This window comes from Blastomonas sp. 34TW, from assembly GCF_059803595.1.
Genome location: NZ_JAPFGW010000002.1, coordinates 56,446 through 287,131 on the forward strand (window position 1 = coordinate 56,446; position 230,686 = coordinate 287,131).

Sequence of the window (230,686 nt, forward strand, 5' to 3'; positions counted from 1 at the left end):
GCGATCTGCACCTCGGCCTCATTGCCCCATTTGACCAACGCCTTGTCGATGATCTTCGACCAGCGCAAAGCATCGCGCACCTGCGCGCCGCGCAGGGTGAGGATGTTGTGCAGCGTCTTCACCGACACCTCGGTGGTGTGCAGCACCTTGAAATCGGGCAGATAGAACAGGAATTCGGCCGGAGCCTCGGTGCCCGCGGCATCCATGAAGTCGAAGCGCACCCCGTCGATCACCTTCAGCCCGCCTTCGGGGCCGATCAGCATATTGGGGGCCATGTAACCGGTGGTGCCGATCGACAGCCCGGTGCCCAGGCCGTTGTCGACCCGGCCCTGCGCCCCTGGCGCGAGCGCGGTGCCGAACATGTAACTCGACCTCCGGGTCATCGCGTTGCCCGCGAGCACATTCTCGCTCACCGCCTCTTCGGCAAAGCCGTGCGGCGCGACGATCGGCACCTTGCGCTTCTTCGCGTCGTCGGGCGAAAGGATGCCGCCCACCCCGCCGAAATGGTCGGCATGGCTGTGGCTGAACAGCACCGCGGAAATCGGGCGCTTGCCGATCTTGCTTTCGGCCAGCTGCATCGCGGCAGCGGCGGCCTCTTCGGTCAGCAGCGGATCGACCACGATCCAGCCGGTCTTGCCCGAGATGATCGTCATCACCGCAATGTCATAGCCGCGCAGCTGCCAGACCTTGCCGGGGACGATCTCGAACAGCCCGTGGATATGATTCAGCCGCGCCTGCCGCCAGAGCGAGGGGTGGACGGTTGCAGGCGCGGTCTCGGCCTTGAGGAAATCGAAGGCGGATGCGTCCCACACGGTCTTGCCATCGGCGGTCTTGATCACGCCGCCCGGAATTTCGGCGATCTTGCCGCGGGTCGCATCGGCCATGTCGCTGCCGTCATCGGCGGGAAGCCGCGCCAGCACCGCTGCGCGCTCGGCATCGGTCAGCTGTGCCTGCGCGGCCGCGCCGCTGATCAGCGCGATCCCCATCGCGCCCGCTTTCAGAACCCGTTTCATCTGCACCCTCCTGCTTCGATCGCCTTGCGTCCGGCGAATTATTGGCAGTCATGCTGCCATATTCTCCATGCGCTGTCAGCCATTGATCGCACCCGACATCAAATCCCCCCCAATCGGGGTGTGGCGATGGGAAACAGCGGCTTAAGCCTGTCTTCAACGAAGCATCCGCTTTTCATCATCGGCCACCGAACATTCAGCAAACCGCGACCCTGCTGGCCGGTGACAGGTGATGGAAAGGCGATCCCGGCGGGTTCAGCGCCCGCCGGGATCGTCGCTTCGCTCAAGGGGGACATGATGACGCTCGATCGCCGCCACTTTTTGATCGCTTCGGCGAGCGCTGCCGCGCTCGCTGCGCTGCCATCGCCGGTTCTGGCCGCGAAAAAGGCCAAGTCGCCGGTATCGGTCAAGAACCCAGCAGCGCTCGCCGGGATGCGCCAGGCGGTGATCGGATCGTTCGCGCTGGGCTTTCTCACCGAGCGGATCGACCGCGCCAAGGCCGGCGGCGGGCTGATGGGCGGCGGTTTCGGCGGCAAATCGACCGCGCGCAGCTATCTCGCCGGGCTGACCGACGCAGATTTCAGGGATGCGACCGAAGCGGCCTATGCCGCATTCACTGACCGGCTGTCGGCGATGGGCATCACGCTCGCCGATCGGCAGGGACTGCTCGCGGCCTATGGCAGCAAGGTCAAGCCGCTGCCCAATGGCGAGGAACGCACGCTGCTCACCGGGCGCGACGACAAGGCCAGGGCGCGGCTGTTCAGCCCGGCGGCGCTGGGCGATCCCGTTGTGTTGCAGGAATGGCTGGGCATCATGACCGGCGGCGGTTTCGACTTCAGCTTCAACATGAGTGTCGTCAACGCCAGCATGAACGCGAAAACCTATGCGAAATCCTCGGGCCAGGCGGTGATCAACGCGCTGCTGCTCGTCGATTTCGCCGATGCCGACAGCTATGGCGGCTGGTTCACCAACAGCTCTTCGGTCAAGGTCAAGTCGAGCCTCGCCGCCTTTCCCGATGCCAGCCAGCTCACCGTGTTCGCGCCGGGCGGCAAGATCGGGTCGGTGGTGCTCAAGGAGCCGGTGGCGATGGGCGGCGATTACGGCACGTTCGCGGATACGACTGGCGGCACCGCCAAGACGCTGGAGACGGTGAGCAATGTCATCGGTTTTCTCGGCGGGGTGGGCACCAACAAGTCGCGCAAGTACACGATGACCGCCGATCCGGCGCGCTGGCGCGAGGGCGTGGCCGGGGTTTCTCAGGAAGCATTCGCCAAGCTGACGGCCAGCCTTTCCGCCTGATAGGCGGTTGACTTGGGGGAATGCCGCCGCTCTTAAGACGGCATGATCGAAATGTACCTTATCCCCATATTGCTGGGCATCGTCGAAGGCCTGACCGAGTTTCTGCCGGTCTCGTCCACCGGACACCTGATCCTTGCGACCGAATTGCTCGGCTTCGATGCCGAGGCCTGGGCGGTGTTCAACATCGCGATCCAGCCGGGCGCGATCCTCGCGATCGTGGTGCTCTACTGGCGCACGTTCATGGACGTGCTCGCCGGGCTGGTGCGCTGGGAACCGTCCGCCGTCGCGTTCACCCGCAACCTGCTGATCGCCTTTTTTCCCGCGGTCATCCTGGGTCTGGCGTTCGGCGACCAGATCGACAAGCTGCTCGAGAATGCGGTGGTCGTCGCCTGGGCGCTGATCATCGGCGGGGTGGCGATCCTGGTGGTCGAGAAGCTTGCGAAGACCAGCGACGCCGGCGGCGTTGCCGGCGTACCGTTCAAGACCGCGATCGGCATCGGCCTTGTGCAGTGCATCGCGATGATTCCCGGGGTCAGCCGCTCGGGCGCGACCATCCTGGGCGCAATGGCGATGGGGGTGGATCGCAAGACGGCGGCGGAGTTCAGCTTCTTCCTCGCGCTGCCGACGCTGACCGGCGCGACGGTGTTGCAGCTCTACAAGAACCGCGACCTGCTCACCCCGGACGAGTTCGGCGCGATCGCGATCGGGTTCGTCGTCTCGTTCATCGTGGCGTTGGTCGTGGTCAAGGCATTCCTCAAGATCATCACGCGCTACGGTTTCGTGCCCTTCGCCTGGTATCGCATCGTCGCAGGCGCGGCGGCCCTGATCTGGCTGGCCAATCGATAAGGGCCGATGCGGACCTATTGAGATTGGGAAATTGTCTGAAGCTGCGACGAAATGATCCTTATCGCGGATCAATAGTCAACAATGCTGACCTATTGACAGAAAAATGCGTGACTCTGCGTTCATGATCGCTTAAAGCTGCGTCAGTTGCGGCGCGCGCAATTTTTCGCGCGCCTATCGATTGCGCAAATGAAGGCAGGGGCATGGCTGACCAGCACGACAACACAGTAGCAACCGCAGCGGCGCTCGCGGCGGAAAAGCTCGCGATGCTGCAATTCGTCGATCGCGGTCAGGCCTATCCGCCCAAGCGCAGCGCCGAGGACCGCGCCGACGATTTCGAGGAGATCTCGGACAAGTTCGATGGCAGCGCCGCGCAGGCGCAATCGGCGCGCTGCTCGCAATGCGGCGTGCCCTATTGCTCGACCCATTGCCCGCTGCACAATCACATTCCGGACTGGCTGCGCCTGACCGCCGAAGGGCGGCTGCGCGAAGCCTATGAGATGTCGAACCTCACCTCGACCATGCCCGAAATCTGCGGCCGCATCTGCCCGCAGGATCGTCTGTGCGAAGGCAATTGCGTGATCGAATTTTCCGGCCATGGCGCGGTCACCATCGGCTCGGTGGAAAAGTACATCACCGATACCGCCTGGGAGCAGGGCTGGGTCGAGCCGGTGCTGGTCGGCAAGCCGCGCGGCCAGTCGGTCGGCATCATCGGTGCGGGGCCTGCGGGGCTGACCGCGGCCGAATATCTGCGCATGGGCGGCTATGACGTGCACGTGTACGACCGGCATGACCGCGCGGGCGGGCTGCTGACTTATGGCATCCCCGGCTTCAAGCTGGAAAAGGACGTGGTGATGCGCCGCGTCGCGCGGCTCGAGCAAGCAGGCATCGTCTTCCATTGCGGGTTCGAGGTCGGACGCGATTGCGCCATGGACGATCTGCGGGAGAAGCACGACGCCGTGCTGATCGCCACCGGCGTCTACAAGGCGCGCGACATCAAGGTGCCGGGCATCGGTGCCGATGGCGTCGTACCCGCGCTTGATTATCTCATCGCCTCGAACCGCAAGGGCTTTGGCGATGACGTCCCCGCGTTCGACAGCGGCGCGCTCAATGCTGAAGGCAAGAATGTCGTCGTGATCGGCGGCGGCGATACCGCGATGGATTGCGTGCGCACCGCCGTCCGCCAGGGCGCGGCCTCGGTCAAGTGCCTCTATCGCCGCGACCGGATCAACATGCCCGGATCGCAGCGCGAGGTGCTCAATGCCGAAGAAGAGGGCGTCGAGTTCGTCTGGCTCTCCGGCCCGGTCGCGGTCGAGGGCACGCCGCACGCGACCGCCGTGCGCGCCAGCCGCATGCGCCTCGGCGCGCCCGACGCTTCGGGCCGCAGCGCGCCCGAGCCCGATCCCGACAGCGATTTCTCGGTTCCGGCCGATCTCGTCATCAAGGCCCTGGGCTTCGATCCCGAGGACCTGCCGAGTGCGTTCGGCTGCGACGAGCTCTCGGTCCAGCGCTGGGGCACGCTGCGCGTCGACCACAAGACGATGATGACCAGCCTCGATGGCGTATTTGCCGCAGGCGATATCGTGCGCGGGGCTTCGCTGGTCGTCTGGGCGATCCGCGACGGCCGCGATGTCGCCGAGCACATGCACAAATATCTGAAGGCCAAGGCCCGCGCCGGGGCCGAAAGGGTCGCCGCCTGAGCAAGAATGACGGACCTGGCCGGATGAGCGCGAAGCCCCGGCCGGTCGAGACGAAAGACACGAGACATGACCCACTTCCCCACGCCCGAGCATGAACGCCTTGCCCGCGAAGGCATGTACCGGCCCGATTATGAATCCGATGCCTGCGGCGTCGGACTGGTCGCCGCGACCGACGGCAAGCCCTCGCGCCGCGTCGTCGAGAGCGCGATCGATGCGCTGAAGGCGGTGTGGCATCGCGGCGCGGTCGATGCCGATGGCATGACCGGCGATGGCGCGGGCCTGCATGTCGACCTGCCGGTGCGCTTCTTTGACGATGCGATCGCCGATTCGGGCCACAAGGTGCTGCCCAACAAGCTCGCGGTCGGCATGGTCTTCCTGCCGCGCACCGATCTGCAGGCGCAGGAGACCTGCCGCACGATCGTCGAGAGCGAGATCATCGAGGCGGGCTATACCATCTATGGCTGGCGCCAGGTGCCGGTGAACATCGCGGTGATCGGCGACAAGGCACAGCGCACCCGCCCCGAGATCGAGCAGATCATGATCGCGGGTCCGATGCCCGACGAGCAGAATATCGCCGAGTTCGAAAAGCAGCTCTATCTCGTCCGCCGCCGGATCGAGAACAAGGTCATCGCCGCGCAGATCAGCGATTTCTACATCTGCTCGCTGTCGTGCCGCTCGATCATCTACAAGGGTCTGTTCCTGGCCGAGAGCCTGTCGGTCTTCTATCCCGATCTTGTCGATCCGCGCTTCGAGAGCCGCATCGCGATCTTCCACCAGCGCTATTCGACCAACACCTTCCCGCAATGGTGGCTGGCCCAGCCGTTCCGCTGCCTGGCGCATAATGGCGAGATCAACACCATCCGGGGCAACAAGAACTGGATGAAGAGCCACGAGATCAAGATGGCGTCGCTGGCCTTTGGCGAGAACAGCGAGGACATCAAGCCGGTGATTCCGGCCGGTGCGTCCGATACCGCCGCGCTCGATGCGGTGTTCGAGGCGATCTGCCGCTCGGGCCGCGAGGCGCCGACCGCCAAGATCATGCTGGTGCCCGAAGCGTGGCAGGGCGACCAGGTCCTGCCGCCCGAGCACAAGGCGATGTACGAATATATGGCAAGCGTGATGGAGCCGTGGGACGGCCCGGCGGCGCTGGCGATGACCGATGGCCGCTGGGCGGTGGCGGGTGTCGACCGCAACGCGCTGCGTCCGCTGCGCTACAGCCTCACCAACGACAATCTGCTCGTCATCGGCTCGGAAACCGGCATGGTCGTGCTGCCCGAAAGCACCATCGTCGAGAAGGGCAGGCTGGGGCCGGGCCAGATGATCGCGGTCGACCTGCACGAGGGCCGCTTCTATCACGACCGCGCAATCAAGGACCGGATCGCCGCCGAACAGCCCTATCGCGACCTGGTCAAGGGCTTCCGTTCGATCCATGACCTGCCGCCCGCCGGACCCGACAGCATCGCCGAGATGAACCGTGCCGAACTGACCCGGCGTCAGGTTGCAGCTGGCCTGACGATCGAGGACATGGAGACGATCCTCGCGCCGATGGCCGAGGACGGCAAGGAAGCCATCGGGTCGATGGGCGATGATACCCCGCTCGCGGTGGTCAGCGCCAAGCCGCGCCCGATCGCGCAATTCTTCCGCCAGAATTTCAGCCAGGTAACCAACCCGCCGATCGACTCCTTGCGCGAACGGCATGTGATGAGCCTGAAGACGCGCTTTTCGAACCTGGCCAATATCCTCGAGCAGGACAGCCAGAACGAGCGCGTGCTGGTGCTCGACAGCCCGGTGCTGACCAATAGTGAATGGGGCAGGCTCAAGGCCGATTTCGGGCGGCTGGTGGCGGAAATCGACTGCGTCTTCCCGGCCGAGGGCGGACCCGAACAGCTGCGTGCCGCGATCACCCGCATCCGCAATGAAGCCGAACAGGCGGTGCGCGAAGGCAGCACCGAAATCTTCCTCTCGGACGAAAAGGCCGACGAGGACCATATCGGCGTGCCGATGATCCTCGCGGCGGCCGCCGTGCACACGCATCTCGTGCGCAAGGGCCTGCGCGCCTATGCCTCGATCAACGTGCGCACCGCCGAGTGCCTCGACACGCACCATTTCGCGGTGCTGATCGGCGCGGGCGCGACCACGGTCAACGCCTGGCTCGCCGAACTGTCCATCGCCGACCGCCAGGCACGCGGCCTGTGCGGCGACATTCCGCTCGACAAGTGCATCGCCAATTACCGCAAGGCGATCAACGAGGGGCTGCTCAAGATCATGTCCAAGATGGGCATCGCGGTGATCTCGAGCTATCGCGGCGGATACAATTTCGAGGCGGTGGGGCTGAGCCGCGCGCTGGTCAACGATCTGTTCCCCGGCATGCCGTCGAAGATCTCGGGTGAAGGCTATGCCTCGCTGCACCTGAACGCCAAGCTGCGGCACGATGCGGCCTGGGACAGCAATGTCGCGCGGCTGCCGATCGGCGGCTTCTACAAGCAGCGTGACGGCGGCGAGGCGCATGCCTATTCGGCGGGGCTGATGCACCTGCTCCAGACCGCAGTGGCCAAGGACAGCTATTCGCAATATCTGCAGTTTGCCGCCGGCGTGCGCGAGCTGCCGCCGGTCTATCTGCGCGACCTGATGGAGTTCAACTACGCCGCCAAGCCGGTCCCGCTCGACGAGGTCGAGGCGATCACCGAGATCCGCAAGCGCTTCGTCACGCCGGGCATGTCGCTGGGCGCGCTGTCACCCGAAGCGCACGAGACGCTGGCGATCGCGATGAACCGGATCGGCGCCAAGGCGGTGTCGGGCGAGGGCGGCGAGGCGTCTGAACGCTATTCGCCGCGCGACAATGGCGACAATGCCAATAGCGGCATCAAGCAGGTCGCATCGGGCCGGTTCGGCGTCACCGCCGAATATCTGGGCGCGTGCGAGGAGATCGAGATCAAGGTCGCACAAGGGGCCAAGCCCGGCGAGGGCGGCCAGCTGCCCGGTTTCAAGGTCACCGAATATATCGCCAAGCTCAGGCACTCCACCCCCGGGGTGACGCTGATCAGCCCGCCGCCGCATCACGACATCTATTCGATCGAGGATCTGGCGCAGCTGATCTATGATTTGAAGCAGATCAACCCGCATGCGCGCGTCTGCGTGAAGCTGGTCTCGGCGGCGGGCATCGGCACGATCGCCGCCGGTGTGGCAAAAGCCCATGCCGACGTGATCCTCGTCTCGGGCAATGTCGGCGGCACGGGCGCATCGCCCCAGACCAGCATCAAGTACGCCGGCACGCCTTGGGAAATGGGCCTGTCCGAAGCGAACCAGGTGCTCACCCTCAATGGCCTGCGCCACCGGGTGAAGCTGCGCACCGATGGCGGGCTCAAGACCGGGCGCGACATCGTCATCGCCGCGATCCTGGGCGCGGAGGAATATGGCATCGGCACGCTGTCGCTGGTCGCGATGGGCTGCATCATGGTGCGCCAGTGCCACAGCAACACCTGTCCGGTGGGCGTTTGCGTGCAGGACGAGCGGCTCCGCGCCAAGTTCACCGGCACGCCCGAAAAGGTCATCAACCTGATGACCTTCATCGCCGAGGAAGTGCGCGAGATCCTGGCGCGGCTGGGCTTCCGCAGCCTCGACGAGATCATCGGCCGCACCGACCTGCTGCGTCAGGTCAGCCGCGGGGCCGAGCATCTCGACGATCTCGACCTCAACCCGATCCTCGCCAAGGTCGATGTCGCCGACGAACAGCGCCGGTTCAGCCTCGATACCTGGCGCAACCCGGTGCCTGACAGTCTCGACGCGCTGATCCTCAAGGATGCGCGGCCCGTGTTCGACCGGCGCGAGAAGATGCAGCTGACCTATAATGTCCGCAACACGCACCGTGCGGTCGGCACGCGGCTTTCGGCCGAGATCACGCGCATCTATGGCATGAAGGCGCTGGACGAAGGCCATGTCCGCATCCGGCTGCGCGGCTCTGCGGGTCAGTCGCTGGGCGCGTTCCTGTGCCGGGGCATCACGCTTGAGGTGTTCGGCGATGCCAATGACTATGTCGGCAAGGGTCTTTCGGGCGGCACCATCATCGTGCGCCCGACGGTGAGCTCGCCGCTGGTCAGCCATGCCAACACGATCATCGGCAACACCGTGCTCTATGGCGCGACCGCAGGAAAGCTGTTCGCGGCGGGCCAGGCGGGCGAGCGCTTCGCTGTTCGCAACTCGGGCGCAGAAGTGGTGGTCGAGGGCTGCGGCGCCAATGGCTGCGAATATATGACCGGCGGCACGGCGGTGATCCTGGGCGAGACCGGAAGCAATTTCGGTGCCGGGATGACTGGCGGCATGGCCTTTGTGCTCGACCGGCACGATCGCTTCGAGGCCCAGGCGAACCCCGAATCGATCGTCTGGCAGCGTATCGACAGTGCGTACTGGGAAGATCGTCTCAAGGGGCTGATTGCAGCGCATATCGAGGGCACCGACAGCCAGTGGGCACAGGAGATCCTGCGCAACTGGGACCGCTATCTGCCGCAATTCTGGCAGGTCTGCCCCAAGGAGATGCTGACCCGTCTCGCCCATCCACTGAGCGATGCCGTGGCGATGGAAGCTGCCGAATGACAGGAAGGTCGTAACAAGAAGCCCCGCCCGCCCTGGGGAAAGGGGCGGGCGGGGCCTTGTTGCCGACCGTCAGCGGTCAGGCGATGCCGCTCAGAAGTTGAACGACAGGCCGCCGGCAACGCGGGTGGTGTCGAAGCCCAGCGTATCGACCGTCACGCGCAGCGCGGTGTTGGGGCCGATCTTGTACTGGCCGCCAACGCCGACGAGATAATCGCCATCGGTGTCGTCAAAGCCGGCGGGGACGGGCACGTTCAGCACCTTCGATCCGTCGACATTGACCCACTGATAGCCGCCGCGCGCGAACAGCTGGCCGCGATCGCCAACCTTCACGCCGATCTTGCCGGCGACGCCATATTCGCTGTCGATCGCGTTCGAGCCGAGGTTGTAATTGCCCTCCGCACCCAGGATCAGCGTCGGGCCGACGGGAACGTCGACACCGGCATAGACGCCATAGATCGCGCCGTCATCGGCACCGATCGGGTTGCTGCCAAGGTCATGATAGCCGACCTGGCCGCCGACATAGACTTCCGGCTGGCCGGCATCCTGCGCCATGGCCGGGGCCGACAGCGCAAAGGGAAGCGCGGCTGCGGCCGAAAGCGCTGCGAGCTTGAGGGGGGTCAGTGTTTTCATTTTCTTGTCCTTCATGTGCGCGCCAGGTCCTGCCCGGCGTCGGAGCCGGTCTAGGCCTGCGAACCCGTCCCGAAGCTGAACGAAAGATGCGGCAAATCGACAGATTCCATCCGTTCGTCGAAACAAAATGACTATCCGTTCAGGTTCCCGCTGGGTGAGAGGGGTCGGACGATCGCCCCGTTCTGACCGTAAAATGCGCCTCGCCGCCAAAGCATTATATGGACGCCTTCGCGCCGCTGTTGCATGGAGGATGGAATGTGGCAGCTGTTCCAATTTCCCCTGTGTCCGTTTTCGCGCAAAGTCCGGCTTCTGCTGGGAGAAAAGGGCATAGGTTATGAGCTGGTGCGCGAATCACCCTGGGAACAGCGCGACGAATTTCTCGACATGAACCCGGCCGGGCGCACCCCGGTGATGCGCCATCGCGACCGTGACCAGACGCTGTGCGACAGCTGGGCGATCTGCGAATATTTCGAGGAAACGGTCGAGAAGAACCCGATGATCAACGGATCGGCCGACAACCGCGCCGAGATTCGGCGGCTGGTCGCATGGTTCGACGAGCAGTTCTTCGGCGATGTCGTCGCCCCGCTGATGCACGAACGCATGCGCAAGCGGCTGATCTATCGCCAGCCGCCCGATGGCCGGGTGCTGCGCGAGGCGATGCGGCTGGCGAACACGCATCTCGACTATATCGACTATCTGCTCGACCATCATGCCTGGATCGCAGGCGCGACGATGAGCCTCGCCGATCTTGCCGCTGCGGCGCATATCTCGATCGCCGATTATCTGGGCGGCATCGACTGGCTGGCGCATGCGCAGACCGCAGACTGGTACAGGAAGTTCAAGTCGCGGCCCTCGTTCCGGCCGCTGCTCGCCGAGCGGATGGAAGTGATCAAGCCGCCCTCGCATTACGAGGAAGCCGATTTCTGAGCGGCTTATCCTCCTGCGTTCCCAACTCCGCACGCCTCTCCCTTGATGGGAGAGGCAGCGAGACTTGGTCGCTTGCGGCCTAGTCGCAGTGGTGAGGGTGATGGTCCGGCGGAGCTCTAGCGGCGCGCTGGCAAAATGCCGCGCAATCCGGAGAGAACACCCCCACCCCACCCGCCCCCATCGAGGGGGAGGGCTTTAGCGTTGGGAAGAGGGGAGATGGCGGTTCAAGCGCTCAGCGCGATCTCGCGGCCGATCTGGTAGCGCTTCATCTTCTCGACAAAGGTGGTGCGCTGCAGCTTGACCAGGCGGGCGGCGGCGGAAACGACGCCGCCTGTCGATTCGAGTGCTTCGATCAGCACGCGGCGTTCCTCGTTCTGCAGATATTCGCGCAGGTCGATCGGCTTGGCGAAGCTGGGCGTGGGGGCCGGAATGGTCACGGAGGGCACAGCAGCCATCGGCACGACATTGGCCGGCATCGCCACGCCAATCGGCTGCGACAGTTCGGGGCGCGCCGAGCGGATCGGGCGGAGCAGCATCGCCATCTGGTCGGTGCCGACTTCCATGCCCTGGAAGAACACGGCGGCGCGCTCGACCAGGTTCTTGAGCTCGCGGACATTGCCCGGCCAGTCATGCGCCATCAGGATCGCCATCGCCTCATCGGTGAACACCGGCGGATTGTCGGCGGCAAAGCCGCGCGAGAGAAAATGCTGGACCAGCATCGGAATGTCCTCGATGCGCTCGGCGAGGGCAGGCAGCTCGATCGGCAGGACGTTGAGGCGGTAGAACAAGTCGGCGCGGAACCGGCCTTCGCCGATCGCGCTTTCAAGGCACTGGTGGGTCGCCGCGATCAGGCGGACGTCGACGCGGACATCGTCGTTGCTGCCGATGCGGCGGACCTTCTGGTCTTCCAGCACGCGCAGCAGGCGAACCTGCATGTCGAGCGGCATCTCGCCGATTTCGTCGAGGAACAGCGTGCCGTTATTGGCGGTCTCGAAATGACCCAGGCGGCGGGCGATGGCGCCGGTAAAGCTGCCCTTTTCATGGCCGAACAGTTCGGATTCGATCAGCTCGCGCGGGATCGCGCCGCTATTGACGGCAACGAACGGAGCGGCGGCACGCTGCGATGCACGGTGCAGCGCGTGCGCGACCAGCTCCTTGCCGGTGCCCGACGGGCCGGTGATCAGCACCGAGGCATTGGTCTGGGCGGCAAAACGCACGAGGCCGCGGATCTCGCGGATCGCAACGCTGTTGCCCACGATCAGTTCGGCCATGGCCTGTCCGTCGATCTGTTCCATTTTGCTTGCCCCATATCGTTACCGGCACTGCTTGCCGTGTCTGGTTAACGATTTAGGGGTCAATCGTTAACGATGCGTAAAACCGACAGGTCCGCTGACAGTTTTCGCCATTTTTTTGACAGGCTGTGGATAAGCTGCGTCCCGATATGGGGCGGGTGGCCGGTCAGCGCTTTTCTGCGGGCTTGGCCATGTTGAAGCACACCTCGAAATCGATGTCCGTCAAATCGTCGCTGGGGTCGCGCGCCTTTTCCGTCGCAATCGCGGCCTCGCGCGTTTCGATCAGCTTCGCATCGGCTTCGTTGCCGCTCAGCCCCTCGTCGCGCATTTCGTCGCGGGCGCGCGATTCGAGCACGCTTGCGAGCGTCTTGAGGTCGCGCGCGGTGGTTGAATCGCCCTCGCGGCCCTTCACCTCTTCATACGCCAGCTGCACATAGACCGCGCATTGCAGCATCGATGGCGGCGGGGGCACGGGAACGGCCGCGTCGAGCTTTTCGAGGCACGGGGTCATGATCGCATCGACCACGCCCGCCGGGTCGTTCGATTGCGCCGCATCGCTCTGCAACTTCTGGACAATCTGCGTCAGCGCCGCGCCGATCGCCGCATCGCTCGACGCGGTTTCGGTAACGATTCGCTCGGCGGTGTTAACAAAATAGGTGCGGCCGCGCGTGACCATGGTGGGATAGGCCAATGCGGACGTCACCCCGCGCTCCTGCTCGGACGCGATGATCGCGAAGGCCGCCGCGCAGGTCAGGTCGTCGCGCTGCGTCTGGGTCAGCGCCGGCGGGGCGACCGGTGCAGGTGCGGCTTGCGCGGCGAGCAATATGGCGGCGAGGCTGGTCATGGCGCCAAGCTTATGCGGGGGGCGGTGCGGCCTGTCACCTGATTTTGGTGCAAAATCCCTGCGGTTCGTGACAGGCGCGTTGCAACGCCGATTGTCACGCCGCAACAGGCCGGGCATAGCACCGCACAGATGATCCAGCGCTTTCCCAAATGGCTCGCCCTGCTGGCGGGCGGGCTTTCCGCCACCGGCTTTGCACCGCTGAACCTGTGGCCGGTGACGCTGGCGTGCATGGCGCTGCTGATCCACCTGATTGCCACGGCACCGAGCCGCAAGGCCGCCTTTGCGCGCGGCTGGCTGTTCGGCCTGGGCCAGTTCACCATCGGGCTCAACTGGATCGCGATTGCCTTCACCTATCAGGATGCCATGCCGCACTGGCTCGGCTGGGTCGCGGTGGTTGGCCTCTCCTGTTATCTCGCGCTGTTTCCCGCGCTGGCGACGGTGGTGGTCAGGGCGCTTCCCTACTCCTCCCCCTTGATGGACGAGGCGCGAGACCTGGCGACGCAGGAGCCTGGTCGCAGCGGTGGGGGTGCGCTGGCCCCAAGCGCCGCGCCTGAAGGCACCATCACCCCTCCCCCAGCCCCTCCCCATCAAGGGGAGGGGAGCGCCGCCTTCATCCTTGCCTTCGCCGCGCTCTGGCTCGTCACTGAATGGATGCGCGCCTGGGTGTTTACCGGTTTTGCGTGGAACCCGCTGGGTGTCATCGCGCTCGAATTCGGCTGGGCAGCCCGGCTGGTCGGCACTTATGGCCTGGGCGCGCTGGTGATGTTGGCATCGGGCGCGCTGCTGCTGGCGGTACAGCGGCAATGGAAGTCCGCACTCGGTCTGCTCGCCGGGGTGGCGCTCCTCAGCCTGGGCGGATGGGCGCTTGCGCCATCATCCGCCGGGTTCACGCGCACGCCGATCACCGTGGTGCAGCCGAACAACGACCAGTCGGACAAATATGATCCGGTCATGGCGCAGCGCAATTTCGCCCGGCTGGTCGATCAGACCGTCAATCGCAAGGCGCCGCCGGGGCGCATCGTGTTCTGGCCCGAGGCTGCGACCGAGGATTTCGTCGAGGATGGCTATCCGCGCCGCTATTATTATCCCGAGACCCCGGCGGGCATCCGCGCGCGTCTGACACGTCCCGTCAACGATGGCGATCTGCTGGTTACCGGCGGGGTGAAGCTCGATTTCGACCGCAACGGGCGCGCCATTGCGGCGGCGAACAGCGTGTTCGTCTTTTCCAGCGAGGCCGAGATTCTGGGCAGTTACGACAAGAGCCATCTCGTCCCCGGCGGCGAGTATCTGCCCTATGAGGAGATTTTGGGTCGGATCGGGCTGTCGCGGCTGGTGCCCGGGACGCTCGGCTTCACTCCCGGGCCGGGGGCGCAGACGCTCGATCTCGGCCGGTTTGGCCGGATGGGGCTGCAGATCTGCTACGAGATCGTGTTTTCGGGCGAGGTCGCCGATCGGAACAATCGCCCCGACTTTATCTTCAACCCCAGCAACGATGCCTGGTTCGGCCCCTGGGGCCCGCCCCAGCATCTGGCCCAGGCGCGGCTGCGCGCGCTGGAAGAAGGGCTGCCGGTGATCCGCTCCACCCCTACCGGCATCTCGGCGGTGGTCGATGCCGATGGGCGGTTGCTCGATTCGATTGCGCACCACAAGGCGGGGCATATCGACGCCGTGTTGCCGAAGCCGCATGCCGCCACACCTTTTGCGCTGGGGGGCAACCTGCTGCCACTGGCATTGGCCGGGCTGCTGCTGCTGTTCGCGGTTGCGCTGCGTGCATTCCGCCGTTAAGGGCCGTGATATAAGGAAATCTTTATATGTGCCCTCCGGGTAGCTCGGCGGGCCTCAGCAAGAAGGCGATCCATGCGCAAGAGCTTCCTCTTTACCTCCGAATCGGTCAGCGAAGGCCATCCCGACAAGGTCGCGGACCAGATTTCCGATTCGATCGTCGACCTGTTCCTCTCCAAGGACCCTTATGCGCGCGTCGCCTGCGAAACGCTGACCACCACCCAGCGCGTCGTGCTCGCCGGTGAAATCCGCTGCAAGGGCGTCTACGAAAATGGTGAATGGGCCCCCGGCGCGCTCGAGGAAATCGAGAAGACCGTCCGTGCGACCGTCAAGCGCATCGGCTACGAGCAGGACGGCTTCCACTGGGAAACCTTCAGCTTCGAAAACCATCTGCACGGCCAGTCGGCGGAAATCGCGCAGGGCGTCGATGCCAAGGACAACAAGGACGAAGGCGCGGGCGACCAGGGCATCATGTTCGGCTATGCCTCGGACGAGACCGAAGACCTGATGCCCGCGACGCTCGACTATTCGCACAAGATCCTCGAGCGCATGGCGGCGGACCGGCACAACAAGGTCGTCGATTTCCTCGAGCCCGATGCCAAGAGCCAGGTGACGCTCGCCTATGAAGACGAAAAGCCGGTGCGCGCCACCGCGCTGGTCGTCTCGACCCAGCACGCCCCCGACTATTACTGGCATGAAGGCCAGGGCGATGCGGACAAGTATCAGAAGCTGTACGACTATGTCGTCGGCGTGATGCACGACGTCCTGCCTGAGGGCTTCATCACCGACGAGACCAAGATCTACGTGAACCCCACCGGCCGCTTCGAGATCGGCGGTCCCGATGGCGATGCGGGCGTGACCGGCCGCAAGATCATCGTCGACACCTATGGCGGCGCGAGCCCCCATGGTGGCGGCGCGTTCTCGGGCAAGGACCCGACCAAGGTCGACCGCTCGGCGGCCTATATCAGCCGCTACATGGCGAAGAACATCGTTGCTGCCGGCCTGGCGCGTCGCTGCACCATCCAGCTGTCCTATGCCATCGGCATTGCCGAGCCGCTGTCGCTCTATGTCGACACGCATGGCACCGGAACGGTGGCCGACGACAAGATCGAGGCGCTGCTGCCGCAGCTCGTCCGCCTGACGCCGCGCGGCATCCGCGAGCATCTGGGCCTCAACAAGCCGATCTACCAGAAGTCGGCGGCTTATGGTCATTTCGGTCGCAAGCCCGAAGGCGATTTCTTCCCCTGGGAAAAGACCGACCTGGCCGACAAGCTCAAGGCTGCGCTGGCCTGATCTAAGCGGGTCGCTGAAACACGAAAGGCCGGGTCATCATCGCGATGACCCGGCCTTTTCTTGTTGGGATTACGGAGTGGCTGAGAAGCCGTCTGTATTTCCGTCATCCTGAACTCGTTTCAGGATCCATCGTGTCCCTCAAGCCGAAGCGCCAAGAGGAGAAATGGACCCTGAAACAAGTTCAGGGTGACGGATGAGCTTCAAAGCTTCCCGAACTTCGCCTCGAACCCGGCAATGTCGCCGCGCGCCAGGAAGCCGGCCTGCTCGATCCAGCCGTCGCGCTCGATCCGGCCCTTGAAGGTGCCGAGATAGGGATCGATCTCGGCGACATCGGCACTGGTCCAGGCGGCAATCTGGTCGTAGCGGGCGACGCCCAACTCACCGAGCAGCGTGTTCAGCTTGGGGCCGATGCCCTTGATCTTGCGCAGGTCGTCGGGCTCGCCGACGGCGGCGGCAATGCGCGGCTTTCCGCTGGCCTGGGCTTCTTGCGCCTGGGCAGCAATCTGGGCATCGACATCGGCGGTGGAGAGCGCCGCGACGGTCGGATCGGGCGCGCCGCCGATGGTCGGGATGATCGCAGGCGGGGCTTCGACGGCGGCGTGACCGTGATGGTGGCCATGATCGTCGTGCCCATGCGCGCCATGACCATGATCGTCATGGCCATGCCCGGCGTCGTGATGGCCTGCGCCGCCGCTGCTGCGCCCGACCAGGGCCCAGATGAGGATCATCACCGCGATCACCAGCGCGGCGATCAGGAAAAAGAGCTGCTGTCCATCCATGGAATATCGAGGCCTTTCGTCAACGAGGGGCCCGGCATGCGATACGGCCCGCCCTGTTCTGGCCCTTAACCGCAGGATCGATTCGTGACCAGTCCCGCGATGATGCGCAGGGGACGATGGTTCTCGGGGCTACATCACCCGGTCGCGTTCCTCGTCGATCTGCTCCTGGATGTCGCGCGCCAGTTCGCAGGCCTCGTCATCGCCATCGTCGCATTTGCGCAGGGCCTTGTCGCGCTGGCGCTGCAGCTTGCCCAGCCGCTCCTCGGCCTTCCGCATGGCGCGGCCGCGATTCTCGTCGGCTTCGGACTGGCTGGTGGTGGCCAGATCGACGCCCTTGGAGACGATCTTGACCGGCGCGGTAACGACGGTGCCAACTGCACTCGCAATGCAGCCGGTCAGCACCAGCGGGGCAATCAGGGCAAGCCCCAGCGAAATCTTCATATGTGCGACCCTCCAGCGCGCCTGAGCCCATGCGCGCTGGATATTGCTATAGCCCGGCTGAGCCGATCCTGAACCGCTATTTCAGCAGATCCACCGCAAAGGCGCGGATTTCGTCGGCCATATCCTCGCGCTCCAGCGCAATCGCCAGGTTCGCCTGGACATAACCGGCCTTCGAGCCGCAGTCGTAACGCTTGCCGGCAAAGGTGACGGCGTGGAACGGCTGGCTGCCGATCATCCGCGCCATCGCGTCGGTGAGCTGGATCTCGTTGCCCGCACCCTTTTCTTGGCTCTCCAGCGTGCGCATCACTTCGGGTTGCAGGATATAGCGGCCCGAGATGATCAGGTTCGACGGCGCGTCCGCTACCCTGGGCTTTTCGACCAGGCCGAGCACCTCGGTGACATCGCCCTCGCTCTTGCCCGGCGCGATCACGCCATAGCTCGACACCGCCTCGCGCGGAACCTCGAGCACGCTGATCAGATTGCCGCCCAGCCGGTTATAGGCCTCGACCATCTGCTTCATGCAGCCCGGCGATCCGACCATGAATTCGTCGGGCAGGAAGATCGCGAACGGTTCGTCGCCGACGATATCGCGCGCGCACCAGATCGCATGGCCCAGGCCCAGCGGTTCCTGCTGGCGCACATAGGCGCAATTGCCGGGGCCGAGCCTGGTGGGCTCGAGCACCGCGAGCGACTTGCCGCGCTCGCTCATCGTCTTTTCCAGCTCGAACGCGATATCGAAATGGTCCTCGATCGCGCTCTTCCCGCGGCCGGTGACGAAGATCATCTGCTCGATCCCGGCCTCGCGCGCCTCGTCCACCGCATATTGGATCAGCGGCCGGTCGACGATCGGCAGCATCTCCTTGGGGATGGCCTTGGTCGCGGGAAGAAAGCGGGTGCCGAGACCGGCAACCGGAAACACAGCTTTGCGGATGGGCTTCACGTTATGTCCTCTTTATCGGCCCCGACAGCCGAGGCGAGACCTTGCAGCGTGCCGCCCGGCTGTCAAGCCGCGACCCGGTCACGCCGGGCTCAGGCCTTGACCCGCGCGGCAAAGCTCTTGCGCAGTTTCTGCAGCTTGGGCGGGATGACCGCCAGGCAATAGGGATTGCGCTGGCCTTCGCCCTGCCAATATTCCTGGTGATAGTCCTCGGCCGGGTACCAGGTCGTAGGTTCCTCGATCGTGGTGACGATGGTCGACGGCCAGTTCGCCTGGTTGCGGCTCATCGCGGCCTCGGCCTCGACCTGCTGCACCGCATCGAGCGGAAAGATGGCCGAACGATACTGGGTGCCGACATCATTGCCCTGGCGGTTGAGCTGCGTGGGATCGTGCGTCGCGAAGAAGATGTCGAGCAGGTCCGCATAGCTCAGCTGCTCGTCGTCGAAGGTCACGCGGATCGCTTCGGCATGGCCGGTATTGCCCGAACATACCTGCTTGTAGGTCGGGTTCTCGGTGGTGCCGCCGATATAGCCGCTCTCGACCTTGCTCACGCCGATCACGTCGTTGAACACGGCCTCGGTGCACCAGAAACATCCTCCGGCGATGATGGCGGTTTGTTCGGTCATGCTATTGTCCTTTTCAGTTTGTACCCACACCGCTCAGCCTGAGCCCGTCGAAGGCCGCGCACCCATGCTGGCCAGATAGCGGGGCCTTCGACAAGCTCAGGCTGAGCGGGCCTTGGTTGATTACAGACATAGAACGAGACAACCTCAAAACAACCACCTCAACCCTCGGCCGGCAGCACCGGCGGTGCCTTGGCATCGCTGTCCTTTTCTCCGCCGCGCGCGATCAGCAGATACATGACCGGGGTGACGATGCGCGAGAGCAGGGTGGAAGAAATCAGCCCGCCGATGATGACGCTGGCAAGCGGCGCGTAGAGCGATCCGCCGAACAGCGCGAGCGGCAGCAGGCCCCCGATGGCGGTGACCGAGGTCAGCAGCACCGGCAGGAAGCGCACCTCGCCCGCGCGTTCGATCGCGGCGCGCAATTCCATGCCTTCGCGGCGCAGCTGGGTGGTGAAATCGACCAGCAGGATCGAGTTCTTGATCTCTATACCAATCAGCGCGACGAAGCCGATGATCGCCATGTAGCTGAGCGACGATCCGGTCACGAACAGCGCGACAAAGCCGCCGAAGGTGCCGAGCGGGATCACGCCTGCCACCACGATCGTCTCGCGGAAGCGGCCGAATTCCGCCACCAGCACCGCGAAGATGCCGAACAGGGCGATCAGGATGATCGGCCCCAAGCCACCGAACACGGTGGCGATCGCTTCGGCCTCGCCGCCGGCAGAGACGCGATAGCCCGGCGGCAGTTTCAGCTTGCCCACCTCGTCCATCGCCTGCTGGCTGATCCGTGCGGGCAGCGCGCCGGGCTGCGCATTGGCGGTGACGGTGACCGATCGTTCGAGCTGGAAGCGCTGGATCTGCGGCGGCACGCTTTCGAGCCGCGGCGTGCTGATCTGCGAGAGCGGAATGGCCTCGCCGGTGCGGCTGGCGACATAGACCTTGTCGAGCGCCGAGATCGGCTGGGTCTCGCCGAGCGGCAGGCGCACGGTGACGCGGTAGCTGTCGCCTTCGGGATCGCGGAACGTGCCCGCATTCTCGCCCGACAGCGCCAGGCGGATCGCGCGGCGCGGTTCGCCCGGCGCGATGTTGAGCAGCGCCGCCTTGGCATCGTCGATGCCGATATCCAGGTCGATGCCGTCGGTCGCGACCGGGTTGATCACGTCGCGCGCGCCAGGCGTCGAGCGCAGAATCTTCTCCACCTTTGCAGCAATGTCACGCAGCGTGTCGAGATTCTCGCCGGTGATGCGCAGCGCCACCGGCGAGGCGATCGGCGCGCCGTTCTGGAACAGTTCGACATTGAAGCGCGCGCCGGGAATCTGCTCGAGCCGCTCGCGGATGCGCGCGATCATTTGCGGACTGCGATCGGGATGCCAGGCATCCATGACCGCGAACACCTCGCCGAAATTGGGCCGCTGGTCGAGCGCGAAGACATTGTAGAAGACCTGCGGGTTCGAGCTGCCGGTATTGGCCGCGCGCACCTTGATATCGGGCTCCTTCGCCAGCACCCCCTCGACCTTGCGCACCAGCGCATCGGTGGTGGCGACGCTGCTGCCCTGTTCGGCATCGATGGTGACGCGGAAATAGCTGGTATCGGCATAGGGGAACAGGCTGAAGCCCAGCACCGGGATCAGCGCGAAGGCCGATAGGGTGAGCGCCATCGACGCCCAGAAGGTCTGTTTCGGCTTGTCGAGCGCGCTGTGCAGGATCGGGCGATAGAGCCGCTCGATCTGGTGCGTCAGCCATTTGAGGATCGCATTGCCCTCCGGGTCCTCGTCGCGCGAGAGGATGCGGCTTGCGAGGAACGGGATGATCGTCAGCGAGATCACCAGCGAGGCGAACACGGTGAAGATGATCGTGTAAATGAACGACTGGGTGAACTTGCCAGCGCCCTCGGGCAGGAAGAGCAGCGGGGTGAAGGCGAAGATCAGCACGCCGGTCGAGCCGAGCACCGCAGGCGTAATCTCGCGTGTGGCGTCGATCGCGGCGATCGAGCGGCGCTTGCCCATGCGCAGATGCCGCGCGATATTCTCGGTCACCACGATCGAATCGTCGACCAGCAGGCCCAGCGCCACGATGAAGCCCGCGACCGCCAGCTGGCTCAGGTTGAAGCCCATCACGCTGATCGCGAGCAGGCCCGAGGCGAGCGACAGCGGGATCGAGATCATCACGATCACCGAGGCGCGCCAGCCCAGCGGCAGCAGCGTGATGATGACTAGGCCGAGCGCGATCGAGAAGTCGCGGGTCAGTTCGCTCAACCGATGCTCGATATCGCGGCTCTGGTCGAAAATCTGCTCGAGCCGGATATCAGGCGGAAAATTGGCCTGTTGCCGCTTGAGCTCCTCTTCGAGCGACGCTTTGAGCCGGATGACGTCGAACCCGTCCTTCTGCAGGATCGACAGGAAGATCGCGCGCTCGCCGTTGAAGCGGGTGATATAGAGCTGCTCGGCATTGCCCCAGCGGACATCGGCGACGTCCTTCACGCGCATCAGCGTGCCGTTGCCTGCGCGGATTGGCAGGTTGGCGATCGTATCGAGATCGCGATAGGCGCCGCCCGCCTCGACATTGAAGCGCCGCCCTGCGCTGTCCACCGCGCCGGGCGGAAGCTCCGCGCCGCCGCGGCGCAGCGCATCGGCGATCGCGGATGGGGCGAGGCCCAGCTCGGCAAGGCGGCGACTGTCGATCGCCACCTGGACCTCGGGCTGCGGAAGTCCGTCGATCACCGTGTTGCGCACGCCGGGATAGCGCACGAAGGTATCGCGAATGTCCTCGGAATATTTCTGCATCCGCCGCCAGCTCGCGGTCTTGCTGACCATCGCGAGCTGCAGCACCGCCGCCTCGGTGGTGCGTGCCTTGCGATAGCGCAGCTCGGTAATGCCTTCGGGCAGCTGGCTGCGGATCGCGCTCACCTCGCGCACGACATCGTTGAAATACTGGTCGGGGTCGCCATCCCAGTCGAACTCGGCGGTGACGGTGACGAAGCCGTCGGTGATCCCCGCGCGGATCTCGTCGATATCGTCGATGCCGCGCAGCACCTCCTCGACCGGCTTGGCGATGGTCTGCTCGATGTCCGCCGCGTCGGCTCCGGGCAGTGCGATGATGACGGTGACCACGGGGATCGGGAAATGCGGATCGACCGAGCGCGGGATCGTCAGCAGCGAGGTGAGTCCCAAGGCTGCGAGCAGCAGGAACGCCACCAGGCTGAGTTGCCAGCGGGCGATGGTGAAGGCGGCAAGGTTCATTGCGGGGCGCGCCGGGTCGGCGTCATCGCGCCGCGGCGGCGGCAGGGGCCGCAGCGGCGGTGGTGCGGCTCGGCTGGCGGCTGGCAAGCGGCTTCACCTTCGCGCCATCGGTCAGCAGCACCAAGCCCGAGGTCACGATGCGGTCGCCGGGCCTGAGGCCGCCGGTGACGATCAACTCCTTGTCGTCGATGCGGCCGATCTGCACCGCGCGGGCACGCACCCGGCTGGTTTTCGGGTCGAGCAGATAGACAAAGCCCTCGTCCGCCCGGACGTTGAATACGGCGCTCGCGGGAACCGCGAGGCCTGACGCATCGGGCGCGGCGGCGACGCGGAACTCCGCCGTGCCGATCTGCCCCGATCGCAGGGCGGGGTTGGCGGGCAGCGCGACCGTCACCTCGAACGCGCCCGAACTGGGGTTGGCGCGCGCGTCGATCTCGCTGATGACGCCCTCGATCTCGCCGCCAGGCACCGCCGACAGTCGCACCAGGACCGGCATGCCGGGGGAAAGGCGCGCGATATCGCTGTCGATCATCGGCGCGCGCAGCACCATGCCGCCGCTGGTCTCGCCCAGCACCACGATCTGCGTGCCGGCTGCCACCACCTGTCCCGGCTCTGCGCTTCGCGCGAGGATGATGCCGCCCGAAGGTGCAAGAATGCGCGAGGTGCCGCTGGCAAAGCCTGCGGTGCTGACCTGGGCGGTCGCGGCGCGCGCGGTCGCCTCGGCGCGTTCGAGCTGCGCGCGTGTCACCCAGCCCTTTTCGAACAGCTGTTGGAACCGGCCCAGTTCGGCCTGCGCGCGCTGCTGCTCGGCCCTGGCGCTTTCCAGATTGGCGCCGACCTGGGTCGCATCGAGCGCCGCGATCAGCGCACCGGGCATCACCCGGTCGCCCTCCTCGAAACGGATGCTGGCGATCTTGCCTGCGGTCGTGAAGCCCAGCGGCGTCTCGTAGCGATAGCGAACGGTGCCCGCTGCGGTGATCAGCGCGGAGGTGCTGGCGGGCTGCACTTGCGCAATGGTCACGGGATAGACCTTGTCCGCCGCGACGGGCGCGGGTTCGTCCTTGCCGCCCGAACAGGCGGACAGCGCCAGCGAAGCGCCGACGATCAGCGACAGGGTGAGGGGGCCGTAAGGGCGCGCGGTGACGAAACGCATATTGGGTTTCTATCTGCAACCAGTTTTGCTGGCAAGCGCAGAACTGAAATCGATAGCATTTATCGCGGTGCCATCGGCATTAGCCGCGCCTTAACCAAACTGGTTTAGCCCCGATCATTGCTCCGATGGCTCATCGGTGCGGGGAGGACGCACGGTCATGAACTGGCGCATCGGACAATTGCAGTCGCAGCATGAAGCCAGTCTTGCCATCGTGCAGGACATCCAGGCGCGCTCGCTCCAGATCTGGGACCGGCCTGCAGCGGTCGAGATCACGCTGATGCTCGCGCGACTGACCGGCATATTGCGCATCCATCTCGCGCTCGAGGACGAGATCCTCTACCCCGCGCTGCGCAATGCCAGCGATCCCGCCGTGGCGCGCACGGCCGAACGCTACTGGCAGGAAATGGGCGGCCTTGCCGATGCCTTTCTCGATTTTGTCGACCGCTGGAAGCGCGCCGATGCGCTGCTTGCCGATGCCGATGGCTTTCGCGCCGAATCCGCCAGGGTGTTCGCGGCGCTGGCCGACCGGATCGAGCGCGAGCATGAGGAAATCTATCCGATGGCCGAACGGCTGCGCGCCGCAAAGGCGGCGTGATCAAGCCGCTGGGTTGCGCGGACGCGTCCACAAGCCTTCGCGGCTGACCGGCACCGGGGTTCGCATCGCCTGAGCCAGGCTGCGCGCGACCCATCCGATCTTCTGCCCGCGCGTGGTGATGACCCGGTGGTCCCAGGCCTGCGCACCGCGGCGGCGCACCTCGCGCGCGATATCGCCATAAATGCCCGCCGCCGCCAGCACCGCCCAGCGCGCGCGGAATGGCAGCCGCGCCGCACCGACCCGCGCGGATGCCTCGTGCGCTTCGGACCGATCGGCCAGCCGCTTCGCCAGCGGCACCAGTTGCGGGCGCAGCCAGGGTTTCATGTGCTGGCCGGGCGGGATGTCCATCTCGGCCAGCCATTCGACCGGAAGATAGCAGCGCCCCACCGAATCGTCCTCGGACAGGTCGCGCGCGATATTGGCGAGCTGGAAGGCAAGGCCGAGATCGCAGGCGCGGTCGAGCGTTTCCTCGTCACCCGGGTCGACACCCATCACGATCGCCATCAGCAGCCCCACGGCGCCTGCGACATGATAGCAATATTGATAGAGGTCGTGCTCGCTGCGCGGACGCCAGTCATCCGCGTCGAGCGCGAAACCCTCGATCACGTCGAAGATGATCGCGCGGGGCAGGCGGCATTCGCTGGCGACCAGCGCCAGCGCGGCAAAGGCGGGATCGTCGGTCGGCGCGCCGGCGAGCGCCGCATCGGTCTGTTCGCGGATATAGGCGACGCGCTCTTGCGCATCGGCGACCGCGCTCATGCCATGGCCCATGTCCTGCCCGTCGGCGAGGTCATCGCACTTGCGGCACCAGGCATAGAGCAGCCAGGCGCGCTCGCGGGTGACAGGGTCGAACAGCTTCGAGGCGAGCGCGAAGGATTTGGACCCGCGCGCGATCGAATCGCGCGCATGGGCAACCAGGGCAGCGCGATCAAAGCCCCTCCCCTTCAGGGGAGGGGTTGGGGTGGGGGAAAAGGTCACAGCCCCACCCCCGACCCCTCCCCTGAAGGGGAGGGGAGATTCATTACAGATCATCCGTCGTCATCGAGAAGATCGACTGGTGCGGCTCGTATGCCGCCATCTTGGCGAGCAGACCGTCGAGCGTGTCGTCGACGATCAGGATGTTCGCGTGCTGCGGGCGGATGAAACCGACCTCGATCATGTGGCGGTTGAAGGCGATGAGCTGGTCGTAAAAGCCGTTCACGTTGAGCAGCCCGACCGGCTTGTCATGATAGCCGAGCTGCGACCAGCTGATCGCCTCCCACAGCTCGTCCATGGTGCCGACGCCGCCGGGCAGTACGATGAAGCCATCGGACAGATCGGTGAACGCCTGCTTGCGCGCGTGCATGCCGGGAACGACATGAAGCTCGGTGCAGCCCTGATGCGCGACTTCGGGCCGGACCAGCGCCTCGGGGATGATTCCGATCACCTCGCCGCCCAGCTCAAGCGCCGCGTCGGCGGTCGCGCCCATCAGCCCCAGCCGTCCGCCGCCATAGACCACGCCGATCCCCCGATTGGCGAGTGTCGCACCGACCATGCGCGCGGTTTCGATATAAACGGGGTCGGCAGGGGTGGCAGAGCCGCAATAGACGGCCAGGCGCTTGAAAGGGGCGGTCATGGTGATTCCTGATTAGGGTGTCCGGCGGTCCATCGCCGGAAATGCGGGGCGGGGCAACCCTCGCTGACACTAAATCCTCTCCGAGCAAGCTGGGGGAGGATTGGTTGCGCTCATTCCTGCGGCAGGCCGTCGGCGATATCGTAATAGTCGCCCTTGTGCGCGGTGAAGATATGCACGTGCAGATGCGTGTCGGTGGGCGCATCGAACGCGCCCATCGCCACCGCCATCGAATCGCGATGCGGCGGGTCCCAGAACAGGAAGCTGCCGCAGGTACCGCAAAAGCCGCGCCGCACCTTGGGGCTCGACTGGTACCAGCGGACATGCTCCTCGCCGGTGATGGCAAGGTCGCTGCGCCGGACGTCGGTCGAGGCCCAGTAATGGCCCGACTGCTTGCGGCACTGGCCGCAATGGCACGCATCGGGGCCCTTGAGCGGTGCCGAGACGGTGAAAGCGATCGCACCGCACAGGCATGATCCGGTGTGCATGAAAGGGCTCCGTATCTGCACGCAGGCGCACCCAGTCCCGCTCAGCCTGAGCTTGTCGAAGGCCTCGTGATGTCGGTTGCCGGATATAGCCTGTCAGCCTCGTTAAAGGCAAAAGCAAATGCTGCCGCAGGGCGCGGGGCCTTCGACAGGCTCAGGCTGAGCGGACGTGGTTAGCGATGGCCCGCATGAAATCCTCCCCGAGACAAGCTCGAGGAGGATTTTTTAGCTTATAGCATATCCTCGAGCATCAGCGTCGCGGTCGCCTTGGCGCTGCCGACCACGCCCGGAATGCCTGCGCCCGGATGCGTGCCCGCGCCGACGAAATAGAGGTTGGGGATCGCATCGTCGCGATTGTGCGTGCGGAAGAACGCGCTTTGCGTCAGCAGCGGCTCGAGGCTGAAGGCGCTGCCAAGATGCGCGTTGAGATCGGTGCTGAAATCCTGCGGCGTATAGTGGAAGCTGGTGACGATCCGCTCGTGAATGTCGGGGATCAGCCTGTGGCCGATCTCGTCGAGAATGCGCTTCTCGTAGATCGGGCCCATTTCCTTCCAGTCGATCGGCAGCTTGCCCTGATGCGGCACCGGCGAGAGCACGTAAAAGGTGCTGTGCCCCGGCGGTGCCATCGAGGGATCGGTGACGGTCGGGTGGTGCAGGTAGAGCGAGAAGTCCTTGGCCAGCACGCCATGATCGTAAATGTCGTCGAGCAGCCCCTTGTAGCGCGGGCCGAACAGGATCATGTGGTGCGGAATGCCGGGCCAGTCGCCCTTGATGCCGAAATGCGCGACGAAAAGCGAAGGCGAGAAGCGCTTGCGCTTGAGGCTCGCCGCCGCGCGCTTGCCCCGGCCCGACTTGCCGAGCAGGTCGCGATAGCTGTGCATGATATCGGCATTGCTGGCGACCGCGTCGAAGCTTTCGCGCCAGCCGCTCTTGGTCACCACGCCGGTGACCTTGTCGCCCATGGTCTCGATCTCGGTGACCGGGTCATTGAGGCGCAGCGTGCCGCCGATCCGTTCGAAATGCCTGACCATGCCCGCGATCAGCCGGTTGGTGCCGCCTTTGGCGAACCAGACCCCGCCGTCCTTTTCCAGCTTGTGGATGAGCGCATAGATCGAGCTGGTCTTCATCGGATTGCCGCCGACCAACAGCGTATGGAACGACAGCGCCTCACGCAGCTTCTCGTTCTTCACGAACGAGGAGACGATCGAATAAACCGAGCGCCAGGCCTGATATTTCATCAGCGCCGGTGCGGCCTTGATCATGCTGGCAAAGTCGAGAAACGCCTTGTGGCCGAGCTTGAGATAGCCCTCGTCATGCACGCCCGCGCTATAGTCGAGGAAGCGGTCATAGCCGGCGACATCCTCGGGGTTCAGCTTGGCAATCTCGGCGCGGAGACTCGCTTCGTCGTTCGAATAGTCGAAATTGGTGCCGTCGGGCCAGTTCAGCCGGTAGAAAGGCATGACGGGGACGAGGTCGACATCCTCGCTGATATGGTGGCCGGTCAGCGCCCAGAGTTCCTCCAGGCAAGGCGGATCGGTGATCACGGTCGGGCCGGCGTCGAAGGTGAACCCGTCCTTTTCCCAGAAATAGGCACGGCCGCCGGGCTTGTCGCGGCTTTCGATGACGGTGGTGGCGATTCCGGCGGATTGCAGGCGGATGGCGAGCGCCAGCCCGCCGAAGCCGGACCCGATAACTGCAGCTTTTTTCACTAGGTGTAAGGCCCCTGATTGCGACCCGAATGCGCGGGCAGATTGTGCGGCACTATAGCGTTACGTTTGCAATGTGCCAGCAGATGCGCGCATCGGGGGCAAAACCGCCTCTATTGCGCCGCAGCCGCCATCGCCGCGCCCACCGAGGCTGCGATTTCCTCGGGCCGCGGATTGCGCCTGAGCGTCAGCCCGCCATTGGCCTGGATGTTCTGCCCGGTCACGAAGGTACGATCGTCGCACAGCCACAGCACCGCGTGCGCGATATCGTCGGCGGTGCCGATCCGGCCCAGCGGATATTCCTTCGCGAACGCCGCCTCGAGCCCGGGCGTCGCCACGGCGGCGGCCGCCATCGGCGTCGCGGTCAGCCCCGGCGAGACCACATTGGCGCGGATGCCCATCGGCCCGTACTGGTTGGCAAAGCAGCGGATCAGCGCCTCGGACCCAGCCTTCGTGCCGATATAGGCGGCATGGTCGTAAATGAGGCATTGCGTGGTGGCGGAACTGATCTGGATCACCGATCCGCCGCCCGTCATGGTACGCAGACAGGCGTTCAGCATATGGTGCACGCCGGTGAACTGCAGCGCGACCATCGCCGCCAGATCCGCGTCGGTGACATCGGCCCAGGGCTTCATCAGCCCCCAGCCGGTGGCGTTGATCGCGATATCGACCTGGCCATGGCGTGCCGCGACGCCATCGAACAGCGCATCGACATCGGCGCGCGATGTCAGATCGCAGGACACCGCCTCGCCGCCGATCTCGCTCGCCAGCGCTTCGAGCGGGTCGCGCTTGCGGCCCGAGACGATTGTCTTCGCCCCGGCGGCGGCGAGCGCCCGCGCGATCACCTGGCCCATGTTATGATCGCCCGCGGCACCGATGACGATCGCGGTCTTGCCCGTGAGATCGGTCATGCTGCGGCCTCGCTCAGAAAGCGTGCGGTGGCGACGCCATCGGGGCCATAGACGGGTTCCTTCAGGTCGAACCGGTATTTGCGCGTATCGGCATTGAGGATCGTGAACTGCGACAGATGCCCCAGCATGCCGCGATAGGCCTCGCCCTCGAGATGCGCCTGCAACTCGTCGGCGCTGTCCCATTCCTCGAACACATGCACCCGGCCCGGATCGTGCGGATCGGCGCTCCAGGCATAATGGCGGCAGCCCGGTTCGGCGAGCGCCATATCGATCAGGGCTCTCGCGCCCGCCAGCGCCGCATCGCGGTTCTCGGGAGGGAAATCGACTTCGCCTGCAATCACGATGCTCATTTCGCCTGGGTCTCCTTGAGGATGCTGAAATGCCGCTCGGCAAAGCGCCAGCCTTGGGCGGTGCGGGTATAGACATCGAGATACTGGCCGATCGGACGGCTGACTGATCCGTCGGCAAGTTCGAGATATTCGTGCGTGTAAACCCGGCCCGTGGCATGATCGCCGGTGATCGCGAGCTGACCGATCTGCGCGAAAAAGGCCACGAAGGGAAAGCCCGCCATCGCCTGGGTCCACAAGCCGACGATCGCCTCGCGCCCGCGCACCTCGGTGCCCATCAGGTTCCACAGCGCATCTTCGGCCCAGGTCGCACCCCAGGCCTGCGCATCGCGGCGGAACACCGCGTCACTATAGCTGTCGATCAGCGCACGGATCGCGATCTGGTCTTCTGCTGGGCCCTGGAAGGTCATTCAAATCTCCGTTTGTCCCGAGCCTGTCGAGGGACCTTTCACAACCCTCTCCGAATACGTCCCTCGACTTCGCTCGGGACAAACGGAGGTGGGGCGTTTGGGGGCTTGGAGCAGTGCCGCCATTTTCAAGGCAATTGCCCCGCCAGATACTTGTCCATCGTCTGGTGAAACTGGCGAATTCGCCCCTCCTGATAGCGGCCCAGCTCGACGCGGTTGTTGGCAGACGCGATCAGGCCCTCCTGCACATAGGGCAGGTTCTCCATGTCCTGGTCGAACACTTCGCCCAGCGCGCCCCATTCGGTGACCGTGGCCCACGGCTCATCGGGGGTGAGGAAGCGCATTTCCGCCGCTTCGGGCATTGCGCCATCCTTGGGCTTGCGGCCCAGCAGGCGCACCTCCATCAGTGTCGCATTCTGGTCGGGCCAGGGCCGCCAGCGATAGACGATATTGGGCACGAACCCGCCCCAGGGCGAGAGGTTGGGGAAGATGTTGTAAGTGAACGCGTCGAGCATCTCGCTGTCGGATATCCCTGCGCTGTCATAGCCCAGCGCATCGAGGAAATTGGCGCGGTTGATCTCCGCCATCGCCTTGCGCGCAGTCTCGCCCTGCTCGAGCTTGCGCCCCTCCAGCGAGGCCGAGCGGCCCGAGGTGCGGCTGAACGCGGCGATGATATCGTCTTCGGACAGGTTGTCCGCCGCCAGATGCGGGCTGGGCAGGCCGAACGGGGTCAGCGCGAGGTTCGCATGGTCGCCCCACATCGAATAGCGGGTATTGGCATCGCCGGTATAGGGCAGGATCTGCGGGTGGGTGACGATCGAGTGCCAGGCCTCCATGAACGCCTCGGACACCGCCTTCCAATTGGCGTTGATCACCTTACCGACCCAAAGGGCAGTATAGCATTCGTCGAGCCGCCAGCGCGCGAACCGGTCATAGACTTCCGCGCCCATATAGTCGCGCAAGCTCACCTGCTTGCTGCTTTCGGTGACGAAGATGAAGCCCTGCCAGCGCTCGACGCGCAGCTCGGGCAGGCTCATGTCGCGCTCCTTCAGATGCTGGAAATCCCATTCGCATGGGATGTGCTTCAGGCCGCCATCGGTCTTCCAGGCAAAGCCGTGGAACGGGCAGGTGAAATCGTCCGCCGATCCGCTTTCGGTGCGCAGCTTGCGGCCGCGGTGCAGGCAGACATTGTGAAAGGCCTTCACTGACCCGTCATCCTGCCGGACGATCAGATAGGAACGCCCGACATTGTTGTAGACGACATAATCGCCGGCTTGCAGCAGCTCGTCCTCGCGCGCGGCCATCTGCCACACGTTCGGCCACATGTGCTTCTTTTCCGCCTCGAAGAACGCAGCGCTCGTATAGCGCTCCGCGGTGACCGGCTCGGTGCCCAGATCGCGCCAGCTGTCGCCGCGCACCTCGGGCGGTACCTCGCGGCTGTCGAGATCGAGAATCTCGTCGACGGTGATCGCTGGGCAGCGGTCGGCGGGGTAGGGCCGGCTCGCATCTTCCATGGGCTTGCTCTCCTGTTTCATTTTTGCCGGTCCCCCGCCTTCGCGGGGGACCGGATAAGTGGACTACAAAGGCATCCCGATCGCCTCTGCAATATGCTGGTGCACCGCTTGGGGTGCGCTTTCGTTGGCGCCCAGCACGACGTGGAAGTCCGCAGGTGCCGTCAGCAGATTGGCATAGCCGTGGCTGGCGACGCGATAATCCTCGGTCTGCACCACGGTGGCGGTGGCATCATAGGCCATCTCGCACACGCCGCGATAATCCTCGTCGATGATCGCGAACGGCGCATACATGCCAAACTGGCAGCGCGTCTTGCCGACGCCATCGGGAAACAGGCGGAACACCTGCGTGAAATAGACGCCGGGGGTCACCGCGCCGAAGAAGATGACCGTGTTGGGGAAGAGATAATGCACCCCGCCATATTCGGTATCGGGCCATTCGGCCTCATCCTTGCCGACCAGATCGCCGATGGTCTTGTCGGGAAAGCTTATGCGGTGATGGCGGCCGAAGCGTTCGAGCACCGAAATGTCGTTATAATGCGTCTGGCCGATGGTCGAGCTGTGCAGCGCAGCGAAATGATAGCCCTCGCCATAGGTGTCGAGCGCGAATTTCCAGTTCGAATCGGCGGTCAATATGCCCTTTTTCACCGGCACTGCGCGGGTGAGCTCGATCAGCGCGAGCTGGTCGGCAAACTCGCCCAGATGTGCCGCGGCATCGATTGGCTCGCCCTCGGACGCGCGCACGAAGATGAGGCCCAGATATTCGCTGCACGGCAGTTCGAGCAGGTCGCGCGCGCCGATGGCGCAATCGGCAAAGCCCGGCTTGCCCGGCTGGCCGACCAGCCTGCCCAGATTGTCGAAGGTCCAGGCGTGGAACGGGCAGGAGATGCGGCTCGCCTTGCCGGTAAACGGCTCGGCCTGCTCGACCAGCTTCGCGCCGCGATGGGTGCATAGATTGCGGAAGGCGCGCACCACCCCGTCCTTGCCGCGAATGACCAGGATCGAGGGGCCGGCGGCATCGAACACCAGAAAGTCGCCGGGTTCGGGAATGTCGCCGGAAAGGCCCGCGACCAGCGGCTGGCCCAGGAACAGATGCGTGCGCTCCGCCTGAAAGCGCGCTTCGTCGATGTATATGGATTTGTGCAGCGGTAGCGCACCATCGGCCATGTCGGTGGTTCGGTTCGCCACGTTCGCGACGATCTTGCGGCGAATCTCGCGCGCCCGCAGCTTGCGCGACGCCGCCCAGTCCGGGGTCAGGCTGTCGGAAGGATCGCGTTCGGCCATCGGGGCCTCCCAAATTGGACAATGGCAATTGCGGGCACCATGCCAGAAGAGGGAAGGCCAAGGACACTATTGGTTTAGTGAGGGGAAGGAGTGCCACCATGCGCAACGCCACGATCGCCGCGATCGGCAAGCCGATGCAGATCGCCTTCGTGCCGGACGATTTCGATGCGGCGCTCCGCCACTGGACCAGCAACATCGGCGTGGGACCGTTCTTCGTGATGGAGCGAATCCGGCTCGAGGACGCGCGCTTCATGGGCGAACCCTCCGACTGCACCTTCACCATCGCGCTGGCGCAATGGGGCGACGTCCAGATCGAGCTGATCCGCCAGGACAATGACGCGCCTTCGATCTACCGCGGCGATTACTGGCCGGGCGGGCAGGCGATGCACCATGTCTGCCTGCTCACCGACGATATTGCAGCCGCGCGCGCGGCGGTCGAATCGGGCGGCGGGCTGGTGCTGGTCGAAGGCAAGGTGGGTGCGGACGGCGCGGTGATCTATGCCGATTGCGGCCCCGCCGCCACACGGCCCAATGCCGGGGCCATCGTGGAGATATTGCAACCGGCGAGCGGCAGCGATGGCTTTTTCGGGATGATTGCTGAAGCGGCGAAGAGCTGGGACGGAAGCGACCCGGTGCGGGTGTTGGGGTGATGCAACATAAAATCCTCCCCCAGCTTGCTGGGGGAGGGGGACCGCCCGCGTAGCGGGTGGTGGAGGGGCAGCGGGTTTGCGCAAGTCATAGGCAAATGTGCCATCCCGCTTCCCCTCCACCCCGACCTTCGGTCGGCGGTCCCCCTCCCCGAGACAAGCTCGGGGAGGATTTGGAAGGCTAATCGCTCGCCCCCAGATAGCCCAGCTGCCCGGCCTTGAAGATCGTCTGGCTGCGGTTGACCGCGTCGAGCTTCTCGCCCGCGCGGTGGATGTGGTAGCGGATAGTCGCGTGGCTGCGGTCGAGGATCATGCTGATCTCCTTGTCGGTCTTGCCGATCGCCGCCCAGCGCAGGCATTCGACCTCGCGCTTCGACAGCATGCAGTCCGCCGGCATCCGCCGCTTGGTGCGCATCACCATCACGTAACCTGCGATGAAGCGGCGGGTCATCGAGGCCATGAGGTCGGCATGCTTTTCGAACAGTTCGGATAGGTCGGTGAGCGACCGGTCCATCGGCGTGAAGCTGACCGCGGAGATCTGGCCGAAGGGCAGGTGCACCGGCACGACGATCGCGGCATGCACCAGCGAGCGCTTGCGGAAATCAGAGAGGTCCATTTCCTCGAGATATTCGTTGCGCCAGCGGCCGTACATGCCGGTTTCGTTGCACCAGAAGGGCTCGCTCTCGTAGCGGCAGGCGCGCGGCAGCGGCGAGTTGAGCGCGAGCCGGGTATCCTCCCACCAGCGCTCGCCGTCGGCCATCCAGCCGAAGATCTCGCCGTTGATGATCGCGCCATCGGCATCGACCATCGGTTCCTTGGACGAGATGTCGTCGCAGGCTGCCACCCGGAACCCGCGCGCCTGCGCCATCTCGTGCAGCGCGATGGCGGCGTCGCGGATATCCTCGACCCGGCGTATGGTGACGCGCTGCGCCAGCGTGTTGAACGGGCTGTTGCGAGCTTCCAGATTCTCGCTGAATTTCGCATGTGTCTCGATCATGGTGTTCCCCTTGATTCGATCCGTCTCTCCTGCGGGCGAGACTAGGTGAGGATGCGGGCTAACGCTACGGATTGCGAGGCAGACGGGTGCTTTTTGCGGCCAGTGTGACAAAAGGTCCGCACCGGCCTTATCCTGTCGTCCGCGCTGCCTTGTCCTTGGCGTTCGCGCCGCGGATCATCGCCGCCATGTCCGCCCATTGCTGGTCGTCCATGCGCGAGAGGCTCTGGTAGAAATTGCCCGAATTGGCCTGATAGCCCGCGCCGTCGATGGCGATGGTCTGGCCGTTGATATAATCCGCGCCGCGTCCCATCAGCAGCACCGCGAGGTTCGCCAGCTCGTGCATCTCGCCCACCCGGCCCATCGGGTTGCCGCGATCGGCATTCTGGCCCTGCAGCCCCTGCGAGTTCCCGGGTGACAGCCGCTCGGTCATGCCCTTGGTGGGGAAAGTGCCCGGCGCGATCGCGTTGAAGCGTAGGCCATAGCGGCCCCATTCGGTGGCAAGGCTTTGCGTCATCACGTTGATCCCCGCCTTGGACATGGCCGAGGGCACGGTGAAGGGCCCGCCGTTCCACACCCAGGTGGTCAGGATCGCGAGGAAATTGCCGCGAATGCCTTCCGCGATCATCCGCTTGCCGACATTGTGCGTGATGTAGAACGTGCCGCGAAACACGATGTCCGAAATCGCGTTGAAGCCATTGACGCTGAGGTCCTCGGTACGGCTGATGAAATTGCCCGCGGCGTTGTTGACGAGGCCGGTGAGCGGCCCATGCTGCGACCAGATGCTAGCCACCATCGCATCGATCGACGCAGCGTCGCGAATGTCGCAGACATGCGCAGCCACGGTGCCGCCATGCTTCGTCATCAGCTCGTCCGCCGTCGCTTCCAGCACCGCGCCGCGCCGCCCGCAGATATGCACCTCGGCCCCCAGATAGAGGAACGCTTCGGCCATCACCTTGCCCAGCCCCGTGCCGCCGCCGGTGACGAGGATGCGTTCGCCCTGCATCAGGCCGGGGCGGTACATGATCTGCGTGATGTCCATTCAGGGGCTCTCCTGTTTGTTCTTGTCTGCACTCAACACCGCTCAGCCTGAGCCTGTCGAAGGTCACGCTAGATGGGCAGCGTGGTCGCGGGGCCTTCGACAAGCTCAGGCTGAGCGGAGGGGTTTGGGCGAGTGTGGCACGCCTGGGTGCCGCCTCACAACCCCAGCACGTTCACAGGCCCAGCACGTTCATAGGCCCAGCACGGTCTTGGCGATGATGTTCTTCTGCACCTCGTCCGACCCGCCGAAGATCGTCCAGGCGCGCGAATTGAGATAGCGGCCCGCCGCCATCTGCGCCTCGACGCTGCCCATCGGCTCGGGCGCTTCGTTGCCGTAGAGCGGGCGCTCTGCGGGCAGCTGCAACCCGGCGAGCCCGTGGATTTCCATCGCCAGCGTGTCGAGCTCCTGCCTGAGATTCGCCGAGAACAGCTTGATCAAAGAGGTCTGCGGACCCGGCGGGCGGCCCTTGGCGATCTCGGCCAGGATGCGCAGCTCGCTGATCTCGAAGGCGCGCGCCCGCAGCCGCAGCGAGGCGAGCTTGCGCGCAATCTCGGTATCGTGGATCAGCGCACCATTGGTGCCGCTGGGCACCTTGGCGGCGGTGAGCGCGAGCTGGTCGATATCGGCGATCAGCTTGGGCGCGAAGCATGATCCGCCGCGCTCATTCTCGAGCAGGAACTTGGCGATCGTCCAACCCTGGCCCTCCTCGCCGATGCGGTTGCCGACATGGCTTTTCGCATCGTCGAGGAAAACCTGGTTGACCTCATGATCGCCCGCCATGGTGACGATGGGGGTGACGGTGACGCCCGGTTGGTCCATCGGCACGAGCAGAAAGGTGATGCCGCGCTGCGCCGAGACCTCTGGATCGGTGCGGACCAGGCAGAACATCCAGTTGGCGTAATGCGCGTGGGTGGTCCAGATCTTGGAGCCGTTGATGCGGTAGCTATCGCCTTCCAGCACCGCGCGGGTCTTCAGGCTGGCAAGGTCCGATCCCGATCCAGGCTCCGAATAGCCCTGGCACCAGTAATCCTCGGCCGAGAGGATGCGCGGCAGGAAGCGCGCCTTCTGCTCGGGCGTACCGAAGCGGCAGATCACCGGACCGACCAGCTTCAGACCCAGCACCGCCAGCGCCGGTGCGCCCGCCAGCGCGCATTCCTTTTCGAAAATATAGCGCTGCACCGGGGTCCAGCCGGTGCCGCCATCCTCTTCCGGCCAGTGGATGGCGAGCCAGCCCTTTTCGTGCAGGATGCGCTGCCATTCGAGGCCGATATCGGGCTCGACGAACACGCCGGGCGTGCGTTTCGCCCCTTCGACCAACCGCGCGTTGAGGTGCGATGCAAGGAAGCTGCGCACCTCGGCCTGGAAGGCAAGCTCGTCGGGGGTGAAGTCCATGTCCATCAGTCAGATTCCGCCAGTTCCGGTCGCCCAGGCGATGCCGCGGCGCAACAGTTCGTAGTAAACGGGATAGTTCCACGCGCATTTTTCCGGATGCGGGTAGAAGTCCTGCATGCCCGGCAGGTCGTAATGCCCGCGGCAGTGGCCGAGCGTATTGTACAATATGCCGCCCTGGCCGATCGCGCGGGTATAAATGACGGGCACCACGGTCTCGGGCCAGTGTGCATCGACAAAGCCGGTGGCCTCGCCCGCGAACCGGGTCTGCGCGAGCGTGCGGATGTCGCTCATCTGCTTCATCAGGTACAGCTCGTCGACCACATCGAAATCGTCGATCCCGCGCGTCACGTCATGCTCTGCATCGACGATCTCGACGGTGAACGGCGCGCCGATCGGCGGGTGCGCCTTGAACTGGGTGCCCAGCATGTCCATCACGTCGGGCCGCTCTTCGGGGCTGTCGACACCGGCATCGGTAAAGCGCAGGATCGAGTTCGTCCCGTGCAGCGCCAGCCAGCGCCCGCCGCGCTCGAGAAAGGCGCGGATCGCCGCCGCTTCGGCCTCGCTGGGCATCAGGTCGCAGGTATAGGTGACCAGAAAGCGGCAGCCGGCGAGCCGCTCCTCGACGCCGTGATAATCATGCGCCACCGTGGTGCGGATATGGTCATGCTCGGCGAGCAGCTTGAGCACCTCCAGCCGGGCGAAGTCGATATCGTGATATTTGCCCGCCGCGACGAAATGCGCATCGATCCGTTCTGCCATGCTGCGCTCCCTTAGCTGCGGAAATGGCCGCCGCCATCGACGGTGAAATCGACCCCGGTGGTGAAGCTCGCCTGATCGGAGAGCAGGAAGACAATCGCATTGACCACCTCATCTGCCTCGCCGACGCGGCCCATCGGATGATTGGCGGCAAACATCGCCTCGACCTCGTCCGCCGTGCCGGGAAGAGCCTCGAGATAGCGTTCGAACATCGGCGTGCGGATCGCGCCGGGGTGCACGGTATTGGCGCGGATGGGCAGGCCCTTTTCGGCGCAGTCGAGCGCGATCGTCTTGGTGAGCGCCGTCACCGCCGCCTTGGACGCGCAATAGGCGGCAAAGCCGGAGCCGACGCGCAGCGCCAGCATCGATCCGATATTGACGATCGCGCCCGGCTCGTTCGCCGCTGCTATGGCAGGGATGGCGACACGGCAGCCGTTGAACGTGCCGTTCAGGTTGATGTCGATGGTGCGCTGCCAGCTGTCGAGGTCAACATCGACCACCGCGCCCGGCTCGGAAATCCCGGCGACATTGACCAGGTGCGTGAGCTTGCCGAAGGTCGCCTGTGCGGCCTGGACGGCGGCTTGCCATTGCGCAAGATCGCGCACGTCGAGCGAGATTGCCATCGCGCGCTCGCCGAGTTCCGATGCCAAAGCCTTGGCTTTCTCGAACTGCACATCGCCGAGCACGACGCTGCCGCCTTCCTCGACGATGCGCCGTCCGGTCGCGCCGCCAATGCCTTCCGCCCCGCCCGAAACCAGCGCGACCTTGCCCTGCATCAATCCCATATCCTAACGCTCCAGTATCGCGACCGCGGACAGGCCCGGCGCGCCATAGACATGGCTGTACGCGGTCTTCGGGTTGCCCGGCACCTGCCGCGCAGCCCCGCGTCCGCGCAACTGTACCACATTCTCATAGACCTGCCGCAGCCCGGACGCCCCAATCGGCTCTCCGCAAGCGAGGCAGCCGCCATCGGTATTGACCGGAAGCTGCCCGTTCAGCTCGGTACGGCCTTCTGCGAACCATTGTTCCTGCTCGCCATCCTTGCAGAAGCCGTTCTCGGCCATGTGCATGATCTCCGCGCCCGATTCGGTGTCCTGCAGCTGCGCGACATCGATATCCTCGGGGCCGATGCCTGCGGCTTCGTACGCCGCCTGACTCGCCAGCTCGGTCGGCTTGCCGCCGCGCTCGACGCTGATTGCAGGCGCGAACACCTCGAACGACCCGGGCGGACGCGTGCGCACCGCAATGCTGGCGATCTTCACGCCGTCCGCGCCCAGTTCGCGCGCCTTTTTCTCCGACGCGATGATCAGCGCGACCGCGCCCTCGGCGGGCGAGCAGAACATGTATTTGGTCAGCGGGTCGTTGACTATCGGCGCATTGAGGATCGTTTCGAGATCGACCGGCGAGCGCCGCCAGGCATGGTCGCACAGGGTGCCGTTGCGGAACGCCTTTTCCGCGACCTTGCCGAGCGTTGCGCGGCTGATGCCGTGCAGCTGCATGTAGCGCTGGATCTTGAGCGCGAAGAACTGCGTGGTCAGCATCATGCCGGTCTCACCATACCATTCGGGCAGGCCCCAGTCGCCCGGCTTGGCGTTGAACGCGCCGCGCGGGTGCTTGTCGAACCCGACCGCGAGCGCGATGTCGCACTGGCCCGAGGCGACCGCATTGCGCGCCGAGGCGAGCGCACTGCCCCCCGTCGCGCAGCCGTTCGACACGTTGATGAAGGGAAGGCCGGTCAGCCCCAGCTCGTTGACCATGATATCGGCATTGCCCGCCGCTTCCGAGCCGCCATAGGCGCATTCAATATCGGTCCATGCTAGCCCCGCGTCGGAAAGTGCCCGCTGCACCGCAAACACGCCCTGATCGCGGCCCGAACGGCCATCGGTGCGGCCAAAGGGGTGGATGCCTGCGCCGATTATGTGGACTTGGGTCATGGAAAGAGGGCTCTCGAGCTTTTCCGCGTTCGGGACAAACGGGAGGTGGTGGGCTGGATCATGCGGAAGGCCTGAACGCGAAGGTGGTCCGCCCCGGCGCGAACTCGGTCAGCACCAGCTCCATCGGCATTCCCAGCCTGAGATCGCTGAGAACCGCGCCCTCGATTCGCGTCTCGACGATCACCTCGCCGGGCAGCTCGACATAGCCGATGAGGAAGGGCACGAACTGCTCCGGTCCGGCGTAAGGCGGCGATTTGGGGCGGAAATCCTGGCTGGTCCACGACCACAAGGTCCCGGTGCGCGAGAGCGGCACCGGCGCAAAATGCTGCGCAGCATCGCCCCCAGGCATCGGAAAGACGATCTCCCCCGTCTGCGCATGGCGACCGCCGATCAGGCGCGGCTGCGGCTCGTCGGTCCACAGACCCTCGGCGACCGGAACCGCGGCGCTCATGCTGCAGCCCTTGTCGCGACCTGCACATAGGCATCGAGCCCGCTCGCTGGATCGCCCAGCCATTGCGACAGCAGAAGGACGCGCTTGTGCGCATGGCCGATCTCGAGCTCGTCGGTGGTGCCCATGCCGCCGTGCAGCTGCACCGCCTCGCGCCCGATGGCCAGCGCGGCCTCGGCAACCACCGCCTTCATCCCTGCGATGTCCTCCGGCGCTCCGGAGGTTACCGCCGCGATCAGCGCGCTTTTCGCCTGATCGACGCGGGCATAGGCCTCGACCATGCGGTGCTGGATCGCCTGAAACCGTCCGATCGGTTGGCCGAATTGCTCGCGTTGGCGGACATAGGCGAGTGTATCGTCGAACAGCCGCTGCGCCAGCCCCGCCATTTCGGCGGCTGCGACCAGCCGCGCGGTGGCGAGCGCGGCCTCGACCGCCTCCCATTCGAGCGCCAGCCGTGCCTTGGCTCCAACTTCGCAGCCCAGCAGTCGCACTTCCGCCGCCTCGTTGCCGTCGACCACGCGATAGCCTCGCCGGTGCACGCCGGGCGCATCGGAAGCGATCAGGAACAGCGCGGGTCCGCTCTCAGTCGCGGCGCTCACCAGCAGCCAGTCCGCCGCCATGCCCCCCAGCACGAAGCTCTTTTCGCCTTGCAGCACGAAGCCGCCGGCAGTGGTCTTGGCGGTCGTGCTGCGCGGCAGCGTGACATGCCGCCCCTCGGGCTCGAACAGCGCCAGCGCGGCAATCGCCCCGCCCGAGGCGAGCGCGTCGATCCGCGCATCGTCCCGAGCGAGGCCTGATCCTGCCAGCAGCATCGGAAGAACGGCGTTTTCCAGCCAGTTGTCCGAAGAGATGCGCAGGCCGAAGCTTTCGCCCACCGCGACCAGATCGAGCAGGCTGCTGCCGAGACCGCCCTTGTCCTCGGCGAGCGCCATGGCGGTCAGCCCCAGCTCGGCCATGGCCTGCCAGCGCGCACGGTCGATGCCGCCTGGCGCCGCGCGCTGCGCCTTGCGCGCAGCAATGTCGCTGCCCTCGAGAAACCGCTCGACCGAGGCGCGATACAGCAGCTGGTTCTCGTCATAATCGAAATTCATGCGCGCGGCTCGAAACGTACCGGCACGGATACGGGTCCGCGCAGCATCATGTTGGGGGGATAGGCGATGGCCGCCTCGTCGGTCAGCGTGATGCCCGAAATACGCGGCAACAGCTCCTCGAACGCCACGGTCATTTCCTTGCGGCTGAGCATATTGCCGACGCACATATGGATGCCGCGCCCGAAGGCGAGATGCGTGCGGGCATTGGCGCGGTCGGCGAGGAATCGGTCGGGCTCATCATAGCGTTCGGGATCGCGGTTGGCCGCAGCATAGCGCATCATCACCATCGCGCCCTTGGGCAGGGTCACGCCGCCCAGCTCGGCGTCCGCTTTCATCACCCGCCAGATGCCGGACGAGGCGCTGGCCAGCCGCAGCATTTCCTCGATCATGTTGGGTATGATCTTCGGGTCCGCCTTGGCCTTGGCGAGTTCGGAGGGATTGCGCGCGAGCAGGATGATGCCCTCTGCAAGCGTCGCGGTGGTCGTCTCGTTGCCCGCAACCAGCAATTGCTGCACGATCGAGAGCAGCTCGCCATCGTCGAGCGGGCGTTCGCCGTCGATCTCGGCATGGACGAGATCGGAGAGCAGATCGTCGGTCGGACTGGCGCGGCGCTGGTCCATCTGCGCCTTGATCGCGTGCTGGAATTCGACCACCTCGCGCGCGCATTGCAGCTCGCGCTCCTTGGGCACCATGCCGCCGAGCCGGTCGACAAAGGCATCGGTCCAGCGCTTGATCGTTTCCGGCGGCACATGGGTGAGGCCAAGCTGTTCGGAGATCATGCGGATCGGCAGCGGCATCGCGAAATCGCGCACGAACTCGATTTCGTCTTTCGCCAGCATCCTGTCGATCAGGTCTCGCGCGATCTCGCGGATATGGGCCTCGAGCTTGTTCACGCGCGGCGCGGAAAAGGCGAGGTTGACCAGCTTGCGAAAGCGCGTGTGCACCGGCGGATCGGCGGTCAGCAGCGTATCGACCTGCGGCCAGCCTTCTTCCAGGATCGCCTTGACTTCGGGATCTTCCGACCGCGCGCCCGAGAGTACCGCCTGGAAATTGTTCGAAAATTCGTCGGTGCGTGATGTCGCCTCGCTCACCAGCTTGTGGCTCAGCACCAGATACAGGCCGCTGGCCTTGTCGTGATAGACCGGCTCGGTCGCCAGATGCTCCTGATAGAAGGCGAAGGGGCTGGTCAGCACGTCGGGATGGAAAAAGCTCTTCTGCTCCGCCGCCACCGTCATGCCCTGCTCCCATGGTTCTGATGTGCCATGAAGCCGTCATAGCCCGCGCTCGCCCGCGCCCGCGATAGTCGAAAATGCTAGGGCGGTCTGTGCAAGCCGCGATAACGAAATTTGTGCATTCTATGTTATCGTGCTAATCTTGCGCGTCTCTGGTGCAAGGAGGAACTGCGATGAACGTATCGATCGGCGAACGCTGGGAAGGCTATGTCGAGGCGCTGCTCAAGACCGGGCGCTATGCCTCGGCCAGCGAGGTGATCCGCGAAGGCCTGCGCCTGGTCGAAGAGCGCGAGACGAAGCTGGCGGCGCTGCGCGAGACAGTTGATGCAGCGATTGCCGAAGACAAATGGTATTCGCTGGAGGAGGTCGAGGCCCAACTCGATGCCGATCTGGAGGGCTGGTCTGAGCAACAAGCTGCCGAATGATGCGGACGCTCCGCGTCAGTGCGCGAGCGCAGCGACAGCTTCGAGAAATTTCAGCCTATATTCTCCGCGAAAGCGGACATCGTGAAGTCGCGGCGGCCTTTCGCAGGCGATTGGTGGCCAAAGCACGTCAACTGGCCGAGTTTCCGGGCACGCTCGGAACGGCGCGCCCCGAATTGGGTCCGGGCATCCGAAGCACGCCGATGGGCAATTACATTCTTGTATTCCGGTACACGCAGGGCACGGTGGATCTGCTCGCCGTGGTTCACGCCAGCCGCGATGTCGTCAGCCATTTCGACCCCGACTGACGACCGCCGTTCCACTCAGCTGTGCGTCATCACGCCGCCATCGGCGATGATGCCCTGGCCGGTGATGAAGCGCGCGTCGTCGCTGGCGAGAAAGGCGATGACATCGGCAATGTCCTCGGGCTGGCCGAGCCGCTTGAGCGCCGATTTCTCGCGATAATATTCGGCCGCCGCGCCATTCTCCAGCATGCCGCGCGTCATCCCGGTGACGATGCAGCCGGGCTGGACGCAGTTGACAGTGACGCCATAGGGGCCAAGCTCCATCGCCAGCGATCTGGTGAAACCGAGGATCGCATGCTTCGACGAAGCATAAGCGCCAAGCCCGGCATCGCCATAGCGCGAGAGGATTGATCCGGTGTTGATCACCCGGCCCGCCGAGGACGCCTTGAGCAGCGGCAGGCAGGCCTTGGTGAGACGCGCAGGGGCGAGCAGATTGACATCGAGCCCGAACTGCCACTGATCGTCGGTCAGGTCCTCGAGCGTGCCCACCGGGCAGACGCCTGCATTGTTGACCAATATGTCGAGCCCGCCGAGCTGGCTTTCGGCAGCGGCGGCGAGTAGCGCGATCGCCTGCGGATCGGCAAGATTGGCGACATGGTTGAAGGTGCCCGCCATGCCCTCGCCGCTGATATCGCAGGCGAGCACCGTCGCGCCGTCGGCGAGAAGCCGCGCCACCGTCGCCGCGCCGATGCCCGAAGCGGCCCCCGTCACCAATGCCTTGCGTCCCTTGAGTCTGCTCATGCCTGCCTGTCTCCCATTCCTTCCGGTGTAACGTAATCGAGCGCATTGGCCAGAACTTGCCGCACATGCGGATTGGCATAGGCCGCCGGCCCGTCGCCGAATTGCAGATAGACCAGCTGCCCCGCTGCGACCGGCTTCGTCCAGCCGATCAGATGGCTTCCGGGCGAATGCGGCCATTCCGAATTGTCGAACATCCGGCCTGCCACGGCATGCGCGGCAGAGTAAAAATTGTGCGCAGCAAATTCGTGATCCGCTGCGATCAATGGTGTCACCTGCTCGGCGAAAATCTCGGCAAGATACAGCTCGTCGACCATCGCGAAACGGGCGGGCAGTCCGCGCGTGACCGGATGGTCCGCGAGCACGACCGCGTCATAGGCGACATCATGCCGATAGCCCGAATCGAGACATTCGCGGTCGCGCAGCGTCTCGCGCCGATAGAGGAACTTGCCGCCAAGCATCTCTGCCCATTCGGGCCAGTCCGCCCATCCCGCGAGCGCATGGTGCAATGCCACTGCGCCCCTGCCACGCGCAAAATGTGCCTTGATCGCCGCAATAAAGCCGGGCGACGGGGGCAGTGTCGTTACCATATCGTCGGCAAAGGTGAAGCCGGGCATGTCGTAGAACAGCAGCGCTTCTGCCTGCTCTGCCGCGCCGTTGGCGACCAGCGCCTCGGCCTCGGGGTGCACCAGATGCTCCACCCGCCACCCGCCCAGGCTGGCGAGCAGCGCGGCAAAGGGCGTGGCCTCATAGGGATGGCCGCCCGACAGGACCAGCAGGTGCCGCACGCTCAGGCGATCTTCAGGATCATCTTGCCCTGGTTCGACCCCTCGAACAGCCGCAGAAAGGCAGGCAGCGCATTGTCCAGCCCTTCGTCGATATGCTCGTCGACGATCAGCTTGCCCGCTGCTGCCCATTCGCCCAGTTTCGCGCCGCCCTCGGCAAAGCGCGCGACATAATCGGCGACCAGCAGGCCCCGGATCGAGGCGCGGTGCACGATCAGCTGCCACAGGTTGCGCGCGCCGACGGGCTCTGGCGCGTTATACTCGCTGATCAATCCGCACAATCCGATGCGCGCGCCGTGCCTCAGGTTCATTAGACCTGCGTCCAGTATGTCGCCGCCGACATTCTCGAAGATCACGTCGACGCCATCGGGCGCGACCGCGCGAATTGCCGCGTCGAGCGCGCTCACATCCTTGCCGCGATAGTCGATCGCATGGTCGAAACCATAGCGTTCGGTCAGCCGCGCGCATTTTTCCGGGCCGCCGGCGATGCCGATCGCGGTGCAGCCCAGAATTTTCGCGATCTGTCCGACCAGCGATCCCACGGCACCGGCGGCGCCCGTCACCAGCACGACATCGCCTGCTTCGGGTTCGCACACGTCGAGAAAGCCGAAATAGGCGGTCATGCCCACCGCGCCGAACAGCGAGAGGTAATTGGTCACCTGCGGCACCGCGTGCGGGTCGATCGGCTGGGTGAAGCCGCCCAAAGTGCCGACCGAATAGTCCTCGATCGCGTTCAGGCCCATCACCCACTGGCCCTTGGCAAAGCCCTCGGCGCGGCTTTCCTCGACCACGCCGATCGTGGTCGCGCGCACCGGTGCGCCCAGGGGGATCGGCGGCATGTAGCTGTCCGCATCGGACATCCATCCGCGCTGCGCGGGATCGAGCGAGGCATAATGGTTGCGGATCAGAAACTGGCCTTCCTCCAGCGCGGGCAGCGCGGAGGTTTCGAGCGCGAAATCCTCGGCCACCGGCGCGCCATCGGGGCGGCGCTTGAGGATGAACTGGCGGTTCTGGGTCATGGGATGGGTCTCCGTGGAGGGAATGGAAAAAGGATCAGTCCGCACCGCGTCCGCCATCGACCAGCATCGCGGTGCCGGTGACCATGCGCGAGGCCGAACAGGCGAGGAAAGTGGCGGCGCTGGCGATATCCTCGGGCGTGCCGACGCGCTGCAGCGCGTTGCCGTCCATCACGAAGGCTTTCACCGCATCATTGTCGCCATAAGCGCCGGTGATCATCTCGGTATAGATCACGCCGGGGTTGAGCGAATTGACACGGACCTTGGGGTCCATCTGCGCGCCTTCCAATGCGGCGACCCGGCTGAAATGCGTCACCGCCGCCTTGGCCGCGCAATAGGCGGCGCAATCCTCCAGCCCGATCAAGCCGGCGAGCGAGGAGATGTTGACGATCGACCCGGCGCTCCTGGTATCACGCATCATGCGAAAGCCGTATTTGGTGCCCAGCACGACACTCTCCACATCGGCGGTCCATAGCTCGCGGAAATCCGCGAGCGTGGTGTCGGGCAGCGCTTTGGTGAAGAACGATCCGGCGGAGTTGATCAGCGCATCGACCGAAGCATGACGCGCGGTCACCGTCTCGGCGAACGCGGCCCAATCGCTTTCCGAGGTGACGTCGAAGCTGTGGAACTCGGCACTGCCGCCCGCCGCCTCGACCTGGCGGACGGTCTCTGCGCCGCGCTCCGGATTGCGGCCAGTGGCGATGATGTGAAAGCCGGCCTTGGCGAGACGGATGGCCGTGGCGCGCCCGATTCCCGAGGTCGCGCCGGTGACGATGGCGGTCTTGGTCATGTCAAACTCCATCCGCCATCGACCACCATCTGCGTCGCGGTCATGAACGAACTCTCCTCGCTGACCAGGAACAGGATGCTCTCGGCCATGTCTTCGGGCTCCTGCGGCACGCCCAGCGGCACGTCGGTCCAGTGCGCGGGATCATCGAGCGCGCCCGGCGGCATCGCGCCTTCGAGCAAAGGCGTGCGCGTCGGGCCGGGGCAGAGCGCGTTGACCCGGATCATGTCGCCCTTGCGGCCCAGTTCCACGCCGACCGCGCGCGCCATATTGGCCATCGCCGCCTTGGCGACCGCATAGGCCGAGATCGCGGGCGCGGCGCAATTTGCCATGACCGATGCGGTCAGCACGATGCTGCCCGTCGCGGGCGCGCCGCCGGCCTGCGCGCGCATCTGCGCCACCGCCTTTTGCAGACCCAGAAAGCTGCCTTCGACATGCACCTGACTGAGCTTGCGGAAGCGCGCCATGTCGAGACCGATGATCGGCTCGTAATTGACGATCCCCGCATTGCTGACCAGCGCATCTAGCCGCCCGTAATGGTGCACGGCAGCGGTGATCGCATTGTCCCAGTCGTCGCTCGAGGTGACATCGTGCTTCAGCCCGATGCACTGGCAATCGGCGGCGACGCCCTGAATGCGCTCGCCGTCCACATCGGTCGCGATCACCTTCGCGCCGCGCGCTGCCGCCAGCCGCGCGGTGGCAGCGCCGATGCCCGAGGCCGCGCCCGTGACCAGCACCACCTTGTCCTTCACGTCGAATATCATGCGTCGCTATCCAGTTCGATCATCCCGTCCTTCTCCCGCACCGGCCAGGTCCGGATGCCGCAATGCGCGGGCGGACCTTTGGCTGCCCCCGTGCCGATTTCGAAGCGCGCGCCATGGTGCGGGCAGAGCACATGCCCGCGCCGCACGCGTGCGCCCTCCAGCGGCAGCAGCGCATGGCTGCACAGCCCGTCAAGCGCGTGGAGCGCACCATCGCCATCGCGCACGACCAGAAATGCTGCACCCTCATGCTGCACAAAACGCGTCGTGCCGGGTGCAATATCGGCAGGCGTGACGGGGGTGAAAGTCATGGGGTTAGTGATGCCCAAACATGCTGGAGACCGCAATCCCGCGCGTGTCCCGGCGCGATGGAACGCGACATCAACCACGCAGCACCCTGACCGGGATCGCGCTCTGCAGCGCCTGGCCGGTGATCGGATCATAGCCCGCCGTTTCGCTGACCAGGCGGTTGGTCGAGCCCCCGCGCAACGGCACCTCGTCCGGCCCGTAATCGGGGTCGCCATAGCCATGCGCCATCGAGATCACCCCGCGCCGCAAGGCCGCCGATGCCTTGGCGAGCGCGTGCACTTCGCCATGCGGCGAGGCGATGCGGATCATCTCGCCGTCCTCGACGCCCAGTCCGGCCAGGTCGTCGGGATGGATATGCGCCGGGTTGGTGGTGCGCTTGGCCTTGAGCGCGGAAAGATGCCCGCCGGTCGAGTTGAAGCGGTGGCGGCTGCGGCGCGAGATCAGCCGGAACGGATAGCCCTGTGCGGCGGGGTCGTCCCGACCGTATCGCATCAGCTGCTGCGGCATCGCGCCAGCTGCCAGATCAAACCGCGCCTCGTGACCCGGTTCGGCCGGTTCGACGATCGGATGCTTGTCATGATAGATGACCGGGCGGCCATCGGGGCTGTCGGCATGGACCTGGCTGGGGGGGACGACGCAGCCTGCGACGGCGAGGTCAAGAAAAGCCTCCTTGTCGGGGCAGGCATCCATCGGGCACGGCCCGCCCGCGAGCGGCAGTCCGGTGCCCAGCCGTTTCGCCAGCCCCCAGAGCATCTCGTATTCGTCGAGCAGATCGCCCGGGCGCGGCAGGATCGCCTCGGTATAGCGGGCATAGGGAATTTCGTACCACCATTCGGACAGCGACGAGATGTCGTCGCGTTCGAGGCTCATCAGCGGCGCGAGGACATAGTCGCTGCGCCGCGCGGACACGCCCTGGCTACGGATATCGACGCTGACGAACAGGTCGAGCGCTTGGATCGCGCGCGCCATCTTGTCCTGGTCGGGAAAGGCGAGCATCGGGTTGCCGCCGATCGAGATCAGCGCCTTCACCTGGCCGGGCCCGGGGGTCAGGATCTCGTCCGCCAGCACGTTGCACGGCATCTCGAACATCAGATGCGTCAGGCCCCGGAAGCGTGAGGCGGGATAGCCCTGGCCCCACAGCTTCATCGGCGGATTGACCTGCGCGCGGCGCGGCGTGACCGGCGTGAAGATGCGCGGGATCGAGCTCTTCTCGCCCTCGCGGCAAAAGCGCCCGCACAATATGTTGAGGCTGCTCACCAGATATTGTGTCAGCGTGCCGTTGCCCGCCATTTCCGGCCCGGTACCGGTGCTGGCCGAGCCCTTGGTGCCGCCCGCGAACATCCGCGCGGCGGCGACCAGATCCGCCTCGCTGACTCCCGCGCGCGCGGCGGCGACCGCGGGCGGGAAGCCAGAGACCGCCTCTTTCAGCTCGGCCAGGCCATCGACATGCGCTTGCACGAACGCCTCGTCGTAGAGCCGCTCCTCCAGAATGACATGGATCATGCCTGCGAGCAGCGCCGGGTCCTCACCGGGCTTGACCGGCAAATGGATGTGCGCGAGCGCGGCAACATCGCTCTCGCGCGGATCGGCGACGATCAGCTTGAGCCCGCCGGCGATCGCATCGCGCAACCGGCGCGAGGGCGAGAAGGGCGGAAGGCCGCCCGGCGGGCCGTAATGCGACACGATCGGGTTGTTGCCGAGGAAGAAGGCGACATCGGCCTCGCCGAACACATGCCCGCCGCCCGACCAGCTGCCATATTGCGCCGCCGTATAGACTTTGGCGGGCTGGTCGAGCGTGACGCTGGTATAGAAATGCCGCGTCCCCAGCCCCTGCGCGAACGCCATGGCCGAGGCGACCCCGGCGCTGTTCTGGAACGCATAGGTGCCCGCATAGATTGCGACGCTGTCCGGCCCGTGCTCTTCGATCAGCGGCTTCAGCCGCTCCGCGATCTCGTCGAGCGCGGCCTGGGTGGCGATCGGCTCGAAGCCGTGTGCGCCCCTTTTCTGCGAGGACATCAGGCGCTCGGGATGATGATGCGCTTCGGGCAATTGGCGACCCTTGATGCAGGTGTAGCCGCCGAACACCGGGTCCTCGGCATCGCCCGACACGCGCACCACGCGGTCGCCCTCGGTCTCGACCAGGATCGCGCAATTGGCGTGGCAGAACCGGCAGAAGCTGCGCTGGACGGGCATGATCGAACCTCCCCTGGACACAGGTTTGCGGGCCGCGCGAACGGGCGCAGCATAGGGTCGGAAGCCCGACCTCATGCTTGCTACCCTAAAGCTTGCCGTAGGGTCCGCGACTGTCACTTTTGACACTTGAGGCATTGTCGGCCCCGGATCATTTTCGCGCAGCATAGGAAAAGGTGCGGGCCGAAAAAGGCCGCAGCATTGAGGGGAGGTTTGTGATGAGGGTGTCCACCTATCTGTCGGCATCAACCTTCGCATTGGGGCTCGCGATGCTCGCGGCGCCCCAGGCGGCCATGGCGCAGGAGGCCTCCGATCAGGCGGCCAGCGCCGAGCAGGCCGAGGAGGGGGGGCTTCGCACCATCGTCGTCACCGCTCAGCGCCGCGAGGAATCGCTCCAGGCGGTGCCGGTCGCGGTGTCCGCGATTGACTCCCAGGCGCTCGCCACCGGCGCGGTCGACGATCTTCGCGACTTTGCCGGGCGCGTTCCCGGGCTGGTGGTCGATCCGGTCAATGCCGGCCCTTCGGCTGCCGCGATCGCGATCCGCGGCATCAGTTTCGAGGATATCGAGAAATCGTTCGATCCGGCGGTGGGCGTGGTGGTCGACGATGTGTTCATCGGCACTAACACCGGCCAGCTGCTCGATGCGTTCGACCTCGAATCGATCGAGATCCTGCGCGGGCCGCAGGGCACCCTGTTCGGCCGCAACACCATCGGCGGCGTCATCAATGTGCGCCGCAGCAAGCCGACCGGCGAATGGGGCGTGCGTGCCTCGATCGGCTATGCCGAATATAACACCGTGCGCGGCCGACTGGTCGTCAACACCCCGATGATCGGGGATTTTCTGGCGTTCAAGGGCTTCTTCTTCTACGACAATACCGATGGCTATCTGCGCAACGTGACGCAGGGCAACCGCCGCACCAACGAGTACGAGGTATGGACCGCAGGGGTGACCGCACTCATCACCCCGACCGACGACATCGAGGCGGTGATCACCTATGAGCATATGGAGGAAGATGGCGAGGTCGCCACGGCCAGCGTCTCGAACGATCTCGACCTGATCTGCCTTCAGGTGCCGGTGCCGGGGGTCGGTCTGGTTCGTGCCTTCCAGATTCCGGGCAACCAGTGCAACCGCACGCCCACCAACAGCAAGCTGCTGTATCAGGTGTTCGGTAACATCCAGACCCCGGTGCGCAACAAGACCGACGCGATCAGCGGCACGATCAATATCGAGCTCGGCGATTTCACGCTCACGTCGGTTACCGGCTGGCGCAAGAACAACGAAAGCGTGCGGCAGGATTTCGATTCGGCATCGATCAACTTCTTCGATACGCTGCGCATCCAGCGCTACGAGCAGTTCAGCCAGGAAATCCGCTTTGCCGGTGACGTCACCGACTGGATGGATATCGTGCTGGGCGCCTATTATTTCGACAGCCAGTACACGCTGCGCCAGACCTCGTTCTTCGGCTTTCTGGGCCCCGGCGCCAGCGCCTTCCAGCTTTCAGTCGGCGACTCCAAATCCTATGCCGGTTTTGCCGATGCGCGGTTCAAGCTCTCGGACAACCTGACCTTTGGCGTCGGCGGCCGCTACACCAGGGATGAAAAGGCACTGGTCACCAATTTTGCGCTCAGCCCGACCGGGGCTTGCCCCGTGGGCTTTGCCGGGATCGTGGCTGCGGATTGCCGTGGCTCCGACGATTTCGGCGAGTTTACCTATCGCGCCAGCCTCGATTACCAGTTCGATGGTGGCCAGCTGGTCTATGCGAGCTACTCGCGCGGCTTCCGCTCGGGCGGCTTCAACGGTCGCGCCGCGACCCCGACCGCGATCGGCCCCTATCAGCCCGAAATCGTCGATGGCTATGAAATCGGCCTGAAGGCGGACTGGCTCGACCGCCGGTTGCGCACCAATATCGCGATCTTCCAGACCGATTATTCGGACAAGCAGGAAGAGCTGGTGCGCGCGACGCAAGCGCCCTTCAACGCGATCCAGGCGCAGGAAACCATCGTCGAGAACGCCGCTTCGGCGCGGATCAAGGGTGTCGAGCTCGAGATCGTCGCGCTGCCTTCGGACGACCTGGCGTTCAACTTCTCCGCGACCTATCTGGATGCCAACTACCAGAATTTCGTGCGCGGCGGCGTGGACGTGTCCGATCTCGACCTGCGCCGGGCACCGAAATACGCCTGGTCGGCCGGGTTCGATTATACCCGGCCGGTGGGCGATGGCGAGTTCCGCTGGAGCACCATCTTCCGCTATGTCGACAAGTACACCACCTGTATCGTCGCCGATCCGGCGCTGCAGGCGCAGGGCATCATTACTAACGACCGCCGCTGCGAAGCCTCGGAGCGCGAGATCCTCGATTCGACCCTGTCGTACAAGCACGATTTCGGCGGTGCGCAGGCGACGTTCAGCGTGTTCGGTCGCAATATTCTCGACAATCGCGGGCTTTCGAGCACGTTGCCGGTGGCAGGCCTGTTCGCCTTTGCCGGTGTCCGCCCGCCGCGGCAATTCGGCGCGGAACTGATGCTGGAATTCTGATAGCCTCTTGCTGGCCCGCCGTCCTTTGCATCGGGGCGGCGGGCCTTTCCTTGCAACGCCCAACGGGATCGCAAAAGCTTAGACATGGCCAGGCCCTTTCCCCCGCATCCGTTCCTGCACGGGCACCATGCCCCGAACCGCTTCGAGGCCGATGCGCCCGATCTGGTGATCGAGGGCGAGATTCCCGATGATCTGGCCGGGGTCTTCTATCGCAACGGGCCCGAGCCGCTGCACCCCACGCGCGGCGACGAATATCACTGGTTCGACGGCGACGGCATGGTCTACGGCTTCTTCATCGAGAATGGCCGCGTCGCGATGCGCAACCGCTGGGTCCGGACCGAGAAGTTCGAGCTGGAACGGGCGGCGGGCGAGCGCCTGTTCGGGGTGTTCGGCAATCCGATGACCGCCGATCCTTCGGTGCAGGGCAAGCGTTACAATACCGCGAACACCAACATCATCGTGCATGGCGGCAAGCTGCTCGCGCTGATGGAAGGCGCGCCGCCGGTGGAGATGCACCCGCGCGACCTCAGCACCATTGGCGAGGAGCATTATGGCGGGACGATCTCCACCACCTTTTCCGCGCATCCCAAGATCGACCATGCCACCGGCGAGCTGATCAATATCGGTGCGATGATCAACGGGCCGATGGGCGCGGCGGAAATCCGCTATGACATTATCGACCGCACCGGGGCGCTGACGCACAGTGAGATCATTCCCGTGCCCCACATGAGCCTGATGCACACGTTCTTCGTGACCGAGAACTGGGTGGTGTTTCCGGTGCTGCCGATCGACACCGATCTTGGCCGCTTCATGCGCGGAGGGCCGATGACCGCCTGGGTCAACGATCGCCCGTCCAAGCTCGCGGTGATGCCGCGCCGTGGCAGTGCCAGTGACGTGCGCTGGTTCGAATACGAGCCGCGCCACATGTTCCACGAGCTCAACGTCTGGGAAGAAGGGGGCAGGATCATCGCCGATGTCGCCGCCGCCAACGGCACCGCTTTGTTCCCCGATGAGACCGGGGTGCGCGCGACGCATGCCGGCACGCGCCAGAGCCTGCGCCGCTGGACGATCGACCTCCAGGCGAACACCGACATGCTGCGCGAGGAGGTCATCAACGAGCGCGACCTGCAATTCCCGCGCCCCGACGACCGGCTGATGACGCGGCGGACGCGCCAGGCCTTTGCCAATATCAACCTCGAATCGCGCGATGCCCGGGCCGAGGGGCTCGATGCGGTGCTGCGCTTCGATACGCAGACGGGCCAGGAAGACATCTATCATTTCGGCAAGGGATCTGCTGCGGGCGAGCTGATCTTCGCGCCGCGCCTGGGTGCGAAGACGGGGCTGGAGGGCGAGGCCGACGGCTATGCGATGACTTTGGTCCACCGCGCCAATGCGCTGGGCAGCGAGCTCGCGATCTTCCACGCGCTCGATATCGCCTCGGGCCCGATCGCGCGGGTGCATGTGCCGTTCCGCGTGCCGAGCGGATTCCACTGCAATTTCTATCCCGCCGATGGCGATCTCTACGCCCAGGCCATGGCGCACTGACGCGATGAGCATGATCGCCGACATGGTCGCGCGCGGGGCCGCTGCCACGCCGCACAAGACCGCGCTGATCCAGGATGACGAAGCGCTCGATTACGCGACGCTGCATGATCTCACCTGCCGCTGCGTCGCCGCGCTGAAAGCCAGCGGCATCCGCAAGGGCGACCGGGTGGCGTTCCTCGGCCTCAACCATATCGACTATGTCATCCTGCTGATCGCGGCGTTGCGCATCGGTGCGGTGACGGTGGCGGTCAACTGGCGGCTGGTGCCGCGCGAGATCGCCTATATCATCCAGGACGCGGGCGCGCGCTTCCTGCTGACGCAATCGGCGGTGCTGGGCAACGCGCTGGCGGTGCGCGCCGAGGCGGGTCTCGAGACGATCCTGCTCAGCGATGGCGCATTCGAGGGGCGACCCGCGTTCCGGCAATGGGTGCAGGGCTTTGCGCCGGATGACAGCGTTGCAGCGCTGGAACCGGCGGACGTCGCGGTGCAACTCTACACCTCGGGCACCACCGGCCATCCCAAGGGGGCATTGCTCACGCACGGCAGCCTTACCGCCTCGCTCAGCCAGGGCAGGAAGATTGGCGAGGACTGGGCGGCCTGGTGGCCGAGCGACGTGTCGCTCGTGGCGATGCCGCTCTTCCATATCGGCGGCACGGCCTGGGTGATGCAGACGCTGAACGGCGGCGGTACCGGCGTCATCCTCGCCCAGCCCGAAGTCGCGGCGATCATCGCAACGGTGCAGCGGCATGGCATCACCAAGATGTTCGCGGTGCCCGCCGTGCTCAACATGATCCTCAACCATCCAGATGCCCAGGATGCGGATTTCAGCTCGATGCGGGTCCTGCCTTATGGCGCGTCGCCCATCCCGCTCGATGTGCTCAGCCGCTCGATGCAGATGTTCCCCAACGCGCAGTTCGTGCAGATGTACGGCGCGACCGAGACCAGCGGGACGATCGTCTATCTGCCGCCCGAGGACCATGATGTCGTGGGCACGCCCCGGATGAAGGGCTGCGGCAAGCCGTTCCCCGATGTCGAATTGCGCATCGTCGGCGAGGACGGGCGGGACCGTGCGCCGGGCGAGGTCGGCGAGGTCTGGGTCCGCGCGCCTTTGGTCATGGCGGGCTATCACAACCTGCCGGATGCCAATGCGACGGCGTTCGTGGATGGCTGGTATCGCACAGGCGACGCCGCCTATCGTGACGAAGACGGCTATCTCTACCTGTACGACCGGGTGAAGGACATGATCGTCTCGGGCGGAGAGAATATCTATCCCGCCGAGGTCGAGAACGCGCTGCACCATCACGCGTCCGTGCGCGATTGCGCAGTGATCGGCGTGCCCGATCCGCGCTGGGGCGAGGCGGTGAAGGCCATCGTCGTGCTGCATCCGGGCGAGAGCGTCAGCGCCGACGATCTGATCGCCTTTGCGCGCACGCAGATCGCCGGGTTCAAATGCCCCAAGAGCGTGGATTTCGTATCCGAACTGCCGCGCAATCCTTCGGGCAAGATACTCAAGAAGGAATTGCGCAAGCTCTACTGGCAGGAGGGCGAGCGGCAGATTGGGTGATTTCGATAGCCTAACCACGGCCGTTTGTCCCGAGCGTGTCGAGGGACCTTACGCCACCCTTTACAAATGCGTCCCTCGACTTGAGTTTACCCTGAGCGGCTGGCTTTCCAGCCAGTCGAAGGGCTCGGGACAAACGGGAGGGGCAGTTTTGAGAGAGGAAGAACCATGACCACCACCCGTCAATGGCTGATCGCAGGCCGCCCGCGCGGCCGTCCGGTCGAGGACAGCGATTTCGAACTCGTCACGCGCGAGCTGCCGCCGCCCGCTCCGGGCCAGATGCTGCTGAAGACGCATTATCTGGGCTTCGATCCGGCGCAGAAGGGCTGGATGGAGAATATTGCCGATTATGTCGCGCCGACCGAGATCGGCGAGGTCATGCGCGGCTCGGGCATTTCCGAGGTGATCGAATCGAACCAGGCCAAGTTCCCGGTCGGCACGATGGTGATCGGATCGACCGGCTGGACCGAATATCACCTGTCCGACGGCGAGGGGCTGGTGCCGTGCGATCCTGACCTTCCGCCGACCGCGATGATGTCGGTGCTCGGCACGACGGGGCTCACCGCCTATTGCGGGCTGTTCAAGATCGGCAAGCCCGTGGCGGGCGATACCGTGCTGGTTTCCGGCGCGGCGGGAGCCACCGGATCGGTGGTCGGTCAGCTGGCGAAGATCGCCGGGTGCCGCGTGGTCGGCATTGCCGGCGGGGCGGACAAGTGCGCCTGGCTGGTCGAAGAGGCAGGCTATGACGCCGCGATCGATTACAAGGCGGGCGGCGTGCGCGAGGCGATCAAGCGCGAATGCCCGCGCGGCGTCGACGTGATCTTCGACAATGTCGGCGGCGCGATCCTCGACGACATGCTGAGCCAGATCGCGACGGGTGCGCGCATCGTCATCTGTGGCGGCATCAGCCGTTACGAGACCGGGCAGATGCCCGCCGGGCCGCAGAACTATTTCAACCTGATCTTCCGCCGCGCGACGATGACCGGCTTCATCGTGCTCGACTGGGCAGCGGAGTTCCCCGCCATCCGCAAGCGGCTCGCGGGCTTCGTGCACGACGGGCGGCTGACCTATCGCGAGGATATCCAGCACGGCTTCGAGAATGCGCCGCAGACGATGCAGCGGCTGTTCTCCGGCGCCAATCGCGGCAAGCAGATGCTGAAGCTGTAGCAGCACCCCCTTCCCGCTTGTCCCGAGCGTGTCGAGGGACGTAGGTACTACCCCGTGCCAATCACGTCCCTCGACTTTAGTTCACCCTGAGCGGCTGGCTTGCCAGCCAGTCGATGGGCTCGGGACAAACGGATAAGGTGTCATGTATCCCGAAAGCTCAGCTATACATGCCAAAAGCGCAACTTTGTTGCGATGCACAACTCCTAGTGAGGTTATAAGGCCTTGAAATTCAACGATGCATAAGCCTGATTGCGAAATTTGCATCTATCCTGGCGAAAATATCATTCGCAAATGCAGCATTGCGTATTGAAACCTATCAATCGCGCGCTTAAATGGCCCTCACAAGAATACCGCCCATAAGGGGCCAACGTCCTCCCCCGCGATTGAAAGGAATGCCATCATGAACCTTCGTTCCGCACTGCTCGGCGCCGTTCTCCTGGCCGCCACCGCCGCTCCCGCCTTCGCGCAGGACGACGCCCTGATCTCGAAGAACCAGACCATCTACGACGCCGAAGGCAAGCGCGTCGGCAAGGTGACCCGCGTTCTCGAAGACGGCTCGGCCCTGGTCATCTACAAGGGCAAGGTCGTGCGCATCGGCGCCTCGACCCTGACCGCCGCCGAAGGCAAGGTCACGACCTCGCTTTCGAAGAAGGAACTTGCCCGTCTGGATTGATCCTCTCGATCCATGACACCCGAAAAGGCCGGGGAAGCACACCGCTTCTCCGGCCTTTTTCGTGCGCGCATCGCGTGCTGCCAAGCCTGCCGTAGCGTCAGGCGAAACCCCCACCCAAAGCCACTTTTCTTTTGCGCGCAAAGCCGCTTAAGGTTCGGGCATGAAACCGACCGGACCCTCTTCGCAGACCTATTTCTCGCAGCGGCTGCGGCTGCATTATGCCGATTGGGGCAATGAAGATGCCCCGCCGCTGATCCTCGTCCATGGCGGCGAGGACCATTGCCGGTCGTGGGACTGGGTGGCGAGCGAGCTGCAGGCCGACTGGCACGTCATCGCGCCCGACCTGCGCGGCCATGGCGATTCGCAATGGACCGCCGACGGCAACTATCCGATCATGAACTTCGTCTACGACCTGTCGCAGCTGGTCGAGCAGTTCGGCTATGATCAGGTGACCATCGTGTCGCACTCGCTCGGCGGCAACACTGCGCTGCGCTATGCCGGGCTTTACCCTGAAAAGGTGCGCAAGATCGTCGCGATCGAGGGGCTGGGGCCGTCTCCGAAAATGATCGAGGAGCGCAACGCCACCCCGGTGCACGAGCACTGGCGCAAATGGTATGCCGACAAGCGCGCCAAGGCGACGCGCAAGCACCGCGAATATGACAGCTTCGAGGAAGCCCTGTCGCGGATGCATGCGGAGAACAGCTATCTGACCGCCGATCAGGCGCGGCATCTGTGCGAACATGCGGTGATCCGCAACGAGAACGGCACCTATAGCTGGAAGTTCGACCCGCATATCCGCATCTGGCCGATCCTCGACATTCCGCCCGAGCACATGCACCAGCTCTGGCAGCGCATCACCTGCCCGACGCTGCTGTGCTGGGGCGAGAAGAGCTGGGCCTCCGATCCCGAGGCCGATGGGCGGATGGAGCTGTTCCAGAACGCGCGGCTCGCCAAGTTCGCCGATGCCGGGCACTGGCTGCACCATGACCAGTTCGATCGGTTCATGGCCGAGCTGAAGGGCTTTCTGTGATGCAGCAGGCCGCCGATTTCCTCACCGAATGCGACCGGATACACGCGCTGGTCGCGCCGCTCGACGAGGCGGTGCTCGCGATGCCGACCGCGTTCAAGGGCTGGACGATCAGCGATGTCATCGGCCACTTGCACGTCTGGAACCAGGCGGCGCAGCTCTCGCTCAGGGACGAGGACGCGTTCAAGGGCTTCATGCGACAGGTCGGCGGTATCATCGCCAAAGGCGGCGATCTCAACAGTTTCGAGCGCGTGTGGCTCGATGGCCTGACCGGACAGGCGTTGGTTGCGCAATGGGCCGAAACCTATCGCGCGGTCGCCGCCGATTTCGCCGAGGCGGACCCTGCGCAGCGCGTGCCCTGGGCCGGGCCGAGCATGAGCGCGCGCTCCTCGATCACCGCGCGGCTGATGGAAAGCTGGGCGCATGCCCAGGCGATCTTCGACGTGCTGGGCCAGGAGCGCGAGAATGGCGATGCGCTGAAGAATATCTGCGTGCTCGGCCTCAACACCTATGGCTGGACGTTCAAGAACCGCCGTCTGGAGCCGCCCCAGCCGGTGCCGCAACTGCGCCTCTCCGCGCCGTCGGGTGAGATCTGGGTGTTCGGCGAACCGGCGGACGGCGAGCTGATCGAGGGCGATGCGGCGCAATTCTGCCAGGTGGTGACCCAGACGCGCAATATCGCGGACACGGCGCTCAAGCTGACCGGGCCGAACGCCACCGCCTGGATGGCCATAGCGCAATGCTTCGCCGGCGCCCCGGTCGACCCACCCGAGCCGGGCGTGCGGCGGAAGGCGACGGTTTGAAGCAAGGCGACTGCAAACTGTGGCATCGCGATTAACCCATCCCGTCACCCTGAACTTGTTTCAGGGCCCATTTCTCCACACGCGGCTTCGGCTGATCGGGCACGATGGGTCCTGAAACAAGTTCAGGATGACGGACTTTTGAGCCGCTGAGAGTAGCGCGAGGCACCCACATCGCTCAGGCTGCGCGATGAGCAGCGGATGGGCTCCGCGCGACCCGCACCACCAGACTCCCCTCCCTGAAAGGGAGGGGCAGGGGGTGGGTCATCCGCGCGCGCTTCGATGTACCAATGCGCGCGACCGCGCACCCACCCCTAACCCCTCCCTTGCAGGGAGGGGAACGTGCATCGCAACGCCTCTTATTGAACACGCCCGCCTTCTTCGCGCCTTCGCGTCTTCGCGTGCAAAATCACGTTCACGCGAAGCCCGCGAAGCCGCGAAGATGCCCGATACAATCGCGAAGCCCCGCCGCACAAACAACCCGCTCCCCTGCGAAGGCAGGGGCCCATCTCCCAAGCGGTGTGCCGGGGGACGAGGGCAGGAGATGGATGCCTGCCTTCGCAGGCAAGCGGTTTGGGGGAAGGATGCAGCTTGACCGTGATAGGTCGAATGTTCGCCATCAACTTGGAACGAAAAAACAGTCTTTGGGATTGTGCCCCCTTTGCAGGCATCGTTTCCTAGCGCTTCTTCGGCCACCACCAGAACCTGACCAGGGTATCGCTTGTGCCGAAGCTGAGGCCAAAGTCAGCGTGATCGACTGATACATCCCTTACAGCTTCCGAGAGATTGGAGATGTCCACCGGTCTGAGAGGCATGACAAAAACATCGTTGGAAAGGCCAATTGATCCAGTTCCGTCAAGATCATTGCCAAGGCGAAGTTTTGCGGGAACTTCAAGCTGAAGGTCGTGATCACCAAAAATGCGGTCTGCTCCAACCTTTTGGGGATGTGTGACCGAGAGAGTCCGATACGCGGGTTCTGTCGCACCGCAAAGAATATCGAGTAGCTTTATAAGGCAAACACAGGCCTCTTCATCTGCTGAAAAGTGCCAGCCGTCATGCATCTTGCGGGCCTTGCGATACCGCCAAAGGCTAACACGCCCATCCTGCCGCCATGACCCGAGAGCTTCTTCCATAACGGCATGGTAGCACTTGAACGACCGATCTCCACCCAATACCCATCGCTCCGGCAACCTGCCTACTCTCTCAAAACACAGCCCTCACCCCCGCCGCGGCATCCGGAACGGCAGCATCAGCTTCACGATCCCCTTTTCCAGCCGGTCGAGCGACAGGCTCTCGTGCACCGCCTCGGCGCTCTCGCCGAACAGCCGCGTCTTCAGCGCGGTGCGTGAATAGAAGGGCGTGTCCTCCCATGTCCGGCGGATCTCGACCGGCGCGCCCGCATCGGCCCGCGTGATGCGCGGCATGCGCCATAAGGTCTTGGGCAGCACGCGTTCGGGGGGCAGTTCGACCTCGCTGATCGTGCCGTCCTCGGCGAAGCGCAGGCCCATGGCGAAGCGGCTGGCGTCGCGGCGCTGGCCTTCATAGAGCACCACCGAATCGCGGCCCAGATGCGCGCGCGACCAGTGCCAGTCGGAAAAGCCGCGCTCGAGCGGTTCGATCCCGGCATTGCTGTCGATATAGCCCTCGCCGCGCCAGCTAAGCCCTGGGCTCTTCATGTCGACCTCGATCGCCGCGCGCGGCGCGATCGGGCGCCAGGCATGGTGGCCTTCGAGGTCCAGCGGCCAGGCGGTCTGCGGCATCATGTGCGGATAGACGCGGATCGTGCCGCGCACCTTGCGCGGGATCGGCGCAGTGATTTCCATGAGATCAATGCGCAGGCTGGTGCCGTCCCAGTGCATCGAACTTGGGCCGATGACGAGATGGTCGTGATCGCGCGCCAGATGCTTCGATCCGCGCTCGGTCATGCACCAGCCGCCGCCGGGGCCGTAAAGCGCGACATTCATCGCGATATGGTTGTTGGGATCGCCGCGCCCCGACCAGTGATAATAAGGCGAGAACACGCTGCCGATGAAGGCGATGATGGTGAGGCCGTGTTTTCCGTCGTCGCTCAGCGCGTCGATATACCACCAGGCATAGCCGCCCGGCGGGACGACCGCATCGAAGGCAGGTCCGCAAGCAGCCGCTCTGCCGCCAAGCGGCCGGAGAGGCTCGCCATCGGGATCCCGGCGCCGGGGTGAATGCCACCCCCGGCCAGATAGAGCCCCGGCAGGCGGCTGGCTGATCCGGGCCGCTGGAAAGCCGCCTTCCACCCATGGGTCGCCCGGCCGTAAAGGGCGCCGCCCGTCGCCGGGAAAAGTCGCTCGTAATCCGCCGGGGTCACCAGATGCGAATTGTCCGGCGAACGGTCGATCGTCAGGCCACAGGCCTCCAGGAAGCCGAAAACTTGCCTCTCGCATCGGTCGATCTCCGCCTGTGAACTCTGTTTGGTGTCGCCATTGGCTGGCGCGTTGACGATGAGCTGCAGCCGCTCGGGCCCCGGCGGCGCGCGCGCGCTATGGTCGTCGCGGTCCTGCGCGCAGATATAGATGGTGGGGGATTCGGGCACCGCGCCGCGCCCGAAGATCGCGTCGAACTCGGCACGATAATCGTTCGAGAAGAACACGCTGTGGCGGACCAATGGAAAACCGGAGGTCTTCGCATTCATCAGCCAGGTCATGCTGGAGAGCGAGCGCTGTTTCGGCGGCACCGGCGGCACCGCCTTGCGCGCCGCCTCGCCCAGCCTGCCGATGTTGAGCGCAGCGGGATCGCCGTTGAACACCACCGCACGGCCGCGGATCACCTCGCCCGATTCCAGGCGCACCCCGGCGGCGCGGCCATGTTCGGTGACGATCTCGGCAATCGGGGCATCATAGCGGAACTGCGCGCCGTTGCTGCGCGCGAGGTCCGCGATGGCCGTCGCGATCGAATGCATGCCGTTATCGGCGAGCCACACCCCATCCTGCTCGACATGCGCGATCAGCATCAGGGTGGCGGGCGCGACGAACGGCGATGAGCCGCAATAGGTGGCATAGCGACCGAACAGCTGCTGCAGCCGGGGATCGTGGAAATGGCGGCCCAGCGCCTTCCACATCGCCTGATAGGGGCGGATCGCCATGGTCTCGGGCAAGCGCTTCAGGCCGATCCGCGTCACCAGCGAGAAGGGCGTGGGGGCGGACGCCTCCAGATAAGGTTCGCGCAGCACGTTGAAGATGCGCGCAGCCTCGGCGCAGAAGCTGCGGAAACCGGCGGCATCGCGCGCGCCGAAATAGTCGCCGATGGCAGATTCGCTTTCGCCCACATCGGCGAACAGATCGAACGGCGCTTCCGGCCCCCAGGCATGCCGCGCGATCAGGCTGGCAGGGGTAAGCGGGATCGCCGCATTGAGATCGCCGCCGCAATCGGCGAACAACCGCTCGAACACCCAGCGCATGGTGAACACCGTCGGCCCGCCATCGACCGGACGGCCCGCTGCCATCACCTCGCGCAGCTTGCCGCCGGGGGTCTTCTGCCGCTCGACCACCAGCACCGGCTCGCCCGCTGCCGCGAGCAAGGCGGCGGCGCTCAATCCGCCCATGCCGGCGCCCGCGACGATGATCGGTTCATGCCGCATGGATTGGCCAATCGGGAAAGCGCCGGGTCATTGTGCAATGCTAGCAGGTGTCCATAATGTTTGACAGATGTTTGTCACATTATATGGACATGACGCGATCGCGGATTGGCACAGTTTAAAGCCCTCCCCCTTGATGGGGGAGGGTTGGGTGGGGGCGATCTCTCCGAATGGCGCGAAGGGCGAACCGTTGCACCCAGCCGAACCATCACCCTCACCGCTGCGGCTAGGCTCCTGCGTCGCCAAGTCTCGCTGCCTCTCCCATCAAGGGAGAGGCGTGACCAGGCGCCAAATCTCATATCGGTCCCCCGCGAAGGCGGGGGCCCATCATCGGACGGTTGCGAGAGGAAGCGGCGGAAGCGTGAGCGGCGCGCGCAGGAGATGGGCCCCTGCATGCGCAGGGGACCGGTTAGGGCGCGCGTTTGCTCAGCATCCCGCGCCGCCCGAGATCGGCCAGATGCAGCGGGAAGGACAGGACCAGTGGCAGCACGATCCAGGGCCAGGCGGCGCCGGTGAGCGCAGCGCGCAGCGCCAGCATCATCAGCACCGCCGCGCTCAGCCCCAGGCCGACGTCCATCGCGCGGTTGCCGCGCATCACCAGCCAGACGAATTCGGCGGCGAGCACCGCCAGCACCAGATCGACGACATGGCCGCTGGCGAACAGGGCGCGCACGACCTCCATCAACCGAACGGCCCGTTGAGCTGGACGATCGCATAGTTGAGCGCAGCGGCGACACTGACCCAGGCGATATAGGGCAGCAGCAGCCAGGCCGAGAGCTTCGAAAAGCGCCCGCAATAGACGATCAGCCCGGCGATCGAGAGCCATAGCAGCGCCACCTCGGCGAGCGCCCAGTCGGGCCGTTGCACGCGGAAGAACAGCAGGCTCCACAGCACATTGAGAAAGCCGTTGAACGCGAACAATCCGATGACATTGGTCCGCGCCTTCACCGTCGGCGCGGCACGCCAGGCGGCGAGCGAGGCCATGGCGGCGAGCGCGAAGATCAGCGTCCAGGCGACGCCATAGAGCCAGCCGGGCGGCGCCCAGTCAGGCTGGGCGAGCCCTTGGTACCAGGGGCCGAGATCGGTGATCGTCGCGCCACCAGCGGCGACGACCAGAGCCGCCATCGCTGCCAGGATGACCGGCAGCAAGCCTTCACGATGCATTCCAGCCTCCCAGCTGCGGCCTCTCGGCCCTTGCGTCCCGAGCGTCGGTTCAGGCCCGCGACAGGCCGAGCAGATGCCCCATGTCCTTCACGAAGATCTTGGCATGCGCCACCGGTTTGCGGCGCACCAGCTCCTTGTGCATATAGCTCTGCCAGGTGAGGTACTGCACGTCGGGGTCGGCGCACATCTTGACGAAGCGCTCGCGGCGCTTGTCCGACGAATACCAGAAATATTGCATGATCCCCAGGATCCAGAAGACCTTGCCGTGCTTGCTCATGAACGCCTTGCGCGCCTGTTTGAGCGCGGCAGGCTTGCCGGTGGCGAGGAACTGCCAGACCGCATCCGCCGCCAGTCGCCCGCAAGCCATCGCGTAATAGATGCCTTCGCCCGACGCCGGTGCCACGACCCCCGCCGCATCGCCCGCGACCACGATGTCGCGGCCATTGTCCCAGCGTTTCAGGGGTTTGAGCGGGATGGGCGCACCTTCCTTGCGGATCGTCTCGCACCCGTCCAGCCCGACCTGCTTGCGCATCAGCGCCGTGGTCTCACGCAGGGCAAAACCTTTGTGCGCGCTGCCCAGGCCGATGCTCGCGGTCTCGCCATGCGGGAAGATCCAGGCATAGAAATCGGGCGAGAGATGGCCCTGATAATAGACGTCGCAGCGGTCGGGGTCGAAATCTGCCGCTGCGGCCACCGCCGGTTCGGGCGCCTTGACGATCTCGTGATAGGCAAAGACGCATTTCACGTCCTTGGCACCCGGAATATTCTGTTTCGCCACGGCAGAGCGCGCGCCATCCGCGCCGATGACCGATCGCACGCGCAACCGGCGGTCGGGTCCGCCGCGCCCCTCGCGCCAGACCAGCACCGCCATGCCGTCGCTGTCCCGGTCGATCCGCTCATAGCTGCCGGTGATCCGGGTCGCGCCATTGGACCGTGCGCGCTCGCGCAGCCATTCGTCGAACACGTCGCGATCGACCATGCCGACAAAGCCCTTGCCCTCGGGCCCATCGCCCACCGGCATGTCGACCTCGCGGCCCGATGGCGCGATCATCCGCGCCGCGCGTGCCTTGGCGACCAGCAGTGATTCGGGAATCTCGAAATCCTTGAGCAGCCGAGGCGGGATCGCGCCGCCGCATGGCTTGATCCGCCCGTCACGGTCGAGCAGCAGTACCTTGAGCCCGCGCCGCGCCAGATCGTTGGCCGCTGTCGCCCCCGAGGGTCCGCCGCCGATGACCGCTACGTCGAAATCCGCCTGTGCCATCGTCTCATGCTCCTTCAAGTCCGGCGCTCAGGCCGGTGCCGCCACCATAGACGGGCTGGCGCTGCGCATGGTGACGCGCACCCCCAACAGGGCGGCGAGGACGAACAACCCCGCTTCGCCCGCAAAAATCAGCTGGAACGCTGCGCCATCGCTGGCGAGAGCCCCACGCGCTGCATCGACGCCGAGCGCCCCGGTCAGCCCGCCGAGGCCGAAGGCGATCGCCTGCGCCGCGCCCCACACGCCCATGCGCACGCCTTCTTTCGATTGCTGACCCGCGCCTGCGAGCCCCATCATCGCGCCGATCGCGGAGACCGCGAACAGGCCGTTGGCAAAGCCGAGCAGGCCGACATTGACGCGCAATGGCCAGTCGCCGCCGGTCGTGGCGGCAAAGGCGAGGCCCGCAAGGGCCAGCGCGCTGCCACCACATCCGGCGAGAATCCACCAGCGCAGGTCCGATGGTCGCCGTCCGGCAAAGGCGCTGCCGCCGATCCCGGCGACGATCATCCCGGCCATCACCCCGCCATGCTGAAGACCTGCCAATTTGGTCGACTCGCCCGGGCTCATGCCGAAGACAAGGCCGGCATAAGGTTCGAGGATCAGGTCCTGCATCGCATAGGCGAGCATCGAGACGAAGACGAAGATGGTGAAGCGCCGGGCAGTGCCATCGCTCATGATCTCGCGCAAAGCCTCGCCGAACGAGGCCGAGGGGGCATCTTCATGCGGGTGTGCGGGCGCGACCAAGCGGTTTTCTATGCCTGAAATCGCGACCCAGGCGAGCAGGAAGGCGCTCAATGCGACGCCGCCCGAGACGGTCGCGAGCCGCTGTTCGCTGAACGGATCGATCAGGCTGCCCGCGGTGGCGGCGGCCATGACGATCCCTGCGACCATCATGATCCAGGTGATCGCTGCGGCTGCCGCACGCCGCTCGGGCACCACGCCAGAGGCGAGCATCGCCAGCAGCGAGGTCCCGGCCGCGCCCACGCCCGCGCCGATCATGCTGAAGGCGAGAATGGCGAGTAACGTGCCCGGAATCGCAGCATGCGGCAGCAATATCGTCGCATTGACCGCGACGATGCCGCCCAGCGCCAGTATCCCCATGCCGCCGATGATCCAGGGCGTGCGCTTGCGGCCCTTGTCCGATCCATGGCCCCAGAGCGGCCGCGACAATTGCACCGCATAATGCCAGGCGACCAGGCCTGCAGGCAGCGCGGCGGGCAGCGCATATTCCACCACCATCACCCGGTTGAGCAGCGAGGTCGCCAGCATCACGATCGCGCCGATGCTCGCCTGCACCAGGCCCATGCGCATGATATCGGTCCAGCCGAGGCCAATCTTGACGGGGGCGATGCGCGCGGCGGTCATATCCAGCCCCCCAGGCCGAGCGCGGCGGCGAGCATGCCGAGCACATAGGAGGAGACGCCGGTGGCATTGTACCAGGGCGCGAATCTGTTGGGATCGGTGAGCAGGCGGCGCATGAACACGATCTGCATCGCCAGCAGCAGCGTCACCGCGATGGCGGAGATCGCCAGCCCCCATTGGAACAGCAAGGCGATGACGATCAGCTGCGGCACCGCCATCACCGCGCAGGCGAGCTTGGCGGCTCTCGCGACGCCCAGGGTCACCGGCAGCGAGCGCACGCCCATCGCGCTGTCGCCCTCGACCGCCTTGAAATCGTTGAGTGTCATGATGCCATGCGCGCCCAGGCTGTAGAGCAGGATCACGACCAGCACGCGCGCATCGGGCAATCCACCCGTCATCACGCTCGCACCGGTGAACCAGCTCAGCCCCTCATAGCTGAGGCCCACAACCGCAGGACCGATCCATCCGCTCATCTTGAAGCGGAAGGGCGGCGCGCTGTAGCCCCAGGCGCAGAGCAGGCCGACGATGGTCGCGACGAACACCCAGAAGCCGAGCGCCAGCCCGAGCAGCAGCGATAGTGCAGAGCCGATCAGCGCGACATACAGGCCCCAGCGTCCGGCAATCCGGCCCGAGGGGATAGGCCGTTCGGGCTGGTTGATCGCATCGACATGCCGGTCGAACCAGTCATTCACCGCCTGGCTGGTGCCGCAGACCATGGGCCCCGCCAGCAGCACGCCGCCGAACAGGAACCACCAGCGTCCGTCGAGACCCGCGCCCGACGACATCACCCCGCAGAAGAACGCCCACATCGGCGGGAACCAGGTCACCGGCTTCAATAATTCCAGCACGTCGCGCGGATGCGGAATCGGCGCGGACGGCGACATGTTGGCGGAGCGATCCATGACATGAAGGCTATGCCTGACGCTGCAGAGTGTCAATCAGAATGGACAGCCTCGAGTGTCGAGCCGGGACGTCGCAAAGCCCATAGGCGCGCCTGGCTGGCTGATCGATGTCACAAAAGCGTTTTGTTTAATTCACAAAATCGACATAAAACCTTCATATTGGCGCAGCCGAACCGTCGCGGCAGGGCGCGGCATTGCCACAGGCGCCTGAACATGACTCTTGCTCGCACGGCATTTTTCCGAAGGCCTCTGGTCGCGATCGCGCTGGCCAGCGTCGCAACACCCGCGCTGGCCCAGGGTGCGCCAGCGCCTTCTGCCGGGCAGCCAGACTATCTCGGCATCATCGCCGATCTTCAGCGCCAGATCGATGAGCTGAAAGCCACGGTCAATGAGCTCAAGGCGGAAAAGCTGGCCGCGGCCGCCGCTGCGCCGGTCGCCGCCTCCGCCCCGCCCGTCCTGGCTCAGGGCACCTCGCCCGCGCCTGCGGCACCCGCTGCGGCTGCTCCACCCGCGCCCGCCCCGCAGGTCGCCGATGCCAGCCCCAAAAAGGGCAAGGCCTGGTATGAAAAGCTGCAGCTGCGCGGCTATACCCAGCTTCGCCTCAACACCATCGTCTCTGGCGATGCCGAGGCGCCGGCGGGCGTCTCCCGGCTGCGCACCATCGGCGATGGCGATGTGCGTTCGGACAATAATTTCAGCTTCCGCCGCGTCCGCCTCGTGCTGCAGGGCGATCTCAGCGATTATCTTTCGCTCTACCTCCAGGCGGACATGGCATCGGCCGTCTCGAACCAGTCGGCGGGCGAGCGCCGCGAGGGCTTTGCCCAGCTGCGCGATGCCTATGCCGATGTGTTTCCGACCAGGGACAAGAGCTTCCGCATCCGCTTCGGCCAGTCGAAAATTCCCTATGGCTGGGAAAACATGCAGTCCTCGTCGAACCGGCTCGCGCTCGACCGCAGCGACGGCATCAACACCGGCGCGCCGAGCGAGCGCGATATCGGGATCGTCGCCTATTATACCCCCGATCACGTCCAGGACATCTGGGACCGGCTGGGCAAGGACGGACAGAAGTTGTTCGGCAATTACGGGGCGTTCGGCCTCGGCGCGTTCAACGGCCAGGGGACCAACCGCACCGAGACCAATGACAATGTGATGATCGTCGGCCTTGCCACCTGGCCGTTCGAGCTCGACGCGCTGGGGCTCGAGGGGCAGGTGCTCGAACTGGGCGGCTCCTTCTATCGCAACCGCGTCAATCCGGAGATCCGCACCGGCGGGGTCAGCCCGATCGATTACAAGGACAACCGCATCGGGGTGCACGCCATCCTCTATCCGCAGCCATTCGGGCTGCAGGCGGAATGGAACTGGGGCAGGGGGCCGGAATTCGACCCCGCCACCGGCCGTATCGCGGAACGCCCGCTCAACGGCGGCTATATCCAGGCCATGGCCCGTGTCCGTCGGTCGCCGCTCGGCCCCTTCTATCCCTTTGCGCGCTGGCAATATTATCGCGGCGGCTTCAAGGGCGCGACCAATGCCCCCCGGCTGGAGACCGAAGAGCTCGAATTCGGCCTCGAATTCCTGCCCACCCCCGCGCTCGAGCTGACCGTGACTTATGGCTTCGCCTCGCGCAAGGAGGCGGACGAACGCCGCTTCGGCCAGGCCGAGGGCGAACTGCTGCGCATCCAGGCACAATGGAACTATTGACCATTTCTGCACGCCTTCCAGTATAGACAGGGCGTTTCGGGAGAGGTTTCATGGCGCTGCACCGACTGGCGATGCTGATGGCATTTGCGCCGCTGCTGCTCTTTTCGTCGGCCGAGCGCGCCTCGACTGCGCCGCCGGTGCGGCTTGAGGCGGAGGCGCTGACGGGGGATGCGGATGTGACCGTCGCGGGGCAGGTCGCCGCCGCGTCGCAGGCCACGGTCCAGCGCGACGACCGCGTCTATCCCTTCTACATGCCGATGCAGGGCCTGCGTCCCCCTGCCGTCATCATGCGCGTGCGCTGCGATGCCTCCCGCGCGGCGGGCCGCGAAGTGTTCGACCGTCCTTCGGCCGCAGCGATCGAAGGCCGGATCGAGGGCGGATACGAGTTCGTCTACGAGGCCTATGACGGCGCGGGCCGTCCGTGCGTCTATCCCTTCGCCCCGTCGATGCCGCAGATCGTCGGCCAGACCAACGGCACGCAATATATCTTCCGCTCCTCGGTTCCCGGCGTGCAGGTGACCTTCCGCACCAATGATGCCTGGGCGACGATCAACCCGCGCCTGTTCGAGCTGGGGCCGCAGCGCATCCATTTCGAAATGCGCGACATCGCGCTTGATTTTCCGGGCGCAGGCGAGGCCAAGGGCGCGGTGCATCTGGAGGTGCTCGATGTCACGCGACCGGGCCTGATCACCGCCGTGATCCGCCGCTCCACCATCTTCGGCGGCAAGAACGCGATCTTCGTTCCTGGCGGCGAGACCATGGTGCTGATCGAGGACAGCATCATCCGCGGCAATGTCGGCGACAGTGTCGATCAGGAACACGGCACCTATATCAACGGCACGCTGGTCACGCATGTCCGCAACTCGACCTGGTACGGCCAGAAGGGCTGGATCGATGTCGCCAGCGGGCACCAGCTCAAGGACAAGGCCTATTTGCGCGTCTACGAGAATGTCACGGTCGCCAACCTGCCGGGCGCCACGGTGCCCTCGGCCATGCCGCTGGTCGATATCTCGGCCTTCGGTTTCACATGGTCAAACAACCTGCAGTTGAAGCGCGTTCCCCCGGCGCAGGACGTTCGCGATTCGCTCGTCGATCTGCGCACCGAGATCGTCTACGGCGCGCCCGACCATTATCCGTGGAACATCATGGTCGATCCCGGCTGGCGGATGCCCGCCAATCCGCTCGGCGCGCTCGATCAGGTCTATCTTTCGGTGTTCCAGAACACCCTGGTCGACAGCTTCCGCAGCGAACCCCATGTCTTCCGGCTCAACATGCAGGGCCTGGGGGTGGAGCCGGGCACGCCTACGGTGATCGGCAACGAGCAGACGACCAGAGCGCAGCAGCGCATGGTCTCGCTCGCCTTCAACACCCGCGGTACGCTGCGCCGGGCCTATACCAACGAGGGTTGGACCTATTCCGATCCGGTTCTGCCGCCCGAGATGCAATGGGTGAAGGACCGCGACGCGTTCATCCGCCATGCCCTGGGGCTGATCGGGCGCTAGCGGCCCGAAACGTCAACTCAGCTCGTCCTTGCGGCCGATGAGGTTGCCCAGGCCGTGGCGATGGAGCTTCGAATAGAGGCTCTGGCGGCTCAGGCCCAGGATTTCGGCGGCAGAGGCGCGGTTGTCCGAGGTATAGGCAAGTGCTGCCTCGATGCACATCCGCTCGATCAGATCGGTCGATTCGCGCACGATCTCGCGCAGCGGCATGCGCCCGACCAGCTCGGTCAGCTGATCGACCGAGCGCGGAACGTCGCGGTCGGCCGAGGGCAGGTCGCGCACGCGTCGGCTGACGGTGCGGATGGCAAAGCCGTAATGCCCGCCCTGCGCATCGGTCTTGACGCCCGAAACCTCGATCGCTTCCTCGATCGCGTCATCGGCATGGACGATGGTGGTCGCGTTGCGCACCTGGCCGTGATCGTCGAGTTGCTTGCGCATCAGGTCGACATCGATGCCGGGGCGTCCGATAAAGCGGCCCAAGGGCTGCCCGGCAATCGCTTCCTTCGAGCTGCCATGCACCAGATCGACAAAGGCCGAATTGGCGGTGACGATCTGCATCTTCGCGTCGGTGAGCACGAACGCATCGGGCATCCGCTCGATCAGCTCGACCATCGGTCTGCGGCCGCTCGCATCGTCTGCCGATGCACTGTCGCGCGACAGGCGGATCATGAACTGGCGGCCGCTGTCCTGTCGGAAAGGCATCGCGGTGAGCGTCATCGGCGGTTCGCCCTCGCCCATGCTCACTTCCATCTGGCAATGTTCGCCGGTGGCGGTCGCTCCGCCCAAGGCAGCAATAAGATCGTCGCGCGAGATTCCGCCGATGACATTGGCGAGATCGCGATTGTCGAGGCTGCCCGGCTTGGCGCCGAACAGCTGATAGCTCGCCGGATTGGCCGCGGTGATCCGCCGCGTGGTCGCGTCGATCACCAGCACAGGGTCGGAGATCATGTCGAACAGCAGGCGGAACCGCGCCTCGGTCTGGCGCAGCTTCAGATAATCGCGTTCGAGCGACTGCTGCGTCTGCAACAGGCGCTGCTGCAGGCTGGCCCAGGCGCGGACATCGCGGCCGATCGCCATGCGCGGCTTGCCCTCGCCCAGATCGACGAGCCGGTATTGGATCGGCAGATTGCCGTCGGGCCCGGGATGGTTGACCTGGCGCCAGCGGCCGGGCGTTTCCGACGGCGCGCTGGTGAGCATCTCGTTGATCTTGGGACGGCTGTCGAGCGCAACCGTGTCCTCCCAGCGTCGGCCTATCCAGCCGCTGAGGTCGGGCATGTCGTCTGCACTCACGGAAACATCGCTGATGACGCCATTTTCATCCAGCGCCAGGGCAATATCGCCTGCGGCGAGCACCAAAGCGAGTGCTGCGCCGATTTCCAGAGTGCCGACAACGCCTTTGAGGTCGCGGAAAGGCATAGCAGCTGCTGAAGGCTCGTCCTTGTTCATGCCGCGCCGGGTGCGGTCTTCAAAGCGAAAGCGCGGTGCGCTCTACCCCGGCAGAAACCAGTTCGTCGGCCAATGCGAGCGCGGCGGCGGCATCGGCAGCGGTCCCATCCGCCCCCAGCTTGCGCGCAAGTTCGGGATCGTAGCCAATGGCCGGACCGCCGATCATGATTGCCAGTTTGGGATTGCAGGACACGCTTCTCATCGCCGTGAGCAGTTTGGGAACCTGCGCGATATAAAAGTCAGTGGTTACTGTCAATCCGACGACATCGAAGGATGATGAGCCGAGCGCGAGCAGGATTTCCGACTGTTCGGGCTCGATCAGCGTCTCAACATCCCAACCTGCGCGCTGGAAGCACTCGCCGATCATCAGCGTGCCCAGGCTGTGCTGGTCGCGCGGCATGGTGGTGAACAGCGCGCGGTGCGTCCTGAGCGCCCAGCCATCGGGCGGGGGAGCCCAGACCGCGATCGTCCGCAAGAGCAGCTGCAGCCGCCACAGGCCCATGGTCACGTCGACGAAATCGCATTCGTCGCGGTTCCATTTCTCGCCCAGCTCGCGCGCGGTAGGCGCGATCAGCTGGATGAACAGGGTTTCGGGCGCGACCTCGCGGTCGAGATGACCGATGATGATGTCCGCGAGCGTGTTGACCTCGTGCGCCAGCACCTCGTCGGCAAATGCGCGGATCGCCGCCTCATCGAACAGAGGCGCCATGGATGCAAAGCCTCTGCTGCCTGCGCCCGGACGCTGGTTGTCGTTCGATTGTGTGCCTGAAGTGTCGCGAAAACCATCGCCGCCATCCTGCGCGTGCATGGCGGGCGTCACCATGTCGGCAACAGAATCGGCGGGGAAATGCGCCATGCGAGGGTCATCCTGATGCACCATCAGCAGCCGGGGGATGATCTCGTGCTCCACCAGGCGGCCAACGTCGTCGTTCGGCATATGACGAACGACGCGGCTCTGCCCGGTCTGCTCGCCGTCCCAGGGCGACGTCTTCTTGCGCAACCGTGCGTTGCGGAAAAGCTCCGTCGTAGACCTGATCAAATCGATCCCAAAAACCGAGGCCATTCAGACTCTCCAAGGTCTTGTCGGTGCATCGGGCACCGGCCTCATGGCTGGAAACGTTCTATGCGCTCACCCTCGCCAGGCCATGATCCTACGCCTGTCCAGAAGGCCTGACAACATAAGTTTTGTCAAGAAAACTATACGTCAATTTATCTTGACACTTTTGCCGACCGGGGCGTAGGTTTCCTGACTTGAAACGGGAGGCGTTCAAACGCTCATGCCACTGGAAAATCAGCCTGGAACTGCGGAGAACCGCAAGCTTGAGGGCGATCTGGTCGGTCGTTCGCCCCGGGCCATGCCGGTTACCCTCTACACCCCCGAAGAGCGGCAACGTCGCGATTCGAGCGTCTGGACGCTGGTTCAGGGCGTGCTCGCTCCGGTGCAGTTCCTGGTCTTTCTGGTCAGCCTGGCGCTGGTATTGCGCTATTTCGGGACAGGTGAGGGCGCATTCGCCGCCGATGCCTCGATCGTCGTCAAGACGCTCACGCTTTACACGATCATGATCACCGGCTCGATCTGGGAGAAGGTGGTGTTCGGAAAATGGCTGTTCGCCCCCGCCTTCTTCTGGGAAGACGTCTTCTCGATGCTCGTGCTGGCGCTGCACACCGCCTATCTGGTGATGCTGTTCGCGGGCCTGGGTACCACCGGCGAGCGCATGGGCGTCGCGCTGGCGGGCTATGCCGCCTATATCGTCAATGCCGGCCAGTTCCTCTGGAAGCTGCGCATGGCGCGGCTGCAGGGCACGGGCACATCCGAGTCGCAGCCGCGACTGGCGGTGGCGCGATGATCGCCGCTGCACCCCCCGTGCTCGACCAGGGTTGCGCTTCGGCGCCGGTGCTGCGCGAGCGCGGCCAGCGCGAGGTGTTCTGCGGGCTGACCGGCATCGTCTGGCTGCACCGCAAGATGCCCGATGCGTTCTTCCTCGTGGTCGGATCGCGCACCTGCGCGCATCTGCTGCAGTCCGCGGCGGGCGTGATGATCTTTGCCGAGCCGCGCTTTGCGACCGCCATCATCGAGGAACGCGATCTGGCGGGCCTTGCCGACGCGAACGAGGAACTCGACCGGGTCGTTCGCCGCCTGCTGGCGCGCCGCCCGGAGATCCGTACGCTGTTCCTGGTCGGCAGCTGTCCGTCGGAAGTGATCAAGCTCGATCTGGCGCGCGCTGCACAGCGGCTCGCGGGGGCGTTCCTGCCCGATGTCCGCATCGTCAACTATTCGGGCAGCGGCATCGAGACCACCTTCACCCAGGGCGAGGATGCCTGTCTCGCCGCGCTGGTGCCGTTCATGCCCGAACCGGCCATCGACGCCGAACCCGAGCTGCTGATCGTCGGCGCATTGCCCGATATCGTCGAGGACCAGCTGCTGCGGCTGGTGCGCGATCTTGGCATCGCCCGCGTCTCCTGCCTGCCCGCGCGCGAATCGCGGGAGCTGCCTGCGGTGGGGCCGAACACCCGCTTCCTGCTCGCCCAGCCGTTTCTGGGCGATACCGCGCAGGCGCTCGAGGACCGCGGCGCGGTGCATCTTTCCGCCCCCTTCCCGTTCGGTGCGGAGGGCACGACCGACTGGCTGCACGCTGCGGCGCGCGCGTTCGGCATCGACGAAATGCACTTTCGCAGCGTCGTCGCGCCGGGCCGCGAACGCGCCAAGCGCGCGCTCGAACACAGCCGCGCGCAGCTCGAAGGCAAGAGCATCTTCTTCCTGCCCGATTCGCAGCTCGAACTGCCGCTCGCGCGTTTCCTGCACCGCGAGCTTGGCATGGTGCCGGTCGAGGTCGGCACGCCCTATCTGCACCGCGCGCATATGGCGCCGGAGCTCGCGCAGCTGCCCGAGGCGACCGTGATCAGCGAAGGCCAGGATGTCGATCGCCAGCTCGACCGGGTGCGTGCGGCGAAGCCCGATATCACCGTGTGCGGCTTGGGCCTGGCCAATCCGCTCGAGGCGGAAGGCTTCACCACCAAATGGGCGATCGAGCTGGTCTTCTCGCCCATCCACGGGTTCGACCAGGCGGGCGATCTTGCCGAATTGTTCGCGCGGCCGATCCGTCGCCGCGACGTGTTGAGGGTTTAGGGCCATGCAGCTGTCGGTCTGGACCTATGAAGGGCCCCCTCATATCGGGGCGATGCGGGTAGCGACCGGCATGGCAGACGTGCACTATCTGCTGCACGCGCCGCAGGGCGATACCTATGCGGACCTTCTGTTCACGATGATCGAACGGCGCGGCAAGCGTCCGCCGGTCACCTATACCACCTTTCAGGCGCGCGATCTGGGCAAGGACACGGCCGAGCTGTTCCAGTCCGCCGCGCGCGATGCGGTGGCGCGCTTCCAGCCCGCCGCCATGCTGGTCGGGGCCTCGTGCACCGCCGAACTGATCCAGGACGATCCTGCCGGAATGGCGCAGGCGATGCGCCTTGATATTCCCGTCATTCCACTCGAGCTGCCCAGCTATTCCCGCAAGGAGAACTGGGGAGCTTCGGAGACTTTCTATCAGATAGTCAGAGCTCTCGCGGTCGGGGATTCCTCCCGCCCCGCACCGTGCCAGGCAGGTTCTCCGCGTCCCAAAGCGAACCTGCTTGGGCCGAGCGCACTGGGTTTTCGCCACCGCGACGATATCGTCGAAGTGTCGAAGATACTCGCTGCGCTCGGCGTAGAGATCAACGTCACCGCGCCGCTGGGGGCGAGCGCGGCGGACATCGCCCGGATAGGGGAGGCCGATTTCAACATCGTGCTCTATCCGGAAATCGCCGATACGGCGGCGCGCTGGCTGGAGCGCCAGTTTCGCCAGCCGTTCACCAGGACCATCCCCATCGGCCATGGTGCGACGATCGACTTCATCCACGAGGTTGCAAGGCTTGCCAAGGTCGATCCCGCGCCGGCGCTCGACATGGCCGAGGCGCGGATGCCCTGGTGGAGCCGTTCGGTCGATTCGACGTACCTCACCGGCAAGCGTGTCTTCATTTTCGGCGATGCCACGCACGCCATCGCTGCGGCCCGCGTCGCCCGCGACGAGCTCGGCTTCGTCGTCTGTGGCCTCGGCTGCTACAATCGCGAATTCGCGCGAGACCTGCGCGCCGCCGCCGCCGATCATGGCATTGAGCCGCTGATCACCGACGATCATCTCGAGGTCGAGGAAGCGATCGCCGCCGCGCATCCCGAACTGGTGCTGGGCACGCAGATGGAACGGCATATCGCCAAGCGGTTGTCGATCCCCTGCGCAGTCATCTCCGCGCCGGTGCATGTGCAGGATTTCCCGGCGCGGCACAGCCCGCAAATGGGCTTCGAAGGCGCGAACGTGCTGTTCGATAGCTGGGTCCACCCGCTGGTCATGGGGCTGGAAGAGCATCTGCTGACCATGTTCCGCGACGATTTCGAGTTTCACGACGGGGCAGGGGCCAGCCATCTGCACGGCAGCGCGCCGAAGGCTGTTTCCCTCCCTGACCAGGGAGGGGCTAGGGGTGGGTGCGAGCCGCAAGGCGAGCCTGCAACCGCTGCTGCTGCCAACCCACCCCAAACCGCTCTCCTGGAAGGAAGGGGAGTCCAGGAGGGCGAGCTCCTCGAACGCACGCTCTGGACTGCCGAGGCCGAAGCCGAGCTCAAGAAAATCCCGTTCTTCGTGCGCGGCAAGGCCCGCCGCAACACCGAGCGCTTCGCCGAGGAGCGGGGCCTTGCCACCATCTCCCTCGAAACCCTGTATGATGCAAAGGCGCATTATGCCCGGTAAAGCCAGCAAAGCACCGGCCCAGGGCCGCAATGCCGCGATCCGCGTGGTGTTCATCACGCTCGACAATCACCTGTCGGGCGCGGTCGACCGGGCGGAGGCACTGCTGGTCCAGGACATGCCCGGCCTGTCGATCGGTTTCCACGCCGCTGCCGACTGGGGCCGCGATCCGGGCGCGCTCGATGCCGCGCGGGCCGACATTGCCCGCGCCGATATCGTCATCGCGACGATGCTGTTCCTCGAGGATCATGTCCGCGCGATCCTGCCCGCCCTCGAGGCGCGCCGCGAACAGTGCGATGCGATGCTGGGCCTCATGTCCGCAGGCGACATCGTCAAGCTGACCCGCATGGGCGGCTATCGCATGGATGCGCCCGCACGCGGGCCGCTGGCGCTGCTCAAGAAGCTGCGCGGCCAGAATAAAAAGGGTGCAAAGCCGGGCGGCAATTCGGGCGCGGGGCAGATGAAGATGCTGCGCCGCCTGCCCAAGATCCTGAAGTTCATTCCGGGCACCGCGCAGGACGTACGCCATTATTTCCTGACGCTGCAATACTGGCTGGCGGGCAGCGACGACAATGTCGTCTCGATGATCCGCGGGCTGATCGACCGTTATGCCGCGGGCGAGCGCGCCGCGCTCAAGGGCACCACGCCCGCTCAGGCCCCGCGCGACTATCCCGAGATCGGCCTGTATCACCCGGCCCTGCCCGAGCGGATGACCGAGGATGCGGCGCGCCTGCCGCGCAGCGCCAAGGCTGGCGGAACCGTGGGCGTGCTGCTGCTGCGCTCGTATCTGCTGGGCAAGGATGCCGGTCATTATGATGGCATGATCGCGGCGCTGGAAGCGCGGGGGCTTAATGTCGTCCCGGCCTTTGCCAGCGGTCTCGACGGACGCCCCGCAGTGGCGAAATATTTCGTCCGCGATGGCCGCCCGGTGGTTGATGCGGTGATCAACCTGACCGGTTTCTCGATGGTCGGCGGTCCCGCCTATAACGATGCGGCGGCGGCCGAAGAGGTGCTCGCCGGGCTCGACCTGCCCTATATCGCCGCGCACCCGATCGAGTTCCAGAGCCTCGAGCAATGGGGTTCGCGCCACCAGGGGTTGCTGCCGCTCGAAGCAACGATGATGGTCGCGATTCCCGAGCTCGACGGTGCGGTCATCCCGCATGTCTTCGGCGGACGGTCCGACGGATCGGGCGAGCCATGCCAGGGCTGTGCGCGCAAGTGCCTGTTCACCGCGCCCGATGCGATGCGCGCGATGCAGAGCTGCCCCGAGCGCGCCGAGTCGCTGGCGGCCAAGGTCGAGGCTCTGGTCGCGCTGCGCCGGTCGGAGCGCGCGAAGCGCAAGCTCGCGATCGTCCTGTTCAATTTCCCGCCCAATGCCGGGGCGACGGGCAGCGCGGCGCATCTCGCCGTATTCGAATCGCTCCACGCCACGCTGCACCGGCTGGCGGCAGAGGGCTATGACTGCAATCCGCCCGCCACCGTCGATGGCCTGCGCGATGCGATCCTCAAGGGCAATGCCGACCGGTTCGGGTCGGACGCCAATGTCGCGGTGCGCATCTCGACCGACGATCATGTCTGCAACGAACCGCATCTGCGCGCGATCGAGAAGCAATGGGGCCCCGCGCCGGGCAAGATCCAGAGCGATGGCTGGTCGATCCATGTGCTCGGCAAGCAGTTCGGCAATGTGTTTGTCGGCGTCCAGCCCAGCTTCGGCTATGAGGGCGATCCGATGCGGCTGCTGTTCGATGGCGATTTCGCCCCGACGCACGCCTTTGCCGCCTTCTATCGCTGGATCCGCGAGGAATTCCGCGCCGATGCACTGCTGCATTACGGCACGCATGGCGCGCTCGAGTTCATGCCGGGCAAGCAGGCGGGGCTGTCGGGCGATTGCTGGCCCGACCGGCTGCTGGGCAACATCCCCAATTTCTACCTCTATGCCGCCAACAACCCGTCCGAGGCGATCATCGCCAAGCGGCGCTCGGGCGCGACGATCGTGTCGTACCTCACCCCGCCGCTCGCCCAGGCCGGGCTGTACAAGGGATTTTCCGACCTGAAAGCGCTGGTCGAACGCTGGCGTGCGCTCGCGGGCGAGGGCGTCGAACGTGCCGCGCTCGAGACCATGATCCGCGATGCGGCAACCGCGCTCGATATCGATGGCAGCGATATCGCCGCGCTGGCCGGCAATCTCTACGAGCTGGAACGCGCGTTGATCCCGTTCGGCCTGCACGTGCTCGGCAGCCAGCCCGAGGGCGAGGAGCGCGAGGCATTTCTCGATGCGCTCACCGCGGCCGATGGGGGCGCTGGCCGCGCCGAACTGGACGCGAAGCTCGCCGCCAATGACGAGCTCGGCGCGCTGATCCATGCGCTCGACGGCGGCTATGTCCGCCCCGCGCCGGGCGGCGACATATTGCACAATCCGCAAGTGCTTCCCACCGGACGCAACACGCACGGCTTCGATCCCTTCCGCATCCCGAGCGCCTTTGCCTGCGTGACCGGAGCGGCGCAGGCCGATGCGCTGCTCGCCCGCCATGTCGAGGCGGGCGAACCGCTGCCCGAAAGCATCGCGATGGTGCTGTGGGGCACCGACAATCTCAAGAGCGAAGGCACGCAGGTCGCCCAAGCGCTGCACCTGATGGGCGCGCGCCCCCGGTTCGACACTTATGGCCGGCTCGCGGGCGCCGAGCTGATCCCGCTCGCAGAGCTCGGTCGTCCGCGCATCGATGTCGTCGCGACATTGTCGGGCGTGTTCCGCGACTTGCTGCCGCTGCAGACGCGGATGATCGCCGAAGCCGCCTGGCTCGCCTCGACCGCCGAAGAGCCCGAAGCCTTGAATTTCATCCGCAAGCATTCGCTTGCCCATGCCGCCAAGATGGGCTGCGACATGGAGACCGCAGCGCTCCGCGTCTTCTCCAATGCCGAGGGCGCATACGGCGCGCAGGTCAACATGATGATCGACGGCGGTGCCTGGGCCGATCCCGACGAGCTTGCCGAAGCGTTCGAGACGCACAAGGGCTATGCCTATGGCCGCTCGGGTGCGCCGATGAAGCAGCGCGAGCTGCTCGAAACCGCTCTGGCCTCGGTCGAGTTCACCTATCAGAATCTCGACTCGGTCGAACTCGGCGTCACCGATATCGATCAATATGTCGATGCGCTTGGCGGGGTCAGCCGTTCGGTGACGCGCGCGCGCGGCGGCAAGGCGGCACCGGTCTATATCGTCGATGCGACCGAAGGCGCGGCCAAGGTCCGCACGCTTGCCGAACAGATCGACCGCGAGACGCGCACCCGCATGCTCAACCCGAAATGGTACGAGGGCATGCTGCGCCACGGTTTCGAGGGCGTGCGCCAGATCGAGGGACATGTGACGACGACCATGGGCTGGTCGGCGACGACCGGCGAGGTCGCGCCCTGGGTCTTTCAGCAGATCAGCGAGACCTATGTGCTCGATGCAGAGATGCGCGCGCGGCTTGCCACGCTCAACCCCAAGGCTTCGGCCCGGGTGGCGGAGCGGCTGCTCGAGGCATGCGACCGCCGGCTTTGGGAACCGGATGCCGCAACCCTGGCGGCGCTCCGCGCCGCTGCGGACGATATCGAGGACAGGCTCGAAGGCCTGATTGCAGCAGAATGACGGGAGAGAGTTGATATGAGCCTTTTGGACCATGGCAGTGCGCCGCCAGCCTTTGGCGAAGGCAGCACCCAGGTCGCGCTCGACCCGCGCGACGAGATTACCGGGGCCAAGGTGTTCGCCATCTATGGCAAGGGGGGCATCGGCAAATCGACCACCTCGTCGAACCTCTCGGCCGCGCTTTCGCTGCTCGGCAAGCGCGTTCTCCAGATCGGCTGCGATCCCAAGCATGACAGCACCTTCACGCTGACCAAGAAGCTGATGCCGACGGTGATCGACGTGCTCGAAACCGTCGATTTCCACCACGAGGAACTGCGGCCCGAGGACTATATGTTCGAAGGCTTTAACGGCGTGATGTGCGTCGAGGCGGGCGGTCCGCCGGCGGGCACTGGCTGCGGCGGCTATGTCGTCGGCCAGACGGTCAAGCTGCTGAAACAGCACCATCTGCTCGAGGATACCGATGTCGTGATCTTCGACGTGCTGGGCGATGTGGTGTGCGGCGGTTTTGCAGCACCGTTGCAGCATGCCGAGCGCGCCGTCGTCGTCGCCGCGAACGATTTCGACAGCATCTTCGCGATGAACCGCATCGTCGCTGCCATCAAGGCCAAGTCCAAGAATTACGAGGTCCGCATGGCGGGCGTGATCGCCAACCGTTCGGCGGCGACCGACGAGATCGACCGGTTCAACGATGCGACGGGCCTCAAGCGCCTCGCGCATTTCCCCGATCTCGACGCGATCCGCCGCAGCCGCCTCAAGAAATGCACGATCTTCGAGATGGATTCGACCCCCGAGATCGAGGCGGTGAAGAACGAATATCTGCGTCTCGCCGCGACGCTCTGGGCGGGCACCGATGCGCTCGACGCGATGCCGATGAAGGATCGCGACATCTTCGAATTTCTGGGCTTCGAGTGATGGCGAGCCAGCCATCCCCTTCGACCTATGACGCCTATCGCGGGCGGCTGGAGGATTATTTCGACCGCACCGCGCGGCAGAACTGGGTCGATCTGACCAGCGACACCAAGGTCAGCGGCATCCGCGCCACGGTGCGCGCAGGGCGCGACCGGATGCGCGCGATGCTGCTCGACTGGCTGCCCTATGACCTCAAGGGCAAGCGCATTCTCGATGCGGGCTGCGGCACCGGCGCGCTCGCCGTCGCTGCCGCGCAGCTGGGTGCAGAGGTGGTCGCGATCGACATTTCGCGCGGGCTGGTCGATGTCGCGCGCGAGCGGGCACCTTCGGGCCTGAGCATCGACTGGCGCGTGGGTGACATGCTCGATCCGGCGCTGGGCCATTTCGACCATGTCGTCGCGATGGACTCGCTCATCCACTATGAAACCGGCGATATCGTTGATGTGCTGGCGGCGCTGGCCGACCGCGCGCCATCGATCGCCTTCACTTTCGCACCGCGGACACCCTTGCTCGCGGCGATGCATGCTACCGGGAAGCTCTTTCCCAAATCCGATCGCGCACCCGCGATCGTCCCGGTGGCCGAAGCGAAGCTGCAGAGACTGCTTGCCCAGCGTCTCCCCAGTCATGGCATCGCCGCGAGCGAACGCATTGTCAGCGGCTTCTATACCAGCCACGCGATGCTGGTGGCGCGCGGATGAGCCTACAGGGCGCCTCGACCCGGTTCTTTGCCGGACTTGGAACGCAGTTCCTGCCGTTCGCCGACGCGGCGAGCGCGGAACTGCCGATGGGCCGTTTGCTGCGCCTGTCGCTGTTCCAGGTGACGGTGGGCGTGGCGACGGTGCTGCTCAACGGCACATTGAACCGCGTGATGATCGTGGAATTGGGAACGCCGGCCTGGCTGGTCGCGCTGATGATCGCGATCCCGCTGCTCGTTGCGCCCTTCCGCGCGCTGATCGGCCACAGGTCGGACTATCACAAGTCGATGCTCGGCTGGCGGCGGGTGCCCTATATCTGGTTCGGCTCGCTGCTGCAGTTCGGGGGCCTCGCGATCATGCCCTTCGCGCTGCTGCTGCTGTCGCGCGGCGACACCTTCACCATCGGGATGATCGCGGGCGCGCTCGCCTTCCTGTTGACGGGGCTCGGCATGCACACGACGCAGACCGCAGGCCTGGCGCTGGCGACCGATCTTGCGCCCGAGGATACCCGCCCGCGCGTCGTCGCGCTGATGTTCGTGATGCTGCTGGTCGGCATGATGGGCGCTGCCTTCGTGATGGGCTCGCTGCTCGCCGATTTCAGCGCCACGCGGCTGGTCGCGATCGTGCAGGGCGCAGCGATGTTCACAATGGCGCTCAACGTCATCGCGCTTTGGAAGCAGGAGGCGCGCGCGCCTTCGACCACCCGGCCCGAGCGCGAGACGCCGAAATTCTCGGTCGTCTGGCGCGAGTTTACCTCGGAGGCGCGCAACGCGCGGCTGCTGCTCGCCATCGGCTGCGGCACGGCGGCGTTCAGCATGCAGGACGTGCTGCTCGAACCGTTCGGCGGCGAGGTGCTCGGTATGTCGGTAGGGGCGACCACCTCGCTGACCGGGCTCTGGGCATTCGGCATGCTTGCCGCCTTCGCCCTTGCCGCGCGGCGGCTGAGTGCAGGCGCCGACCCGCTGCGGCTCGCCGGTTTCGGCGCGGCGATTGGCATGCTCGCCTTTGCGATGATCCTCTTTGCGGCACCGCTCGAAGCAAGCTTTCTCGTCTTTTCGGGCGCGCTGACCATCGGCCTTGGTGCAGGCCTGTTCTCGGTTGGCACGTTGAGCGCGATCATGGCCATTGCCGGCAGCGGCAGGCACAAGGGATCGGGTCTCGCGCTCGGTGCCTGGGGCGCGGTGCAGGCCAGCGCTTCGGGGCTTGCGGTGGCCGCCGGCGGGCTCATCCGCGATGCCGTCTCCTCGCTCGCGCTCGCCGACCGGATCGGCGAGACGCTGGCCTATCGCGCCACCGGATACGGCACCGTCTATCTGATCGAAATCGTCCTGCTGCTCGTCACGATGGTCGTGCTTGGCCCGCTTGTCGGGGGCCAGCCGATCGATGAATCCGCCCCGCAACCGCGGTTCGGCCTCACCGAATTTCCGACATGAGGGTCTTGAAGAAGAGAGGTAAGCGCCATGTTTAACGGCAATATCGTGGGGAATATCGATGTCGCATCGATCGCCTTCTGGGCGTTCGTGCTGTTTTTCATCGGCCTGATCTACTATCTCAGGCGTGAGGATCGGCGCGAGGGCTTCCCGCTCGAGGACGACCTGACCGGGCGGTCGCTGGGCATGGGCGGGCCGCTGCTGCACGCTGCTCCCAAGACCTTCAAGCTGCCCTTCGGCCGCGGCACGGTCTCGACGCCGACCATCGGCAAGGAAAAGTTCGACATTGCCGGACGCCGCATGAGCCCGTTCCCGGGCGCGCCCTATGTGCCCACCGGCAACCCGCTGACCGACTGCATCGGCCCTGCCGCCTATGCCGAGCGCAGCCGCCTTCCCGATATCGACGCGTTCGGCAACAACCGCATCGTTCCGATGGCGCTCGAACCCAGCTTCTCGATCGCGCGCGGCGATCCCGATCCGCGCGGCATGACCGTGATCGGCGCCGATGGCGCGGTCGCGGGCACCGTGGCGGAAATCTGGGTCGACCGCTCGGAGCACCAGGTGCGCTATCTTGAGGTGGTCACTGCCGAGGGCGTGCATGCTCTTGCGCCGATGATGATGGCCAAGGTTCGCAAGTCCGCCCGTCAGATCGTCGTCGATGCGATCAACGCCGCGCAGTTTTCGGGCTGCCCGCAGGTCGAAACGCCCGGCCAGATCAGTCGCTACGAGGAAGACAAGATCTCGGGCTATTTCGGCGGCGGCTATCTCTACGCTAACAGCGCCCGGCAGGAGCCGCTGATATGATCACGGAATATGACGACGAGCCCGTCCGGGGCCTGCCCGGCGAGCTCCCACAGGGGGAAGTCCTGTTGTGGCAGGGCTCTCCCGACTGGCGGCTGCTGGCGCGCAGTGCGTTCTTCACCCGCATCGTCGGCCTGTACTTCGCCGCGCTGGTCGCGCTTGCCATCTACAATGGTAGCACCGGCGGGGTGATCGCAACCGCGATCGCCGGGGCGCTCGGGGTGGGGCTGCTGATGCTCTATGCCTGGGCGGTGGCGCGCACGACCGTGTATACGCTGACCAGCCGGCGCGTGGTGCTGCGCATCGGCGTCGCGCTCAACATGTGCATCAACCTGCCGCTCGCCAAGATCGGCGGCGCGAACCTGCGCCCGCTCGGCCCCACCGAGGGCGATCTGGCGCTGCAGCTGATCGGCCCGCACAATCTGGGCTATCTGGTGCTCTGGCCGCATGCGCGTCCTTGGAAGCTCGGTCATCCCGAACCCATGCTGCGCGCGCTGCCCGATGCGGCGGTGGTCGGCGAGCGCCTGGCGCGCGCCGTCGCGGCGATCGCGCCGGTCGACCGGGCGCAACAGGCCAATGTCGTAGCGGGCGATGGAGTCCCTGCGCATCTTCAGGGAGCCATCGCATGACCAGCGCATCGCACAGCCATAGCAACCATCATTCGCATGGCGGGCATGGCCACAGCCACGAGAATACCGTGCCCAAAGGCGCGCTGGTAATGGCGTGCGGGGTGGTGCTGTTCACGCTGGCGCTGACCGGAGCAACCCAGCTCGGCTGGATCGCGCCCTCGCCCTCGGCCAGCGACGTGCGCGCGGCCGAAGCGGCCACCGCCGTCAAGTCGCGGGTGCTGCGGTTTGCCGATGCGCAGAACGGCAAGGTCGTGGTGACCGATGCGGTCACCGGCCAGACCGTGCATGTCTATGGCGAAGAGGGCAGCGGCTTCATCCGTGGCGTGCTGCGCGGCATGGGCCGGGGCCGGCATGTACGCGGCATTCCGATGGATGCGCCTTACGAGCTCAACCACTGGAGCGACGGATCGCTTTCGCTCACCGACACCGCGACCAACCGCGTGGTCGAACTGGGCGCTTTCGGTCCGACCAACCGTGCGACCTTCGAGGCGCTGCTGAAATGATGAACCTGCTGCGCCAGCCGTCGTTCGATACGCCCTGCCGCATCCAGGTGGAGCAGAGCGAGGCGCATTTCCACGCGCATGTCGAGCTGGACGGCGATGTGGCGATCCAGCCGGGCGACAAGGTGCGCGTGCATGGCGACCCGATCATCGTAAGATTTGGCGAGTCAATTTTGATCCAGCGCATGGCGACGGTCCATCCCGCGGGTCCATTGCTGCGCGCATGGACGAAGCTGACGGCGATGGGCGAGCTCAAGGAACTGTACGAGGTCAGCTTCACCACCAGCCGGTGGTGAGCGCGGATGTTCAGACAAACAACGGGAGTGGTGCGATGAACATGCAGACGAGGGTGAAGGCAGCAGGCCGGGCAAATCTTCCCGATGCGCCCGACACCATGGCGCTGGCAACACAGGAAACCGTGTTGAGCCCCCGCTTCTACACCACCGATTTCGATGCATTGGACGCGATCGACGTCAGCCTGGTGCGCGCCGAATGGGACCAGCTGATGGCGGACATGGAGGGCGACCCCAACAAGGCGCATTTCCGCCGTTCCGAAAGCTTCGACGGTGTCATCGAATCGCTCGAACCGGCGCTGCGCCGCGAATTCATCGATTTCCTGGTGAGCTCGCTGACTTCGGAATTTTCGGGCTGCATCCTCTATGCCGAGATTGCCAAGCGGACGAAAAACCCCGACGTCAAGAAGCTGTTCAAGCTGCTCGCGCGCGACGAAAGCCGCCATGCCGGGTTCATCAACGAGGTGCTGAAGGATGCCGGCATCGGCATCGACCTGTCGTTCCTCACCAAGACCAAGAAATACACCTTCTTCAAGCCGAAGTTCATTTTCTACGCGGTCTATCTGTCCGAGAAGATCGGCTATGCGCGCTATATCGCGATCTACCGGCATCTGGCGCGCAACCCGGAAAACCGTTTCCACCCGATCTTCAACTGGTTCGAGCAATGGTGCAATGACGAGTTCCGCCATGGCGAGGCGTTCGCGATGCTCCTCCATGCGGACCCCAAGCTGCTCACCGGCCTGAACCGCTACTGGATCAAGTTCTTCATCCTCTCGGTCTATGCGACCATGTATGTGCGCGACCATAGCCGCCCGGTGTTCCACGCGGCATTGGGTGTCGATCCGACCGATTACGATTACCGCGTGTTCGACATCTGCACCGCGATCAGCCGCCAGGTCTTCCCGGTCGAGATCGATACCGACAACCCGGCACTGCGCGCGCAGATGGAAAAGCTGCGCCTGGCCTCGGACCGCATCGCGGCGGGCAAGGCGCGCGGCGGCCTGGGCGGGCTGATGCAGCGTGCGGGCGGCATGATCGGTGCAGGCACGGCGTTTGCGCGCATGTATTTCATGCCCGGCAAGAACAATGCGCTGCCCTCCACCATCCGCCTGCAGCCGGCCTGGTAGTCCATGAGTCTGCACGGCCATATCCTGCCTGCGTTCATCGTGCTGCTGGCCTGGTTCGGCAGCACGGGCGTGGTCGCTTGGCTCGCCAATCGCGGCAAGGCGACCTTTGCGCGGAGTCTATCCTGGGCGGGCTTTGCCGCTGGCATCTGCCTGTGCGTCATCGTTTGGGCAGCGCATGGCCATGGCGCGAGCGGTCCTTCGGCGCTCGACGCCTATATCAGCTTCGGCGCGGCGCTGGTCATCTGGGGCTGGCTCGAACTGACCTTTCTCACCGGCATCGTCGCCGGGCCCCGCCGCACCCCCAGCGATCCACAGGCCCGCGGCTGGCGGCGCTTTGCCGATGCGGCGGCGACATTGATCCATCACGAACTGGCGATCGCGGTGGTGATGGTGATGCTGGTCTCGCTCACCTGGAACAGCGCCAACCCGACCGGCGCGGTGATCTTCAGCCTGCTGTTCGCGCTGCGCCTTTCGGCTAAGCTCAATCTGTTCGTCGGCGTGCCGAACATGAGCGACGAGATCATGCCGGGGCATCTGGAATATCTGAAGACCTATTTCGGCCCGCGCCGCCTGCACGGTGCGCTGGCCTTCAGCCTGGTCGCACTCGCGGCGCTGTCGCTCTGGCTGGGCGCGCGTGCGCTCGCCGCGCCCGATGACAGCTTTGCCGCGGTCAGTGCGACCCTGGTGTTCACGCTCGCGGCGCTCGGTGCGCTCGAGCATCTGTTTCTGGCGCTGCCGTTTCGCGACGGCGCGCTCTGGCGCTGGGCGCTGCCCGACGCGCGCAAGGGATAAGAAGGAGAGTGGTTATGGACTATGAGGGGTTTTTCCAGAGCGAAATCGATACGATCCGCGACGAGGGGCGGTATCGCATCTTCGCCGAGCTGGAACGCCATCGCGGCCGCTTTCCACACGCCACGCGCTATACCGATGAGGGGACCGACGAGGTCACCGTTTGGTGCTCGAACGACTATCTCGGCATGGGCCAGCATCCCGATGTGCTCAAAGCGATGCACGACACGCTCGACCAGTGCGGCGCGGGCGCAGGCGGCACGCGCAACATTTCGGGCACCAACCATCACCATGTGCTGCTCGAGGCCGAACTCGCCGATCTGCACGCCAAGGAATCGGCTTTGCTGTTCACCTCGGGCTATGTCTCGAACTGGGCAGCGCTCGGCACGCTCGCGGCCAAGCTCCCCAATTGCGTGGTGCTGTCCGACGCGGGCAACCATGCCTCGATGATCGAAGGCATCCGCCACAGCCGCGCCGAATGCCTCAAGTTCAAGCATAACGATCCGGAAGATCTCGACCGGCTGCTCGCGGGCGTCGCGCCGGGCCGGCCCAAGCTGGTCGCGTTCGAAAGCGTCTATTCGATGGATGGCGACATCGCCCCGATCGCCGAGATTCTCGACGTCTGCGAAAAGCACGGCGCGATGAGCTATATCGACGAGGTCCACGCGGTCGGCCTGTACGGCCCGCGCGGCGGCGGCATTGCCGAGCGCGAAGGCCTGATGGACCGGATCACCGTGATCGAAGGCACGCTCGGCAAGGCGTTCGGCGTGATGGGCGGCTATATCGCGGCCTCGGCGGCGCTGTGCGATTTCGTGCGCAGCTTTGCCAGCGGCTTTATCTTTACGACCGCCTTGCCGCCCGCGCTCGCCGCAGGGGCCACCGCCAGCATCCGCCACCTCAAGGCCAGCCAGATGGAGCGCGCGCGCCACCAGGAACGCGTCGCCAAGGTGCGCAAGCGGCTGGACCTGATGGGCATTCCCCATCTCGACAATCCCAGCCACATCATCCCGGTGATGGTCGGCGATCCGCACAAGTGCAAGCGGATCAGCGACTGGCTGCTCGAAAATCACGGCATTTATGTGCAGCCGATCAACTATCCCACCGTGCCCAAGGGGACGGAACGCCTGCGTATCACGCCCTCGCCGGTGCACTCGGACGGCGATTGCGACAAGCTGCTCCACGCGCTGAGCGACATCTGGTCGCAATGCGAGCTGGCGCGGCGGGCCGTGGCGGCCTGAACTCTACCGACGCATTCTCGTCATTCCCGCGAAAGCGGGAATCCCGCTTTTTCGTCTGACCTCGGAAGAGGAAGCGGGGCCCCCGCCTTCGCGGGGGTGACGATGAAGTAGCATGGTGCCCCCAACAAAAAAGGCCGCTCCTTGCGGAGCGGCCTTTCGTGTTTCGGCGCAAACCGTGATCGGGTCGATCAGGGCTGCTGCAGATAGGCGATGAGGTCGGCGCGCTTCTGCGCGTCGGGCAGACCTGCGAACACCATCTTGGTGCCCGGCACCACGCGGGCGGGCTTTTCCAGATACTGGAAGAGCTTTTCCGGGGTCCAGGTGATGCCGCTGTTCTTGTTGGCGGGCGAATAGTTGAAGCCTTCGACCGAACCGGCGGCACGGCCGACGATACCGGCGAGCGAGGGGCCGACGCGGTTCTGGCCGGCTTCCTTGACGTGGCAGGTCTTGCACTGAACGAAGACCTTCTCGCCTTCAGCGGCGTTGCCGGTGAAATCGGCGAGCTTCTTGCCGTCGAGCGTATCGGTATTGTCCGCAGCCGGAGCCTCGGCCGCAGCCGGAGTCGCGGCGGGGGTTTCGGCGCCAGCGTCAGCGGCCGGAGCGGCGGCTTCTTCTTCGGCCTTGGGGGTTTCGCTGCCGCCCGAGCAGGCGGCCAGCATAGCAACGCCGGCCAGGACGCCGGCATAGCGCAGTGCATTCATTCTGGACATGAACTCTCCTCTTGCTCGGCGACATTCGCCCTGAAGCAGCGGTCAATATAGACGAGCCGGACCCGTTGAAAAGTGGGGAAGGCTGCGGATGAACGCCAGATGAAGAAAAATGTTCATCGGAAATGGCATCCGGCGTGAAAATTTACGCGTTTTGGGCGCGACTGCGCCCGAGCGCCCCTGTCCAGCGCCCAGCCGCGCCATGGCGCTTACCTGAATCGGTGCACGATGCGTTGGAGGGCAATGGGGGCGCTCGAAGGAGACGAACGATGAGCAAGCTGATCCGCAATGCCCTGGCAGGAACGCTGCCGCTGGTGATTCTGGCTCTGCCCGCCCAGGCCGGAACCCCTCGCACCCTCCCGGCGCGCGATGGTGCCCATGCGCCGCCGATCCGGACCGAACCGGTGCAGGGCGTCTATAACCAGTCGTGGTACAATTATGTCGCCGATATCAACGAGGCGGACAAGGAACTCACCAGTGATCTCAAGCGCGCGACCGACCGCGAGGACCGTGCCGACGCCTGGGAGGAATATGAGGTCGAGCTGGCCGGTGCCGACAAGGATTATGTCAAGGAAATGCGCCAGCGCGGCTACAAGGTCGGCCGCGTGACGGTGCTCGCCTATAACGATTGAGCAGACCCATGAGCTGTGGGTGGCGGCCCGTCTCCAGGCTCAGCGGAGACGGGCCGCCTTATGTTCGGCTATACCCAGAAACCGCGCCGAAACCATTTGGTGACGATGTATTTCGTGCCTTGGGTCACCGGATTGCCGCTGTGCAGCAGATAGGGATTGGGCCGACCGTCCAGGCCCATATTGTTCCAGATCAGCAGCATGCCCGTGCGCGGCAGCATCTTGAACGACAGTTGCGGGAACTCGGTTTCGCCCCCGCCCGCCGGCTCGTTGAGGAACACCATCGCCGTCCAGCTGCGCTGCCCGCCCTTGTTGCGTTCCTTCTGCCAATAGGGCTGGTCGGTGTGGAAATAGTCGTGATGGGCCTTGAACTGCTGGCCGACGGCATAACGCTGGCCCTGCAGCGTTTCGCCCCGCCGCGAATCAATTCCTGTCAGTCCGCAGATGCGGTCGTCAATGCGCAGCACATCGGGGTGCCAGCGATCGAGATTGCAGCTGTAGCTGGTCCGAAAATCGTTCTGATCGGCGCCGGCCCCTGCGCGATACAGCTCGGAAGGGATCGCATCGGCATCGATCATGCGGATGAGCTCGGCGCATTCGCCGGGGGTCATGAAATCCTGATAGCAATAGATCTGCATCGGGACCTTCACATCGTCGAACGCGATGCGCTGCACGCGCGGATGGGCATCGAGCTTGTCGCCCACGTCGCGGCCGATCCTGGCCAGTTCGCGCCGATGCAGAAAGTCGCTGATCATGGCCGGGGGATGGCGCGCGCGCCCTGTGCCTGTCAACCCGGGCAGTCGTGAAAAGGAAAGACCCGCCGGATGGCTCCGGCGGGTCTTGCACAGGTCGCAGCATGCGCGTTGCTAGGCTTACCAGAAAAAATCGTTGATCACATCAACAACCTGCCCGGTATAGATGTCCACCAACAGGACATCGCCATAATAGCGGACCCAGCGATACTGGCCATAAGCCGGGGGAAGGCGATAGGCCCAGGGGTCGTTGATCCAGAAACTGCTGGCGAAAAACGGCGCGCCCAGCGTGAAGCCTATGCCCAGGCGGCGATAGTTCCAGCCGCGCACCGGCGGGTAGTAGCGCCCGACGTTAAAGAAGGCGCGGTTCTGGTTGCGCCAGCCATACCAGTCATAGCGCCGATCGTTGCGCCATCCGCGATCCCAGCCGCGTCCGCGACCGTCCCAGCCGCGCCGGTCCCAATCGCGACCGTTCCAGCCCCGATCGGCCCAGCCGCGCCGATCCCCGTCGCGACGGTCCCAGTCGCGGCGGTTGTCGCGATAATCGCGGCGGTCGTCGCGCCTGTCTGCACGGAAGTCGCGGCGATCATCCCGGCGGTCGCGGCGGAAATCTCGCAAGTCTCCGCGCTGGTCGCGGCGGAAATCCTGGCGATCGTCGCGCCGGTCGGCGCGGAATTCGGGCCTCGTCACGACGCCGTTGCGGAAATCCTGCCGGTCGGCGCGACGCTCCTGGCGGAAGTCGCGCAGATCACCGCGCTGTTCGCGGCGCAGATCCTGCCGGTCACCGCGGCGTTCCTGACGGAAATCCTGCCGGTCGGCACGGCGTTCCTGACGGAATTCGCGCGGCGTATCGATGCGCGCGGTGCCGATGCTGTTGCGAATCTGCCCGCGGAACTCGCGGCCGCCACCGCCGCGCTGGCCGCGAAACTCGCCCCCGCCCCGGCGTCCTTCGCGTTGCTGGGCCGCAGGCTCGAGCCCCGTTGCCATGGCGATACCGGGTGCGGACGCCTGGACCGCCAGGTCGGCGGCTTCGGCCCTGTTTGACGTCCACAGCAGACTGGCCAAAGCCAGCGCTGCAAGGCCTGTCGGCAACCGCAGAAGGCGCGCTTGCGGGCTGGATTGGGCGAGGGGGGACGGGGATGCTTCAAGGATTGGTGACATGACCAAAATCGACCTTTCGATAATGGCCTGAGCAATCGTGTCGGCAACCACGCGGCACAGGACTGTTGGTATTGCACAACCATTACAAAGCGCCGCCTGACCCTCAGCTTAACCAATATCGTATACTTTAGAGGCGTTTGTATAGCTATGCAGTCGAAATGAAGGAATTGCGTTGCACGCTCAACCATTCAAGCGTAGCTTGCAACTGCATGAGTTCGCAAGCGGTCCGCGTCCTGGCGCTGCTCACCGGCAAGCCCCGCCCTTTTCGTGAGGATGGCACGATGAGCGCCATTGCGCGTCAGCCGATGACCGGGCCGGTCATGCTGACCGAGCTGGGTTTCGAAGGCGATCAGGTGGCTGATCCGGTGCACCATGGTGGCCCGGACATGGCGATTCACCATGATCCGTTCGACCATTATGCCTATTGGCAGCAGAAGCTCGATTCGCACAAATTGCTGCAGAAGCCGGGTGCGTTCGGCGAGAACATCTCGACGCGCGGGCTGGTCGAAAGCGAGATGCGCATCGGCGATCGCTTTCGCCTGGGCCAGGCGCTGGTCGAACTGACCAAGGGACGCCAGCCCTGCTGGAAGCTCGATCATCGTTTCGGCGTATCGGGCAAGCAATCGGTCATGGCGGAAATCGTGCGCACGGCGCGTTGCGGTTTCTATTATCGTGTGCTTGAACCCGGGCTTGTCCAGGCAGGCGATGTCATGCGGCTGGTGGAGCCGGGGCCGTCGGCCTGGACCGTGGACCGCGTGTTCCGGCTGCTGGTCGGCGGGCAGTACAAGGCAGAGCCCGAGGCGGTGCGCAAGCTCGCCGATCTGCCTCAGCTCGCCGCCGATTGGCGCAAGCGTGCGGCCGCGCTCGCCGATTGAAGGGAAAGCACATGAAATCGATGCACCGGCATATGCTGGGGCTGATGCTGGCTGCGGCCTGTATCGCAGGCCCTGCCGCTGCGCAGGACGCCGGGGACCCCGCCGCGATCCACCAGTCGATCCTGACGCTCGACACGCATCTCGACAGCCCGGCCAATCTCGACCAGCCCGGCTGGCGCATCACCGACCGGCACGATGTGCTGCACGATACGACGCAGGTCGATCTGCCGCGGATGATCGAAGGCGGCCTCGATGGGGGCTTCTGGGTGATCTATACCGATCAGGGCCCCAATGACGCGCGGGGCTATGCGGTGGCGCTGGCGCATGCGCTCAAGCGGCTGCACCAAATCCACGATTTCGTCGCCGCCAATCCGCAAAGCTTCGCGATCGCGACCAAATCGTCGGATGCCGCGCGTATCGCCGCAGCGGGGCAGCGCGTGGTCTATCTGTCGATGGAGAACAGCTATCCGCTCGGCAACGATATTGCCAATCTCGACGCCTTCTACCAGCTTGGCCTGCGCATGGCGGGGCCGGTGCACAATGGCACCAACCAGCTTGCCGATTCGACCAATGGCGAGGCGCTGCACGGGGGCCTCAGCGATCTCGGCAAGGCCTGGGTGCGCGAGGCGAACCGGCTGGGCATCATCATCGATGGCAGTCATGCCGCCGATAGCACCTTCGACCAGCTGCTCGAGCTTTCGAAAGCGCCCATCATCCTGTCGCATTCGGGCCCCAAGGCGCTGCACGACCATCCGCGCAACCTCGATGACGCGCGGCTCAAGGCGCTCGCGGCCAAGGGCGGGGTGATCCAGGTCAACAGCCTGTTCCTGTCGCCCGACAAGCCGCGTCCGACAGTCGATGCGCTGCGTCCGCAAATCGAGACCGCCGATAGCCTGCCGCCCGAAGAACGCGCCGCGCTGATGAAGCAATGGGCCGAGGCGAACGCTGCCGAGCCGCGCTCCGACACCGATTTCGACCGCTACATGCAGGCGATCTTCTATTGCATCGATCTGCTCGGGGTCGATCATGTCGGCATCGGCGCGGATTGGGATGGTGGCGGCGGGGTGATCGGCCTCAACCAGATCAACCAGATCCCGAAGATCACCGAGGCGCTGCTGGCACGCGGCCTGTCTCGCGAAGATGTCGAAAAAATTTGGAGCGGCAATGTGCTGCGCGTGATGGCCGAGGTGGAGCGCGTCGCGGGCAAATAAGGGGCCAGGGCTATTTGCGTGCCTTGCGCGCGGAATTGCGATAAGCTCTCGGAGCAGACCGGATGGGAGAAGGCCATGACGCGTCGGATTTCGAGCTCCTTTGCGATGCTGCTCGCGGCCCTGGTGTCGCTGTCCACGGCCTCGCTGGCCGCGCCCGAACGCAAGCCCGATCTCGCTGATCTGGTCGCGGGGACCTATGTCGGCGACATCATTTCCGATGCGCGCGGGTCCTCGAAATCGGGGGTGACGATCACCGTGACTCGTGTCGCCAAGGACCGGGTGGCGATCGCTTGCGACTGCGTGCGCATCCCCAAGGTCGAAATCCCCATCGAACGCGCGATGGACGCGATCCTCGCGAGCAGCGGGCCGCATGTCTTCCTGATCGAGAACCAGCGCGATCCGCGCCGCCTCAGCCTGACGATCGACGACGCCTCGCTGAGCCTCGAAAAGCAGTAACCCGTCATGCCCGCGAACGCGGGAATCCCGCTTTTTCGCCCATGTTGCCGAAGGAAGCGCGGGCCCCGCGTGCGCGGGGGAGACGAAACTGGGCAGCTGTAAGGTTACGCCATTTCCACCGCGAACAGCGTCTTGCCCTGATAGCGCTCCTCGTCGGGATTGAACACCGGCTGCAGGTCGAACTCATGCGCGGTCAGCGCCATATCGCCCAATCCGTCGAGCTTGAACGCGCTGACCTTGAGCTCGCGCGGAGGCTTGCCGTCGCGTTCGAGCGTCACGCCATCGAGATAGAGCTGGTCGTGCTTGGTATACAGGATGTGCGGCGCCAGCCGGATACGCTGGCGGTTATAGGTCGCCTCGAGGCATTTGCGCAGCGCGATGGCTTCCAGCACGGTCTTGTTTGTATCCATCGCGCCAATATGACCAATGCTGCACCGCGTTTCAACGGAAAATTGTGCGGTGCAGCATAAGTCTCGATGGTGTCAGGCCTTTTCCTCGGCCTCCAGCTCGGCCAGCCATTGCTCGAGCCACTTGATCGTGTACTCGCCCGACAGGAAATCGGGCTCGTCGAGCAAAGCCTGGTGCAGCGGGATGGTCGTCTTGACGCCCTGCACCACGAATTCCTCGAGCGCGCGCTTCAGCCGCATGATGCAGCCCTGGCGGGTGCGGCCATAGACGATCAGCTTGGCGATCATGCTGTCGTAATAGGGCGGGATCTTGTAGCCGGCGTACAGCCCGCTATCGACGCGCACATGCATGCCGCCGGGCGGGTGATAATAGCTGACCAGGCCGGGTGACGGCGCAAAGGTGCGCGGGTCCTCGGCATTGATGCGGCATTCGATGGCATGGCCGCGAAACTCGACGTCTTCCTGCTTGACCGAGAGCGGATGCCCCTCGGCAATGCGGATCTGTTCGCGCACCAGATCGACCCCGGTGATCGCCTCGGTCACCGGATGCTCGACCTGAAGCCGGGTGTTCATCTCGATGAAGTAGAACTCGCCATTTTCCCAAAGGAACTCGATCGTCCCCGCGCCGCGATAGCCCATATCGGCCATTGCCTTGGTGACGACCGCGCCCATGCGCGCGCGCTCTTCGGGCGCGATGACCGGCGAGGGCGCTTCCTCGAGCACCTTCTGATGGCGGCGCTGCAGCGAGCAATCGCGCTCGCCGAGGTGAATGGCATTGCCCTTGCCGTCGCCGAAGATCTGGAACTCGATATGGCGCGGGTTGCCGAGATATTTTTCCATATAGACGGTGTCGTCACCGAAGGCCGACTTGGCCTCGCTGCCCGCCTGCTGCATCAGCGTTTCGAGCTGGTCTTCGCTCGGCACGACCTTCATGCCGCGCCCGCCGCCGCCCGATGCCGCCTTGATCAGCACCGGATAGCCAATCGATGCCGCGATGATCTTGGCCTCGTGGATGTCCTTGATCGCACCGTCCGATCCGGGGACCAGCGGCATGCCCAGCGCGCCGGCGGTCTTCTTGGCCTCGACCTTGTCGCCCATGGTCCGGATATGCTCGGGCTTGGGGCCGATCCAGATGATCTTGTGCGCCTCGACGATCTCGGCGAACTTGGCGTTTTCCGAGAGGAAGCCATAGCCCGGATGGATCGCGTCGGCCTGGCTGATTTCCGCTGCAGAAATGATGTTGGCGATGTTGAGATAGCTCTGACCTGCGGGCGGCGGGCCGATGCACACGGCTTCGTCCGCCAGGCGAACGTGCATCGCATCGGCATCGGCGGTGGAGTGCACCGCGACCGTCTTGATGCCCATCTCGTGCGCCGCACGATGGATGCGCAGCGCGATTTCGCCGCGATTGGCGATCAGGATCTTCTTGATGGCCATGGGCTTACTCGATGACGACCAGAGGCTGGTCGAACTCGACCGGCTGGCCATCCTCGACCAGGATCGCGGTCACCTTGCCCGCGCGCTCGGCGGTGATCGGGTTCATCACCTTCATCGCCTCGATGATCAGCAGCGGATCGCCGATCTTGACCGTCGCACCGATGCTGACGAACGGCGCAGCACCCGGCTCGGGCGCGAGATAGCTGGTGCCGACCATCGGCGACTTGACAGCATTGGCCATCGAGGGCGCGGCGGGCTCTGCAGGCGCAGCCGGGGCTGCAGGTGCGGCGGACGGAGCAGCAACGGGTGCGGGTGCCGCGGGGACCGCGACGCTGGCGACCGGTGCGGCGCTGATCGTGCGCGCGACGCGGATCTTGCGATCGCCGTCTTCCACCTCGATCTCGCTCAGGCCCGTTTCGCCCAGCAGTTCTGCCAGTTCGCGCACCAGTTTGCTGTCGATGTTCATGCCGCCTCCCTGTTTGTTGTTGCTGCTTTTGCCGCTTGGTGATGCCATGGTCCTGCGCCCTTTATTCTGCTTTTGATCAGGGGCGGCTCTTTGGCTGCTCCCGTGCGTAATTTCAATCGCTCACCCGCATCATGCCAGCAGACGCGGGGGCGTCAAAGCTCATAACTGCGCTGCGGCCTCCAGCGCCAATAGATAAGACGTTGCGCCGAAGCCGCAGATCGTGCCTTTCGCTGCGCGCCCGACGAACGAGACGTGACGAAATTCCTCGCGCGTGTGCGGGTTGGACAGATGCACTTCGATCACCGGTGTGGTGATCGATCGGATCGCATCGAGCAGTGCCACCGACGTGTGCGTATAGGCGCCCGCGTTGAGCAGCACCGCTTTCGCCCCGGTCGCCTGCGCCTCGTGCAGCCAGTCGACCAGATGGCCCTCATGGTTGGACTGGCGCATGTCGATGGAAAGCCCGAGCGTCTGGGCGCGATCTTCGAGCCGGTCGGCAATATCATCGAGCGTGTCCGAGCCGTAGATTTCCGGCTCGCGCAGGCCCAGCAGGTTGAGATTGGGACCGTTGAGAACGAAGATGGTGGGGTGTTCGGCCATGGGGACTTTCCGTTCGCTGGCCGGATGCCGCGAGATGCCCCTATGCGGGAAACCGCCCGCTTAGGCAAGAATCCCGCTGCGGACGCTCATGGGACCGCCGCCATAGAGCCAGTCCCAGCGCGCCATCATCGCATCGGGGCGTGCGCTGGCGGCGCGGCCGAGCGGCAGCCGCATCGCCAGCGTTGCGAGCGGATTGCCCTCGTGAAAATCCACCCCGTTCGATCGCGCCATCGCCTGGATGCGCGCGGTGCGCGGCTGGCGCAGCGCGAAGAAGCGGGCGAGCGCGGGTTCGATGTGCTGCGGTTCGAGCGGCAGCAATTCTGCGAGCGCAAAGCCGTCCTCGATCCCCATCGCTGCGCCTTGCGCCAGGAACGGCAGCATCGGATGGCAGGCATCGCCGATCAGCACCGCGCGGTCCCGGTGCCAGGCGCGCATCGGCTTGCGATCGAACAGCGCCCAGCGCAACGGGCGCTCGACCCGCGCGAGCAGAGGGGCAAGCGCGCTCCACCCGGCGAAATCGGCGCGCAACCGGTCGGCATCGCCGGGCAGGTTCCAGCCCTCCTCGCGCCAGTCGGCCTGTTCGGTCACCGCGACCAGATTCACCATGTCGGGGCGGATGCGATAGGTCACCGCATGGCGGCGCGGCCCGAGCCAGGCCCCCACGCCGGGCGGCGGCGCAGCCGGATCGGCGGAATCGATCCGCACCAGCGCGCGCCAGGCGACATGGCCGGTAAAGCGCGGGGTGTCCGCTCCGAACAGATGTTCGCGGACCATCGAACGGATGCCGTCGGCGCCGATCAGCAGGTCGGCGGTCAGCGTTTCACCCGTTGCGGTGGTGATCGCGGCGCCCTCTGCGCGAATGTCGATTTCGGTCAGTCCCATGCCAAGGTGCAGCGCACCGGGTTGCACCTGTTCGAGCGCTTCGGCCAGGATCGCCACCAGATCGGCGCGGTGCAACGTCACATAGGCTGCACCCCAGCGCCGCCTGGCTGCATCGCCGAGCGGAACCTTCAGGATATCGCGCGCGCTGCGGCCATCTCGCAAGGTGATCGCCGCCGGGGTCTGGCCTGCGCTCGCCACCGTCTCGCCGACGCCCAGCGCACTCAGCACGCGCATCGCATTGGGGCCGAGTTGCAGCCCTGCGCCCACCTCTTCGAGCGCGGCCGCCTGTTCGATGATGCGCACCGCATGGCCCTTGCGCGCCAGCGCCAGCGCGGCGGCGAGCCCGGCAATACCTGCGCCGGCGATCAGGATGCGCATGTCAGGGTCCGGGGCGAGGGCATGAGGCCTGTCTAGCGCAGCGTGCAATTCATGCAACGCCCTGGCTTTCGCAGTTCGCCATCCGCCGCTATGCCAGCGGCCATGCTGCCCTCGCTGCTCATCATAGACGATTTCCTGGCCGATCCGCACGGCGCGCGTGCCGCCGCGCTCGGCCTCGGCTATGACCCCGCGACCCGCAAGGGCAATTATCCCGGCACGCTCTCGTCCGCGCCGCTCTCGATTGCCGGGCTCGAGGCGGCGGTGGCGCGGATCATCGGCGTGCCCGTCGTGCCGCAGCCTGGAACCACGCATGGCCATTGCCGCCTGACGCTCAAGGGCGATCGCGGGGTCAGCGGCGTGCATATCGACCCGTGCTTCTATTCGGGCATCCTGTATCTCAGCCGCGACGAGGACGCGCGCGGCGGCACCGATTTCTTCCGCCACAAGCGCACCGGGCTGGAAAAAGTGCCGACCGACCCGCTGGCCCTGGCGCAAAGCGGCTATGCCGATGCCAACGCCCTGGTCGAGGATGTCGTCAACCGCGACACCTTCCACGCCGCGAAATGGGAGCGCGTGATGCGCGTGCCGATGCGGTTCAACCGGCTGATCCTGTTCAGCCCTTGGCTGTTCCACAATTCGGCGGACGGATTCGGCACCACCGGCGAGAACGGCCGCCTCGTCCATCTGCAATTCTACGCGCGCGGCTGACCCGCCTGCTTACGATTCGCCGGTTGCGCCCATCGCGCGCGCCTGCGCCTTTCTGCGGCGCAGATTTTCGCGCAGATTGGCGGCAAGCCTGGCCTTGCGCTCTTCTGCGGGGCTCGGTTTCGGCGGGGTGGGCGGCTTTTCCATCGGCTTTGCTGCATATCGTCGCACCGGCGCATTTGGCAAGACCAGCGAGGGTTGACAAACCATCGGCACCTGCGCATAGGCGCAGGCCTTGCGAGCGGGCAGCTATCTTCCCGCACCGCAACGGCTTGCGAAATGGTGTGCTGCTGTAGCTCAGTGGTAGAGCGCATCCTTGGTAAGGCTGAGGTCGGGAGTTCAATCCTCCCCAGCAGCACCATTTCGCCAATCCCCATCAATAAGGCGGTTTGACGCGTTCCTTCTGGGCCGCTGCCGCGTCTGCCCACCAGGTCAGTTCGTCGGCGAACTTGCCGAAGCTCCGCTCCAGCGATGCGCCGCCCGAGCCGATCGGCTGGCCCTGCTCGTCGAGCGTTTGCGTGATCTGCCCCACTGAGAGCATGCTGGGGATCACCACCATACCCATTTCGGACAAGGTCGGGTGCCAGGCCTGGCCGGCGCGCACGCCGGCGAAGCGCCCGGCGGAATAGGTGGCGAGCGCGGCGGGCCGCCAGAACCACTGTTCCAGATAATGGTCGGTCAGGTTCTTGAGACCCGGCTGCACACCCCAATTATATTCGCCCGCGACGAACAGGAACGCGTCCGCCGCCTCGATCTTTCTCGCCAGATCCTCCATCGCCACCGGCGCGGTGCCGGGCTCGTATTCCTTGTACATCCGGTCGAGCATCGGCAGCCCGACCGCCTTGGCGTCGATCAATTCGGCATCGACCCCGCGCTCGGCAAAGCGGCGTACGCAATAGTCGGCGAGCCGGATCCCCGCCCGGTCCGAGCGGTACGACCCATAGAGCACCAGCAGTTTCTTCATCGGCAATCTCCTGTCGCGAACGATACGGTCGGACTGCCGGACGGTTCAATCGGTAAACACCACCGTCTTGGTTCCATTGAGCAGCACCCGATCGGCCAGATGGTGCCGCACCGCGCGCGCGAGCACGCGGCGCTCGATGTCGCGGCCCTTGCGCACCAGCGTCTCGGGCGAATCGGCATGCGTGATCTGCTCGACATCCTGCGCGATGATCGGACCTTCATCGAGATCGGCGGTGACATAATGCGCGGTCGCACCGATCATCTTCACCCCGCGCGCATGCGCCTGATGATAGGGCTTGGCCCCCTTGAAACCGGGCAGAAAGCTGTGATGGATGTTGATGCAGCGGCCCGAAAGGAACGCGGCAAGATCGTCGGAGAGGATCTGCATGTAGCGCGCGAGCACGACCAGCTCGGCCCCGGTCTCTTCGACCACGCGCTTGATTTCGGCCTCCTGCTCGGCCTTGGTCTCACGCGTGACGGGCAGGTGGTGGAAGGGAATGCCGCCAAGGTCCAGCCCGGCCAGCGACTCGACCGGATGGTTGGAGACGATGCCGACGACATCCATCTGCAATTCGCCGATTCGCCAGCGATAGAGCAGGTCGGCCAGGCAATGGTCGAACTTGGAGACGAGGATCAGCACCTTCCGCGGCGTGTCGGCAAGGCGGAGCGACCAGTCCATCGCATATTCCTGCCCGAGGTCCTGAAAGCGTGCATCGAGCGCCGCGGTCAATGTGTCGGGCAGGGTGAAGACCACCCGCATGAAGAAGCGCCCGGTCTCCTGATCCTCGAACTGCGCGGCCTCGCGGATGTTTCCGCCGGTGGCGAACAGCAGGCCGGTGACGCGGCTGACAATGCCGGGGCGGTCGGGGCAGGACAGGGTCAGGATATGCAGTGCGTCGCTCATGATCGGCCTTGGGTTCGCATTGGATCCCATGCTGTTGCCAAGAGCGTGGCCCTGCGTCGAGCCTTAATCTGCCAGCACGTCCTTCCATTCCGGATGACGCTGGAACGCGGCGACGACATAGCTGCAGCGGGGAATCACCTTCCAGCCCTGCGCGCGCGCCGTATCGATCAGCGTATCTACCAGCTTGCCGGCAATGCCCTGGCCGCGCATCGAATCGGGTACATAAGTGTGGTCGGCGCTCACGCGTCGCACGCCGCCGACCGCCGGTGCTTCGGCATAGGTCAGTTCCGCCTCGGCGCCCTCGGCGCGGTAGACGAAGCGCCCGTCCTGGCCTGCGGTTTCGTGATCGATCGTGATCTGTTGGGGACTGTCCATGCGGCTGCTCCTTGCGAAATCATCGCCCGGCCCGATATGGAGCGGGCATGAGGGATCGGCAAGAAGACGCCCGGGGGCGTCCAATCGTTGCGCGATTGCAACGCTTGCCATGATTCTGGCGGCGGGCCAGCCGCGCCATCCGCACGAAACTCTTTATCTATCAGCCAACTTGGCTTATATCGCGCGCTCGAAGAAACATCAGGAGAATTCGCTATACGTCCGCCAGCACCCCGTCGCGGCCTTGTTCTGCCACCCAAATCCGGCCCGCGCTTCAATCAGTTCATCCAGTCGCCCCAGGTTCGGGTGATCGATGAGAATGGCGAAAATCTTGGCGTATTGCGTACAGCAGATGCGATAGAGCGTGCCGCAGCGGTGGGTCTCGACCTGGTCGAGGTCTCGCCCAATGCCGAGCCGCCCGTCGCCAAGTTCCTCGATGTCGGCAAGTACAAGTACGAGGCCCAGAAAAAGGCCAATGCCGCGCGCAAGAACCAGAAGACGCAGGAGATCAAGGAGATCAAGATGCGTCCGAACATTGATGACCACGATTATATGGTCAAGATGAAGAAGGTGCATGCGTTCATCGAAGAGGGCGACAAGGTCAAGATGACGCTGCGCTTCCGCGGCCGCGAACTCTCGCACCAGCAGCTTGGCATGGCCCTGCTCCAGCGCGTGCAGGAAGACGTCAAGGAAACCGCCAAGGTGGAAGCCTATCCGCGTATGGAAGGCCGCCAGATGCTGATGGTGCTGGCACCCAAATAAGGGCGTGCTGGCGCCGCAATCGGCGCTCAGCGATATTTCGAGCGGCTCTGGTAGCTGATCGTGGCACGGTCATTGGCGGGCACGGTCACCTGCCAGACATGCTTGCCGTCCTTGCGAATCAGCTTGCCCGTGGCATTGCGGATATCGGTATCGGCGATTTGAGCGAGATCGATTTCGGCGGTGACGGGTTCGGCACTGGCATTGGTGAGTTCGAGCGCATAGCCGTCCCAGCCACCCTTGGCCGCCACTATCTTGCGCGTCGATGCCAGCCGCACCGCCGGACTGGCGCCGATGGTGAACTTCACCTCCTGCCCCACCGCATAATCGCGCATCCGGCCCTGGCCGATCAGCAGGCCGTTGCCGCCATCCCGGTCGAACACCGCGATGCGGCCCGAAGGTAGCGGCAGGCCGAGGCCGCTCGCGGTCTTGTTGTCCATGCGCAGCTCGATCTGGAGGGCGCGCGGCTCGCCCTCGCCATAGGCTATCGCGTTGCCGCGAAAGACCAGCCGTGCGGGCACGTTCTGCTTGGCGAGCAGCCGCACCTGCTTCTGCCCCCTGGCCGCAACGGTCGAGCGGAAGGGCACGCGATAGAGCTTCAGATCGCCCAGCGCCTCCAGCTCCGCCTCCACATTGCGCGAGGCGGTGACCATGATGTCCATCGCCTCGCCGCGCACCGCGCCCGTCCGCGCCATCATCGCCGGGGCAGGCGGTGGAGGCGGAGGCGGAGGCGGGGGAGGCGGCACGGGATAGGCCATGCCTTCCGCCGTACTGCCCTGCGGCCAGCACTGAATAGCGAGTGGTGCCGCGCGGGGCCGATCCGCCAGATTGCGCATCGGCTGGCGGGTGTTGAGCGTGCCCGCGATCACCAGCAGCTCGGCATCGGCAAAGCTCTCGCCATTGCCATTGGCCAGCGTCAGCCAGGAAAACAGGTCGAGCGACTTTCCGTCCGCGCCCAGCTTCACGACATAATCGGCGTTCCAGTCGAAGCCCGAGGCGAGATAGGTCAACGTCACCTCGACCGTTGCGGCCTCGGGCGAGACGGTGTCGACCGACAGCACGGGCGTTGCGAACAGCCCGGCGGGCAGGTCGGTATAGACGACGCGCTCGGGCAGGCCCGAACATTGCAGTGCCTCGATGCCGCTATCGGTCTGGACCACCAGCGCGCCGCGCGATCCGCTGCGGATCACCGCCTGCTGCTCGGTCCGCTCGCCGGTCGCCGGATCGGTGCGTTGCAGCGTCACCCGGTTGCCGAGCGACCCATCGACCAGCGCGCCAGGCGAGAGCAGCTTTTTGTCGCGATTCTGCTCGATGATCCCGCCGGGCAGCCCGCGGATCACGGCGGAGACCGCGACCATGCCCTCTGCGACGCCTGCAAAGCGGATCGTCGAGGGGCCTGCGGGAACGCTGATTGTGCGCTTTTCGGTGACGACCGCGAAACCGTTGAGGAAATTGAGGTTCATCCCCCCGCCATTGCCGCGCTGCGGATCGCGATAGATGGTGACCGCGACCGAATCGGGCCTAGGAGACACGACTTCGGGGCGGGTTTGGGCCTGGGCGGGGGTAAGGACCACTCCAACTCCAGCCAAGATCAATGCCATCAAAGACCCCAGCACCCACCCCCGTTTGTCCCGAGCGTGTCGAGGGACGGCACGCAACCCTCGCCGATTACGTCCCTCGACTTCGCTCAGGACAAACGGAAAGGAGGCGGGTGGCTTGTGGCGCATTTCGAGATCTCAGATCAATACCGCGTCTCGAAGGTCGCGGTAACCTCTGCCGCCCCATTGGCAGGCACATTCACCGCCCAGACCACCGCATTGCTGTTGCGCCGTTCGCTCTTCAGGCTCTCGGTCACCACCCGCGTGTCGGTCCAGCCGAAGTCGAGCCCCGCCTGCATCAGGTCCACCACCACCGCAGCATCGCGCGCATTGGTCAGTTCGTAGCGCATGCTCGTCTGCCATTTCGTGCTCGAAAGCCGCTTGCGCTCGACCACCGTGCTCTTGACCTTCACGTCGAACGCCTCGCCGGTCTTGAGCGCGAGTGCGCTGCCCATCGGCGTGTGGTCGATCGCGTTCTCGCCGATGAACTGCGGCGCGCCGCGCTGGTCGCGCTGGTAGAAGCGCACCGATCCGGCGGGTAGCGCATCGCCCAGGCCGCCCGACTTGCTCGAGCTGAACTTGACGACCGTGTCTGCACTGCGCGGTTCGTTGACGCTCGCCAGCCAGCCGACCCGATATTCATAGGCACGCGACGCGGGCACGCCCTGCACGTCGAGAAAATTGACCTGCTTGGTTTGGCGGTCGGCGATGGTCGTGCGCCCGACCGGATACAGGTAATAATCGCCGAGCCGTTCGCGGTTCGCGGTCTCGGTCCCGGCGCTGCGGATGTTGCGCCCGCGACTGCCGAAACCGGACGCGCCCTGCGGATCGCCCGCGACCAGCAGCGTATCGGCATTGCGATAGGTCGTCCCCGAACTGTTCGATAGCGTCACCCAGCCCTGCACGTCGATGCTGCCCTTGGCCTCATCGAACAGCGCGACATAATCCGCCGACCAGCCAAGGCCGCCGGTCAGGTAACGGATCGCTGCATCGCGCTGGCCTGCGCGCTGGCTGTCCACGGTGATCGACAGCGTCGGGCGCGCGCGCAAATTCTCGGGCACCTTGTCGAACACCGCGCGCACCGGCAGGCCATCGTCGCGCAGCACCTCGATACGGTTCCCGATCTGGACGACGACGCCCTCATTGACCGACAGCACCTTGGCGCGCTCGCGCGTTTCCGCGCCGGTCGCCGGATTGGTGCGGACGAGCGTGATCGTCTCGCCCACCGCCTTTTCCATCAGCTTGCCGGGGGTCAGCAGGTCGTAATCGAAATTCTGCTCGACGATGGTCGCGCCATCGGCGGCGAGGCTGACCGTTTCGGGCCGGATCTGCGCGGAGACATCAGGAAATTCGAGCCGGCTGGTGCCGCCCGCGATATTAAGCTTGCGGATGTCCTGCACCAAAGAGATGCCGCCGTTGTACACCGTGACCGAGACATTGCCCTGCGTGCTCGGCGCATTGGGATCGGTCGCGTCCTGGGCGAGCGCGGGGCTGAGAATAGTCAGGCCGAGCGCGGCCGCTCCGATCGAGAACCGAGACGAACGCCGCATGATGACCTCCCCAGATATGTCGCCGGATCGTGGCTTATGCGGGCGCAAATGAACAGGGGCTAAATGGCTGGGCAAGCGCCGACGCTGCAGCTAAGACAGCGCCATGTTGCGCATCGCCTCGTACAATATCAACGGCATCAAGGCCCGTCTGCCGCGCCTGCTCGAATGGCTGGAAGAGACCCGCCCGCATGTCGCCTGCCTGCAGGAGATCAAGACGCAGGATGAGGGCTTTCCCGCGTCCGAGTTCGAGAAGCTCGGTTATGGTGCGATCTGGCACGGGCAGAAGGGCTTCAATGGCGTCGCCATCCTGGCGCGCGATTGCGTGCCGGTCGAGGTGCAGCGCGGGCTGGAGGGCGAACCCGAGGACGATCATTCGCGCTATCTGGAGGCCGATGTGCACGGGCTTCGCGTCGCGTGCATCTACTTGCCCAACGGCAATCCGCAGCCGGGGCCGAAATTCGATTACAAACTGCGCTGGATGGAGCGCCTGCGCAAGCGGGCCGCGCAGATACTGGCCGAAGAGGTGCCTGCGGTGCTGGCAGGCGATTACAACGTCATCCCGCGCGACAATGACGTCTATTCGGTTCGCGCCATGGCATCCGACGCGCTGATGCAGCCCGAAAGTCGCGCCGGATACCGAAGGATCCTTGCAGACGGCTGGACTGACCCTATCGGAACACTACGCCCCGGCGGCGGAGTGTGGACATATTGGGACTATCAGGCGGGCGCCTGGCAGCGCGACCACGGTTTCCGCATCGATCACCTTCTGCTCAGCCCCGCCGCCGCCGACCGCCTGAGCGCGATCGGCGTCGACAAGGACCACCGCGGTCGCGAAAAGGCCAGCGACCACGCGCCCACCTGGGTGGAGCTGCGAGCCACACCAAAGGCACATTTTTAGGCGCTTGCAGGCAAAGCCCAGGTTCCGGAAATGCTGTCTGGCAGGGTTAATTGTTGAAATGCCGTGGAAAATTTAGCGAGATCAGCATTAATGCTAATGGCAAAATAGGCGTCTGTTCAATCGATTATGCCCCTTCTAAAGATCTGTGGATCTTGCTAAATTTTCAATCCAGCATGCTTCCTTCGAGAGTAAGGATGACAATTTTCGTACTTTTTCCTTCATTAGGTGAACATAAGAGCTTGCGATAGAGCAAGAACAAAGCCAACATAGCGATGGCCTGAAGCAAATCGACCTGACTGAGGCGGTGGAGGTGAGTCCATTGTGCTTGTCATCCATGAGTATTGTTTTGCGTTCTGCTAGTTTCGGGCTTGCTTGTCTCCTCACTTTACAGGGGGTAGATGCCCAGGATATGCCGCGGCTTTATGGGCTCCAGCGTCCGGTGTTGGCGGCAGAAAGGCTGCAGTTCGCTAAGAACACTAAATTGATTGCCCGGCTTGAGCAGGGTATAACAGCAAAAAATGCTTCGATTGCCCGACTCATTGGTGAAGTTTTATCGCTCAAAGAGTCATTAAAGAATGATGGTTCTTATTTTCCAGCTGAGGATTTTGATCCCCCCCTTTCTCCTCCTGCAGCGGCGACGGATTCAACAATAGAGCTTCAGCGTCAGCGGATAGAGGTTCTTACGATCGAATTGCAAAACCGCATTGAAATCGAGAAACGCCTTAAAAAACGGTGCGGTGAACTTCATGAAGCGATACGTCGAATGAGGAAAAATGGGGGGAGGCGCAATTGACCACGCATCAACCTGACGCGGACGCGCAGCTTATAAAAGAAGCTAAGGAGGCTATCCAGGAATTCCCGAAGTCGTCGGCAACGACGGAGCAAGGCGATGCGACGCCCAGTTGGTGGTCGACTTCAAATGCAATGACAATGTCATCCGTGGTTCTATTGTTCGGAATTATTGTTTTGGGGCTGGCAGCTTGGCTTGTGCGGGCTGGGCACTCAGCTACATCCGTTCTGCGGGTTTTTGGTACCGTCCTGGTGATCGTTATGGTAACGTTTTTAGTTGTCGCGGGCTATGATGACAAGCAGATAGCTGCTCCATTAGGGCTTCTTGGAACAATAGTCGGTTATTTACTTGGTCGAGACGTCCAGCGGCCGTCCTTGCCCAAGGAGTAACGACCTTGGCTGTCTCAAGCAGCAGTTTTTGCTGCGTGGTTTTGAAGGAGGGTCGACGGCGATGAGCTTCTAAGCGATCGTCGTGCCTTCGATCCGCTCGATCTCGCGCTTGGGCTCGTCCTGCTTGGCGGCGGGCGGCGGGGTGAGCGATTGGAGTGCTGCTCCCGGCGTCACGCCCAGCAGCTGCTTCAGCCTCGCGCGGAAATTGGCCAGCTCGCTGCCCGAAAGCTGCGCACGGGTGGTGAATTTCACCGAATTGGGATCGACCGCGCGGCCACCGCGATAGAGTTCGTAATGCAGGTGCGGACCGGTCGACAGGCCGGTCGAACCGACATAGCCGATCACCTGGCCGCGCCGCACGCGCATGCCGCTGCTCACTGCGATGCGGCTCATATGGCCATAGCCCGTGGCGATATTGCCGCCATGCGCGATGCGCACGAAATTGCCATAGCCGCCCTTGCGTCCGGCATAGTTCACTACGCCATCCGCGGTCGCATAGATCGGCGCGCCCGATCCGGCCTTGAAGTCGATGCCGCTGTGCATGCGGCGGAAGCCCAGGATCGGGTGGCGGCGATAGCCGAAACCCGATGTCACCGCACCGTTGACGGGGCGGGCGAACTCGCCGCGCGTCTCGCCGACGCCCGAGGCCTCGAACCATTGCACGTTGTTGCCAGTCTTCCAGCGCAGCATCTGCGCGCGCGGCTTGCCGCTGCGCTCGAGGCCCGCATAGAGCAGATCGCCCAGCTCCACCTCGCCGGTGGCGGCGCGCTTGTAGTCGACGATGATGTCGAACTGGTCGGTCGAGCGGATGTCGTTGCCGATCGAAAGCTGCGTCGCCAGCGTGCGCAGATAGGCCTGGATCGCAGAGGGCGGTGCCCCTGCGGCGCGCGCCGAACGGTACAGGCTGGAGCCGACCGTGCCGCGAATGCGCAAGGGTGTTGCATCGACCAGGATCGGCTTTTGCACCAGATCAAGCGCCGAGCCTGCGCGGACGATCTCGACATTGAGGTCGAAGCGCGCGCGGAAGGCGATGTTTTCGACCGGGCGCGGCTGGTTGCGCGCGAAGCGGCGGCCCAAGGTGATGTCGATGCGGGTGCCGTCGCGAATGTCGTCGAGCGGCACCACCGAGGAGACGAGATTGGCCACCGCCTGCGCATCGCCGCTGCCCACGCCCGCGCGCTGCATCACGCGCATGAAGCTGTCGCCGCGACCAATGGTGGCGGCGAGTTCGATCGTCGGGCGTTCAGGAGCCTGGCGCAGCGCGACGACCGCATCGGTCGCGGCCATGGCGCGGCCGGTGTCGCTGCCGAATGCCATCGGCATGATCATCTGGCTGCGCAATTCCTCGCGCGCGGCAGGGGCCGGCGCAGTGGCGGCAGCGCCGATCGGGCTGACGCCGGGCCACAGGGCATAGGCTCCGGTGCACAGCAGGCACAGGGTGCCGAGCCCGCGAAACCATTCGAGGCTGCCGATATTCTGACCGAGATCGGGCGTCCAGTTGGTGTCGTGGATGAACTGGCGGGTGCGGGAAAGCCGCTCCTTGAGCGCCTTGATACCGGTCGCCGGGGCGGGCAGGGCTGGGGCAGGCTGAGCGGGCCGGGTCGGCGTCGGGAGCACATCGGCCAGCGACAATCTGGCACTGGCGGCACCGGCCCCCAAAAGCTGTTCGCGTTGCTGAAACAAGACCGACCCCTTGCCGCCATTCCTCCCGTGCTGATCTCGAAAGACCGGCGCGATGGCGTTTTCCTCGCCGCAATCTGTGTGGACATCACCGGTTAAAGTCAAATTAACCCGGGGTGTAAAACCCTGTCTGCGGGATCAGCGGTGCAAGAAGCCCGATCAGCAGCGCAACCTATCCACAGGGCTTTGCACAGGGGTCTTGCAATGGCGGGAAGCTGCCATGATGTAGGAAGCTGGAGGCTGCTCCCATGACCCGATTTTCGCCGAGCCCAGTCACAGCCGTGCTGGGCCCGACCAACACCGGCAAGACGCACCTCGCGATCGAGCGGATGTGCGCGCATTCCAGCGGCCTGATCGGCTTTCCGCTTCGCCTGCTCGCACGCGAGGTCTATGACCGGGTGGTGAAGATCAAGGGACCGCACGAGGTCGCTTTGGTCACCGGCGAGGAACGGATCGTGCCCCCTGGCGCGCGCTGGTTCCTCTCGACCGCCGAAAGCATGCCGCTCGACCAAGGGCGCGATTTCGCCTTTGTTGCGATCGACGAGGCGCAGCTGGGCGCGCATCCCGAACGCGGGCATGTGTTCACCGACCGCGTGCTCAACGCGCGCGGACGCGACGAGACGATGATTCTGGGTTCCGAAGCCATGGCGCCGATGATCCGCGCGCTGGTGCCCGATGCCGAGATCATCGGCCGCCCGCGCTTTTCGACGCTCAGCTATGCCGGAATCAAGAAGCTCTCGCGCCTGCCGCCGCGCAGCGCGATCGTCGCGTTCTCGGCGGAGGAAGTGTACGCGGTCGCCGAGATGCTGCGGCGCTTTCGCGGCGGCGCGGCGGTGGTCATGGGCGCCTTGAGTCCCGCGACGCGCAACGCTCAGGTCGCGATGTACCAGGCGGGCGAGGTCGATTATCTCGTCGCCACCGATGCGATCGGCATGGGGCTCAACATGGATGTCGAGCATGTCGCCTTTGCCTCGCTGCACAAATATGACGGCGCGCGCCGCCGGCGGCTGACGCTGGCGGAAATGGCGCAGATCGCCGGACGTGCCGGGCGCCACCAGCGCGACGGCACCTTCGGATCGGTCGCCGGCCATCACGATGCGCAGTTCACCGATGAGGAGATCGAGCGGATCGAGCAGCACAGCTTTCCGCCGCTCAAGTCGCTGTTCTGGCGCGAATCGCGGCTGCGTTTCGACAGCTTGGGCACCTTGATCGCCGATCTCGAGCGGTTGCCCTCGAGCCCGGTGCTGAAACCCGCGCCGGAAGCGATCGATCTTGCCGTGCTGCGCCGCCTGGCCGACGATTCCCAGGTCGCGGCGAGCGTGCGCGGAACGGCTGCAGTGCGGCGTTTCTGGTCGGTATGCTCGCTGCCCGATTTCCAGCATCGCGGCGCGGAGCATCACGCCAATTTCGTCGCGCAGCTCTGGCAACATCTGGGCCAGGGGCTGGGCCACATTCCGGTCGATTTCATCGCGCGCAAGATCGCCGATCTCGATTCGGTGCAGGGCGATGTCGAGAAGCTGGGCGCGCGCATCGCGGCGATCCGCACCTGGGCCTATGTCGCGCAGCGCCGCGACTGGCTCGCCGATCCCGCCGAGATGGCGGGACGCGCGCGCGAGGTCGAGGAGCGATTGTCCGATGCGCTGCATCGCGCGCTGGCGCAGCGCTTCGTCGACCGGCGCACCGCGGTGCTGCTGCGGGGCCTGGGCGGCGATGCGTCGCTCCTGCCCGTCACGCTGGAAGAAGGCGATGCGATCTGCGTCGATGGCGAGCCGATCGGGCATCTGAACGGCTTTTCCTTCGTGGTCGATGCGCAGGCGCGGCTGGCCGACCGCAAGCTGCTCGTCGCCGCAGCAGACCGCCACCTGCCCGGCCTGCTGGCGCGGCGCGCGCGCGACCTCATCGCGGATGGGCCCAAGGCGCTCGCTATCGGCGCGGATGACAAGGGGCGGCCGGCAATGTTTTGGCGCGGGCAGCGCATAGGCCTGCTCGTGCGCGGGGCTTCGCTCGGCCATCCGCGCTTCCAGCCCGACCGCGCGCTCGATGCCATTCTGCGGCCCGATCGCGAGGCGCTGCTCGCGCATATCGGTACCTGGCTCGAAGCGCATCTGCGCAAGGCACTTGGCCCGGTCCGTGCGCTGACCAGGGCCGCGGAGGACAGGCGCTGCTCGGGCCCGTTGCGGGCGCTGCTGGTGCAACTGGTCGAGGCAGGCGGGGCAATCGCGCGGACCGAGGCCGAGCCGCTGATCGCCGCGCTCGATGCGCCTTCGCGGCAGGTGCTGCAGCGGCTGGGCGTGCGTCTGGGCAGTCTCGACATTTTCTGCGCTGCGATGATCCGGCCGGATTGCCAGGCGATGCTGCGGCTGATGCGCGCGGTGCGATCGGGCACAGTACTGCCGCAAGCACTTGATCCTGCCGTCGAGAGCCTGCGCACGGTCGTTCCGACATCGGCGCTGCCGGGCGAGGGACACCCGGCCTACCGCATGCTCGGCGATCAGGCGCTGCGCGTCGATATGGCGGAAAAGCTGATCCGCGCCGCGCATGACGGCAAGGGCGAGGCGCAGAGCTTCGCCATCGATCCTGCGCTCGCGATCTCGATGGGGCTGAGTTCCGCCAATGCCGAACGGCTGATGCGCGCGGCAGGCTTCCGGCGCGATGCGGCCAAGGGCGAAGGCGCGGCGGACAAGCAAAAGTTATGGCGCTGGCGGGGGCTGGCGCGCAAGAAGAAGCAGGCTCCAGCGGCGGAGCAGGAGCATCGGGGACATTTTGCCGCGCTGAAGGAATGGAAGGTGGCGATTGGCTGAAAAGGGCGGCGGAGCATCCTCATCGATCGGCAGCACGGGCGCGCATATGCGCATGGACCTGCTGCTCTGGTATCTGCGGCTGGTGCGCAGCCGGTCGCAAGGCAAGATGCTCGCCGAACAGGGGGTGATCCGCAGCAACGGCAATCGCGTGGTCAAGGCGCATCACGCGGTGCGCTGCGGCGATATCCTCACCGTGCCGCAAGGCTCGCGCGTGTTGGTGCTGCAGATCGATCAGCTGCCCTGGCGACGCGGCCCGGCAGACGAGGCGCTGGCCTGCTACAGCGAACCCGGCGAGGTTCGCGCCACCGGCTAAAGCACGGCTTTGGCACCCCAAGGCAGCGCCATATTGACGCGTCGGCCTTGTCACAATAGCAAGGCGCCCAGAATCACTGCGGCATGACCATGCCATCACCACGCCCGACCGGCCTTGCGCGCCGGCACGCATTCAGGGGAGCGATCACAGCCGATGACCTATGTTGTCACCGACGCCTGCATCAAGTGCAAATATATGGACTGCGTCGAAGTCTGTCCGGTGGACTGCTTCTACGAGGGCGAGAACATGCTGGTGATCAACCCCAGCGAGTGCATCGACTGCGGTGTGTGCGAACCCGAATGCCCGGCCGAAGCGATCCTGCCCGATACCGAAGACGGCCTGGAAAAATGGCTCGAGCTCAACACCAAGTACAGCGCCGAATGGCCGAACATCACGGTCAAGCGCGACAGCCCGCCCGATGCGGACGAGTACAAGGGCAAGGACGGCAAGTACGAAGCCTATTTCTCGCCTGAACCCGGCGAAGGCGACTGATCGACAGGGTGGGTTCGATCGGTCTTGCTGATCGACCCGTGCGTTGTACGCCTACCCATCCCCAGCCCCTCCCTTGCAGGGAGGGGAGCTATCCGGCATCGACAATCTAGCTATTCCCCTCCCTGGACAGGGAGGGGCAAGGGGTGGGTCGTCTGCGCCGACCTCTTTTTGAGAGTTTTCGCACTGCCCCGCTGCAAACGTTGGCGGTTTCCGTAGCGTAATTCCCCCAACACGATTGTATTTTTGTTCGCAGCCCCCATCTAGGACCGGAATGGCCATTACGGGGTGGCTATTTTGTGACGAATCTGTTAAGTCCGGCCTATTGGCGCAGCGGGTTTGCGCTGATGGGTGTCCCACATTCGGCACATTTTGAGGAGAATAGCTCGAACGGCTGACATGCGAGTTCGAAAAGGCTCCCGCTTCCCCTGAATACAGAAAGGTTTTTGAATGGCCGCCAAAGCGCTGTCTTTTGATGTAGGCGATTATGTGGTTTATCCCAAGCACGGTGTCGGCCGTGTTGTGGAACTTCAGAAGGAAGAAATTGCCGGCATGCAGCTCGAGCTGTACGTGCTGCGCTTCGAAAAGGAACGGATGACCCTGCGCGTTCCTGTGAACAAGGTCGAAAGCATCGGCATGCGCAAGCTGTCGTCGGACAAGACGCTGCGCGAAGCGATGGAAACGCTGAAGAGCAAGCCCAAGGTCAAGCGCACCATGTGGTCGCGCCGCGCCCAGGAATATGAAGCGAAGATCAATTCGGGCGACCTCGTCTCGATCGCCGAAGTGACGCGCGATCTGTTCCGTCCCGACGACCAGCCCGAGCAGAGCTATTCGGAGCGGCAGATTTTCGAAGCCGCCTCGAGCCGTCTGGCCCGCGAACTGGCTGCAATGGAAAAGACCGACGAGCCCGCCGCGCTCAAGAAGATCCTCGAGATCCTGAACGCCGCCGCGCCGCAGTACTACGAAGCCGCCGAATAAGCGCTTTGGCGTTCGACGCATCAGCAAGACCCCGGATTGGCAGAGGCCGATCCGGGGTCTTGCTTTGTGTGGAGATCGATCGCTATCCGTCATTCCCGCGAACGCGGGAATCCCGCTTGTTCAGCATCGGTAGCACAGAAGCGGGACCCCCGCTTTCGCGGGGGTGACGAGGAAGGCGGTGTGCCGAGACCGGTTGCGATGCCTTTCGGCTTGAGGCACGCTGGCGCAAAGCCATCAGGGGGAGCCGTCGTGACAAGCCAGGCCTGGCCGCCGATCGATCATCGTCCGGGTCTGACCGTGCCCGCGCTGCTGTTCTGGGCGGCCGTGCTCTCGACGCTGCCGGTGCTCTGGCTCAACGTTCTGCCCGCGCTCGGTGGCGGCGCGCAGCGGGGCCATGCTGATCACAGCCTGTGGATCGTGCTGCATGCGCTGACCGGATTTCTGACGCTCGTCTCGGGATTCCTGGCGCTGTACATGGGTTGGACCCGCGCGGCGTTCGACTATCACCGCCATACCGGCTGCACCTATGTCGGCGCGGGCATGACCATGGCGTTCGTCGCGCTATTTCTCGCGATCAGCGACCCACACCGCAATCTCGCCAGCGGCTGGGCGACAGGCACGCTTGCAGTGGTCTGGCTCATCGCCACCTCGATGGGCTGGTGGCGAGGCAGCCAGAAGCGCTGGCGTGTCCACCAGATGTGGATGATCCGGTCGATGGTGCTGACCTGGACCTTCGTCTTCTGCCGCCTGGCGCAGCGGCTGGGCGACATGGACGGGATCGCTCCGGCGTTCGGCATCTGGGCCTATTGGGTCGGGCCGCTGCTCATCGCGGAGATCAGCCTGCAGCTCTGGAACCGCCGCAGCCCCGCCCGCTGACGCGACCTCAGCTCTTGTACAGGCTGTCCAGCCGCTCCTGATAGCGCCCGCGGATGACATGCCGCCGGATCTTCATCGACGGCGTCATCTCGCCATTCTCGATCGTGAAAGGCTCGTCGGCGAAATTGAACTGTCGCACCTTCTCGATCACCGACAGCTCGGCATTCACCCGGTCGATCGCCGAGCGCACCGCTGCCTTGAACTGCGGATTGGCCTGGAGCGCGGCGAAATCGACCTTGAGACCCTGCGCGCTCGCCCATTCCATCGTCCATTCGGGATCAGGCACGACCAGCCCGACCAGATAGGGCCGCCGGTCGCCGACGACCATCGCCTGATGGATTTCGGGCTGCAACGTCAGCATGCCCTCGACCTTTTGCGGCGAGACATTGTCGCCCTTGTCGTTGACGATCAGGTCCTTCTTGCGATCGGTGATCGCGATCCGCCCAGCCTCATCGATATAACCGATGTCGCCGGTGTGCAGCCAGCCGTCCTTGAGCACGCGCGCGGTCTCTTCGGGGTTCTGCCAGTAGCCGTGCATCACGAGTTCGCCGCGCACCAGGATCTCGCCATCCTCGGCAATGCGCACCTCGGTATCGGCCAGCGGCGGGCCGACCGTGTCCATCTTGATCCCGACCCTCGGGCGATTGCACGCGATGATCGGTGCTGCCTCGGTCTGGCCATAGCCCTGCAGCAGCGTGATGCCGAGTGCGTGAAAGAACACGCCGATCTCGGGATTGAGCGGCGCGCCACCCGAGACCATCGCCTTGACCCGTCCCCCGAACCGCGCCTGGATCTTGGGGCGCAGGCTTTTCGAGAGGATGAAGTCCATCGGCTTGTCGAGCACGCCATCCCTTCCGGCGAGCTGCTTCTCGCCCAGCGCCATTGCGCGCTCGAAGAGGAAATTGGCGACCTTGCCCTGTTTCTGGATCTGCTTGAGGATACGCGCACGCAGCACCTCGAACAGGCGCGGCACTACCACCATCAGCGTCGGGCGCACCTCCTCGATATTGCTGGCGAGCTTTTCGAGCCCTTCGGAATAATAGATCTGCGCGCCCAGCCCGATCGGGAAGAACTGTCCTGCGCTGTGCTCATAGGCGTGGGAGAGCGGCAGGAACGACAGGAAGACCTCGTCGTCCCAGCCGAAATCCTCGGAGATGACGCGGGTGGGGCCCGCGATATTGTGCAGGATCGCGCCATGGTGCTGCATCACCCCGCGCGGCGCCCCGCCGGTGCCGCTGGTATAGATGATGCACGCGGTGTCCTGCCGCGTGAGCGTCGCCGCATCGGCACGGACGGCAGGCATCAGTTCGGCCTGGCGCGCGGCATCGCCGGTCACCAGATCGGACCAGTTGTGCGCGCGGAAGCGGCTGGCCTGGCCGACCTTGACCGGCTCCATGCCGATCACGTGCCAGGCATTGCCTGCGCGCAGCACCGCCGGCAGCAATGTGCGAGCCAATTTCGCATCGGAGACGATGACGGCGCGCGCGCCCGAATTGTCGAGAATGTGCTGGTGGTCGCGCTCGGTATTGGTGGTGTAGGTCGGCACGGTGACGCAGCCAGCGGCCATGATCGCCAGGTCCGCGATGCACCATTCGGGACGGTTCTCGCTCACCAGCATCACCCGGTCGCCGCGCTGCAGCCCCATGTCCTTGAGCGCGTGCGCCAGTTCCGCGACCTGACCCGCCGCTTGCCGCCAGCTGATCGGCGTCCACGCACCGCCGCGCTTGGCCCAGAGGAACGGCGCATCGCCCAGCTCGTCGGCGCGCGCAAAGAACAGGTCGAGCAGGTTGTTGAAACGGGCAAACTGGTCGAGCGATTTGTTGGCGATCACCGGGTCAGGGCTCCTCTGGCTGCCGCGTTCATGTCTGCGGTCTTTGGACTACGGGTCTAGCGGGCTTTGGGTGCAGGGGCAATCAGGGCCGCGCGCTTCACAGCGCAAGTTTGCGCCCCGCCTTGCCCAGTGCCGCCTTGTCCTCGGCATCGAGCCCGAACTTGAGCCCCAGCCAGACCAGCGGAAAGAAACAGGCGAACTGGATCGCGGCGCGCGGCACCATGCCCAGCCCCTGGAACAGCCAGCCGACCAGCCAGAGCGCAGCAAATCCGCCCAGGCCGCAGGCGAGGGCGCGCAGGAAATGCCGGTCGAACGGACCCAGCCGATCGCTGATCCAAAGCTCGGCCACCGCCGCCCAGCTCGACACGATCACGCCCGCGCTCACCGCCAGCGCCATGCCGGTCGCGCCCATGTCATCGACCGTCAGCCAGCCGACCAGCCCGGCGACTGCGAGCCCGGCAATTGAATTGGCGAGCGGCAGCAGGCGGTGGCCGGTCATCTCGACGATCGGGGTCGCCGCGCCCAGGATCGTCTCGCCCGCGCGCCCGATCAGCAGCACGATCAGCACCGGCAGCGCATCGGCCGCCTCGGGCGAGAAGAGCAGCAGCGTCGCATCGCCGCCTGCGATCATCACCGCGGTGAGCGGCAGCACGATGATCGCGGCGATGCGGTTGGCAAAGCGATAGAGCGGTGCGATCTGGGCCTTGTCGGCAGCGCGCTGCGCAGCGCTCAAGGGCGCGAGGACATAGAGAAAGGTCTGGCGCACGATCAGCGGAACCGAGGCTATCTTGCGCGCGATGCCGAACAGACCTGCCGCGACCGCGCCGCCACCACCGCTCAGCGCAAGGCCCAGCAGTACCGGCGGCAGATCGTTGAATGCGCGGCGCGCCAGATTGGGCGGCATCGTCGCCAGGCCCGATTTCAGCGTGTCGTGGCGCAGCGCGGGCGGCATCGACGCGCGCCAGAGCAGGCCGAGATCGTAATAGCGCCCGAGCAGCCGCACCGACAACCAGGCGGTGACGCCCAGAGAGACGATATGCGCGACGAACAGCCCGAACAGCCGCACCCCCAGCGCATAGAGTGCGACCGCGACGATCAGCCGTGCGATCTGCTCCCAGAAGATGCGCAGGCGGATTTCCGGCCCGAAGGCGCGACGCGCACGCGCAGCGGCGGTGGCAATCTCGAGCGCGACGGTGAGCGGTAGTGTCCAGACGAACAGCGCGATCAGCGTAGGCAGTTGCGGGCGCATCGCCGGTTCGACCGAGAATTGCGGCGCGAGCACGGGCGCGGCGAGCGTGATGCACAAGGCGACGAATGCCGAAGGGATCACCGTCACCAGCAGCGCATAGCGCACCACGCCATGTTCGGCCTCGCGGCTGGCGGCAGACGGGATCGACCGCTGCAGCCCCTGCGCCAGCGACAATGTGGTCAGCGTCGAGAGCACGTTCACCGCCGCCCAGAGCACGACATAGCTGCCATAGGTGGCGAGGCCGAACATCCAGACGAAGGCAGGCTGGGTCACGATCTCGATGATCGCGCCCATGCGCGCCAGGCCCGAGAGCGCCGCGCCGCTCGCGACATCGGCACGGCTGACAGCGGGTGCGGGAGTGGCAGGATCGGGCGTGTCGGAGGCCACGGGCTGCGGCCTATTCCTCGGTGCGGATGAGGACGGTCTCGCCGACCATCAGGAACAGGAAGAAGGGCGACCAGGCGGCGAGGATCGGCGGATAGGCGCCCAGATTGCCCATTGCGAGCGCGAAATTGTCCGCGACGAAATAGGCAAATCCAAGCGCCATGCCGATCACCGCGCGGATGAACAGCTGGCCCGATCGCGCCAGGCCGAAGGCGGCGACTGCGCCGAGCAGCGGCATCAGCAGCGCCGAAAGCGGGCCCGACAGCTTGTGCCACAGATTCGCCTCGAGCGCGGCGGTCGGGCGACCGGCGGCCTTGAGCTCGGCGATCGCGGTCCATAGCTGCGGGAAGGACAAGCCATCGGCATTGACCTTGGAGAGCGTGAACTGATCGGGCCGCACATTGCCTGCGGTGACGATATCGCCCAGCGTCTGTTTCTGCCCGGTGGCGACATCGAACTGCGTCGCATCGGTCAGCTTCCAGCCCTTGCCGGTATAGGTCCCTTCGCTGGCCTTGATGGTCCGCGCCATGCCGCCCTGGCTGTCGCGCTGGTACACCGCGACCCCGGTCAGCCGCGTCGCATTGCCCCGGCCTTCGACGGTATCGGCCTGGATGATATTGTCGCCTTCGCGTACCCAGATGTTCGACTTCACGTTGGAATCGCGCGGGATCGGGCCGAAATCCGCCGCTTCCCAGGCATCGAGCGTCGCGGTGGCGCGGGTGAGGATGCGTTCGGAAAAGACGAAGGTGATGGCGGAGACGCCGAAGGCCGCGATCAGCAGCGGCGCGAGCACCTGATGCGCCGACAGCCCCGCCGCCTTCATCGCCACGACCTCGCTGTTCTGGTTCAGCGTCGCCAGCGTGATGATCGTCGCCAGCAGCACCGAGAAGGGCAGCACCAGATCGATGATCTGCGGCGCGCGCAGCGAGATATAGGTCAAGAGCTGCGCCTGGCCGTTGCCCGGATAGGCGAGGATCTTGCCGCTTTCGCCCAGCAGGTCGAGCGACTGCAGCACGATGAACAGCAGCGCCACCACCGCCAGGATGCTGGTGAGGAACTTGCGCGCCATATAGATGGCCACGGTGCGCGACGGGAAGAATTCGAAATGCATGTCCGCGCGCCTATTCCTGGAAGGACCGCTTGCGGCCGAAGCTGAACAGCCCGCGCACCGCCGCGCCCGATTTGGCGAAGACCTTTTCCAGCGCGCCGATCGGCTGACCGCCGGGCACGAAGGCCACCTGATAGTACATCCAGGCGATCAGCGCCGAGAACAGCGCGAACGGGACCCACAGCGCGATGATCGGGTCGACCAGCCCCAGCGCGCCGACATCTTCGCCATATTCGTTGATCTTGTGATAGGTCACGATCATCACGATCGACAGGAACACACCCAGCGCCGAGGTCGAGCGCTTGGGCGGGATCGCCAGCGCCACCGCGAGCAGCGGCATCAGCAGCATCATCACCACCTCGACCATGCGGAAATGGAAATTGGCGCGGGTTTGGTTGCGCTGTGCTTCGGGAATGCTGGCATCGGTACCGATGCGGACGAGTTCGGGGATCGTGTATTCGCGGTCCTTGCCGCCCCCGCGCCTGCGGAAGGATTCGATCTTGGGCAGGTCGATCGGCAGGTCATGGTTGCTGAAGGTCAGCACGCGCGGGGTCTTGTAGTCAGGCGAATCGTGCACCAGCGTGCCGTTGGTCAGGCGGAAGATGATCGTGTTCGGGTCATCGGTCGCCAGGAACTTGCCGCGCTCCGCCGTGACCGACAGCGACGTGCCCGACTTGGCCTCGGCACGCACGAAAATGCCGTACAGCTCGCGCCCGCCATCGCGGCTCTGCTCGATGCGCAGCGTCATCCGGTCGCCCAATTGCGTGAATTCGCCGACCTTGATCGAGGCACCCAGCGCGCCCGAGCGCAGCTCGAAGCCCAGTTCCTCATAGGCATAGCGGGCCTTGGGCTGGATATAGCCGACCAAGGCCAGGTTCACGAGCATCAGCCCGACCGCGAACATGTACGGCACGCGCAGCAGCCGGGTGTAGCTGAGGCCCACCGCGCGGAACACGTCGAGCTCCGACGACATGGCGAGCTTGCGGAACGCAAGCAGGATGCCGAGAAGCAGGCCGATCGGGATGCCGAGCGAGAGATATTCGGGCAAGAGGTTGGCGAGCATGCGCCACACGACGCTGACCGGGCCGCCTTCGGCCGCGACAAAATCGAACAGGCGCAGCATCTTGTCGAGCACCAGCAGCATGGCAGCCAGGATCAACGTGCCGACCAGCGGAAAGAAGACGAGACGGGCGATATAAGCGTCTGTGGCGGTTAGCAATTTCAACTTATTGTCGCCCTGTCACCATGATTTGGCCGCAAACGCTTCCCATAAGCAGATGGTAAAGGGGGCTCATCAGCCTTGTCCGCGCCATCCGGAGCGGCACGGCTATAGCTTCTGGGATTGATTACGTCATGTTCAAAATTGCGGCAAAATCACTGGCTTGTCTGGCTGCGGGCGGCATCGCCTTCGCGGCCCTGACGCCTGTGGCGCATGCGCAGCGTCAGGAAATCGCCAACGACATGCGCAAATGCGCTGCCGGAGCCGACGGCCCGGCGGTGCATGTCGAGGTCAGCGGCTTCAAGGCCAATACCGGCCGCATCCGCGTGCAGGCCTATCCCGCCACCAAGGCCAGCTGGCTGGAAAAGGGCGCGTGGATCAACCGCATCGACACCGCCGTCGCCCCGCGCGGTGGCAAGATGAGCTTCTGCGTGCCGCTTCCGGCAACCGGCGCTTATGGCATCGCCGTGCGTCATGATGTCGATGGCAGCGGCAAATCCGGCTGGAACGATGGCGGCGGTTTCTCGAACAACCCCTCGCTCTCGCTGCTCAGCCTCAAGCCCTCTGCGGGCAAGACCGCCATCCGGGTGGGTCCCGGCGTTACGCGCATCCAGGTGGTCCTGAACTACCGCCAGGGGATGACGATCAAGCCGATAGGATGACCTGAATGACTCTCGTTGCGCTCATTTCCAATCCGCGCTCGACCGGCAACAAGGCGATGTTGCCGGCGGTGCGCGATTATTGCGCGCGCAACCCGGACATCTTCCATTACGAGGTGGAAGAGGTGCACCAGATTGCCGACGCGCTGCGCGCGATCGCGCTGGTCAAGCCGCGCGTGCTCGTGATCAATGGCGGCGACGGCACGGTGCAGGCGACGCTGACCGAACTCTACCATGGCGGCCATTTCGGCAAGTCGCCGCCGGCGGTCGCGGTGCTGCCCAACGGCAAGACCAACCTCATCGCGCTCGATCTGGGCGCGCGCGGCAAGCCGCTGCCGACGCTCGACCGCATCGTCGAGATCGCGCGCAATGACCTGGAAAGCCATATCGTGGTGCGCCAGCTCATCGCGCTGTCCGATGGCGAGGACGGGCGCCCGGTACTGGGCATGTTCATGGGCGGGGCCGGCCTTGCCGAGATCATCCTTTACTGCCGCCAGAAAATCTATCCGCTGGGCCTGCCCAATTCGATCAGCCATTTCATCGCGGCGATTGCGGGGCTGTTCACCATGCTGTTCGGGCTCACCGCCAAGTTCCTGCCGATCACGCGCTCGGCGTTGCGCATCTCCTATTTCCAGAAGGGCGAGCTCAACGGCAGCTTCCTGGTGGTGATGGTGACCACGCTGGAAAAACTACTGCTCGGCAGCCGCGCGGATAGCGGACCATCGCCGACCGGGCATCTCAAGTTCATCGCGGTCGAGCATAACCGCGCCGGGCTGACGACGATGCTGATCGACACGCTGATGGGCCGGTTCGGCACGCGGCGCGGGCGCGGCGTGCATCTGGCGCGCGAGGACATGATCCGCATCGACAGCGACCGCACGCGCAGCCGCGTGATCCTGGACGGCGAAATCTTCGAGGCGAGCGCGGGCAAGCCGATCATCCTACGTTCGACCGACCCGGTGCCGTTCCTGCGCCTGGCGGCTTGAGCTTTGCCCTACTGAACTATTTCGTCATTCCCGCGAACGCGGGAATCCCGCTAAAGACGCGATGCTTGCAAGAAAGCGGGACCCCCGCGTGCGCGGGGGTGACGAACACATTTGGACGATAGAGTGGACACCCTCAAATCCCTGATCGCCGCCGAGGCCCTGCAGCCGGTCGATCCGCGCGTCACCGACTTTGCGCGCGCGATCATCGCCCCGTTCGGCGAGACGGCGCGGGCGGTGATCTTCTACGGATCGTGCCTGCGCGAGGCGCAGCTCGACGGGTTGATGCTCGACTTCTACGTCATCGTCTCGGATTATGCGGCGGCCTATCGCGCGGCGAACAAGGCCGGGTGGGTGGCGCGCGCCAATGCGCTGATCCCGCCCAATGTCTTTCCGGCGGCGCATGACAATCTTGCCGCCAAATATGCGGTGCTGTCCGAGGCGGACCTGGCCAAGGCGTGCTCGATGCAGGCGGGCGATGTCTCGGTCTGGGCGCGCTTTGCCCAGCCGGTGCGAATTGTGTGGAGCGCCGATGCCGCAGCTGAGGCGCATGCGCTGGATGCGTTGTGCGCGGCGCCGGTGACGCTGCTGCGCCATGCCGCGCCGGTTGCCGACAGCGCCAGCGCCGATCCGCTGCACATCTGGCGCACCGGCTTCACCCGCACCTATGGCGCGGAACTGCGCGCCGAACGCGGCGACCGGCCTGACAAGGTGGTCGATTTCGCGCCTGATCATTATGCGGCGGTCGGCGCAGCGATTGCGCGCGAGGTGCCTGATCTGGCTGCTATGCCGCGCAAGGAGGCAGAAAACCGCTGGGCAAGTCTGCGGGCACGCGGCAAGCGGTTGACGGTCGCTCGGCTCGCCAAGGCGAGCTTCACCTTCGCCGGCGGCATCGATTATCTGGCCTGGAAGATCAACCGGCACGCGGGCACGCAGATCACGATCCGACCCTGGCAGCGCAAATGGCCGCTGGTCGCGGCGCTGTTCCTGGTGCCGAAGCTGCTGAAGAGCGGCGCGGTCAGATAGCGTCCGTGCGAAACGAAAAACCCCCCTTCCGGTCCATCCGGAAAGGGGGTTGATCGAATATCGGCTCAGGCCATTGAGTTGTCGGTAACGGCCGTTGCGTCTCCCCTACGGTCGAACCGCAGGTCGGTTCCGATCCGATGCAATTAACGGATCAGGCTGAGCACGCCCTGCTGGCTCTGGTTGGCCTGAGCCAGCATAGCGGTCGACGCCTGACTGAGGATCTGAGCCTTGGCGAGGTTGGTCGATTCTTCCGAGAAGTTGGCGTCCTGGATACGCGAGCGTGCTTCTGAGAGGTTAGTTGAGCGGTTGACGAGGCTCGACACGGTCGCCTGCAGACGATTCTGTCCGGCACCGAGCTTTGCCTGTGCGGTCGTCAGCGAGTTAAGGGCAGTGCCAAGCGCGGTAATTGCGGTCCGCGCGCCAGTATCTGTCGAAATGTCAACGGTACCAATGGCAAGATCGCCCACATCCACAGCGGTCAGATCGATGTCGATCTGGTCGGTTGCGTTGATGCCTGTCTGGATCTTCACAGTTCCAGTGGTGTCAAGCAGCTTGACACCGTTGAAATCGGTCTTAGTGGCAACTTCGGTGATCTGCGCCTTCAATGCGGTGACTTCCTGTTGCAGGTTGGCACGGTCCTCCGTGCCCAGGGTGCCGGTCGAAGACTGCACCGCCAGTTCGCGGATACGCTGCACCATGTTGGTGATCTCGTTCATACCGCCTTCAGCGGTCTGGACCAGCGAGATGCCGTCGTTCGCATTGCGAACGGCCTGGTTGAGGCCGCGGATCTGTGAGGTCATGCGGGTGGCAATCGAGTTGCCAGCGGCATCGTCGGCGGCGGAGTTGATGCGCTTGCCGGTAGACAAGCGGTCAATCGACTTCGACAGGCTGCTTTGCGCGGCGGTCGAAGCATTGGCAGCCCGAAGGGCTGAAACGTTCGTTCCAATTACGGTCATCGTAGTTTCCTTTCACTTCTTCCCTGCGACCGCCCCTTCTTCTACGGGGTGGCCTCAAGCACGTTGACGGCGGGGCTGACGGGCGATTAAGCGAAAAGCGTCAGTAAATTGGCGGCGCGTCATTTTTTTGACGGTCGCGCTCTTCAACCCGCCTACATTTCTTAACGGATCAGGCTAAGCACGCCCTGCTGGCTCTGGTTGGCCTGAGCCAGCATAGCGGTCGACGCCTGACTGAGGATCTGAGCCTTGGCGAGGTTGGTCGATTCTTCCGAGAAGTTGGCGTCCTGGATACGCGAGCGTGCTTCTGAGAGGTTAGTTGAGCGGTTGACGAGGCTCGACACGGTCGCCTGCAGACGATTCTGTCCGGCACCGAGCTTTGCCTGTGCGGTCGTCAGCGAGTTAAGGGCAGTGCCAAGCGCGGTAATTGCGGTCCGCGCGCCAGTATCTGTCGAAATGTCAACGGTACCAATGGCAAGATCGCCCACATCCACAGCGGTCAGATCGATGTCGATCTGGTCGGTTGCGTTGATGCCTGTCTGGATCTTCACAGTTCCAGTGGTGTCAAGCAGCTTGACACCGTTGAAATCGGTCTTAGTGGCAACTTCGGTAATCTGTGCCAAGAGCGCGGTAACTTCCTGTTGCAAGTTGGCACGGTCTTCCGTGCCCAGGGTGCCGGTCGAAGACTGCACCGCCAGTTCGCGCATGCGCTGCACCATATTGGTGATTTCGTTCATGCCGCCTTCAGCGGTCTGGACCAGCGAGATGCCGTCGTTCGCATTGCGAACGGCCTGGTTGAGGCCGCGGATCTGTGAGGTCATGCGGGTGGCAATCGAGTTGCCAGCGGCATCGTCGGCGGCGGAGTTGATGCGCTTGCCGGTGGACAGGCGGTCGATCGACTTCGACAGGCTCATCTGGGCCGAGGTCGAAGCATTGGCAGCGCGAAGCGCCGATATATTGGTTCCGATCACAGTCATCTCATATTCCTTTCGATGGTCGCTCGGTCCCTCCTAAGCGGCCTCGAATGGAATTAACGGCGGGCAATGACGGGCATTAAGTCAAAATCTGACCAAAGTTTTGACGCCCGTCATTTTTCCGACGATGCTGTTACTCGGTTGGTTCACTTTGTTATCCGCGAATCAGGGTCAATACGCCCTGCTGACTCTGGTTGGCCTGGGCCAGCATCGCAGTCGACGCCTGGCTTAGGATCTGCGCCTTGGCAAGGTTGGTCGATTCATCCGAGAAATTGGCGTCCTGTACTCGCGAGCGGGCTTCCGACAGATTGGTAGAGCGGTTGATCAAGCTCGATACGGTTGCCTGCAGTCGGTTCTGGCTGGCACCAAGACTCGCCTGGGCGGTCGATATATTGTTCAGCGCGGTATCGAGCAGGCCCAGCGCGGTGCTAGCGCCGGCGACGGTGTCGATGTCGATGGCAGCGATCAAAAGACCGGCTGTGGTTACGTTGGCTAGATCAATCGCAACCGTATCATTTGCCTCGATACCGGTCTGGATCAGAACCGGACCTGCCGTATTCAGAAGGGGAACGCCGTTGAAATCGGTTTTGTTTGCTACTGCATCGACCTGCTGTAGAAGTGCAGCCACTTCTTCCTGCAGGTTTGCACGATCAGGATCGCTCAGCGTGCCTGATGCCGACTGAACGGCGAGTTCGCGCATGCGCTGCAGCATATTGGTGATCTCGTTCATGCCGCCCTCGGCCGTCTGAGCCAGCGAGATGCCATCGTTCGCATTGCGGACGGCCTGGTTCAAGCCACGGATCTGTGAGGTCATGCGGGTGGCGATCGCGTTCCCAGCAGCATCGTCAGCGGCCGAGTTGATGCGTTTGCCGGTGGACAGGCGGTCCATGGCCTTGCCCAGCATGGCTTGGGCCGCGTTCGAGGCATTGGCAGCGCGGATGGCGCCGATATTCGTTCCGATAACAGTCATCAGTCTTTCCTTTCGCTTGGTCAATCTTGCGGCGCACTGCTTCTGTCAGCGGCCTCGACATGGTTAACGGCACGGTTGGAAAGCCATTAAGAAGTTTTCACACACCTTTCGAACAGGTTGTCATTTGGCCGACAGCCGTCAATTTCTTGACGCCTAGGCCGGGCAAAACCCGTCAATTTTTTGGCAGGGATGCCTTGCCTTATATATATAGGGGGGTGTGGGCGGCCATTTTCTGCCGTTTTCCCGATTTGGCACGGCGATTGCTTTGCTTTGGACCTGCGGGGGCCAGTGTAACGGCTGGCCAACGCGATCCATTAAGTCGGGGGACTGAAAAAATGATCGAATGCACTATCAGCGAGGCGGTTCGCGAAAATCTGCCCATGCTGGAAAGCTGGCTCGCATCGGCCTGGATCAAGCCGGTTGCCGCAGGTGCTGCGACCGTGCAGACCGCCAAGGTGCTGATGGCCGCGGAAATCGCGTCGGCCAGCCATCGTGACATTCTCATCGATTTTCGCGACGGCGCACCGTCGCTCGTCCGCGCTGCCAACGGCCTGCCCGCGCGCATCGCTTTCGGCTTCGACGACATGGCGCTGGGACTGGCGCTGGTGGCAGAACTGCTGCGCGCCGGACGCGGCCCCGCCGTCGGCGAACCGGCCATGGCCAAGCTGATGGGCTATGCCGCCCGCATCGCACGCAGCGAGGCTGCGGTGCTGATCCAGGGCGAAACCGGCACCGGCAAGGAAGGCATGGCCCGGCTGGTGCATGACGAAAGCCCGCGCGCCAAGGGTCCGTTCATCGCGGTCAACTGCGCCGCTCTCCCCGAAACCATGGTCGAGGCCATCCTGTTCGGCCACAAAAAGGGTGCCTTCACCGGCGCGTCGGCTGATGGCGAGGGCCTGTTCCGCGCGGCCGATGGTGGCACATTGTTCCTCGACGAAATCACCGAGCTGCCGCTGGCGCTCCAGGCCAAGCTGCTGCGCGCGCTGCAGGAAGGCGAAGTCCTTCCCGTCGGCGAGACCCGCGCGGTCAAGGTCGATGTCCGCATCGTCACCGCCGCCAACCGCGACGCGGCCGAGCTGGTCGCCGCCGGCGAATTCCGCGAAGACCTTTACTGGCGCCTCAACGTGATGCCGATCGCACTCCCCCGCCTTGCCGATCGTCGTCAGGATGTCCGCGCCATTGCCGGCGCCATGCTGCTGCGCATGCAGAATGCCGGTGACGACTTTGCCTGGCTGAGCGCCGAAGCGCTCGAAACGCTGCAGGCGCACCAGTGGCCCGGCAATGCCCGCGAGCTGGGCAACGTGCTGCAGCGCGCGCTGGTATTGCGCGAAGGCGATTGCATCGAGGCTGAAGATCTGGGCCTTGCCCCCGTCCGCCTGTTCACGCCCGCTCCGGTCCAGCCCGTCGCCGCACCGCAGATCAGCACGCCGCGTGCCGATCCGGTGCCTGCCGCCGGTTCTGCCCGCCTGATGCGCGGCAGCGATCTGCACAGCCTGTCGCGCGCGGTCGAGCATGACGCGATCCAGCGCGCGCTCGACGAGAATGGCGGCAACCGCCGCGAAACCGCCAAGATGCTCGGCATCTCCGAACGCACCCTGCGCTACCGCCTCGCCAATATGCGCGAGCTGGCAGCCGCAGCCTGATCGATAACGGGAAACAGAACCCATGAGCACCAATATCAGCAGCTCGATCATGGCCGCGCGCAACGCCATTCTGCAACAGAACAGCGCGCTGCAGCAGATCAGCAAGAAATCCCCGATGCTGGGCACCGAGCCGACCGAGACCCGGACGGACGGCTTTTCGGGCACGCTCAAGACCGCGCTCGACCAGGTCAACCAGGTGCAGCACGCCTCGTCCGAGGCCGCGACCGCCTATGAAATGGGCCAGACCACCGACATCGCGGCGGTGATGATGGCCAAGCAGAAGGCGTCGATCGGTTTCGAAGCGACGCTGCAGGTCCGTAACAAATTGCTGTCCGCCTATCAGGACATCATGAACATGCCGGTGTAATCCATGTCCGACATCACCATCACCCCCAATAATGTCGACGGATCCGCTCCGGCCGTGATCCCCGGAAGCCCCGGCGCAGGTGCCGGCGCGCGTGTGCTCAACGGCACCGCGATCCCGGCCCAGGTCCGCAATTTCATGAGCCAGCCGGCGGTGTCCAAGGCGATGCCGCTGGTCGGCTTTCTGGGCGTCGTGCTGCTTTCGGTGCTCGCCTGGGCAGCCTTGCGCGAACCGCCGCAGCGCGATCTGTTCCGTGGCCTGCCCGATAGCGACAAGGCAGCGGTGATCGCCGCGCTCGACAGCTCGACCATCCCGTACAGCTTCGAGGAAAGCTCGGGCACGATCATGGTCTCCGAAGATGATTACCACAAAGCCAAGATCGCGCTCGCCGCGCAGGGCCTGCCCAAGAGCGCGCCGAGCGGTGACGAGCTGATCTCGTCGATGCCGATGGGGGCCAGTCGCGCGGTGGAGAATGAAAAGCTCCGCGCCGCGCGCGAGCTCGATCTGGCGCGCAGCATCGAGGCGATGGAATCGGTGGTCTCGGCACGCGTCCATCTCGCGGTCGAACCGCCCAGCGTGTTCATCCGCGACCGCAACGAGCCGGCCGCCTCGGTCGTGCTCCAGCTCGCCAATGCCGGACGCCTGCCCGAATCGCAGGTCCAGGCGATCATCCATCTCGTCGCCAGCTCGGTCCCCGGGCTGTCGGCCGACAATGTCTCGGTCGTCGACCAGAATGGCCGCCTGCTCTCGGGCGATGGCAAGAGCGGCATGAACGGCGTGGAACAGCAGATCGAGATGAAGGAAGCGATCGAGGAGCGCTATCGTCGGCAGCTCAACGCGCTGCTGACCCCGGTTCTGGGCGCCGGCAATTTCGTTGCCGAGGTCTCGACCGAGATCAACATGACCGAGCGCCAGGCGACCACCGAAAGCTTCCCTGCCGATGAAGCGCGGGTGAAGAGCGAGCAGACGTCGATCTCGACCGAGACCAGCCCTGCTCCTGCCGGAGGCGTCCCCGGCGCGCTGGCCAACCAGCCGCCCGCCGATCCCACGGTTACGCCGCAGGCCGGTGGCCAGCTGGCCGGCGCAGAAGCCGCCCCTCCCGGTGCACCGACCACGCGCAACGAGCAGACCAACCGCAATTTCGAACTGGGTCGCCAGATCGCGGTGACCAAGGAGCCTTCGGGCAAGGTCACCCGCATTTCGGTCGCCGTCGCGGTCAAGAACCTGCCCGGTGGCAAGGAACGCAGCCCGCAGGAAATCGCGGCCATCGAGGCGCTGGTCAAGGGCGCGATCGGCTTCGACACTGCGCGCGGCGACCAGGTCGCGATCTCGTCGCGCAATTTCGAGCCGGTCACCAAGGTCGAGGAGCCGTTCTACGAAGCCAGCTGGTTCAACATGGTGGTGCGCAACGTTTCCGCGCTGCTGGTGGCGCTCGCCCTGATCTTCGGCATCGGCCGCCCGCTGCTCAAGCGCTACACCCGCCAGAAGGCCGACGAGAAGGCCGCGGCAGATGCAGTCAAGGCGGCGGAAACCGGCGAACTGCTGTCGCAGGCGCTGGGAACCGACGGCAAGGACGCGAACGGTGCCTCTGGTGGTGCGGCTGCCCGCACGCCGAAGGAAAACGAACCGGTCACGCTCGACATGATCAATGCCGCTTCGACCTATCAGGAGCGCGCGCTGCTGATCCAGAATTTCGTCCGGCAGAATCCCGACCACGCCACTCTGGTGGTCCGTGAGCTGCTGAAGGGCAATGCCGACGCTGGCAAGGAGCCTGCCAATGCCTGATGTTCTCGACACCATGACCGAAGAGGGCGGTGCCGCCGCTCCCGCACGGCGCCCGATCCCCGGCCAGCAGGCTGCCGCGATCCTGATGCTGCTGTTCTCCGAAGAGCAGGCCGCCGAGATTCTCGCCCGGCTGGAGCCCGAGGAAGTCCGCCAGCTCAGCGAGATGATGTACACCGTCGCCGATATCGGTGCCGAGGACATCAACGAAGTGCTCGATATGTTCATCGACAAGGCGCGCAACCGCACGATGCTGGGCTACAAGGCCGAAGAGCAGATCGAGGGCATGCTGAAGCGCGCGCTGGGCGACCGCCGTGCCGAGACGATGCTGACCAAGATCGCGCCGAAAAAGGCCGGTGGCGGGCTCGAGGCGCTCAAGTGGATGGACCCGGTCGAGATCGCGCTGCTGGTCGAGCATGAGCATCCGCAGATTGCTGCCGTGGTGCTGTCGTTCCTCAAGCCCGAAATCGCCGCCAATGTGCTGCAGCTGCTGCCCCCCGAGGCGCAGGAGGACGTCGTCTTCCGTCTGGCGACGCTGGGGCCGGTCAGCCCCGAAGCCGTCGAGACGATCGAGGCTCTGCTGGTCAACCAGGCCGGAGCACCGCGCAGCGGCGGCGGCGCGTCGTCCTCGGGCGGCACGTCCGATGCGGCGGCGATCATGAACATCATCAACAAGCGCGAAAGCCAGCGCATCATCAAGGCGGTGACCAAGCGCGACAAGGATATTGCCCGGCGGATCGAGGACGAGATGTTCGTCTTTGCCGATCTTATCCGGCTCGATGCCAAGGATCTCGGCACGCTGGTGCGCGGGCTCGAATCCAAGCTGCTGGTGCCTGCGCTCAAGGGTGCCGAAGACAAGCTGCGCGACAAGATGTTCGGCTGCATGTCGAGCCGCGCGGCGCAATCGATCGCCGACGAAATCGCCGATCGCGGCCCGATGCCGATGTCCGAGGTGCTCGAGGCGCAGCGTGCGGTCATCCAGGTGGCCAAGCGCATGGCCGATGCCGGCGATATCGTGATCGGCGGAGGCGGCGACGAATATGTCTGATCGCCCGATCTCCATCACGCCCACCGGCGAGGCGCAGTTCATGCCGGTCTGGCAGATGCAGCCCGCCGCCAGCGCCTTCCGTCCGTCGCCGATCTTCTCGTCGATGGCCGACCTTGCCGAAGCCGAGCTTCATGCCGAGCCGATGGATTTCGGCGAGGAAGACGGGTTCGATGGCGATCTGATGGTCGAGACCGGCCCGTCGCAGGACGAGCTGCTGGTCCAGGCCTATGAACAGGGCGTTGCCGATGGCATCGCCCAGGCCCAGGCCGAGATGCAGGCGAGCGACGCTGCGACCCAGGCCCTGGCCCAGGCGATCACCGCGCTGCGCCCGCAGCTGTCGCAAGGGCTGTGCGCGATGCTGCTGCATGCAATGAAGCAGATGCTCGAACGCTCGAGCGGATTTGCCGAACCCGACGCTGCTGTGCTCGAAAGGCACTGCCGCTCGCTTGCCACGCTCGTCACCCGCGACATGCGCGGCAGTGCGCTGCACCTTCACCCCGATGACCTCAAGCTGCTCGGCGATGCCGAATGCGGACTGGCGCTCACCGCCGATCCGTCGATCCGCCGGGGGACGGTATCCCTGAATCACGCCGATGGCTGGATCGAGCAGGGCACCCAGCCGATGCTCGACGCTCTGCAGGGCCTGATCGACGATCTGGAGGGCGACCAGTGATCGCGGCGCAGGAAGAGGCGGTGCGCCAGTTCACCGACAAGATCGCCGCGCTCGAGGCAGGCCCGCGCCGCGTCGGCCGACTGGTCGCGCATGAAGGCGGCATGCTCGAAGTCACCGGCTTCGACTATCCGATCGGCTATGGCGGATCGGTGCGCGCCGCCGATGGCCGCCGCATCCGCGCCGAGATCGCGGGTTTCCGCGGTTCGCGCGCGATGATGGTGCCGCTGGAAAGCGATGCCGCGCTGCGCAGCGGCGCGCGCGTCGAGCCCGATGCCCAGGCGAACATGGCCGTGGTCGGCGATGCGCTGCTCGGCCGGATCATCGGCCCGATGGGCGAGCCGCTCGATGGGCTGGGGCCGATCATCGCGCATGACCGCTGGCCGCTTGCGGGCAAGCGCGAGAATGTGCTCAACCGCGGGCGCGTCACCAAGACCATCGACCTTGGCGTGCGCGCGATCAACGCGCTGCTGACCGCAGGCCATGGCCAGCGCATTGCGGTGGCGGCCGGTTCGGGCGTCGGCAAATCGGTTCTCATCGGCCAGATCATCGGCTTTGCCGAGGCGGACGTGATCGTCGTCGGGCTGATCGGCGAGCGCGGCCGCGAAGTCAGCGATTTCGTCGAGACCAAGATGTCCGGACCGATGAAGTCGCGCACGGTCACCGTCGCGGTCCCAGCGGACCACAGCCCGATCCTGCGCCTGCGCGCCGCCTTCCGCGCGACCGCGATCGCCGAATATTTCCGCAAACAGGGCAAGAAGGTCCTGCTCATCATCGACAGCCTCACCCGCGTCGCACATGCGCAGCGCGAGATCGGCCTGGCGCTGGGCGAGCCGCCGACGATGAAGGGCTATCCGCCTTCCGCACTCGCGCTGATCCCCAAGCTGGTCGAGCGCGCGGGCAATGACAAGGAAAGCGGCGGATCGATCACCGCGCTCTATACCGTGCTCGCCGATGGCGACGATCTCGACGACCCGGTGGTTGATGGCGCACGCGCGATCGTTGACGGGCACATCATCCTGTCGCGCTCGATGGCCGAGCAGGGCATCTTCCCCGCGATCGATATCGGCAAGTCGCTGAGCCGCGTCGCAACCGACATCATCACCGACGAGCATCGCCGCGCGATGGCGAATTTCCGCCGCATCTGGTCTGCCTATGAGGAAAATCGCGATCTGCTGCTGATGGGCGCGTATCGCGAGGGATCGGACGCCAATGTCGACGAGGCGGTGGCGCGCCGCCCCGATCTGCTGGCGTTCATCCGCCAGGGACCGCACGACCGGATCGATCTCGACGAAAGCGTCGCTGAACTGCTGCAGAGCTTCGGCACATGAGCCTGAAGCCCAAATCCTGGAAGCGCGTGCATGCGGTGCGCGAGGCGCAGGTCAAGCTCGCCATCGGTGCGGCGGCCACGGCGCAGCGCAACGAGGCGGTGCTGCTGAACAATGCCGAGCGCCTGAAGCGCTTGCGCGACAATGCGTTCGATGCCGGGCATTGCCAGAACGGTGCGGCGCTGCACGCGCAGCTCGAGCTCGCGCAGCGGCTGATCCGCGCCGATGGCGAGATCAACGTGGCATTGGGGCGGGCGCGGCAAGCGCTTGCCCAGGCAGAGCGGCAACGCACTGCCGCCTATATCGACCGTGAAACCACATCCAAGCTGCTGGGCAGGGCCATCGCGGCGGCGGACGAGACCGCCGAGCGCAAGGCCGCGCGCCTGCCGCTCAAGAGAAAATATCCCAAGGAGGCAGAGGAATGAGCCAGGACATGATGCAGGCCCTTTCAGGGTCGTCGCTGCTTTCGCTTTCAATTGGCACGCTTCCTGCTGTCAAACCGGGCATGAACCTCGACGCCAACCCCTTTGCCAGCCAGCTGGCGCTGATGACCGGAACGGATGCTGCCGTTCCGGGCATGATCGCGCCTGTCGCGGTCGCGCAGGGGGCGGGCGAGGGTGCCTTTGCCGCAACGCTCGCCGATCTGGGCGAACCCGCACCGGCAGCAGCGCCGTCCGCCGAGCCTGCTCAGCCGGTGCTGCCCCAGCCAGCCAAGTTGGCCGTCGCGCTCCAGGCGCCGGTCGTCGTCGCGCTTCCCGAAGAGGCGAGCACCTCGCAGCTGATCGAGGCGGCGCTGAGCGGTGCTGCCACCATCACCCAGGCCCCGCGCGCGTACGATATGCCGCGCACGGCGCCGACCGTAACACTGCCGCCGGAAGATGCCGACGCTGCAGCCCTGCCCGAACAGGCCAAGGCGCAACCGGCGCTGACGGTTCAGCCGCTGCCGCACGCATCGGATGTGCCGCATCTCAGGAATCTGATCCGCGCTGATGCCCCGATGCCGATCCGGGCACAGATCGAGGCCGACGCCGAAACCGAGGCGGCTGTTGCTGCACCCGCCAGCCCTGTCGCAGCACATCTCCGCGAGCCGGTTGAGCGCGCCGACACGTCCGTCGCCGGCGAAACCTTGCCGTTGCAGGCTCCGGTCATCGCTGTCGCACCGGTGGCGCCGCGCCGCGAAGCGCCGGTGACCGATCTGGAGACGACCGGCATCGCCGCGGATGCTTCACTCGAAGCGCCGCGCCACGCAGCCGCACCGCAGGTCGCGGCAACGCCGCGGCAGACCGCCGATAATGACCGGCCCACGATCATCACGCCCCAGGCTGTTGCTGCTCAGCCGCAATCGGCTGCAGGCCTGGTCGCGCCCACGCTCGTCGTCCCGGCCGCCGACAAGGCTCAGCCGAGCCTGGCAGCGCCTGCGGCTGCACAGCCTGAAGTGACGTCCGAAGCGCCGCATGTGCGCAAGACGAGGATCATGCGCGAAACGGTCGAGCCGGTTCAGTCCAATGGATCCGATGCGCCGATCGTCACCGCAGGTCCGGCGACCGTTGCCCAGACCGCCCCCGTGGCAAGCGAGCCTGCGCCCCTGGCCGCAACTGCTCCGGCCGCGACCAAGCGCGCCGTCGCCGATCGTGCACCCGTTCGCCCATCGGTGGCCCGGACAGAGGCCGCCCCCGCTCCGATCGCACCGCAGTCGCTCGAGACACAGTCCGCAGCGCAGCCGGTCATGGCGCAGGCACCGGTTGAGGCCGCTGCAGCGCAGCCCGTTGTCGAAGCCAGCCAGATGGTCGGCGAGACACTTGCTGCTGGTGACAGCGCCCCCGCCGCTGCAACCCAGCCTCTGGCGGCCAGCACGCCAGCAACCGCGCGTCCGCTGCCGAATGCCGCTGCGCCTATCGAATCGCGCCAGCAGGCGACCGCACCGCAAGTGACCGTACCGACGGCGACCGCGCCCGATGCCTCGCGTGTCGCGCAGGCCGCGCCGATGGCCATGGCCGCCCCGGCTCAGCCGCAGGCGCCGCGTCCGCAGGCCAGCGCGCCTGTGCGCCGCACGCTCGACACGGCCGTACAGGCGCCGCGCTCCGCCGATCTGCGCTCCGCTATCATGGAGCGTACCGAAGCGTCCATCGAATCCGCCGTCTCCAGCCTGGCGGCCGAGCCCGCCGCACCGATCGTGAGCGAAGCCGTGCCCCCTGCCTGGGCCGCGGCGCTCAACGCGGTCAACGCACAGACCCAGCCAGTGACCGGCGCTGCCGCGCCGCAGGCCGCCGCGCAGACGCAGCTTCCGGTGCACAATCTCGCCTTTGATGCGGGCTTTGTCGTCGGGATCGAAAGCCAGATCGCGAAGCTGGTCGATGGCGGGCAGATGGTGAAGATTCAGGTCATGCCCGAGCATCTCGGCCGTATCGATATCGAGATGCTCGCCGGACCCGAGCGCGACCAGGTGCGCATCGTCACCGAGCATGACGCGGTCCGCGACACGCTGGTCAGCTCGCAGCACCGGCTCGAACAGGACCTGCGCAGCAACGGCCAGCGCAACACCGAAGTGACCGTCGAACTGCGCGAGCAATCGCCGGGTACGCAGAACGGATCGGCGCAGCAGCAACAGCAGCGCGGCCAGTCGGGCGCTGAAAGCGCCTCTGCCCGCGACGCCGCACAGCGCCAGCCATCCGCCGAACAGACGTCCGACGCCAATCCGGCACCGCGCCGCCCGCGCGGAAACGTCCGCTACGCCTGATTTTTTGAATGCATGAAATTCTCTTGAGGGAACCGAGAAATGGCTGAAACCGAAAAGGAACCGAAAAAGAAGGGCGGCATGGCCAAGAAGCTGCTCATTCCGCTTGTCGCCGTGCTGGTGCTCGGCGGTGGCGGCGCGGCTGCAGGCTTTTTCGCTGCCGGAATGATCGGCGGCGGCGAGCATGAAGACCCCAATGCGCCCAAGGTGGTGCTGAAGGACGGCACGACCGTGTCTGCCAAGGCGGCCGGGCTGAAGCAGGTCGCCTCGGGCAGCCATCTCGATGCCAAGTTCAAGGTCACCTATCTGCCCATCGAGGAGCCGTTCACCGCCAATCTGCGCGGCGGCGGCGGCTTTGCCCAGATGTCGCTCGCGGTCTCGACCTATTTCGACGAGAAGGTTCCCGCCGCGTTGACCGAGCACAATATCGCGATCCGATCGGCGATCCTGATGGCGATCAGCGATTTCGACCCGATCCAGCTCGAGACGATCGAGGGCAAGGAGCAGCTCAAGGGCCAGCTCAAGAAGGTGATCAATGACGTGCTGGTCGACAAGACCGGATTTGCCGGCGTCGAGGACGTCTATTTCACCAGCTTCGTGGTCCAGTAAGCCAAGGCCTTTGATCCGATGAGCAGCAGCGAACTTCTTGATGGTGCAGAGGGCATGGCCACAGGTCCGGCCGAGCGCCGCCTGGCCGAGCACAGCTTTGCCAAGGCCGATGCCGACCAGAAGACGGTCGTGCCGGTGCTGCGCCGCGTTGCGCGATCGCTCTGCGCGGGCCTGCGCCATGCGCTCGAGCCGATTGCCGGGGTCAAGCTGCGCGTCGATGCGCCCGATGCCGAATTCACCCAGTTCGATGTCTGGTGCGACCGCCAGGCCGAGCTGGTCAGCATCAGCCAGTTCCAGCTCGCGCCGATGCAGGGCCGCGTGCTGCTCAAGATGGAGCCGGTGTTCGTTTCGGCGATGCTCGACGCGTTCTTCGGCGGCGCACCGCGCGAGATGGCGTCGCCCAAGAAGGAATTCACCCAGACCGACATCCGCCTGATCGGCCGCATCGCGCGCGTGATCGGCGAGCGGCTGGGCGCATCATGGAACGAGGTCGGCAATTTCGCCTGCCATGCCGCAGGCCATTCGACCACGGTCGACGGCGCGCGCATCGCCGCGCCGCTGGCGCGCATGGTGGTGCAGCGCTTCCGCATCACGCTGCCCGATAATATCCGCTACGAGCTTGAGCTGGTCTATCCGCTCGACGGGCTGCAGGCGGCCGAACAGTGCCTGACGCCCGCCGGGATTGCCGACGACCAGATGCCCGATCCGGCCTGGCGCGACCAGATGAGCCAGGCGCTGGCGCATGTCACGCTGCCCGTGCGCTCGGTGCTGGCACGCCCCGTGCTCACCCTGCCGCAGCTTGCCGAACTCAAGCCCGGCGACATCATTCCCATTCCACCGGCGCGCAACCTGCCGCTGATCATCGGCGACCGCATTTTCGCACGCGGCAGCCTGGGTGAACAGAACGGCCTGGCCGCGTTCCGCATCGAAACCATAGAAAGAGGATAAGCCCCATGAGCGACATGACCGAAGCACCGATGCTGGGCGCACCGGCAGAGCCTTTCGACATGGGCGGCAACGGATTGCACGAGGCGGCAAATCATTACCGCTTTCTCGCTGACATCCCCGTGCGCCTGTCGGTAGAGGTCGGCAGCGCGTCGCTGCGCCTCGCCGAAATCATGGAGCTTTGCGAAGGATCGGTGGTCGAGCTCGACCGCCAGGCCAATGACCTGCTCGACATCAACGTAAATGGCACGCTGGTTGCAAGAGGGGAAGTCGTGACCATCGATGGCCGGTTCGGAATCCGGGTGGCCGAGGTGGTGTCGAAGAGCGTCGGCCACGCACGGGTCGAACGGCGCATCTGACCGGACTGCTCCAGTCCCCGTCGCCCGCGCCGGATCATCCGGCGGCACGGCACAGGGAATTGGAAGCGGACCGGAATGACCTATTACATCATCAAACTGCTGATCATGCTGCCGGTGATGGGCGGCATGATCTATGGCAGCCTCTGGCTCTACCGCAAATACCAGCCCGGCATGATGGCCCGGCTCGACATGGCCGGCCCGCAGCGCGAGCTCAAGGTCACCGAGACGGTCAGCATGGGCGTTTCGGGCAAGCTCGCCGTGGTCGAGTTTGCCGGACAGAAAATCCTGCTTTCGGTAACGCGCGCGCGGATCGACACGATCGCCAGCGCGGATGCCGGAACCGGTCCGGCCAGCGCTAACCTCCCCCCGGCGGCGCTGGCCGGACATAATCGCGATCTGCTGGCCGCCCTGCGGGAGCGCGGCGCATGATCGTGGCAAGATCTCCTGGCCGTTTCCTCGCCATCGTCATTGCGGCGCTGGCGATGCTCCTGGCCACCCCTGCCATGGCCCAACAGGCCCCCGCGCCAGCAACCCCCACCGCTGCCGTGACTGGCCAGGCCGCGCCCGCCGCACCGGCTGCGAACGCCACCACCACGGCAACCCCGCCGCCCGCCGAACGCGCCACCGGCTCGGCCACCGGCACCCCCGGTGCGTCCGAGGCGCTCAGCCAGGCGCTCGATGATGTCGCGGGCAATGGCAAGCCGCTCACGCTCAGCCTGCAGATCCTGGTCGTCATGGGTCTGCTCACCATCCTGCCGTCGATGGTGCTGATGATGACCAGCTTCACGCGCATCATCATCGTGCTGTCGATCCTGCGCCAGGCGCTGGGCCTGCAGCAGACGCCGCCCAACCAGGTGCTGATCGGCCTGGCGCTGTTCCTGTCGATGTTCGTGATGGCCCCCACCTTTACCCAGATCAACGATCGGGCGGTCGCACCCTATGCCGCCGACACGATCGAGCTGGAAACCGCGATCCAGATCTCGGGCGAGGAATTCCACAAGTTCATGATCAAGCAGACGCGTCAGACCGACCTCAAGCTGTTCATGGACATGGCCAAGGCCAAGCCGGTCGCCGCGCCGAAAGACATTCCCTTCTCGATCCTGCTGCCGGCGTTCGTCACCAGCGAGCTCAAGACCGCGTTCCAGATCGGCTTCATGATCTTCCTGCCGTTCCTGGTGATCGACCTGGTCGTCGCCTCGACGCTGATGGCGCTGGGCATGATGATGCTGTCGCCCACGATCATCTCGATGCCGTTCAAGCTGCTGCTGTTCGTGCTCGTCGATGGCTGGGCGCTCACCATGGGCTCGCTCGCCGGATCGTTCGTGAACTGACGCCAGGACGGAAACGGACATGGAACAGACCGACTATTTCATTGGCCTGGCGCAGCAGACGCTGTGGATCACGGCCCTGGCCTCGGCCCCGCTGCTGATCCCCGCGCTGCTCGTGGGCGTGCTGCTCGGCATGGTCCAGGCGGCAACCTCGATCAACGAGGCGACCTTGAGCTTCGTGCCCAAGCTCGTGGTGCTCGGCGTCATCCTCGCGCTGTTCGGCGGGTCGATCCTGTACCTGATCGCCGATTTCACCGTCGAGATGTACAGCCGCATTCCGGATCTGCTGCTGTGATCGCACCGGGCTTTGCCGGCGTCGAAGCGCAATTGTGGATCTGGATCATGGCGATGATCCGGCCCGGCGCGGCGTTGATGGCAGCCCCCGTTTTCGGTGCGACCTCGGTTCCGCTCCAGGTGCGCATCATCCTGTCGGCGATGATCGGCATCGCCGCGACCAACAGCGCCACCATCAACCTGCCCGACACGACGCTGGTGAGCTATACGGGCTTCCTGTTCATCATCGGCGAGATCGTCTGCGGCGTCGCCATCGGCTTTGCGCTGCAGATCGGTTATTCCGCCGCCTTCGTCGCGGGCGAGCTGATCAGCAACGCGATGGGCCTGGGCTTTGCCTCGATGGCCGATCCGCAGAGCGGCCAGTCGAGCCCCGTGATCGGCAGCTTCCTGTCGATCATCGCGGTGCTGCTGCTGCTCGCGATCGACGGGCATCTGATGCTGATCGCGATCATCGTGCGCAGCTATGAGGCGCTGCCGCCGGGCGATGCGATGCTCTCGCCCCGGCTGATCATGGACCTGGTCGAGTTCGGCGCGATGCTGTTCTCGATGGGGCTGGTGATCGCGCTGCCGGTGGGTGCGGCGCTGATCATCGTCCAGCTGGTCATGGCGATGCTCGCGCGCTCGGCGCCGCAGCTCAACCTCTTTTCGGTCGGCATCCCCGTGGCGGTGCTGGCCGGCATCGTGCTGCTCGCGATCGCGGCGCCGGTGCTCGCCGATGGCGTGATGCGCGCAATGGAAACCGGGCTGGAACAGTCCGAAGTCATGGCAGGGGAGGGCTGACGCAATGGCAGACGGCCCATCCGGTGGCGGCGAAAAAACCGAACTCCCGACAGAGAAGCGGCTCAGGGAGTCGCGGGAAAAGGGTGATGTCCTCCAGTCCAAGGAGCTTGGCACCGCGATGGTCATCATCGGCGGCACGATGGCCTTCGTGCTGTTCGGAGAGATGATGGTCGGATCGATCGCCGGAATGCTGCGCGCCGCCCTGGTGTTCGATATCTATCAGGCGACCGATTTCAATGTCGGCCAGCGCACGCTGAGCCTGCTCGTCCCGCTCGCCCTGCCGTTTGGCGGGCTGTTCGCGTTCCTGCTGGTCGCCTGTATCGCGACGCCTGCTGCGCTGGGCTCGCTCGGCTTTCGCTGGAGCGCCATTCAGCCCAAGGCATCGAAGATGAACCCGATGTCGGGCCTCAAGCGCATGTTCGGCACGCACGGACTGATCGAGCTGGTCAAGTCGATCGCCAAGGTGGCGCTGATGGGCACGATCGGCGTGGTGATGGTCATGTCGATGCTGCCGCAAATGGCGCAGCTGGGCCATGGCGACGTGCGCCAGGGGATAGCCGCGTTCGGCGACCTGTTCTCGATGACCCTGATGGCGATGGCGGGCGCACTCGGCCTGATCGCGCTGATCGACGTTCCCGCGCAATGGTTCCAGCGCAACCAGAAGCTGATGATGACCAAGCAGGAGGTCAAGGACGAGCACAAGGAGGTCGAAGGCTCGCCCGAGCTCAAGCAGGCGGTGCGCCAGAGGCAGTACGAGGTGCTCAACGGATCGACCCGCAAGGCGGTCGAGGATGCGACCGTTCTGCTGGTCAACCCGACGCATTTCGCGATCGCGCTGCGCTATGACCGCGAGCGCGACCCCGCCCCGGTGGTGTTGGCGCGCGGGCGCGGGGCGATCGCCCAGGCCATGCGCGAACTGGCGATGGAGCGCGGCCTCACGATCCTGCGCTATCCGGAGCTTACCCGTGCGATCTACTTCACGTCCAAGCCCGGCCAGATCATCGACGAGCGGCTGTATCTGGCCGCCGCGACGCTGCTCGCTTTCGTTTTCCGCATCAACGAGAAGATGGATGTGGGCTTCGGCCAGCCCGAACTCGACGTGCCCAGCGACCTGCGTTTCGACATGGACGGCAAGCCGCAGAAATGAGTCGGAAAAGGCCTTAAGCCCGCCCGCACCTCGCCGTTAATCCTTTCAGAAGGAACTGGTGATGGTCACGAATAGCGGAATTTCCAACGTCATTACCGGCTTTACCGGTGTCAACAGCGCCCAGCTGGTCAACGATCTCGTCACGGCCCAGCTGGAGCCGAAACAGTCGGATGTCCGCAACCGGCAGAACCTGAACCAGGCGCGCATTTCCGCGCTCGCTTCGGCCTCATCGGCGCTCGAGACCTTTTCCAAGGCGCTGGGTGAAGTGCTCAACGGCCGCCAGCTGACCGGCAATCTCGTTTCGACGCGCGGCGATCTGGTCGCCGCCAGCTTCATCCCCGGGCAGAAGCCGCAGGGCCTGCCCGCCACGGTGCAGGTCAGCCAGCTCGCCGCCGCGCAGAGCATGGTTTCGGCCAGCAGCTTTGCCAGCACCAGCTCGACGGTCGGCGAAGGATCGCTGACCATCACGACCTCGGCAGGCAGCTTCAACGTCACCATCGATTCGACCAACAATTCGCTCGGTGGCCTGCGCGACGCGATCAACGCGACCAACAGCGGTGTCACCGCCAGCATCGTCACCGACAACAGCGGTTCGCGGCTGGTGATGCGCGGCAGGGAAGGCGCTGCCAACAGCTTCACCGTCACCGGATCGGGCGGCGCGGCAACGCTCGATGCCTTTGCCTTTCCCCCGGCCGGCGGCGCGGGCATGAACTCGGTCACCACGGCGCGCGACAGCATCATCAACGTCAACGGCATCGAGCTGACCAACGCCAGCAACCAGATCGACACCGCCGTTCCCGGCGTGCGCATCAACCTGCTCGCGGCGGCGCCCGGCACCAATGTCGTGATCAGCGGCGACCAGCCGACCTCGTCGGTCAAGGATATCGTCAACGAATTCGTGAAGGCCTATAACGATTTGCGCGGCGCGCTGAATTCGGCGACGGCGCCGGGTCTCGATGGCGCGAGCGGCGGTCCGTTGGCCGGCGAACGCGCCGCGCGCGACATGATGCGCTCGATGGCCTCGCTGACCACCACGCAGCTTACCGACACCGGCACCTATCGCTCGCTCGCCGATATCGGCGTCAGGACCAACCGCGACGGCACGCTGACGCTGGATTCGGTCAAGTTCGACCGCGCCCTCGCTGCCGACCCCGAAGGCATTGCCCGGATGCTCGAACCTGCGACGCCGACCGCAGGCAATCCTGGCCTCGCCAAGGCGTTCGAGGACGTGAAGACCGCGCTCAAGGCACCCAACGGCTCGCTGACCGGCGCGCAGAACCGCCTGAACAAGATCGCCTCCGACCTCACCAAGATGATGGAGAAGGTCGAGGAGGACAGCGACAAGTATCGCGAGCAGCTCGAAAAGACCTTCGCCGCCATGGACCGCCAGCTCACCGTGCTGCGCTCTACCCAGAGCTATATCGAGCAGCAGGTGTCCGTCTGGACCAATAGCGGCGACAACTGAGACAACCAAAACACATAGAATGACAAGGAAAACCGCATGAGCTTCATCTCTCCGCGTCGCCACATGGGCAGCTATCAGGCCGTCGATACGGTCAGCCGTGTCGAGGGCGCCAGCCCGCACCAGCTGGTCGTCATCCTGTTTGACGAGCTGCTGCTGCGGCTCGATGCGGCGATCCGTCATGCCCAGCGCGGCGAGGCGGTGCCGATGATCCAGGCCCGCGCCCGCGCATCGGCCATCGTCATCGCGCTGGAAGAGAGCCTCGACTTCGAAAAGGGCGGCGAACTCGCGCTCGCGCTCGCCCGCATCTATCGCGAAGCCAGCCGCCGCATCAACGCTGCCATGAGCCCCGACAAGGTCGACGTACTGATGTCCGCGCGCCAGATGCTCGCCGAGATCGCCGAAGCCTGGAAGCGCATCGCGCCGAAATGAGGGGCTTGCCGCAGGATTATCCTGTCGGCCATTCCGACAGGATGGTCGCGACATCGAAATAGTCGCGCCAGTAGCGGATTTGTCCGTCCTCGATCTCGAACACGCCCGTCACCGGCAGCTCGACCCATTTGTCGGCGAGCCGGTGCCGGTCCAGCCGCTCGAGCATCACCACATTGCCATCGACCGCCGAGCGCAAAACGCGAAACTCGTTCTCCAGCGTCGGCGAGAAAAATGGTTGCAGCACCGCCCGGATGCCATCGGGTCCATGCACTGTCCCGAGCGGCGGCGGATTGATATATTCGCAATCCGGCGCGACCCTTTGCAGCGCGGTGTCATAGTCGAGCGGTTCCATCGCCTTCAGAAAGGCGAGGGCGACGGCGAGCGGATCGGTATTGGACATGCGACGGATCTCCTGCAGCTGAGCCGTCAGGGTGCCGCGGTCAGCGACGCAAGGCCATTACGTCGCACGTCATGCGCGAGATTATCGCGCCGGGTAACGCAACCGGCCCAGAAAGCGCGACAGGCTCAGGCTCTCGCCCTTGTTCGTCCATTTCGCCTTGGCCTTTTCGAACTGCATAACATTGTCGATGCGGCGTTCGAGGAACGCGTGGGTGTCGGCGAAATCGGGGCTTTCGTCGTCGAGAAACGCCATGAGCGTCGAGCCATAGACGCCCGACAGGATCATGCGCTTGGTATAGTGGTTGTAATCGGTGGCGGTATCGCCCGCGAGTCGCCACATCAGGTCCGCCGTGCGCCAAGAGATGCGCGCGGTACGGGCGAGATTGGCGGGCAGCGCCATGATCGCAGTCGCGCGGCGCAGCGCCTCGCGCTGGTGCGCCACCGCCTCGAAGCGGAAGGCGACGAGCGCGCGGATGCGCTCGCGAATCTTCATCGCGGCGATGCGCTCGGGCGGGAAAGCCTCGATCATCTGCGCGTCGATATGGCCAATCCAGGCATCGATCATGTCCATCGGGCCCTTGTCGAAGGCGAGCGTCGCCAGCCCTGCTTCCACGCCCTGTGCAGCGGCGGCGGCATCGCGCGCGGTCGGCGTCCAGCCATCGAATACGGCTTCGTCAGCGATGAAGGGCGGCAGGAACTGGCGCACCTCGTCCATCGTCGGGTCGGCGGGCAGGGTATCGAGCTTGGTCGGGCGGTACATCGCGGGTGCCTCCATGGATGCCATCACAATTAGGGAGCCGGGGGCGAAGCTGCAAGCCGCGCCGCGCGCCGCGCCTCGGGCAGGCGCACCAGCACCAGCGCGACGCCGATCAGGACCATCCCGATCGTGTCGGTGAGCGACAATGTCTCGCCGAACACCCGCCAGCCGATCAGCGCCGCGATCGCTGGCTGGCTGAGCAGCGCGATGCCCAGCACCACCGGAGAGAAATGGCTGACCGCATAGACCATCGCCCCCTGGCCGAAGAGCTGGCACACCAGGGCGAGCAGCAGGACGGGCGTCCAGTCGGTCGGCCAGACCGGTTCGCCCAGCAGCAGGGCGATGCCAAGCATCGGGCCGATGCCGAAGATCGTCGACCAGACCAGCACCGACCAGCTGCCCATTTCGCCCCGGACGTGGCGGATGCTGAGCAGATAGATCACGTAGAGCACGCCCGCGAGCAGGCAGAAAAGATCGCCGACGAGGTTGCGGACATCGAGCTCGTAACTGCTGCCCATCAGCAACCCTGCGCCCAGGATCGCGAATGCCACTGCGCCCAGTTCCGCCCGGTGCGGCCAGACGCGGCTGATGATGAAGCCGTAGACGACCAGCATCACGCTGCCCATGTTGCCGAACAGCGTCGAGTTGGCGAGCTTGGTGCGTTCGATGCCGAAATTCCAGCTGGCGAGATCCAGCGCGAAGGCGATGCCGCTCAACACCAGCAGCCACCAGATCGACGATCGGTAACCGGCCAGTGGCTCGCGCTGCTGCAATGCGATGACGATCAGCACCGGCAGCGCCAGCGTCAGCCGCCAGAAACCGGCGGAGACCGGCCCGGTATCGGCCATGCGCACAAACAGCGGCCCGGTGGCGAGCGCGACATTGGCGAGGATCAGCGCGAGGATCGCGAGAATCCCGCCCCGCTCGGTTGCTTTTGTCATCATCGGCCTTTAGCCATTCGGTTAAACGCTGTCGCGGGGCTTTTCCCGATGGCGCGCGAAGGAGAGATGCTGCCCATGCCCACCCTGTTCGATCCTGTCCAGCTTGGCGCGATCAGCTGCCCCAACCGCATCCTGATGGCGCCGCTCACCCGCTGCCGCGCGACACGTGCGCACGTGCCGGTGCCGCTGATGGGCGAATATTATGCGCAGCGCGCCAGTGCAGGGCTGATCATCTCCGAAGCCACGGGGATCAGCCCGGAAGGGCTGGGCACGCCCTATGCGCCTGGCATCTGGAACGACGAGCAGGTTGAAGGCTGGAAGCCGGTGGTCGAGCGCGTGCACCAGGCTGGCGGGCGGATCATCTGCCAGCTTTGGCATATGGGGCGGCTGGTGCATCCCGATTTCAATGGCGGTAAGCCCCCGGTCTCGGCATCTGCGACGCGGTTCGACTATCACGCGCATACTTATGAAGGCACCAAGCCCTATGAGACCGCGCGCGCGCTCGGGGTCGGCGAAATCCCGCGCATTCTCGACGATTATGCCCGCGCGACCGAGAATGCGCGGCGCGCCGGTTTCGACGGCGTACAGATTCACGCGGCCAATGGCTATCTGATCGACCAGTTCCTGCGCTCCTCGTCCAACCTGCGCGACGACGATTATGGCGGTGAAATCGAGAACCGCATCCGCCTGCTGGGCGAGGTCGCCGAGCGGCTGGTCGGCGTGTGGAGCCACGACCATGTCTCGGTGCGCCTGTCGCCCAATGGCGAGACGCAGGGGGTGAACGACGCGACGCCGGAGGCGACCTTCACCGCAGCCGCCGCGCTGCTCGACAAGATCGGCATCGCGTTCCTCGAGCTGCGTGAGCCGCCGATGGACGGCACTTTCGGCGCGAGCGACGTGCCGCCGGTGAGCCCACATATCCGCAAGGTGTTCTCCGGCCCGCTGGTGCTCAACAGCGACTATGACCACGACAAGGCGGTCGCCGCGATGGCGGGCGGAATTCCCGATGCTATCAGCTTCGGTCGCACCTTCCTCGCCAATCCGGACCTTCCCGCTCGCCTGGCGGTGAATGCGCCGCTGACCCCCGACAATCCCGCGCGCTGGTATGGCAGCTCACCCGAGGGCTATACCGATTATCCGACGATGGAAGAGCAGGGGATCGTGCCCGAGACTGCTGCCGCATCATGATCGCCAGTGGCCAGCCCTGGCTGATCAGCGCGGTGCTGCTCGGCACGGCGCTGATCCTGCTGCTGGCCGAAGCGCTGTTTCCGCGCCGCCGCCGCAGCCTGCCGGTGGCGCGGCGCTGGCCCGCGCATCTGGGCTTCGTGGTGGTCAACATGCCGGTCGAGCGCGGCGTGCAGGCGCTCCTCTTCATCGCGCTGTTCGGTGCGGTGACGGGCTATCAGCCGCAGCCCGATTTCGGCCTGCTGCCGATGACCGGGCTGCCCGGCTGGGCGCAGGGGGTGCTCGCCATCCTGCTGCTCGATCTGGCGGTCTGGGCGCAGCACTGGGCGACGCACCGCGTTCCGCTGCTCTGGCGGCTGCACCGGGTCCACCATGCCGATCGCGATCTCGACATGTCGACCGCCTTGCGCTTCCATCCGCTCGAAATCGGGTTGTCGATGCTGTTCAAGATGGGGGTCGCGCTCGCGCTCGGTGCGCCGCTCTGGGCTTTGATCGTGTTCGAGCTGCTTCTCGCGCTGCTGCCGATGTTCAACCATGCCAATCTGGCGCTGCCGCTGTGGCTCGACGCCGTGCTTCGGCTCGTCATTGTCACGCCCGACATGCACCGCGTGCACCACAGCACCCGGCGGATCGAGCATGACAGCAATTATGGCTTCTGCCTCTCGATCTGGGACCGGCTCCTTGGCACCTATCGCGCGCGGCCGAGCGGCGGGCATGACGCGATGAGCATCGGTCTTGTTGACTATCCCGGGCAGGAGACTGCGCGCTTTGGCTGGGCGATGCGGCTGCCGTTCCGCTGAGCACAGCAACAAAACATTGAAATGAAAGCCGAAACGCCCAATTGGGGCGGACAAGCCTGCCGATCACCGGGGGCGGGGAGAGCGCGACGACCATGCCCTTGCTGAGCAACATCCTGGCCGAACGGCAAAGCTTCGTCACGCATCTCGAATGCTCGATGACTGGCGAGCGCTACGCGGCCGATCAGGTGCATGGGCTGTCGCGCGTCGGGCGGCCGCTGCTGGTGCGCTATGACCTGCCCGCCATCGCCGCGCATCTCGACCGTGACGAACTGGAGCGGCGCGAGACAGATTTGTGGCGCTGGCGGGAGCTGCTGCCGGTGCGCGCGGCGCGTAACATCGTCAGCCTGGGCGAGATCGAGACGCCGCTGGTGCCGCTTCCCCGGGCAGGCGGGGCGAACGTGCTGGTCAAGGACGAGGGGCGGTTGCCCACCGGATCGTTCAAGGCGCGCGGGCTGGTCATGGCGGTATCGATGGCCAAGGCACTGGGCGTGATGCGCATCGCCATGCCGACCAACGGCAATGCGGGCGCGGCGCTCGCCGCCTATGCCACGCGCTGCGGCATCGAGACGGTGGTCTTCTGCCCCGACGACACGCCAGAGATCAACGTGCGCGAGATCGCGCTGCAGGGCGCGCGGGTATGGCGCGTCAACGGGCTGATCGATGATTGCGGCGCGATCGTTGCCGAAGGCGCGAAACAGGGCCGCTGGTACGATGTTTCGACGCTCAAGGAGCCGTACCGGATCGAGGGCAAGAAGACGATGGGGCTGGAGCTCGCCGCGCAGTTCGGCTGGCAGTTGCCCGATGCGATCTTCTATCCCACCGGCGGCGGCACCGGGCTGATCGGCATGTGGAAGGCGTTCGACGAGCTCGAGGCCCTGGGCTGGATCGGCCCCGAGCGGCCCAAGATGTTTGCGGTCCAGGCCTCGGGCTGCGCGCCGATCGTCAAGGCGTTCGACGACGGGGTGGAACATGCCGAACGCTGGGAAAATGCCGAGACCATCGCGGCCGGCATCCGCGTGCCCCGCGCGGTCGGCGATTTCCTGATCCTGCGCGCGGTGCGCGAAAGCGGCGGCAAGGCGCTGGCGGTGGGCGATGACGCGATCGAGTGCGCGGTGGTGCAGGCGGCTAAGCAGGAGGGGTTGCTGCTCTGCCCCGAAGGCGGCGCGACGCTCGCGGCCTATCACGATGCGCTCGCCGCCGGGCTTGTCGGCAAGGGCGACCGGGTGGTGCTGTTCAATTGCGCGACGGGTCTCAAATACCCGATGCCCGACGATTCGCGCACGCTTGATCGCCACGCGCAAATCGATTTCGACGTGCTCTAGAGCATTTTCAAGTTGACCGTTTACGGTCAACGGCTCGGAAAATGCGGCATCCAAAAACAAGAGCGTTTTCGCTCAATGTGAAAACGCTCTAGGTTTCTCCCAATCCCGTCATTCCCGCGAACGCGGGAATCCCGCTTGTCCTGCAACCGTTGCGCGGGAGCGGGACCCCCGCGTTCGCGGGGGTGACGGTCATGGATTGCTTTAAAATCGTTATAGCGGGAACGCCTGGCGGATCGCCAGCAGTCGCCGCAGCGCACGGCCGAGCGGCAGTTCCTCGGACATACCCATGCCGCCGTGCAACTGGATCGCCTGCTTGCCGACCTCGACCCCGTCCTCGCTGACCGCGCGATAGGCGGCGCGCGCGGCGCGGGTGGCGGCTTCGGCATCGCCGGCGGCATCGTGCGTCACCGCCTCGTAGACCAGCGAGCGCGCCTGATCGAAGGCGACCTGCATGTCGACCATGCGGTGCTGAAGCACCTGGAACGAGGCGAGCGGCACGCCGAACTGCTTGCGGTCCATGGTATAGGCCTGGGTGGCGAGGCACACGCGGCGCATGATGCCGGTGCCTTCCGCCGCAAGCAGCAGGCGTGCCTTGTCGATCACCTTTTCCAGCGCCTCAGCCGCCGCGCCCGGGCCGAGCAGCAGAGCATCTGCGCCCAGTGCTGCGCCGTCGAGCTTCACATCGGCGACCCAATGGTCGTCGCGCAGACGATAGGGGGTGACGGTAACGCCCGCACCATCGGCGGGGACGAGGAACAGGCCAAGGCCCGCCGAACCGCTGCCCGGCTCGCCCTCGATCCGCGCGAGCACGATGATCGTTTCGGCCGCCGCCGCGCCATGGGCGAACGACTTGTGGCCGGTGAGCGTCCAGCCGTCGCCGCTCTTGCTGGCGGTCGCTTCGCAATACCAGATGTCGTGCCGGGCGCGCGGCTCGTGCAGCGCCACGCCGACCGGCGCGCCGCCCGAGACGATGCCCTCGATCAGGTCGCTGCGGGCCTGCGATTCCGGGCTGGCGGCGATCAGGCCCCCGGCGAGAATGGTGCTGGCGAGCACGGGCTCGACCACCAGGCCTTCGCCCAGCACCTCGAACAGGCTGACGCAATCGCCAAGCCCCGACTGGCCCTCGGCCTGCAGACCGCCATCGGCTTCGGAAAAAGGCAGCATCAGCCATCCGGCCTCGGCCATCTCGGCCCAGAGCGCGGTGTTGAGCGGGCTCTCGCCCATCTGGCCGAGCCTGTCATCGGCATAATGTTTCTGGGTGAAGCGGCGGGCGCTGTCGATCAGCAGCTGCTGGTCATCATTGGGTGCGAACATGGGTGTGAAATCCTGAATATCCGCCTGGCGCGGATCGGGTGATCCGCGCCAGGTCTGATGCGTACGTCCCTCGACTGCGCTCGGGACAAACGGATGGTGGGACTGGTCCTCAGATCCCTGCGGCCATCATCTTGGCGAGAATGTTCTTCTGCACCTCGTTGGTGCCGCCATAGATCGATTGGGCGCGGCCGAAGAGGAAGACCGACATCGCGTGCTCGCCTTCCTGGCCATAGGGGTGGACCGGATCGTTCGCCGGGCGCGGCAGTGCCGCCGGTCCCGCTATATCCAGCGCCAGTTCGGACACGTCCTGCGACAGCTCGGTGCCGAGCAGCTTCAAGGGCGCGACCAGCCGCATCGCCTCGGCCGACTGGCTCGGTGCCTCGAGTGCGCGCGCCTCGAGTGCGGCCAGCTTGGCGAGCCGCTGCTCGAGCGAATCGAGCCGCTGCGCGATCACCGGATCGTTGATCGGCGGGTTGATGAAATGCTCGACCGAGCTCGCCCATTCGCGCAGGCGGATCAGGTCACCGGTGGTGCGAGCGACCCCGGCAATGCCGGCACGCTCGTTGCCGAGCAGGAACTTGGCATAGGTCCAGCCGTCATTCTCGTTGCCGACCAGGTTCTTCACCGGCACGCGCACATCGGTGAAGAACACCTCGTTCAAATGGTGCATTCCGTCGATCGTGCGGATCGGGCGCACCTCGATGCCGGGCGTGTTCATATCGATGAGCAGGAAGGAAATACCGTTCTGCTGCTTCACCTCGGTATTGGTGCGCACCAGGCAGAAGATCCAGTCGGCCCAATGGCCCTGCGTGGTCCAGGTCTTCTGGCCGTTGACGACATAATGGTCGCCGTCGCGCACCGCGCGCGTCTTCAGGCTGGCAAGGTCCGATCCCGCGCCCGGCTCCGAATAGCCCTGGCACCAGAAACGGGTGCCGTTGATGATATGCGGCAGATGCTCGGCCTTCTGCTCTTCGGTGCCGAAGGTGTAGATGACCGGGCCGACCATGGTCAGGCCGAACGGGCTGTACGACGGCGCGCCTGCCTTGGTCGATTCATCGGCAAAGATGCGCTTCTTGGCGAGCGACCATTCGCAGCCGCCATATTGCTTGGGCCAGCCGGGGGCGCCCCAGCCGCGCTTGGCCTTGACGCCCTGCCACCAGGCGGTCAGTTCCTTGCTGCTATTGGCAAAGCCGTCTGCGGCGAAGCGCTTTTCGGGCGGCAGCTCGGCATCGAGAAACGCGCGAACCTCGGCGCGGAAGCTCTCCAGGTCTTCGTCTTCGGTCATGATCCTCACCTTGTCCTGAACGGGATTGTTGGGCGCTAATCTGCACCCCCATCACCCAAATGCAAGCCGCGATGCCAAGAAACTGACGCATTGGCGCGATAGCATGATAGGCTTGGCAATGCGGTACCGGAGCTGACGCTACGGCGCACTAAGGTCAGGCGAAAGGACGCAGGAAATGGGCAATTCGGCACCCGGCGCGCAGCCGGTCGACAGCAGCGATCCCTATGCCCGGCTGGAACAGACATTCCCGGTGCTGAGCGAGGACATGGCTGGCCGAATCGCGCGTTTCGGGCATCGCGAGACGCTGGCCGACGGCGATCATGTCTTCCATCGCGGCGAGCGCGGGGTCGATTTCTTCCTCGTGCACACCGGAGAGATCGAGATCATCGACCATGGCGATCATGGCGAGGAGGGCATCGTCCACCGCCATTGCGCGCGCCAGTTCACCGGCGAGCTCGACCTGTTCAACGACCGCAAGATCCTGGTCAGCGGACGCGCGGTGGGGCCGACCGAGGTGATCCGGGTTCCGCGCCCCGATTTCCGCCGGCTGATCGTCGCCGAACCCGATATCGGCGAGATCATCATGCGCGCCTTCATCCTGCGCCGCGTCGCGCTGATGCAGCATCAGCAGGGTGCGGTGACGCTGGTCGGCCCGGCGCGCAGCGCCGATACGGTGCGGATCAACGCGTTCCTGACGCGCAACGGCTATCCGCACCGCACGATCGATTCGACGGCCGATCCCGATGCGGCGGCGTTTCTCGAAGGCTTCGGCCTCAGCGATGCCGACCTGCCGGTGGTGATTTCCGAAGAGCAGATCCTGCGCAACCCCAGCACGCACGATCTGGCCGATGCGCTCGGCGTCGCGGTGGCGATCGACCAGCAGCGGCTGCACGACCTGATCGTGGTGGGCGCAGGGCCGGCGGGGCTGGCGGCGGCGGTCTATGCCGCATCCGAAGGGCTCGACACGCTGATCGTCGAATCGACCGCACCCGGCGGTCAGGCGGGGACGAGCAGCAAGATCGAGAATTATCTGGGCTTTCCCACCGGCATCTCTGGCCAGGCGCTGGCGGGACGCGCGCAGGTGCAGGCGCAGAAATTCGGCGCGCGGCTCGCGGTCTCGCGCGCGGCGACCGGGCTCGATTGCAGCGGCGGTCATTTTCGGCTGCAGCTCGAGGACGGCACGGTGGCCGAGGCGCGCGCGGTGGTCGCGGCGACCGGCGCGCGCTATCGCAAGCTCGACCTGCCCGACTATGCCCGATTCGAAGGCGCGGGCGTCTATTATGCCGCGACCGCGATGGAGGCCCAGCTCTGCGCCGACCGGGCGGTCGTGGTGGTCGGCGGCGGCAACTCTGCGGGGCAGGCGGCGGTCTATATGTCGCGCTTTGCCGCGCATGTGCACATCCTCGTGCGCAGCGAAGGGCTGGCCGCGACCATGTCGAGCTATCTGATCGACCGGATCATGGCATCGGATGCGATCACGCTGCACCCGTTCAGCGAGGTCTGTGCGCTGTCGGGCGACACCCATCTGGAAGGGCTCGCCTGGCGCGACCGGCGCAGCGGCGAGGAGACGCGGATCGAGGCGGGCGCGCTGTTCGTGATGATCGGCGCGCAGCCGTGTTCGGACTGGCTGCAGGGCTGCGCCAATCTCGACGAGGCGGGGTTCATCCTGACCGGCGACGGCTGCTCACCGTTCGAGACCAGCCGCCCCGGCCTGTTCGCAGTCGGCGATGTCCGCTCGGGCTCGGTCAAGCGCGTGGCCTCGGGCGTCGGCGAGGGATCGGTGGTGATCCAGGCGGTCCACCGCTTCATCGAGCGGCAGAAGACCGACGCAATGGGGTGCGGAAAGGCGTAAATCCTCCCCCAGCAAGCTGTGGGAGGATTTTGGAGGCGTCACCGATCCTTATATTCCGGTGCGCGCTTCTCCATGAACGCCCGCCTCGCCTCGGCATAATCCTCGGTCATGCTGAGCAGGATCTGCTGCCGGTCCTCGAGCGCGAGCGCGGCTTCGAAGCCCGGCGCGTCGATATTGCGGTTCAGCGCATCCTTGCTGAGCCTGAGGCCCATCGGGCTCGCCAGCAGCATGTCGGCGGCGAGCGCCTCGGCCCTGGCGAGCATGTCCTCGGGCGCGGCAATCTCGCTGACGAACCCGGCCGCCAGCGCGCGCTCGGCCCCGACGAAGCGGCCCGACAGGATCATCTCGGCGGCGAGCGAGCTGCCCACCAGCCGCGGCAGGAAATAGCTCGACCCCATGTCGCAACCGCCAAGTCCGATGCGGATATAGGCGGCGTTCATGCGGAAATCGGGGGTGCAATAGCGCACGTCGCTTGCAAGCAGCAGCGACATGCCGCCGCCGCACGCCGCCCCTTGCGCACAGGCGATGAGCGGCTGCGGGCAGGCGCGCATCAGCTGCATCACCGTGGCGATCGCGCGCTGGGTGCGCCAACCGCCATGCACCGCGCCTTCGTCCTCGCGCTGCGTCCAGCCCTTGAGGTCGAGCCCGGCGCAGAACGCCCGGCCCTCGGCGCGCAGGATGACGACACGGACTGCGTGCCGCTCTACCAGGCCCCGAAAATAGTCCTGCAGCGCCATGATCATCGGCTCGTCCATCGCATTGAGCGCTTGCGGACGGTTGAGCGTCACGGTCTCGACCGCGCCCTGGGTGGTGATCACAATCGGGTTGCTCATCGGCCCTTGTCCTCTCATGGCGTCCTCTCCTGCCGCCAGATGCCCCGTAATGGGCCGCAGCGGTCTTGCGATGGTTAATCCGGTTTCAAGCTTCTGCTCGCCGGGCTAGACGCCATGGCCTGCCGAAAATGGCAATCCGACGTCAACCAGAAAGGTGTCCTGCCGCAATGCTGTCCTCGATCACCCAGCGCCTGAGGGGCCGGTCCGCCGGTGAGATCGTGCGGCTGATCGGGCACAATATCGTCTATCATGCCCGCGCCATGACCCCCCAGGCGCGGCAGCGGGACCGCAGCTTCCAGGCGTTCGACGAGCAATGGGGCACCGATACCTTCGCGATGCGCGAGCTGCACACGCTCAGCGTCGATCCGGCGCTTGCGGCGCATGCCCGGCGCTATCAGGCGAGCAACGGCGCCAACATGCCGACCTGGTTCGCTGACCTGAAGGTGGATTTCGCGCGCACCGCGTTCATCGATTATGGCTGCGGCAAGGGTCGCGCGGTGCTCGAGGCGGCGCGCTTCCCCTTCGCCCGCGCGATCGGCGTCGAATTCGCGCCCGAGCTGGTCGATATCGCGCTCAGCAACCGCGACATCATGGCGGGCAAGGGCGCGCTCTCCGCGCCGACGCAGTTCCTGTGCATGGATGCGGCGCGCTACCAGCCGCCTGCCGATCTCGATCTGGTCTGCTTCTTCTACGATCCTTTCGACGATAGCGTGATGGCGCCGGTGGTCGACAGGCTCACCGCGCTGACCCAGCCGGTATCGGTCATCTATCTGGAGCCCCATTGCATCGGGCAGTTCCGCCGGTCGGGCCATTGGGCCGAGGGGCAAAGCGTGGACAATCTGGTGCTGCGCAATCCGGCTGCCCAGGCGCTCTGACGCTGCGGCAGATGGCGCCCGGATACCGTGGTTAATCGGCATCTCATCTTCGAAATCATGATCTTAAGTCGTCATCCACTTGCCTTTTGTCTGTGCCAATGCTTAACATCGAACCAGGGGCGAGGTTTGCTGATTTCATAATGAAGCGGTTTATCCTTGCGGGATTTCGCGCTGGACGATCGTCCGGTTTTAGCCGTCTGTGATCCGGTGCACATTGCCGGATCGGGGTGCTGCTAACCGGTCGTTCCCGCACGGATTCCCGACGTTCCGAGGCGGGGTCGCACCCTCTCAATCCCTTCGGGGTAGTGGAACATTTGAACCGCATGGCGATGTGGCGGACTTGGGGCAGAATGCGCGGTCGGCAGGCCGTGATGGCCCGTGCGTGCCTTTCAGCTTTCGGGGCAGCCTTGCTGCTTCCCGCGCCGCTGGCAGCGCAGGCGCTGCCTGGCGCCGTGCGCCCTCCCGCCGGAACGTTCGAGCGCGAGAACCGCGCCGCCGAGGTGCCGCTTTCGACCCCACGCACCCCCTTCACCATCGATCGCCCGCGCACCGACCCGAACAGCGTCGACGATACCCAAAAGGTGCGCGTCACGAAATTCCGCATCACCGGCTTCAACTATCTTGACGAGGATCGGCTGCAGGCGCCGCTCAAGCCGTTCCTGGGCCAGGATCTGACGCTCGCCGACATCTATCGCGCCGCCGACCTGCTCACCCGCGTCTATGCCGACGCCGGTTTTGCATTGTCCTTCGCCATCGTGCCCGAACAGGAGGTGAAGGACGGGGTCGTCGTGCTGCAGGTGGTCGAGGGCAGCGTCGATGCGCTCGAAATCCAGCTCAAGTCGAGCGCCGGACTGGCCGGCAAGACCCGGCTGACCGAGATGGTGCGTCGCCGCTTCACCCCGCTGATCAAGCGCGGGCCGGTGATGGTCGACGATCTGGAACGCGCGATCCTGACCACGGGCGACCTGGGGGGGCTCGACGTGTCGGTCGTCGTGCGCCCTTCGGAGGCGACGCCGGGTGCGGCCAATCTGCTGGTCGTGGTCAATCTCGATCCGCTCGAGGTCGAAGCACAGTTCGACAATCGCATTCGCGACAATCTGGGCGAGCGCCGCTATCGCGCCGGGGCGACCGCCAATTCGGTGCTGGTGCCGGGCGATCAGCTCGTGGCCGATGTCCGCGCGACGCTGCCGACCGACGGCTTCGTTTCGGGCTTCGTCCAGTATAGCGCGCCGATTACCGATGACGGGCTGACGGGCACGGTCAGCTATTCGCGCGCCCGGTCGCGCGCAGTCCGCGGTTTCCTGTCGATCCTGCAGTTCCGCGGCGAGGAAGAGGTGATCCGCGCAGGGCTCAGCTATCCGCTTCGCCGAACGCGCAATTCCAGCCTGATCGTCGGGCTGGAAGGCACCGCGATCAATTCGGACAGCGGCATTTTCGGCGTCACGCTGATCGACGATCGCAGCCGCTTCTACGAGCTTTACGGCAGCTATGACTGGGCCGCCACCGATGGCAGCGTCGGGCTGTTCCGGCTGGGATTGTCGCAAGGGATCAACGGTCTGGGCGCCACCGGGCGGTTCAATCCGCTGCGCAGCCGGACGCAGGGCGATCCCGAATTCACCGCGCTCAACGGCTCGCTGGTGTGGACCGCGCCGCTCTATGGAACGGCGCGCGTGCGGGTGAGTGCCGAAGCGCAGATCGGTCTGAATGGCGGCGCTTCGGCCTCGCGCGAGTGCAATTTCGGCGGCGACCAGTTCGGCCGCGCCTATGATTACGGTGCGGCGGGCGGCGACCATTGCATCAATGTCGCGATGGAAGTGAACGATCGGCTGAGCGTCGGCGGCGTGACCGTCCAGCCCTTCCTGTTCGTCGATGCGGGCATATTGCGTCAGAGCGGGCGGCTCGATTTCGCCGAGCTGCGCGTGACGGAACTGTGGTCGGCCGGTGGCGGATCGCGCATCGCGCTGCCCTACGGCCTGTTCGGTGAAATCTATGCTGCCTGGCCCGGCAAGTCGCGCTTCACTCCCGATGGCAGCAGCGATCCGCGCATCTTCTTCTCGATCGGAGCGACGCGATGAGCCTGTATCGCAAACGGGGCCAGGGGGCACGGACGATGCCGGGTTGGCGCGTCGCATTGCGGACCGGCGCGGCGGGGCTTGCGATTGCCTCGGCGCAGGCCGCCTATGCCAATCCCAGCGGCGGCCAGGTGGTGGCCGGCCAGGCGACAATCAATGGCCAGGGCACCGACCGGGTGCGGATCGACCAGTCGAGCGACCGGGTGGTCATCAACTGGGACAATTTCTCGATCGGCCTCGGCCAGGGCGTCGATTTCCGCCAGCCCAACGCGCGCTCGGTCGCGCTGAACCGCGTCACCGGGCCCGAGATCAGCCAGATCCTGGGCGAGCTCACCGCCAATGGGCAGGTGTATCTCATCAACGGCAACGGCATCGTCTTCGGCAAGGATGCCAGGGTCGATGTCGCAGGGCTTGTCGCGACCAGCGCCGATATCGGCAACGAGGCGTTCATGGCGGGCGGTCCGCTGCGCTTCGGCACGCCGGGGCGCGCGGGCGCGAAGATCCTCAACCATGGCAGCATCACCGTGCGCGATGCGGGCATCGCCGCGTTTGTCGCGCCGCAGGTGGCCAATGACGGCATCATCACCGCGCATATGGGCCGCATCGCCTTTGGCGGCGCGCAGGCTTTCACGCTCGACCTGCATGGCGACAATCTGATCCGCTTCCAGGTCGGCGATGCGGTGACCAGGCTCGATGACAAGGGCGCGCTGGTCGGCATCGACGGCGTGGTCGATGCGCGCGGCGGATCGGTGCTGATCACGGCATCGGCGGCGCGCGATCTGGTCAACCAGTCGGTGCGCGTCGGCACGCCCCAGGCGGCGAACATGCAGGTCGGCGCGGACGGTAAGGTCTCGCTGGTCGCGGCCAGGGTCGCGATTACCGCGCCGGGCGAGGTGCAGGTCGGCAAGAATGTCGCGATGGACCTGTCGTCGGCGACCAATGCTGTCGCGACGGGCAGCAGCAAGGGCAAGGGCAGCAAGAGCCAGGACAACCAGAGCAATATCGGCTGGGTGGGATCGCTGAACGGCGATACCAGCGCACCGGGTCACGCGATGGCGGCCAGCGGCACTGGCGGCACGCTGACGATCAGCGCGGCGCGCACGCTGCTCGACGGCACGATCAACCTCGACGGCAGCAAGACGGGCGGCACCGCGCATATTACCGGTAGCGATTTCCTGTCCTTCGGCTCGATCCTTTCGGCGAGCGGAGCCGATGCGGGCGGCAAGATCCAGCTCGATGCCGGCGGATTCTCGCTGGCCGGACGGATCACGGTCAACGCCGCGCTCGGCAAGGGCGGCAATGTCGACATCAGGGCCACGCGCCGCGGGATCGATACCGGCGATGCGTTCATCGACGCGAGCGGGCTGCACGGCGGTACGATCCGCTATGTCTCGGACAGTCAGATCATCTCTTCGGGCAAGTTCCGCGCCTCGGGCAGCCATGGCTTTGGCGGCGCTATCGATGTCAGCGCGCCCAGGCTCGACCTGTTCTCGGCGCAATTCTATGCCCAGGGCGGTATCCGCGGCGGCCGGGTGCGGCTGGGCGGAGAGTTCCAGGGCGGCAAGGATCTGGCCGCCGACGAACTGCCCAATGCGCTCAGGCTGGTGGCGACCGATGCGGTGACGATCGACGTTTCCGCCATCGGCATGCGCGGCAATGCGGGCGAGATCGTCATCTGGTCCGACGAGAAGACGACGTTCCTTGGCAATGCCATCGCGCGCGGCGGCCTGGTCGGCGGCATTGGCGGGCAGATCGAGATATCGGGCAAGGAAACGCTGGTCTATCGCGGCACGGTGGAAACCGCGCGCGACGGCCAGCGCGGCGGCACGCTGCTGCTTGACCCCAAGAACATCATCATCGCCGACGTCAGCAATGCGCCCAGCCAGTACGGGCTGGTGCTGCAGGCCTTTGCCAGCAGTTTTCCGGGGCCGGTCGTGCCGCCGCCGGGGCTGGAGGCGGGGGATGGTGCGGACCTGTCGGTTTCGCTCGATGGCAACCGCCTGGCGCTTGGCGTACGCGGCGACGATGGGGCCGGCAATGCCGTTGCCAATGCTGGCGCGGTCTATCTGTTCAGCTTCGCCGATGCCAAATTCGCCGCGCCGGTGCTCAGTGCGGTCATCGGATCGGGCTATAGCGGCGGCAAGAATCTCTCGGTCGCCACGCTGGAGGCGGATGACATTTTCGGTCATTCGGTATCGCTCGATGGGAACCGGCTGGCGGTTTCGGCACGCGGGGACGATGGCGTTGCCAATGGCAGCGGCGATGCGGGCGCGGTCTATCTGTTCACCTTTGCCGATGCGGCCTTTACCGGCGGGCAGCTGCGCAGCGTGCTGGGCGCTGGCTATAGCGGCGGTTCCAATTTCTCGGTCGCCAATCTGGAGGCCGGAGACCTTTTCGGGCAGAAGATATCGCTCGACGGCAGCCGGCTGGCGGTCGGGGCGATGTTCGACGACGGCGTGGGCAATGCCGTGCTGGATGGCGGCGCGGTGTATCTGTTCACCTTCGCCGACGAGGTCTTTTCCACCCCCAGTCTCGCCGGGATTATCGGCCAGGGCTATGCCAGCCTGCCCAATGACGTATCGATCACGCTGGATGCCGAAGACCTTTTCGGCGGCGGCGTATCGCTCGATGGCAACCGGCTTGCCGTCGGGGCCTATGGCGATGACGGCCAGGGGAACAGCCTTGTCGGCGGCGCGGTCTATCTGTTCAGCTTCGCCGATGCGAGTTTCGGCGGTGCCGTGCTGGAAGGCAGGATCGGTGGGGGCTATACCGGCCCCAAGGATTTCAACCTTCCCAATCTCGATGGTATCGGGCGCGATCATTTCGGCGAGGCGGTGTCGCTCGACGGCAATCGGCTGGCCATTCTCGCAAGGCTGGACGACGGTGTCGGCGACGCCGTAGCCGATTCCGGTGCGGTCTATCTGTTCAGCTTTGCAGACCAGCTTTTCTCTACACCGGTCCTCGAAGCCAGGATCGGCATCAATTATGACAGCCTGGGGGGACAGAACCGGTCGATCCTGGGGATGGAGCCCGGTGATACCATCAGCGATATCGCGCTGAACGGACGCCGTCTCGCCATCGCCATGTCGAATGACGACGGGCGCGCCAACCTGCTGACCGATTCTGGCGCGGTCTATCTGTTCACCTTTGGCGACGATCTGTTCTCCGACGCAGAGCAGGTCGGCATTCTGGGGGCAGGCTACACATCGCTTTTCGGTCTGTCGTTGCTGGACACCGGCCTGGAAGAGCAGGACAATTTCGCCACGGCGGTCTCGCTGGACGGCAACCGGCTGGCGGTCGGTGCGCGGTTCGACGATGGCGCGACCAACACCAGGCTCGATTCCGGTGCCGTCTATCTCTTCACCTTCGGCGATGCGCAATTCGGTGCGCCGGTGCTGCAGTCTATCATCGGATCGGGCTATAGCGGCGGCAGGAACATCGCGGTCGGGCAGCTGGATGCGGACGATCTTTTCGGCTCGTCTGTCGCGCTCGACGGATTGCGGCTGGCGGTCGGGGCGATCGGCGACGACGGCACCGCGAACAGCACGGGCAATGCTGGCGCGGTCTATCTCTTCACCTTTGCCGATGCCTCGTTCTCGGATGGCGTCCTGCGGCGCGTTCTCAACTTCGAAAGCTTTACCGGCGGGCCGATCAATGGTGAAGGGGCCCTGTTCGGCAATGCAGTCGCACTGTCGGGCAATATCCTTGCGGTGGGGGCGCCGGGCGACAACGGCTTTGGCGCATCGGACATCGAGGCCGGTGCGGTCCATATCTTCGATCTGGGCGATGCAAGCTTCCTCGCCACCCCGCAGCGGCTGGCCACGCTGGGCAAGTCCTACGGATCGGCCGGCCCCAACGATATCAGCGTGCTCGATCTCGAAGCCGGAGACCGGTTCGGCACATCGCTCTCGCTCGATGGCCTGCGCCTGGCCATCGGCGCGCCGAACGACGACGGGGGAGGCACCCCCATCTTCGATTCGGGCGCGGTCTATGTCTACAGCTTTGCGGCCGGCGATTTCAGCGGCGGCGCGCTGGAAGCGCGGCTGGGGACATTCTATTCCGGCCTGAACGATTTCGACATCAATGGCGCTCCGGGGGATTTCTTCGGTCAGTCGGTCGCGCTCCGCGGTCTGCAGCTCGTGGTCGGCGCGGTGGGCAATGACGGTCGCAACGGCACGCAGAACGATGCCGGGGCGGTCTATCTGTTCACGGCCTCGTCCGGCTTTACCGATATCAATCAGGCCGGGATCATCGGTGCCGACTATCTTGCCGCACCGCGCGATTTCGACCTCAAGCTGGCCAAGGGCGAGCAGTTCGGCGCGGCGGTCGCGTTCGACGGCGACCGGCTGGTGGTCGGCGCATCGAACAATGCGGGCAGGAACAACAGCGCACCGGGATCGGGTGCCGCCTATCTGTTCACCTTTGCCGACACCGGTTTCGGCAATATCCGGCTGATCGACAAGCTGGGGGCGGGCTATGCCGGGCTCAGCACCCTGTCTGTTCCCGGGCTCAGGCCGGGGGACGAATTCGGTTTCGCCGTGTCGCTCGACGGCAACCGGCTTGCGGTCGGGGCGCCTGGCGATGGTGGTGCGTTTGACAGCCTGATCTTCTCCGGTGCGGTCTATCTGTTCAGCTTTGCCGATCAGGCGTTCGGCGCGCCTGTGCTCGAAGCGATTATCGGGCAGGGCTATAGCGGCGGCAAGAACCTGTCGGTGCCGATCAACGGCCTGGAACAGTTCGGCGCATCGGTTTCGCTCGATGGGCTGCAACTGGCGGTCGGCGCGCCCGGCAATGCGGGCGCGCTGGGCTCGACAAGTTCCGCAGGCGCCGTCTATCTCTTCAATTTCACCGACCCGCTTTTCTCCGGAGGCTCGCTGCAGGCGACCATCGGTCTGGGCTATACCGGCACCCGGGACATCGATCTGTCGCAACTCGCAACGGACGACGGCTTTGGCCGGTCGGTAGCGCTCAGCGGAACGCGGCTTGCGGTGGGGGCGCCGGGCGATGACGCGCTGAATGATACCGCTGCGGGCTCGGGCGCGGTCTATCTGTTCACCTTCGCCGACGCCCAGTTCAACAGTGGCGTCTTGGAAGGCACGATCGGATTCGGCTATTCGGCTGGCGCCAAGGACCTGGACATCAACCGGCCCGACACGCAGCTCCAGGCGGGCGACGCCTTTGGCACCAGCGTGGCGTTCGATGGCCTGAACCTGTTCGTGGGTGCGCCGGGGGATCGGGGGGCCGCCGACAATCTGGTGAATGCCGGTGCGGTCTACGGCATCACCTTCACCAATTCGGCCTTCGATTTGCCCCAGCTGGTCCGCATCATCGGATCGGGGTTCGCCGAACCCGGTGATACCGATGTTTCGTTTCTTGGCAGCTCCGACCAGTTCGGAACGGCGGTATCCGCCTCGGCAGGATTGCTGGTCGTCGGCGCGCCGGGCGATGGCGGAGCCAACGATTCGGTCCCGAGTTCGGGCAAGGCCTATCTGTTTTCGCTGTCGAACGGCACCTATACCCAGACGGGCGCCATCGGCAGGGGCTATGGCGGCGATCTGGATCTGCCGCTGGGCCAGCTGGCAGTTGGCGACGGTTTCGGCAATTCGCTCTCGCTCAACCAGAACCGGCTTGTCGTCGGCGCGTCGGGCGACATGGGCGCGTACAACAGCGATTTCGGGTTCGGCGCGGTCTATCTGTTCGCGTTCACCGGCAGCAATTTTGCCGGTCTTTCGTTCGAAGGGACCTTTGGTCGCGGTTATGGCAGCCTCAAGAACATTGCAGTGCCACAGCTGTCCACCAACGACCGCTTCGGCAGCGCGGTCTCGCTGACGGGCGATCTGCTTGCGATCGGCGCGCCCGGCGACCGCTCGGCCGGGGGCACGGGGAGCGATATCGGCGCGGTCTATCTGTTCACCTTCGCCGGTGCCGATTTTGCCACGCCCACGCTCAAGGGCATATTGGGCAAAGGCTATACCGGCGGCGGCAATTTCGACGTCGCAGCCTTGCAGGACGGCGATCGGTTCGGCAGCAGCGTCTCGCTCGGCGGGTTCAATCCCGATCTGCTGGCGGTCGGAGCACCGGGAGACGATGGCGCCGACGACCTGTCGACCGATGCGGGGGCGGTCTATCTCTTCCGGTTCGATTCCGGCCTGAACAATCCGGTGCTGGAGGCGACGATCGGCCGCGATTATGGCGGCGGAAAGAATGTCGGACTGCTCAACCTGGGGGCGGGCGACGCGTTCGGCAGCGCGGTGTCGCTGCGCTTCGATCAGCTCGTTGTCGGGGCTCCCGGCGATGATGGCGGGTCGAACAATTTTGTCGATTCGGGCGCGGTCTATGCGCTCAAATTCTCGAACACCATCGATTTCAGCGGCTCGGTTCCGGTGTTCAACTATTTCGAATCGGGCAGCCTGATCGGCGTCTATGGCGCGGACTATTCGGGCACCGACCTGCTGGCGATCGGCAATCTGGAGGCGGGCGACCGCTTTGGCAGCTCGGTGTCGCTCGACGGTCTCAACCTGGCCGTCGGGGCTGTGGGCGATGACGGGTTCAGCAACGCGCTCGGCGATGCAGGCGCGGTCTATCTGCTGAACTTTGCCGACACCAATTTCGGATCACCGACGCTGCTCGGCACGCTCGGCAGCGGCTATACCGGCGTGCCGAGCGACTTTTCGGTGGGCGAGCTTGACGGCGCCAACGGCTTTGGCGCCTCGGTTTCCCTGCTGAACAACCGGCTGGCCGTGGGCGCGCCGGGCGACAGCGGTTTTTCCGGCGGCGGCCTCGATCGCGGTGCGGCCTTCCTGTTTGCCTTTGTCGGTGCCACGCTGGAAAGCCCCACGCTGGAGGCCGTGATCGGCTCGGGCTATATCGGCTCCACCGCGCTGCCGGTCGTCGGCCTGTATGACGGCACCCGCTTTGGTTCGGCGATCGCGCTCGATACCACCCGGCTGATCGTCGGAGCGGCGGGCGACAGCGGCAACGGCATCGGTCCGTCGACCGGGGCTGCCTATCTGTTCAGCTTTGCCGGCCCGGCTTTCGACAATCTTGAACTGTCGGGTGTCATGGGCGGGGCCTATGCCTCCGGCCAGACCCTTTCGCTTACCGCACAGGGCATCAACCGCAGCCAGTCCGAGAATATCGGCCACGCCGTCTCGCTGGACGGCCAGCTGCTCGCCATCGGTTCGCCCTTCGACAATGGCGCGTCCGGCCTCACCGCCGGCGCGGGTGCGGTCTATCTGATCAGCTTCTCGAACGCGCCGGGCCTGAACCTGACGGCACCGGTGCTCGAAGGGGTGATCGGGTCGGGCTATACCGGCGGCAAGAACCTGTCGGTGGCAGGTCTGCAGGCAGGCGACAATTTCGGCGCGTCGGTCTCGCTGTTCGGCTCGTTCCTTGCCGTGGGGGCGCCGGGCGACGATGGCGGGCAGAACGACGTCGCCGATGGCGGCGCCGTCTATACCTTCGCCTTCCAGTCCGGGGCCTTCGAAAACCTCTCGTCTTTCAGCACGGTCGGCAACGGATATGCCGGCGTCAACGATCTCGATATCGCGCTCGAGGCCGGGGACAGGTTCGGCTCTGCCGTCGCCATATCGCTCGCCAACCTGCTGGTCGGGGCACCGTTCGACGATGGCCTGGGCAACGCCGTGGGCGATTCGGGCGCGGTCTATCTGCTGCTGCACAGCCCGTTCGTCGGTGCAGGCGGCGTCATCGGCACCATCGGCTCGGGCTATGCCGGGCTCAACAGCCTGAACCTCGGTGCGCTCGACCCCGGCGACAATTTCGGGGCTGCGCTGTCGGTGGATACCGTGGCGCGGCAGCTCGCCGTCGGCGCACCGCGCGATGCGGGCGCGGGCAATATCGGCGGCAGCCTGAGCGCCATCGGTGCGGTCTACACCTTCACCTTTACCGACAGCCAGGCCAGCGGCGTCGCGCAGGCCGGAGTCATCGGTCGCGGCTATACCGGGGCGAATGACGGCGATCCCGGATCGCTCGACAATGGCGACCTGTTCGGCAGTGCTGTGTCGCTGAATGCCGGGCGGCTGGCAATCGGTGCACCGGGCGATCAGGGCGCGGGCAATATCTTCCAGTTCGGCGCCGGGGCTGTCTATCTTTACGGCTTTGGCAACGCGCAGCTGGTCAGCCCTGTCCAGCGGTCGATCATCGGCAATGGTTATGTCGGCACGAACAACGGGGCGCAGCTGATCTCGGTGCCCGTGGAACAGGACGACAGTTTCGGCGCCGCCGTCTCGCTTTTCGGCAACAGCCTCGCGGTCGGTTCGCCGGGGGACGATGGCCCCGGCAACAGCCAGCCGAACAGCGGCGCAGTCCAGTTCTTCCAGTTCAGCGATTCCCTGTTCACCACCGGCCGCCTGACCGGCACGATCGGCGCCGATTATCGCGCTGCGGTGGGGCTGGATCTGACGGGTCCCGCCGCGCCGTCGTTCGCCCAGCTGGGGGCAGGTGACGGCTTTGGCGCAAGCGTGGCGCTGGACGGGGTTCGGCTGGCGATCGGAGCGGCAGGCGATGACGGATCGATCGATGATCTGAGCAATTCGGGTGCGGTCTATCTTTTCACGTTCACCGATTTCCTGTTCGGGGGGGCGACCCTGCAATCGGTGATCGGCCACGGATATGTCGGCGGGAAGAATCTGTTCGTCACGCAGATCGAGAGCGCAGACGGTTTCGGAACCTCGGTTTCTCTCGACGGCAACCGTCTCGCCGTCGGCGCAATCAATGATGCAGGCGCCGGGAACACCGTCGGTTCTGCCGGCGCCGTCTATCTGTTCAGCTTTTCCAATTCCCAGTTTGCCGGTGGAGCGCTCGAAGCCATTGTCGGCCTGGGCTATTCCGGCGGCAAGAACGTCGCCGTGGCCGATCTGCAGGTCAATGACCGCTTCGGCACGTCGGTTTCGCTCGACGGCAACCGATTGGCGGTGGGAGCCGATGGCGACGACGCCGCAGGCAATCCCCCCTCCCTCGAACGCGAGACCGGCGCGGTCTATCTGTTCACCTTTGCCGATTCGCTGTTCCAGGGCGGCACGCTGCAAGCCATTGTCGGGCTCGGCTTCGACGCTGGGGGCAACGATCTGGACGTCGCGCTCGAAGATTTCGACCGGTTCGGCTGGTCGGTCGCGCTCGACGGGACCCGCTTGGCGGTCGGTGCGCGCGGGGATGATGGCGGCGACAACAGCCTGACCAGCTCGGGTGCGGTCTATCTGTTCACGTTCGCCGATCTCGCCTTTTCCGGTGGGATTCAGCGCGGCATCGTCGGCGCCGGCTATGATGGACCCGGGGATGTCAACACGGCCCTGACACCGTTCGGTATGGGTTCCGAAAGCCTTCTGGGCTTCTCGGTCTCGCTGGACGGCGACCGACTGGCCATCGGCGCGCCACGACTCAGCAGTTCTGCCGCCAGCCCCCTCAATTCGGGTGCGGTCTATCTGCTGAGCTTTTCCGACAGCAGTTTCGGCGGCGGTACGGTTTCCGAAATCCTGGGCACGGGGCTGGCGAATTTCGGCACCAATCTCGATTTCGACGTTGCGCTCGATGAGTTCGATTTCTTCGGCTCGGCAGTATCGCTCGACAGCGGCCGACTGGTGGTGGGCGCGCCCGGCGACGACGGCTTCGGCAATCCCGGCAGCGCCGCTGATTCCGGCGCGGTCTATCTCTTCACTTTCACCGATCTCGATTTCGGCGGCGCGGAACTGGTCGGCACGATCGGCTCCGGCTATACGCGCGGCCTGGGCACGGCGGTCGCGGGGCTGGAGCTCGGGGACGGTTTCGGCGCCGCGGTATCGCTCGACGGCAACCGGCTGGCGGTCGGTGCGCCTGGCGATGATGGCGACAGCATCAACGTTCCCGATGCCGGTGCGGTCTATCTCTTCTCCTTTGCCAATGCCGATTTTGCGGCACCGGTTTTGCAGGGCATCGTCGGGCGCGGCTATAGCGGGGGCAAGAATATCGCGGTCAGCGAAATGACCGCAGGCTCGGGCTTTGGCAGCGCGGTATCGCTCGATGGAACCCGGCTTGCGGTCGGCGCGCCAGGCGATCGCGGCGTGGCGCGCGGTGTCGCGAATGCCGGCGCCGTCTACCTGTTCATCTTTACCGACACCGACTTCAACAGCGGCAGCCTGCTCGGCCAGATCGGCCTGGGCTATGCCGGCGGCAACAATCTGGGCGTCAGCCTCGATGCTGACGACAGGTTCGGCAGTGCAGTGTCGCTGTCGGGCACCCAGCTGGCCGTGGGGGCGCCGGGCGACGATGGCGCTGGCAATTCGGTGGCCGATAGCGGTGCGGTTTATTTGATCACCTTTACCGATCCGGCGCTGTTCGGCGCGTCGCTGGCAGGAACCATCGGCCGCGGCTATACGGGCAGCAACGACCTCGACCTCACGATACTGGACAGCGCGGACCGCTTCGGCGCATCGCTCTCGCTCGACGGGTTGCGACTGGCCGTGGGCGCGACCGGCGATGATGGTGCCCTTAACGGCAGCGCCAGCACGGGTGCGGTGCATCTGTTCACCTTCGCCGACAATGCCTTTGCGACACCGACGCTCGCCCGCACGCTGGGCGTGGACTATGCCGGGGCCAATGGGGTGCCCGTGCTGGACAATGGCGATCTTTTCGGGTCGGCGGTGGCGCTGCGCGGCGAGATCCTGGCGGTCGGCGCGCCGGGCGATCGCGGCGCCGGCAACGAGCAGGCGGGTGTCGGTGCGGCCTATCTCTTCGCCGTGCCCGGCGCGACCTTTGGCAACGACCCCTCGCTCACCTCGCGCATCGGCCGCGGCTATAACGGCCCTTCCGATATCAACTTCGGCCCCACCGGGGTTGCCGACCAATTCGGCAGCGCATTGGCTCTCGATGGCGGCCGGCTGGTGGTGGGCACGCCCGGAGACGACGGTCCCGAAAACCGTGTGGGCAATGCCGGAGCGGTCTATTTCTTCGCGCTGGGCTCGGGCGGGATCCCCGGTCTCGGCTTCGGCGACAATCCGGGAGCGGATGTCACGATCAGCGCCAGCGCGCTTGCCGCGATCCTTTCGGGTGGCACCGGCGTCACGCTTCAGGCGAACAACGACATCACCGTGACGTCGGCGATCCTGGTCGACAATCCCTCGGGTGATGGCGGCGCGCTGACCTTCCAGGCAGGCCGCTCGATCCTGATCAACGCCGGCATTGTCACCGATAATGGAGCGCTTTCTCTGCTCGCCAATGTCGGAACGGGCGCCGGCGTCATCGACAGCTTCCGCGATCCCGGGCCAGCCGAGATCAGCTTCGGCTCCGACGGGTTTGTCGATGCGGGCACCGGCCAGGTCGATATCCGGCTGTTCGACGGGGCCGGGCAGACGAATTTCGATCGCGGGCCGATCACGCTTGGCAACATCACCGCCGGCATCATCAACGTGATCACCCCGGAAGGCCTAGGCGGTTTTGCCGACGAGGTCGTGATATCGCCAGGCGCGGTGCTCACCGCGAGCGGTGCGGGCGACGCCATAACCGTTGTCAGCAAGCTGTTCACGAACAATGCCGGCCCGGGTGCCTTCAGCCTGACCGGTGGCGGTCGCTTCCGCGTCTATTCCGACGACTATGAAGCGATCACGCGCGGCGGCCTCATCGGGAACAATCTGTACAATCGCAGCTCTGCCGATTCGGTCACGCAGGCCGGCAACTTGTTCATCTTTGCGCGCCAGCCGATCCTGACCTTCACGGCGGACAATCAGACCCGAACCTATGGCCAGGCGGCGCCCACTTATACCTTCCAGGTCAGCGGCCTGGTCAATGGCGATGCCGAAGCCTATGCCTATTCCGGCGCGCCCCGTCTGTTCGATGAAGGTTCCGGCGGGGCAGGGTTCGACGCAATCCGGTTCGACCCGAATACGCTCGCTTCCGAGGTCGGCTACGGCTTTGACTTCGTCAATGGCACGCTGAACACGCTCAAGGCGCTGCTCACGGTGACCGCCAACAATGCCAGCCGCGAATATGGCCTCGACAATCCGATCTTCACCGCGACTTTCTCCGGCTTCGTCAATGGCGACGACGAGTCGGTGGTCAGCGGCCTGCAATTCTCCACGATTGCCGATATTTTCTCGGATGTCGGCAACTATACGATCACGCCATTCGAGGCTTTTGCCGACAATTACGACTTTGATTACGTTCCCGGAACGCTGACGATCACCAAGGCGCTGCTCACGGTCACGGCGGATAGCGCCACGCGCGAATACGGGCTCGCCAATCCGACATTCACTGGCAGCATCACCGGCTTCCGCAATAGCGATACCGAGAGTGTGATCTCCGGCCTGACCTATGGTTCGGTCGCGACGATCGCGAGCAACGCCGGAACCTATGCGATCACCGGATCGGGGGCGACGGCGATCAACTATGATTTCAGCTATGTTCCCGGCACGCTGACGATCACCAAGGCGCTGCTGACGGTGACCGCGGATAATGCCACGCGCGAATACGGGCTGGCCGATCCGGCATTTACCGGCACGATCACCGGCTATCGCAACGGCGATGATGCGTCGGTCATTTCGGGGCTGACCTATGGCAGCAGCGCGGTGCTGAACTCGGGCATCGGCAGCTATGCGATCACGGGTTCGGGCGCCACTGCCACGAACTACGATTTCAGCTATGTCCCCGGCACGCTGACGATCACACGCGCGCTGCTCACGGTGACCGCCGACAATGCGACGCGTGAGTACGGCCTCGCCAACCCGGTCTTTACCGGCACGATCAGCGGCCTTCGCGCGGGCGATACCGCGAGCGTCGTCAGCGGACTGACCTATGGTACGATTGCCAATGCTGCGAGTAACGCTGGCACCTATGCGATCACTGCGTCGGGTGGCAGTGCCGCGAACTATGATTTCAGCTATGTTCCCGGTACGCTGACGATCACGCGCGCGCTGCTCACGGTGACCGCCGACAACGCGACACGCGAATATGGACTCGCCAATCCGACATTCACTGGCAGCATCACGGGCTTCCGCAATGGCGATACCGAGAGTGTGATCTCCGGCCTGACCTATGGCACGGTCGCCACCGCAGCAAGCAACGTCGGCACCTATGCCATCACCGGATCGGGGGCGACGGCGACCAACTATGATTTCAGCTATGTTCCCGGCACGCTGACAATCACCAAGGCGCTGCTGACGGTGACCGCGGATAATGCCACGCGCGAATACGGGCTGGCCGATCCGGCATTCACCGGCACGATCACCGGCTATCGCAACGGCGATGATGCGTCGGTCATTTCGGGGCTGGTCTATGCCAGCAGCGCGGTGCTGAACTCGGGCATCGGCAGCTATGCGATCACGGGTTCGGGTGCGTCAGCCACCAATTATGACTTTGCCTATGTGCCCGGTACGCTGACTATCACGCGAGCCTTGCTCACCGTTACCGCCAATAATGCAACGCGTGAATATGGTCTGGCCAACCCGGTGTTCACCGGCACGATCAGCGGCCTTCGCGCGGGCGATACCGCGAGCGTCGTCAGCGGCCTGACCTATGGTTCGGTTGCCAATGCAGCGAGCAACGCTGGCACCTATGCGATCACCGCGTCGGGTGGCAGTGCCGCGAACTATGACTTCAGCTATGTGCCGGGCACGCTGACGATCACCAAGGCGCTGCTGACGGTGACCGCGGACAACGCGACGCGTGAATACGGGCTCGCCAATCCGACATTCACTGGCAGCATCACCGGCTTCCGCAATGGCGATACCGAGAGTGTGATCTCCGGCCTCACTTATGGTTCGGTCGCGACGATCGCGAGCAACGTCGGCACCTATGCCATCACCGGATCGGGGGCGACGGCGACCAACTATGATTTCAGCTATGTTCCCGGCACGCTGACGATCACCAAGGCGCTGCTGACGGTGACCGCGGATAATGCCACGCGCGAATACGGGCTGGCCGATCCGGCATTTACCGGCACGATCACCGGCTATCGCAACGGCGATGATGCGTCGGTCATTTCGGGGCTGACCTATGGCAGCAGCGCGGTGCTGAACTCGGGCATCGGCAGCTATGCGATCACGGGTTCGGGTGCGTCAGCCACCAATTATGACTTTGCCTATGTGCCCGGTACGCTGACTATCACGCGAGCCTTGCTCACCGTGACCGCCAATAATGCAACGCGTGAATATGGTCTGGCCAACCCGGTGTTCACCGGCACGATCAGCGGCCTTCGCGCGGGCGATACCGCAAGCGTCGTCAGCGGCCTTACTTATGGTACGATTGCCAATGCTGCGAGTAACGCTGGCACCTATGCGATCACTGCGTCGGGTGGCAGTGCCGCGAACTATGATTTCAGCTATGTGCCGGGCACGCTGACGATCACCAAGGCGCTGCTGACGGTGACCGCGGACAACGCGACGCGCGAATACGGGCTCGCCAATCCGACATTCACTGGCAGCATCACCGGCTTCCGCAATGGCGATACCGAGAGTGTGATCTCCGGCCTGACCTATGGCACGGTCGCCACCGCAGCAAGCAACGTCGGCACCTATGCCATCACCGGATCGGGGGCGACGGCGACCAACTATGATTTCAGCTATGTCCCCGGCACGCTAACGATCACCAAGGCGCTGCTCACGGTGTCGGCGGATAACGCCACGCGCGAATACGGGCTGGCGAACCCCGCCTTTACCGGCAGCGTAACGGGCTTCCGCAACGGCGATACCGCCAGCGTGATCAGCGGTCTGGTCTTTGGGTCGGTCGCCACGATCGCGAGCAATGCTGGCAGCTATGCCATTACCGGTTCCGGCGCATCTGCCACCAATTACGACTTTACCTATGCGCCAGGCACGCTGACGATCACCAAGGCGCTCCTGACGGTGACCGCCGACAATGCCTCGCGCGAATATGGCCTGGCCAACCCGGTGTTCACCGGCACCATTAGCGGCTTGCGCAATGGCGATACCGCCAGTGTGATCAGCGGGCTCGTCTATGGCAGCAGCGCGACCAGCGGCTCGTCGGTCGGCAGCTATGCAATTACCGGTTCCGGCGCATCCGCCACCAATTACGACTTTGCCTATGTGCCCGGCACGCTGACGATCACGCGCGCCCTGCTGACGGTGACCGCCGATAATGCCTCGCGCGAATATGGTCTCGCCAACCCGGTGTTCACCGGCACCATCAGCGGCCTGCGCAATGGCGACACCGCCAGCGTCGTGAGCGGCCTCGTCTATGGCACCAATGCGGGTATCGGCTCGAATGTCGGCACCTATGCGATCACCGGATCGGGGGGCAGCGCGGCGAACTATGACTTTGCCTATGTGCCGGGAACGCTCACGATCACCCGGGCGCTGCTTACCGTAACCGCCGATGGCAAGACGCGCGAATATGGTCTTGCCAACCCGGCGCTGACCAGCACGATCAGCGGCTTGCGCAACGGCGATACGGCCAGCGTCGTCAGCGGGCTGGCGCTCGCCACGCCCGCGACCCAGGCCTCGGGCGTGGGCAGCTATGCGATCACGGCTTCGGGTGGCAGCGCGCTCAACTATGACTTTGCCTATGTTCCCGGCACGCTCGTCATCAATCCGGCCACGCTCACCGTTGCCATCGATAACAAGACCAGGACCTATGGCGCGCCCAATCCGGCGCTGACGGCGAGCATCACCGGCTTCCGCAATGGCGATACCGACCAGGGCGTCACCGGGCTCAGATTGACGACCGGAGCGAATGCGCGCAGCAATGTCGGCAGCTATGTGATTACCGGATCGGGCGCGACGGCAGCCAATTACCGGTTCGATTATGTGCCCGGCGCGCTCACCATCACCAAGGCGCTGCTGCAGGTGCGGGTCAACGATGCGCGCCGCGAATACGGCCTTGCGAACCCGACCTTCACCGCCAGCATCAGCGGCTTCCGCAACGGCGAGAATGCCAGCGTGGTCACCGGGCTGACCTTCGGCACAACTGCGACCATCGGGTCGGATGTCGGCCTCTATGCGATCACCGCATCGGGCGGATCGGCCCTCAACTATGATTTCAGCTATATCCCCGGCCGCCTGACCATCGCCCAGGCCCAGTTGCTGATCACAGCCGACAACAAGACCATGACGCAGGGCGGCAGAGAGCCGATACTGACGGTCAGCTATTCGGGGCTGCGCAACGGCGATAGCGCATCGGTGGTGACCGGGCTGGTGCTGCGCGCATCGGGCGGCGCCAATGCGGCACCGGGCCAGTATATCATCAACGCCTCGCGCGGCACCGCGCGCAATTACCAGATCACCTATCGCCCCGGCGTGATGACGGTGCTTCCCGCCGTCGCACCGCCTGCGCAGGATCCGCCGGGCACTGGTGGCGCGCCTACCCCACCCGTGGGCACCGCCCCGCCGGTGATCGTCACCGTTCCACCGGTGACGCTGCCGATTGCCGGTGGAAACGGCACCCCGCCGAGCAGCAGCACCCCGCCGGGCAGTGCAGCAGCCCCGCCTGCTCCGGCCGATCCGACGGCCAGCGTCGCCGTGCCGCCGATCATCGCCATGCCGCCGCAGGGCAGCGTGACTCTGCCGGTCTCGCCCGACAGCACCACGCCATTGCAGCTGCTGCAGGGCCTTTCCGCGCCGCTGCCCATGCTGCTTTCGCCCGAGCTGCGTCCCGCTGGCGAGGACGATCGCAACGGCATGCCGCTGGGCGATGGACAGCCTGGCGGCTGCGAGTATATCAGCCTGTGCAACGGCACGGCGCCCCCCTTGTGGACATGGCAGCCTGCCCAGTGAAGAAAGTGTGATTGCGATGGATTTCGTGTTCCGTTCGGCCGCGCTCGCGTTGGCCGCAGCCCTGGTCTCGGCCCCGCTTGCCGCGCAGACCGCCAAGCCTGCGACCCCGGCTGCACCCGCCGCCACCGCTCCGGCGGCACCCCAGGCGATCACGCCGAAGATGGGGACCAATGGCGCCAAACCCTGGACCGCAGGCTGCAAGGGCACCGGCGAACAGGAAATCTGCGACGCGGTGCAATCGCTGATCGACGAGGCCAACCAGAAGGAAGTGATCCGCGTCGCGATCGCCCGGCAGAAGACCACCGGCAAGACCGGCCTGCTGGTCAAGGTGCCGCTGGGCGTCCGGCTCGATACCGGCGCGCTGATCCAGGTCGATGGCGACCAGACCAAGGCGATCGACAAGATCGTGTTCAGCCGCTGCCTGCCCGAAGGCTGTATCGGCGAGAAGCCGCTGGGCCCGACCGATATCGCCAATTTCAAAAAGGCCAAGAAGCTCGAACTGGTCTTTCTCGACCTCGAGGGCAAGCCGATCGTCATCAACGTGGTGCCGACCGGTCTCGACGCCGCGCTCACCGGCTTCTGACAGCCGGTTCGCGCATGACCATCCGACCGTTCCATCTGGCATTTCCCGTCGATGACCTGGCAGCGGCGCGGAACTTCTACCGCGAGGTGCTGGGCTGCGGCGAGGGACGCTCGTCCGATCACTGGATCGATTTCGACCTGTTCGGTCACCAGATCGTCGCGCATCTCGACCCTGAGGCCGGGGCGCGGCGCGCGCACCACAATCCGGTCGACGGGCATGACGTGCCGGTGCCGCATTTCGGCGTGGTGCTGACGATGGACGATTTTCACGCGCTGGCCGACCGGCTCAAGGCGGCGGGGACGCGCTTCGTGATCGAGCCGCATATCCGCTTTGCAGGCCAGGTGGGCGAACAGGCGACGATGTTCTTCCACGATCCGGCGGGCAATGCGCTCGAGTTCAAGGCGTTCGCCGACGACGCGATGCTGTTTGCCAGCTGAGTGTTTTCCGGCGAAAGCCGGAATCCAGAGGCGGGATAGAGCAATCTCGCTCCTGGGCTCCGGCTTTCGCCGGAGAACGGGTTACTTGAACGTCAGATCCACCGGCAGGGTCGGTTCGCTGATCACGCGCTCCATCGCCGCCCAGCGCGCCTTGGCATCGGGTCCGGCTGTCTCGACATAGGCCTGCACCATGTCCTGGCCGAGACCATAGTTGATCACATAGCTGCGATAGGTATCGGTAAAGCCGATCGACTGCTTCGCCCGCGCCTCACTCATCAACTGGTATTTCTGGGTCATCGCGATCGCTTGGGCGCGGTCGATCTGGCCGTCGATATACATCTGCGCGATGGTGAAGCGCGCGCCGCGCAGCCCCGAAAGCGCCTTTTGCAGCTGTGCTAGACGCGCCGCATCGGCGGTGGAGAGGCCTGCGAGCGGGTAGAGTTCGCGCGTCTCGAACGCCAGCTTCTCGTCGCCCGGAAAGGCAAGGTCGATGCCGAAATTGGCCGAGCCTTCGGCGATCAGGCTTTGCGGGCTGTAGAGCGGATAGACGCTGTACTCCACCCAGCCCCGCCCGCGCATCAGCTTCTGCTCGAGCAGATAGTTGAGCGCGTGGTGGCCGGGATAGCCCTCGTGACAGCCCAGATCGACCGCGCGGCTGATGCGGATCGGCAGGTCGGTATTGATCTGGATCAGGCTGGCGAGATTGCCCTGGTAATAGTTATACCCGCTCCACGGCTTGCCGGTGACGAACTCCATGCGGAAGCTTTCGCCCTTGGGCAACGGGATGTGCGCGGCGGTGCGCGCACGGCACTCGGCGATGGCGCGATCGAACACCGGTTTTAGCCGGTCAGCGGGAATGACGAAGCGTTCCTGAAAGGCATCGACCCGCTCTGCCAGCGTGCCGGGACCGGGGAGCAGCGTCTCGATCTGCTGCAGCACCGGGTCATAGCTTGCCAGCGGCTGGATGTCCGGCGTCGCACCGAACAGGCCGAGCGATTCCTGGCGGAACGAGAGCTTTTCGCCGCGTAGCATCTTCAGCCGCGTGCGTGCGGCATGGAGCTGGGCGTGCAGGAATTTCGCTCTGCGCTGTACCAGGATCTCGCGGTCCGAAACATCGATCGCCATCAGGCTGGCGTCGAGCGCATCGACTGCCTGGGCCAGCGTGGGCAAGTCGCGGGGATTGGCCTCGGCCTGCTGCTTCCACTCGGCGGGGCCATAATAAGCGTCGATATAGCCGTCCTCGTGCGTGCCGATTTCCAGCGACAGCAGGACATACTGGCGCGCGATGTCGTTGAGTGGGTCGGCAGGCTTGCTGGCCTGGGGCGCCGGCTTGGTCACACAAGCGGCGCAGGCCAGCACCAGGGCCAGCAGGCCGAAACGGGCGAACATCTTCATGCGCGTGCTACTTCCTCGTCCTCGTCGTCTTCCAGGCTTTCGACGTCACCGTCGGCGCCCACTTCTTCTTCCTGTTCGCGCTCTTCCTGTTCGTGCTGCGGGTGCAGGGGGCAGACGCGCAGGATGGTATAGCCCAGCAGCGCGGAAACGACAGAGCCCATGATCACCCCGATCTTCGCCTCGTCGATCAGCAGCGCGTTGCCGGGGAAGGCGAGCGCGCCGATGAACAGGCTCATGGTGAAGCCGATGCCGCACAAGGCCGCGACGGCGTAGATTTGCAGCCAGGTCGCGCCGCGCAGCTTGCTGGCAATGCCCAGCTTCACCGACAGCCAGACGCTGCCGAAAATGCCGATCTGCTTGCCCAGGAACAGGCCCGACGCGATGCCGAGCGGCACTGGCGCGAACGCCTCGCCCAGCCCCACGCCCTCCAGCGAAACGCCGGCATTGGCAAAGCCGAACAGCGGGATGATGAGGAAGCTGCTCCATGGTGAAATGCCGTGTTCCAGCCGGTGGAGCGGGCTGTCATGGGCATCGGGCGCGCCGGGGGTCTTGATGATCGGGATCATGAAGGCCGCGAGCACGCCGGCGATGGTCGCGTGCACTCCCGATTGCAGGATCGCGTACCACAGCACCACGGTGAGCAGCAGATAGGGGATGAGGTTCATCACCCTGAAGCGGTTTAGCGCGTACATTGCTGCCATCACGACTGCGGCTGCGCCCAGCCAGATGGGGGCGAGGCCTTCGGTATAGAACAGCGCGATGATCGCCACTGCGCCCATGTCGTCGACGATCGCGACGGTGACCAGGAACAGCTTGAGCGAGGTCGGCGCACGCTTGCCGAGCAGCGCCAGCACGCCCATGGCAAAGGCGATGTCGGTGGCGGCGGGGATGGCCCAGCCGTTGACGACCGCAGGGTCTCCGCCGGTTTCGACAAGGTAGATGAGCGCGGGCAGGGCCATGCCGGCAATTGCCGCGATCACCGGAAGGCGGCGCTTGTCCCAGGTCGATAGCCGTCCGTCGACGAGCTCGCGTTTGATCTCCAGCCCGACATAGAGGAAGAAGATGACCATGAGACCGTCGTTGATCCACAGATGCGGGGTCATCGGGCCCAGCTTCTTGGTCAATACCGGACCCTGAATGTCGTGCAGCACATGATGGTACAGGTCATAGAGCGGGCTGTTGGCGATGATCATCGCAATCGCTGCGGACAGGATCAGGATGATGCCTCCAGCTGCCTCGCTGTTGAGGAACTTGCGCAGCGCCGATGTCTCGCTGCCGCCCGGTATCCCCTGTGCGCCCATGTCTGCTCCCTTTTTTCGATGCCCAAGCGTACTGGACCGGATATGCTCTGGAAGAACAAACCCCCTTTGCGGGGCCGATCGGTCAGTTGCCGTTGTCCTAACGCGCCAGCGGCGCGATGGCTGCTGACGGCTGGTACGATGATGTGCAAACGTCTATCGGCAAAGGCCGGGCGGGTCCACCCCCGGACAGGTAACGCAAGGGTGAACCTCGATGTCTCAATTCACTAGCAGCGCTGGCGGAGCGCAACCGGTCCCTGGCAAGAGCTCCGGCCTGGGCCGCTTTGCCGCGCGTGTGGCCGGGCCGCTGGGCAGCTGGTGGCGGGGCAGCGTGATCCCCGGCATCGAGCATCGTGCGGTGATTGCCAAGGTTGATGACGAGGCCAGCCTGACCCCGCGCTATGCCTTCATGATCCTGATGTCGGCGGGCATTGCGGTGCTGGGGCTGCTGTTGTCCTCGCCTGCGGTGGTGATCGGCGCGATGCTGATCTCGCCGTTGATGGGTCCGATCATCGGATTGGGCTTCGGCATCGCGACCATCGATGGCAACGAGATCCGCCGCACCGCGATGACGCTGGCGGCAGGGATCGTCATGGCCGTGCTGTTCACCGCGCTGGTGGTCTTCTTCTCGCCGATCAAGGACGTCACGTCTGAGATCGCCGCACGCACCCGGCCCAATCTGTTCGACCTGCTGGTCGCGCTGTTCTCGGCGCTCGCCGGGGCCTATGCGATGATCCGGGGGCGAGAGGGCACGATCGTCGGCGTGGCGATCGCGACCGCGCTGATGCCGCCGCTGGCGACAGTCGGTTTCGGCCTCGCTACGCTCAACGCTACGGTGTTCTTCGGCGCGCTGCTCCTCTTCGTCACCAACCTGATGACCATTGCCATCGCGGCTGCGGTGATGGCGCGGCTCTATGGCTTCGGTCCCAAGCTGACCAGCCGCCAGAGCGGGGTGCAGGCGGGCGTGATCATCGCCGTGTTTCTTGGCCTCGCCATTCCGCTGGGCTATTCGCTCAGCCAGATCGCCTGGGAAGCGCGCGCGCAGCGCCAGGCGCGAGACGTGCTTGCCGAACAGTTTCCGCGCCAGGCGAAGATCGACCAGCTCGATATCGATTTCGCAGGCGATCCGCTTACCATTCGCGCGACAGTGCTGACGCCGCAGTTTCGCAGCCGGGCGGCTGCGCTTGGAGAGGCCGGCCTCGCCAAGGCGCTGGGCCGCCCGGTCAAGCTCAGTCTCGACCAGTTCCGCGTCGGCACGGCAGCAGGCGATGCGGAGGCTGCACAGCTGGCATCGGCATCGGCCAGCGCCGCCTCGCTCAAGGAACGCGAGAACGCGGCGCTGGTCGGGCGCGAGCTGGCGTTGCTGGCAGGCGCGTCGCCCGAGGCGGTGCTGGTCGATCGCGACAAGCGCCTTGCGCAGGTGCGCGCGAACCCGCTGCCCGGCGCGACGCTCGCTACCTATCGTGCGCTGGAACAGCGGCTTTCGGCTGCCGAACCGCAGTGGAAGCTGCAGCTTATCCCTCCGCCGCTGCCGCTTCCCGACATCCCGCTCGACGGCGAAGAGCTGGGCGACGAGGGTGAGGCCAATCTTGCACTGGCCATCTGGGCCGCGCGCAGGACGGGCCTGGCGCTCACCGTATCGGGCCGTGCAAATCAATCGCAAATTGTTTTGACGAAACTTTCCGAAGCGGGCATTTCTGTAACAAGCAACGACTCATCGATCTCCAGCGCAGATGTCCGCCTTGCCTGGGCGTTCCAGACGGGAGCTCCATGATGACTGCCAGGGGGCAAGCAATTGGGCGCACAGGATGCAGCCAGTGTTGAAGGCATTGCCACCGCGCTGCTGACAGCATTGTTTTCTGCCGCCGATCTGTTCGCCAACGAGCTGCTGTTATTCGCCGGTATCTGGTTCCTGATTGGAGCGTTCGACGACCTCGCGCTCGATTTCGTCTGGTTGATCAATCTGTTGCGCGACAGCGGCCAGGCGCGCGAGCGCGATCATGCCGATGCCGGGCAGCCCTGGCGCTATGCCGTTTTCGTTCCCGCCTGGGATGAGGCCGAGGTGATCGGCGACATGGTAGCGTACTGCCTGGCGCGCTGGCCGGATGACGATTACAGGCTCTATGTCGGCGTCTATGCCAACGACCCTGCGACCGCCGATGCGGCGCGGCATGGAGCGGCGGGCGATACGCGTCTGCGGCTCGTGACGATGTCCACGACGGGCCCAAGCTCGAAGGCCGATTGCCTCAACCGCATCTGGCAGGCAATGACCGGTGACGAGGCGAGGCAGCGCTGGCGCTTCGATGCAATCGTGCTGCATGATGCCGAGGATGTCGTGCATGCGGCCGAGTTTCAGGTCTATCGCCGCTGGCTGAGCGACCATGATTTCGTCCAGATCCCGGTGCGCCCGCTGATCGATCGCGCGTCCCGCCTGGTCGGCGGGCATTATGCCGATGAATTTGCCGAGGCGCATCTGCGCAAGATGCCGGTGCGCGCGCGCATGGGGGTCGCCATGCCCTGTGCCGGGGTCGGTTGCGCCTTTCGGCGAGCGACATTGCAGCGCCTGGCCGGGGCTTCTGGCGGCAACGCACCCTTTGCCACGGACAGCCTGACCGAGGATTACGAGCTCGGCATCCGGATCCACGAACAGGGCGGTCGCGGCGCCTTCGTTCGGCAGCGGGATGGGGCGGGCGAACTGGTGGCGACGCGCGCCTATTTTCCGGGCGATCTGCGCGCAGCCGTGCGCCAGAAGACGCGCTGGATGATCGGCATCGCGCTTTCCGGCTGGGACCGGACCGGATGGGGCGGATCGATCGCCGAAATCTGGATGCGTGCCCGCGACCGTCGGTCGGCACTGGCGGCATTGGTGATTGTCGCGGGATATCTTGGCCTTTTGCTGTGGCTGGTCGTTGCGATTGCGCAAACGCTGGGCCTTTACCAGCCAGCCCCTCCCGATCCCGCGTCGCGCGTCCTGCTGGTGGCGACCGGTTTCACATTGGTCTGGCGGCTGATCGTGCGCGCGGCCTGTACCGGATGGAATCATGGCGCACGCGAAGCCCTGTGGTCGCTGCCCCGCGCGCTGGTCAGCAATGTCATCGCGGTCATGGCGGCGCGGCGAGCGCTGCTGGCCTATATTGCCAGCCTCAACGGAGCGCCGCTGGCCTGGGACAAGACCCGGCACCGGATCCCGGCGGCGATGGGAGCGCAGCGGGGCGAACCCGCAGCGGTGCGCCCTGCCATGATCGGCGAGGGTCGTGGCTGATCAGGGCCAGGATGCCGGGTCGGGGATCGCGCACCGCCGACGCGGCCAGCCGCTGGTTTTCCTGCTGACCGTGTTATGCGCCTGGTCCGCAGCCCGGGTGATCCATCACTGGCCCGTGATCGATCCGACACCAACCGCATCGGTGCCCGTGCGCATGACGTCGCAGGGCCAAGCAGACGCCGCGCCGCAGTTGCGTGCCAGCGCTCACCAGCGCGCCCTGTCTGCCGACGATCCGCTGCGCGCACTGCACCTCGTTCTTGGGGCCGGTGGCGCCAATCCGCGAGCCGGCAGTACCGGATCGGTGGTCGGACCGCCGGGTTGGCAAGCGCAGGCCCAGGATGCGGAACTTGCGTTGCTACCGCTGCTGCCAGTGCCGCCGCGTCCGGCTGACAAGGTACCGCTGTCGCCAGCGCCGGAGGCATGGTTGCCGCCCGCGCCGAGCGGGGCAGACGGTTCCCGCGCTCATGCCGGGCGCTGGTCGGTCTATGGCTGGTCGCTGGTCCGGCAGGGCAGCTCGGACAGCATATTGGCGCCAGGCGGGCAATATGGCGGAAGCCAGGCCGGGCTGGTGGTGCGCTGGGCGATGGGCGACGCTCGGTATCGCCCGGCGCTCTATGCCCGGGCGACGGGGGCGCTGGCTAGCAGCGACGACCGCACGCTGGCGCTCGGCCTGTCTGTTCGGCCCATGGCGCGGCTGCCTTTCGATCTCGCTGTCGAGCGCCGTCTTTCCCTAGTCGAAGGCCAGCGCGACCGCTGGGCGCTTCTGGCGGTCGCCGGGGGAGACAGGGCGGTCGGTCGCAGCGGAGCGCAACTGTCGGTCTATGGCCAGGCCGGACTTGTGGGGCTGGCGCAATCCCAGGCATTTTTCGACCTTCAGGCAAGCCTCACCCAGCCCGTCCTCAAACGCGGCGGCACGACACTCGCATTGGGTGGAGGGCTCTGGGCGGGCGGACAGCAGGAGCCTGACGGGCAGGGGGACAAGCCCTGGCTGCATCGGATGGATCTGGGACCGCGCGCCATGCTGACGGTGCCGGTCGAGCGCGGCGCGCTGACCTTCGCGCTCGACTGGCGGCAGCGCATAGACGGCCAGGCGCGCCCGTCATCGGGTGTGGCGCTGACCTTATCCGCGGGTTTTTGAGCCCGACCCTGCCCATTCGGTCGCTTGCCCCTTCTGCTGATGCGCCAAAGCGGCTAGCACTTTCCAACCCATGGATGTCTATCTTCCCATCGCGAATCTTTCGGTCAACGCGCTCGTCATCATCGGGCTCGGCGGGCTTGTAGGCATTTTGTCGGGGATGTTCGGCGTGGGCGGAGGCTTTCTCACCACGCCGCTGCTGATCTTCTACGGCATTCCCCCGACGGTAGCAGCGGCTTCCGCTTCCACCCAGGTCACCGGCTCCAGCGTGTCGGGTGTCATCGCACATAGCCGGCGCAACGGGGTCGATTACCAGATGGGCGGCGTGCTGGTGGTTGGCGGCATTTTCGGGACGCTGGCGGGCGCGGCCCTTTTCCGCGTGCTGCAGCAGCTCGGCCAGATCGATACCGTGATCAACATCGTTTATGTGCTGCTGCTCGGCTCGATCGGCGGGCTGATGGCGCGCGAAAGCCTGGCCAGTGTGCGGGCGATGCGGCGCGGCGAGACGCTGCCGCCCAAGAAGCGGCGCCACCATCCGCTGGTCGCCAACCTGCCGCTGCGCTGGCGCTTCTATCGCTCGGGCCTGTATATCTCGCCGCTTGCGCCACTGATCCTCGGCTTTGTCACCGGCATGCTGACCATCCTGCTGGGCGTCGGCGGGGGCTTCGTGATGGTGCCCGCGATGCTCTATCTGCTCGGCATGGGGGCGCAGGTCGTAGTCGGCACCTCGCTGTTCCAGATCCTGTTCGTGACGCTCGCCTCGACCATGGTGCACAGCCTGACCACCAAGGCGGTCGATATCGTGCTGGCGGTGCTGCTGCTGATCGGCAGCGTTACCGGCGCGCAGATCGGCGCGCGCTTCGCGCAGAAACTGCCGCCCGAATATCTGCGGCTGCTGCTGGCCACCTTGGTCCTGCTGGTCGCGGCGCGGCTCGCGATCGGCCTCGGTTTTCGCCCTGCGGAAATCTATACGGTCGAGCTGCTGAAATGAGGCTGGCGCGGCTGATCGCCGCGTTTTTCGCGGCCTTGCTGCTCGGCGGGGCGAGCGAACCGGTGCTGGTGCCCGAAGTCTCGCAGCGCGATATCCAGATCCAGTACGGCTTTACCGGCGCGGAATTGCTGCTGTTCGGCGCGATCGTCTATCCCGGCGGCAGCCCGCCTGCGCGCGACAGCGATATCGTCGTGATCCTCAAAGGTCCGCCGCAGTCGATCATCCTGCGCGAAAAGCAGCAGATTGCCGGCATCTGGCTCAACGCTGCGAGCACCGAATTCCGCTCGGCGCCCGCTTATTATGCCGTCGCCTCCTCGCGCCCGATCGACAAGATCGTCGACAAGCGGACGGCCGCGATCTACGAATTCGGCCTCGACAATCTGCAGCTTTCGCCCGCCGGAACCATCGATCCTGCCGAACAGCGTCGGTTCCTCTCGGGGCTGGTCGATCTCAACCGGCGCGAGGGGCTCTACAAGCAGCAGGAAGGCAGCGTCGAGATTCTGGAAGGCGTGCTGTATCAGGCGCGGCTTTCGATCCCCGCCAGCGTGCCGACCGGCATCTATACCGCAGAGACCTTTCTGGTGCGCGACGGCCAGGTGCTTGCAGCGGCGGTGCGCGAGATCGAGGTGCGCAAGTTCGGCTTCGAACTGTTCGTCGCGACGGTCGCCGAATATCAGCCCTTTGCCTATGGCGTCTGCGCGGTGCTGATTTCGTTGCTATTGGGCTGGATTGGCGGCGTGATCTTCCGCAAGATTTGACGGCGCCGACAATGACTTCGGCATAGAGGGAAAATTTACCCTGTGCGCCTATGCCTTGCTGCGAATACGCAAAGCAAAAGGCACAAGGCAGCCCGATGGTCGATCTCAACCCGCGCAGTTTCCAGGGGCGCATGCCCGCCAGCTCTGCCGAGCGTCCGGACATTCCCCTGGTGATCCAGCGCCCGGTCGAACATCTGCGCATCGGCGAGGTCGTGGAAATTGCCGGGTCGAGCTCGCAGGTGCTGCTCGACGCAGCACGCCTGCAGGCGCTGGTCGATCACAACGATCCCAGTATATCGATGGCCGGACAGGTGGGGAGCCAGGTCAAGATCCGCATGGGCAATCGCTGGCTGGTCGCCAATGTCCGCACCCAGCGCATGCACCAGCGCGAAGCCGGGCTGATCGTCTGCCAGATCGATTTCCTGGGCGAGGGCGAGGAGGAAAAGCTCACCGGGCGCATCTTCAACTTCCGCCGCGGGGTGACGCGCTATCCGGTTCCCGGCACGCCGCTCTATGCGATGACCAGCGCGGACCTCAAGCAGGTCTATGCCGCCGATGCCCGACCGCATATCGAGATCGGGACCGTCTATCCGACCAGCGACACGCGCGGCGCGCTCTATGTCGACGCGCTGCTGGGCAAGCATTTCGCGCTGCTGGGATCGACCGGTACCGGCAAATCGACCGCCGCCGCGCTGATCCTGCACCGCATCTGCGACATGATGCCCGACGGCCATATCGTGATGATCGACCCGCATGGCGAATATTCGAGCGCCTTCGCGCAGAATGGCGAGCTGTTCGATGTCGGTAATCTCGCGATGCCCTATTGGCTGATGAATTTCGAGGAGCATTGCGAGGTGTTCCTGACCTCGCACGGCGCCGACCGTCAGACTGATGCCGAAATTCTCGCCAAGTGCCTGCTGGCCGCGCGAATGAAGAGCAAGCAGGCGATGGGCAATGCCCGCGTTACCGTGGATACGCCGATCCCTTACATGCTGTCCGACTTGGTGGCGAACATCCAGAACGAGATGGGCAAGCTCGACAAGGCGACATCGAGCGCGCCGTTCCTGCGCATCAAGGGCAAGATCGAGGAGGTCAAGTCCGACCCGCGCTACAGTTTCATGTTTTCCGGCATGCTGGTCGGCGACACGATGTCCGATTTCATCACCAAGATTTTCCGTCTGCCCGCCAATGGCAAGCCGATCTCGGTTATCGACGTGTCGAGCGTGCCGTCGGACATCACCGCAACCGTGGTGGCTGTGCTCAGCCGCATGATCTTCGACTTTGCCATCTGGAGCCGCAAGGAGCGGACCAAACCGGTGCTTCTGGTGTGCGAAGAGGCGCATCGCTACATCCCTTCCGACCGGGTCAACGAGCACAGCGCGGTGCGCGACGTGCTGAGCCGGATCGCCAAGGAAGGCCGCAAATACGGCGTCTCGCTGGGGCTGGTCACGCAGCGCCCGTCCGACCTTTCGGAAGGCGTGCTCTCGCAATGCGGCACGATCATCGCGATGCGGCTCAACAATGATCGCGACCAGGCGCATGTGCGGTCGGCCATGCCCGAAGGCGCGCGCGGGTTCCTCGATTCGATTCCGGCGCTGCGCAACCGCGAATGCATCATCTGCGGCGAGGGCGTCGCGATCCCGATCCGCGTGGCGTTCGACGATCTTGTCGAGGCGCGCCGTCCGGCCTCGGACGATCCTGCGTTCAGCGCGCTGTGGAAGGAACAGGGCGGCGAGAGCGAGATGGTCGCACGCGTCATTGCCCGCTGGCGCAACAAGGACAATCTGAACGGCGGTCGCTGAGCGATTTACGCGCCACCGCGCCGATCAGGTGCCGCGCGTGTCGCCATAGAGGTGGATGTGCAGCCGGTCGGTGAAGCGCCAGCCGCGATCGAGGCATAACGGCGCCAGCCAGGCGGTCCGTGAACGCAAGGTGGCGCTGTCGGTGCCCTCCGGCATCAGGATGATGCGTTCGGCAGGAATCGCAAACCGCTCCGCCAGTGCCGCGACTTCATCGGCATCGGCGGACTCGGAAACCACGAACTTGAACCAGGCGCGGGGGTCGCTGGCATAAGCGGCCAGCGCATCCTCCTTGCGCCGGGTGCTTTCGGCATTGCCCGAATGACCAAGCTTGGGCGACAGGTTGATCTGGTGGACATGCGGCGCAAAGCCGGCGGTCAGCGCCACGGTGCCGTTGCTCTCGATCTCGATATGATAGGCCGGCCCGAGCGTCGCGCAGAGCGCCGCCAATGCCGGCTGCTGGAGCAGCGGCTCGCCGCCGGTGAACACGATATGCGGGCAGTCATAATGCCGGACAGCAGCGGCAACCGCGGCAATGTTCAGCGTTACGCTGTTGGCGCGCCGGTCATAACGCTGCTCGCCGCGATGCGGCCCGGCATGGCCTTCAAAGAACCAGGTATAGGGGGTGTCGCACCAGTGACAGGCGAGGTTGCAGCCCGACAGGCGGACGAAGACCGAAGGCCTGCCCATGGAAATCCCTTCGCCCTGCAGCGAATGAAAGATCTCGGGCTCTCCCGGACGGACTGTGGCGAGACGCAATCGGGTCATGCGCGGGCGCCCTTAGCCCAATTCGCGGCCGAAAGCCAAAAAGATGTGGCCGCACCCGTGAGCAACGGATGCGGCCACAGCCCCCCGGAAAATCAGCCAGTCGTCAGAAGGCGGCGGTTGCCGCGAACACGATCGTGCCGTCTGCGATCTGGCCTCCGCCGTTGCGGAACTTCTGGAAGTTCGGCAGCAGATAGGCCGATTCCGCGCGGGTGATGTCCGTATCGACATAGGAGACGCTGAGCGTCAGCGGCCCATAGACGTTCACTGCCGCGCCGATCGAATAATCCCAGTATTCGCCGGTGGGCGTCACGCTGGTACCGTTGGGGCCGAGACCGGGATTGCCCTCCGAATAGCCGATATGCGCGTTGATCGTCACGGGCGTGTCGGGGATGGCAACGCTGGCATCGCCAGCCAGGTACAGATTGTCCTGCTTCTGGCCACGGCTGAACGGCGTGTTCGAGAAGTTGCCGAGCGCTTCCTGCTTGGGAGCGTAATAGACCGCTGCGGTCAGCGAAACCGGCCCTGCGGTGCCCTTCAGCTTGGCATAGCCTTCGAAAAAGTCGGTGTTGTCGAAGCCGTCGGGGTACATGTACCAGGTCACGCCGACATCGATGCCGGCCGAGCCCACGGTGGTGGCATAACCGGCGAACAGATCGACCTCGAGATTGGGGCCGCCAAAGGTGCCCCAGCCGGCCAGGTTGGACCCCCATGTACCGACGTAGAAACCCGATTCGTGGTTGACGGTGAAGCCGCCCTGGACTGCCACGCCCTCGTCGGACTGCGAAACGCCGCGGAAGCGATAGTCGGACACCAGACCGACAGAGCCCGTGATCGTGATCGGCTTGGACTCCTCTTCCTGCGCAAAAGCAGGGGTGGCGACAGCCGACGACGCGAGGAGGGCGAGGCCCGCAAGGCCCCGGTGGAATTTGGACGTACGCATGTTTTTCCTTTCAACTGGATGCGTTTCGTCCCGCCTGCGCTGCAGTGGCTACTCTCTGTTTTTGCTGGCGTCCCTTGGCGCCACATATGGAGTGCTCACAATCAGCGACAGCAATGCTGCCCCGCTGTGCTGCGGTGCACAAGAGAAAAATGCTAATATATGCGGCTATTGTGAAAGATTGTGTCTTTCGCGCCACGGAAATGATCCGTTGCGGACCTTTATCGCGATGTTAACCGGATGGCACCACGGTATTACGCGATGTTTGCTCCGCTCTTGCCGATCCAGTCCGATTCGCGCGCCAGCGCGACTATCGATTCGCTGCTCGCGCGAATCGATGCGATCGGTACCGTGCTCGCGATACTGGCGCGATGGTCGGGTCGCTCGGCGGCCGAACCCGTTTCCGGACTGAGCGAACGCGCGGCGCTCGCGGCCTGGCTGACCCAGGCCGAGCCCATGGTCACCGCCCGAATGGCGACCGAGCTCGACGCGGCCTGCGCGGCACTGCAGGCTGGTCTTGCGGCGCTCGAACAGGCGCGTGGGCGCGGACATCGCGCCGAAGCGGCAGCGGCCCTGCTGTATCGCGAATCGCGCCAAGCCTTTGCGGATGTGCTCAAGCCGACGAGCGTCCATCCCGAATATTGCTGAAGCTGAGCGCAGGCTTTCCTTTGTTCCCGTTTTGTATTAGCAGGTGGCATGGACACGCGCCTGCCACAGACCCTGCGCTCGGCTGACCCGAGCGATCTGCCGATCATGCCCATCGCCTCGCCCGGCGGCCCGCCAGCCGGCGCGGCAGCGGTCGCGCGCGGAATCGGGCGGCTGTTCCGGCGCAATCAGATCTGGGTGGCCTCAGAAGTGGCCCTGCCCAATGGCAGGCGCGCCGATCTGATGGGCATCGATGCTCGTGGACAGATCATCATCGTGGAGATCAAGGTGGCGCGCACCGATCTGCTGGGCGATGCCAAATGGGGCGAGTATCTCGACCATTGCGACCGGTTCTACTGGGGGCTTTGTCCGGCGCTCGATTCAGGGCTGGTCGGTGGCGAGGCGTTTCTGCCCGATGTCACCGGGCTGATCGTCGCCGATGCCTATGATGCCGAGATCATTCGTCCCGCCGCCACGCGTCCGCTGGCGGCTGCCCGGCGCAAGAGCGAGACCCAGCGCCTGGCCGCTCTGGCGCTGCGGCGGTTGAACCTGATGCTTGACCCGCCGCCGCCCGACGAGCTCTATTAACCGCATTGGTTATTTTTTCTTGACATCGTCACGCTGATTTGGTACAAATCAGGAACATCGAGATGGAGCGAGTCGGGAGTGACCCGGCGACAGGCTCTCTCACTTATCCTGTGCCCTGCGGAGACGAACTTGTCCGACAGCCTGTCGGAGGAAAGCCTGTGCGTGTTCCTCGACCATCTTGCCGAAACATCGAACGTTTCGCTGTCGGCCAAGCGCGCCGGAGTGTCACGCTCGGCAGTCTATCGGCTGCGGGCGAACTGCCCGGCATTCAGCCATGGTTGGCAGATGGCGATCGCCACCGGCTATGACGAGCTTGAGTTCCGCATGCTCAAGACCGCACGCTTCGGTACGATCAAGCCGGTCAAGCGCCCCGACGGCAGCATCGGCAAGGCGACCGAATTCGACGATGCGCAGGGCCTGAAGCTGCTGATGGCGTACAAGCAGAGCGCCGAGAAGGCCCGCGCCGAGCAGCCACCCGATCCGCTGGTCGCCAGGAGCGCGCGCGATCAGCTCGCGGCGACGCTGGAGCAGATCCGGCAACGGCTGGATGCGGGCGCAGCAGACAAGGCAGTGCCGGATGCGACCGCGCCTGGCAGCCGATGACAGAATTTTCGCTGGCCGAACGGCTGGCGGCCATGCCAGGCGAGGCCGCGCGGTTGTATCTGGACGGCCTTTCCGATGGCGCGGTGGCAGCGCTGGCGCATCACTGGCCGTTCTGGGCGCGCCCCCAGCAATTGCCGCCACCCGGGGATTGGCGCACCTGGCTGATCCTCGCCGGGCGCGGTTTCGGCAAGACGCGCGCCGGGGCCGAATGGGTGCGGGCGATCGGCGAGTCGGTCGCCGACGCGCGCATCGCGCTGGTCGCAGCGAACCTGGCCGAGGCGCGCAGCGTGATGGTCGAGGGGCAGAGCGGACTGCTGGCGATCGCGCCCGAGCAGGTGCGGCCGCACTGGGAGCCCTCGCTGCGCCGGTTGCGCTGGCCGGGTGGGGCGCAGGCGGTGCTGTTCTCCGCCGCCGAGCCCGAAGGGTTGCGCGGTCCCGAGCACAGCCATGCATCCGGCACAGGCACAGAAGGAAATCACCCATAACGAGGCCCTGGTGCTGGTGGACGCGCTATTGCGCGGCGCCGTGAAGGCCATGCTGAACGACCCTGCGCCGCTCGCGCCTGCACCCGGTCAGGCGTGGATCGTGGGCCCCGCCCCCATCGGTGCCTGGGTCGGCCAAGCAGGGAAGATCGCCATCTGCACGGATGGGGGGTGGCGATTTGCCACCGCGCCGGCCGGGATGCAGCTGCGCGATGACATGGCGGCGGTCTGCCGAAGGTTCGATGGCAGCGCATGGTCTGCCTATCCCCCGATCGCCGCGCCGGTGGGCGGATCGATTGTCGACGCAGAGGCTCGCGCGACCCTTGCCGCGGTGCTCGCAGCTCTACAGCAGGCGGGGCTGGCCAGCGTTACGTGATTGATCTCAAGCCTAATATGCGTTTATGATTCGGTGTGTTACTCTCGGTTGCGCTGCCTTGTCCGACAGGCTGCAGCAGACGTGCATTTTTTGCGTGGCACCCCCTGAAATGGCGACATTTTGGCAACAGTCCGGCCAAAACCGCGCTTGCGTGGCAACTGTCTTGGCGTTAGTAACGTTGCCGAGTTGTCGTTCCAAATCCTACTTATAAGGGGAAAATCTATGCGCAAGTTAGTCGTTGGACTGGCGTTGGCATCTACCGCCCTGACGACGCCGGCTTTCGCCCGCGACGGTCAGTGGTATGTCGGTGTCGAAGGCGGCGCCATGATCGTCGAAGACATCGAGTTCGATGTCGGCGCTCTGAACAACGCCACCATCGTTGATTCGGACACCGGATACGATGTCGGTGCGGTCGTCGGTTACGACTTCGGTCCGTTCCGTCTGGAAGCAGAAGTCAGCTACCGCGAAGCGGACCTGACCGACGTTCAGACGCAGGTTGGCATCTCGCGCGGTGCCGCTCCGACCGCTATTGGTCGTTTTGCCTCGGTTGGCAGCGCCAATGCGCTGGCATTCATGGTCAACGGCCTGATCGACTTCGGTCCCGATGACGGCCTTCAGGGCTTTGTCGGTGGCGGCGTCGGCGTCGCTCGTACCGACTTCAACGGTTCGACCCAGCCGGGCACTGGCCCCTATATCGACGATTCGGACACCGGCTTTGCCTGGCAGGTTCTGGCGGGCATTCGTGCTCCGATCAGCGACAGCTGGGACGTGGGTCTGAAGTATCGCTTCTTCAACAGCGATTCGGTCGATCTGCTGAGCGTCAACGGACGCGAGTTCGACGGCCGCTTCCGCAGCCACTCGATCCTGGGCAGCATCATCTACAACTTCGGTGGTGAAGAAGCGGCTCCGCCGCCGCCCCCGCCGCCTCCGCCGCCGCCCCCGCCGCCTCCGCCCCCGCCGCCTCCGCCGCCGCCTCCGCCGCCGGTTTGCGAGAAGGGTCCGTACATCGTGTTCTTCGACTTCGACAAGTCGAACATCACGCCGGAAGCTGCGACCATTCTCGACAACGCCGTTGCCGCTTACGGCAGCTGCGGTTCGGTGCCGGTCATGCTGGCAGGTCACGCTGACCGTTCGGGTGCTGCCACCTACAACGTGGGTCTGTCCCAGCGTCGTGCCGACTCCGTCAAGGCCTATCTGGTCTCGCGGAACATCCCGGCCAGCGCCATCAGCACCCAGGCGTTCGGTGAAACCCGCAACCGCGTTCAGACCGCCGATGGCGTTCGTGAACTGCAGAACCGTCGCGTGGAAATCACCTACGGTCCGGGTTCGGGTATGTAAGCCAAACGCTGGACCTACGGGTCTGGTAACAAAGAGGGTCGGTCTTCGGACCGGCCCTTTTTTGTTGGGGCGCCATGGCTGGCATGTCGCCTGCTTGCCCAAGGACCACGTCGCGCTTATGTAGGGCGTATGGACACTCCATCAGCCGACATCATCCTGACACCCGCTGCGGCCAAGCGCGTGGCCGCAATTGCTGCCAAGCAGCAAAAGCCCGCCATCCTGCGTCTCGCGGTGGAGGGAGGCGGCTGCTCCGGATTCCAGTACCGCTTCGGCCTTGCCGATGCGCCCGAGCCCGACGATATCGTCACCGAAACCGATGGCGTCTCGCTGGTCGTTGACGATATCAGCCTCGATCTTGTTCGCGGCAGCGCGGTGGATTTCGTGGAATCGCTTGGCGGGTCGGCATTCCAGGTCACCAACCCCAACGCTGCATCCGGATGCGGTTGTGGTTCCAGTTTCTCGATCTGAATGCCTGCTGGCCTGATGGGGAACCCGAACCGCCGGTTTTCGTATTGAGCGGCAAGGCATAGGACCGGGGGTGCAGATGAAATCCAGCCAGCATCATGCGATCGTCGCTCGATCGCAGCGAAAAATCGCCTGCAATCACAGGGGCCGTGCGTGATCGATCCCGCTATGGCGCCCGATGCGCAGCATCGCGATCCCGAAGCCCCGGGCCATATCAGCCCGCATGCCATGACGCGGCTGGAGGCTGGCCGGGTTGCCGGCATAACCCTCACCGTCCTTGCTGTGGTAGGTGTCGCCTGGTTGCTGATGGAACTGACGCAGTTCCTGCTGCTCGTCTTTGCAGCGCTGGTGCTGGCGGCGATTTTCTCGTCCATCGCGCGCCGGGTTTGCGATTTTACCGGAATGAAGCGCGGGCCGGCCCTCGCCATTTCCGTATTTCTGCTGCTGGCGGTCTTCGCCGGAGCTTTCACGCTGTTCGGTTCGCAGATTGCCGATGAGTTCGACACCATTCAGCAGAGCATTCCGCCCGCAATCGATCGGGTAGAGGCGCAGCTGGACGAGGTGGGCTTGGGCGAGCAGGCGCGGAAGATCGTGCAACAGGGGAGCGGCGATCTTTCAAGCCTGGCGTCGCGGCTCGGCGGGTTCGCGATGACCGCGACCAACGCGATCGCCAATTTCGTTCTCGTGTTCGTCGGCGCGATCTTTATCGCAAGCGATCCGAGTGTCTATCGGCGCGGCCTGCTGCTGCTCCTGCCGGCCCGTGCCGAGCAGCCGGTTTCGGACGCCCTGGATGACGCTTCGCGGGGCCTGCGCGGCTGGATGATGGGCCAAGGCGTCTCGTCGGTCGTGGTGGCGGTATTGACCGGCGGCGGGCTGTGGGCGCTGGGCGTGCCGGCCTCGGGGGGGCTGGCGATCATCGCCGGACTGCTCGACATCATCCCCATGGTCGGGCCGGTCATCGCGGGCGTTCCGGCTGTCCTGCTCGCTTTCACCGTGTCGCCGACCACAGCCTTGTGGACGGTCGTGCTCTTCCTGATCGTCCAGCAGATTCAGGGCAATTTCCTGCAGCCCATGATCCAGAAACAGGCGGTCGATGTGCCTCCTGCGGTGCTGCTGTTCGCGGTCGTCGCCTTCGGGCTGGTCTTTGGCTTCCTGGGCGTGCTGCTCTCGGCTCCGCTTACTGTCGTGACCTATGTCATGGTCCAGCGGCTTTACGTGAAGACCCTGCTCGCCAAGCCGATCCGGATCGCCGGGCAGGACTGATCCCGCCCGGCCGACCGGTCCCGATCAGAGCGGATTGCCATCCTTGTCGCAGAACACCTCGCGCCGGCCGACATGGTTGGGCGCGCTAATATAGCCGTCCTCTTCCATCCGCTCGACCAGCCGCGCGGCGCTGTTGTAGCCGATACGCAACTGCCGCTGCAGCCAGCTGGTCGAAGCCTTCTGGCTTTCGAACACGATCTGACAGGCGGCGCGGTACATCTGCTCTTCGGGGCTGTCGTCGAGACTCGCGCCATCGAGCGCGAAGCCGCCATCCTCGGGCTCTTCGGTCACTGCCTGGATGTAATCGGGCTGGCCCTGGCCGCGCCAGTGGTCGGCGACACGGCGCACCTCCTCATCCGAGACGAATGGCCCATGCACGCGCTCGACCTGCTTGCCGCCGGACATGTAGAGCATGTCGCCCTTGCCGAGCAGCTGCTCCGCGCCCTGTTCGCCCAGGATGGTGCGCGAATCGATCTTGCTGGTAACGTGGAAGCTGATGCGAGTCGGCAGGTTGGCCTTGATCACGCCGGTGATGACGTCGACCGAGGGGCGCTGCGTCGCCATGATCAGATGGATCCCTGCTGCACGCGCCTTTTGTGCGAGCCGCTGGATCAGGAATTCCACCTCCTTGCCGGCGGTCATCATCAGGTCGGCGAGTTCGTCGACGATCACCACGATCTGCGGCATCGGCTCGTAATCGAGCTGCTTCTTCTCGTATTGCGGCTGGCCACTGACCGGATCCCAGCCGGTCTGTACCTCTTCGCCCAGCGGCAGGCCCTTGGCCTTGGCGACGCGCACCTTGTCGTTGAAATTGACGAGGCTGCGCACCTTGAGCTCGCTCATCATCCGATAGCGCTCTTCCATCTGCTCGACCGCCCATTTGAGCGCGCGCACCGCCTTGGCGGGCTCGGTCACCACGGGGGAGAGCAGGTGCGGAATGTCGTCATAGATCGACAGTTCGAGCATCTTCGGGTCGATCATGATCATGCGCAGCGTTTCCGGCGTCATCCGGTAGAGCAGCGACAGGATCATCGCGTTGAGGCCGACCGACTTGCCCGATCCGGTGGTGCCTGCGATCAGCAGGTGCGGCATGGGCGCGAGGTCGGCGATCACCGGATCGCCCGAAATATTCTTGCCCAGGATGACCGGGAGCTGACCGCTATTCTCGGCAAAATGGCTCGATCCGATCATCTCGTGCAGCACGACCGCGTCGCGATGCTGGTTGGGCAGCTCGATGCCCAGTTCCTTGCGGCACGGAATCGCCGCGACGCGCGCGGAGCGTGCCGACATGTTGCGCGCGATATCGTCGGCGAGCTGGATGACGCGATTGGCCTTGATGCCCGGCGCAGGCAGCAGCTCGTAGCGGGTGACGACCGGGCCGGGGCGCACCGCCGTGATCTCGCCCTTGACGTTGAAGTCACTGAGCACGGTCTCGAGCAGGCGCGCGTTGCGCTCGAGCGCGATCTTGTCGAGCGCAGGGCCGGTGCTCGACGGCGGCGGGTCGAGCAGGTCGACCGAGGGCAGCTCATAGGGGCCGAAAAAATCGCCCTGTTTGCTCTTCGGGCCAAGCTGCGCCTTGGCGGGACGTAGCGAGGGCTCGGTGATTTCCGGGGGCGGACGGTTGTCTGGAACCGCTTCCTTGCGCGGCGCGGCGAGTGCCGGACGACGCGGCTCAGCAGCATCGTCGAGCTCGTCCATGTCGTCTTCGTCAATGACCGGGCCGATTGGGCGACGGAACAGCGCCTCGGGCATGCTCACCTTGATCGGCGGCATGCGCAGCAACCCGCGCTCCAGCCCCAGCGCCTTCCAGCCAAGCGCCGCGCCGACCAGCCCCAGCAGCGAAGCGCTGCCATAGAGTGCCCAGGAAGCGCCAGCAGGCGGCAGGAATGCGGCAAGGAACTGGATGCCGCGCGCACCCATCATGCCGAACAGGCCGCCGGGCCCTGCCGGGAAATGCGGCGCGGATTCACCGAACAGGACAGCGGCAGCAATTGCCAGGAACAGCATGCTGAGCAGTGTCGCGATGACCGAGCGGCGCCAGTGGCCGAGCGGCTGGTTGATCCAGAGCCGGTGCGCCTGCACCGCGGTGATCGGCAGCAGTAGCGCGCTGGCCGGGCCGCCGAGGAACAGCATGAAATCGGCAATCCATGCGCCGCTTGCGCCCATCCAGTTGTCGACGCCGCCGCCTGCGGCCGTGTTGAACGACGGATCGGTCTGGTGATAGGTCAGCAGCGCGATGGTGGTGAAGGCGACCAGCGCAAACAGCAGCAGCGCCAGAATCAGGCTGCCGCTGCGCATCAGGCTCTGACGCATCAGGTCGCGCCAGTCGGGCGCGTTTCTGGTGGCGGCGCGGCTGGCCATAACCTTGAATTCTCCGGCAATATGGTAAATGCCGCCCATTTTGCGCAGACCATGGACTCCGCGTCAAGCAAGGACTTGGGACGGACTCCGCGCAGCTAGCCCCTGTTCAGTCGTCTGCAGACCGCCTACATTGGCGCGCATGACAGGCAGCATCACCTTGGGTAACCATAGCGACATCCTCATCATGGGCGCAGGACCGGCGGGGCTTTCGCTCGCGCTAGCAGTAGCGCGGCATGGCCTCAGCGTCCGGTTGATCGACCGGATCACGCCTGAGACGCTCGCCGATACTGCGTTCGATGGCCGCGCCTCTGCGCTCGCTTCGACCAGTTGGCAGATGCTGCAAAATCTGGGACTGGCCGACAGCCTATGGCGCGATGCCTGTCCGATCGACCGGATCGCGGTCAGCGATGGCCTGCGGCGAGGTTCGCTCGATTTCGATGCCGGGGTCGATGGCATGGGCGTGATGCTGCCCAATAGCCTGCTCCGCGCCGCGCTCTATCAGGCCGCGAGCGCCGATGCGGATATCGATCTGGTCATGGGGGCCGAGGTTGCGTATCGTGCTGTCGATGCGCACCGTGCGACGGTGAGCCTGGCCGATGGCCGCATCTTCACGGCTTCGTTGCTGGTCGGCGCGGAAGGCCGCGTATCGCCGACGCGCGATTTGGCCGGGATCGGCCTCAACCAATGGTCGTATCGCCAACGCGGCATCGTTACCGCCGTGACGCTGGAAAAAGGTCATCAGAACACCGCGTTCGAGATTTTCTATCCCGATGGTCCGCTCGCCATCCTGCCGCTCAACGATGATGACGAGGGTCGGGCGATGGCCTCGATCGTCTGGACGGTGCCCGAGGGCAAGGCGGATGCCTGGACTTCGCTGTCCGACCGCGCGTTCGGCGCTGCGCTGACCGAGGCGAGCGGCGGGTTTCTCGGGGCAATCACACCGATCGCCCCGCGCAGCAGCTGGCCGCTGACGCTGTGTCAGGCAAGCGACATGGTCGCGCCGCGCATCGCGCTGGTAGGCGACAGCGCGCATATCATCCACCCGATCGCGGGACAGGGGCTGAACCTGGGGCTGCGCGATGTCGCGGCGCTCGCCGATGTGCTGGGCGAGGGCGCGCGGCTGGGGCTCGATCCGGGCGATCTCGCGCAATTGAAGCGCTATCAGCAATGGCGGATGCTCGACAATGCGATGATGGCCTCGGCCACCGACGTGCTCAACCGGCTCTACGGCCTGCCCGGCAAGGCGCCCTCGCTGGTGCGGCGCATCGGCATGCAGCTGGTCGGGCGCACGGGCCTGATCCGGCGCTTCATCATCGACGAGGCGCGGGGAACAAGCGGCGACCTGCCCGAACTGCTGATGGCGAGCGATTGATAGCTTTGCCCTTGGGCGCTCAAGTCAGCTGCTCGACGTCATTCCCGCAAACGCCGGAAACCCGCTTTGTGCCCACCTCTCAGAAGAGCGGGGCCCCGCCTGCGCGGGAGTGACGGAGGTTAAGAGCGGGACTAGGGTTTAAGCCCCCGCGTGATGAAGTCGTTTGCCGCGATGGCGATCGCGTCCGGTGTCATGTCCTCGTTCCAGATGCCGTAGCGTAGCCCCAGAAACACGTTCATCCCCATCACTGCCCAGGCGTGGAGTTCGCTGACATCGCCTCTGATTTCGCCTGCGGCTGCGCCCGCCTGCAGGCGGCTGAGGATGCGCGTGGCGGTCACCTGATAATGCGCGCGATAGCTTTCGGAATCGACGAATTCAGCCTCGTCGATGATCCGGTAGATTTCCTTGTGCTCGCGCGCGAATTCGAGAAACCCCTTGAGCGCCGCGCGTTCACGGTCGAGCGCGCCGCTCGCCTCCTGCATCGCGGCGGCGGCATGCTTGCCGACCTGGGCGGACATGTCCTGCACCAGCGCGCGGAAGATTTCGTCCTTGGAATCGAAATAGGTGTAGAAGCTGCCCAGTGCTGTCCCTGCGCGCCGGGTAATGCCGCTGATCGATGCCTCGTGAAAGCCCCGCTCGCCGAATTCGATCGCGGCCGCATCGAGCAGCTTGCGCAGCGTGGCGCGGCCGCGCGCCGTGCGCGGCGTCTTGTCCGGCCGTGCGCCTTCTGCGCCCGGGTTCGCGGGCGGTTCTTCCGCTGCCGAAGGTTTTGCCGCCATGATCCACTCCCGCTGCCGGACATGATGCGTGCGCGCAACACATCTGGCCGATTTTGTCCTCGCTGTCTCCCCTCATGCGATAAGAGTTGAAAGCTGGTTCAACTTTCACTAATGGACAAACACGTTCTGCGCAAGGCCGGTCAGTGAGACGAACCGGTGCACCGCGAACAGGTCAGGATGCAGGGAGGAAGTTCATGTCCGTTTTCGGGTTCACCCGTTTCGCCGCCACGCGCACTGCGCTCACGCTGGGCGTCGCCGCCGCAGCCCTTACGGCACTTGCTCCTGTCGCGATCGCGCAGGAAGCGCAGGAACAGGAAGCGACCACCGCCGATGACGGTAGCGTGATCGTCGTGACCGCCCGTCGCCGGGCAGAAAACCTGCAGGACGTTCCGATCGCGATCAGCGCCTTTTCCGCCGAGCGGCTGGAAAACCAGGGCGCGCTCGACATCACTGACATCTCGCAGATCACGCCCAACACCACGCTCGAAAATTCGCGCGGCACCAACTCGACGCTGACTGCCTTCATCCGCGGCGTGGGCCAGCAGGACCCGGTTCCCGGCTTCGAGGCCGGCGTCGGCATCTATCTGGACGATGTGTACCTCAACCGCCCGCAGGCGGCGGTGCTCGACATCTACGAAGTCGAGCGGATCGAGGTGCTGCGCGGACCGCAGGGCACGCTCTATGGCCGCAACACCATCGGCGGTGCGGTCAAATATGTCACCAAGATGCTGCCGCAGGATTTCAGCCTGAAGGTGCGCGGCACCTATGGCACCTATGATCAGGCCGAAGGCGTGGTCACCGTGTCAGCCCCGCTCGGCGATATCGTCCGCGTCGGCGGCACGCTGGCGCGCCTGTCGCGCGGCGGCTTTGGCGACAATATCAACATTCGCGGACTCGAAAACTATAACCGCGATGTCTGGGCGGGCCGCGGCACGTTCGAAATCGGCGGCTATGGCGCGCCGGTGCTGATCCGCATCTCGGGCGACTATACCCGCGACAAGTCCGATCCGCGCAACGGTCATCGGCTTATCCCCGGCATCCGCAGCGGCACGCCGGTGCTGAACGATGTCTATGACACCCGCGCCGGCCTCAACAATCCGCGCCAGGATATCGAAGCATTCGGTCTGGCGATGAACATCTCCGCCGAGCTCACCGACAATCTGACGCTGCGTTCGATCAGCGCCTGGCGCAAGGATGACAGCTTCACCCCGATCGATTTCGACGCGTTGCCCGCGATCGATGTCGATGTGCCCGCAGTCTATCGCAACGAGCAGGTCAGCCAGGAATTCCAGCTGCTGTACGAAGGCGAGCGCCTCAAGGGTCTGGTCGGATTCTATTATCTCGATGCCAAGGCCTCGACCGCGTTCGACGTGCTGCTGTTCACCACGCTCGCCAATCTCAACGCCTTCACCGCTGGTGATGTGCGCACCGATACCTGGTCGGTGTTCGGCGATTTCACCTATGACTTCACCGATCAGCTCTCGCTGTCGCTGGGCGGCCGTTACACGGTCGACAAGCGCAATTCGACCATCCTGCGCCAGACCAAGCTGGGCCGTTCGGCCGAGTTCGGCGGTACGCCGGTGGTGCTGGCGACCACGTCGAACTTCAACGGCGAGGCACGCTTCACCGATTTCAACCCGCGCGCCTCGCTGAGCTTCAAGCCGAACGAAGACCATCTGTTCTTCGCCGGCTATTCGCAGGGCTTCAAGGGCGGCGGCTTCGACCCGCGCGGGCTTTCGACCGCCGCGCCCGACACCAACCGCGACGGCGTGCGCAGCCAGCAGGAAATCTTCGACTTCCTGAGCTTCGAGCCCGAAACGGTCGACAGCTATGAGCTGGGCTGGAAGGGCAGCTTTGCCGACAACGCGATCAACCTGGCGCTGACCGGCTTCTACGCCGATTACACCAACGTCCAGGTGCCGGGTTCCGCAGGGTTCGACTCCAATGGCGACGGCGTCAACGACACCTTTATCGGCGTCACCACCAATGCCGGCAAGGCCGAGTTCAAGGGTATCGAGTTCGAAGGCAATGCCGTGTTCGCGCGCGAATTCGCAGGGTCCGGCTCGTTCCTCAGCTTCAACGCGACGCTCGGCTATATCGATGGCGAGTACAAGCGCTTCATCGATGCGCGCAACATCGACGTCGCCAATCTGCGCCGCATCCAGAACACGCCGAAATGGACGATGTCGGGCACCTTCTCGGGCGTCTTCCCGGCCTTCTCGGGCAACATCACCGCTTCGACCACGGTCAGCTATCGCAGCAAGACCTTCCAGTTCGAAACGCCGAGCCCCTTCCTCGACCAGCCCGGCTTCGCGCTCTGGGATGCCTCGCTGATCTGGCGCGATGACGAGGACCGGTTCAGCTTCGGCATCAACGCCAAGAACATCCTCGACAAACAGTATATCACGTCGGGCTATCAGTTCCTCGCAACCGCGCCCGATGGCACGCCGACGCGCAACGCGGCGGGCAATCTCATCCCCACGCTGGGCACCGAGGGCGTTGCGACCGCGTTCTACGGCAATCCGCGTCAGGTGTTCGTGACCGGAACGGTCAAGTTCTGACCTGATTTGCTGCTGGCAAAGGGGGAGGTGGCCGCGAGCGTCAGCTTGCGGCCACCAGCTTTTGCGTCATCGCCGCCTCAGGGCTGGCGATCAGCTGCGCCATCGGCCCTGTCTCGACGATACGTCCGGCATCGAGCACGGCAGCGCGGTGGCAGAACTGCGCCGCCAGCGCCAGATCGTGCGTGATGACCAGCATCGCGATGCGCTGGTCGCGCTGCAGCCGTTTCAAGAGCGCGACGATCTGCACAGCCACCAGCGGGTCGAGCGCCGAGGTCGCCTCGTCGAGCACCAGCATCCCGGGCTCGGCGACCAGCGCGCGGGCGATCGCGACGCGCTGCGCCTGACCGCCCGACAGCCCCGCCGGTTTGCGATCCGCCAGCGCGGCATCCAGCTCGACCATTTGCAGCGCCTTCTTGACCAGCCCGGCGCGGCCCCAACTCGTCAGGTCGGGGCGCAGATGCACCAAGGGTTCGGCGATGATGTCGGACACGCGCCAGCGCGGATCGAGGCTCGCGACCGGGTCCTGGAACACCGGTTGTATCATTCGCCGCTGCTCTAGGCTGCGGCGCGCGGGCAATCGCGCCCCTTTCCACAGAACGGCACCCGCGCTGACGGGCCCCAGCCTGGCAATCGCGCGGCCGATGGTGGACTTGCCCGAGCCCGAGCCGCCGATCAGCGCCACCGCCTCGCCCTGATGCACGGTCAGGTCCACCGCGTCGACAGCGGTGACGGGCTTGGCGAACAGGCCGCTTCCGGCAAAACGCACGGTCAGGCCTTGCGCTTCGATCAGCGGCGCGCCCGGCACAGGCAGGTCATCGGGCAGCGCGGCCTTGAGGCTGGGCGTCGCCGCCCAAAGCGCCTGACTGTAAGCGTGCTGTGGCGCGCGCGCGATGGCCTGTGCCGCGCCTGCTTCCACAACCTGTCCGCCCTGCATCACCAGCACCCGGTCGGCATGATGTTCGAGCGAGGCGAGATCATGGCTGACCAGCAGCAGCCCCATGCCGGTCTCGCGCCGCAGCCGGGTGAGCAGCGCCATGATCTCTCCGCGCAGATGCGCATCGAGCGCGGAGACCGGCTCGTCGGCAATCAGCAGCTGGGGGCGGTGCGCAATGGCGCAGGCGATCATCAGCCGCTGGCGTTCGCCGCCGGACAGCTGGTGCGGATAGCGACGCAGCTTGATCGCCGGCTCGGCAAGACCCACCGCGTCCAGCATCGCTGTCAGCGCATTCTGGTCGGGGCGCAGTCCGCCCGCCTGCATCGCACTTTCGACGAGGTGCTGCGCAGCGGTCCGGTGCGGAGTGAGTGCAGTCAGCGGCTGCTGGAAAACGAAGCCGACGGTCTCGCGCCGTACCTGGCGTAGGTCCGCCTCTGCCAGCCCCGCCAGCTCCTGTCCCTCGACCACCGCCGATCCGGTGATCGTCCCGGCGGAGAGCCCGAACGGGGTGAGGCTGGTCAGGCTCTTGCCCGATCCCGACGCGCCCGCCAGCGCGACGCATTCGCCCGGTGCGATCTCCAGGCTCACGCCGCGCACCAGATCGCGCCCGTCAATGGTCACGCCCATGTTTTCGAGCCGGTACAGGCTCATGCAAACCGGTCCCGCAAGCGCTCGCCGATCAGCGTCAGGCAGACGAGCAGCGTTACCATCACTCCGCCGGGCACCAGCAGCCCCATGGGCGCGACATCCATGTCGTCCGCGCCGTCCTTCACCAGGATACCGAGCGAGGTCAGCGGCTCCTGCACGCCGAGGCCGAGGAACGACAGGAAGCTCTCGATCATGATGATGCCCGGTAGGGTGAGCGTCAGGTACGCAAGCGCCACGCCCGCGATATTGGGCAGGATATGCCGTGCGAGGATGACGCGCACCGGCGCGCCGCTGGCCTCGGCCGCCAGCACGAACGGGCGGTGGCGCAGCGTCATCACCTGGCCGCGCACGATCCGCGCCATGGTCAGCCATTCGACCAGCCCGATGCCGACAAACACGAGCAGGATCGATCGGCCGAACACCACCATCAGCACGATCACGATGAACATGAAGGGCAGGGCATAGAGCGCATCGACGATCCGCATCATCAGCTCGTCGGTTCGGCCCCCCGCCCAGCCCGCGATCATGCCCCAGCCGATGCCGACCAGCATCGAGACGAGCGCAGCGGCAAAGGCGACGAGCAGCGTGATGCGGGTCGCCACCGCCAGCCGCGCCAGCCGGTCGCGGCCCAGCTCGTCGGTGCCGAGCACATGGCCTGCGGTGCCGGGGGCGGCTCGCACATGATCCCAGTCGATTGCATCATGGCTCCAAGGCAGCAGCATCGGCAGCAGCAGCGCGGCAAGCACGATCAGCGCGACGATCGCGCCGGGCAGGGCGATGCGGTTCAAGCCCGGCTCCGGGGATCTAGCCAGCCGTAGAGCAGATCGGCGAGCAGGTTGAACGCGATGATCAGCGCGGCATAGAGCAGGATCACCGCCATGATCAGCGGATAATCGCGGTTGAGTGCGCCCTGCACGAAATAGCGGCCCAGCCCGGGCAGCGCGAACACCGTCTCGATCACCACCGCGCCGGTCAGCAATCCTGCCGCCGCCGGGCCGAGATAGCTCACCACCGGCACGAGCGCAGGCCGCAGCGCGTGGCGCGCGATGATCGCGCCGGTGCCAAGCCCGCGTGCCCGCGCCGTGCGGACATGCTCCTGCGCGAGCGCCGCCGCCAGTCCCGCGCGCGCCAGCTTGGTGATCGCACCCGCGACCGGCAGCGCAAGCGCGATCACCGGCATGATCCAGTATTGCGGCGCGCTCAGCAGCCCGTCACCCAGCCCGCCCACCGGCAGCAGCCCCAGCCACAGCCCGAAGATCAGCGCCAGCAACGGCCCGGTCACGAAGCTGGGCAGCGCGGTGACGATGGTGGCGGCGAGCATCAGCGTCTCGTCCGCCCATCCGCCGGGGCGCAGCGCCGCAATGGTTCCCGCCGCGAGGCCCAGCACCAGCGCCAGCACGATGGCAAGGCCACCCAGCGTCAGGGAGACCGGCAGACTGTCCGCGATCAGCTGGGTGACGGTAAAGTCGCGATAAACCAGGCTCGGTCCGAAATCGCCGGTCAGCGTGCGGCGCAGGAACAGGGCGAATTGCTCGCCCATCGGCAGGTCGAGCCCGTATGCCGCTTCCAGCGCCGCGCGCGTCTCGGGCGCCAGCGGCCGCTCGCCATCGAACGGCCCGCCCGGCGCAAAGCGCATCAGCGCAAACGAGGCGAGCAGCACGAGCAACAGCGTCGGGACCGCGGTCAACAACCGTCTGAGGATCAGGGCGCGCATCGGCTGCGACCATGGCGGATCAGGTGGGGCGCGTCATGCGGAAAATTGGCTAATGCGCGTCAGATGCTTACGCCCTGTCGCTAACCCTGACACCTCAGCCTAACGATAGGGTTCGCAAGCAACTCCGTCTGAATCGCCATCCATGCCTTCCCGATAGCCAGGTTCCCCCCGATAGATTGGGGCAGTTCCAGCTGCGCGTGCATCATGGCAACCTGCCCAGTGATCTCCAGGCTGTGGTTCGCGCGCACGTATCAGTCCGACACCGACTGCTATAATACGCATTTTGGTGGTGAAAGCAGCGCTGTCCTGCTCGTTTAAAAATAGACTGCCGATACCGATGACAGCGCCAGACAATGCTGCCGTCGTCAACAGGTCGACGACACGGCGTTGCTCTGCCCGTCTCTCCTGGCGCTTGGAATGGCGACCAAGTTTGACAGGCACAGGCTTGAAGGACTTCTTGAAGCTCACCGACAAAGCTTATGGAGGAAGTGTAAATGAAACATTGTGGTGTCCAAAGACCACAATATTTCAGACCTTGGGAAATTGGCTCATCACAGACGAGCGGGTTAGTCGGAACCATAAAAAATCCGCTTGAAGCTGACCTTACGTCAAGTGGCATAAGCCGCTTATGCCCGATTCGCTCGACATTGCCGCCGTTACCCGGCTCACCGGTCTTACAGCCCGTGCGCTGCGCTTCTACGAGGCGAGGGGGCTGGTCGAACCGTTGCGCACCGCCTCGGGGCGGCGGCACTATGATGCGGCGGCGCTCGAGCGGCTCAACCTCATCCTCTCGCTCAAGAAGGCGGGGCTGACGCTGGCGCAGATCCAGCGGCTGACCGCGCATCGGCGGATCGACTTGCACGGCCTCATCACCGCGCAGCTCGACCATCTCGAACAACAGGCGCGGCGCATATCCGAGGCGCAGGCGCTGCTCATTTCCGTCAAGTCACGCATCGATCGCGGCGAGCCCATCGATGCCGAGACCTTCTGCTCGCTGATCCGAAATGAACAAGAGGACAGTGCAAGCATGTCACAAGACCAATGGAAGGCGGTGACCGACCGCTATTTCACCCCGGAAGAGCAGGCCGAATGGGGCGAGAAGATGGGCGCCCTGGGCGCGGATTTCGATCACGATGCCTATGCCGCGCAATGGAAGGCGCTGGGCGACGAGATCAAGGCGGCGATGCCGATGGACCCAACCGGCGACACGGCAGCAGGCTTCGTCCAGCGCTGGTTCGCGCTGCTCAAGCCATTCACCGATGTCGCTACCCCAGCGATGTGGACCGGCACGATGAAGATGTACGACGACATGGGCAACTGGCCGGTCCGGGCCGATCCCGGCTTCGATGCCGAGGTCTGGGCGTTCATGAAAGAGGCGACGGCGGCGCGGATGCTGGCCGGGGACTCGATTGCCATACCCAGAGCGGAATGAGGAAATCCGGGCTATGAATGCATGGGTGCTGCTGGCTTTGGCCATCCTTTGCGAGATTGCGGGCACCAGCCTGCTCAAGGCCTCGCAGGGGTTTGCCAAGCCGCTGTTCGGCATGGCCTCGATGAGCTGCTATGGCCTGTGCTTCTGGCTGCTCGCCTTTGCGTTTACCCGCATCCCGATGGGCATCGCCTATGCGATCTGGTCGGGCGTCGGCGTGGTCGCGGTGGCGGTGATCGGCTGGCTGGTGTTCCGCCAGTCGATCAGCCTCGCTCAGGCGGGGTTCATCGTGCTGACGCTGGTCGGGACGACGGGCCTGTATCTCACCACGCCCTATGCCGAGGCGGAGAAACAGCAGGCAACCGCGGAGGGTTAGCCGCCGCCCGCCGACAGCCGCACCGCGCGTTCGCGCAGGCGCTCGACAGCAGCGGCGTGGATGCCCGGCGCGCAGCACAGCACGCCGAAGGCATTGGCGCGCGGCTTGTTGAAGCGGAGCTCGCCGCCCAGCGCATCGGTCACGCGCGCGCCCGCCTCTTCGGCGATGATCGCGGCCGCGCCGATATCCCATTCATAGCCCCAGCGCAGCGTCGCAAGCAGGTCGGCGCGGTCGTCGGCGACCATCGCCATGCGCAGCGCTATGCTGTTGGGCTTTTCGACGACGGTGAGGTCCACATCCGCCTTGGGCAGGCTGTCGGTGGGCACGCGCGACCCGGAAAAATCGGTGCGGCGGCTCGCCTTCAGCCTTTTGCCGTTGAGGAAAGCGCCGCGTCCGCGCGCGCCGATCCAGTATTCCTTGCGCGCCGGGGCTGCCAGCACGCCCATCACGACATGGCCATCCTCGACCAGAGCGACCGAGATCGCCCAGCCAGTGCGCCCGCGTACGAAATCGCGCGTGCCGTCGATCGGATCGACCAGCCAGATGCGCCCGCAATCGAGCCGCGCGGTGTCGTCCGCCGTCTCCTCGGACAGCCAGCCCGCATCGGGGACCAGCGCCCCCAGGCGTTCGCGCAGGAAATTGTCGACGGCAAGGTCGGTCTCGCTCACCGGCTCGCCCGGCACCTTGTCCCAGACCTGAAGGTCGCCGCCCGCGCGCGCGAACGCAGCCATGGCGATGGTGCTCGCCTCTTCGACGATGTGCCGGATCGTGTCGGGAGAAACCTTGGTGCGCGACGCCATGTCCCCGCTGTAGCGCGGGTCATGGCGGTTGCAACACTCGTCTAGCGCTCGCGCGTCGCGCTGAAGGTCAGCTCGGGATTCTTTTCCTGCTGATAGCCGACATCCCAGGCGGAGCGCGCCATGAACACCGGATTGCCGTCGCGGTCCTTGGCGAGGTTGTTCATCGAGATGCGCTTGAACGCTTCCAGCGCGTCTGCCGGACCGCTCAGCCAGCGCGCGGTATCGAACGGGGCCATTTCGAGCACCGCCTCGACCTTGTATTCGGCCTCGAGCCGGCTGATCAGCACTTCGAGCTGCAGCTGGCCGACCACGCCGACCACCCACTGGCTGCCGATTTCGGGATAGAAGACCTGGATCACGCCCTCTTCGGACAGGTCGTCGAGCGCCTTGCGCAGCTGCTTGGTCTTGGTCGGGTCCTTGAGCTGCACGCGGCGCAGGATTTCCGGCGCAAAATTGGGCAGGCCGGTAAAGCGTACGTCGTTCTTTTCGGAGAGCGTATCGCCGACGCGCAGCGTGCCGTGATTGGGGATTCCGATAATGTCGCCGGGCAGCGCCTCGTCGGCCAGTTCGCGGTCCTGCGCGAAGAACAGGATCGGCGAATGCACCGCGATCGGCTTGCCATGGCCCGAGGGCACCAGCTTCATCCCGCGTTTGAACGTGCCCGAGACCAGCCGCATGAAGGCGATGCGGTCGCGGTGCTGCGGGTCCATGTTGGCCTGCACCTTGAAGATGAACCCGGTCACGTCCTTGCGCGTCGGATCGACCGCGTCCGGCTCGGCGGGCTGGCTGCGCGGCGGCGGGGCGTGCGTCGCGATGGCGTCGATCAGCTCCTCGATGCCGAAGCGCTTCAAGGCGGAGCCGAAATAGACCGGGGTCAGGTCGCCATGGCGATAGGCCTCAAGGTCGAAGCTCGCATAGCCGCCTTGGGCAAGCTCGGCCTCCTCATGCAGCCGCTCCAGCGCCTGGGCGGACAGCGCTTCTGCCAGCTTGGGATCATCGAGCCCGCTGACGGCAAGCGCGGTGTCGTCATATTCGCGGCTGGGTCCGCTCGGCTGCATCAGCGTGTTGCGGGCAAAGTCGTAAATCCCCTCGAACTGGCCACCCATGCCGACCGGCCAGCTCATCGGGCACACGTCGAGCGCCAGCGCATCGGCGACCTCGTCGAGCAGTTCGAACGGATCGCGGCCCTCGCGGTCGACCTTGTTGACAAAGGTGATGATCGGCACCGAGCGCAACCGGCAGACCTCGAACAGCTTGCGCGTCTGCGGCTCGATGCCCTTGGCGGCGTCGATCACCATGATCGCGGAATCGACCGCGGTCAGCGTGCGATAGGTGTCTTCGGAGAAATCCTCGTGCCCCGGCGTGTCGAGCAGGTTGAAGGTGATGCCCTGCCGCTCGAAGGTCATCACCGAGGATGTGACCGAGATGCCGCGCTGCTGCTCGATCTTCATCCAGTCCGACCGCGCTCGCCGCGCCGCGCCGCGCGCCTTGACCTCACCCGCCAGATGGATCGCGCCGCCGGTGAGCAGCAGCTTTTCGGTGAGCGTGGTTTTCCCTGCGTCAGGGTGCGAGATGATGGCGAAGGTGCGGCGGTTGAGGGCGGTCATATCGGGGCTTTGCTATTCTGTCGCTTGCCTGCGAAGGCAGGCATCCATTTCCAGCCTTGGTGCCTGGCGGATCGGTCGGGTGATGGACCCCTGCCTCAAGCAGGGGACCGGAAAACGGCTAGCTCTCTAGCAGCGTCACATCCATCCGCAAACGCTGCTGTGCGCCTGGTGCCAGCGTCATCACGCCGGGCTTGTCGGCAAAATCGCCGGTGAAGCCCAGCGGGTCGGCGATCCCGGCCCAGGGTTCGATGCAGAGGAAGCGCGCGCCGGGCTTCTGCCAGATGCCGAGCATCGGCGTATCGGGAAAGTCGATGCAGAGGCGCGGCTGGCCGGGCACGCCATAAGTGAGCGAGCGGCTGGAAAGTTTATCCCAGATCAGCGCGTCGGCCTCGAAATCGGCGGGCTTGGGCGCGTAGGTCTTGCCCTGGACCGGGCTGGGCCTCGGATCGGGCGCGACGAGGCCGGTGGCAGGGTCGAGCCGCCGGATCTGGGCAGGTTCGCCGCATTCGAAAACGATCCGGTGATCCTCCGCCGCGCCGCCATAGGGCAGCGGCCAGGCGAACGCCGGGTGATAGCCGAAGCTGAACGGCATTGGGGTGTCGCCCATGTTGCTGACGGTGGCAGTCATGGCGAGCGTCGCGCCTGTCAGCGCGAAACTCATGTCGAGCCGGAATTCGAACGGATACACCGCGCGACTTTCCTTGCTCGCCTCGAGCCGGAACAGCGCGCGGTCAGCCTCTGCCTCTACCAGCGCAAATTCCGACCGCCGGGCAAATCCGTGCCGTGGCATCGCATAAGTCCGCCCGTTCAGCCGATACTGGTCGCCTGCCAGCGCGCCGACGATCGGGAACAGCAACGGCGCGTGGCCCGACCAGAAGGCCGGGTCGGCATCGGTCATCAGCTCGCGGCCTTCTGGGTCCCTGAGCGACCACAGCTCCGCCCCCAGCGGGTGGATGCTGGCGGTCAGCGCATCGGATCGCAGCGTGACCAGGTCAGCCACGCAGCTCCGCCCCAAGCTTGGCCGCCGCCTTGACCACCGCATCGGCAATGGCTTTCAGCTCATCATCGCCGAAGCTCTTGTCCACCGGCTGCAGCGTTACCTCGATGGCGAGCGAGAGCTTGCCCTCGGGCACGCCCTGGCCTGCAAAGCTGTCGAACACGCGCGCATCGGTGATATTCTTCTTGTCGGCGCCCTTGACCGCGCGGACGAGGTCACCGGCGGGCAGCTTCGCATCGACCAGGAAAGCGAAGTCGCGCGTCACCGCCTGCAAGGCCGGCGGCGCATAGGCTTCGCGCATCGCCGATCCGCGAGCCTTGAGCGGGATGGCATCGAGGAACAGCTCGGCCACCATCACCGCCCCGTGCACCGGCTTGAAGCCGAATGCGCGCGCGGTCGAGGGGTGCAAGGTGCCGTACGCGGCGAGCACGTTCTTCGGACCCAGTCGCAGCGTCGCCGCCTGGCCCGGGTGATAGTGATCGCCAGGGCCTGCCGCATCGGGCGCGAAGTCCATCAGCTTGGCCGCCGGGGCTCCTGCGGCATCGAGCAATGCCAGCACCTCGGCCTTCACGTCATGCGCGGTGAAGGCCTGCGCCTTGCCGCTGCGCCAGTCGCGCGGGGTCTTGTCGCCCGCCAGCACGATGCCCAGCGTGGTGCGCTCCAGGCTGGTGCCGTCCTCCGCCTTGAAATAGCGCCGACCGACTTCGAACAGCCGCACCGAGCCCGCGCCGCGATCGAGGTTGCGCTTGGCCGCCGAGAGCAGGCCGGGCAGCAGCGAGGGCCGCATCACTTTCAGATCTTCGCTGATCGGATTGGCCAGCACCCAGTCGCCGCCGCCAAAGGGTGCGGCTTCCTTGTCCGAAATGAACGACCAGTTGACCGCCTCATTGAGGCCGCGCGCGGCGGCGAGACGGCGCACGCGCCGCTCCTGCAGCTGCGCCGGGCTGGCGGTCGGCTTGGCGACGCCGGGCAGGCGCGGCAGCGGGGTCGAGGGGATCGCATCGATGCCGGTGATGCGCACCACTTCCTCGACGATATCCGCTTTCCCTGCGACATCGCGCCGCCAGGTCGGGACGGTGATCGCCCAGGGGGTGGCGCTGCTGTCGACGCCGAAGCCGAGGCGTTCGAGGATCGCCTGCTGCTCGCTTGCCGCGACATCGATGCCGCCCAAAGCCGCGCAATAGGCGGGGTCGTAAGCGACCGTGCGCGGCTCGACCGGCGCGCTGCCCGATCGGGTCACCGGGCTTGCGGTGCCGCCGCATTGCTCGAGCACCAGCCGCGTCGCGATGGCGAGGCCGGTTTCGAGGAACGCCGGATCGACGCCGCGCTCGAAGCGCTGGCGCGCATCGCTCGTCAGCATCAGCTTCTGGCCGGTGCGCGCAATATGCTCGGGGTCGAAATAGGCGCACTCGATCAGCACGTCGGTGGTGTCGTCGGAAACCCCCGAATCCTCGCCGCCCATGATGCCGCCGATATCATGCACCTGCTTGGCGTCGGCGATCACGGTCATGCTGGCGTCGAGCTTGTAGGTCTTGCCGTTGAGCGCGAGCACCTCTTCGCCGTCTGCCGCCTTGCGCGCCACCAGCCCGCCCGAGAGCCTGGCCCGGTCATAGACGTGCAAGGGACGGCCGAGGTCGATCGAGACGAAATTGGTGATGTCGACCAGCACCGAAATCGGCTTCTGCCCGATCGCCTTCAGCCGGTCTGCCATCCATTTGGGCGCGGGACCGTTCTTGAGGCCCGAAACGTTCTGCGCGAAAAAGGCCGGGCAACCGGCACTATCGTCGGTGCGGACATCGGGTGCCTCGCCCGAGCCCTCGACCGGATCGACGCCCGAGCGATAGACTTCGGCCAAGGGCTTCAGCGTGCCGATGCCCGATGCGGCGAGATCGCGCGCGATGCCGCGCACGCCCATGCAGTCCTGCTTGTTGGGCGTCACCGAGACCTCGATGACGGGATCGTCGAGCCCGGCATAATCGGCAAAGCTCGTGCCGACCGGTGCGTCCTCGGGCAATTCGATGATGCCGTCATGGTCCTCGCCGAGCTCGAGCTCGCGATACGAGCACATCATGCCGAAGCTCTCGACATCGCGGATCTTCGCAGGCTTGAGCGTGAAGGCGGGGCCGGGGACATAGGTTCCCGGCGGGCCGAACACTCCGACCAGCCCGGTCCTTGCATTGGGCGCGCCGCACACGACCTGCCAGGGGGTGCCCGAGCCGTCGTCGACCTTGAGCAGCCGCAGCTTGTCGGCATTAGGATGCGGGCCGGCCTCGAGCACCTTGGCGACGCGGAACGGGCGCAGCGCATCGGCGGGGTTTTCCACCCCTTCGAGCTCCAGCCCGATCGCAGTCAGCCGATCGGTGATTTCGGTCAGCGAAGCATCGGTATCGAGATGCGCTTTCAGCCAGGAGAGGGTGAATTTCATGCGCCAACTCCTCCGCTCAAGGTGGGTACATCGAGCGACGAGAAGCCGTAATGCTTCAGCCACCTGAGATCACCGTCGAAGAATGCGCGCAGGTCGTCCATGCCGTATTTCAGCATCGCCAGCCGGTCGATGCCGCAGCCAAAGGCAAAGCCCTGCCATTCGTCGGGGTCCAGCCCGCAATGCTCGATCACCTTCGGGTTGACCATGCCGCTGCCCAGAATTTCCATCCAGCCGCCATTCGGCCCCGTCGGATCGCCGCCGATCACGCGCTTGCCTTTTTCCACCGTGAAGCCGACATCGACCTCGGCCGAGGGCTCGGTGAACGGGAAATAGCTCGGCCGCAGGCGCAGTACGATGTCATCGCGCTCGAAAAACGCGCGAACAAAGGTCTCAAGCGTCCATTTGAGGTGCGCCATGGTGATGCCCTTGTCGATGACAAGGCCTTCGACCTGGTGGAACATCGGCGTGTGCGTCGCGTCCGAATCGCTGCGATAGGTGCGGCCCGGCGCAATGATGCGGATCGGCGGCTTCTGCCCCATCATCGTGCGGATCTGCACCGGCGAGGTGTGGGTGCGCAGCAGCATGGGCTCGCCATCGGGGCCGGTATCGGGGAAATAAAAGGTGTCGTGCATCGCACGCGCCGGATGCGTCTCGGGCATGTTCAATGCGGTGAAATTGTACCAGCCCGATTCGATCTCGGGCCCGGTCGCCACGGCAAATCCCAGATCGGCGAAAATCTCGGCCAGTTCGTCCATCACCTGTGCGACCGGGTGGACCGAGCCTTGCGGGCTGGGCGCGACCGGCAGCGTCAGGTCGATCGCCTCGGCGGCGAGCCGCTCGTTGAGCGCTGCGCCTTCCAGCGCGTCCTTGCGCGCGGCGATGGCGGCCGTGACCGCCTCGCGCGCGCCGTTGATGCGCGGGCCCTGTTCCTGGCGCTCCTCGGGGCTCATCGCGCCCAGCGTCTTGAGCAGCCCGGTGATCGCGCCCTGCTTGCCCAGCGCAGCGATGCGTATGTCTTCCAGCGCGGCAAGATCGGCATCGGCGATGCGCGCCAGATAATCCTGCTGCAATTGTTCAATGTCGGCCACGGCCTGGTCTTCCACATATGCGAGAAAAATGTCCGCGAGCCGCTGTCATGCCCCGCTGCACAAATCAAGCCCCGCCGCATTTCCATAGCCTTTTCATGCGTGCGCCTGCAGTGCTATCCTGCACCAAGACCGGACACAGAACCGGCGCCATAGGGGACGATGGCCGATGAACCTGATGCTGCTTTTCGCTTCGCTCGCCGCCATCCTGGCGGTCGCAGGCCTGGTCTGGCTGCTGCAACTGGGCGAGAACCGGATCGGCGATGCCGCCGATGCCGCGCGCATCGCCGAGGAGCAGATCGCGGGTTTCGAATCGGGGCCGGTCCTGATGTCGAACGATGGCGAGGCCGCGCTCGTCGAGGGGACCGATGGCCGCGTTGTCATCCTCAAGCGCCATGGCGCGCATTGCGCCGGACGCGTGCTGCCCAGGCCGCTGCGCGCGCACCGTTGCAGCGAGGGCTGGAAGGTCGAGACCGGCGATCCGCGCTTCGGACATGTTTCACTCGCACTGTCAAAACAGGATGCTGACAGGCTGCTGACAATGATGTAAGCAAGCTTTTGCCATGCCGAACCTGCCCAACCCGACCGAGCTCGCCATCCCGGCTTTCGTGCTGTTGATGCTGGTCGAGATCTGGTGGGTGCGCCGCCGCGACCGCAGGGCCTATGAGCCGCGCGATACGCTGACCTCGCTGGCGCTTGGCCTTGGCTCCACCGTTGCCGGCGCGCTGACCGGGGGGCTCGCGCTCGCCATCGCCTTCTGGGTGTACCAGTACCGCCTGTTCGACATTGGTTTCGTCTGGTGGGCCTGGCCGATCGCGTTCGTGGCCGACGATTTCGCCTATTATTGGGTGCACCGGCTCGGTCACCGTGTCCGCTGGATGTGGGCGGCGCATGTCATCCACCATTCCAGCCAGCATTATAACCTCTCGACCGCGCTCCGGCAGACCTGGACCGGCTTCTTCACCCCCGGCCTGCTGGTCAGCCTGCCGCTGTTCTGGCTGGGCTTTCACCCGCTGATGATCGCCTTTTGCGGCGGCATCAACCTCATCTACCAGTTCTGGATCCACACCGAGGCGGTGAAGCGCATGCCGCGCTGGTTCGAGGCGGTGATGAACACGCCTTCGCACCACCGCGTCCATCACGCGATAAATCCGCGCTATCTCGATTCGAATTATGCCGGCGTGTTCATCGTCTGGGACAAGATGTTCGGCACCTTCGTGCCCGAGCGCGACGACGAACCGATCCGCTATGGCATCGTCAAGCAGCTGGGCAGCTTCAATCTGCTCTGGGCAGCGTTCCACGAATGGGTCGGCATCGCGCGCGACATGTGGTCCGCGCCGGGGCTGGGCAACAAATTGGCCTATCTGCTCCGCCCGCCCGGTTGGAGCCATGACAACAGCCGCGAGACCAGCGACAGCATCAAGGCCGCCTGGGCTGCGCGGCAAGGCCGGCCGGTACCGTCGCGAATGGTCGGCGATGCCACTCTAGAGCCGGCGGAATAAGCGGATGGCACGCGGGGCCGACGGGTCGGATATCACCCTTTTCGAAGGGGCGAGCGTCAGAGGCCAGCAGGCCATGCTCGCCGAGCTTTGTGCCCGGATTTTCGACAGTTTCGATCCCGACTATCTCGCGCGCCGTCTGCCGCTGCTGGCCGATCCCGTGCTGCACGTCGCGCATGGGGACGGGCACGCGCGGCTGGGCTTCAAGCTCGGCTATCGGCGCGGGCCCAGCCTGCTCTATTCCTGGCTTGGCGGCGTCGTTCCCGAAGCGCGTGGCCTGGGCATTGCCGCGCGGCTGATGCAGGCGCAGCACGATTGGGCGGCTGCGCAGGGCTATGACTTCGTTGAAACGCGCACCCGCGCCAGCAACAACCGCATGATCATCGTCAACCTTAAGGCAGGGTTCCACATTGCCGGGGTCGAGAGCGACGAGGCAGGTCATCTGGTGGTCATCCAGCGGAGGCGATTGAATAGCCTGCCGTGATCGGCACCAGGAACGAAAATGGGAGAGAGCATGAGCGAATATGATATCATCGTGATCGGCGGCGGGTCCGCAGGCTGTGCGGTCGCCGGGCGACTCAGCGAAGACCCCTCGCTGTCGGTCTGCCTGATCGAGGCGGGCGGGCGCAACAACGGCGTGCGCGTCAAGACCCCGGGCTTCATGCCTTTCCTGCCGAAGAACACCAACTGGCAGTTCGAGACGGTGCCGCAGCCGGGGCTCAACGGTCGCACCGGCTATCAGCCGCGCGGCAAGGGGCTGGGCGGCTCTTCGGCGATCAACGCGATGGTCTATATTCGCGGCAACCACTGGGATTACGACAACTGGGAGGCGCTGGGCGCGACCGGGTGGAGCCACAAGGATGTGCTGCCCTGGTTCCGCAAGTCCGAGGGCAATGCGCGCTACGGCTCGTCGCACGAATTCGATGCGCATCATGGCGGCGATGGTCCGCTTTCGGTGGTCGACCAGAAATGGGCCAATCCCGGCAGCCACGCCTTTGTCGAGGCGGCGCGGCGGCTGCAGCTGCCGCTGAACGACGATTTCAACGGCGCGAAGCAGGACGGATTCGGCATCTACCAGACCACGCAGAAGAACGGCGAACGCTGGAGCGCGGCGCGCGCTTATGTCGAGCCGGCGGCGGACCGCGCCAATCTGGACGTGCGCACGCACGCGCTGGTGCGGCGGATCATCGTCGAGAACGGCCGGGCGAAGGGCGTCGAGTTCGAGCGCGCAGGAAAAGTGGTGAAGGTGTTTGCCCGCGCTGCGGTGGTGCTTTCAGCGGGCGCGTTCGGATCGCCGCAGATATTGCAGCTTTCGGGGATAGGCCCGGGCGGCATGCTCAAGGAACACGGCATTCCGGTGCTCGTCGATTCCGCCGAGGTCGGCGCGAACCTGCAGGATCATATCGACTATGTCTCGGGCTTCGCGACCAAATCGACCGACAGTTTCGGCAGTTCGCTCACCGGCGTCACCCGCATGGCGCGCGCGGTGCTCGAGCATCGCCGCAAGCGCACCGGCATCCTCACCACCTGCTGGGCCGAAGCGGGCGGTTTCTGGAAGATGATGCCCGATGCCCCCGCGCCCGACGTGCAGTTCCATTTCGTACCCGCCGTGCTCGAGGATCATGGCCGCGAGAATGTGAAGGGCCATGGCTTCTCGTGCCATGCCTGCGTGCTGCGCCCCGAAAGCAAGGGCACGGTGATGCTGAACAGCGCCGATCCCGCCGCGCCGCCGCGGATCGACCCCAATTTCCTCAGCGACGAACGCGACATGGCGGTGCTGCGCGCAGGCGTGCGCTTCATGCACCGCATCTTCGAGACGCAGCCGATGTCGGATTACGATCCGGTCGATCGCCATCCGGTCGATCTGTACAACGACGCCGCGCTCGACGAGCTGATCCGCAACCGCGCCGACACCGTCTATCACCCGGTCGGCACCTGCCGCATGGGGTCGGACGAGGGCAGCGTGGTCGATCCGCGCCTGCGGCTGCGCGGGGTCGAGGGGCTCTATGTCGCCGATGCCAGCATCATGCCCAAGATCGTCAGCGGCAACACCAATGCGCCGAGCATCATGATCGGCGAACGCTGCGCGGCGTTCGTCGCCGAGGATGTGAAGGCCAAGCTGCTGGTGGCGGCGTAAGCTACCTCAAAATCCTCCCCCAGCTCGCTGGGGGAGGATTTCCGGCGAAGCCTGGGGAAAACTCGCGCTTCCGTGCCGCTCGCGGCTCGGGTAACGGAAAGCGGATGAGCGCCCCGTCCGACAACGCCCCCACGCCGATGATGGCGCAATATCATGCGCTCAAGGCCGAGGCGCCCGATTGCCTGCTCTTCTACCGAATGGGCGATTTTTTCGAGCTGTTCTTTGACGATGCCAAGGCGGCAGCGGCCGTGCTCGATATCGCGCTCACCTCGCGCGGGGCGCATGGCGGTGATCCGGTGCCGATGTGCGGCGTGCCGGTGCACAGCGCCGAAGGTTATCTCGCGCGGCTGATCAAGGCAGGGCACCGCGTCGCGATTGCCGAACAGACCGAGACGCCTGCCGAAGCCAAGGCGCGCGCGGGCTCCAAGGCTTTGGTCCAGCGCGCGATCGTCCGCTTCGTCACCGCAGGCACGCTGACCGAAGAGGCATTGCTCGATTCGCGCAGCGAAAACCGGCTCGTCGCGCTCGCCAGCGCGGAAGGCGGCTTTGGCCTGGCGATGTGCGACATCTCGACCGGGCGGTTCGAGCTGATGCAGGCAAGCGCGAATGACCTGTCCGCAGAGATAGCGCGACTTGCTCCGAGCGAGCTGGTCCAGTCCGACCGCGCCGACCCGTTCGCCGAAACCGCGATCCTGCGGCCGGGCCATGATTTCAGCAGCCTCGAGGGCGAACGGCGGCTCAAGGCGCATTTCGGCGTCGCGACGCTCGACGGGTTCGGCAGTTTCAGCCGTGCCGAACTGGCAGCGGCGGGCGGCCTGCTCGCCTATCTCGAACATGTTTCGCGTGGGACTATGCCGTTCCTCGCGCCGCCGCGTCGGCACGAGGTGGCGCAGCATATGGCGGTCGATGCCGCCACCCGCGAAAGCCTCGAGATTCTCGCAAGCCAGCAGGGCGGGCGGGTCGGCTCGCTCGTTCATGCGATCGACCGCACGGTGACCGGCGCGGGCGCGCGGCTGCTCGCCAGCGACCTCGGCGCGCCGTTGACCGACCTGTCCGCGATCCGCGACCGGCTGGCGCTGGTGCAATGGTTCCATGCCGATCCGCTGCTGCGCGACAGCGTGCGCGAGGCGTTGAAGGCGATCCCCGATCTGGCCCGCGCGCTCGGGCGCGTCGTCGCCGGGCGCGGTTCTCCGCGCGATCTCGGCCAGTTGCGCGATGGCCTCAGCGCCGCGCGGAGCTTGCGCGAACGCCTCGGCAAGGCCGCCGGCCTGCCCGACCTGATGCAGCGCCTGCTGCCCGACATGCAGGGCCATGGCGCGCTGGTCGAGCATCTGACGCGCGCGCTGGTCGAAAGCCCGCCGACCGAGCGCCAACAGGGCGGCTATATCGCGCGTGGCTATGATGCCGCGCTCGATGCGCTGCGCGATACCTCGGGCAATGCGCGGCGCGCGATCGCCGCGCTGGAGGCGGAGTACAAGGCGCAGACAGGGGTGCAGGCGCTCAAGATCCGGCACAATGCGGTGCTCGGCTATTTCATCGAGGTGCCCGCCGCGCGCGCCGATGCGCTGATGAAGGCGGACAGCGGCTTTGCCCATCGTCAGACCATGGCAGGTGCGGTGCGCTTCAACTCGCCCGCGCTGCATGACGAGGCGATGCGCATCGCGCAGGCGGGAACGCACGCCCAAGCGGCGGAAGAGGCGCATTTCGAGGGGTTGTGCGAGGAGGTGATCGCCGCGCGCGACGGCATCGCGCGCACCGCCGCCGCGATCGCGCGGATCGATGTCGCCTGCGGTCATGCCCAGATGGCAGCCGAGGGCGATTATTGCTGCCCGGAACTTACGCAAGCGCCAGAAATTGCCATCGAAGGCGGTCGGCATCCGGTGGTCGAAGCCGCGCTGCGCAAGGCGGGCCAGGCGTTCGTCGCCAATGATGCGACCCTGTCCGAACGCGACCGGCTGTGGCTGGTTTCGGGTCCGAACATGGGCGGCAAGTCGACCTTCCTGCGCCAGACTGCGCTCATCGTGCTGCTCGCTCAGGCTGGCGCGTTCGTGCCCGCCCGGTCGGCGCGGATCGGTATTGTCGACCGGCTGTTCAGCCGTGTCGGCGCATCGGACAATCTCGCACGCGGCCGCTCGACCTTCATGGTCGAAATGGTCGAGACCGCTGCGATCCTCTCCCAGGCCACCGAGCGCTCGTTCGTCATCCTCGACGAGGTCGGACGCGGCACCTCGACCTATGATGGGCTGGCGCTCGCCTGGGCGATTGCCGAGGCGGTGCACGATACCAATAGATGCCGCTGCCTGTTCGCCACGCACTATCACGAGCTCACCCCGCTCGCCGGGCGGCTCGATGCGCTGTCGCTGCACCATGTCCGCGCGCGCGAGTGGAAGGGCGATCTGGTGCTGCTGCACGAACTCGCCGACGGACCGGCGGATCGCAGCTACGGCCTCGCGGTCGCCAAGCTGGCGGGCGTGCCCCCGGTGGTGGTCGCGCGCGCGAAATCGGTGCTCGCCAAGCTCGAAGCGGGGAGAGAGGCGACCGGAGGCCTCGCTGCGGGGCTCGACGATCTGCCGCTGTTCGCCGCCGCTGCGGCCAGGGAACCCGAGGCAAAGGACGAACTGCGCGAGACGCTCCAGGCGCTCGATGTCGATAACCTGAGCCCGCGCGATGCGCTCGACGCGCTCTATCGCTTGAAGGCGATGCTCGGCGACGGATCGCATTAGGCGTTCATTCGCAGCGAAAATCCGGTTATCCTGCAAGCCGTTACCAGGCAGGGGTAAGATGGCGGGCATCGGGATATTGGCAGTCGCATATGCCCTGGCCGCGTCGGGAGCGGCGGAGGCGCGCCTGCCCGATGCGATCACCTTGTGCGATCGGCCGGTGGCAGACCTTCCCGCAGCTGCACTGGCGCTGGCAAGCGCGCGTGCGCGCCAAGCACGCAGTCTGATGCGCGGGGGCGACAACGGGGCGGATGCGGCGCTCGAATTGCTGCTATCCCCCGCCGATCACGCGCCATCCACCCCCTTGGCGCGGGGCGAGCAGGCCAGCGTCGCGCAACTGGCCGAATATTGCCTGGTGGCGGGCGAGGCGATGCGGCGCGCCCGATCGGGCAGCCAGGCGCGCGCGCAGGATTTTCTGCGCACCGCCCAGGTGCTGGCCGAGCAGGCGGGCGACAAGGCGCTCGCCGCGCGCGCCGCCTGGGAGGCCGCGCTGGCACTGGCGGGCGGCGCACCACCGGCCGCACCGGGCGCGCGGCGTCGCTCGGCCGCATCGGCACCACCGGCGTCTGCACCGCAGGGCTGCGCGCCTGCCGATATCGAGGGACAGGGGCGCAGGCTGGAAGCCGCCTTTGCCTGCGCGCTCGACCGTGCCGTGCAGGCCGACGACCCGGCGCTCACCGCCTTGGCGGCGCTGCGCCTGGCGCGGCTGGAAAAGGCGCGCAAGGCCGATATCGCGCCACGTATCGCGCAGGGGCTGGCGGCGTCGGCACGGGTGGAAAAGCCCGGCGATCGCGCCTCGCTCCTCCGCGCGCTGGTCATGCTGGCCGACGATGCGGGATTGGGTAAAACCGATATGGTTCGCGATGCGGTAGAACTTTACGCCGATCTGGCACGTCAGGGCGCGGGCGATGCGGCGACGCTCGCCGCGCTCGAGGGACGTATCGCATTGGCTGAGGGGGAGCGCCAGGGAGCGCAGGCCGCCATCCGCCGCGCCATCTTCCTCGAAAGCCAGAAGCCGGTTCCGCAGAACCTTCCGCACTATGCGCTGCTGCTCGCCGATGCCGAACCCGAGCGCGCAGGCGAACATGTGATCGCCGCCTATCGTGCGCTCGAGCGGGTGCGCCCGGTGCTGATGCCGGTCGATCCACTGACCGAGGAAAGTCGGTTCGACCTGCTCGTCCGCCCGGTGTTCGAACGCGCGATCGGCACCACGCTGGCCGTTGCGGGCAGCGATGCCGGGACGCTCGATCAGGCGCAGCGGATCGCCGAGGCCTATCGCAGCGCCGAGCTGCAGAACAGCCTGGGCGCGGAATGCGTGCCGCTGCGCAACCCGGTGACCCCTTCCGATCTGAAGCCCGGCGAGGTCCTGCTCTATCCGCTGCTGCTCGAGGACCGGATCGAACTGCTTTATGCGACCGGCGACGACAAGGCGAAGGGCTATCGCCGCATGCCGCCCGACCGCAGTCGCAATCGCGCAATGATTGCGGCGCTTGCTCAGCGGATGACCGCCTCGCTCAGCGGTGCCAGCAATGACTGGGAAGCCGCATCGCGCGAACTGCATGCCGCGCTTATCGCGCCCGTCATCCCGCTGCTGGGACCCGAGGCGACATTGATCGTCGTGCCCGATGGTCCTTTGCGCCAGATCAGCTTCGCCGCGCTGATGGATGCGCAAGGCACGTTCCTGATGGAACAGGCGCGGCTCGCGGTGGTGCCGGCGCTCAGCTTTGCCGCTCCGGGCACGCGCGATACCGATCCCGAGATCATCGCCGCGTCGCTGGAAAAGGAGATCGATCTGCCGGTGGGCCGCTTCACCCGGCTGGAAGGCACCGCCTCCGAAGCGGCGATGGCGGCGGGGCAGGACGGCGTGCTGCTCACCGATTTCGACCGTGCGGAGCTTGCGGCCGCCCTGGCAAAGCGTCCGGCGAGCGTGCTGCACCTCGCCACGCATGCCGCGTTCAACGGGCGCACCGAACGCTCGTTCGTCGTCGCCAATGGCGAGGCGATCAGCCTGCCCGAGCTGCGCGCGATGCTGAGCGCCAACAGTTTGCGCGGCCAGGGGCTGCAACTGCTGGTGCTGAGCGCGTGCGAGACCGCAGTGGGCGATGACGACCAGGCGATGGGGCTGGCTGGCGCGGCGGTCGAGGCGGGCGCGGCGAGCGCGCTCGCTTCGCTCTGGGAGGTCAGCGATGCGGGCACGGCGGCGCTGATGGAGGCCTTCTACCGGCATTATCGCGCAGGCGCAGGGCGGGCGCGGTCGCTGCAACTCGCGCAGATCGAACTGGCACGCGGCGCGGACGGACAATGGGCCGATCCGGGCATCTGGAGCGCGTTCACGCTGGTGGGGAGCTGGCGATGATGGGCTGGCGCACGGGGTGTTCGGTGCTGGCGTTGCTGGCCGCGCCGGTGCATGCGCAAGGTACCGGCGCGCCGCCGACCACGATCACCCCTGACACGCTGCCTCAGCTTTCGACCGGCACCACCGCCACCGCTGAAGGCGCGGTGACGACCATCGGCGGCGGGGTGCGTGCGGGCGACAACCTGTTCCACAGCTTTGCGCGCTTCAATCTGGGTCCCGGCGATATTGCGCGCTGGACCGCGAGCGATGCGACGACCATCCGCAATGTCATCAACCGCGTGACCGGCGGCGAGCGATCGTTCATTGCTGGGACCATCGATGCGAGTGCGTTTCCGGGCGCGGATTTCTTTTTTCTCAACCCGGCAGGCATCATCTTCGGCGATGGCGCGGCGATCGATGTCGGCGGCACCGCGCATTTCTCGACCGCGCAGCAACTGGGTTTTACCGATGGCACGGTGATGGTCTCGGGCACGGCATCGGGTTCGAGCTTCAGCATGGCAGATCCCGTGCGCTTCGGCTTTCTGGGCGGCAATGCGCCGATAGCCCTGCAAGCCAGCGCGGGCCCGGGCGATGAGGTGGCACGCGGGGTTGGCGCCGGGCGCATCGCGCTGTCGGCGAGCGACATCGTGATGGAAAGCACCAGCCTGTTTGCGGCGCAAGCGAGCCTGCGCGCCGTCGGCCAGGCCCGGGGTGTGTTGGGCATCGCTGCAAGGCCCGATCAGGGCCTGCGCGGCGGGCGGATCGCACTCAACGACAGCCGCATCCTGCTGCAGGACGATGGCCGTATCGACCTGATGGCAGGCACGATCACGCTCGACACCTTCAGCGAGATCGGCGTGACTGCGAGCGCGGGCCTGCTGCCTGCGATCAACCTGCGCGCCGACCTGGTCGATCTCGTCAGCGGCGAACTGCGCGTCAGCGGCATTGAGGGGCTTGCCGAGCGCAGCGGCGATATCCGCGTGACCGCCGGACAGATTTTCGTGCGGCAAGCGGGTGCCATCCGCACCGAAAGCCGGCTGGCAGGCGGCGGTGGCACGATCTTTCTGGAAGGCGACCGGATCGAGATCGACGAAGGCATCGTCACCGCGACCGGTCTGTCTGCGCCGGGGCGATCGGTCGGCGACATCCAGGTACGCGGCGGGTTGTTGCGGCTGACCAATACGGGGCTGCTTTCCACCACGCTGTTCCAGGCGCGCGGGGCATTCATGCCGACCGGCACCACCGGCAACATCCTGATCGATGTCGACCGGCTCGAAATGGCAAGCCAGGGCCTGATCCTCGCCTCGAGCTCGTCGAGCACGGCGTCCGGTCCGGGCAGCATCACCATCCGCGCGAACAGCATGGCGGTCGGCATCGGCCTCATCTCGACCAGCACCGACAGCGCGACCGCAGCGGGCCCCATCGACATCACGGTCAAGGGCCTGCTGGAGCTGAGCGGCATCGGTGGCATCCAGTCGATCAGCCAGGGCCTGGGCGATGCAGGCGCGATCGCGATCCGGGCAGGCACGCTGAGGTTGATCAACAATGGTTTCGGCGGACCCAGCATATCGTCCGAGACCGAACTGCCGCGTGCGCAGGAGTTCACCCGGCTGAGCGACTATACTGGCAATGCGGGGCGGATCGTGATCCAGACCGACAGCCTGGAGATGGACGGGATCACATCGATCACGACCTCCAGCTCGAGCCTCGGCAATGGCGGCGATATCCTGATCTCGGCCGGGCGGATCGCGCTGTCGGGCGAGGCTGAAATCAGCTCTGCGGCGCGCAAGCTGCTGGTTCCGCCCAGCAACGAGGATTTTGAGGCCGATCCCGATCTGGTGCCGAGCTTGAGAATAGTGCCCGGCCCCGGCCGCGCGGGGAGAGTTCTGATCGCGGCGACGGGCACCCTGACCATGAACGGCGGGACGATCTCCACCGCGACCGAGGGCTTTGGTGCAGCCGGCGAGGTGACCGTGGTCGCCGACCGCATCATGATGGGTCAAGGCAGCCGGATCAGCTCGGATGCAGGCGATCTGGCACCGGGCCAGGCGGGCACGGTGGCGCTGATCGCGCGGCAGATCGTGCTCAGCGATGGCGCGGAGGTAACGACAAGCTCGGCCAACGTCACGACCGCAGGAGGCATCGCGCTGGCGGCAGAGGAAGAGCTGCTCATCACCGGTGCGGGCAGCCGTATCGCCAGCACCAACACGGCGACAGGCGGCGGGGCGGCGGGCAATATCAGCATCGGCGCGCCGCGCATCACCTTGGGGCAGGGGGGCACGATCACCACCAGCGCGCTGACAGGAGCGGCGGGACAGATCGAGCTGCTGCTGCCCGAAACCGGGCTGCTCAGGCTTGCAGGCGGCGCGATGCCCGCTGCGATCGCCACCTCGTCGGGCCCCGGCACCGGCGGGCGGATCGTCATCAGCCGCCCTTATGCGCTGATCGCCGATGGCGCGCGGATCGAGGCTTTGGGGCAGCAGCGCGGTGCGAACGTGCAACTCGCCACCGATTTCTTCATCCGCTCGGCAGACAATAGCAACCTGTTGCTGGTCGATGGCGATCTCGTCGTCGACAGTCAGGTCGGCAATGTCAGCAGCGGCATCGACACGCCCGATATCAGCTTTGGCGATGCGGCGGGCGTGCTCGCCGGCCAGTGCCGCGCGGCGCGCAGCAGCGGATCGGTGAGCCGGCTCAGCATCGATCAGGTCGGCCCGCTCGCCCTCGATGCGCTGGATGTGGCTCCCTCGGGAGGCTGCCGTTGACCTTCATGCTTGCGCTGATGCTGCAGGCGGTCGCAGCGCCCTGCACGCCTGTGCCCGATGCGGGGGCGAGCGGTATCGTCACCTATTGCGAGGTCGAGGTCCATGCCGAACCCGACATCGCCGCCATCGCCACGGCGGACAGCGCGGGGCTCGACTTTGGCGGGTTTGCAGTTCGCTATCGCAAGGACGAGCCGCTCGACGGGGAGTGGGTGCGGCAACAGGCGATCGCCAACGGCCTGGTCGGCGCGCCGGTGCCGCTCGACCGGATCGCGGCGGCGGTGCAGCAGATCAGCCTCGCCTATGTCCGCAACGGCTATGTCAATTCGGGCGTGCTGATCGATCCGGCGAGCGATCCGGCAGGCGGATCGCCGCTGGTTCTGCGGCTGGTGGCGGGAAGGCTGACCGGCGGCGCAGCGACGGTCGAATGGCAGGACGGCCGCCGACGCGGGCTCAGCGACGCCTATGTGCTGCGCCGCATGCCTTCGGGCCAGGCGATCCCGCTCAATGGCCTCGCGATCGAGCGCGATTTTCGCGCGCTTGCCGCCGACGACGCCATCGCCACGGTCAAGGCCGATCTTCAACCGGGCACGCAGCCCGGTGAGGCAAAGCTGAGCCTGCTGGTCGATCCCGCCCCGCGCTTTGCAGTGCAGGCCAGCATCGCCAACAGCCGCTCGCCTGCGGTGGGCGGATGGCGCGTCGGCAGCGGTTTGGCGGTGCGCAATGCGCTTTTCGCAGGTGACCGGATCGCGCTCGACGCCGGGCTCACGGCGGGACGGCCCGATGCGCAGGTCGATTATGCCGCCCCGTTCCTCCATCCCGCGCTCCGCATTGAGGCACGCGGCGGCTATAATCGCGCGGCGGTGGTTGATGCGCCCTTGCGCAACCTCTCGATCCGCGCGCGCGACTGGTTCGTCGAGGGCGGCTTCGCGCTGACTCTGTGGCAGCGCCCGCTGAGCCCTGCTGCGCTCGACGGCACGCCGGAGATCAGCGCGCAGTCGGTGACGTTGAGCAGCGGGGTGATCCACCGCGAGACGCGCACCTTCCTTCTGGGGGAGCCCTTTTCGTTCAGCCCGGGATCGGTGCGCGGCCTGGCCGAATATTCGGCACTCCGGCTGGGTGCGGAGTGGACGCGGCGCAGCTCGGGCACGGTGTGGATCGCGCAAGGGCGCTTCACGCAAGGGTTTGAGGGGAGCCGATCGGACATTGTCGGCATTGCCGCGCCGTCGCCGCGCTTTCGCAGTTTTTCGGGCCAGATCAGCCATGCCCGGCGGTTGGGCGACAAGGGCTGGGAGCTGCGCGCGCGGCTCGCTGCGCAATATGGCGCCGGCATACTCTATGCCGGCGAGCGTTTCGTCGCGGGCGGCAGCGCTACCGTGCGCGGCTATCGCGAAAGCCTGGTGCTGGCCGATCGCGGCGTGATCGGATCGGTCGAGCTGGCACGGCCGGTGACCATTGGCTCGGGCGCGGTCGGCGCCCTGGGGCTGCGCTGGGGCAGCTTCACGCCGTCGGTTTTCGCCGATGGTGCGCTGATGCGCAACGCCACCCGTGCCTTCCAGCCGCAGCCGGGCGAAATCGCAAGCATCGGCGCGTCGCTTAGCTGGACGCCATCGCCTTCCTTGACGGCGCGCTTCACCTATGGGGCGGCGCTGATCGACGCGCCGATCACCGGCAGCCGCGACGTGCAGGATGACGGGCTTTCGTTTGCGCTGAGCTGGAACCAGCGGTTCTGATATTTCAGCCGCTTGACCTTGGCCCACGCGGCATTACCACACGGCCCCATGAAGTTCTTTTCCGACAATGCCGCCGCGGTTCACCCGCGCGTGATGGACGCCATCGCCGCTGCCAACCGGCTCGATTCGCCTTATGACGGCGATGCGCTCAGCCAGGCGCTCGACGACCGGTTCAGCCAGCTGTTCGGCACGCGGGTCAGGGCTTTGTGGGTGGCGACCGGCACGGCGGCCAATGCGCTCGCGCTCTCCGCCCTGTGCCCGCCGCACAAGGGGGTGATCTGCCACAAGATGGCGCATATCGAGCAGGACGAATGCGGCGCGCCCGGGTTCTTCATGCATGGCGCGAAGCTGATTCTTGCTGATGGCGAAGGGGCCAAGCTGAGCGCGGACGAGGTGGTTCACGTCGCCAGCCAGATCCGCGACGATGTGCACCAGGTCCAGCCCGCTGCCGTCTCGATCACCAATGCCAGCGAATATGGCCTCACCTACACGGCCAAAGAGGTTGCCGCGATCGGCGAGGTCTGCAAGGCGCGGGGCTTGAAGCTGCACATGGACGGTGCGCGCTTTGCCAATGCCATCGCGTCGACCGGCGCGGACCCGGCGGACGTCACCTGGCGCGCGGGAGTCGACATGCTGAGCTTCGGCTGCGTCAAGAATGGCGGCATGAATGCCGAGGCGATCATCGTGTTCGACAACTGTCTCGCGCGCGAACTGCCTTATTTGCGCAAGCGCGCCGGGCAGCTCCAGTCCAAGGGGCGGTTTCTTGCCGCGCAGCTGCTGGCGATGCTTGAGGATGACCTGTGGCTCGCCAATGCGCGTGCCGCCAATGCAGGCGCGCAGGCGATCGCTGAGGCGGCGGGCGACCGCCTGCTCTATGCGGTCGAGGCCAATGAGGTGTTCGTGAAACTGAGCGCGGCCGAGGCCGCATCGCTGCGCGCGCAGGGCTTCGAATTCTACGACTGGGGAGAGATGAGCGAAGCGGGCGGCGAGGCCCGGTTCGTGACCGCCTGGGATCAGGATGCCGAAACCGTCGCGCCGCTCGCCGCTGCCATCGCCGCGCTGTGATGGCAAGCAGCGCGCCCGCCTCTGCGTCAAACACGCACGAAGAACCGTCGATGCTCTCGGCACGGGTGCTGGTGCCATTCCTGCTCGTCTCGCTGATCTGGGGTTCGACCTGGCTGGTGATCAAGGACCAGATTTCCAGCGTCCCGCCGACCTGGTCGGTCAGCTATCGCTTCGCGGTGGCGGCGATCGGCATGTTCGCGCTCGCCTGGTGGCGCAAGGCGCCGCTGAGGCTCGACCGTCAGGGTCAGCTGATCGCGCTCGCGCTCGGGCTGTTCCAGTTTTCGGCCAATTTCAACTTCGTCTACCGGTCCGAAGCGTACATCACCTCGGGCCTGCTCGCGGTGCTGTTCGCGATGCTGATGGTGCCCAACGCGCTGCTGTCGCGCATCTTCCTGGGTGCGCGGATCGCGGGCGGGTTCATCCTGGGCACGGCGGTGGCGCTGGCAGGTATCGCCTTGCTGTTCGTGCAGGAATATCGCGCGATGCCTGCCGATCTGTCGGACGTGATGAAGGGGCTGGGCCTCGCGATGTGCGCGATCCTGTGCGCCTCGATCGCCAATGTCATGCAATCGGCCGAGCGGGTGAAGGCGATGCCGATATTGTCGCTGCTCGCATGGGCGATGCTGTGGGGCGCGCTGGGTAACGCCGCGCTCGGCTGGGCGCTCTACGGCGCGCCGGTATTCGAAAGCCGCCCGGCCTATCTCGGGGGGATCGTGTATCTCGGGCTGATGGGATCGGTGGTCACCTTCCCGATGTATTTCGCGCTGATCCGCGATATCGGCGCGGCGCGCGCGGCCTATAGCAGCGTGCTCGTACCGGTGGTGGCGATGGTGCTGTCGACCATGTTCGAGGGCTATCGCTGGAGCCTGCTCGCCGCTGCCGGAGCGGCGCTGGGCATGATCGGGCTGGTTATTGCGATGCGCGCGCGAACCCCCAGGACACCGCGCCTTTCGGGCTGATCGCTCCGGAGCGGATGCAGTTCTTCAGCACGCCGGTTGATTTGCTTCCGCGATGTCGCGATTCTCGCACGCGAAAACAGACATCCATAGGGAGCGGTGATGCGTCTGAAATTCCTCGCTTTTGTACTGGCGCTGCTAGTGCCCGCAGTCATGGCTGTGGCGGCAGTGAAACCGCCGACGCTCTTCGTCGATGAGCGCAGCACGACGGTTCAAGCTGCCGAGAAGCTCGAGGGTGCGGCGCGTGAAGATGCGCTGCTGTTGGCCCAAATTCCTTCGGCGACCTGGCTCGCTTACGGAACGCCCGAAATCGTCGAGGCCCAGGCCCGCGACGTCACCGAGCGCGCGGCGGCGAAGGGGCAAATCCCGGTGCTGGTCGCGTACAATATCCCTTATCGCGATTGTGCGCTCTATTCGGCGGGCGGAGCAGCAGACGGCGCGGCCTATCTCGCATGGATTTCCGGGCTGGCCAGAGGGGTCGGCAACCGTCAGGCGATCATCGTGCTGGAGCCCGATGGCCTCGGCGTCATTCCCTGGCACCGCGATCTGGCGGGCGATCTGGAAGGATGCCGTCCCGACGGGCAGGACGAGGCGGCGGCGTCGCGGCGCTACGACCAGCTGCGCGGCGCGGTCGCAATCCTGGGCGCGCTTCCACGGGCGCGCGTCTATCTCGACGGCACCGGCAGCAGCTGGCTTGCGCCTGGCGAGATCGCGAACCGCCTGATCCGCGCCGATGTGGACAAGGTCGCGGGCTTCTTCCTCAACGTCTCGAATTTCGAGAGCGATGCGCGCGTCGTGCCTTATGCGCGCTGGGTCAGCGATTGCATCGCGCTGGTGACGCAGGGCGGGATGGACCCGCGGGCCTGCCCCAGCCAGTTCTCGGCCGAACCCTTTGAAAAGCCCAGCAACCGCAGGCGGATCGATTCCGACTATGACCGGCTGTTTGCCGAGCGGGGCCTTAAGCGCAAACCCGCGACGCAGAAGCACGCGCTGATCGATTCCAGCCGCAATGGCCTGGGCTCGTGGAAGCCGCCGGCCGGGCGCTATCGCGATGCCGAGGTCTGGTGCAACCCGCCGGGCCGGGGGCTGGGACGCCGCCCGACGCTGACCACCGACGAGCCTTATGTCGATGGTTTCCTGTGGATCAAGGTGCCGGGCGAATCGGACGGCGAGTGCCTGCGTGGGACTGCGGGGCCGAACGATCCCGAGCGGGGGGTGAAGGCACCGGCGGCGGGTCAGTGGTTCGCAGGCCAGGCGCGTGAGCTGATCGAGCGCGCCGAGCCGCCCCTGAAGCAGGAATAGCGGATCGGTCAGGCGGCAGGGGCAGCGGTGGAGGCGCGCACGAGCAACTCGTGCGCATGGTCGCGCCGCTGCGGCAGCTCGGGCACCGTCTTGCCGTCGAGCATCGCGATCAGCCGGTCGGCGGCATCCCAGGCCATTTGCGCGACCGGCTGGTTGACCGTCGTCAGCGGCGGCCAGGCGGTGCGCGACACTTCGGAATTGTCGAACCCGGCGACCGAAAGGTCCTGCGGCACCGAGAGGCCCAGTTCTCGTGCCGCCGCGATCGCCGCCACGGCCATGTCGTCATTCTGCGCCAGGACAGCAGTCGGGCGTTTCGCGCTGGCCAGCAGCGTGCGCGCCACCTCATAGCCCACGGCATAGGTGAAATCGCCGGTGACGATCAGATCGTCGTCGATTGCAACGCCCGCCTCGGCAAAGGCGCGGCGATAGCCTTCGAGACGGCCGATACTCGCGGCGTGCGAGGGATCGCCCAGGATGATCCCGACCCGGCGATGCCCGAGCGCGAGCAGATGCTGCGCCACCGCATGGCCCGCCGCGCTCTCGTCCATCGCCACCACCAGACCGCGATCGAGATCGCTGTGCGGGGTGATCCGCGCATAGGGCAGCCGCTGGCGTTCGAGCATGTCGAGCAGCAGCGGCTGGTCGCTGGCGGGCGGCGCGAGCAGCACGCCGTCGAGCCCGGCGCGCAGCAGCAGCTTGCCCAGCTCCTCGGGGCGGCTGGCGACATGCGCGAAGGGCAGCACCACCAGCCGGTAGCGGCCATCGTCGAGCCGGCTGAGCGCGCCGTTCTGCAGCTCGACGACATAGCTGGGGCTGGGCCGTTCATAGGTCAGCCCGATCAGGAACGAGCGGCGCGCGATTAGGCTCTGCGCCGCCAGATTGGGGTGATAGTCGAGCGCCTCGGCGGCCTCCTTCACCTTCTGCCGCACGGCGGCGCTGACATGGGGAGCATCGTTGAGCGCGCGCGAGACGGTCTTGGGCGTGACGCCTGCAACCCTTGCGATGTCGACGATCGTGGTTCGCTTCGAAATCGTCCCCTCCAGGCGGTTGGATGGCCCCCCGGAACTGGGGGAACCGCTGCGACCCAGCTTCTCTTAGCGCCTCTCTTGACTTGTGTCGATGGATAGCGGTAAACGTTGACCGAGAATCGGTAAACGTTGTCAGGCGCATCAACCGCCGACAGGATGGGAGGGATGATGATCGTGCCGCGTGGGGCTGTCCTTGCATTGCGTGCTGTGTCGCTTGCGGCGCTCGCCTGGCCCCTGGCGCTGGGGATCGCGCCGCTTGCCGCCGCTACCGATGCCACCACCGCTGCGGCAGGCGCCAGCGCCGAAGCGCATGCCGAGCTCTGGCCGCAGCGCGAATCGAAGCTGAACCCCGATGCCGAGATTGAACGCCGGATCGACGCGCTGATCGCGGCGATGTCGATCGAGCAGAAGGTCGGGCAGATCGTCCAGGCCGATATTGCCAGCGTCACGCCCGACGACGTCCATCGCTATCATCTGGGCTCCGTGCTCAACGGCGGCAATTCGGACCCCGGCAACCGCTACAACGCGCCCGCCAAGGACTGGCTTGCCGCTGCCGATGCCTTCTACGCCGCGTCGATGAAGCCCAATGGCAAACTGCCGCGCATCCCGATCATCTGGGGCAGCGATGCGGTGCACGGGCACAATAATGTCGTCGGCGCGACACTGTTTCCGCACAATATCGGCCTGGGTGCCGCGCGGAACCCCGAGCTCGTCCGCAAGATCGGCGAGGCGACCGCGATCGAGATGCGCGTCACCGGGCTCGACTGGACCTTCGCGCCGACGCTGGCGGTAGTGCGCGACGATCGCTGGGGCCGCACCTATGAGGGCTTTGGCGAAAGCCCCGAGATCGCGACCAGCTATGCCGCGCCGCTGATCGAGGGGCTGCAGGGCAGGGTGGGCGATTCTGACTGGCTGCGCGGGCCGCATATCATCGCCACCGCCAAGCATTTCCTGGGCGATGGCGGCACGCATGCCGGCAAGGACCAGGGCGATGCCCAGATGGCCGAGGCACCCTTACGCGACCTGTTCAGCCCGCCCTATCTCCCCGCGCTCGACGCCGGGGTGCAATCGGTGATGGTCAGCTTCTCGAGCTGGAACGGCGTGAAGATGCACGGCAACCGCTCGCTGCTGACCGATGTGGTCAAGCAGCGCTGGAATTTCGACGGCTTCCTGGTCGGCGACTGGAACGGCCATGGCCAGGTCGCAGGCTGCACCGCGACTGACTGTGCTGCCTCTGCCGTGGCCGGGCTCGACATGTACATGGCGCCGGACAGCTGGAAGACGCTCTGGCGCACCACGCTGGAGCACGCGAAAAAGGGCACGCTGCCGATGGTGCGGCTCGACGATGCGGTGCGCCGCATCCTGCGCGTCAAGCTGCGCGCCGGGCTGTTCGAGGCGGGCAAGCCCTCTGCCCGGCCCTATGGCGGGCGGTTCGAGCTGCTGGGCAGCGCGGAGCACCGCGCGCTGGCGCGGCAGGCGGTGCGCGAATCGCTGGTGCTGCTCAAGAATGCGGGCAGCGTCCTGCCGCTCAAACCCGGCGCGAAGATCCTGGTCGCGGGCGACGGCGCGGACAACCTCACCAAGCAGACCGGCGGCTGGACGCTGAGCTGGCAGGGCACGGGGACGAAGCGCAGCGATTTCCCCAACGCCCAATCGATCTGGGAAGGCATTGACGAGCAGGTCAGGGCCGCAGGCGGCACCGCGACGCTCTCGCCCGATGGCAGCTTTGCGGCCAAGCCCGATGTCGCGATCGTGGTGTTCGGCGAGGAGCCCTATGCCGAGTTCCAGGGCGACCGGCCCGATGTCGGTTACGACGATGCGACGTCGCTCGCGCTGCTGCGCAAGCTCAAGGCAGCGGGCATTCCCACCGTCTCGGTCTTCCTTTCGGGCCGGGCGATGTGGGTCAACCCGTTCCTCAATGCCTCGGATGCGTTCGTCGCGGCCTGGCTGCCGGGATCGGAAGGCGGCGGCGTGGCCGACATGCTTTTCGGCAAGGCCAATTTTCGCGGCAAGCTGCCCTATAGCTGGCCGAAATCGAGCGACCAGACCGCGGTCAATATCGGCGACGCCAATTACGATCCGCTATTTGCCTACGGCTTCGGCCTGACGCTCGCCGACAAGGGCGACCTCGCCCCGCT

At 65.4% G+C, this 230,686-nt stretch carries 196 protein-coding genes, 1 tRNA gene and 1 pseudogene (2 of these 198 running past the window's edge); 109 read left to right on the plus strand and 89 right to left on the minus strand.

Annotated features, from left to right (window positions below; translation table 11 throughout):
- Positions 1–1,013: the 5' portion of an alkyl/aryl-sulfatase gene (locus OPU69_RS03485; protein WP_498509355.1), read on the minus strand. Its footprint begins 931 nt before the window's first position; the window shows 1,013 of its 1,944 coding nt (coding positions 1–1,013); it begins with the start codon at positions 1,011–1,013; its stop codon lies off the left edge, out of view.
- Positions 1,014–1,232: 219 nt separating this feature from the next.
- Between OPU69_RS03485 and OPU69_RS03490 the strand changes: the two genes are divergently transcribed.
- The 4 genes from OPU69_RS03490 to gltB all read left to right on the plus strand — a co-directional run bounded on the left by OPU69_RS03490 (position 1,233) and on the right by gltB (position 9,442).
- Positions 1,233–2,309 carry a hypothetical protein gene (locus OPU69_RS03490; protein ID WP_498509356.1) on the plus strand — a complete coding sequence of 359 codons (1,077 nt, stop codon included), beginning with the start codon at positions 1,233–1,235 and terminating at the stop codon, positions 2,307–2,309.
- A 42-nt stretch (positions 2,310–2,351) separates the two neighbouring features.
- On the plus strand, positions 2,352–3,155 hold the full coding sequence (locus tag OPU69_RS03495; protein WP_498509357.1) for an undecaprenyl-diphosphate phosphatase: 804 nt from the start codon (positions 2,352–2,354) through the stop codon (positions 3,153–3,155).
- 263 nt (positions 3,156–3,418) lie between these two features.
- Complete coding sequence (locus tag OPU69_RS03500; protein ID WP_498509582.1) at positions 3,419–4,852, plus strand: NAD(P)-dependent oxidoreductase; 1,434 nt, start codon at positions 3,419–3,421, stop codon at positions 4,850–4,852.
- 66 nt (positions 4,853–4,918) lie between these two features.
- Positions 4,919–9,442: a glutamate synthase large subunit gene (gltB, locus tag OPU69_RS03505; RefSeq protein ID WP_498509358.1), complete on the plus strand. Its 4,524-nt coding sequence runs from the start codon at positions 4,919–4,921 to the stop codon at positions 9,440–9,442.
- A 90-nt stretch (positions 9,443–9,532) separates the two neighbouring features.
- Here gltB and OPU69_RS03510 read toward each other — a convergent pair whose 3' ends face one another.
- Complete coding sequence (locus OPU69_RS03510) at positions 9,533–10,072, minus strand: outer membrane protein (protein ID WP_157759178.1); 540 nt, start codon at positions 10,070–10,072, stop codon at positions 9,533–9,535.
- Between the two features lie 255 nt (positions 10,073–10,327).
- Here OPU69_RS03510 and OPU69_RS03515 point away from each other — a divergent pair, with 255 nt between their 5' ends.
- Positions 10,328–10,999, plus strand: a complete 672-nt coding sequence (locus OPU69_RS03515; RefSeq protein WP_031317962.1) for a glutathione S-transferase family protein — start codon at positions 10,328–10,330, stop codon at positions 10,997–10,999.
- A 224-nt stretch (positions 11,000–11,223) separates the two neighbouring features.
- On the opposite strand, the gene OPU69_RS03520 is transcribed toward OPU69_RS03515, so the two are convergent.
- Both OPU69_RS03520 and OPU69_RS03525 read right to left on the minus strand, forming a co-directional pair.
- Complete coding sequence (locus OPU69_RS03520; RefSeq protein WP_060979228.1) at positions 11,224–12,294, minus strand: sigma-54 interaction domain-containing protein; 1,071 nt, start codon at positions 12,292–12,294, stop codon at positions 11,224–11,226.
- 163 nt (positions 12,295–12,457) lie between these two features.
- The gene (locus tag OPU69_RS03525) at positions 12,458–13,135 is read right to left on the minus strand and encodes a hypothetical protein (protein ID WP_498509359.1); all 678 of its coding nucleotides are present in this window, start codon (positions 13,133–13,135) and stop codon (positions 12,458–12,460) included.
- Between the two features lie 129 nt (positions 13,136–13,264).
- On the opposite strand from OPU69_RS03525, the gene lnt reads away from it, so the two are divergent.
- A complete protein-coding gene (gene lnt / locus OPU69_RS03530) occupies positions 13,265–14,920 on the plus strand; it encodes an apolipoprotein N-acyltransferase (RefSeq protein ID WP_498509360.1) in 1,656 nt (551 codons plus the stop codon).
- A gap of 72 nt (positions 14,921–14,992) precedes the next feature.
- Positions 14,993–16,210, plus strand: coding sequence for a methionine adenosyltransferase (metK, locus tag OPU69_RS03535; RefSeq protein ID WP_498509361.1), 1,218 nt, complete (start codon positions 14,993–14,995; stop codon positions 16,208–16,210).
- 200 nt (positions 16,211–16,410) lie between these two features.
- On the opposite strand, the gene OPU69_RS03540 is transcribed toward metK, so the two are convergent.
- The 6 genes from OPU69_RS03540 to OPU69_RS03565 form a co-directional block, all read right to left on the minus strand.
- Positions 16,411–16,989: a helix-hairpin-helix domain-containing protein gene (locus OPU69_RS03540; protein ID WP_498509362.1), complete on the minus strand. Its 579-nt coding sequence runs from the start codon at positions 16,987–16,989 to the stop codon at positions 16,411–16,413.
- 129 nt (positions 16,990–17,118) lie between these two features.
- Positions 17,119–17,430: a hypothetical protein gene (locus tag OPU69_RS03545; RefSeq protein WP_498509363.1), complete on the minus strand. Its 312-nt coding sequence runs from the start codon at positions 17,428–17,430 to the stop codon at positions 17,119–17,121.
- A 76-nt stretch (positions 17,431–17,506) separates the two neighbouring features.
- Complete coding sequence (galU, locus tag OPU69_RS03550; RefSeq protein WP_498509364.1) at positions 17,507–18,370, minus strand: UTP--glucose-1-phosphate uridylyltransferase GalU; 864 nt, start codon at positions 18,368–18,370, stop codon at positions 17,507–17,509.
- 89 nt (positions 18,371–18,459) lie between these two features.
- Positions 18,460–18,993: a peptide-methionine (S)-S-oxide reductase MsrA gene (gene msrA / locus OPU69_RS03555; RefSeq protein WP_498509365.1), complete on the minus strand. Its 534-nt coding sequence runs from the start codon at positions 18,991–18,993 to the stop codon at positions 18,460–18,462.
- A gap of 158 nt (positions 18,994–19,151) precedes the next feature.
- Positions 19,152–22,232 (minus strand): efflux RND transporter permease subunit, encoded by a 3,081-nt coding sequence (locus OPU69_RS03560; protein ID WP_498509366.1) that lies wholly within the window; start codon positions 22,230–22,232, stop codon positions 19,152–19,154.
- Between the two features lie 22 nt (positions 22,233–22,254).
- The gene (locus OPU69_RS03565; protein WP_498509367.1) at positions 22,255–23,385 is read right to left on the minus strand and encodes an efflux RND transporter periplasmic adaptor subunit; all 1,131 of its coding nucleotides are present in this window, start codon (positions 23,383–23,385) and stop codon (positions 22,255–22,257) included.
- Between the two features lie 157 nt (positions 23,386–23,542).
- Here OPU69_RS03565 and OPU69_RS03570 point away from each other — a divergent pair, with 157 nt between their 5' ends.
- The gene (locus OPU69_RS03570) at positions 23,543–23,980 is read left to right on the plus strand and encodes a hemerythrin domain-containing protein (protein WP_498509368.1); all 438 of its coding nucleotides are present in this window, start codon (positions 23,543–23,545) and stop codon (positions 23,978–23,980) included.
- On the opposite strand, the gene OPU69_RS03575 is transcribed toward OPU69_RS03570, so the two are convergent.
- The 9 genes from OPU69_RS03575 to OPU69_RS03615 form a co-directional block, all read right to left on the minus strand.
- Positions 23,981–24,958, minus strand: coding sequence for a phytoene/squalene synthase family protein (locus OPU69_RS03575; protein ID WP_498509369.1), 978 nt, complete (start codon positions 24,956–24,958; stop codon positions 23,981–23,983).
- Between the two features lie 43 nt (positions 24,959–25,001).
- On the minus strand, positions 25,002–25,595 hold the full coding sequence (locus OPU69_RS03580; RefSeq protein ID WP_066044307.1) for an LOG family protein: 594 nt from the start codon (positions 25,593–25,595) through the stop codon (positions 25,002–25,004).
- 110 nt (positions 25,596–25,705) lie between these two features.
- Entirely contained in the window at positions 25,706–26,080 is a 375-nt protein-coding gene (locus OPU69_RS03585) for a GFA family protein (RefSeq protein WP_498509370.1), read from the minus strand.
- A 227-nt stretch (positions 26,081–26,307) separates the two neighbouring features.
- The gene (locus OPU69_RS03590) at positions 26,308–27,786 is read right to left on the minus strand and encodes a phytoene desaturase (protein WP_060980189.1); all 1,479 of its coding nucleotides are present in this window, start codon (positions 27,784–27,786) and stop codon (positions 26,308–26,310) included.
- 110 nt (positions 27,787–27,896) lie between these two features.
- Complete coding sequence (locus OPU69_RS03595) at positions 27,897–28,694, minus strand: SDR family NAD(P)-dependent oxidoreductase (RefSeq protein ID WP_498509371.1); 798 nt, start codon at positions 28,692–28,694, stop codon at positions 27,897–27,899.
- Entirely contained in the window at positions 28,691–29,044 is a 354-nt protein-coding gene (locus OPU69_RS03600) for a putative quinol monooxygenase (protein ID WP_498509372.1), read from the minus strand. The genes OPU69_RS03595 and OPU69_RS03600 overlap by 4 nt, the downstream gene beginning before the upstream one ends.
- Positions 29,041–29,451, minus strand: coding sequence for a YybH family protein (locus OPU69_RS03605; RefSeq protein ID WP_066114771.1), 411 nt, complete (start codon positions 29,449–29,451; stop codon positions 29,041–29,043). The genes OPU69_RS03600 and OPU69_RS03605 overlap by 4 nt, the downstream gene beginning before the upstream one ends.
- A 125-nt stretch (positions 29,452–29,576) precedes the next feature.
- Positions 29,577–30,962: an aromatic ring-hydroxylating oxygenase subunit alpha gene (locus OPU69_RS03610; protein ID WP_066114769.1), complete on the minus strand. Its 1,386-nt coding sequence runs from the start codon at positions 30,960–30,962 to the stop codon at positions 29,577–29,579.
- 63 nt (positions 30,963–31,025) lie between these two features.
- Positions 31,026–32,243, minus strand: coding sequence for an aromatic ring-hydroxylating oxygenase subunit alpha (locus OPU69_RS03615; RefSeq protein ID WP_498509373.1), 1,218 nt, complete (start codon positions 32,241–32,243; stop codon positions 31,026–31,028).
- Between the two features lie 98 nt (positions 32,244–32,341).
- Here OPU69_RS03615 and OPU69_RS03620 point away from each other — a divergent pair, with 98 nt between their 5' ends.
- Positions 32,342–32,893, plus strand: coding sequence for a VOC family protein (locus OPU69_RS03620; RefSeq protein WP_498509374.1), 552 nt, complete (start codon positions 32,342–32,344; stop codon positions 32,891–32,893).
- 178 nt (positions 32,894–33,071) lie between these two features.
- On the opposite strand, the gene OPU69_RS03625 is transcribed toward OPU69_RS03620, so the two are convergent.
- From OPU69_RS03625 to OPU69_RS03665, 9 genes are all read right to left on the minus strand, one after another.
- Complete coding sequence (locus OPU69_RS03625; protein WP_208597773.1) at positions 33,072–33,887, minus strand: helix-turn-helix transcriptional regulator; 816 nt, start codon at positions 33,885–33,887, stop codon at positions 33,072–33,074.
- Between the two features lie 127 nt (positions 33,888–34,014).
- A complete protein-coding gene (locus OPU69_RS03630) occupies positions 34,015–34,926 on the minus strand; it encodes an SDR family oxidoreductase (protein WP_498509375.1) in 912 nt (303 codons plus the stop codon).
- A 189-nt stretch (positions 34,927–35,115) separates the two neighbouring features.
- The gene (locus OPU69_RS03635; protein ID WP_498509376.1) at positions 35,116–36,324 is read right to left on the minus strand and encodes an acyl-CoA dehydrogenase family protein; all 1,209 of its coding nucleotides are present in this window, start codon (positions 36,322–36,324) and stop codon (positions 35,116–35,118) included.
- Positions 36,325–36,327: 3 nt separating this feature from the next.
- On the minus strand, positions 36,328–37,077 hold the full coding sequence (locus OPU69_RS03640; protein ID WP_060976893.1) for a ThuA domain-containing protein: 750 nt from the start codon (positions 37,075–37,077) through the stop codon (positions 36,328–36,330).
- Positions 37,078–37,088: 11 nt separating this feature from the next.
- Positions 37,089–37,859 (minus strand): SDR family NAD(P)-dependent oxidoreductase, encoded by a 771-nt coding sequence (locus OPU69_RS03645; RefSeq protein ID WP_498509377.1) that lies wholly within the window; start codon positions 37,857–37,859, stop codon positions 37,089–37,091.
- 3 nt (positions 37,860–37,862) lie between these two features.
- Entirely contained in the window at positions 37,863–39,008 is a 1,146-nt protein-coding gene (locus tag OPU69_RS03650) for a thiolase family protein (RefSeq protein WP_498509378.1), read from the minus strand.
- Positions 39,009–39,066: 58 nt separating this feature from the next.
- Positions 39,067–39,459, minus strand: coding sequence for a Zn-ribbon domain-containing OB-fold protein (locus tag OPU69_RS03655; protein ID WP_498509379.1), 393 nt, complete (start codon positions 39,457–39,459; stop codon positions 39,067–39,069).
- Positions 39,456–40,547, minus strand: coding sequence for an acyl-CoA dehydrogenase family protein (locus OPU69_RS03660; RefSeq protein ID WP_498509380.1), 1,092 nt, complete (start codon positions 40,545–40,547; stop codon positions 39,456–39,458). The genes OPU69_RS03655 and OPU69_RS03660 overlap by 4 nt, the downstream gene beginning before the upstream one ends.
- Positions 40,544–41,782, minus strand: a complete 1,239-nt coding sequence (locus OPU69_RS03665; protein ID WP_498509381.1) for a cytochrome P450 — start codon at positions 41,780–41,782, stop codon at positions 40,544–40,546. The genes OPU69_RS03660 and OPU69_RS03665 overlap by 4 nt, the downstream gene beginning before the upstream one ends.
- A gap of 170 nt (positions 41,783–41,952) precedes the next feature.
- Between OPU69_RS03665 and OPU69_RS03670 the strand changes: the two genes are divergently transcribed.
- Positions 41,953–42,204: a type II toxin-antitoxin system ParD family antitoxin gene (locus tag OPU69_RS03670; protein ID WP_498509382.1), complete on the plus strand. Its 252-nt coding sequence runs from the start codon at positions 41,953–41,955 to the stop codon at positions 42,202–42,204.
- Positions 42,204–42,509: a type II toxin-antitoxin system RelE/ParE family toxin gene (locus OPU69_RS03675; RefSeq protein WP_498509583.1), complete on the plus strand. Its 306-nt coding sequence runs from the start codon at positions 42,204–42,206 to the stop codon at positions 42,507–42,509. The genes OPU69_RS03670 and OPU69_RS03675 overlap by 1 nt, the downstream gene beginning before the upstream one ends.
- A 15-nt stretch (positions 42,510–42,524) precedes the next feature.
- Here OPU69_RS03675 and OPU69_RS03680 read toward each other — a convergent pair whose 3' ends face one another.
- From OPU69_RS03680 to OPU69_RS03710, 7 genes are all read right to left on the minus strand, one after another.
- Complete coding sequence (locus tag OPU69_RS03680; RefSeq protein ID WP_498509383.1) at positions 42,525–43,247, minus strand: SDR family NAD(P)-dependent oxidoreductase; 723 nt, start codon at positions 43,245–43,247, stop codon at positions 42,525–42,527.
- Complete coding sequence (locus OPU69_RS03685) at positions 43,244–44,032, minus strand: ThuA domain-containing protein (RefSeq protein WP_498509384.1); 789 nt, start codon at positions 44,030–44,032, stop codon at positions 43,244–43,246. The genes OPU69_RS03680 and OPU69_RS03685 overlap by 4 nt, the downstream gene beginning before the upstream one ends.
- A gap of 2 nt (positions 44,033–44,034) precedes the next feature.
- Positions 44,035–45,048 carry an NADP-dependent oxidoreductase gene (locus OPU69_RS03690; RefSeq protein ID WP_060976883.1) on the minus strand — a complete coding sequence of 338 codons (1,014 nt, stop codon included), beginning with the start codon at positions 45,046–45,048 and terminating at the stop codon, positions 44,035–44,037.
- Positions 45,049–45,082: 34 nt separating this feature from the next.
- Entirely contained in the window at positions 45,083–45,835 is a 753-nt protein-coding gene (locus tag OPU69_RS03695) for an SDR family NAD(P)-dependent oxidoreductase (RefSeq protein ID WP_060976882.1), read from the minus strand.
- A complete protein-coding gene (locus OPU69_RS03700) occupies positions 45,832–46,596 on the minus strand; it encodes an SDR family NAD(P)-dependent oxidoreductase (RefSeq protein WP_498509385.1) in 765 nt (254 codons plus the stop codon). Before OPU69_RS03700 ends, OPU69_RS03695 begins: the two co-directional genes overlap by 4 nt.
- Entirely contained in the window at positions 46,593–46,904 is a 312-nt protein-coding gene (locus OPU69_RS03705) for a Rieske (2Fe-2S) protein (RefSeq protein ID WP_498509386.1), read from the minus strand. The genes OPU69_RS03700 and OPU69_RS03705 overlap by 4 nt, the downstream gene beginning before the upstream one ends.
- Positions 46,905–46,974: 70 nt before the next feature.
- On the minus strand, positions 46,975–49,095 hold the full coding sequence (locus OPU69_RS03710; RefSeq protein WP_498509387.1) for a molybdopterin-containing oxidoreductase family protein: 2,121 nt from the start codon (positions 49,093–49,095) through the stop codon (positions 46,975–46,977).
- Between the two features lie 215 nt (positions 49,096–49,310).
- On the opposite strand from OPU69_RS03710, the gene OPU69_RS03715 reads away from it, so the two are divergent.
- From OPU69_RS03715 to OPU69_RS03745, 7 genes are all read left to right on the plus strand, one after another.
- Positions 49,311–51,626: a TonB-dependent receptor gene (locus OPU69_RS03715; RefSeq protein ID WP_498509388.1), complete on the plus strand. Its 2,316-nt coding sequence runs from the start codon at positions 49,311–49,313 to the stop codon at positions 51,624–51,626.
- A gap of 84 nt (positions 51,627–51,710) precedes the next feature.
- Positions 51,711–53,171, plus strand: coding sequence for a carotenoid oxygenase family protein (locus OPU69_RS03720; protein WP_498509389.1), 1,461 nt, complete (start codon positions 51,711–51,713; stop codon positions 53,169–53,171).
- Between the two features lie 4 nt (positions 53,172–53,175).
- Entirely contained in the window at positions 53,176–54,735 is a 1,560-nt protein-coding gene (locus OPU69_RS03725) for a long-chain-fatty-acid--CoA ligase (protein ID WP_498509390.1), read from the plus strand.
- 165 nt (positions 54,736–54,900) lie between these two features.
- On the plus strand, positions 54,901–55,899 hold the full coding sequence (locus OPU69_RS03730; protein WP_060976875.1) for an NADP-dependent oxidoreductase: 999 nt from the start codon (positions 54,901–54,903) through the stop codon (positions 55,897–55,899).
- Positions 55,900–56,299: 400 nt separating this feature from the next.
- The gene (locus OPU69_RS03735; RefSeq protein ID WP_023838530.1) at positions 56,300–56,572 is read left to right on the plus strand and encodes a hypothetical protein; all 273 of its coding nucleotides are present in this window, start codon (positions 56,300–56,302) and stop codon (positions 56,570–56,572) included.
- A gap of 160 nt (positions 56,573–56,732) precedes the next feature.
- A complete protein-coding gene (locus OPU69_RS03740; protein WP_060976874.1) occupies positions 56,733–57,602 on the plus strand; it encodes an alpha/beta fold hydrolase in 870 nt (289 codons plus the stop codon).
- The gene (locus OPU69_RS03745) at positions 57,602–58,402 is read left to right on the plus strand and encodes a TIGR03084 family metal-binding protein (RefSeq protein ID WP_498509391.1); all 801 of its coding nucleotides are present in this window, start codon (positions 57,602–57,604) and stop codon (positions 58,400–58,402) included. The genes OPU69_RS03740 and OPU69_RS03745 overlap by 1 nt, the downstream gene beginning before the upstream one ends.
- A gap of 674 nt (positions 58,403–59,076) precedes the next feature.
- Here OPU69_RS03745 and OPU69_RS03750 read toward each other — a convergent pair.
- The 8 genes from OPU69_RS03750 to chlG all read right to left on the minus strand — a co-directional run bounded on the left by OPU69_RS03750 (position 59,077) and on the right by chlG (position 66,692).
- The gene (locus OPU69_RS03750; RefSeq protein ID WP_156439106.1) at positions 59,077–59,532 is read right to left on the minus strand and encodes a hypothetical protein; all 456 of its coding nucleotides are present in this window, start codon (positions 59,530–59,532) and stop codon (positions 59,077–59,079) included.
- An 84-nt stretch (positions 59,533–59,616) separates the two neighbouring features.
- A complete protein-coding gene (locus tag OPU69_RS03755) occupies positions 59,617–60,480 on the minus strand; it encodes a carotenoid 1,2-hydratase family protein (protein ID WP_498509584.1) in 864 nt (287 codons plus the stop codon).
- The gene (gene crtD, locus OPU69_RS03760) at positions 60,468–62,009 is read right to left on the minus strand and encodes a 1-hydroxycarotenoid 3,4-desaturase CrtD (protein WP_498509392.1); all 1,542 of its coding nucleotides are present in this window, start codon (positions 62,007–62,009) and stop codon (positions 60,468–60,470) included. Before crtD ends, OPU69_RS03755 begins: the two co-directional genes overlap by 13 nt.
- 406 nt (positions 62,010–62,415) lie before the next feature.
- Entirely contained in the window at positions 62,416–62,688 is a 273-nt protein-coding gene (locus OPU69_RS03765) for a hypothetical protein (protein WP_498509393.1), read from the minus strand.
- Positions 62,688–63,170, minus strand: coding sequence for a TspO/MBR family protein (locus OPU69_RS03770; RefSeq protein ID WP_060979788.1), 483 nt, complete (start codon positions 63,168–63,170; stop codon positions 62,688–62,690). The genes OPU69_RS03765 and OPU69_RS03770 overlap by 1 nt, the downstream gene beginning before the upstream one ends.
- A gap of 49 nt (positions 63,171–63,219) precedes the next feature.
- Positions 63,220–64,431 (minus strand): geranylgeranyl diphosphate reductase, encoded by a 1,212-nt coding sequence (locus OPU69_RS03775; RefSeq protein ID WP_498509394.1) that lies wholly within the window; start codon positions 64,429–64,431, stop codon positions 63,220–63,222.
- A 27-nt stretch (positions 64,432–64,458) separates the two neighbouring features.
- Positions 64,459–65,793 carry a BCD family MFS transporter gene (locus OPU69_RS03780; RefSeq protein WP_498509395.1) on the minus strand — a complete coding sequence of 445 codons (1,335 nt, stop codon included), beginning with the start codon at positions 65,791–65,793 and terminating at the stop codon, positions 64,459–64,461.
- On the minus strand, positions 65,790–66,692 hold the full coding sequence (gene chlG / locus OPU69_RS03785; RefSeq protein WP_060979785.1) for a chlorophyll synthase ChlG: 903 nt from the start codon (positions 66,690–66,692) through the stop codon (positions 65,790–65,792). The genes OPU69_RS03780 and chlG overlap by 4 nt, the downstream gene beginning before the upstream one ends.
- Before the next feature lie 213 nt (positions 66,693–66,905).
- Here chlG and OPU69_RS03790 point away from each other — a divergent pair, with 213 nt between their 5' ends.
- Entirely contained in the window at positions 66,906–68,390 is a 1,485-nt protein-coding gene (locus OPU69_RS03790) for a porin (RefSeq protein WP_498509396.1), read from the plus strand.
- Between the two features lie 50 nt (positions 68,391–68,440).
- Positions 68,441–69,892: a hypothetical protein gene (locus OPU69_RS03795; RefSeq protein WP_498509397.1), complete on the plus strand. Its 1,452-nt coding sequence runs from the start codon at positions 68,441–68,443 to the stop codon at positions 69,890–69,892.
- A 12-nt stretch (positions 69,893–69,904) separates the two neighbouring features.
- On the opposite strand, the gene ppsR is transcribed toward OPU69_RS03795, so the two are convergent.
- Positions 69,905–71,335, minus strand: coding sequence for a transcriptional regulator PpsR (ppsR, locus tag OPU69_RS03800; protein WP_498509398.1), 1,431 nt, complete (start codon positions 71,333–71,335; stop codon positions 69,905–69,907).
- Positions 71,336–71,354: 19 nt separating this feature from the next.
- Positions 71,355–72,374 carry a cobalamin B12-binding domain-containing protein gene (locus OPU69_RS03805; RefSeq protein ID WP_196490503.1) on the minus strand — a complete coding sequence of 340 codons (1,020 nt, stop codon included), beginning with the start codon at positions 72,372–72,374 and terminating at the stop codon, positions 71,355–71,357.
- A gap of 316 nt (positions 72,375–72,690) precedes the next feature.
- On the opposite strand from OPU69_RS03805, the gene bchF reads away from it, so the two are divergent.
- From bchF to hemA, 14 genes are read left to right on the plus strand one after another with little or no spacing between them, the layout of a single operon-like run.
- Positions 72,691–73,182 (plus strand): 2-vinyl bacteriochlorophyllide hydratase, encoded by a 492-nt coding sequence (bchF, locus tag OPU69_RS03810; protein WP_498509585.1) that lies wholly within the window; start codon positions 72,691–72,693, stop codon positions 73,180–73,182.
- Positions 73,179–74,462, plus strand: coding sequence for a ferredoxin:protochlorophyllide reductase (ATP-dependent) subunit N (locus tag OPU69_RS03815; RefSeq protein WP_498509399.1), 1,284 nt, complete (start codon positions 73,179–73,181; stop codon positions 74,460–74,462). Before bchF ends, OPU69_RS03815 begins: the two co-directional genes overlap by 4 nt.
- A 4-nt stretch (positions 74,463–74,466) precedes the next feature.
- Positions 74,467–76,113: a ferredoxin:protochlorophyllide reductase (ATP-dependent) subunit B gene (gene bchB / locus OPU69_RS03820; protein ID WP_498509400.1), complete on the plus strand. Its 1,647-nt coding sequence runs from the start codon at positions 74,467–74,469 to the stop codon at positions 76,111–76,113.
- Positions 76,103–79,735: a magnesium chelatase subunit H gene (locus OPU69_RS03825; protein ID WP_498509401.1), complete on the plus strand. Its 3,633-nt coding sequence runs from the start codon at positions 76,103–76,105 to the stop codon at positions 79,733–79,735. The genes bchB and OPU69_RS03825 overlap by 11 nt, the downstream gene beginning before the upstream one ends.
- Positions 79,736–79,750: 15 nt before the next feature.
- On the plus strand, positions 79,751–80,644 hold the full coding sequence (gene bchL / locus OPU69_RS03830) for a ferredoxin:protochlorophyllide reductase (ATP-dependent) iron-sulfur ATP-binding protein (protein ID WP_498509402.1): 894 nt from the start codon (positions 79,751–79,753) through the stop codon (positions 80,642–80,644).
- Positions 80,644–81,339, plus strand: coding sequence for a magnesium protoporphyrin IX methyltransferase (bchM, locus tag OPU69_RS03835; protein ID WP_060979776.1), 696 nt, complete (start codon positions 80,644–80,646; stop codon positions 81,337–81,339). Before bchL ends, bchM begins: the two co-directional genes overlap by 1 nt.
- Entirely contained in the window at positions 81,336–82,769 is a 1,434-nt protein-coding gene (locus OPU69_RS03840; RefSeq protein ID WP_060979775.1) for a BCD family MFS transporter, read from the plus strand. The genes bchM and OPU69_RS03840 overlap by 4 nt, the downstream gene beginning before the upstream one ends.
- Before the next feature lie 27 nt (positions 82,770–82,796).
- A complete protein-coding gene (puhA, locus tag OPU69_RS03845; protein WP_498509403.1) occupies positions 82,797–83,570 on the plus strand; it encodes a photosynthetic reaction center subunit H in 774 nt (257 codons plus the stop codon).
- The gene (gene puhB / locus OPU69_RS03850; protein WP_498509404.1) at positions 83,567–84,196 is read left to right on the plus strand and encodes a photosynthetic complex putative assembly protein PuhB; all 630 of its coding nucleotides are present in this window, start codon (positions 83,567–83,569) and stop codon (positions 84,194–84,196) included. The genes puhA and puhB overlap by 4 nt, the downstream gene beginning before the upstream one ends.
- Positions 84,193–84,699, plus strand: coding sequence for a photosynthetic complex assembly protein PuhC (puhC, locus tag OPU69_RS03855; RefSeq protein WP_498509405.1), 507 nt, complete (start codon positions 84,193–84,195; stop codon positions 84,697–84,699). Before puhB ends, puhC begins: the two co-directional genes overlap by 4 nt.
- Positions 84,696–84,992: an O2-dependent cyclase accessory protein gene (locus OPU69_RS03860; RefSeq protein WP_498509406.1), complete on the plus strand. Its 297-nt coding sequence runs from the start codon at positions 84,696–84,698 to the stop codon at positions 84,990–84,992. The genes puhC and OPU69_RS03860 overlap by 4 nt, the downstream gene beginning before the upstream one ends.
- 35 nt (positions 84,993–85,027) lie before the next feature.
- Entirely contained in the window at positions 85,028–86,116 is a 1,089-nt protein-coding gene (acsF, locus tag OPU69_RS03865) for a magnesium-protoporphyrin IX monomethyl ester (oxidative) cyclase (protein ID WP_060979770.1), read from the plus strand.
- 3 nt (positions 86,117–86,119) lie between these two features.
- Entirely contained in the window at positions 86,120–86,908 is a 789-nt protein-coding gene (gene puhE, locus OPU69_RS03870; RefSeq protein WP_498509407.1) for a putative photosynthetic complex assembly protein PuhE, read from the plus strand.
- A gap of 14 nt (positions 86,909–86,922) precedes the next feature.
- On the plus strand, positions 86,923–88,143 hold the full coding sequence (hemA, locus tag OPU69_RS03875) for a 5-aminolevulinate synthase (protein WP_498509408.1): 1,221 nt from the start codon (positions 86,923–86,925) through the stop codon (positions 88,141–88,143).
- A 188-nt stretch (positions 88,144–88,331) separates the two neighbouring features.
- On the opposite strand, the gene OPU69_RS03880 is transcribed toward hemA, so the two are convergent.
- Complete coding sequence (locus tag OPU69_RS03880) at positions 88,332–88,844, minus strand: c-type cytochrome (protein WP_060979767.1); 513 nt, start codon at positions 88,842–88,844, stop codon at positions 88,332–88,334.
- A 275-nt stretch (positions 88,845–89,119) separates the two neighbouring features.
- Between OPU69_RS03880 and OPU69_RS03885 the strand changes: the two genes are divergently transcribed.
- Positions 89,120–89,482, plus strand: coding sequence for a hypothetical protein (locus OPU69_RS03885; protein WP_498509409.1), 363 nt, complete (start codon positions 89,120–89,122; stop codon positions 89,480–89,482).
- Between the two features lie 68 nt (positions 89,483–89,550).
- Here the strand turns inward: OPU69_RS03885 and OPU69_RS03890 are convergent, their stop codons facing one another.
- Both OPU69_RS03890 and OPU69_RS03895 read right to left on the minus strand, forming a co-directional pair.
- A complete protein-coding gene (locus tag OPU69_RS03890) occupies positions 89,551–90,234 on the minus strand; it encodes a 2OG-Fe(II) oxygenase (RefSeq protein ID WP_060979765.1) in 684 nt (227 codons plus the stop codon).
- A 117-nt stretch (positions 90,235–90,351) separates the two neighbouring features.
- Positions 90,352–91,296 carry an RcnB family protein gene (locus tag OPU69_RS03895; protein ID WP_498509410.1) on the minus strand — a complete coding sequence of 315 codons (945 nt, stop codon included), beginning with the start codon at positions 91,294–91,296 and terminating at the stop codon, positions 90,352–90,354.
- A 305-nt stretch (positions 91,297–91,601) separates the two neighbouring features.
- Here OPU69_RS03895 and OPU69_RS03900 point away from each other — a divergent pair, with 305 nt between their 5' ends.
- The 3 genes from OPU69_RS03900 to OPU69_RS03910 all read left to right on the plus strand — a co-directional run bounded on the left by OPU69_RS03900 (position 91,602) and on the right by OPU69_RS03910 (position 93,934).
- Positions 91,602–92,267: an MOSC domain-containing protein gene (locus tag OPU69_RS03900; RefSeq protein WP_498509411.1), complete on the plus strand. Its 666-nt coding sequence runs from the start codon at positions 91,602–91,604 to the stop codon at positions 92,265–92,267.
- An 11-nt stretch (positions 92,268–92,278) separates the two neighbouring features.
- Entirely contained in the window at positions 92,279–93,478 is a 1,200-nt protein-coding gene (locus tag OPU69_RS03905) for a dipeptidase (protein ID WP_498509412.1), read from the plus strand.
- A gap of 75 nt (positions 93,479–93,553) precedes the next feature.
- Positions 93,554–93,934, plus strand: coding sequence for a hypothetical protein (locus tag OPU69_RS03910; RefSeq protein WP_498509413.1), 381 nt, complete (start codon positions 93,554–93,556; stop codon positions 93,932–93,934).
- Between the two features lie 104 nt (positions 93,935–94,038).
- Here the strand turns inward: OPU69_RS03910 and OPU69_RS03915 are convergent, their stop codons facing one another.
- The 5 genes from OPU69_RS03915 to OPU69_RS03935 form a co-directional block, all read right to left on the minus strand.
- A complete protein-coding gene (locus OPU69_RS03915; protein WP_060979762.1) occupies positions 94,039–94,344 on the minus strand; it encodes a hypothetical protein in 306 nt (101 codons plus the stop codon).
- Between the two features lie 72 nt (positions 94,345–94,416).
- Positions 94,417–95,778, minus strand: coding sequence for an acetyl-CoA carboxylase biotin carboxylase subunit (gene accC / locus OPU69_RS03920; RefSeq protein ID WP_498509414.1), 1,362 nt, complete (start codon positions 95,776–95,778; stop codon positions 94,417–94,419).
- Between the two features lie 4 nt (positions 95,779–95,782).
- Positions 95,783–96,244 carry an acetyl-CoA carboxylase biotin carboxyl carrier protein gene (accB, locus tag OPU69_RS03925; protein ID WP_498509415.1) on the minus strand — a complete coding sequence of 154 codons (462 nt, stop codon included), beginning with the start codon at positions 96,242–96,244 and terminating at the stop codon, positions 95,783–95,785.
- Positions 96,245–96,403: 159 nt separating this feature from the next.
- Complete coding sequence (aroQ, locus tag OPU69_RS03930) at positions 96,404–96,844, minus strand: type II 3-dehydroquinate dehydratase (RefSeq protein ID WP_498509416.1); 441 nt, start codon at positions 96,842–96,844, stop codon at positions 96,404–96,406.
- A gap of 60 nt (positions 96,845–96,904) precedes the next feature.
- Positions 96,905–98,104 carry an FAD-dependent monooxygenase gene (locus tag OPU69_RS03935; protein WP_498509417.1) on the minus strand — a complete coding sequence of 400 codons (1,200 nt, stop codon included), beginning with the start codon at positions 98,102–98,104 and terminating at the stop codon, positions 96,905–96,907.
- 102 nt (positions 98,105–98,206) lie between these two features.
- Between OPU69_RS03935 and OPU69_RS03940 the strand changes: the two genes are divergently transcribed.
- Positions 98,207–98,812, plus strand: a complete 606-nt coding sequence (locus OPU69_RS03940) for a DUF6445 family protein (RefSeq protein WP_498509418.1) — start codon at positions 98,207–98,209, stop codon at positions 98,810–98,812.
- A 9-nt stretch (positions 98,813–98,821) separates the two neighbouring features.
- Here OPU69_RS03940 and OPU69_RS03945 read toward each other — a convergent pair whose 3' ends face one another.
- Positions 98,822–98,956, minus strand: coding sequence for a hypothetical protein (locus OPU69_RS03945; protein ID WP_498509419.1), 135 nt, complete (start codon positions 98,954–98,956; stop codon positions 98,822–98,824).
- Between the two features lie 139 nt (positions 98,957–99,095).
- Here OPU69_RS03945 and OPU69_RS03950 point away from each other — a divergent pair.
- Positions 99,096–99,170: transfer RNA gene (locus OPU69_RS03950), tRNA-Thr, on the plus strand.
- Between the two features lie 15 nt (positions 99,171–99,185).
- On the opposite strand, the gene OPU69_RS03955 is transcribed toward OPU69_RS03950, so the two are convergent.
- From OPU69_RS03955 to OPU69_RS03965, 3 genes are all read right to left on the minus strand, one after another.
- A complete protein-coding gene (locus OPU69_RS03955) occupies positions 99,186–99,773 on the minus strand; it encodes an NADPH-dependent FMN reductase (RefSeq protein WP_498509420.1) in 588 nt (195 codons plus the stop codon).
- A gap of 45 nt (positions 99,774–99,818) precedes the next feature.
- Positions 99,819–100,676, minus strand: coding sequence for a formyltetrahydrofolate deformylase (gene purU / locus OPU69_RS03960; protein WP_060979755.1), 858 nt, complete (start codon positions 100,674–100,676; stop codon positions 99,819–99,821).
- 63 nt (positions 100,677–100,739) lie between these two features.
- Complete coding sequence (locus OPU69_RS03965) at positions 100,740–101,051, minus strand: GNAT family N-acetyltransferase (RefSeq protein WP_060979754.1); 312 nt, start codon at positions 101,049–101,051, stop codon at positions 100,740–100,742.
- 213 nt (positions 101,052–101,264) lie between these two features.
- On the opposite strand from OPU69_RS03965, the gene infC reads away from it, so the two are divergent.
- A complete protein-coding gene (gene infC, locus OPU69_RS03970) occupies positions 101,265–101,810 on the plus strand; it encodes a translation initiation factor IF-3 (protein WP_081096846.1) in 546 nt (181 codons plus the stop codon).
- A 26-nt stretch (positions 101,811–101,836) separates the two neighbouring features.
- Here infC and OPU69_RS03975 read toward each other — a convergent pair whose 3' ends face one another.
- Together OPU69_RS03975 and OPU69_RS03980 are read right to left on the minus strand one after the other, a co-directional pair.
- Complete coding sequence (locus OPU69_RS03975; protein WP_498509421.1) at positions 101,837–103,381, minus strand: DUF4139 domain-containing protein; 1,545 nt, start codon at positions 103,379–103,381, stop codon at positions 101,837–101,839.
- Positions 103,382–103,548: 167 nt separating this feature from the next.
- The gene (locus OPU69_RS03980; protein ID WP_498509422.1) at positions 103,549–104,955 is read right to left on the minus strand and encodes a DUF4139 domain-containing protein; all 1,407 of its coding nucleotides are present in this window, start codon (positions 104,953–104,955) and stop codon (positions 103,549–103,551) included.
- Between the two features lie 106 nt (positions 104,956–105,061).
- Here OPU69_RS03980 and xth point away from each other — a divergent pair, with 106 nt between their 5' ends.
- The 3 genes from xth to OPU69_RS03995 all read left to right on the plus strand — a co-directional run bounded on the left by xth (position 105,062) and on the right by OPU69_RS03995 (position 107,032).
- Positions 105,062–105,853 carry an exodeoxyribonuclease III gene (gene xth, locus OPU69_RS03985; protein ID WP_498509586.1) on the plus strand — a complete coding sequence of 264 codons (792 nt, stop codon included), beginning with the start codon at positions 105,062–105,064 and terminating at the stop codon, positions 105,851–105,853.
- Positions 105,854–106,187: 334 nt separating this feature from the next.
- Positions 106,188–106,646 (plus strand): hypothetical protein, encoded by a 459-nt coding sequence (locus OPU69_RS03990; RefSeq protein ID WP_498509423.1) that lies wholly within the window; start codon positions 106,188–106,190, stop codon positions 106,644–106,646.
- Positions 106,643–107,032: a hypothetical protein gene (locus OPU69_RS03995; RefSeq protein WP_498509424.1), complete on the plus strand. Its 390-nt coding sequence runs from the start codon at positions 106,643–106,645 to the stop codon at positions 107,030–107,032. The genes OPU69_RS03990 and OPU69_RS03995 overlap by 4 nt, the downstream gene beginning before the upstream one ends.
- A gap of 69 nt (positions 107,033–107,101) precedes the next feature.
- Here the strand turns inward: OPU69_RS03995 and OPU69_RS04000 are convergent, their stop codons facing one another.
- Positions 107,102–108,715 carry a peptidoglycan DD-metalloendopeptidase family protein gene (locus OPU69_RS04000; protein WP_498509425.1) on the minus strand — a complete coding sequence of 538 codons (1,614 nt, stop codon included), beginning with the start codon at positions 108,713–108,715 and terminating at the stop codon, positions 107,102–107,104.
- 245 nt (positions 108,716–108,960) lie between these two features.
- On the opposite strand from OPU69_RS04000, the gene OPU69_RS04005 reads away from it, so the two are divergent.
- From OPU69_RS04005 to OPU69_RS04025, 5 genes are all read left to right on the plus strand, one after another.
- The gene (locus OPU69_RS04005) at positions 108,961–111,513 is read left to right on the plus strand and encodes a helicase-related protein (protein WP_498509426.1); all 2,553 of its coding nucleotides are present in this window, start codon (positions 108,961–108,963) and stop codon (positions 111,511–111,513) included.
- On the plus strand, positions 111,506–111,826 hold the full coding sequence (locus tag OPU69_RS04010) for an RNA-binding S4 domain-containing protein (protein ID WP_230962313.1): 321 nt from the start codon (positions 111,506–111,508) through the stop codon (positions 111,824–111,826). Before OPU69_RS04005 ends, OPU69_RS04010 begins: the two co-directional genes overlap by 8 nt.
- A gap of 153 nt (positions 111,827–111,979) precedes the next feature.
- Entirely contained in the window at positions 111,980–112,318 is a 339-nt protein-coding gene (gene fdxA, locus OPU69_RS04015) for a ferredoxin FdxA (protein ID WP_060979427.1), read from the plus strand.
- Positions 112,319–112,765: 447 nt separating this feature from the next.
- Positions 112,766–113,293, plus strand: a complete 528-nt coding sequence (locus OPU69_RS04020) for a CarD family transcriptional regulator (protein ID WP_023837598.1) — start codon at positions 112,766–112,768, stop codon at positions 113,291–113,293.
- A 249-nt stretch (positions 113,294–113,542) separates the two neighbouring features.
- Entirely contained in the window at positions 113,543–114,169 is a 627-nt protein-coding gene (locus OPU69_RS04025; protein ID WP_498509427.1) for a DUF2306 domain-containing protein, read from the plus strand.
- A 7-nt stretch (positions 114,170–114,176) separates the two neighbouring features.
- Here OPU69_RS04025 and OPU69_RS04030 read toward each other — a convergent pair whose 3' ends face one another.
- The 4 genes from OPU69_RS04030 to lptF all read right to left on the minus strand — a co-directional run bounded on the left by OPU69_RS04030 (position 114,177) and on the right by lptF (position 119,960).
- Positions 114,177–116,000: an AMP-dependent synthetase/ligase gene (locus tag OPU69_RS04030; RefSeq protein ID WP_498509428.1), complete on the minus strand. Its 1,824-nt coding sequence runs from the start codon at positions 115,998–116,000 to the stop codon at positions 114,177–114,179.
- Positions 116,001–116,097: 97 nt separating this feature from the next.
- On the minus strand, positions 116,098–117,636 hold the full coding sequence (locus tag OPU69_RS04035) for a lipopolysaccharide biosynthesis protein (RefSeq protein WP_498509429.1): 1,539 nt from the start codon (positions 117,634–117,636) through the stop codon (positions 116,098–116,100).
- 10 nt (positions 117,637–117,646) lie between these two features.
- On the minus strand, positions 117,647–118,744 hold the full coding sequence (lptG, locus tag OPU69_RS04040; RefSeq protein WP_498509430.1) for an LPS export ABC transporter permease LptG: 1,098 nt from the start codon (positions 118,742–118,744) through the stop codon (positions 117,647–117,649).
- Positions 118,745–118,754: 10 nt separating this feature from the next.
- Positions 118,755–119,960 (minus strand): LPS export ABC transporter permease LptF, encoded by a 1,206-nt coding sequence (lptF, locus tag OPU69_RS04045; protein WP_060979463.1) that lies wholly within the window; start codon positions 119,958–119,960, stop codon positions 118,755–118,757.
- 134 nt (positions 119,961–120,094) lie between these two features.
- On the opposite strand from lptF, the gene OPU69_RS04050 reads away from it, so the two are divergent.
- From OPU69_RS04050 to OPU69_RS04060, 3 genes are all read left to right on the plus strand, one after another.
- Entirely contained in the window at positions 120,095–120,622 is a 528-nt protein-coding gene (locus tag OPU69_RS04050) for a DUF2141 domain-containing protein (RefSeq protein WP_060979432.1), read from the plus strand.
- A 5-nt stretch (positions 120,623–120,627) separates the two neighbouring features.
- Positions 120,628–121,605, plus strand: a complete 978-nt coding sequence (locus tag OPU69_RS04055; protein ID WP_498509431.1) for a diacylglycerol kinase family protein — start codon at positions 120,628–120,630, stop codon at positions 121,603–121,605.
- 123 nt (positions 121,606–121,728) lie between these two features.
- Positions 121,729–122,628, plus strand: coding sequence for a hypothetical protein (locus OPU69_RS04060; RefSeq protein ID WP_498509432.1), 900 nt, complete (start codon positions 121,729–121,731; stop codon positions 122,626–122,628).
- Positions 122,629–122,771: 143 nt separating this feature from the next.
- Here OPU69_RS04060 and OPU69_RS04065 read toward each other — a convergent pair whose 3' ends face one another.
- The 3 genes from OPU69_RS04065 to OPU69_RS04075 all read right to left on the minus strand — a co-directional run bounded on the left by OPU69_RS04065 (position 122,772) and on the right by OPU69_RS04075 (position 125,525).
- Positions 122,772–123,584 carry a flagellin N-terminal helical domain-containing protein gene (locus OPU69_RS04065; protein ID WP_498509433.1) on the minus strand — a complete coding sequence of 271 codons (813 nt, stop codon included), beginning with the start codon at positions 123,582–123,584 and terminating at the stop codon, positions 122,772–122,774.
- Between the two features lie 161 nt (positions 123,585–123,745).
- Complete coding sequence (locus OPU69_RS04070; RefSeq protein ID WP_498509434.1) at positions 123,746–124,558, minus strand: flagellin N-terminal helical domain-containing protein; 813 nt, start codon at positions 124,556–124,558, stop codon at positions 123,746–123,748.
- A 151-nt stretch (positions 124,559–124,709) separates the two neighbouring features.
- Positions 124,710–125,525 (minus strand): flagellin N-terminal helical domain-containing protein, encoded by an 816-nt coding sequence (locus OPU69_RS04075; RefSeq protein ID WP_498509435.1) that lies wholly within the window; start codon positions 125,523–125,525, stop codon positions 124,710–124,712.
- A gap of 335 nt (positions 125,526–125,860) precedes the next feature.
- On the opposite strand from OPU69_RS04075, the gene OPU69_RS04080 reads away from it, so the two are divergent.
- The 18 genes from OPU69_RS04080 to OPU69_RS04165 all read left to right on the plus strand — a co-directional run bounded on the left by OPU69_RS04080 (position 125,861) and on the right by OPU69_RS04165 (position 142,450).
- Positions 125,861–127,168 (plus strand): sigma-54 interaction domain-containing protein, encoded by a 1,308-nt coding sequence (locus OPU69_RS04080; RefSeq protein ID WP_498509436.1) that lies wholly within the window; start codon positions 125,861–125,863, stop codon positions 127,166–127,168.
- Positions 127,169–127,190: 22 nt separating this feature from the next.
- On the plus strand, positions 127,191–127,535 hold the full coding sequence (gene fliE / locus OPU69_RS04085; protein WP_060979441.1) for a flagellar hook-basal body complex protein FliE: 345 nt from the start codon (positions 127,191–127,193) through the stop codon (positions 127,533–127,535).
- Positions 127,536–127,538: 3 nt separating this feature from the next.
- Complete coding sequence (fliF, locus tag OPU69_RS04090) at positions 127,539–129,317, plus strand: flagellar basal-body MS-ring/collar protein FliF (RefSeq protein WP_498509437.1); 1,779 nt, start codon at positions 127,539–127,541, stop codon at positions 129,315–129,317.
- 13 nt (positions 129,318–129,330) lie between these two features.
- A complete protein-coding gene (gene fliG, locus OPU69_RS04095) occupies positions 129,331–130,362 on the plus strand; it encodes a flagellar motor switch protein FliG (RefSeq protein WP_060979464.1) in 1,032 nt (343 codons plus the stop codon).
- Positions 130,355–131,035: a FliH/SctL family protein gene (locus OPU69_RS04100; RefSeq protein ID WP_498509438.1), complete on the plus strand. Its 681-nt coding sequence runs from the start codon at positions 130,355–130,357 to the stop codon at positions 131,033–131,035. Before fliG ends, OPU69_RS04100 begins: the two co-directional genes overlap by 8 nt.
- A 20-nt stretch (positions 131,036–131,055) precedes the next feature.
- Entirely contained in the window at positions 131,056–132,363 is a 1,308-nt protein-coding gene (locus OPU69_RS04105; RefSeq protein ID WP_498509587.1) for a FliI/YscN family ATPase, read from the plus strand.
- Positions 132,360–132,785 (plus strand): hypothetical protein, encoded by a 426-nt coding sequence (locus OPU69_RS04110; RefSeq protein ID WP_060979444.1) that lies wholly within the window; start codon positions 132,360–132,362, stop codon positions 132,783–132,785. The genes OPU69_RS04105 and OPU69_RS04110 overlap by 4 nt, the downstream gene beginning before the upstream one ends.
- Positions 132,782–135,097 (plus strand): flagellar hook-length control protein FliK, encoded by a 2,316-nt coding sequence (locus OPU69_RS04115; RefSeq protein WP_498509439.1) that lies wholly within the window; start codon positions 132,782–132,784, stop codon positions 135,095–135,097. The genes OPU69_RS04110 and OPU69_RS04115 overlap by 4 nt, the downstream gene beginning before the upstream one ends.
- A gap of 39 nt (positions 135,098–135,136) precedes the next feature.
- Positions 135,137–135,703 carry a flagellar basal body-associated FliL family protein gene (locus OPU69_RS04120; RefSeq protein ID WP_498509440.1) on the plus strand — a complete coding sequence of 189 codons (567 nt, stop codon included), beginning with the start codon at positions 135,137–135,139 and terminating at the stop codon, positions 135,701–135,703.
- An 18-nt stretch (positions 135,704–135,721) separates the two neighbouring features.
- On the plus strand, positions 135,722–136,651 hold the full coding sequence (locus OPU69_RS04125) for a FliM/FliN family flagellar motor switch protein (RefSeq protein WP_060979446.1): 930 nt from the start codon (positions 135,722–135,724) through the stop codon (positions 136,649–136,651).
- Between the two features lie 5 nt (positions 136,652–136,656).
- Entirely contained in the window at positions 136,657–137,007 is a 351-nt protein-coding gene (gene fliN, locus OPU69_RS04130; protein WP_498509441.1) for a flagellar motor switch protein FliN, read from the plus strand.
- A 75-nt stretch (positions 137,008–137,082) separates the two neighbouring features.
- Positions 137,083–137,436 carry a flagellar biosynthetic protein FliO gene (locus OPU69_RS04135; RefSeq protein ID WP_067512944.1) on the plus strand — a complete coding sequence of 118 codons (354 nt, stop codon included), beginning with the start codon at positions 137,083–137,085 and terminating at the stop codon, positions 137,434–137,436.
- Positions 137,433–138,338 carry a flagellar type III secretion system pore protein FliP gene (gene fliP, locus OPU69_RS04140; protein WP_498509442.1) on the plus strand — a complete coding sequence of 302 codons (906 nt, stop codon included), beginning with the start codon at positions 137,433–137,435 and terminating at the stop codon, positions 138,336–138,338. The genes OPU69_RS04135 and fliP overlap by 4 nt, the downstream gene beginning before the upstream one ends.
- Positions 138,339–138,357: 19 nt before the next feature.
- Positions 138,358–138,630 carry a flagellar biosynthetic protein FliQ gene (locus OPU69_RS04145; protein WP_060979449.1) on the plus strand — a complete coding sequence of 91 codons (273 nt, stop codon included), beginning with the start codon at positions 138,358–138,360 and terminating at the stop codon, positions 138,628–138,630.
- Positions 138,627–139,409 carry a flagellar biosynthetic protein FliR gene (gene fliR, locus OPU69_RS04150; RefSeq protein WP_498509443.1) on the plus strand — a complete coding sequence of 261 codons (783 nt, stop codon included), beginning with the start codon at positions 138,627–138,629 and terminating at the stop codon, positions 139,407–139,409. The genes OPU69_RS04145 and fliR overlap by 4 nt, the downstream gene beginning before the upstream one ends.
- 4 nt (positions 139,410–139,413) lie before the next feature.
- Positions 139,414–140,556, plus strand: a complete 1,143-nt coding sequence (locus OPU69_RS04155) for an EscU/YscU/HrcU family type III secretion system export apparatus switch protein (protein WP_498509444.1) — start codon at positions 139,414–139,416, stop codon at positions 140,554–140,556.
- A gap of 61 nt (positions 140,557–140,617) precedes the next feature.
- The gene (fliD, locus tag OPU69_RS04160) at positions 140,618–142,021 is read left to right on the plus strand and encodes a flagellar filament capping protein FliD (RefSeq protein ID WP_498509445.1); all 1,404 of its coding nucleotides are present in this window, start codon (positions 140,618–140,620) and stop codon (positions 142,019–142,021) included.
- A gap of 36 nt (positions 142,022–142,057) precedes the next feature.
- Positions 142,058–142,450, plus strand: a complete 393-nt coding sequence (locus tag OPU69_RS04165) for a flagellar export chaperone FliS (RefSeq protein ID WP_060979453.1) — start codon at positions 142,058–142,060, stop codon at positions 142,448–142,450.
- A gap of 16 nt (positions 142,451–142,466) precedes the next feature.
- Here the strand turns inward: OPU69_RS04165 and OPU69_RS04170 are convergent, their stop codons facing one another.
- The 3 genes from OPU69_RS04170 to OPU69_RS04180 all read right to left on the minus strand — a co-directional run bounded on the left by OPU69_RS04170 (position 142,467) and on the right by OPU69_RS04180 (position 144,550).
- Positions 142,467–142,850, minus strand: coding sequence for a limonene-1,2-epoxide hydrolase family protein (locus OPU69_RS04170; protein WP_498509446.1), 384 nt, complete (start codon positions 142,848–142,850; stop codon positions 142,467–142,469).
- A gap of 81 nt (positions 142,851–142,931) precedes the next feature.
- The gene (locus OPU69_RS04175) at positions 142,932–143,624 is read right to left on the minus strand and encodes a COQ9 family protein (protein WP_208598024.1); all 693 of its coding nucleotides are present in this window, start codon (positions 143,622–143,624) and stop codon (positions 142,932–142,934) included.
- Positions 143,625–143,638: 14 nt separating this feature from the next.
- The gene (locus tag OPU69_RS04180) at positions 143,639–144,550 is read right to left on the minus strand and encodes a DMT family transporter (protein WP_498509447.1); all 912 of its coding nucleotides are present in this window, start codon (positions 144,548–144,550) and stop codon (positions 143,639–143,641) included.
- A 72-nt stretch (positions 144,551–144,622) separates the two neighbouring features.
- On the opposite strand from OPU69_RS04180, the gene OPU69_RS04185 reads away from it, so the two are divergent.
- From OPU69_RS04185 to OPU69_RS04195, 3 genes are all read left to right on the plus strand, one after another.
- On the plus strand, positions 144,623–145,735 hold the full coding sequence (locus OPU69_RS04185; RefSeq protein WP_060979468.1) for an alkene reductase: 1,113 nt from the start codon (positions 144,623–144,625) through the stop codon (positions 145,733–145,735).
- A complete protein-coding gene (locus tag OPU69_RS04190) occupies positions 145,732–146,532 on the plus strand; it encodes a sterol desaturase family protein (RefSeq protein ID WP_498509448.1) in 801 nt (266 codons plus the stop codon). Before OPU69_RS04185 ends, OPU69_RS04190 begins: the two co-directional genes overlap by 4 nt.
- A 92-nt stretch (positions 146,533–146,624) precedes the next feature.
- Positions 146,625–147,854: a threonine synthase gene (locus OPU69_RS04195; protein ID WP_498509449.1), complete on the plus strand. Its 1,230-nt coding sequence runs from the start codon at positions 146,625–146,627 to the stop codon at positions 147,852–147,854.
- Positions 147,855–148,064: 210 nt separating this feature from the next.
- Here OPU69_RS04195 and OPU69_RS04200 read toward each other — a convergent pair whose 3' ends face one another.
- A complete protein-coding gene (locus OPU69_RS04200) occupies positions 148,065–149,168 on the minus strand; it encodes an acyl-CoA dehydrogenase family protein (protein ID WP_498509450.1) in 1,104 nt (367 codons plus the stop codon).
- Positions 149,169–149,277: 109 nt separating this feature from the next.
- Positions 149,278–150,453, minus strand: coding sequence for an acyl-CoA dehydrogenase family protein (locus OPU69_RS04205; RefSeq protein ID WP_060979458.1), 1,176 nt, complete (start codon positions 150,451–150,453; stop codon positions 149,278–149,280).
- Positions 150,454–150,628: 175 nt separating this feature from the next.
- On the opposite strand from OPU69_RS04205, the gene OPU69_RS04210 reads away from it, so the two are divergent.
- Entirely contained in the window at positions 150,629–152,305 is a 1,677-nt protein-coding gene (locus OPU69_RS04210) for an FAD-dependent oxidoreductase (RefSeq protein ID WP_498509451.1), read from the plus strand.
- Between the two features lie 38 nt (positions 152,306–152,343).
- On the opposite strand, the gene OPU69_RS04215 is transcribed toward OPU69_RS04210, so the two are convergent.
- Positions 152,344–153,138 (minus strand): enoyl-CoA hydratase/isomerase family protein, encoded by a 795-nt coding sequence (locus OPU69_RS04215; protein ID WP_498509452.1) that lies wholly within the window; start codon positions 153,136–153,138, stop codon positions 152,344–152,346.
- A 167-nt stretch (positions 153,139–153,305) separates the two neighbouring features.
- On the opposite strand from OPU69_RS04215, the gene OPU69_RS04220 reads away from it, so the two are divergent.
- The 5 genes from OPU69_RS04220 to OPU69_RS04240 all read left to right on the plus strand — a co-directional run bounded on the left by OPU69_RS04220 (position 153,306) and on the right by OPU69_RS04240 (position 173,820).
- Entirely contained in the window at positions 153,306–154,013 is a 708-nt protein-coding gene (locus tag OPU69_RS04220) for a class I SAM-dependent methyltransferase (protein ID WP_060979461.1), read from the plus strand.
- 350 nt (positions 154,014–154,363) lie between these two features.
- Entirely contained in the window at positions 154,364–156,088 is a 1,725-nt protein-coding gene (locus OPU69_RS04225) for a ShlB/FhaC/HecB family hemolysin secretion/activation protein (RefSeq protein ID WP_498509453.1), read from the plus strand.
- 35 nt (positions 156,089–156,123) lie between these two features.
- On the plus strand, positions 156,124–172,800 hold the full coding sequence (locus OPU69_RS04230; RefSeq protein WP_498509454.1) for an MBG domain-containing protein: 16,677 nt from the start codon (positions 156,124–156,126) through the stop codon (positions 172,798–172,800).
- A gap of 16 nt (positions 172,801–172,816) precedes the next feature.
- Positions 172,817–173,383 (plus strand): invasion associated locus B family protein, encoded by a 567-nt coding sequence (locus OPU69_RS04235; protein WP_060979739.1) that lies wholly within the window; start codon positions 172,817–172,819, stop codon positions 173,381–173,383.
- Positions 173,384–173,397: 14 nt separating this feature from the next.
- The gene (locus OPU69_RS04240; RefSeq protein ID WP_498509455.1) at positions 173,398–173,820 is read left to right on the plus strand and encodes a VOC family protein; all 423 of its coding nucleotides are present in this window, start codon (positions 173,398–173,400) and stop codon (positions 173,818–173,820) included.
- An 81-nt stretch (positions 173,821–173,901) separates the two neighbouring features.
- Here the strand turns inward: OPU69_RS04240 and OPU69_RS04245 are convergent, their stop codons facing one another.
- Together OPU69_RS04245 and nhaA are read right to left on the minus strand one after the other, a co-directional pair.
- On the minus strand, positions 173,902–175,215 hold the full coding sequence (locus OPU69_RS04245) for a hypothetical protein (protein WP_498509456.1): 1,314 nt from the start codon (positions 175,213–175,215) through the stop codon (positions 173,902–173,904).
- Complete coding sequence (gene nhaA, locus OPU69_RS04250; protein ID WP_060979742.1) at positions 175,212–176,516, minus strand: Na+/H+ antiporter NhaA; 1,305 nt, start codon at positions 176,514–176,516, stop codon at positions 175,212–175,214. Before nhaA ends, OPU69_RS04245 begins: the two co-directional genes overlap by 4 nt.
- Before the next feature lie 211 nt (positions 176,517–176,727).
- Between nhaA and OPU69_RS04255 the strand changes: the two genes are divergently transcribed.
- The 6 genes from OPU69_RS04255 (at position 176,728) to OPU69_RS04280 (ending at position 184,461) form a co-directional block, all read left to right on the plus strand.
- Positions 176,728–178,287 (plus strand): DUF389 domain-containing protein, encoded by a 1,560-nt coding sequence (locus OPU69_RS04255; RefSeq protein ID WP_066044270.1) that lies wholly within the window; start codon positions 176,728–176,730, stop codon positions 178,285–178,287.
- A 21-nt stretch (positions 178,288–178,308) separates the two neighbouring features.
- Positions 178,309–179,775 (plus strand): glycosyl transferase family protein, encoded by a 1,467-nt coding sequence (locus tag OPU69_RS04260; protein ID WP_498509457.1) that lies wholly within the window; start codon positions 178,309–178,311, stop codon positions 179,773–179,775.
- Positions 179,768–180,913, plus strand: a complete 1,146-nt coding sequence (locus OPU69_RS04265; protein WP_498509458.1) for a hypothetical protein — start codon at positions 179,768–179,770, stop codon at positions 180,911–180,913. The genes OPU69_RS04260 and OPU69_RS04265 overlap by 8 nt, the downstream gene beginning before the upstream one ends.
- A gap of 70 nt (positions 180,914–180,983) precedes the next feature.
- Positions 180,984–181,901, plus strand: coding sequence for a sulfite exporter TauE/SafE family protein (locus tag OPU69_RS04270; protein WP_060979505.1), 918 nt, complete (start codon positions 180,984–180,986; stop codon positions 181,899–181,901).
- Positions 181,898–182,659, plus strand: coding sequence for a TIGR02186 family protein (locus OPU69_RS04275; RefSeq protein WP_498509459.1), 762 nt, complete (start codon positions 181,898–181,900; stop codon positions 182,657–182,659). Before OPU69_RS04270 ends, OPU69_RS04275 begins: the two co-directional genes overlap by 4 nt.
- A 131-nt stretch (positions 182,660–182,790) precedes the next feature.
- Positions 182,791–184,461: an ATP-binding protein gene (locus OPU69_RS04280; protein WP_498509588.1), complete on the plus strand. Its 1,671-nt coding sequence runs from the start codon at positions 182,791–182,793 to the stop codon at positions 184,459–184,461.
- A 24-nt stretch (positions 184,462–184,485) separates the two neighbouring features.
- Here the strand turns inward: OPU69_RS04280 and OPU69_RS04285 are convergent, their stop codons facing one another.
- Positions 184,486–185,226: a 7-carboxy-7-deazaguanine synthase QueE gene (locus OPU69_RS04285; RefSeq protein WP_498509460.1), complete on the minus strand. Its 741-nt coding sequence runs from the start codon at positions 185,224–185,226 to the stop codon at positions 184,486–184,488.
- Positions 185,227–185,329: 103 nt separating this feature from the next.
- The gene (locus OPU69_RS04290) at positions 185,330–186,166 is read right to left on the minus strand and encodes a TorF family putative porin (RefSeq protein ID WP_060979502.1); all 837 of its coding nucleotides are present in this window, start codon (positions 186,164–186,166) and stop codon (positions 185,330–185,332) included.
- Positions 186,167–186,424: 258 nt separating this feature from the next.
- On the opposite strand from OPU69_RS04290, the gene OPU69_RS04295 reads away from it, so the two are divergent.
- The 8 genes and pseudogenes from OPU69_RS04295 (at position 186,425) to OPU69_RS04330 (ending at position 191,923) form a co-directional block, all read left to right on the plus strand.
- Positions 186,425–186,811: a hypothetical protein gene (locus OPU69_RS04295; protein WP_066044271.1), complete on the plus strand. Its 387-nt coding sequence runs from the start codon at positions 186,425–186,427 to the stop codon at positions 186,809–186,811.
- Between the two features lie 105 nt (positions 186,812–186,916).
- On the plus strand, positions 186,917–187,396 hold the full coding sequence (locus OPU69_RS04300) for an MmcB family DNA repair protein (RefSeq protein ID WP_060979512.1): 480 nt from the start codon (positions 186,917–186,919) through the stop codon (positions 187,394–187,396).
- Positions 187,397–187,525: 129 nt separating this feature from the next.
- The gene (locus OPU69_RS04305) at positions 187,526–187,999 is read left to right on the plus strand and encodes a hypothetical protein (protein ID WP_498509461.1); all 474 of its coding nucleotides are present in this window, start codon (positions 187,526–187,528) and stop codon (positions 187,997–187,999) included.
- Positions 187,996–188,448, plus strand: a pseudogene (locus OPU69_RS04310) (terminase large subunit domain-containing protein); the annotation flags it as partial. The gene OPU69_RS04305 and the pseudogene OPU69_RS04310, both read left to right, overlap by 4 nt.
- Positions 188,447–188,857 carry a DUF2793 domain-containing protein gene (locus OPU69_RS04315; protein WP_498509462.1) on the plus strand — a complete coding sequence of 137 codons (411 nt, stop codon included), beginning with the start codon at positions 188,447–188,449 and terminating at the stop codon, positions 188,855–188,857. The pseudogene OPU69_RS04310 and the gene OPU69_RS04315, both read left to right, overlap by 2 nt.
- Before the next feature lie 222 nt (positions 188,858–189,079).
- Entirely contained in the window at positions 189,080–190,195 is a 1,116-nt protein-coding gene (locus tag OPU69_RS04320) for an OmpA family protein (RefSeq protein WP_482758346.1), read from the plus strand.
- Between the two features lie 129 nt (positions 190,196–190,324).
- A complete protein-coding gene (erpA, locus tag OPU69_RS04325; protein WP_060980317.1) occupies positions 190,325–190,663 on the plus strand; it encodes an iron-sulfur cluster insertion protein ErpA in 339 nt (112 codons plus the stop codon).
- A gap of 150 nt (positions 190,664–190,813) precedes the next feature.
- Positions 190,814–191,923 (plus strand): AI-2E family transporter, encoded by a 1,110-nt coding sequence (locus tag OPU69_RS04330; RefSeq protein ID WP_498509463.1) that lies wholly within the window; start codon positions 190,814–190,816, stop codon positions 191,921–191,923.
- 24 nt (positions 191,924–191,947) lie between these two features.
- Here the strand turns inward: OPU69_RS04330 and OPU69_RS04335 are convergent, their stop codons facing one another.
- On the minus strand, positions 191,948–194,284 hold the full coding sequence (locus tag OPU69_RS04335; RefSeq protein WP_498509589.1) for a DNA translocase FtsK: 2,337 nt from the start codon (positions 194,282–194,284) through the stop codon (positions 191,948–191,950).
- A 139-nt stretch (positions 194,285–194,423) separates the two neighbouring features.
- Here OPU69_RS04335 and OPU69_RS04340 point away from each other — a divergent pair, with 139 nt between their 5' ends.
- Positions 194,424–195,656 (plus strand): UbiH/UbiF/VisC/COQ6 family ubiquinone biosynthesis hydroxylase, encoded by a 1,233-nt coding sequence (locus tag OPU69_RS04340; RefSeq protein ID WP_498509464.1) that lies wholly within the window; start codon positions 194,424–194,426, stop codon positions 195,654–195,656.
- Positions 195,657–195,787: 131 nt separating this feature from the next.
- On the opposite strand, the gene OPU69_RS04345 is transcribed toward OPU69_RS04340, so the two are convergent.
- Positions 195,788–196,435, minus strand: coding sequence for a TetR/AcrR family transcriptional regulator (locus OPU69_RS04345; RefSeq protein WP_498509465.1), 648 nt, complete (start codon positions 196,433–196,435; stop codon positions 195,788–195,790).
- 194 nt (positions 196,436–196,629) lie between these two features.
- Here OPU69_RS04345 and OPU69_RS04350 point away from each other — a divergent pair, with 194 nt between their 5' ends.
- Positions 196,630–198,996, plus strand: coding sequence for a TonB-dependent receptor (locus tag OPU69_RS04350; RefSeq protein ID WP_498509466.1), 2,367 nt, complete (start codon positions 196,630–196,632; stop codon positions 198,994–198,996).
- A gap of 40 nt (positions 198,997–199,036) precedes the next feature.
- On the opposite strand, the gene nikE is transcribed toward OPU69_RS04350, so the two are convergent.
- The 4 genes from nikE to OPU69_RS04370 form a co-directional block, all read right to left on the minus strand.
- The gene (gene nikE, locus OPU69_RS04355) at positions 199,037–200,581 is read right to left on the minus strand and encodes a nickel ABC transporter ATP-binding protein NikE (protein ID WP_498509467.1); all 1,545 of its coding nucleotides are present in this window, start codon (positions 200,579–200,581) and stop codon (positions 199,037–199,039) included.
- The gene (locus tag OPU69_RS04360; RefSeq protein WP_498509468.1) at positions 200,578–201,366 is read right to left on the minus strand and encodes an ABC transporter permease; all 789 of its coding nucleotides are present in this window, start codon (positions 201,364–201,366) and stop codon (positions 200,578–200,580) included. Before OPU69_RS04360 ends, nikE begins: the two co-directional genes overlap by 4 nt.
- Positions 201,363–202,292 carry an ABC transporter permease gene (locus tag OPU69_RS04365; protein WP_498509469.1) on the minus strand — a complete coding sequence of 310 codons (930 nt, stop codon included), beginning with the start codon at positions 202,290–202,292 and terminating at the stop codon, positions 201,363–201,365. Before OPU69_RS04365 ends, OPU69_RS04360 begins: the two co-directional genes overlap by 4 nt.
- Before the next feature lie 99 nt (positions 202,293–202,391).
- Positions 202,392–202,574: an excalibur calcium-binding domain-containing protein gene (locus tag OPU69_RS04370; protein ID WP_081096940.1), complete on the minus strand. Its 183-nt coding sequence runs from the start codon at positions 202,572–202,574 to the stop codon at positions 202,392–202,394.
- Between the two features lie 346 nt (positions 202,575–202,920).
- On the opposite strand from OPU69_RS04370, the gene OPU69_RS04375 reads away from it, so the two are divergent.
- The gene (locus tag OPU69_RS04375) at positions 202,921–203,724 is read left to right on the plus strand and encodes a MerR family transcriptional regulator (protein WP_060980325.1); all 804 of its coding nucleotides are present in this window, start codon (positions 202,921–202,923) and stop codon (positions 203,722–203,724) included.
- 13 nt (positions 203,725–203,737) lie between these two features.
- A complete protein-coding gene (locus tag OPU69_RS04380; protein ID WP_498509470.1) occupies positions 203,738–204,097 on the plus strand; it encodes a DMT family transporter in 360 nt (119 codons plus the stop codon).
- Here OPU69_RS04380 and OPU69_RS04385 read toward each other — a convergent pair.
- From OPU69_RS04385 to pheS, 5 genes are all read right to left on the minus strand, one after another.
- Positions 204,094–204,897 (minus strand): 3'(2'),5'-bisphosphate nucleotidase CysQ, encoded by an 804-nt coding sequence (locus OPU69_RS04385; RefSeq protein WP_060980327.1) that lies wholly within the window; start codon positions 204,895–204,897, stop codon positions 204,094–204,096. The genes OPU69_RS04380 and OPU69_RS04385 overlap by 4 nt on opposite strands.
- A 41-nt stretch (positions 204,898–204,938) precedes the next feature.
- A complete protein-coding gene (locus tag OPU69_RS04390; protein ID WP_060980328.1) occupies positions 204,939–206,504 on the minus strand; it encodes a peptide chain release factor 3 in 1,566 nt (521 codons plus the stop codon).
- A 118-nt stretch (positions 206,505–206,622) separates the two neighbouring features.
- Positions 206,623–207,504: an aldose 1-epimerase family protein gene (locus tag OPU69_RS04395; protein ID WP_498509471.1), complete on the minus strand. Its 882-nt coding sequence runs from the start codon at positions 207,502–207,504 to the stop codon at positions 206,623–206,625.
- Positions 207,497–209,926 (minus strand): phenylalanine--tRNA ligase subunit beta, encoded by a 2,430-nt coding sequence (gene pheT, locus OPU69_RS04400; protein ID WP_498509472.1) that lies wholly within the window; start codon positions 209,924–209,926, stop codon positions 207,497–207,499. Before pheT ends, OPU69_RS04395 begins: the two co-directional genes overlap by 8 nt.
- On the minus strand, positions 209,923–211,014 hold the full coding sequence (pheS, locus tag OPU69_RS04405; RefSeq protein WP_060980335.1) for a phenylalanine--tRNA ligase subunit alpha: 1,092 nt from the start codon (positions 211,012–211,014) through the stop codon (positions 209,923–209,925). The genes pheT and pheS overlap by 4 nt, the downstream gene beginning before the upstream one ends.
- A 166-nt stretch (positions 211,015–211,180) precedes the next feature.
- Between pheS and OPU69_RS04410 the strand changes: the two genes are divergently transcribed.
- The 11 genes from OPU69_RS04410 (at position 211,181) to OPU69_RS04460 (ending at position 227,520) form a co-directional block, all read left to right on the plus strand.
- Entirely contained in the window at positions 211,181–211,561 is a 381-nt protein-coding gene (locus tag OPU69_RS04410; RefSeq protein WP_060980331.1) for a hypothetical protein, read from the plus strand.
- A 13-nt stretch (positions 211,562–211,574) separates the two neighbouring features.
- Entirely contained in the window at positions 211,575–212,513 is a 939-nt protein-coding gene (locus OPU69_RS04415; RefSeq protein ID WP_498509473.1) for a sterol desaturase family protein, read from the plus strand.
- A 4-nt stretch (positions 212,514–212,517) separates the two neighbouring features.
- Positions 212,518–212,994, plus strand: a complete 477-nt coding sequence (locus OPU69_RS04420; protein ID WP_498509474.1) for a GNAT family N-acetyltransferase — start codon at positions 212,518–212,520, stop codon at positions 212,992–212,994.
- A gap of 30 nt (positions 212,995–213,024) precedes the next feature.
- Entirely contained in the window at positions 213,025–214,647 is a 1,623-nt protein-coding gene (locus OPU69_RS04425) for a GMC family oxidoreductase (RefSeq protein WP_498509475.1), read from the plus strand.
- 104 nt (positions 214,648–214,751) lie between these two features.
- Positions 214,752–217,370 carry a DNA mismatch repair protein MutS gene (gene mutS, locus OPU69_RS04430; protein WP_498509476.1) on the plus strand — a complete coding sequence of 873 codons (2,619 nt, stop codon included), beginning with the start codon at positions 214,752–214,754 and terminating at the stop codon, positions 217,368–217,370.
- Between the two features lie 76 nt (positions 217,371–217,446).
- On the plus strand, positions 217,447–219,723 hold the full coding sequence (locus tag OPU69_RS04435) for a CHAT domain-containing protein (protein WP_498509477.1): 2,277 nt from the start codon (positions 217,447–217,449) through the stop codon (positions 219,721–219,723).
- Complete coding sequence (locus OPU69_RS04440) at positions 219,720–222,467, plus strand: two-partner secretion domain-containing protein (protein WP_498509478.1); 2,748 nt, start codon at positions 219,720–219,722, stop codon at positions 222,465–222,467. Before OPU69_RS04435 ends, OPU69_RS04440 begins: the two co-directional genes overlap by 4 nt.
- A gap of 5 nt (positions 222,468–222,472) precedes the next feature.
- Positions 222,473–224,197, plus strand: a complete 1,725-nt coding sequence (locus tag OPU69_RS04445) for a ShlB/FhaC/HecB family hemolysin secretion/activation protein (RefSeq protein WP_498509590.1) — start codon at positions 222,473–222,475, stop codon at positions 224,195–224,197.
- Positions 224,198–224,245: 48 nt separating this feature from the next.
- Positions 224,246–225,262, plus strand: coding sequence for a threonine aldolase family protein (locus OPU69_RS04450; RefSeq protein WP_498509479.1), 1,017 nt, complete (start codon positions 224,246–224,248; stop codon positions 225,260–225,262).
- Complete coding sequence (locus OPU69_RS04455) at positions 225,262–226,221, plus strand: DMT family transporter (protein ID WP_498509480.1); 960 nt, start codon at positions 225,262–225,264, stop codon at positions 226,219–226,221. Before OPU69_RS04450 ends, OPU69_RS04455 begins: the two co-directional genes overlap by 1 nt.
- A gap of 99 nt (positions 226,222–226,320) precedes the next feature.
- Positions 226,321–227,520 carry a glycoside hydrolase family 6 protein gene (locus OPU69_RS04460; RefSeq protein ID WP_498509481.1) on the plus strand — a complete coding sequence of 400 codons (1,200 nt, stop codon included), beginning with the start codon at positions 226,321–226,323 and terminating at the stop codon, positions 227,518–227,520.
- A gap of 8 nt (positions 227,521–227,528) precedes the next feature.
- Here the strand turns inward: OPU69_RS04460 and OPU69_RS04465 are convergent, their stop codons facing one another.
- The gene (locus OPU69_RS04465) at positions 227,529–228,608 is read right to left on the minus strand and encodes a LacI family DNA-binding transcriptional regulator (protein WP_498509591.1); all 1,080 of its coding nucleotides are present in this window, start codon (positions 228,606–228,608) and stop codon (positions 227,529–227,531) included.
- Positions 228,609–228,716: 108 nt separating this feature from the next.
- Here OPU69_RS04465 and OPU69_RS04470 point away from each other — a divergent pair, with 108 nt between their 5' ends.
- Positions 228,717–230,686 carry the 5' portion of a glycoside hydrolase family 3 protein gene (locus OPU69_RS04470; RefSeq protein WP_498509592.1) on the plus strand. The gene runs 559 nt beyond the window's last position, so 1,970 of the gene's 2,529 nt are visible here — the first part of the coding sequence; its start codon is at positions 228,717–228,719; the stop codon falls past the right edge of the window.

Bases quoted from the DNA above. Each gene is read 5' to 3' on its own strand.
- OPU69_RS03495 (WP_498509357.1), top strand. From the start codon at position 2,352: ATGATCGAAATGTACCTTATCCCCATATTGCTGGGCATCGTCGAAGGC.
- OPU69_RS03500 (WP_498509582.1), top strand. From the start codon at position 3,419: ATGCTGCAATTCGTCGATCGCGGTCAGGCCTATCCGCCCAAGCGCAGC.
- gltB (WP_498509358.1), top strand. From the start codon at position 4,919: ATGACCCACTTCCCCACGCCCGAGCATGAACGCCTTGCCCGCGAAGGC.
- OPU69_RS03510 (WP_157759178.1), bottom strand. From the start codon at position 10,072: ATGAAAACACTGACCCCCCTCAAGCTCGCAGCGCTTTCGGCCGCAGCC.
- OPU69_RS03515 (WP_031317962.1), top strand. From the start codon at position 10,328: ATGTGGCAGCTGTTCCAATTTCCCCTGTGTCCGTTTTCGCGCAAAGTC.
- OPU69_RS03520 (WP_060979228.1), bottom strand. From the start codon at position 12,294: ATGGAACAGATCGACGGACAGGCCATGGCCGAACTGATCGTGGGCAAC.
- OPU69_RS03525 (WP_498509359.1), bottom strand. From the start codon at position 13,135: ATGACCAGCCTCGCCGCCATATTGCTCGCCGCGCAAGCCGCACCTGCA.
- lnt (WP_498509360.1), top strand. From the start codon at position 13,265: ATGATCCAGCGCTTTCCCAAATGGCTCGCCCTGCTGGCGGGCGGGCTT.
- metK (WP_498509361.1), top strand. From the start codon at position 14,993: ATGCGCAAGAGCTTCCTCTTTACCTCCGAATCGGTCAGCGAAGGCCAT.
- OPU69_RS03540 (WP_498509362.1), bottom strand. From the start codon at position 16,989: ATGGATGGACAGCAGCTCTTTTTCCTGATCGCCGCGCTGGTGATCGCG.
- OPU69_RS03545 (WP_498509363.1), bottom strand. From the start codon at position 17,430: ATGAAGATTTCGCTGGGGCTTGCCCTGATTGCCCCGCTGGTGCTGACC.
- msrA (WP_498509365.1), bottom strand. From the start codon at position 18,993: ATGACCGAACAAACCGCCATCATCGCCGGAGGATGTTTCTGGTGCACC.
- OPU69_RS03560 (WP_498509366.1), bottom strand. From the start codon at position 22,232: ATGAACCTTGCCGCCTTCACCATCGCCCGCTGGCAACTCAGCCTGGTG.
- OPU69_RS03565 (WP_498509367.1), bottom strand. From the start codon at position 23,385: ATGCGTTTCGTCACCGCGCGCCCTTACGGCCCCCTCACCCTGTCGCTG.
- OPU69_RS03570 (WP_498509368.1), top strand. From the start codon at position 23,543: ATGAACTGGCGCATCGGACAATTGCAGTCGCAGCATGAAGCCAGTCTT.
- OPU69_RS03580 (WP_066044307.1), bottom strand. From the start codon at position 25,595: ATGACCGCCCCTTTCAAGCGCCTGGCCGTCTATTGCGGCTCTGCCACC.
- OPU69_RS03585 (WP_498509370.1), bottom strand. From the start codon at position 26,080: ATGCACACCGGATCATGCCTGTGCGGTGCGATCGCTTTCACCGTCTCG.
- OPU69_RS03595 (WP_498509371.1), bottom strand. From the start codon at position 28,694: ATGACCGATCTCACGGGCAAGACCGCGATCGTCATCGGTGCCGCGGGC.
- OPU69_RS03600 (WP_498509372.1), bottom strand. From the start codon at position 29,044: ATGAGCATCGTGATTGCAGGCGAAGTCGATTTCCCTCCCGAGAACCGC.
- OPU69_RS03605 (WP_066114771.1), bottom strand. From the start codon at position 29,451: ATGACCTTCCAGGGCCCAGCAGAAGACCAGATCGCGATCCGTGCGCTG.
- OPU69_RS03610 (WP_066114769.1), bottom strand. From the start codon at position 30,962: ATGGAAGATGCGAGCCGGCCCTACCCCGCCGACCGCTGCCCAGCGATC.
- OPU69_RS03615 (WP_498509373.1), bottom strand. From the start codon at position 32,243: ATGGCCGAACGCGATCCTTCCGACAGCCTGACCCCGGACTGGGCGGCG.
- OPU69_RS03620 (WP_498509374.1), top strand. From the start codon at position 32,342: ATGCGCAACGCCACGATCGCCGCGATCGGCAAGCCGATGCAGATCGCC.
- OPU69_RS03625 (WP_208597773.1), bottom strand. From the start codon at position 33,887: ATGATCGAGACACATGCGAAATTCAGCGAGAATCTGGAAGCTCGCAAC.
- OPU69_RS03630 (WP_498509375.1), bottom strand. From the start codon at position 34,926: ATGGACATCACGCAGATCATGTACCGCCCCGGCCTGATGCAGGGCGAA.
- OPU69_RS03635 (WP_498509376.1), bottom strand. From the start codon at position 36,324: ATGGACATGGACTTCACCCCCGACGAGCTTGCCTTCCAGGCCGAGGTG.
- OPU69_RS03640 (WP_060976893.1), bottom strand. From the start codon at position 37,077: ATGGCAGAACGGATCGATGCGCATTTCGTCGCGGCGGGCAAATATCAC.
- OPU69_RS03645 (WP_498509377.1), bottom strand. From the start codon at position 37,859: ATGGGATTGATGCAGGGCAAGGTCGCGCTGGTTTCGGGCGGGGCGGAA.
- OPU69_RS03650 (WP_498509378.1), bottom strand. From the start codon at position 39,008: ATGACCCAAGTCCACATAATCGGCGCAGGCATCCACCCCTTTGGCCGC.
- OPU69_RS03655 (WP_498509379.1), bottom strand. From the start codon at position 39,459: ATGAGCGCCGCGGTTCCGGTCGCCGAGGGTCTGTGGACCGACGAGCCG.
- OPU69_RS03660 (WP_498509380.1), bottom strand. From the start codon at position 40,547: ATGAATTTCGATTATGACGAGAACCAGCTGCTGTATCGCGCCTCGGTC.
- OPU69_RS03665 (WP_498509381.1), bottom strand. From the start codon at position 41,782: ATGACGGTGGCGGCGGAGCAGAAGAGCTTTTTCCATCCCGACGTGCTG.
- OPU69_RS03670 (WP_498509382.1), top strand. From the start codon at position 41,953: ATGAACGTATCGATCGGCGAACGCTGGGAAGGCTATGTCGAGGCGCTG.
- OPU69_RS03675 (WP_498509583.1), top strand. From the start codon at position 42,204: ATGCGGACGCTCCGCGTCAGTGCGCGAGCGCAGCGACAGCTTCGAGAA.
- OPU69_RS03680 (WP_498509383.1), bottom strand. From the start codon at position 43,247: ATGAGCAGACTCAAGGGACGCAAGGCATTGGTGACGGGGGCCGCTTCG.
- OPU69_RS03690 (WP_060976883.1), bottom strand. From the start codon at position 45,048: ATGACCCAGAACCGCCAGTTCATCCTCAAGCGCCGCCCCGATGGCGCG.
- OPU69_RS03695 (WP_060976882.1), bottom strand. From the start codon at position 45,835: ATGACCAAGACCGCCATCGTCACCGGCGCGACCTCGGGAATCGGGCGC.
- OPU69_RS03700 (WP_498509385.1), bottom strand. From the start codon at position 46,596: ATGATATTCGACGTGAAGGACAAGGTGGTGCTGGTCACGGGCGCGGCC.
- OPU69_RS03705 (WP_498509386.1), bottom strand. From the start codon at position 46,904: ATGACTTTCACCCCCGTCACGCCTGCCGATATTGCACCCGGCACGACG.
- OPU69_RS03710 (WP_498509387.1), bottom strand. From the start codon at position 49,095: ATGCCCGTCCAGCGCAGCTTCTGCCGGTTCTGCCACGCCAATTGCGCG.
- OPU69_RS03715 (WP_498509388.1), top strand. From the start codon at position 49,311: ATGAGGGTGTCCACCTATCTGTCGGCATCAACCTTCGCATTGGGGCTC.
- OPU69_RS03720 (WP_498509389.1), top strand. From the start codon at position 51,711: ATGGCCAGGCCCTTTCCCCCGCATCCGTTCCTGCACGGGCACCATGCC.
- OPU69_RS03725 (WP_498509390.1), top strand. From the start codon at position 53,176: ATGAGCATGATCGCCGACATGGTCGCGCGCGGGGCCGCTGCCACGCCG.
- OPU69_RS03730 (WP_060976875.1), top strand. From the start codon at position 54,901: ATGACCACCACCCGTCAATGGCTGATCGCAGGCCGCCCGCGCGGCCGT.
- OPU69_RS03735 (WP_023838530.1), top strand. From the start codon at position 56,300: ATGAACCTTCGTTCCGCACTGCTCGGCGCCGTTCTCCTGGCCGCCACC.
- OPU69_RS03740 (WP_060976874.1), top strand. From the start codon at position 56,733: ATGAAACCGACCGGACCCTCTTCGCAGACCTATTTCTCGCAGCGGCTG.
- OPU69_RS03745 (WP_498509391.1), top strand. From the start codon at position 57,602: ATGCAGCAGGCCGCCGATTTCCTCACCGAATGCGACCGGATACACGCG.
- OPU69_RS03750 (WP_156439106.1), bottom strand. From the start codon at position 59,532: ATGGAAGAAGCTCTCGGGTCATGGCGGCAGGATGGGCGTGTTAGCCTT.
- crtD (WP_498509392.1), bottom strand. From the start codon at position 62,009: ATGCGGCATGAACCGATCATCGTCGCGGGCGCCGGCATGGGCGGATTG.
- OPU69_RS03765 (WP_498509393.1), bottom strand. From the start codon at position 62,688: ATGGAGGTCGTGCGCGCCCTGTTCGCCAGCGGCCATGTCGTCGATCTG.
- OPU69_RS03770 (WP_060979788.1), bottom strand. From the start codon at position 63,170: ATGCATCGTGAAGGCTTGCTGCCGGTCATCCTGGCAGCGATGGCGGCT.
- OPU69_RS03775 (WP_498509394.1), bottom strand. From the start codon at position 64,431: ATGGCACAGGCGGATTTCGACGTAGCGGTCATCGGCGGCGGACCCTCG.
- OPU69_RS03780 (WP_498509395.1), bottom strand. From the start codon at position 65,793: ATGACCGCCGCGCGCATCGCCCCCGTCAAGATTGGCCTCGGCTGGACC.
- chlG (WP_060979785.1), bottom strand. From the start codon at position 66,692: ATGGATCGCTCCGCCAACATGTCGCCGTCCGCGCCGATTCCGCATCCG.
- OPU69_RS03790 (WP_498509396.1), top strand. From the start codon at position 66,906: ATGACTCTTGCTCGCACGGCATTTTTCCGAAGGCCTCTGGTCGCGATC.
- OPU69_RS03795 (WP_498509397.1), top strand. From the start codon at position 68,441: ATGGCGCTGCACCGACTGGCGATGCTGATGGCATTTGCGCCGCTGCTG.
- ppsR (WP_498509398.1), bottom strand. From the start codon at position 71,335: ATGAACAAGGACGAGCCTTCAGCAGCTGCTATGCCTTTCCGCGACCTC.
- bchF (WP_498509585.1), top strand. From the start codon at position 72,691: ATGCCGGTTACCCTCTACACCCCCGAAGAGCGGCAACGTCGCGATTCG.
- OPU69_RS03815 (WP_498509399.1), top strand. From the start codon at position 73,179: ATGATCGCCGCTGCACCCCCCGTGCTCGACCAGGGTTGCGCTTCGGCG.
- bchB (WP_498509400.1), top strand. From the start codon at position 74,467: ATGCAGCTGTCGGTCTGGACCTATGAAGGGCCCCCTCATATCGGGGCG.
- OPU69_RS03825 (WP_498509401.1), top strand. From the start codon at position 76,103: ATGCCCGGTAAAGCCAGCAAAGCACCGGCCCAGGGCCGCAATGCCGCG.
- bchL (WP_498509402.1), top strand. From the start codon at position 79,751: ATGAGCCTTTTGGACCATGGCAGTGCGCCGCCAGCCTTTGGCGAAGGC.
- bchM (WP_060979776.1), top strand. From the start codon at position 80,644: ATGGCGAGCCAGCCATCCCCTTCGACCTATGACGCCTATCGCGGGCGG.
- OPU69_RS03840 (WP_060979775.1), top strand. From the start codon at position 81,336: ATGAGCCTACAGGGCGCCTCGACCCGGTTCTTTGCCGGACTTGGAACG.
- puhA (WP_498509403.1), top strand. From the start codon at position 82,797: ATGTTTAACGGCAATATCGTGGGGAATATCGATGTCGCATCGATCGCC.
- puhB (WP_498509404.1), top strand. From the start codon at position 83,567: ATGATCACGGAATATGACGACGAGCCCGTCCGGGGCCTGCCCGGCGAG.
- puhC (WP_498509405.1), top strand. From the start codon at position 84,193: ATGACCAGCGCATCGCACAGCCATAGCAACCATCATTCGCATGGCGGG.
- OPU69_RS03860 (WP_498509406.1), top strand. From the start codon at position 84,696: ATGATGAACCTGCTGCGCCAGCCGTCGTTCGATACGCCCTGCCGCATC.
- acsF (WP_060979770.1), top strand. From the start codon at position 85,028: ATGAACATGCAGACGAGGGTGAAGGCAGCAGGCCGGGCAAATCTTCCC.
- puhE (WP_498509407.1), top strand. From the start codon at position 86,120: ATGAGTCTGCACGGCCATATCCTGCCTGCGTTCATCGTGCTGCTGGCC.
- hemA (WP_498509408.1), top strand. From the start codon at position 86,923: ATGGACTATGAGGGGTTTTTCCAGAGCGAAATCGATACGATCCGCGAC.
- OPU69_RS03880 (WP_060979767.1), bottom strand. From the start codon at position 88,844: ATGAATGCACTGCGCTATGCCGGCGTCCTGGCCGGCGTTGCTATGCTG.
- OPU69_RS03885 (WP_498509409.1), top strand. From the start codon at position 89,120: ATGAGCAAGCTGATCCGCAATGCCCTGGCAGGAACGCTGCCGCTGGTG.
- OPU69_RS03890 (WP_060979765.1), bottom strand. From the start codon at position 90,234: ATGATCAGCGACTTTCTGCATCGGCGCGAACTGGCCAGGATCGGCCGC.
- OPU69_RS03900 (WP_498509411.1), top strand. From the start codon at position 91,602: ATGAGTTCGCAAGCGGTCCGCGTCCTGGCGCTGCTCACCGGCAAGCCC.
- OPU69_RS03905 (WP_498509412.1), top strand. From the start codon at position 92,279: ATGAAATCGATGCACCGGCATATGCTGGGGCTGATGCTGGCTGCGGCC.
- OPU69_RS03910 (WP_498509413.1), top strand. From the start codon at position 93,554: ATGACGCGTCGGATTTCGAGCTCCTTTGCGATGCTGCTCGCGGCCCTG.
- OPU69_RS03915 (WP_060979762.1), bottom strand. From the start codon at position 94,344: ATGGATACAAACAAGACCGTGCTGGAAGCCATCGCGCTGCGCAAATGC.
- accC (WP_498509414.1), bottom strand. From the start codon at position 95,778: ATGGCCATCAAGAAGATCCTGATCGCCAATCGCGGCGAAATCGCGCTG.
- accB (WP_498509415.1), bottom strand. From the start codon at position 96,244: ATGAACATCGACAGCAAACTGGTGCGCGAACTGGCAGAACTGCTGGGC.
- aroQ (WP_498509416.1), bottom strand. From the start codon at position 96,844: ATGGCCGAACACCCCACCATCTTCGTTCTCAACGGTCCCAATCTCAAC.
- OPU69_RS03935 (WP_498509417.1), bottom strand. From the start codon at position 98,104: ATGCGCATCCTGATCGCCGGCGCAGGTATTGCCGGGCTCGCCGCCGCG.
- OPU69_RS03940 (WP_498509418.1), top strand. From the start codon at position 98,207: ATGCTGCCCTCGCTGCTCATCATAGACGATTTCCTGGCCGATCCGCAC.
- OPU69_RS03945 (WP_498509419.1), bottom strand. From the start codon at position 98,956: ATGGAAAAGCCGCCCACCCCGCCGAAACCGAGCCCCGCAGAAGAGCGC.
- OPU69_RS03955 (WP_498509420.1), bottom strand. From the start codon at position 99,773: ATGAAGAAACTGCTGGTGCTCTATGGGTCGTACCGCTCGGACCGGGCG.
- purU (WP_060979755.1), bottom strand. From the start codon at position 100,676: ATGAGCGACGCACTGCATATCCTGACCCTGTCCTGCCCCGACCGCCCC.
- OPU69_RS03965 (WP_060979754.1), bottom strand. From the start codon at position 101,051: ATGGACAGTCCCCAACAGATCACGATCGATCACGAAACCGCAGGCCAG.
- OPU69_RS03980 (WP_498509422.1), bottom strand. From the start codon at position 104,955: ATGCGGCGTTCGTCTCGGTTCTCGATCGGAGCGGCCGCGCTCGGCCTG.
- OPU69_RS03990 (WP_498509423.1), top strand. From the start codon at position 106,188: ATGAGTATTGTTTTGCGTTCTGCTAGTTTCGGGCTTGCTTGTCTCCTC.
- OPU69_RS04005 (WP_498509426.1), top strand. From the start codon at position 108,961: ATGACCCGATTTTCGCCGAGCCCAGTCACAGCCGTGCTGGGCCCGACC.
- fdxA (WP_060979427.1), top strand. From the start codon at position 111,980: ATGACCTATGTTGTCACCGACGCCTGCATCAAGTGCAAATATATGGAC.
- OPU69_RS04020 (WP_023837598.1), top strand. From the start codon at position 112,766: ATGGCCGCCAAAGCGCTGTCTTTTGATGTAGGCGATTATGTGGTTTAT.
- lptG (WP_498509430.1), bottom strand. From the start codon at position 118,744: ATGCATTTCGAATTCTTCCCGTCGCGCACCGTGGCCATCTATATGGCG.
- OPU69_RS04050 (WP_060979432.1), top strand. From the start codon at position 120,095: ATGTTCAAAATTGCGGCAAAATCACTGGCTTGTCTGGCTGCGGGCGGC.
- OPU69_RS04055 (WP_498509431.1), top strand. From the start codon at position 120,628: ATGACTCTCGTTGCGCTCATTTCCAATCCGCGCTCGACCGGCAACAAG.
- OPU69_RS04065 (WP_498509433.1), bottom strand. From the start codon at position 123,584: ATGACCGTAATTGGAACGAACGTTTCAGCCCTTCGGGCTGCCAATGCT.
- OPU69_RS04070 (WP_498509434.1), bottom strand. From the start codon at position 124,558: ATGACTGTGATCGGAACCAATATATCGGCGCTTCGCGCTGCCAATGCT.
- OPU69_RS04075 (WP_498509435.1), bottom strand. From the start codon at position 125,525: ATGACTGTTATCGGAACGAATATCGGCGCCATCCGCGCTGCCAATGCC.
- OPU69_RS04080 (WP_498509436.1), top strand. From the start codon at position 125,861: ATGATCGAATGCACTATCAGCGAGGCGGTTCGCGAAAATCTGCCCATG.
- fliE (WP_060979441.1), top strand. From the start codon at position 127,191: ATGAGCACCAATATCAGCAGCTCGATCATGGCCGCGCGCAACGCCATT.
- fliF (WP_498509437.1), top strand. From the start codon at position 127,539: ATGTCCGACATCACCATCACCCCCAATAATGTCGACGGATCCGCTCCG.
- fliG (WP_060979464.1), top strand. From the start codon at position 129,331: ATGACCGAAGAGGGCGGTGCCGCCGCTCCCGCACGGCGCCCGATCCCC.
- OPU69_RS04100 (WP_498509438.1), top strand. From the start codon at position 130,355: ATGTCTGATCGCCCGATCTCCATCACGCCCACCGGCGAGGCGCAGTTC.
- OPU69_RS04110 (WP_060979444.1), top strand. From the start codon at position 132,360: ATGAGCCTGAAGCCCAAATCCTGGAAGCGCGTGCATGCGGTGCGCGAG.
- OPU69_RS04115 (WP_498509439.1), top strand. From the start codon at position 132,782: ATGAGCCAGGACATGATGCAGGCCCTTTCAGGGTCGTCGCTGCTTTCG.
- OPU69_RS04120 (WP_498509440.1), top strand. From the start codon at position 135,137: ATGGCTGAAACCGAAAAGGAACCGAAAAAGAAGGGCGGCATGGCCAAG.
- OPU69_RS04125 (WP_060979446.1), top strand. From the start codon at position 135,722: ATGAGCAGCAGCGAACTTCTTGATGGTGCAGAGGGCATGGCCACAGGT.
- fliN (WP_498509441.1), top strand. From the start codon at position 136,657: ATGAGCGACATGACCGAAGCACCGATGCTGGGCGCACCGGCAGAGCCT.
- OPU69_RS04135 (WP_067512944.1), top strand. From the start codon at position 137,083: ATGACCTATTACATCATCAAACTGCTGATCATGCTGCCGGTGATGGGC.
- fliP (WP_498509442.1), top strand. From the start codon at position 137,433: ATGATCGTGGCAAGATCTCCTGGCCGTTTCCTCGCCATCGTCATTGCG.
- OPU69_RS04145 (WP_060979449.1), top strand. From the start codon at position 138,358: ATGGAACAGACCGACTATTTCATTGGCCTGGCGCAGCAGACGCTGTGG.
- OPU69_RS04155 (WP_498509444.1), top strand. From the start codon at position 139,414: ATGGCAGACGGCCCATCCGGTGGCGGCGAAAAAACCGAACTCCCGACA.
- fliD (WP_498509445.1), top strand. From the start codon at position 140,618: ATGGTCACGAATAGCGGAATTTCCAACGTCATTACCGGCTTTACCGGT.
- OPU69_RS04165 (WP_060979453.1), top strand. From the start codon at position 142,058: ATGAGCTTCATCTCTCCGCGTCGCCACATGGGCAGCTATCAGGCCGTC.
- OPU69_RS04170 (WP_498509446.1), bottom strand. From the start codon at position 142,850: ATGTCCAATACCGATCCGCTCGCCGTCGCCCTCGCCTTTCTGAAGGCG.
- OPU69_RS04175 (WP_208598024.1), bottom strand. From the start codon at position 143,624: ATGGAGGCACCCGCGATGTACCGCCCGACCAAGCTCGATACCCTGCCC.
- OPU69_RS04180 (WP_498509447.1), bottom strand. From the start codon at position 144,550: ATGATGACAAAAGCAACCGAGCGGGGCGGGATTCTCGCGATCCTCGCG.
- OPU69_RS04185 (WP_060979468.1), top strand. From the start codon at position 144,623: ATGCCCACCCTGTTCGATCCTGTCCAGCTTGGCGCGATCAGCTGCCCC.
- OPU69_RS04190 (WP_498509448.1), top strand. From the start codon at position 145,732: ATGATCGCCAGTGGCCAGCCCTGGCTGATCAGCGCGGTGCTGCTCGGC.
- OPU69_RS04195 (WP_498509449.1), top strand. From the start codon at position 146,625: ATGCCCTTGCTGAGCAACATCCTGGCCGAACGGCAAAGCTTCGTCACG.
- OPU69_RS04200 (WP_498509450.1), bottom strand. From the start codon at position 149,168: ATGTTCGCACCCAATGATGACCAGCAGCTGCTGATCGACAGCGCCCGC.
- OPU69_RS04205 (WP_060979458.1), bottom strand. From the start codon at position 150,453: ATGACCGAAGACGAAGACCTGGAGAGCTTCCGCGCCGAGGTTCGCGCG.
- OPU69_RS04210 (WP_498509451.1), top strand. From the start codon at position 150,629: ATGGGCAATTCGGCACCCGGCGCGCAGCCGGTCGACAGCAGCGATCCC.
- OPU69_RS04215 (WP_498509452.1), bottom strand. From the start codon at position 153,138: ATGAGCAACCCGATTGTGATCACCACCCAGGGCGCGGTCGAGACCGTG.
- OPU69_RS04220 (WP_060979461.1), top strand. From the start codon at position 153,306: ATGCTGTCCTCGATCACCCAGCGCCTGAGGGGCCGGTCCGCCGGTGAG.
- OPU69_RS04225 (WP_498509453.1), top strand. From the start codon at position 154,364: ATGCGCGGTCGGCAGGCCGTGATGGCCCGTGCGTGCCTTTCAGCTTTC.
- OPU69_RS04230 (WP_498509454.1), top strand. From the start codon at position 156,124: ATGCCGGGTTGGCGCGTCGCATTGCGGACCGGCGCGGCGGGGCTTGCG.
- OPU69_RS04235 (WP_060979739.1), top strand. From the start codon at position 172,817: ATGGATTTCGTGTTCCGTTCGGCCGCGCTCGCGTTGGCCGCAGCCCTG.
- OPU69_RS04240 (WP_498509455.1), top strand. From the start codon at position 173,398: ATGACCATCCGACCGTTCCATCTGGCATTTCCCGTCGATGACCTGGCA.
- OPU69_RS04245 (WP_498509456.1), bottom strand. From the start codon at position 175,215: ATGAAGATGTTCGCCCGTTTCGGCCTGCTGGCCCTGGTGCTGGCCTGC.
- nhaA (WP_060979742.1), bottom strand. From the start codon at position 176,516: ATGGGCGCACAGGGGATACCGGGCGGCAGCGAGACATCGGCGCTGCGC.
- OPU69_RS04255 (WP_066044270.1), top strand. From the start codon at position 176,728: ATGTCTCAATTCACTAGCAGCGCTGGCGGAGCGCAACCGGTCCCTGGC.
- OPU69_RS04270 (WP_060979505.1), top strand. From the start codon at position 180,984: ATGGATGTCTATCTTCCCATCGCGAATCTTTCGGTCAACGCGCTCGTC.
- OPU69_RS04275 (WP_498509459.1), top strand. From the start codon at position 181,898: ATGAGGCTGGCGCGGCTGATCGCCGCGTTTTTCGCGGCCTTGCTGCTC.
- OPU69_RS04280 (WP_498509588.1), top strand. From the start codon at position 182,791: ATGCCCGCCAGCTCTGCCGAGCGTCCGGACATTCCCCTGGTGATCCAG.
- OPU69_RS04285 (WP_498509460.1), bottom strand. From the start codon at position 185,226: ATGACCCGATTGCGTCTCGCCACAGTCCGTCCGGGAGAGCCCGAGATC.
- OPU69_RS04290 (WP_060979502.1), bottom strand. From the start codon at position 186,166: ATGCGTACGTCCAAATTCCACCGGGGCCTTGCGGGCCTCGCCCTCCTC.
- OPU69_RS04295 (WP_066044271.1), top strand. From the start codon at position 186,425: ATGTTTGCTCCGCTCTTGCCGATCCAGTCCGATTCGCGCGCCAGCGCG.
- OPU69_RS04300 (WP_060979512.1), top strand. From the start codon at position 186,917: ATGCCCATCGCCTCGCCCGGCGGCCCGCCAGCCGGCGCGGCAGCGGTC.
- OPU69_RS04315 (WP_498509462.1), top strand. From the start codon at position 188,447: ATGCATCCGGCACAGGCACAGAAGGAAATCACCCATAACGAGGCCCTG.
- OPU69_RS04320 (WP_482758346.1), top strand. From the start codon at position 189,080: ATGCGCAAGTTAGTCGTTGGACTGGCGTTGGCATCTACCGCCCTGACG.
- erpA (WP_060980317.1), top strand. From the start codon at position 190,325: ATGGACACTCCATCAGCCGACATCATCCTGACACCCGCTGCGGCCAAG.
- OPU69_RS04335 (WP_498509589.1), bottom strand. From the start codon at position 194,284: ATGGCCAGCCGCGCCGCCACCAGAAACGCGCCCGACTGGCGCGACCTG.
- OPU69_RS04340 (WP_498509464.1), top strand. From the start codon at position 194,424: ATGACAGGCAGCATCACCTTGGGTAACCATAGCGACATCCTCATCATG.
- OPU69_RS04345 (WP_498509465.1), bottom strand. From the start codon at position 196,435: ATGGCGGCAAAACCTTCGGCAGCGGAAGAACCGCCCGCGAACCCGGGC.
- OPU69_RS04350 (WP_498509466.1), top strand. From the start codon at position 196,630: ATGTCCGTTTTCGGGTTCACCCGTTTCGCCGCCACGCGCACTGCGCTC.
- nikE (WP_498509467.1), bottom strand. From the start codon at position 200,581: ATGAGCCTGTACCGGCTCGAAAACATGGGCGTGACCATTGACGGGCGC.
- OPU69_RS04365 (WP_498509469.1), bottom strand. From the start codon at position 202,292: ATGCGCGCCCTGATCCTCAGACGGTTGTTGACCGCGGTCCCGACGCTG.
- OPU69_RS04370 (WP_081096940.1), bottom strand. From the start codon at position 202,574: ATGCGTATTATAGCAGTCGGTGTCGGACTGATACGTGCGCGCGAACCA.
- OPU69_RS04375 (WP_060980325.1), top strand. From the start codon at position 202,921: ATGCCCGATTCGCTCGACATTGCCGCCGTTACCCGGCTCACCGGTCTT.
- OPU69_RS04380 (WP_498509470.1), top strand. From the start codon at position 203,738: ATGAATGCATGGGTGCTGCTGGCTTTGGCCATCCTTTGCGAGATTGCG.
- OPU69_RS04385 (WP_060980327.1), bottom strand. From the start codon at position 204,897: ATGGCGTCGCGCACCAAGGTTTCTCCCGACACGATCCGGCACATCGTC.
- OPU69_RS04390 (WP_060980328.1), bottom strand. From the start codon at position 206,504: ATGACCGCCCTCAACCGCCGCACCTTCGCCATCATCTCGCACCCTGAC.
- pheT (WP_498509472.1), bottom strand. From the start codon at position 209,926: ATGAAATTCACCCTCTCCTGGCTGAAAGCGCATCTCGATACCGATGCT.
- OPU69_RS04410 (WP_060980331.1), top strand. From the start codon at position 211,181: ATGAACCTGATGCTGCTTTTCGCTTCGCTCGCCGCCATCCTGGCGGTC.
- OPU69_RS04415 (WP_498509473.1), top strand. From the start codon at position 211,575: ATGCCGAACCTGCCCAACCCGACCGAGCTCGCCATCCCGGCTTTCGTG.
- OPU69_RS04420 (WP_498509474.1), top strand. From the start codon at position 212,518: ATGGCACGCGGGGCCGACGGGTCGGATATCACCCTTTTCGAAGGGGCG.
- OPU69_RS04425 (WP_498509475.1), top strand. From the start codon at position 213,025: ATGAGCGAATATGATATCATCGTGATCGGCGGCGGGTCCGCAGGCTGT.
- mutS (WP_498509476.1), top strand. From the start codon at position 214,752: ATGAGCGCCCCGTCCGACAACGCCCCCACGCCGATGATGGCGCAATAT.
- OPU69_RS04440 (WP_498509478.1), top strand. From the start codon at position 219,720: ATGATGGGCTGGCGCACGGGGTGTTCGGTGCTGGCGTTGCTGGCCGCG.
- OPU69_RS04445 (WP_498509590.1), top strand. From the start codon at position 222,473: ATGCTTGCGCTGATGCTGCAGGCGGTCGCAGCGCCCTGCACGCCTGTG.
- OPU69_RS04450 (WP_498509479.1), top strand. From the start codon at position 224,246: ATGAAGTTCTTTTCCGACAATGCCGCCGCGGTTCACCCGCGCGTGATG.
- OPU69_RS04455 (WP_498509480.1), top strand. From the start codon at position 225,262: ATGGCAAGCAGCGCGCCCGCCTCTGCGTCAAACACGCACGAAGAACCG.
- OPU69_RS04460 (WP_498509481.1), top strand. From the start codon at position 226,321: ATGCGTCTGAAATTCCTCGCTTTTGTACTGGCGCTGCTAGTGCCCGCA.